General features: G+C 36.1%; 219 protein-coding genes and 3 tRNA genes (1 of these 222 only partly in view). 89 read left to right on the top strand and 133 right to left on the bottom strand.

Going from position 1 to position 230,686, the window contains the following annotated elements; genetic code table 11:
• Together VCM44_RS04200 and aspS are read right to left on the bottom strand one after the other, a co-directional pair.
• Positions 1 to 1,348, bottom strand: partial view of an SLC13 family permease gene (locus VCM44_RS04200; RefSeq protein WP_114705447.1) — the 5' portion only. 113 nt of this gene lie to the left of the window's left edge; the window shows 1,348 of its 1,461 coding nt (coding positions 1–1,348); its start codon is at positions 1,346 to 1,348; the stop codon falls past the left edge of the window.
• 52 nt (positions 1,349 to 1,400) lie between these two features.
• Positions 1,401 to 3,200 (bottom strand): aspartate--tRNA ligase, encoded by a 1,800-nt coding sequence (gene aspS / locus VCM44_RS04195; RefSeq protein WP_334678088.1) that lies wholly within the window; start codon positions 3,198 to 3,200, stop codon positions 1,401 to 1,403.
• Between the two features lie 30 nt (positions 3,201 to 3,230).
• Here aspS and VCM44_RS04190 point away from each other — a divergent pair, with 30 nt between their 5' ends.
• Entirely contained in the window at positions 3,231 to 3,755 is a 525-nt protein-coding gene (locus tag VCM44_RS04190; protein WP_114705448.1) for a DUF192 domain-containing protein, read from the top strand.
• On the opposite strand, the gene VCM44_RS04185 is transcribed toward VCM44_RS04190, so the two are convergent.
• The 5 genes from VCM44_RS04185 to VCM44_RS04165 form a co-directional block, all read right to left on the bottom strand.
• On the bottom strand, positions 3,700 to 4,563 hold the full coding sequence (locus VCM44_RS04185) for an FtsB family cell division protein (protein ID WP_120405291.1): 864 nt from the start codon (positions 4,561 to 4,563) through the stop codon (positions 3,700 to 3,702). The genes VCM44_RS04190 and VCM44_RS04185 overlap by 56 nt on opposite strands.
• Positions 4,564 to 4,704: 141 nt before the next feature.
• Positions 4,705 to 5,532 carry a hypothetical protein gene (locus VCM44_RS04180; protein WP_114705450.1) on the bottom strand — a complete coding sequence of 276 codons (828 nt, stop codon included), beginning with the start codon at positions 5,530 to 5,532 and terminating at the stop codon, positions 4,705 to 4,707.
• Between the two features lie 75 nt (positions 5,533 to 5,607).
• Positions 5,608 to 5,832 carry a YggT family protein gene (locus VCM44_RS04175; protein ID WP_158536736.1) on the bottom strand — a complete coding sequence of 75 codons (225 nt, stop codon included), beginning with the start codon at positions 5,830 to 5,832 and terminating at the stop codon, positions 5,608 to 5,610.
• A gap of 79 nt (positions 5,833 to 5,911) precedes the next feature.
• On the bottom strand, positions 5,912 to 6,193 hold the full coding sequence (locus VCM44_RS04170) for a hypothetical protein (protein ID WP_114705452.1): 282 nt from the start codon (positions 6,191 to 6,193) through the stop codon (positions 5,912 to 5,914).
• Complete coding sequence (locus VCM44_RS04165; RefSeq protein WP_334678087.1) at positions 6,190 to 8,517, bottom strand: DNA polymerase II; 2,328 nt, start codon at positions 8,515 to 8,517, stop codon at positions 6,190 to 6,192. The genes VCM44_RS04170 and VCM44_RS04165 overlap by 4 nt, the downstream gene beginning before the upstream one ends.
• Between VCM44_RS04165 and VCM44_RS04160 the strand changes: the two genes are divergently transcribed.
• Both VCM44_RS04160 and VCM44_RS04155 read left to right on the top strand, forming a co-directional pair.
• On the top strand, positions 8,516 to 9,094 hold the full coding sequence (locus VCM44_RS04160; protein ID WP_334678086.1) for a hypothetical protein: 579 nt from the start codon (positions 8,516 to 8,518) through the stop codon (positions 9,092 to 9,094). The two genes, VCM44_RS04165 and VCM44_RS04160, sit on opposite strands and share 2 nt — an antisense overlap.
• Positions 9,095 to 9,170: 76 nt before the next feature.
• Complete coding sequence (locus VCM44_RS04155; protein WP_334678085.1) at positions 9,171 to 9,608, top strand: 6-carboxytetrahydropterin synthase; 438 nt, start codon at positions 9,171 to 9,173, stop codon at positions 9,606 to 9,608.
• A 61-nt stretch (positions 9,609 to 9,669) separates the two neighbouring features.
• On the opposite strand, the gene VCM44_RS04150 is transcribed toward VCM44_RS04155, so the two are convergent.
• The 3 genes from VCM44_RS04150 to VCM44_RS04140 all read right to left on the bottom strand — a co-directional run bounded on the left by VCM44_RS04150 (position 9,670) and on the right by VCM44_RS04140 (position 12,699).
• Complete coding sequence (locus tag VCM44_RS04150) at positions 9,670 to 10,662, bottom strand: hypothetical protein (RefSeq protein WP_334678084.1); 993 nt, start codon at positions 10,660 to 10,662, stop codon at positions 9,670 to 9,672.
• A gap of 84 nt (positions 10,663 to 10,746) precedes the next feature.
• Positions 10,747 to 11,739, bottom strand: coding sequence for a hypothetical protein (locus VCM44_RS04145; RefSeq protein ID WP_334678083.1), 993 nt, complete (start codon positions 11,737 to 11,739; stop codon positions 10,747 to 10,749).
• A gap of 84 nt (positions 11,740 to 11,823) precedes the next feature.
• Positions 11,824 to 12,699, bottom strand: coding sequence for a hypothetical protein (locus VCM44_RS04140; RefSeq protein WP_334678082.1), 876 nt, complete (start codon positions 12,697 to 12,699; stop codon positions 11,824 to 11,826).
• Between the two features lie 457 nt (positions 12,700 to 13,156).
• Here VCM44_RS04140 and VCM44_RS04135 point away from each other — a divergent pair, with 457 nt between their 5' ends.
• From VCM44_RS04135 to pheA, 4 genes are read left to right on the top strand one after another with little or no spacing between them, the layout of a single operon-like run.
• Complete coding sequence (locus VCM44_RS04135) at positions 13,157 to 14,248, top strand: chorismate mutase (protein WP_199506600.1); 1,092 nt, start codon at positions 13,157 to 13,159, stop codon at positions 14,246 to 14,248.
• 29 nt (positions 14,249 to 14,277) lie between these two features.
• Positions 14,278 to 15,435 carry a pyridoxal phosphate-dependent aminotransferase gene (locus VCM44_RS04130; protein WP_334678081.1) on the top strand — a complete coding sequence of 386 codons (1,158 nt, stop codon included), beginning with the start codon at positions 14,278 to 14,280 and terminating at the stop codon, positions 15,433 to 15,435.
• The gene (locus VCM44_RS04125) at positions 15,435 to 16,166 is read left to right on the top strand and encodes a prephenate dehydrogenase/arogenate dehydrogenase family protein (protein ID WP_334678080.1); all 732 of its coding nucleotides are present in this window, start codon (positions 15,435 to 15,437) and stop codon (positions 16,164 to 16,166) included. Before VCM44_RS04130 ends, VCM44_RS04125 begins: the two co-directional genes overlap by 1 nt.
• Positions 16,163 to 16,984, top strand: coding sequence for a prephenate dehydratase (gene pheA / locus VCM44_RS04120; protein ID WP_114705459.1), 822 nt, complete (start codon positions 16,163 to 16,165; stop codon positions 16,982 to 16,984). The genes VCM44_RS04125 and pheA overlap by 4 nt, the downstream gene beginning before the upstream one ends.
• On the opposite strand, the gene VCM44_RS04115 is transcribed toward pheA, so the two are convergent.
• The 4 genes from VCM44_RS04115 to VCM44_RS04100 are packed head-to-tail and all read right to left on the bottom strand — an operon-like array spanning position 16,981 to position 19,865.
• Positions 16,981 to 17,754, bottom strand: a complete 774-nt coding sequence (locus VCM44_RS04115; RefSeq protein ID WP_120405298.1) for a PP2C family protein-serine/threonine phosphatase — start codon at positions 17,752 to 17,754, stop codon at positions 16,981 to 16,983. The two genes, pheA and VCM44_RS04115, sit on opposite strands and share 4 nt — an antisense overlap.
• Positions 17,744 to 18,490 carry a protein kinase domain-containing protein gene (locus VCM44_RS04110; protein WP_114705461.1) on the bottom strand — a complete coding sequence of 249 codons (747 nt, stop codon included), beginning with the start codon at positions 18,488 to 18,490 and terminating at the stop codon, positions 17,744 to 17,746. Before VCM44_RS04110 ends, VCM44_RS04115 begins: the two co-directional genes overlap by 11 nt.
• Positions 18,477 to 19,067 (bottom strand): septation protein IspZ, encoded by a 591-nt coding sequence (locus VCM44_RS04105; RefSeq protein WP_114705462.1) that lies wholly within the window; start codon positions 19,065 to 19,067, stop codon positions 18,477 to 18,479. The genes VCM44_RS04110 and VCM44_RS04105 overlap by 14 nt, the downstream gene beginning before the upstream one ends.
• Before the next feature lie 12 nt (positions 19,068 to 19,079).
• The gene (locus tag VCM44_RS04100; protein ID WP_114705463.1) at positions 19,080 to 19,865 is read right to left on the bottom strand and encodes a WYL domain-containing protein; all 786 of its coding nucleotides are present in this window, start codon (positions 19,863 to 19,865) and stop codon (positions 19,080 to 19,082) included.
• 90 nt (positions 19,866 to 19,955) lie between these two features.
• Here VCM44_RS04100 and VCM44_RS04095 point away from each other — a divergent pair, with 90 nt between their 5' ends.
• Complete coding sequence (locus tag VCM44_RS04095; RefSeq protein WP_120405299.1) at positions 19,956 to 20,456, top strand: hypothetical protein; 501 nt, start codon at positions 19,956 to 19,958, stop codon at positions 20,454 to 20,456.
• Here VCM44_RS04095 and VCM44_RS04090 read toward each other — a convergent pair.
• From VCM44_RS04090 to VCM44_RS04030, 13 genes are all read right to left on the bottom strand, one after another.
• A complete protein-coding gene (locus VCM44_RS04090; RefSeq protein ID WP_334678079.1) occupies positions 20,406 to 21,332 on the bottom strand; it encodes a pseudouridine synthase family protein in 927 nt (308 codons plus the stop codon). The genes VCM44_RS04095 and VCM44_RS04090 overlap by 51 nt on opposite strands.
• Entirely contained in the window at positions 21,292 to 22,134 is an 843-nt protein-coding gene (locus tag VCM44_RS04085; protein ID WP_114705466.1) for a flagellar motor protein MotB, read from the bottom strand. Before VCM44_RS04085 ends, VCM44_RS04090 begins: the two co-directional genes overlap by 41 nt.
• A 50-nt stretch (positions 22,135 to 22,184) precedes the next feature.
• Positions 22,185 to 22,958: a motility protein A gene (locus tag VCM44_RS04080; RefSeq protein ID WP_334678078.1), complete on the bottom strand. Its 774-nt coding sequence runs from the start codon at positions 22,956 to 22,958 to the stop codon at positions 22,185 to 22,187.
• A gap of 230 nt (positions 22,959 to 23,188) precedes the next feature.
• Positions 23,189 to 23,419, bottom strand: coding sequence for a hypothetical protein (locus tag VCM44_RS04075; protein ID WP_114705468.1), 231 nt, complete (start codon positions 23,417 to 23,419; stop codon positions 23,189 to 23,191).
• 134 nt (positions 23,420 to 23,553) lie between these two features.
• On the bottom strand, positions 23,554 to 24,690 hold the full coding sequence (locus VCM44_RS04070) for a chorismate-binding protein (RefSeq protein ID WP_334678077.1): 1,137 nt from the start codon (positions 24,688 to 24,690) through the stop codon (positions 23,554 to 23,556).
• On the bottom strand, positions 24,683 to 26,029 hold the full coding sequence (gene dnaB, locus VCM44_RS04065) for a replicative DNA helicase (RefSeq protein ID WP_158536738.1): 1,347 nt from the start codon (positions 26,027 to 26,029) through the stop codon (positions 24,683 to 24,685). Before dnaB ends, VCM44_RS04070 begins: the two co-directional genes overlap by 8 nt.
• Before the next feature lie 108 nt (positions 26,030 to 26,137).
• Positions 26,138 to 26,752, bottom strand: a complete 615-nt coding sequence (gene rplI / locus VCM44_RS04060; protein ID WP_158536739.1) for a 50S ribosomal protein L9 — start codon at positions 26,750 to 26,752, stop codon at positions 26,138 to 26,140.
• A gap of 1 nt (position 26,753) precedes the next feature.
• The gene (locus VCM44_RS04055) at positions 26,754 to 27,764 is read right to left on the bottom strand and encodes a DUF2232 domain-containing protein (RefSeq protein WP_334678076.1); all 1,011 of its coding nucleotides are present in this window, start codon (positions 27,762 to 27,764) and stop codon (positions 26,754 to 26,756) included.
• 53 nt (positions 27,765 to 27,817) lie between these two features.
• A complete protein-coding gene (gene rpsR, locus VCM44_RS04050; RefSeq protein ID WP_158536740.1) occupies positions 27,818 to 28,429 on the bottom strand; it encodes a 30S ribosomal protein S18 in 612 nt (203 codons plus the stop codon).
• 321 nt (positions 28,430 to 28,750) lie between these two features.
• The gene (locus VCM44_RS04045) at positions 28,751 to 29,365 is read right to left on the bottom strand and encodes an LON peptidase substrate-binding domain-containing protein (RefSeq protein ID WP_114705473.1); all 615 of its coding nucleotides are present in this window, start codon (positions 29,363 to 29,365) and stop codon (positions 28,751 to 28,753) included.
• Positions 29,366 to 29,412: 47 nt separating this feature from the next.
• Positions 29,413 to 30,984, bottom strand: a complete 1,572-nt coding sequence (locus VCM44_RS04040) for an Rne/Rng family ribonuclease (protein ID WP_114705474.1) — start codon at positions 30,982 to 30,984, stop codon at positions 29,413 to 29,415.
• A gap of 181 nt (positions 30,985 to 31,165) precedes the next feature.
• On the bottom strand, positions 31,166 to 32,380 hold the full coding sequence (locus tag VCM44_RS04035; protein ID WP_120405302.1) for a NupC/NupG family nucleoside CNT transporter: 1,215 nt from the start codon (positions 32,378 to 32,380) through the stop codon (positions 31,166 to 31,168).
• Positions 32,381 to 32,418: 38 nt separating this feature from the next.
• Positions 32,419 to 32,811: a hypothetical protein gene (locus tag VCM44_RS04030; RefSeq protein WP_162929679.1), complete on the bottom strand. Its 393-nt coding sequence runs from the start codon at positions 32,809 to 32,811 to the stop codon at positions 32,419 to 32,421.
• A gap of 167 nt (positions 32,812 to 32,978) precedes the next feature.
• On the opposite strand from VCM44_RS04030, the gene VCM44_RS04025 reads away from it, so the two are divergent.
• The 3 genes from VCM44_RS04025 to VCM44_RS04015 all read left to right on the top strand — a co-directional run bounded on the left by VCM44_RS04025 (position 32,979) and on the right by VCM44_RS04015 (position 36,546).
• Complete coding sequence (locus VCM44_RS04025) at positions 32,979 to 34,298, top strand: thymidine phosphorylase (protein ID WP_120405304.1); 1,320 nt, start codon at positions 32,979 to 32,981, stop codon at positions 34,296 to 34,298.
• Entirely contained in the window at positions 34,298 to 35,119 is an 822-nt protein-coding gene (locus VCM44_RS04020; RefSeq protein WP_114705478.1) for a purine-nucleoside phosphorylase, read from the top strand. Before VCM44_RS04025 ends, VCM44_RS04020 begins: the two co-directional genes overlap by 1 nt.
• 89 nt (positions 35,120 to 35,208) lie before the next feature.
• Complete coding sequence (locus VCM44_RS04015) at positions 35,209 to 36,546, top strand: 3'-5' exonuclease (protein WP_334678075.1); 1,338 nt, start codon at positions 35,209 to 35,211, stop codon at positions 36,544 to 36,546.
• Here VCM44_RS04015 and VCM44_RS04010 read toward each other — a convergent pair.
• The 6 genes from VCM44_RS04010 to VCM44_RS03985 all read right to left on the bottom strand — a co-directional run bounded on the left by VCM44_RS04010 (position 36,543) and on the right by VCM44_RS03985 (position 43,262).
• The gene (locus VCM44_RS04010) at positions 36,543 to 37,991 is read right to left on the bottom strand and encodes a histidine kinase dimerization/phospho-acceptor domain-containing protein (protein ID WP_334678074.1); all 1,449 of its coding nucleotides are present in this window, start codon (positions 37,989 to 37,991) and stop codon (positions 36,543 to 36,545) included. The two genes, VCM44_RS04015 and VCM44_RS04010, sit on opposite strands and share 4 nt — an antisense overlap.
• Complete coding sequence (gene xseA, locus VCM44_RS04005) at positions 37,988 to 39,289, bottom strand: exodeoxyribonuclease VII large subunit (protein WP_334678073.1); 1,302 nt, start codon at positions 39,287 to 39,289, stop codon at positions 37,988 to 37,990. Before xseA ends, VCM44_RS04010 begins: the two co-directional genes overlap by 4 nt.
• A gap of 66 nt (positions 39,290 to 39,355) precedes the next feature.
• Positions 39,356 to 40,708, bottom strand: a complete 1,353-nt coding sequence (locus VCM44_RS04000) for a S41 family peptidase (protein ID WP_114705482.1) — start codon at positions 40,706 to 40,708, stop codon at positions 39,356 to 39,358.
• Between the two features lie 15 nt (positions 40,709 to 40,723).
• On the bottom strand, positions 40,724 to 41,788 hold the full coding sequence (locus VCM44_RS03995; RefSeq protein WP_334678072.1) for a murein hydrolase activator EnvC family protein: 1,065 nt from the start codon (positions 41,786 to 41,788) through the stop codon (positions 40,724 to 40,726).
• Entirely contained in the window at positions 41,773 to 42,570 is a 798-nt protein-coding gene (locus VCM44_RS03990) for a hypothetical protein (protein WP_114705484.1), read from the bottom strand. Before VCM44_RS03990 ends, VCM44_RS03995 begins: the two co-directional genes overlap by 16 nt.
• Positions 42,558 to 43,262, bottom strand: coding sequence for a cell division ATP-binding protein FtsE (locus VCM44_RS03985; RefSeq protein ID WP_120405308.1), 705 nt, complete (start codon positions 43,260 to 43,262; stop codon positions 42,558 to 42,560). The genes VCM44_RS03990 and VCM44_RS03985 overlap by 13 nt, the downstream gene beginning before the upstream one ends.
• 223 nt (positions 43,263 to 43,485) lie before the next feature.
• On the opposite strand from VCM44_RS03985, the gene VCM44_RS03980 reads away from it, so the two are divergent.
• Entirely contained in the window at positions 43,486 to 44,313 is an 828-nt protein-coding gene (locus tag VCM44_RS03980) for a hypothetical protein (RefSeq protein WP_114705486.1), read from the top strand.
• Here VCM44_RS03980 and VCM44_RS03975 read toward each other — a convergent pair whose 3' ends face one another.
• The 12 genes from VCM44_RS03975 to sppA all read right to left on the bottom strand — a co-directional run bounded on the left by VCM44_RS03975 (position 44,314) and on the right by sppA (position 55,257).
• Positions 44,314 to 45,744: an HD domain-containing protein gene (locus VCM44_RS03975; RefSeq protein WP_334678071.1), complete on the bottom strand. Its 1,431-nt coding sequence runs from the start codon at positions 45,742 to 45,744 to the stop codon at positions 44,314 to 44,316. It abuts the gene before it with no gap.
• Between the two features lie 82 nt (positions 45,745 to 45,826).
• Positions 45,827 to 46,000, bottom strand: coding sequence for a hypothetical protein (locus VCM44_RS03970; RefSeq protein WP_158536743.1), 174 nt, complete (start codon positions 45,998 to 46,000; stop codon positions 45,827 to 45,829).
• Between the two features lie 68 nt (positions 46,001 to 46,068).
• The gene (locus VCM44_RS03965; RefSeq protein ID WP_114705488.1) at positions 46,069 to 47,616 is read right to left on the bottom strand and encodes a sigma-54-dependent Fis family transcriptional regulator; all 1,548 of its coding nucleotides are present in this window, start codon (positions 47,614 to 47,616) and stop codon (positions 46,069 to 46,071) included.
• A gap of 130 nt (positions 47,617 to 47,746) precedes the next feature.
• Entirely contained in the window at positions 47,747 to 49,081 is a 1,335-nt protein-coding gene (locus VCM44_RS03960; RefSeq protein WP_334678070.1) for a hypothetical protein, read from the bottom strand.
• A gap of 8 nt (positions 49,082 to 49,089) precedes the next feature.
• Entirely contained in the window at positions 49,090 to 49,779 is a 690-nt protein-coding gene (locus VCM44_RS03955) for a TonB family protein (RefSeq protein WP_334678069.1), read from the bottom strand.
• Between the two features lie 88 nt (positions 49,780 to 49,867).
• On the bottom strand, positions 49,868 to 50,281 hold the full coding sequence (locus tag VCM44_RS03950) for a biopolymer transporter ExbD (RefSeq protein ID WP_114705491.1): 414 nt from the start codon (positions 50,279 to 50,281) through the stop codon (positions 49,868 to 49,870).
• A 9-nt stretch (positions 50,282 to 50,290) separates the two neighbouring features.
• Complete coding sequence (locus VCM44_RS03945; protein WP_158536744.1) at positions 50,291 to 50,989, bottom strand: MotA/TolQ/ExbB proton channel family protein; 699 nt, start codon at positions 50,987 to 50,989, stop codon at positions 50,291 to 50,293.
• Positions 50,989 to 51,792, bottom strand: a complete 804-nt coding sequence (locus VCM44_RS03940; RefSeq protein ID WP_114705493.1) for a hypothetical protein — start codon at positions 51,790 to 51,792, stop codon at positions 50,989 to 50,991. The genes VCM44_RS03945 and VCM44_RS03940 overlap by 1 nt, the downstream gene beginning before the upstream one ends.
• Before the next feature lies 1 nt (position 51,793).
• Entirely contained in the window at positions 51,794 to 52,669 is an 876-nt protein-coding gene (locus tag VCM44_RS03935) for a hypothetical protein (RefSeq protein WP_334678068.1), read from the bottom strand.
• Positions 52,669 to 53,091 carry a hypothetical protein gene (locus tag VCM44_RS03930; protein ID WP_120405311.1) on the bottom strand — a complete coding sequence of 141 codons (423 nt, stop codon included), beginning with the start codon at positions 53,089 to 53,091 and terminating at the stop codon, positions 52,669 to 52,671. The genes VCM44_RS03935 and VCM44_RS03930 overlap by 1 nt, the downstream gene beginning before the upstream one ends.
• Complete coding sequence (locus VCM44_RS03925) at positions 53,058 to 54,287, bottom strand: hypothetical protein (protein WP_114705496.1); 1,230 nt, start codon at positions 54,285 to 54,287, stop codon at positions 53,058 to 53,060. The genes VCM44_RS03930 and VCM44_RS03925 overlap by 34 nt, the downstream gene beginning before the upstream one ends.
• 10 nt (positions 54,288 to 54,297) lie before the next feature.
• Positions 54,298 to 55,257 carry a signal peptide peptidase SppA gene (gene sppA, locus VCM44_RS03920; RefSeq protein WP_334678067.1) on the bottom strand — a complete coding sequence of 320 codons (960 nt, stop codon included), beginning with the start codon at positions 55,255 to 55,257 and terminating at the stop codon, positions 54,298 to 54,300.
• Between the two features lie 159 nt (positions 55,258 to 55,416).
• Between sppA and VCM44_RS03915 the strand changes: the two genes are divergently transcribed.
• On the top strand, positions 55,417 to 55,689 hold the full coding sequence (locus tag VCM44_RS03915) for a hypothetical protein (RefSeq protein WP_114705498.1): 273 nt from the start codon (positions 55,417 to 55,419) through the stop codon (positions 55,687 to 55,689).
• A 10-nt stretch (positions 55,690 to 55,699) separates the two neighbouring features.
• Here VCM44_RS03915 and rlmN read toward each other — a convergent pair whose 3' ends face one another.
• Complete coding sequence (gene rlmN, locus VCM44_RS03910; RefSeq protein WP_114705499.1) at positions 55,700 to 56,764, bottom strand: 23S rRNA (adenine(2503)-C(2))-methyltransferase RlmN; 1,065 nt, start codon at positions 56,762 to 56,764, stop codon at positions 55,700 to 55,702.
• 145 nt (positions 56,765 to 56,909) lie between these two features.
• On the opposite strand from rlmN, the gene VCM44_RS03905 reads away from it, so the two are divergent.
• Together VCM44_RS03905 and VCM44_RS03900 are read left to right on the top strand one after the other, a co-directional pair.
• The gene (locus tag VCM44_RS03905) at positions 56,910 to 57,749 is read left to right on the top strand and encodes an endonuclease/exonuclease/phosphatase family protein (protein ID WP_334678066.1); all 840 of its coding nucleotides are present in this window, start codon (positions 56,910 to 56,912) and stop codon (positions 57,747 to 57,749) included.
• Between the two features lie 103 nt (positions 57,750 to 57,852).
• Complete coding sequence (locus tag VCM44_RS03900; protein ID WP_114705501.1) at positions 57,853 to 58,695, top strand: endonuclease/exonuclease/phosphatase family protein; 843 nt, start codon at positions 57,853 to 57,855, stop codon at positions 58,693 to 58,695.
• On the opposite strand, the gene VCM44_RS03895 is transcribed toward VCM44_RS03900, so the two are convergent.
• Positions 58,685 to 59,065, bottom strand: coding sequence for a hypothetical protein (locus VCM44_RS03895; RefSeq protein ID WP_334678065.1), 381 nt, complete (start codon positions 59,063 to 59,065; stop codon positions 58,685 to 58,687). The two genes, VCM44_RS03900 and VCM44_RS03895, sit on opposite strands and share 11 nt — an antisense overlap.
• Before the next feature lie 2 nt (positions 59,066 to 59,067).
• Entirely contained in the window at positions 59,068 to 60,795 is a 1,728-nt protein-coding gene (locus tag VCM44_RS03890) for a hypothetical protein (protein ID WP_114705503.1), read from the bottom strand.
• Between the two features lie 182 nt (positions 60,796 to 60,977).
• Between VCM44_RS03890 and VCM44_RS03885 the strand changes: the two genes are divergently transcribed.
• Together VCM44_RS03885 and VCM44_RS03880 are read left to right on the top strand one after the other, a co-directional pair.
• Positions 60,978 to 62,120: an acyl-CoA dehydrogenase family protein gene (locus VCM44_RS03885; protein WP_162929680.1), complete on the top strand. Its 1,143-nt coding sequence runs from the start codon at positions 60,978 to 60,980 to the stop codon at positions 62,118 to 62,120.
• A gap of 131 nt (positions 62,121 to 62,251) precedes the next feature.
• Positions 62,252 to 63,094: a hypothetical protein gene (locus VCM44_RS03880; protein WP_334678064.1), complete on the top strand. Its 843-nt coding sequence runs from the start codon at positions 62,252 to 62,254 to the stop codon at positions 63,092 to 63,094.
• Here the strand turns inward: VCM44_RS03880 and VCM44_RS03875 are convergent.
• Positions 63,091 to 63,783, bottom strand: a complete 693-nt coding sequence (locus tag VCM44_RS03875; RefSeq protein ID WP_334678063.1) for a hypothetical protein — start codon at positions 63,781 to 63,783, stop codon at positions 63,091 to 63,093. The genes VCM44_RS03880 and VCM44_RS03875 overlap by 4 nt on opposite strands.
• Positions 63,784 to 63,914: 131 nt before the next feature.
• Positions 63,915 to 64,094: a hypothetical protein gene (locus VCM44_RS03870; protein WP_114705507.1), complete on the bottom strand. Its 180-nt coding sequence runs from the start codon at positions 64,092 to 64,094 to the stop codon at positions 63,915 to 63,917.
• Positions 64,095 to 64,297: 203 nt separating this feature from the next.
• Here VCM44_RS03870 and VCM44_RS03865 point away from each other — a divergent pair, with 203 nt between their 5' ends.
• The 8 genes from VCM44_RS03865 (at position 64,298) to VCM44_RS03830 (ending at position 72,771) form a co-directional block, all read left to right on the top strand.
• Complete coding sequence (locus VCM44_RS03865) at positions 64,298 to 65,455, top strand: acyl-CoA dehydrogenase family protein (protein ID WP_233500231.1); 1,158 nt, start codon at positions 64,298 to 64,300, stop codon at positions 65,453 to 65,455.
• Entirely contained in the window at positions 65,455 to 66,681 is a 1,227-nt protein-coding gene (locus tag VCM44_RS03860) for a hypothetical protein (protein WP_334678062.1), read from the top strand. Before VCM44_RS03865 ends, VCM44_RS03860 begins: the two co-directional genes overlap by 1 nt.
• 114 nt (positions 66,682 to 66,795) lie before the next feature.
• Positions 66,796 to 67,701 carry a GGDEF domain-containing protein gene (locus VCM44_RS03855; RefSeq protein ID WP_114705509.1) on the top strand — a complete coding sequence of 302 codons (906 nt, stop codon included), beginning with the start codon at positions 66,796 to 66,798 and terminating at the stop codon, positions 67,699 to 67,701.
• 9 nt (positions 67,702 to 67,710) lie between these two features.
• A complete protein-coding gene (mutL, locus tag VCM44_RS03850; protein WP_334678061.1) occupies positions 67,711 to 69,381 on the top strand; it encodes a DNA mismatch repair endonuclease MutL in 1,671 nt (556 codons plus the stop codon).
• Positions 69,378 to 70,337, top strand: a complete 960-nt coding sequence (gene miaA / locus VCM44_RS03845) for a tRNA (adenosine(37)-N6)-dimethylallyltransferase MiaA (protein WP_114705511.1) — start codon at positions 69,378 to 69,380, stop codon at positions 70,335 to 70,337. The genes mutL and miaA overlap by 4 nt, the downstream gene beginning before the upstream one ends.
• A gap of 42 nt (positions 70,338 to 70,379) precedes the next feature.
• Entirely contained in the window at positions 70,380 to 71,222 is an 843-nt protein-coding gene (locus VCM44_RS03840) for a pyruvate, water dikinase regulatory protein (RefSeq protein WP_233500239.1), read from the top strand.
• Positions 71,223 to 71,364: 142 nt separating this feature from the next.
• The gene (locus tag VCM44_RS03835; protein ID WP_114705513.1) at positions 71,365 to 71,913 is read left to right on the top strand and encodes a hypothetical protein; all 549 of its coding nucleotides are present in this window, start codon (positions 71,365 to 71,367) and stop codon (positions 71,911 to 71,913) included.
• 39 nt (positions 71,914 to 71,952) lie between these two features.
• Entirely contained in the window at positions 71,953 to 72,771 is an 819-nt protein-coding gene (locus tag VCM44_RS03830) for a hypothetical protein (RefSeq protein ID WP_114705514.1), read from the top strand.
• A 58-nt stretch (positions 72,772 to 72,829) separates the two neighbouring features.
• On the opposite strand, the gene rpsU is transcribed toward VCM44_RS03830, so the two are convergent.
• Positions 72,830 to 73,054: a 30S ribosomal protein S21 gene (gene rpsU, locus VCM44_RS03825; protein ID WP_114705515.1), complete on the bottom strand. Its 225-nt coding sequence runs from the start codon at positions 73,052 to 73,054 to the stop codon at positions 72,830 to 72,832.
• Between the two features lie 163 nt (positions 73,055 to 73,217).
• Here rpsU and VCM44_RS03820 point away from each other — a divergent pair, with 163 nt between their 5' ends.
• On the top strand, positions 73,218 to 74,456 hold the full coding sequence (locus VCM44_RS03820; RefSeq protein WP_334678060.1) for a replication-associated recombination protein A: 1,239 nt from the start codon (positions 73,218 to 73,220) through the stop codon (positions 74,454 to 74,456).
• Here VCM44_RS03820 and VCM44_RS03815 read toward each other — a convergent pair.
• Entirely contained in the window at positions 74,453 to 74,851 is a 399-nt protein-coding gene (locus tag VCM44_RS03815; protein ID WP_114705517.1) for a hypothetical protein, read from the bottom strand. The two genes, VCM44_RS03820 and VCM44_RS03815, sit on opposite strands and share 4 nt — an antisense overlap.
• 247 nt (positions 74,852 to 75,098) lie before the next feature.
• Between VCM44_RS03815 and VCM44_RS03810 the strand changes: the two genes are divergently transcribed.
• A complete protein-coding gene (locus VCM44_RS03810) occupies positions 75,099 to 75,926 on the top strand; it encodes an endonuclease I family protein (RefSeq protein ID WP_162929683.1) in 828 nt (275 codons plus the stop codon).
• A gap of 55 nt (positions 75,927 to 75,981) precedes the next feature.
• Here VCM44_RS03810 and VCM44_RS03805 read toward each other — a convergent pair whose 3' ends face one another.
• Positions 75,982 to 76,113: a hypothetical protein gene (locus VCM44_RS03805; RefSeq protein WP_255509250.1), complete on the bottom strand. Its 132-nt coding sequence runs from the start codon at positions 76,111 to 76,113 to the stop codon at positions 75,982 to 75,984.
• A gap of 121 nt (positions 76,114 to 76,234) precedes the next feature.
• Between VCM44_RS03805 and VCM44_RS03800 the strand changes: the two genes are divergently transcribed.
• Entirely contained in the window at positions 76,235 to 76,957 is a 723-nt protein-coding gene (locus VCM44_RS03800) for a class I SAM-dependent methyltransferase (RefSeq protein ID WP_334678059.1), read from the top strand.
• A 92-nt stretch (positions 76,958 to 77,049) separates the two neighbouring features.
• Positions 77,050 to 77,658 carry a hypothetical protein gene (locus tag VCM44_RS03795; RefSeq protein ID WP_334678058.1) on the top strand — a complete coding sequence of 203 codons (609 nt, stop codon included), beginning with the start codon at positions 77,050 to 77,052 and terminating at the stop codon, positions 77,656 to 77,658.
• A gap of 34 nt (positions 77,659 to 77,692) precedes the next feature.
• Here VCM44_RS03795 and sucB read toward each other — a convergent pair whose 3' ends face one another.
• Entirely contained in the window at positions 77,693 to 79,345 is a 1,653-nt protein-coding gene (gene sucB / locus VCM44_RS03790) for a 2-oxoglutarate dehydrogenase, E2 component, dihydrolipoamide succinyltransferase (protein ID WP_114705523.1), read from the bottom strand.
• 24 nt (positions 79,346 to 79,369) lie between these two features.
• Positions 79,370 to 80,758 carry a dihydrolipoyl dehydrogenase gene (gene lpdA / locus VCM44_RS03785; RefSeq protein WP_114705524.1) on the bottom strand — a complete coding sequence of 463 codons (1,389 nt, stop codon included), beginning with the start codon at positions 80,756 to 80,758 and terminating at the stop codon, positions 79,370 to 79,372.
• Positions 80,759 to 80,893: 135 nt separating this feature from the next.
• On the opposite strand from lpdA, the gene VCM44_RS03780 reads away from it, so the two are divergent.
• The 6 genes from VCM44_RS03780 to VCM44_RS03755 all read left to right on the top strand — a co-directional run bounded on the left by VCM44_RS03780 (position 80,894) and on the right by VCM44_RS03755 (position 84,667).
• Positions 80,894 to 81,784, top strand: a complete 891-nt coding sequence (locus VCM44_RS03780; RefSeq protein WP_158536747.1) for an exonuclease domain-containing protein — start codon at positions 80,894 to 80,896, stop codon at positions 81,782 to 81,784.
• 15 nt (positions 81,785 to 81,799) lie between these two features.
• The gene (locus tag VCM44_RS03775) at positions 81,800 to 82,060 is read left to right on the top strand and encodes a hypothetical protein (RefSeq protein ID WP_120405335.1); all 261 of its coding nucleotides are present in this window, start codon (positions 81,800 to 81,802) and stop codon (positions 82,058 to 82,060) included.
• On the top strand, positions 82,057 to 82,986 hold the full coding sequence (locus tag VCM44_RS03770) for a KamA family radical SAM protein (RefSeq protein WP_334678057.1): 930 nt from the start codon (positions 82,057 to 82,059) through the stop codon (positions 82,984 to 82,986). Before VCM44_RS03775 ends, VCM44_RS03770 begins: the two co-directional genes overlap by 4 nt.
• A 62-nt stretch (positions 82,987 to 83,048) precedes the next feature.
• Positions 83,049 to 83,124, top strand: a tRNA-Gly gene (locus VCM44_RS03765).
• A 280-nt stretch (positions 83,125 to 83,404) separates the two neighbouring features.
• Positions 83,405 to 83,905, top strand: coding sequence for a CBS domain-containing protein (locus VCM44_RS03760; RefSeq protein ID WP_334678056.1), 501 nt, complete (start codon positions 83,405 to 83,407; stop codon positions 83,903 to 83,905).
• Between the two features lie 9 nt (positions 83,906 to 83,914).
• Positions 83,915 to 84,667 (top strand): phosphoribosyltransferase, encoded by a 753-nt coding sequence (locus VCM44_RS03755; RefSeq protein ID WP_334678055.1) that lies wholly within the window; start codon positions 83,915 to 83,917, stop codon positions 84,665 to 84,667.
• A 7-nt stretch (positions 84,668 to 84,674) separates the two neighbouring features.
• On the opposite strand, the gene VCM44_RS03750 is transcribed toward VCM44_RS03755, so the two are convergent.
• Both VCM44_RS03750 and VCM44_RS03745 read right to left on the bottom strand, forming a co-directional pair.
• On the bottom strand, positions 84,675 to 86,528 hold the full coding sequence (locus tag VCM44_RS03750; RefSeq protein ID WP_334678054.1) for a CheR family methyltransferase: 1,854 nt from the start codon (positions 86,526 to 86,528) through the stop codon (positions 84,675 to 84,677).
• Between the two features lie 186 nt (positions 86,529 to 86,714).
• On the bottom strand, positions 86,715 to 87,347 hold the full coding sequence (locus VCM44_RS03745) for an NAD-dependent epimerase/dehydratase family protein (RefSeq protein ID WP_334678053.1): 633 nt from the start codon (positions 87,345 to 87,347) through the stop codon (positions 86,715 to 86,717).
• Positions 87,348 to 87,418: 71 nt separating this feature from the next.
• On the opposite strand from VCM44_RS03745, the gene VCM44_RS03740 reads away from it, so the two are divergent.
• Both VCM44_RS03740 and VCM44_RS03735 read left to right on the top strand, forming a co-directional pair.
• The gene (locus tag VCM44_RS03740; RefSeq protein ID WP_334678052.1) at positions 87,419 to 88,609 is read left to right on the top strand and encodes an APC family permease; all 1,191 of its coding nucleotides are present in this window, start codon (positions 87,419 to 87,421) and stop codon (positions 88,607 to 88,609) included.
• 66 nt (positions 88,610 to 88,675) lie between these two features.
• Positions 88,676 to 91,504, top strand: a complete 2,829-nt coding sequence (locus VCM44_RS03735) for a hypothetical protein (RefSeq protein ID WP_334678051.1) — start codon at positions 88,676 to 88,678, stop codon at positions 91,502 to 91,504.
• 32 nt (positions 91,505 to 91,536) lie between these two features.
• On the opposite strand, the gene VCM44_RS03730 is transcribed toward VCM44_RS03735, so the two are convergent.
• Positions 91,537 to 92,913: a M48 family metallopeptidase gene (locus tag VCM44_RS03730; RefSeq protein ID WP_114705534.1), complete on the bottom strand. Its 1,377-nt coding sequence runs from the start codon at positions 92,911 to 92,913 to the stop codon at positions 91,537 to 91,539.
• 167 nt (positions 92,914 to 93,080) lie between these two features.
• Here VCM44_RS03730 and VCM44_RS03725 point away from each other — a divergent pair, with 167 nt between their 5' ends.
• The 4 genes from VCM44_RS03725 (at position 93,081) to VCM44_RS03710 (ending at position 102,044) form a co-directional block, all read left to right on the top strand.
• Positions 93,081 to 93,560: a hypothetical protein gene (locus tag VCM44_RS03725; protein ID WP_334678050.1), complete on the top strand. Its 480-nt coding sequence runs from the start codon at positions 93,081 to 93,083 to the stop codon at positions 93,558 to 93,560.
• Complete coding sequence (locus VCM44_RS03720) at positions 93,560 to 94,351, top strand: hypothetical protein (RefSeq protein ID WP_334678049.1); 792 nt, start codon at positions 93,560 to 93,562, stop codon at positions 94,349 to 94,351. Before VCM44_RS03725 ends, VCM44_RS03720 begins: the two co-directional genes overlap by 1 nt.
• A 158-nt stretch (positions 94,352 to 94,509) precedes the next feature.
• Positions 94,510 to 98,478: a tail fiber domain-containing protein gene (locus VCM44_RS03715; protein ID WP_334678048.1), complete on the top strand. Its 3,969-nt coding sequence runs from the start codon at positions 94,510 to 94,512 to the stop codon at positions 98,476 to 98,478.
• Positions 98,475 to 102,044 (top strand): fibrinogen-like YCDxxxxGGGW domain-containing protein, encoded by a 3,570-nt coding sequence (locus VCM44_RS03710; RefSeq protein ID WP_334678047.1) that lies wholly within the window; start codon positions 98,475 to 98,477, stop codon positions 102,042 to 102,044. Before VCM44_RS03715 ends, VCM44_RS03710 begins: the two co-directional genes overlap by 4 nt.
• Before the next feature lies 1 nt (position 102,045).
• Here VCM44_RS03710 and VCM44_RS03705 read toward each other — a convergent pair whose 3' ends face one another.
• Positions 102,046 to 102,789, bottom strand: coding sequence for an acyl-[acyl-carrier-protein] thioesterase (locus VCM44_RS03705; RefSeq protein WP_158536748.1), 744 nt, complete (start codon positions 102,787 to 102,789; stop codon positions 102,046 to 102,048).
• Positions 102,790 to 102,937: 148 nt separating this feature from the next.
• Here VCM44_RS03705 and VCM44_RS03700 point away from each other — a divergent pair, with 148 nt between their 5' ends.
• The 3 genes from VCM44_RS03700 to recJ all read left to right on the top strand — a co-directional run bounded on the left by VCM44_RS03700 (position 102,938) and on the right by recJ (position 106,491).
• Positions 102,938 to 104,323: a hypothetical protein gene (locus tag VCM44_RS03700; RefSeq protein WP_334678046.1), complete on the top strand. Its 1,386-nt coding sequence runs from the start codon at positions 102,938 to 102,940 to the stop codon at positions 104,321 to 104,323.
• A gap of 148 nt (positions 104,324 to 104,471) precedes the next feature.
• Positions 104,472 to 104,714 carry a hypothetical protein gene (locus VCM44_RS03695; protein ID WP_114705541.1) on the top strand — a complete coding sequence of 81 codons (243 nt, stop codon included), beginning with the start codon at positions 104,472 to 104,474 and terminating at the stop codon, positions 104,712 to 104,714.
• A gap of 46 nt (positions 104,715 to 104,760) precedes the next feature.
• Positions 104,761 to 106,491, top strand: a complete 1,731-nt coding sequence (recJ, locus tag VCM44_RS03690) for a single-stranded-DNA-specific exonuclease RecJ (protein ID WP_334678045.1) — start codon at positions 104,761 to 104,763, stop codon at positions 106,489 to 106,491.
• Positions 106,492 to 106,498: 7 nt separating this feature from the next.
• Here the strand turns inward: recJ and VCM44_RS03685 are convergent, their stop codons facing one another.
• From VCM44_RS03685 to rsgA, 5 genes are all read right to left on the bottom strand, one after another.
• Positions 106,499 to 107,038: a peptidylprolyl isomerase gene (locus VCM44_RS03685; protein WP_114705543.1), complete on the bottom strand. Its 540-nt coding sequence runs from the start codon at positions 107,036 to 107,038 to the stop codon at positions 106,499 to 106,501.
• A gap of 10 nt (positions 107,039 to 107,048) precedes the next feature.
• Complete coding sequence (locus tag VCM44_RS03680) at positions 107,049 to 107,792, bottom strand: hypothetical protein (protein ID WP_334678044.1); 744 nt, start codon at positions 107,790 to 107,792, stop codon at positions 107,049 to 107,051.
• Positions 107,793 to 107,806: 14 nt separating this feature from the next.
• Positions 107,807 to 108,880, bottom strand: a complete 1,074-nt coding sequence (locus VCM44_RS03675) for a hypothetical protein (RefSeq protein WP_334678043.1) — start codon at positions 108,878 to 108,880, stop codon at positions 107,807 to 107,809.
• Positions 108,881 to 108,927: 47 nt separating this feature from the next.
• Positions 108,928 to 109,389: a PilZ domain-containing protein gene (locus tag VCM44_RS03670; RefSeq protein ID WP_114705546.1), complete on the bottom strand. Its 462-nt coding sequence runs from the start codon at positions 109,387 to 109,389 to the stop codon at positions 108,928 to 108,930.
• Between the two features lie 126 nt (positions 109,390 to 109,515).
• Complete coding sequence (rsgA, locus tag VCM44_RS03665) at positions 109,516 to 110,505, bottom strand: ribosome small subunit-dependent GTPase A (RefSeq protein WP_120405351.1); 990 nt, start codon at positions 110,503 to 110,505, stop codon at positions 109,516 to 109,518.
• 116 nt (positions 110,506 to 110,621) lie between these two features.
• Here rsgA and VCM44_RS03660 point away from each other — a divergent pair.
• The 3 genes from VCM44_RS03660 (at position 110,622) to VCM44_RS03650 (ending at position 111,821) form a co-directional block, all read left to right on the top strand.
• A tRNA-Arg gene (locus VCM44_RS03660) sits at positions 110,622 to 110,698 on the top strand.
• Between the two features lie 28 nt (positions 110,699 to 110,726).
• Positions 110,727 to 111,368: a hypothetical protein gene (locus tag VCM44_RS03655; RefSeq protein WP_334678042.1), complete on the top strand. Its 642-nt coding sequence runs from the start codon at positions 110,727 to 110,729 to the stop codon at positions 111,366 to 111,368.
• An 81-nt stretch (positions 111,369 to 111,449) separates the two neighbouring features.
• On the top strand, positions 111,450 to 111,821 hold the full coding sequence (locus tag VCM44_RS03650) for a hypothetical protein (RefSeq protein ID WP_114705549.1): 372 nt from the start codon (positions 111,450 to 111,452) through the stop codon (positions 111,819 to 111,821).
• 36 nt (positions 111,822 to 111,857) lie between these two features.
• Here the strand turns inward: VCM44_RS03650 and VCM44_RS03645 are convergent, their stop codons facing one another.
• From VCM44_RS03645 to VCM44_RS03625, 5 genes are all read right to left on the bottom strand, one after another.
• Complete coding sequence (locus tag VCM44_RS03645) at positions 111,858 to 114,191, bottom strand: hypothetical protein (RefSeq protein ID WP_334678041.1); 2,334 nt, start codon at positions 114,189 to 114,191, stop codon at positions 111,858 to 111,860.
• Positions 114,192 to 114,327: 136 nt separating this feature from the next.
• On the bottom strand, positions 114,328 to 115,059 hold the full coding sequence (locus tag VCM44_RS03640; RefSeq protein WP_334678040.1) for a tRNA-uridine aminocarboxypropyltransferase: 732 nt from the start codon (positions 115,057 to 115,059) through the stop codon (positions 114,328 to 114,330).
• A gap of 6 nt (positions 115,060 to 115,065) precedes the next feature.
• Positions 115,066 to 115,404, bottom strand: coding sequence for an arsenate reductase family protein (locus tag VCM44_RS03635; protein WP_334678039.1), 339 nt, complete (start codon positions 115,402 to 115,404; stop codon positions 115,066 to 115,068).
• Entirely contained in the window at positions 115,401 to 116,042 is a 642-nt protein-coding gene (locus VCM44_RS03630) for a class I SAM-dependent methyltransferase (protein WP_114705553.1), read from the bottom strand. The genes VCM44_RS03635 and VCM44_RS03630 overlap by 4 nt, the downstream gene beginning before the upstream one ends.
• Positions 116,043 to 116,055: 13 nt before the next feature.
• Entirely contained in the window at positions 116,056 to 116,673 is a 618-nt protein-coding gene (locus VCM44_RS03625) for a YkgJ family cysteine cluster protein (RefSeq protein ID WP_114705554.1), read from the bottom strand.
• A 313-nt stretch (positions 116,674 to 116,986) separates the two neighbouring features.
• Between VCM44_RS03625 and VCM44_RS03620 the strand changes: the two genes are divergently transcribed.
• Genes VCM44_RS03620 through VCM44_RS03605 form a run of 4 tightly spaced genes read left to right on the top strand, consistent with a single transcriptional unit; the run spans position 116,987 to position 123,148 of the window.
• Positions 116,987 to 118,468 (top strand): TolC family protein, encoded by a 1,482-nt coding sequence (locus VCM44_RS03620; RefSeq protein WP_334678038.1) that lies wholly within the window; start codon positions 116,987 to 116,989, stop codon positions 118,466 to 118,468.
• A complete protein-coding gene (locus VCM44_RS03615; RefSeq protein ID WP_334678037.1) occupies positions 118,465 to 121,656 on the top strand; it encodes an efflux RND transporter permease subunit in 3,192 nt (1,063 codons plus the stop codon). Before VCM44_RS03620 ends, VCM44_RS03615 begins: the two co-directional genes overlap by 4 nt.
• A 1-nt stretch (position 121,657) precedes the next feature.
• Positions 121,658 to 122,266 (top strand): TetR/AcrR family transcriptional regulator, encoded by a 609-nt coding sequence (locus VCM44_RS03610; protein WP_114705557.1) that lies wholly within the window; start codon positions 121,658 to 121,660, stop codon positions 122,264 to 122,266.
• A 33-nt stretch (positions 122,267 to 122,299) separates the two neighbouring features.
• Positions 122,300 to 123,148, top strand: a complete 849-nt coding sequence (locus VCM44_RS03605; protein ID WP_334678036.1) for a class II glutamine amidotransferase — start codon at positions 122,300 to 122,302, stop codon at positions 123,146 to 123,148.
• Here VCM44_RS03605 and VCM44_RS03600 read toward each other — a convergent pair.
• Together VCM44_RS03600 and VCM44_RS03595 are read right to left on the bottom strand one after the other, a co-directional pair.
• Complete coding sequence (locus tag VCM44_RS03600; protein ID WP_334678035.1) at positions 123,145 to 124,548, bottom strand: hypothetical protein; 1,404 nt, start codon at positions 124,546 to 124,548, stop codon at positions 123,145 to 123,147. The genes VCM44_RS03605 and VCM44_RS03600 overlap by 4 nt on opposite strands.
• Complete coding sequence (locus VCM44_RS03595) at positions 124,545 to 125,462, bottom strand: YihY/virulence factor BrkB family protein (RefSeq protein ID WP_114705560.1); 918 nt, start codon at positions 125,460 to 125,462, stop codon at positions 124,545 to 124,547. The genes VCM44_RS03600 and VCM44_RS03595 overlap by 4 nt, the downstream gene beginning before the upstream one ends.
• Positions 125,463 to 125,734: 272 nt before the next feature.
• On the opposite strand from VCM44_RS03595, the gene VCM44_RS03590 reads away from it, so the two are divergent.
• Positions 125,735 to 126,166, top strand: coding sequence for a hypothetical protein (locus tag VCM44_RS03590; protein ID WP_114705561.1), 432 nt, complete (start codon positions 125,735 to 125,737; stop codon positions 126,164 to 126,166).
• Here the strand turns inward: VCM44_RS03590 and VCM44_RS03585 are convergent.
• The gene (locus VCM44_RS03585) at positions 126,161 to 126,793 is read right to left on the bottom strand and encodes a hypothetical protein (protein ID WP_334678034.1); all 633 of its coding nucleotides are present in this window, start codon (positions 126,791 to 126,793) and stop codon (positions 126,161 to 126,163) included. The two genes, VCM44_RS03590 and VCM44_RS03585, sit on opposite strands and share 6 nt — an antisense overlap.
• Before the next feature lie 163 nt (positions 126,794 to 126,956).
• Between VCM44_RS03585 and VCM44_RS03580 the strand changes: the two genes are divergently transcribed.
• Positions 126,957 to 127,703 carry a hypothetical protein gene (locus tag VCM44_RS03580; protein ID WP_334678033.1) on the top strand — a complete coding sequence of 249 codons (747 nt, stop codon included), beginning with the start codon at positions 126,957 to 126,959 and terminating at the stop codon, positions 127,701 to 127,703.
• An 89-nt stretch (positions 127,704 to 127,792) separates the two neighbouring features.
• On the opposite strand, the gene VCM44_RS03575 is transcribed toward VCM44_RS03580, so the two are convergent.
• The 4 genes from VCM44_RS03575 to VCM44_RS03560 form a co-directional block, all read right to left on the bottom strand.
• Positions 127,793 to 129,700 (bottom strand): serine/threonine protein kinase, encoded by a 1,908-nt coding sequence (locus tag VCM44_RS03575; protein WP_334678032.1) that lies wholly within the window; start codon positions 129,698 to 129,700, stop codon positions 127,793 to 127,795.
• A gap of 61 nt (positions 129,701 to 129,761) precedes the next feature.
• On the bottom strand, positions 129,762 to 130,226 hold the full coding sequence (locus tag VCM44_RS03570; RefSeq protein WP_334678031.1) for a hypothetical protein: 465 nt from the start codon (positions 130,224 to 130,226) through the stop codon (positions 129,762 to 129,764).
• Positions 130,227 to 130,272: 46 nt separating this feature from the next.
• Positions 130,273 to 131,007: an alpha/beta fold hydrolase gene (locus VCM44_RS03565; RefSeq protein WP_114705566.1), complete on the bottom strand. Its 735-nt coding sequence runs from the start codon at positions 131,005 to 131,007 to the stop codon at positions 130,273 to 130,275.
• A 6-nt stretch (positions 131,008 to 131,013) separates the two neighbouring features.
• Complete coding sequence (locus VCM44_RS03560; RefSeq protein WP_120405367.1) at positions 131,014 to 131,814, bottom strand: GYF domain-containing protein; 801 nt, start codon at positions 131,812 to 131,814, stop codon at positions 131,014 to 131,016.
• A gap of 167 nt (positions 131,815 to 131,981) precedes the next feature.
• On the opposite strand from VCM44_RS03560, the gene VCM44_RS03555 reads away from it, so the two are divergent.
• A complete protein-coding gene (locus VCM44_RS03555; RefSeq protein WP_334678030.1) occupies positions 131,982 to 133,514 on the top strand; it encodes a hypothetical protein in 1,533 nt (510 codons plus the stop codon).
• Positions 133,515 to 133,516: 2 nt separating this feature from the next.
• Here VCM44_RS03555 and VCM44_RS03550 read toward each other — a convergent pair whose 3' ends face one another.
• A complete protein-coding gene (locus VCM44_RS03550; RefSeq protein WP_334678029.1) occupies positions 133,517 to 134,575 on the bottom strand; it encodes a Crp/Fnr family transcriptional regulator in 1,059 nt (352 codons plus the stop codon).
• Positions 134,576 to 134,619: 44 nt separating this feature from the next.
• A complete protein-coding gene (locus VCM44_RS03545) occupies positions 134,620 to 135,786 on the bottom strand; it encodes a thiolase family protein (protein ID WP_334678028.1) in 1,167 nt (388 codons plus the stop codon).
• Positions 135,787 to 135,906: 120 nt separating this feature from the next.
• On the opposite strand from VCM44_RS03545, the gene VCM44_RS03540 reads away from it, so the two are divergent.
• Together VCM44_RS03540 and VCM44_RS03535 are read left to right on the top strand one after the other, a co-directional pair.
• Positions 135,907 to 136,341: a hypothetical protein gene (locus VCM44_RS03540; RefSeq protein WP_114705571.1), complete on the top strand. Its 435-nt coding sequence runs from the start codon at positions 135,907 to 135,909 to the stop codon at positions 136,339 to 136,341.
• A gap of 96 nt (positions 136,342 to 136,437) precedes the next feature.
• The gene (locus tag VCM44_RS03535) at positions 136,438 to 136,779 is read left to right on the top strand and encodes a hypothetical protein (protein ID WP_334678027.1); all 342 of its coding nucleotides are present in this window, start codon (positions 136,438 to 136,440) and stop codon (positions 136,777 to 136,779) included.
• Between the two features lie 73 nt (positions 136,780 to 136,852).
• Here VCM44_RS03535 and VCM44_RS03530 read toward each other — a convergent pair whose 3' ends face one another.
• The 20 genes from VCM44_RS03530 to VCM44_RS03435 all read right to left on the bottom strand — a co-directional run bounded on the left by VCM44_RS03530 (position 136,853) and on the right by VCM44_RS03435 (position 158,874).
• The gene (locus VCM44_RS03530; RefSeq protein ID WP_114705573.1) at positions 136,853 to 138,133 is read right to left on the bottom strand and encodes a flagellar hook protein FlgE; all 1,281 of its coding nucleotides are present in this window, start codon (positions 138,131 to 138,133) and stop codon (positions 136,853 to 136,855) included.
• 131 nt (positions 138,134 to 138,264) lie between these two features.
• Positions 138,265 to 138,729: a TIGR02530 family flagellar biosynthesis protein gene (locus VCM44_RS03525; RefSeq protein ID WP_114705574.1), complete on the bottom strand. Its 465-nt coding sequence runs from the start codon at positions 138,727 to 138,729 to the stop codon at positions 138,265 to 138,267.
• Positions 138,730 to 138,739: 10 nt separating this feature from the next.
• Positions 138,740 to 139,609 carry a flagellar hook assembly protein FlgD gene (locus tag VCM44_RS03520; RefSeq protein ID WP_120405373.1) on the bottom strand — a complete coding sequence of 290 codons (870 nt, stop codon included), beginning with the start codon at positions 139,607 to 139,609 and terminating at the stop codon, positions 138,740 to 138,742.
• Positions 139,609 to 141,144, bottom strand: a complete 1,536-nt coding sequence (locus VCM44_RS03515) for a hypothetical protein (protein ID WP_120405374.1) — start codon at positions 141,142 to 141,144, stop codon at positions 139,609 to 139,611. Before VCM44_RS03515 ends, VCM44_RS03520 begins: the two co-directional genes overlap by 1 nt.
• Before the next feature lie 77 nt (positions 141,145 to 141,221).
• On the bottom strand, positions 141,222 to 141,752 hold the full coding sequence (locus VCM44_RS03510; RefSeq protein WP_334678026.1) for a MotE family protein: 531 nt from the start codon (positions 141,750 to 141,752) through the stop codon (positions 141,222 to 141,224).
• A complete protein-coding gene (locus tag VCM44_RS03505) occupies positions 141,753 to 142,211 on the bottom strand; it encodes a flagellar FliJ family protein (protein WP_114705578.1) in 459 nt (152 codons plus the stop codon).
• Between the two features lie 4 nt (positions 142,212 to 142,215).
• Complete coding sequence (locus VCM44_RS03500; RefSeq protein ID WP_114705579.1) at positions 142,216 to 143,592, bottom strand: FliI/YscN family ATPase; 1,377 nt, start codon at positions 143,590 to 143,592, stop codon at positions 142,216 to 142,218.
• A complete protein-coding gene (locus VCM44_RS03495; protein WP_114705580.1) occupies positions 143,579 to 144,394 on the bottom strand; it encodes a FliH/SctL family protein in 816 nt (271 codons plus the stop codon). The genes VCM44_RS03500 and VCM44_RS03495 overlap by 14 nt, the downstream gene beginning before the upstream one ends.
• A 27-nt stretch (positions 144,395 to 144,421) precedes the next feature.
• Positions 144,422 to 145,453, bottom strand: a complete 1,032-nt coding sequence (gene fliG, locus VCM44_RS03490; protein WP_114705581.1) for a flagellar motor switch protein FliG — start codon at positions 145,451 to 145,453, stop codon at positions 144,422 to 144,424.
• Between the two features lie 50 nt (positions 145,454 to 145,503).
• On the bottom strand, positions 145,504 to 147,165 hold the full coding sequence (gene fliF, locus VCM44_RS03485) for a flagellar basal-body MS-ring/collar protein FliF (protein WP_114705582.1): 1,662 nt from the start codon (positions 147,163 to 147,165) through the stop codon (positions 145,504 to 145,506).
• A gap of 65 nt (positions 147,166 to 147,230) precedes the next feature.
• Positions 147,231 to 147,605 carry a flagellar hook-basal body complex protein FliE gene (fliE, locus tag VCM44_RS03480; RefSeq protein ID WP_199506601.1) on the bottom strand — a complete coding sequence of 125 codons (375 nt, stop codon included), beginning with the start codon at positions 147,603 to 147,605 and terminating at the stop codon, positions 147,231 to 147,233.
• Between the two features lie 16 nt (positions 147,606 to 147,621).
• Positions 147,622 to 148,065, bottom strand: a complete 444-nt coding sequence (flgC, locus tag VCM44_RS03475; protein ID WP_114705583.1) for a flagellar basal body rod protein FlgC — start codon at positions 148,063 to 148,065, stop codon at positions 147,622 to 147,624.
• Between the two features lie 9 nt (positions 148,066 to 148,074).
• On the bottom strand, positions 148,075 to 148,482 hold the full coding sequence (gene flgB, locus VCM44_RS03470; protein WP_114705584.1) for a flagellar basal body rod protein FlgB: 408 nt from the start codon (positions 148,480 to 148,482) through the stop codon (positions 148,075 to 148,077).
• A gap of 8 nt (positions 148,483 to 148,490) precedes the next feature.
• On the bottom strand, positions 148,491 to 149,423 hold the full coding sequence (locus tag VCM44_RS03465; RefSeq protein WP_114705585.1) for a sigma-54-dependent transcriptional regulator: 933 nt from the start codon (positions 149,421 to 149,423) through the stop codon (positions 148,491 to 148,493).
• A gap of 39 nt (positions 149,424 to 149,462) precedes the next feature.
• Positions 149,463 to 152,141 (bottom strand): tetratricopeptide repeat protein, encoded by a 2,679-nt coding sequence (locus tag VCM44_RS03460; RefSeq protein ID WP_334678025.1) that lies wholly within the window; start codon positions 152,139 to 152,141, stop codon positions 149,463 to 149,465.
• A 237-nt stretch (positions 152,142 to 152,378) separates the two neighbouring features.
• Positions 152,379 to 153,899, bottom strand: a complete 1,521-nt coding sequence (locus VCM44_RS03455; RefSeq protein WP_158536749.1) for a sigma-54-dependent transcriptional regulator — start codon at positions 153,897 to 153,899, stop codon at positions 152,379 to 152,381.
• A gap of 173 nt (positions 153,900 to 154,072) precedes the next feature.
• Positions 154,073 to 154,303: a hypothetical protein gene (locus VCM44_RS03450; protein ID WP_133296865.1), complete on the bottom strand. Its 231-nt coding sequence runs from the start codon at positions 154,301 to 154,303 to the stop codon at positions 154,073 to 154,075.
• A 206-nt stretch (positions 154,304 to 154,509) separates the two neighbouring features.
• Positions 154,510 to 155,676: a methionine adenosyltransferase gene (metK, locus tag VCM44_RS03445; RefSeq protein WP_114705588.1), complete on the bottom strand. Its 1,167-nt coding sequence runs from the start codon at positions 155,674 to 155,676 to the stop codon at positions 154,510 to 154,512.
• A gap of 119 nt (positions 155,677 to 155,795) precedes the next feature.
• Entirely contained in the window at positions 155,796 to 157,475 is a 1,680-nt protein-coding gene (locus VCM44_RS03440) for a hypothetical protein (RefSeq protein WP_114705589.1), read from the bottom strand.
• Positions 157,459 to 158,874 carry a Mur ligase family protein gene (locus VCM44_RS03435; protein WP_334678024.1) on the bottom strand — a complete coding sequence of 472 codons (1,416 nt, stop codon included), beginning with the start codon at positions 158,872 to 158,874 and terminating at the stop codon, positions 157,459 to 157,461. Before VCM44_RS03435 ends, VCM44_RS03440 begins: the two co-directional genes overlap by 17 nt.
• Positions 158,875 to 158,975: 101 nt before the next feature.
• Between VCM44_RS03435 and VCM44_RS03430 the strand changes: the two genes are divergently transcribed.
• The gene (locus VCM44_RS03430) at positions 158,976 to 161,279 is read left to right on the top strand and encodes a Fic family protein (protein WP_334678023.1); all 2,304 of its coding nucleotides are present in this window, start codon (positions 158,976 to 158,978) and stop codon (positions 161,277 to 161,279) included.
• On the opposite strand, the gene VCM44_RS03425 is transcribed toward VCM44_RS03430, so the two are convergent.
• The 3 genes from VCM44_RS03425 to VCM44_RS03415 all read right to left on the bottom strand — a co-directional run bounded on the left by VCM44_RS03425 (position 161,256) and on the right by VCM44_RS03415 (position 166,160).
• Positions 161,256 to 162,128 (bottom strand): serine hydrolase, encoded by an 873-nt coding sequence (locus VCM44_RS03425; protein WP_334678022.1) that lies wholly within the window; start codon positions 162,126 to 162,128, stop codon positions 161,256 to 161,258. The genes VCM44_RS03430 and VCM44_RS03425 overlap by 24 nt on opposite strands.
• Positions 162,128 to 164,779, bottom strand: coding sequence for a pyruvate, phosphate dikinase (ppdK, locus tag VCM44_RS03420; protein WP_114705592.1), 2,652 nt, complete (start codon positions 164,777 to 164,779; stop codon positions 162,128 to 162,130). The genes VCM44_RS03425 and ppdK overlap by 1 nt, the downstream gene beginning before the upstream one ends.
• A 61-nt stretch (positions 164,780 to 164,840) precedes the next feature.
• Entirely contained in the window at positions 164,841 to 166,160 is a 1,320-nt protein-coding gene (locus VCM44_RS03415; RefSeq protein WP_334678021.1) for a glycine--tRNA ligase, read from the bottom strand.
• A 136-nt stretch (positions 166,161 to 166,296) separates the two neighbouring features.
• Here VCM44_RS03415 and VCM44_RS03410 point away from each other — a divergent pair, with 136 nt between their 5' ends.
• The 6 genes from VCM44_RS03410 to VCM44_RS03385 are packed head-to-tail and all read left to right on the top strand — an operon-like array spanning position 166,297 to position 171,269.
• Positions 166,297 to 168,750, top strand: a complete 2,454-nt coding sequence (locus tag VCM44_RS03410) for a U32 family peptidase (protein WP_334678020.1) — start codon at positions 166,297 to 166,299, stop codon at positions 168,748 to 168,750.
• On the top strand, positions 168,750 to 169,010 hold the full coding sequence (locus tag VCM44_RS03405) for a GIY-YIG nuclease family protein (RefSeq protein ID WP_114705594.1): 261 nt from the start codon (positions 168,750 to 168,752) through the stop codon (positions 169,008 to 169,010). Before VCM44_RS03410 ends, VCM44_RS03405 begins: the two co-directional genes overlap by 1 nt.
• A 57-nt stretch (positions 169,011 to 169,067) precedes the next feature.
• Positions 169,068 to 169,592, top strand: coding sequence for a redoxin family protein (locus VCM44_RS03400; protein ID WP_114705595.1), 525 nt, complete (start codon positions 169,068 to 169,070; stop codon positions 169,590 to 169,592).
• A 2-nt stretch (positions 169,593 to 169,594) separates the two neighbouring features.
• A complete protein-coding gene (locus tag VCM44_RS03395) occupies positions 169,595 to 169,972 on the top strand; it encodes a hypothetical protein (protein WP_334678019.1) in 378 nt (125 codons plus the stop codon).
• Entirely contained in the window at positions 169,972 to 170,403 is a 432-nt protein-coding gene (locus VCM44_RS03390; protein ID WP_334678018.1) for a hypothetical protein, read from the top strand. Before VCM44_RS03395 ends, VCM44_RS03390 begins: the two co-directional genes overlap by 1 nt.
• A complete protein-coding gene (locus VCM44_RS03385) occupies positions 170,385 to 171,269 on the top strand; it encodes a hypothetical protein (protein ID WP_114705598.1) in 885 nt (294 codons plus the stop codon). Before VCM44_RS03390 ends, VCM44_RS03385 begins: the two co-directional genes overlap by 19 nt.
• Here VCM44_RS03385 and recO read toward each other — a convergent pair.
• Entirely contained in the window at positions 171,264 to 172,061 is a 798-nt protein-coding gene (gene recO / locus VCM44_RS03380; RefSeq protein WP_120405384.1) for a DNA repair protein RecO, read from the bottom strand. The two genes, VCM44_RS03385 and recO, sit on opposite strands and share 6 nt — an antisense overlap.
• Positions 172,049 to 173,008, bottom strand: coding sequence for a DEAD/DEAH box helicase (locus tag VCM44_RS03375; protein ID WP_334678017.1), 960 nt, complete (start codon positions 173,006 to 173,008; stop codon positions 172,049 to 172,051). The genes recO and VCM44_RS03375 overlap by 13 nt, the downstream gene beginning before the upstream one ends.
• Positions 173,009 to 173,069: 61 nt before the next feature.
• On the opposite strand from VCM44_RS03375, the gene VCM44_RS03370 reads away from it, so the two are divergent.
• Both VCM44_RS03370 and VCM44_RS03365 read left to right on the top strand, forming a co-directional pair.
• Positions 173,070 to 173,765: an RsmE family RNA methyltransferase gene (locus VCM44_RS03370; RefSeq protein ID WP_334678016.1), complete on the top strand. Its 696-nt coding sequence runs from the start codon at positions 173,070 to 173,072 to the stop codon at positions 173,763 to 173,765.
• A gap of 9 nt (positions 173,766 to 173,774) precedes the next feature.
• The gene (locus tag VCM44_RS03365; RefSeq protein WP_114705602.1) at positions 173,775 to 174,029 is read left to right on the top strand and encodes a NifU family protein; all 255 of its coding nucleotides are present in this window, start codon (positions 173,775 to 173,777) and stop codon (positions 174,027 to 174,029) included.
• 55 nt (positions 174,030 to 174,084) lie between these two features.
• Here VCM44_RS03365 and VCM44_RS03360 read toward each other — a convergent pair whose 3' ends face one another.
• From VCM44_RS03360 to VCM44_RS03350, 3 genes are all read right to left on the bottom strand, one after another.
• Entirely contained in the window at positions 174,085 to 174,267 is a 183-nt protein-coding gene (locus tag VCM44_RS03360; RefSeq protein WP_120405387.1) for a hypothetical protein, read from the bottom strand.
• A 96-nt stretch (positions 174,268 to 174,363) separates the two neighbouring features.
• Complete coding sequence (locus tag VCM44_RS03355; RefSeq protein ID WP_334678015.1) at positions 174,364 to 175,170, bottom strand: nitrilase-related carbon-nitrogen hydrolase; 807 nt, start codon at positions 175,168 to 175,170, stop codon at positions 174,364 to 174,366.
• Positions 175,170 to 176,483, bottom strand: a complete 1,314-nt coding sequence (locus tag VCM44_RS03350) for a UDP-glucose dehydrogenase family protein (RefSeq protein WP_334678014.1) — start codon at positions 176,481 to 176,483, stop codon at positions 175,170 to 175,172. The genes VCM44_RS03355 and VCM44_RS03350 overlap by 1 nt, the downstream gene beginning before the upstream one ends.
• Before the next feature lie 80 nt (positions 176,484 to 176,563).
• Between VCM44_RS03350 and VCM44_RS03345 the strand changes: the two genes are divergently transcribed.
• Positions 176,564 to 177,556, top strand: a complete 993-nt coding sequence (locus VCM44_RS03345; RefSeq protein WP_114705606.1) for a lysylphosphatidylglycerol synthase transmembrane domain-containing protein — start codon at positions 176,564 to 176,566, stop codon at positions 177,554 to 177,556.
• A gap of 2 nt (positions 177,557 to 177,558) precedes the next feature.
• On the opposite strand, the gene VCM44_RS03340 is transcribed toward VCM44_RS03345, so the two are convergent.
• From VCM44_RS03340 to VCM44_RS03320, 5 genes are all read right to left on the bottom strand, one after another.
• Positions 177,559 to 178,179: a hypothetical protein gene (locus VCM44_RS03340; RefSeq protein ID WP_114705607.1), complete on the bottom strand. Its 621-nt coding sequence runs from the start codon at positions 178,177 to 178,179 to the stop codon at positions 177,559 to 177,561.
• 2 nt (positions 178,180 to 178,181) lie between these two features.
• Positions 178,182 to 180,002: a translation elongation factor 4 gene (gene lepA, locus VCM44_RS03335; protein ID WP_133296895.1), complete on the bottom strand. Its 1,821-nt coding sequence runs from the start codon at positions 180,000 to 180,002 to the stop codon at positions 178,182 to 178,184.
• A 96-nt stretch (positions 180,003 to 180,098) separates the two neighbouring features.
• Positions 180,099 to 181,337, bottom strand: a complete 1,239-nt coding sequence (locus VCM44_RS03330; RefSeq protein WP_334678013.1) for a HAMP domain-containing protein — start codon at positions 181,335 to 181,337, stop codon at positions 180,099 to 180,101.
• Between the two features lie 12 nt (positions 181,338 to 181,349).
• Positions 181,350 to 182,045, bottom strand: a complete 696-nt coding sequence (locus VCM44_RS03325) for a potassium channel family protein (protein ID WP_114705609.1) — start codon at positions 182,043 to 182,045, stop codon at positions 181,350 to 181,352.
• Positions 182,046 to 182,075: 30 nt separating this feature from the next.
• Positions 182,076 to 183,806 carry a TrkH family potassium uptake protein gene (locus VCM44_RS03320; RefSeq protein ID WP_158536751.1) on the bottom strand — a complete coding sequence of 577 codons (1,731 nt, stop codon included), beginning with the start codon at positions 183,804 to 183,806 and terminating at the stop codon, positions 182,076 to 182,078.
• Positions 183,807 to 183,871: 65 nt separating this feature from the next.
• Here VCM44_RS03320 and VCM44_RS03315 point away from each other — a divergent pair, with 65 nt between their 5' ends.
• The 3 genes from VCM44_RS03315 to VCM44_RS03305 all read left to right on the top strand — a co-directional run bounded on the left by VCM44_RS03315 (position 183,872) and on the right by VCM44_RS03305 (position 187,068).
• On the top strand, positions 183,872 to 185,029 hold the full coding sequence (locus VCM44_RS03315; protein ID WP_334678012.1) for a class I SAM-dependent RNA methyltransferase: 1,158 nt from the start codon (positions 183,872 to 183,874) through the stop codon (positions 185,027 to 185,029).
• A gap of 87 nt (positions 185,030 to 185,116) precedes the next feature.
• Positions 185,117 to 185,920 carry a tetratricopeptide repeat protein gene (locus VCM44_RS03310; RefSeq protein ID WP_114705612.1) on the top strand — a complete coding sequence of 268 codons (804 nt, stop codon included), beginning with the start codon at positions 185,117 to 185,119 and terminating at the stop codon, positions 185,918 to 185,920.
• 11 nt (positions 185,921 to 185,931) lie between these two features.
• Positions 185,932 to 187,068 carry a helix-turn-helix domain-containing protein gene (locus tag VCM44_RS03305; RefSeq protein ID WP_334678011.1) on the top strand — a complete coding sequence of 379 codons (1,137 nt, stop codon included), beginning with the start codon at positions 185,932 to 185,934 and terminating at the stop codon, positions 187,066 to 187,068.
• Positions 187,069 to 187,093: 25 nt separating this feature from the next.
• Here the strand turns inward: VCM44_RS03305 and VCM44_RS03300 are convergent, their stop codons facing one another.
• Entirely contained in the window at positions 187,094 to 188,272 is a 1,179-nt protein-coding gene (locus tag VCM44_RS03300; RefSeq protein ID WP_334678010.1) for an LptF/LptG family permease, read from the bottom strand.
• Between the two features lie 99 nt (positions 188,273 to 188,371).
• Between VCM44_RS03300 and VCM44_RS03295 the strand changes: the two genes are divergently transcribed.
• Complete coding sequence (locus VCM44_RS03295; RefSeq protein WP_334678009.1) at positions 188,372 to 189,880, top strand: leucyl aminopeptidase; 1,509 nt, start codon at positions 188,372 to 188,374, stop codon at positions 189,878 to 189,880.
• Positions 189,881 to 189,889: 9 nt separating this feature from the next.
• Positions 189,890 to 190,366: a tRNA (cytidine(34)-2'-O)-methyltransferase gene (locus VCM44_RS03290; protein WP_120405394.1), complete on the top strand. Its 477-nt coding sequence runs from the start codon at positions 189,890 to 189,892 to the stop codon at positions 190,364 to 190,366.
• On the opposite strand, the gene VCM44_RS03285 is transcribed toward VCM44_RS03290, so the two are convergent.
• The 9 genes from VCM44_RS03285 to VCM44_RS03245 form a co-directional block, all read right to left on the bottom strand.
• Positions 190,363 to 191,358, bottom strand: a complete 996-nt coding sequence (locus VCM44_RS03285; RefSeq protein WP_334678008.1) for a hypothetical protein — start codon at positions 191,356 to 191,358, stop codon at positions 190,363 to 190,365. The genes VCM44_RS03290 and VCM44_RS03285 overlap by 4 nt on opposite strands.
• Positions 191,359 to 191,448: 90 nt before the next feature.
• Positions 191,449 to 192,438: a hypothetical protein gene (locus VCM44_RS03280; protein ID WP_334678007.1), complete on the bottom strand. Its 990-nt coding sequence runs from the start codon at positions 192,436 to 192,438 to the stop codon at positions 191,449 to 191,451.
• A gap of 73 nt (positions 192,439 to 192,511) precedes the next feature.
• Positions 192,512 to 193,489: a hypothetical protein gene (locus VCM44_RS03275; protein ID WP_334678006.1), complete on the bottom strand. Its 978-nt coding sequence runs from the start codon at positions 193,487 to 193,489 to the stop codon at positions 192,512 to 192,514.
• A 73-nt stretch (positions 193,490 to 193,562) separates the two neighbouring features.
• Positions 193,563 to 194,423, bottom strand: coding sequence for a hypothetical protein (locus VCM44_RS03270; protein ID WP_334678005.1), 861 nt, complete (start codon positions 194,421 to 194,423; stop codon positions 193,563 to 193,565).
• 151 nt (positions 194,424 to 194,574) lie between these two features.
• Positions 194,575 to 195,576 (bottom strand): hypothetical protein, encoded by a 1,002-nt coding sequence (locus VCM44_RS03265; protein WP_334678004.1) that lies wholly within the window; start codon positions 195,574 to 195,576, stop codon positions 194,575 to 194,577.
• A 169-nt stretch (positions 195,577 to 195,745) separates the two neighbouring features.
• The gene (locus VCM44_RS03260; RefSeq protein ID WP_334678003.1) at positions 195,746 to 196,930 is read right to left on the bottom strand and encodes a hypothetical protein; all 1,185 of its coding nucleotides are present in this window, start codon (positions 196,928 to 196,930) and stop codon (positions 195,746 to 195,748) included.
• Positions 196,931 to 197,092: 162 nt separating this feature from the next.
• The gene (locus VCM44_RS03255) at positions 197,093 to 198,223 is read right to left on the bottom strand and encodes a hypothetical protein (RefSeq protein WP_120405401.1); all 1,131 of its coding nucleotides are present in this window, start codon (positions 198,221 to 198,223) and stop codon (positions 197,093 to 197,095) included.
• A 141-nt stretch (positions 198,224 to 198,364) separates the two neighbouring features.
• The gene (locus VCM44_RS03250; protein ID WP_334678002.1) at positions 198,365 to 199,900 is read right to left on the bottom strand and encodes a lytic transglycosylase domain-containing protein; all 1,536 of its coding nucleotides are present in this window, start codon (positions 199,898 to 199,900) and stop codon (positions 198,365 to 198,367) included.
• A 152-nt stretch (positions 199,901 to 200,052) separates the two neighbouring features.
• A complete protein-coding gene (locus VCM44_RS03245) occupies positions 200,053 to 201,309 on the bottom strand; it encodes a dicarboxylate/amino acid:cation symporter (RefSeq protein ID WP_334678001.1) in 1,257 nt (418 codons plus the stop codon).
• Positions 201,310 to 201,356: 47 nt separating this feature from the next.
• On the opposite strand from VCM44_RS03245, the gene VCM44_RS03240 reads away from it, so the two are divergent.
• Positions 201,357 to 201,932 (top strand): hypothetical protein, encoded by a 576-nt coding sequence (locus tag VCM44_RS03240; protein WP_334678000.1) that lies wholly within the window; start codon positions 201,357 to 201,359, stop codon positions 201,930 to 201,932.
• Here VCM44_RS03240 and VCM44_RS03235 read toward each other — a convergent pair.
• Entirely contained in the window at positions 201,901 to 202,710 is an 810-nt protein-coding gene (locus VCM44_RS03235; RefSeq protein ID WP_334677999.1) for a hypothetical protein, read from the bottom strand. The genes VCM44_RS03240 and VCM44_RS03235 overlap by 32 nt on opposite strands.
• A gap of 242 nt (positions 202,711 to 202,952) precedes the next feature.
• On the opposite strand from VCM44_RS03235, the gene rplU reads away from it, so the two are divergent.
• From rplU to VCM44_RS03210, 5 genes are all read left to right on the top strand, one after another.
• Positions 202,953 to 203,258: a 50S ribosomal protein L21 gene (rplU, locus tag VCM44_RS03230; RefSeq protein WP_114705629.1), complete on the top strand. Its 306-nt coding sequence runs from the start codon at positions 202,953 to 202,955 to the stop codon at positions 203,256 to 203,258.
• A 26-nt stretch (positions 203,259 to 203,284) separates the two neighbouring features.
• Positions 203,285 to 203,539, top strand: coding sequence for a 50S ribosomal protein L27 (gene rpmA / locus VCM44_RS03225; protein ID WP_114705630.1), 255 nt, complete (start codon positions 203,285 to 203,287; stop codon positions 203,537 to 203,539).
• Positions 203,540 to 203,642: 103 nt separating this feature from the next.
• On the top strand, positions 203,643 to 204,647 hold the full coding sequence (gene obgE / locus VCM44_RS03220) for a GTPase ObgE (protein WP_120405406.1): 1,005 nt from the start codon (positions 203,643 to 203,645) through the stop codon (positions 204,645 to 204,647).
• Positions 204,648 to 205,109, top strand: a complete 462-nt coding sequence (gene rsfS / locus VCM44_RS03215; protein WP_114705632.1) for a ribosome silencing factor — start codon at positions 204,648 to 204,650, stop codon at positions 205,107 to 205,109.
• A gap of 11 nt (positions 205,110 to 205,120) precedes the next feature.
• Positions 205,121 to 205,588, top strand: a complete 468-nt coding sequence (locus VCM44_RS03210; RefSeq protein ID WP_334677998.1) for a 23S rRNA (pseudouridine(1915)-N(3))-methyltransferase RlmH — start codon at positions 205,121 to 205,123, stop codon at positions 205,586 to 205,588.
• Positions 205,589 to 205,591: 3 nt separating this feature from the next.
• Here the strand turns inward: VCM44_RS03210 and VCM44_RS03205 are convergent, their stop codons facing one another.
• Positions 205,592 to 206,599 (bottom strand): tryptophan--tRNA ligase, encoded by a 1,008-nt coding sequence (locus VCM44_RS03205; RefSeq protein ID WP_334677997.1) that lies wholly within the window; start codon positions 206,597 to 206,599, stop codon positions 205,592 to 205,594.
• Positions 206,600 to 206,699: 100 nt separating this feature from the next.
• On the bottom strand, positions 206,700 to 207,002 hold the full coding sequence (locus tag VCM44_RS03200; RefSeq protein ID WP_114705635.1) for a hypothetical protein: 303 nt from the start codon (positions 207,000 to 207,002) through the stop codon (positions 206,700 to 206,702).
• 143 nt (positions 207,003 to 207,145) lie between these two features.
• Between VCM44_RS03200 and VCM44_RS03195 the strand changes: the two genes are divergently transcribed.
• Together VCM44_RS03195 and VCM44_RS03190 are read left to right on the top strand one after the other, a co-directional pair.
• A tRNA-Met gene (locus VCM44_RS03195) sits at positions 207,146 to 207,221 on the top strand.
• Between the two features lie 475 nt (positions 207,222 to 207,696).
• Entirely contained in the window at positions 207,697 to 208,926 is a 1,230-nt protein-coding gene (locus VCM44_RS03190) for a sensor histidine kinase (protein WP_114705636.1), read from the top strand.
• Here the strand turns inward: VCM44_RS03190 and VCM44_RS03185 are convergent.
• From VCM44_RS03185 to alaS, 3 genes are all read right to left on the bottom strand, one after another.
• Complete coding sequence (locus VCM44_RS03185; RefSeq protein ID WP_114705637.1) at positions 208,923 to 209,222, bottom strand: hypothetical protein; 300 nt, start codon at positions 209,220 to 209,222, stop codon at positions 208,923 to 208,925. The genes VCM44_RS03190 and VCM44_RS03185 overlap by 4 nt on opposite strands.
• 69 nt (positions 209,223 to 209,291) lie before the next feature.
• Positions 209,292 to 209,645 (bottom strand): hypothetical protein, encoded by a 354-nt coding sequence (locus VCM44_RS03180; RefSeq protein WP_114705638.1) that lies wholly within the window; start codon positions 209,643 to 209,645, stop codon positions 209,292 to 209,294.
• Positions 209,646 to 209,783: 138 nt separating this feature from the next.
• Positions 209,784 to 212,354 carry an alanine--tRNA ligase gene (gene alaS / locus VCM44_RS03175; protein ID WP_334677996.1) on the bottom strand — a complete coding sequence of 857 codons (2,571 nt, stop codon included), beginning with the start codon at positions 212,352 to 212,354 and terminating at the stop codon, positions 209,784 to 209,786.
• 227 nt (positions 212,355 to 212,581) lie between these two features.
• Here alaS and VCM44_RS03170 point away from each other — a divergent pair, with 227 nt between their 5' ends.
• From VCM44_RS03170 to VCM44_RS03135, 8 genes are all read left to right on the top strand, one after another.
• Complete coding sequence (locus VCM44_RS03170) at positions 212,582 to 214,165, top strand: phosphoenolpyruvate carboxykinase (ATP) (RefSeq protein WP_114705640.1); 1,584 nt, start codon at positions 212,582 to 212,584, stop codon at positions 214,163 to 214,165.
• On the top strand, positions 214,165 to 214,701 hold the full coding sequence (locus VCM44_RS03165; protein WP_334677995.1) for a CopD family protein: 537 nt from the start codon (positions 214,165 to 214,167) through the stop codon (positions 214,699 to 214,701). Before VCM44_RS03170 ends, VCM44_RS03165 begins: the two co-directional genes overlap by 1 nt.
• A complete protein-coding gene (locus VCM44_RS03160) occupies positions 214,701 to 214,946 on the top strand; it encodes a DUF1653 domain-containing protein (RefSeq protein WP_334677994.1) in 246 nt (81 codons plus the stop codon). The genes VCM44_RS03165 and VCM44_RS03160 overlap by 1 nt, the downstream gene beginning before the upstream one ends.
• Complete coding sequence (locus VCM44_RS03155) at positions 214,943 to 215,737, top strand: 2-oxo acid dehydrogenase subunit E2 (protein ID WP_334677993.1); 795 nt, start codon at positions 214,943 to 214,945, stop codon at positions 215,735 to 215,737. The genes VCM44_RS03160 and VCM44_RS03155 overlap by 4 nt, the downstream gene beginning before the upstream one ends.
• Positions 215,738 to 215,820: 83 nt before the next feature.
• Positions 215,821 to 217,653, top strand: a complete 1,833-nt coding sequence (locus VCM44_RS03150; protein WP_334677992.1) for a phospholipase D-like domain-containing protein — start codon at positions 215,821 to 215,823, stop codon at positions 217,651 to 217,653.
• A gap of 89 nt (positions 217,654 to 217,742) precedes the next feature.
• Positions 217,743 to 218,246, top strand: coding sequence for a hypothetical protein (locus tag VCM44_RS03145; RefSeq protein WP_334677991.1), 504 nt, complete (start codon positions 217,743 to 217,745; stop codon positions 218,244 to 218,246).
• Between the two features lie 90 nt (positions 218,247 to 218,336).
• Positions 218,337 to 219,422: a hypothetical protein gene (locus VCM44_RS03140; protein ID WP_334677990.1), complete on the top strand. Its 1,086-nt coding sequence runs from the start codon at positions 218,337 to 218,339 to the stop codon at positions 219,420 to 219,422.
• Positions 219,422 to 220,774 carry a hypothetical protein gene (locus VCM44_RS03135; RefSeq protein WP_334677989.1) on the top strand — a complete coding sequence of 451 codons (1,353 nt, stop codon included), beginning with the start codon at positions 219,422 to 219,424 and terminating at the stop codon, positions 220,772 to 220,774. Before VCM44_RS03140 ends, VCM44_RS03135 begins: the two co-directional genes overlap by 1 nt.
• On the opposite strand, the gene VCM44_RS03130 is transcribed toward VCM44_RS03135, so the two are convergent.
• On the bottom strand, positions 220,775 to 222,511 hold the full coding sequence (locus tag VCM44_RS03130) for an ABC-F family ATP-binding cassette domain-containing protein (protein ID WP_334677988.1): 1,737 nt from the start codon (positions 222,509 to 222,511) through the stop codon (positions 220,775 to 220,777). It abuts the gene before it with no gap.
• A gap of 65 nt (positions 222,512 to 222,576) precedes the next feature.
• Here VCM44_RS03130 and typA point away from each other — a divergent pair, with 65 nt between their 5' ends.
• Both typA and VCM44_RS03120 read left to right on the top strand, forming a co-directional pair.
• On the top strand, positions 222,577 to 224,409 hold the full coding sequence (typA, locus tag VCM44_RS03125) for a translational GTPase TypA (RefSeq protein WP_114705649.1): 1,833 nt from the start codon (positions 222,577 to 222,579) through the stop codon (positions 224,407 to 224,409).
• 185 nt (positions 224,410 to 224,594) lie between these two features.
• Positions 224,595 to 225,296, top strand: coding sequence for a response regulator transcription factor (locus tag VCM44_RS03120; protein ID WP_120405416.1), 702 nt, complete (start codon positions 224,595 to 224,597; stop codon positions 225,294 to 225,296).
• On the opposite strand, the gene VCM44_RS03115 is transcribed toward VCM44_RS03120, so the two are convergent.
• The 5 genes from VCM44_RS03115 to VCM44_RS03095 form a co-directional block, all read right to left on the bottom strand.
• Positions 225,282 to 226,361, bottom strand: a complete 1,080-nt coding sequence (locus tag VCM44_RS03115; protein WP_334677987.1) for a UDP-N-acetylglucosamine--N-acetylmuramyl-(pentapeptide) pyrophosphoryl-undecaprenol N-acetylglucosamine transferase — start codon at positions 226,359 to 226,361, stop codon at positions 225,282 to 225,284. The two genes, VCM44_RS03120 and VCM44_RS03115, sit on opposite strands and share 15 nt — an antisense overlap.
• 7 nt (positions 226,362 to 226,368) lie before the next feature.
• Positions 226,369 to 227,526 carry an NAD(P)/FAD-dependent oxidoreductase gene (locus VCM44_RS03110; RefSeq protein ID WP_334677986.1) on the bottom strand — a complete coding sequence of 386 codons (1,158 nt, stop codon included), beginning with the start codon at positions 227,524 to 227,526 and terminating at the stop codon, positions 226,369 to 226,371.
• Positions 227,527 to 227,532: 6 nt separating this feature from the next.
• Positions 227,533 to 229,329, bottom strand: coding sequence for a DEAD/DEAH box helicase (locus tag VCM44_RS03105; protein ID WP_334677985.1), 1,797 nt, complete (start codon positions 229,327 to 229,329; stop codon positions 227,533 to 227,535).
• Positions 229,330 to 229,502: 173 nt separating this feature from the next.
• Positions 229,503 to 230,207 (bottom strand): hypothetical protein, encoded by a 705-nt coding sequence (locus VCM44_RS03100; protein ID WP_120405420.1) that lies wholly within the window; start codon positions 230,205 to 230,207, stop codon positions 229,503 to 229,505.
• Between the two features lie 110 nt (positions 230,208 to 230,317).
• Complete coding sequence (locus tag VCM44_RS03095) at positions 230,318 to 230,674, bottom strand: hypothetical protein (protein WP_120405421.1); 357 nt, start codon at positions 230,672 to 230,674, stop codon at positions 230,318 to 230,320.
• Between the last annotated feature and the right edge of the window lie 12 nt (positions 230,675 to 230,686).

Genomic DNA, 230,686 nt, shown 5'->3' with positions numbered 1-230,686 from the left:
TTGGCGGTGTCGCTACAGGAAGCATAAAGGCCATATTGCAACTGAAAGCAATGACAAAAGCTGCGGTTGTTGTTGAAAAACCAACTTTTGCTGCAGCCGCAATTAAAATCGGAACAAGAATATTTGCAGCGGCCGTATTACTTACTAACTCAGTTAATAGAATTGTAATGGCCACAATAAAAATTAGAATAACTGAAAAACTAAAGTTACTAAAGATTGTAATGATATTATTTCCAACATACTCTGCAATTCCAGTTTTAAAAAGAGTTGTCCCAAGGGAAAGACCTGAAGCAAAAAGTAATAAAGTTCCCCAATCTATTTTCTTAATGTCTTCTTGTTCCAATAGCTTTGTTTTACTATAGATTGGAAACATAAAAAGTGAGCACGATGCAATAATAGCAACCATGGCAGGTGTCACATACTTATGCAAATAGATGGTTAAAGCATTGGCCTTACCAAGAACAAAAGTTGCAATAGTTGGAGCAAACCAAAAGAAAACCGTTAATGAGAAAATGGCCATTAAACGAAATTCATTATTTGAAATCTTATGGTCCTTTCCTAAGCTTAGAATGAGATCCTTCTTATCAACCTTAGGTATGGACTCTGTAATTTTACTCTTGGCATAAAGAAATAAAATCAACATGAAACCACAACTTAAAGGCAAACCGTATTTAAACCAATCCCAAAATGTTAAGCTCTGCCCTGTATGCTGCTCTAATAAACCCATCGTAATGAGATTTGGGGGTGAACCTATTGGCGTTGCCATTCCCCCGACAGTGGCAGCATAGCCAATAATTAAAAGAAAATACTGTTTTGTAATATCCTCTTTCACTTTAAATGACTTTAAGATACCAAAAGCTATCGAGATCATCATAGCTGCTGTTGCGGAGTTTGAAACCCACATCGAAAAAGTAGCAGTTACAACGATGATTACCGCAAGTGTTCGATTAAAACTTCCATTGATAAACTTTGAACTTAATATTGCAATCGAAATTTTTCGATCTAATCCTAATTTCTCCATCGCACGAGCTAAGAGAAAACCTCCCATAAAGAGAAAGATTATTGGTGAGCTAAAACTACTAAAGGCTTCCTCAAAAGATATAACTCCTAGTAAAACTGTTAGAGCAACTCCCATAAGACCTGATATAAATAAAGTAGTACTTGAAAGTAGCCACTGAACGACAACATAAGAAAAGATTGCTAAGAATTTTTTAGCATTTTCTTCTAAAGGTAAATTTGAAGTATAGACAAGAAAGAAAGCAATGATGCCTAAGAACTGAAAGATGACTGACTTAGCAGTGTTATTCTTCCACTCAGTTCTAAATTCATCATATAAGCTTTTAATCATAGAGTCTTCTTAAGTATCCTCCTGTCGCATTAGCAACAGGAGGAATATTGGATTATTTTAAGAAACTAAAGTGTAATTCATCAGTCTGCTCTTTTGAAGGAACAGATGGAGCATTCGACATCATATCACTTGCTGTCGTTGTTTTTGGAAATGCAATTACGTCACGGATATTGTCAGTTCCTGCCTTTACCATTGTGATACGATCAAGCCCAAGAGCAATCCCACCGTGCGGAGGAGTTCCATATTTAAGTGCATTAACAAAGAAGCTAAATTGCTTTTCAACTTCTTCTTCACTCATTCCAAGAACTTCAAACATTCTCTCTTGAACAGCACCATTGTGAATTCTAATCGATCCACCACCTAGCTCGTAACCATTACAAACAAGGTCATATGCTTGAGCTGGAAGATTCTTTAGAACTTCGTTTTTCACGCTGATTTCTTCATTCATAAACTTATCCATTTCACTTAACTTTGGAGAAGTAAATGGATGGTGTTTTGCGTATAATCTTTCTTCATCAGCTTCAAAGCATGGGAAGTCATTTACCCATAAGAAAGCATATTTCTTATCACTATTTTCAATAAGCTTAAGCTCTTGTCCAAGGTGGCGACGTAGAGCATCTGCACTATCGTGAACAATCTCTTCTTTATCAGCGAAGAATAACCATGTTCCAGATTTTGCATCTCCATCAAGGTCTGGAAGACTTGATAGATTAGCTAGCACATCGTCAGTGATAAACTTAGAGATACCACCAGATGCTTTCCCCTCTTCAACTTTAAAGAAGGCAACACCTTTTCCACCAAATGGCTTAACAACATTTACAAAACCATCAAGGATCTTACGTGAGAAAGTTCCCATCGTTGCAGGAACGAACATGGCCTTGACCATTCCACCAGATTCAATAGCATTTTTAAAAACACCAAATTCAGTTTCTTTAAAAAGATCAGAAACAACATGTTGCTTAAGACCGAAACGAACATCTGGCTTATCAGAACCATAATCTCTCATGGCATCGTTATAATTCATTACAGGAATCTCATAATCTGATTCTAATTCAAAAATATTTTTCATTAGATCTGTTGCAAGATTCTTCATGTACTCTTCTGTCGCAAAAGAAACTTCAATATCCACTTGAGTAAATTCTGGCTGACGGTCAGCTCGAAGATCCTCATCACGGAAACACTTACAGATTTGGAAGTACTTATCAGTTCCACCAATCATAAGAAGTTGCTTTAGTGTTTGTGGTGACTGTGGAAGTGCATAAACATGACCTGGATGAACACGAGATGGAACAACATAGTCACGAGCACCTTCAGGAGTCGACTTATATAGAATTGGAGTTTCAACTTCAATAAAGTCGTTTTCGTGCATTGTATTTCTAACGTCTAAAGTAATCTTAGAACGTAGTTTTAAAATATCTTGAAGCTTCTTTGTTCTTAGATCAAGGTAGCGATACTTAAGCTTATTATCTTCTGTCGCTTCAGTCGCTCCATATGGAAGAAATGGAATATTGTTAATATCACACTCTGATAGAACTTCTAATTCTTCAACATGGACTTCAACTTCACCTGTTGGCATATTCTTATTTAAAGCTTCTTCGGGACGCTTTGCCACTTCACCTTTAATCATAATAACTGATTCGAGGTGACACTTTTTAAGAAGATCAACGTCGCCTTTGAAATTTGTAAAGTTAAGCTGTGTTAAACCAAACTTATCTCTTAAATCGATAAAAGTAAGTCCACCTAGGTCGCGGTTCTTATTTACCCAACCGCATAGTGTTACTTTCTTACCGATGTCTTCGGCCCTTAATTCTCCTAAATTGTGAGTTCTCATCAAACCCTTAATCTGTGACATGCTAATCCTCTTGATATATAGTTTTTGTGTATGAAATTTATAGCAAATTCTACACATATTCTCAGTATTTTTTTCTACTCAGTCGTTTTGTTTTACGCCACACCTAGTCATGCTCAATTTATCAATAAAAAATGGGGTGTAAACACGATGATCACACCTAGTAAGAAAGAAATTAAGGTATCCTGGGCCGTAAGCGAAAAAGAGAAACGCCAAGGACTAAGTGGACTCAAATCAGAGGCCATGAAAGAAGACGAAGGTTTACTCTTTGTTTATCGTCGAATGATGCCACTAAAGTTTTGGATGCCAAATACATTCTTTGACTTAGATATTATTTTTCTCGATAAGAATTTTAAAGTTGTGGCCATTGAAACTCTTCCTCATTACCCGGGCCGAGAAAACCCTAAGAAGATTCCAATAACAAAGCCTTATCAAAGCCAATTTGTCTTAGAATTACATGCTGGAATGGCAAAGAAATTGAAGATAACGAAGGGCTCCCAACTTAAATGGAAGAAAGCCCTCTCACAGAAGTTTCTGAATTCTCTGGGAATAGAATAAGATACTCATCACGTGCGATATAACCTAAGTGATCGCGAACAAGCTTCTTCTTATACTTATTATTTGTGCGAATTAATTCTAGCTCCTTCATAAGTCCCGCATTCTCTTCTTTTAAGAGATGCGCCTCATGATAGGCTTGATCAAGAGTAGATTTCTTATCAAAGTATTCAATAACGCCACCTTGAGAAAAAATTAAGCGACCTAGTAGGAATAGGCAAAATCCCCAACAAAGCTTAACGCCCCAGCTCGTTACCTCGCCTTTCTTTCTCGACTTTGACTTAACTTTTCTCTTTGCTGAAACTTTAGCTTTTGGTTTCGTTAAAGATTTAGCTTCTGATTGTTGTGCATAAGTCGGCGCGGCCGGTGCTGTGGTCTTCTTTCTAAGTGGTGAAGACATTTCGATATTATTTGAATCAGTAATTGGTTTTCTTGTTGCTGCTGATGCAGTTGTTGATGGCCTTGCAGATGAAGACGGAGCTGACATTGATGCTCTTCTTGCTCCGGCCGCTGAAGCTTGTGCTTCTTTTGCCATTCTCTGCTCTCTAAGCTTTGCTAAAACTGATGAACCAGAAGATTTAGGTGCTTCACTCGCAGCACTGGCTTGCATACGTGATTGAGGAGATGGTCGACTTCCTGGTGTTGGAGGTGGAGAACCTGCATCACTTTGACGTCTTTGCATCTTTGCACGATTGCGCTCGATTGCTTTTTGCATCGCCGCACTTCTCGAATTAGACTGATTTGAACTAGTTGAATTTGTAGAGGCACCAGACGACGCTGGACCACGGTTCCTTCCTAGTGAAAATTGCAAACTTACATCCTGTTTTTTGCTAAGCGTTCCTCATGAACACTTTTTTTCCCAATATCAATATTTTAATGCGTTTCAAAAAATGACACAAGTCTTTTTCCGTAGGAAATCTTCTCGTGACGCACCGTCAAAAGCTTTCGGCCATTATGACAGTAAATTAAATCCTTGATCCGTATTAAGTGATTCTACACGAAGCCAAAACTTACGAATTGTAGCTAATTCTTTTAAGTAAAGGTTCAAAGTGCCATCAAGCCCTTTTAAGATATGAGCATCACTATCTAACTCACCTTCTTCAAATAGTGCTGATAATTCGTCAAATACTCGGTGAAAGCGATCTTTTGGCTTAATAATAAAATGCTTTTCTGAAACATTGTATTCAAGAAAGGACATTTTACTCTCAAGATACTTCTCTAAACGAGAAAATAAGATGCTAGCAATGCATACATCACCAATTGGCCCAAGCTTTAAGCGCTGGCCATTTCCTTCAAGTTTATGACTTTTGAAATTGATGCGAATCGCATCGTCACTTCTTTGATACCACCAGCTAAAGCCAGGGTCAGAGATATTACAAATGAGATCTTCTTCTAATGGGAATCTCTTATTAAATACCTGATCAAAAATAACCTGAGCAAGGTCAAGGTTATCAACTTCATAATAAAGAGACTTAGAAACTTCATCTTGGTCGATACGAAGAGCTTTTAAGGTCGCAGTATCACCAATTAAAGCCGCCTCAAAAGTATCACTGATATTATCTGTGATCACTCCACGCAGACTAAAAGTTGAGCTACTCTTAACGATATTAAACACGAGTCCACAAGTTTGCGGATAATCTTGTTTTTGAACTTCTTTATTTATTTGTTCAGACGAGTGGCCGAATAAAAACTCATTTCTAAAATCGTCGTCTGCTAAAATTTCGTCTTGTGTATTAAGGTTAAATGTCTCTTGTGTGAGAAAATCAAACTCGTTGTGCACCAACCCCTCCGTAGGTAATACATATACTTTATAGTCTAAAGGGTTTTGCTACGTGTTGGCAAGAATTTGGACGCGTTAAAAAATTGCGACAAAAATCTTTAAAACGAGAATAACAATCATTGGAGAGATATCGAATGGAATATCCATCTCTGGCAACATTCTTCTCACAGGGCCACAAGTATAATCTGAGATCTGTTTAATTCTAATGGCAACAGGATGAGATTTATATTGTGGAATATAAGAAATGATGACATCGATGATAAGAATAAAAATGTAAATATCGATTAGTGTGCGAATCAAAATTAATCCCCTTGATTGGCAATTAGAATATAGAACTTCCTAAAAAAGTTCAAGCACAAGCAAAAGATAAAACCTAAAACTATTTAACAATTGGAGAGCTTAAAGCTTCTTTAGGTGCTTTATTAAGCTTAGTACAAGCAATTTCGTACTTATTCTGACAAGAAAGCTCAAGATATTTTTGTGACTTGGCCGCGAGGCCATCTTGATGATAAAGATCAGATAATAAGAAGCATGCTGGAGCATTATTTTCATTCTCACAAACATAGAGAAAGATATCTCTTTTAAAAAGAACATAACTTCCACCCAAGAGGAGAAAGAAGACGCCAAAAAATGTCCAATTCTTCTTATATCGTTTCATCATTCAAATAAACTCATTTGAGAACCCATGACAATATCGTCAAAGGAGATACCCTTAAATCTTAGCACATCAGTTGCGACAGGAGATAGTTGTTTATCGATATAGTGCTGATAATCGATATCACGAGGTGATAAATCAATTGGTACTGGCCCGTGTAACGTCATCAAGTAACTGATTTGACGGATATCTTTATCTGGCTCCTTCTCTTTTAAAAGTTTTGCTGCTTTTACATGAGGAGGGTTCGACTTTGTGTATTCACTGATATCTTTTGATAGTCTCTTGGAATAAACAAGATCCTGATCATAAATTCCATTCTTTAAGTCATTCACATAACTCTTAATATATTCATTAAGTGATTCGTCTTTAAAGAACATTTTATAAATTTCAAATTGAAAATTCTTTGCGGCCTTTGTCCAATCCGAACGAACAAACTCCATTCCAGAAAAGTGTAATTCATCATTACCAAGCAATCCAGCATAGCGCTTTTTAGCTCCTTGCTCAGATCCCCTCATCCCTGGAATAAAAAGCTTTTTAAAATACTTCTCGTATTCCATCTCTAGGAATGATTCCACATTGAATTCTCTTTTAATCAATTCTGCAAGATGATTAGTAATTTTACTCGCAAGAGAGTTAGCTGCTTTATCTTTTTGAGAAACATCTAAGAATTTTAATTTAACAAAGATAGAATCAGTATCACCATAGACAACCTCATAGCCCAAACTTCTAGCATGATTCATGGATTCATTAAGTAACCACTGGCCAGTTGAAGTAATTGAAGTGGCAAGATCAGCATGATAAAAACGACATCCACCAGAGCCCATAACACCGTAGAATGAATTCATAAGAATCTTAACGGCTTGAGAAAGGTTCTTATCTTGGCGATGCTTTGCAATCTCTCTTTGACCTAAGAGGTAGTCGATCTGTTCAGGTAGAATATGTTCTGTTTTTGAAAATGAAACACCATTCTTTAAACGTGTTCCATTAACATCTCCTCTTAAACGAGAAAGAGGATCGATTTTAAATGTTTTAATTATTGTTGGATAAAGAGATTTAAAATCTAAGACGACAACGTGCTCGTGTAATCCCTTTGTTCCTTCAATCACAAGTCCACCAAGAGATGCACTTTCTTTATCAATATCTAAAGTATTACCGGCGATAAATCCTTTACGATGTAAGCGTGGTAAGTATAAGTGATCAAAAGATCGAGTTGAACTGGCAAGTCGATCAATTAGCATCCCGCTATATTGAACACGACGAAAGAGATGATCATAGATTTGTAATTTTTCATAGATATCTAAAACGAGTGTACAATCGAGAATATTATACTTTGCTAAGGCATGCTTATCTTCATTAAAACGTCTTGTGATCTCTTCGACTTTCTCCATTCCCGTCGCAGAGATATCTTTATTCGTTCCCAGAACTTCACTTGCAACTGTATCGAGTTTAAAATTTTCAAATGAGTAAAAAGCCGATCTCAATGTTGGAGGGCCATCAATAACTTGGCGTCCAGCTATTGTAGAAAACCAGCCGGCCCCTTTTCTTTCACGTAAACGAACTTGAGAGCCATCACGGCCGAGGTTTAATCTTAAGCCTAGTTTTTGGCATTTTCGATCAAGAAAGTTTAAGTCAAATCCAACAACATGCCACCCCACAATAAAGTCTGGATCGTATGTTGGAAATTCATTAATAAATGCATTCAATAATTCTTTCTCACTCCCATAGAAATGAGTTAAATCATCATTTGTATATGTTCGAGACTCATCAAGCATATAGACTTTCTTATACTCAGCCTCACCGATTTGATGGATAGCAATTGAATAGAGATCATCTCCCATACTCGTTTCAATATCAATGGACATGATATTAAACTTTGGTATCTGATGCTGATCAGTTAATGCTTTAATTTGTGGATTGGTAAAGACACGAGTTTTGCCGATCTTTTGACATGGACCTTGAAGCATAACTTCACCATTTATGAATCTCTCCATAAGAAAGCGCTCATTTGGTCTAACATCACTTTCATAAGTACGAATACCGTTTTTATGGAAATGCTCACGTGTATCTAAAAGATCTTTGTGTTTATTGAAATAAATTCCATCAACCGTTCGGCCATTGAAGGCCTTAAGGCCAAGTTTTCTTCTCTCTCCTTGAAAACTCATATTGAGTTCCACATCAGACTCGATAAAGAACAGAGGTTTTTCAGTTGTGATAATAACTTTAACAACATCCTCTGGAGTCTTAACCCAATAGACTAACTCCATATGATCGTTGCGATCAATAATTTGGTCTTGAAGAATAAAGCCTTGGCAATGAATGATTTCCGTCATGAAAATACACTATCCTATTAAATCTGATTTGTCTTTTTTTATACATTTCTTAAGTTTAGTGATTCGTCATCTCCCCGATATGCAGGGCATGACAATAACAATCGTATTTACACTATTTAATTTAGTTTTTCTCGTGGACTACTTTTCGGAAAAGGGTCAAAAAGGCAAGAAGTATCGCTTACTTAGCTATATGTTTCTTGGCGTTTTGTCCCTGCTTTCGATCCAAGTATTCCAAAACGCTGCAATGCCTGTGGTATTCGGCTTATTGGCCCTCTGTTCCTTGGCCCTAACCCTTGTTAATGAATTTATTAATCCCCCTAAAAACGCTAAGGAACGTGTTTACAATGGATGTGTCAATATGCTCTTGCCGACAGCATTGCTTTTCATCGCACTACGTTGGTTCCCGTCGGCTTCTGACACTAGTGCATTACAAGGAGGACCCGACACAAATCGAAACATCTTCATTATCCAAACTCTCTTAGTCCTTGGTTTGGCCTTTAAGTATGCCCCTACTCTCATCTTCACAAAGAAGGCCTCTAAGGAAATTAATGAAGACTTAAAAACTATCAAGTTATAGCCTCTCCCTCAGGCTATTAAAGTGGCCATGATTATCTCAAATATGCTAATGTTGTTGCACTTAAACGGAGATAATTATGGCCACTTTTAAATCAACAAAACACTTTTACGGATTCCCATGTACTCACCGTCAGTGGAAAGCAGAATCTCACTGCCGCTTTGTTCACGGATACTCAAGATCATTTCACTTTGAATTTGAATGTTCCGAGCTAACAAAAGAAATGTGGGTAATGGACTTTGGTGATCTTAAAGATGTGAAGGCATGGCTTGATGATATGTTTGACCACACTTTCCTGGCATCACAAGATGATCCATTTATGGAAGAATTTAAGAAGCTCGATGAAGCTGGAGTTGTTCAACTTCGCATTCTTCCAAATGCAGGAATGGAAGGAACAGCTCAGTACGTTTATGAAAAAATGAGCGAGCTAATCAAGAAGAAAACAGACGGTCGCGTTTGGATTTCTCGCCTTGAAGTTAAAGAAAACGAAAAAAATTCCGCAGTCTATATTCCATAATTATTAAGTACTCGGTTCCTAGTGTGATTTCAGGGACCGTGTACTTAAAATGAAAAGATGCTTAAAATTTTCGATAATAATCACATGCCTTTTTCACATTAATCGATCGTCCCTCCAGCTCTTTATGTACACAAAGGTTTTCTTTTAGAAACACTTCTCCGGCCGTCAATTTTAACTGCTTAGTATTCCGTTTAAATTTTAATAATGTATGGTCGACTAGAGTATTTAATTCATCATCTCTTAAATTATTAAAAATATATTTGAAATCATCAGAAAACTTTTTTATATCACTTGGTAAGATTAGGTCATCAGTCAACAAATCACGAATGTAGGAAACAAACACAAATCCCCCCAAAGAACACTCTTTTGACCTAAATGTATTATAGAGAAATTTTACATAAAATTCATATTGATTAAATTTTTTTATGTCTGATTGAAACTTTCGGATATCTTTTAAGATATACATATCAAAACAATGATATGGTTGCTCTACAATCTCCCTTTTTCCTGTTAATGTATTCTTTAAGGCAAAATGCTTTATCTTATCAGTTGTCTGTCGTAAATTAAGATATTGATCAATAACTTTATTAACATTTTTCTTATATACACTTCGACTATCATTCTTTAGTGAGAAGAATTCCCTCAAATAATATTCACATGAACCTATTTTATTATTAAAACAATCGTAAGAAAGTACTTCAAATTTTTCAGCCTCTCTTTTATCTTTGTAGATTTTATTTCCTGGGCCATGTCTCCATTGACTTACACCGATAAAATAAGGTGCCCATAAAGGATAGAGCAAGGTAGAACTTTGAGAAAGTGCTAAACGAGCGATGCTCTCACGATCAGACAAGTAATCATAGTACTTCCCTTCAGGGTAAAAACTTTTATCTACGAAGTTATCAAGTTCCTTAATTAAAACAATTTTTAAAGTTAAAAGAGGTATAAGAATTAAAAAACAAACCAATTTAATATATTTGAAAGAAGTCTTTTTAAGTAAAATATAGACAACAAATATAATTATAAATAAATCTAAGGGTAGTAGTATTAACACCCTTCCTCCTTCGATAGATTACACTCAAATCCCTGGGTACTTTCCACATATTTCAGGGACCGTGTACTTAAAATGAAAAGCTGCTTAAAATTTTCGATAATAATCACATGCCTTTTTCACATTAATCGATCGCCCCTCTAGCTCTTTATGTACACAAAGATTTTCTTTTAGAAATACTTCTCCAGTCGTCAATTCTAAACTTTTGACATTTCTTTCAATCTTTATAATTGTTGGATCTACAATGTCATTTAACTCATCAATGCTTAAACTTTTAAAGATAAGTTTACATTCATTTGTATATCTCTCTATATCACTCAGTAGAACTTTAGAACTATTTAAAAACTCTCTTATGTAAGTAATAAACAAAAAACCTCCTAAGGAGCAATCTTTAGACTTATATGCTTCATGAAGGAATTTCATGAAAAACTCATATTCTCTAAAGTTGCTAATGGGTTTTTGATATTGTCTAATATCCTTTAAGATATACATGTCAGAACAATGGTACGGCTGCTCTACTGTCTTTCTTTTTTGCGTGAGTGAATTATATACAAAAAATTCTTCTTTCTTTTCTGTTGTCTGTCGTAAATTAAGATATTGATTAATAACTTTATTAACATTTTCCTTATCTACACCTGGGCCATCATTTTTTAGTGAAAAGAACTCCTTTAAATAATATTCACATGAACCTATTTTATTATTAAAACAATCGTATGAAAGTACTTCAAACTTTTCAGACTCTCTTTTATCTTTGTAGATTTTATTTCCTGGGCCATGTCTCCATTGACTTACACCGATAAAATAAGGTGCCCATAAAGGATAGAGCAAGGTAGCACTTTGAGAAAGTGCTAAACGCGCGACGTTCTCACGATCAGAGAAGTAATCATAATACTTACCCTCAGGGTAAAAACTTTTATCTACGAAGTTATCAAGTTCCTTAATTAAAACAATTTTTAAAGTTAAAAGAGGTATAAGAATTAAAAAACAAACCAATTTAATATATTTGAAAGAAGTCTTTTTAAGTAAAATATAGACAACAAATATAATTATAAATAAATCTAAGGGTAGTAGTATTAACACCCTTCCTCCTTCGATAAATTACACTCAAATCCCTGGATACTTTCCACATATTTCAGGGACCGTGTACTTAAAATGAAAAGCTACTTAAAATTTTCGATAATAATCACATGCTTTTTTCACATTAATCGATCGCCCCTCTAGCTCTTTATGTACACAAAGATTTTCTTTTAGAAAAACTTCTCCTGCTGTTAATTTTAACTGCTTAGTGTTTCGTTTTAATTTTAATACTGTTTGATCTACTACTGCATTTAATTCATTATTACTTAAATTATTAAAGATATACTTAAAATCATTTGAAAATCTTTTTATCTCATTAGGCAAAACCTTATTCCGAGTTAAAAACTTACGAACATAATTAACAAATAAAAACCTACCTAAGAAGCATTCTTTAGACTTATATGCATCATGAAGAAAATTTATGTAAAAATCGTATTCTTCAAAGTTATTGTTGGCCTTTTGGTATTTGCGAATATCCTTTAAGATATACATATCAAAACAATGGTACGGCTGCTCTACCCTCTCTCTCTTTTCAGAAAGAGAATTATTTAAGATAAAACTCAATTTCTTGTCAGTTGTCTGTCGTAAATTAAGATATTGATCAATAACTTCATTAACATTTTTCTTATATACACTTTTACTATCATTTTTTAGTGAAAAGAACTCCTTTAAATAATATTCACATGAACCTATTTTATTATTAAAACAATCGTATGAAAGTACTTCAAACTTTTCAGCCTCTCTTTTATCTTTGTAGATTTTATTTCCTGGGCCATGTCTCCATTGACTGACACCGATAAAATAAGGTGCCCATAAAGGATAGAGCAAGGTAGCACTTTGAGAAAGTGCTAAACGCGCGATGCTCTCACGATCAGACAAGTAATCATAGTACTTACCTTCAGGGTAAAAACCTTTATCTACGAAGTTATCAAGTTCCTTAATTAAAACAATCTTTAAAGTCAAAAGAGGTATAAGAATTAAAAAACAAACCGATTTTACATATTTAAAAGAAGTCTTTTTAAGTAAAAAATAGACAACAATTATAATTACAAATAAATCTAAGGGTAGTAGCATTAGCACCCTTCCTCCTTTGATAAATTACACTCAAATCCCTGGATACTTTTCATAAAAGTCATAAAGGCTAATCGACATTGAAAAGTTAAAAGTTGAACAAACTCGTCAACTTGAGAAAAGAAAGAGTTTACTCATACAAATATTTAATATTGCTCCATTGAGAAGTGCCAAAAATTCCAAAAGTGACAAAGATGAGCACGATCAGCAAATAATTCCATTGATTTTCTTTAAAAAATGAAAAATTAAGAAATATTAAGGTGTTTTCGATGAGATAAAGTATCGAAGACACTTGAATTATATTGCTACGAGTAATATATAGTTGACTAAAAAAGAAAGGATCAAAGTTATGAAAATTGCGCCACTAAACTCTTGGATGGATATTAAAGAAAGACCACTCGTTATTGCAGGACCTTGTTCAGCAGAAAGTGAGGAGCAGGTTTATCAGATCGCCAAAGAGCTAGTTGCCAACGGAAAAGTTGATGCCTTTCGTGCAGGAATTTGGAAACCAAGAACTCGCCCAAATACATTTGAAGGAGTAGGACTTGTGGGCCTTCCTTGGATGGAGCGAGTAAAAAAAGACTTTGGTATTCCTATTACAACTGAAGTGGCCAACGCTTCTCACGTTGAACTTGCCTTAAAACATAACGTTGATATTCTTTGGATTGGTGCTCGTACAACAGTTTCACCATTTGCCGTTCAAGAAATTGCTGATGCCTTAAGAGGCGTCGACATTCCTGTAATGGTAAAGAATCCAATCAACTTAGACCTTGCACTTTGGATGGGTGCTATTGAAAGATTTTCAGCAGTAGGACTTGATAAACTAGCTGCCATTCACAGAGGTTTTTCAAGTGCTGAAAAAACGAAGTATAGAAATAAGCCTTACTGGGCAATTCCTATTGAACTTAAAAGACTAATGCCAGAGCTTCCAATTATTTGTGACCCTTCTCACATTGCTGGAAATCGCAATCTGATTGGAGAAGTTTGTCAGAAGGCCATGGATATGAACATGGATGGTGTGATGGTTGAAACACATATTACACCGGAAAAAGCACTAAGTGATGCCGCTCAACAGGTAACTCCAAAAATGCTTCACGATATTATCACTCACCTACAAGTAAGAGATGCTATTGGCCTGAATGATGGTTTTGAAGATGAGCTAAATAAACTTAGAAATAAGATCGATCAAGTTGATAATGATATTCTAGAGATGATGCATATGCGTATGAATATTGTTAAGCAAATTGGAAAGCTTAAGAGTGAAAATAATGTAACTCCACTTCAAGTAGGAAGAATGGATGCTCTTATGAAAGACCGCCTTGAGAAGGGTAAGAAATTTTCTCTCGACCCAAGATTTGTTGAAGAACTCTACCATGCAATTCACACTGAATCAGTTAGAGAACAAACACGCATGATGAATGATTTTAAAAAAGAATCTTAGTTCATATAGATAGGTGTTATAATCAAATTATGAAAGTATCTGATCGAGTAAACGGAATTGCTCCGTCTGGAAGTATCCAGGTTGCAGCACAAATAACAAACCTTAGAAATCAAGGTAGAGATATTATTGGCCTCAATGTTGGCGAGCCCGACTTCTCTCCTCGCGAGAGTATTCTTGAAGCAATCTATGAAGCTTTAAAAGCTGGAAAAACAAGATACTCGTACGTTCGAGGTGAACCAGAACTTCGATCGGCCATTGCTGGCTACTTCAACATGCGTTGTAAAACTGATATTCATCAAGAAAATATTCTCGTGGGTAACGGATCAAAGCAGATTATTTTTAACACCTTTCAATCAATTCTTAATGACGGAGATGAAGTCATTGTTCCTATTCCATATTGGGTAACAATTCCTGAAAGTATTAAACTTGCAGGAGGAGAATCTATCTTTGTTAATTCAAAAGAGAATTTTCACTTAGATATTAACGCTATTAAAAAAGCAATTTCTAAAAAGACAAAAGCAATCTATATCAACACACCTAATAATCCTTCTGGGGTTGTTTATACCAGAGAAGAGCTCACTGAATTAGGTAAACTATGTATCGAGCACGATCTTATGTTAGTAAGTGATGAGGCCTATGAAAGTCTTACTTACGACACAGAATTCATCTCACCTCTTATGCTTGGTGAAGAAATCGCCAAGAGATCCGTATCAATCCAAAGCTTTTCAAAGACATTTTGTATGACTGGATTTCGCGTAGGCTATATGGTTGCTCATGAAGACTTCATAAAGAAAGTTGATAGTTTCCAGGGCCATCTTTGTGGAAATATCCCTTCCTTCACTCAACTTGGAGCGGTTAATGCAATTAAGCACCAAGAGGAAATCATTGGAGAGATGTTATCAACGATGAAAGAAAGAAGAGATGTAGCCTTTAAGCTCTTTTCACAATTATTTAAAACAAATGAGCCTCAAGGGGCGTTTTATCTATTTCTAGACATAACTCCTTATATTGAAAAAGGCCTTGTTAAGGACTCGATGGAGATGGTGCAAAAGCTCATTGAAGAAGCAGGTGTTGCTCTTGTTCCAGGAAAATTCTTTGGTATGGATAATTATATTCGTCTTGCCTTTACTGATACAGTAGAGCGAATCGAATTAGCTTATGAAAAAATTCAAAAGGTTTTAGCATAATGAAAGTTGGTATAATTGGTTTTGGACGACTAGGTAAATTAATATCAAAATACCTCGAAGAAGATTTTACAGTTGAGGTTTACGATATTAACCAAGACGTAAAAGAGGATGTTGAAGCACTAGGATGCCGCTTCAAGTCTCTAGATGAAGTCTGTAAGAATCCAATCGTTATACCATTTGTTCCAATGAATAAATTTGAATCAGTAATAAAAGAAATAGCTCCAAAACTTTCAAAAGATGCTCTCCTTGTGGACGTATGTTCTGTTAAGGAGATGCCCGTTGAAGTTATGAAAAAGCATCTTCCTGAATCAGTGAGTATCCTTGCAACTCACCCAATGTTTGGGCCAGACTCAGCAGGAGAAACCCTATTTGGAACAAAGATTGCTGTTTGTCCGGTACGAATTGAGGACAAACTCTATCAAAAGATTTGTGCGTTCATGCGCTTTCATGGAATTAAAGTTATAGAAACAACAGCAAGTGAGCACGATAAACAAATCTCCCACTCTCTTCTACTCACTCACATGATAGGAAGAACATTGATGGATATGGATGCTAAGAAGCTTGCCATCGATACAAAGGGATATCGTAGACTTCTTAAAATTCTAAAAACCGTTGAAAATGACTCTTGGGAGTTATTTGCAGATATGAATGAACATAATAAATACGCCAAGGAAACGAGAGAAGAATTCCTCGCTTCTTTTAATAAAGTGATTAAAAGGTTAGAAGATTGAAAGTAGCTTTTCAAGGAACGAAAGGATCTTATTCAGAAGAGGCCCTTTATAAATATTTTGGAAAAGATGTTGAAGCTATCGGTATTGCCCTAAGTGAAGATGTCTGCCAAGCACTAGAAGACGAAGACGTCGCCTGTGCCATCTTACCTATAGAAAATAGTATTGTCGGTAATGTCGATATCAATATGGATTTAATTTTTAAACATGACTTCTTTGCCATTGGCGAACTCTATCTAGAAATTAATCATTGCCTCATGGCAAATCCGGGTGTGGAGACAGATAAAATCAAAGCTGTCTATTCTCACCCGATTGCCTTGGCACAATGCCACGGCTTCTTTAAAGAAAAGAAGCTAAAGCCTGTTGCCGAATTTGATACAGCTGGTTCTGCAAAAATTATCTCTGATTCAAAATCAGAAACAGAAGCCTGTGTTGGCTCTCGTCTTTGCGCAGACTATTACGGTCTAAATATCATTCAAGAAAAGATTCAAGATGAAGCGGATAATTACACTCGTTTTCTAATTTTTGTAAAAGAGAAGAATATTCCAACAGGAATTGGAAAAGAAAAGACATCGATCGCTTTTACAACAAAGCACCATCCTGGAGCACTTCTTGGATGCCTTCAAGTCTTTGCAAGTTACAATATCAACCTGACAAAACTTGAGTCTCGCCCAATTCCCCATCAACCATTTAAGTATATCTTCTATGTTGATTTCATGGGTGCCCTTCATGATAAGAAGGTGCAGGAATGCCTTAAGGAATTAAAGCGTGATGCAAATGACATTAAGATTCTTGGAAGCTACCCTGCTGGTTCTTTTTAGGCCTTAACTTTTCTTATAACGACAAATGATGTGTCATCAAACTTAAGCCACTTATCTTCAGTTTGAGTTTTACAGAAGTTAACGAGATCCTCAAAAGATTTGTCAAAGCCACCTTGACCAATAAGCTCAGTGAGTGTGTCGTGGGGAATATTATCAAAGAGTCCATCACTACCGATAAGTACAGTGTGCCCTTTTTTCATAATAGACGATGAAGTTGACTCAATTTTAATAAGATCATCACCCATAAGATTATTAACGTAATTTCTTTCAGGATGGCTTAAGGACTCCTCTTGCCCAAGGACTCCGGCCTTAACCATATGCCCTACTCCAGAATGTGGAGTCGAAGTATAGAGTTCATTTCCATGAGCATTCCAATAAAGAATCTCAGAATCGCCCACGTGATAGAATCTGATATTATCATCTTTGATTTCAGCAAATGCCAATGTAGCTCGTGCACCGGCCTTTAGATCATTAACTTTTTGATTAGCGGCCTCTATTAAATCAAGGCTATTAGTGTTTGCGCTATACTTTGATATCTCTTCACTGATAGCGACGGAAGCATCTCGTCCTCGAGGATGGCCACCAGCACCGTCAGCAACACCAAATACGAAAGACTTCTCATCCCCACTTATAAAAAGAGAGTCTTCATTTTGCTCTGTTCCCTCTTTGTATTTATGACGAGAAATAAAATAACCAATTCGATAATCTCCAAAATCAAAGAGATCACTTTCAAATTCGTTAATATCACAGATAATCTTCTTAAATGGCATCCGACCAATCCATTGTTTCTAAGTGAGAACGAAGCATTCGAATATTTTTAAATCGTTTTAAGATCATCCCTCTTTTAAGTCCACAAATAATGTACTTGATGGAAGGTGATAGCTTTTTGTAATGCTTTTGTCCTCCTAGAATATCATAGAAGATGCGAATGATTTTAATAATATCTTCATCGCGATTCTCTTTTTTTGAATCACCCCAATGGTGAAGGTCAATGATCTTAAGATCAAACTCTAAACCGAAGCGGCGAATGATGATATTTTCAGTGTGGAGGTCTCCGTGATACTCACCTTCAAGGTGAATGGACTCGACACCACAAACAATGGAATAAAGTAAGTGGATTGCAGAGAAAACGTCTAAGCGCTTTCCTCTTTGTTTCTTAATAAAGTCATCTAGCATCTCCCCTTCAATAAATTCTGAAACAAGACAAGCGACCTTCTGACTCTTAAGTGTAATGATTTCGTGAGATAAGCAGTCCATAACAATTGGACTATACATAAGTTTTTCAAGTTTTAAGGCACTACGAGTGCTAACTTTAAATTTTTCATTTCTTTGTGGAAAATATATTTTAACAGCTCGGATGATATTGGTGTGCTTTTCTCTAACTTTATAGACTTCGCCTTCATATCCAGCACCAAGTCTTTCAACAACAATATAGCGGCTAGCGATTCTTCGCCCAGGAGCAAGATCAAATGACTCGATCATATCTTTTTTCTTAATGCTCGCCATACTGCTCTCCAAAATTCATTTTCTCTAACATATATTTCTTAAATAATTTTCTAATAACAAAGATCTCGGCAACTAAGAAAACAAGAAACACCAAATAGAAGCCGATAGACTTGAAGAATGCCCAAGTCGAAGTTGTTTCATAGATTGCTAAGTATCCCATAAAAATACCATTAATTAGCAAAAAGAATGCTAGATGATATTCTATTTTTTCCATAATAAATTCAGGCATGGGGACTTTTTTCTCCATGTCCTTCATCATCGTAAGCATCAAACTCTTTCCTCTTTTTAAATTAAATATCAAGAATGAAGAAAGAAATATTCCAGTAAAGAATGGTTGAAGTTTAAACCACACTCCATCTTTTCCAATTAAAGAAATTGGCCCCAAAATCAAGATAATCACAAAGTTTAGTTTTGAAATTGAGTGGATATGTTTAAAGAATATCTTTTCAAAAGCGATTTCTAAAATAGCAAGGGATAGCCCACCAATAATGGCGATCTCTACTGTTTGCGTCTCCTCCAGATACCAATAAAGCAGTGCAGGCAAAAACGAGATTAGAAATAAGTTATTCTTTTTCATAATTAATTTGAATTATGCGACGTTTTTTCTTTTCTGGCAAAACTCCTCAAATTCATCGCGAAGATCACTTGGTTCAAGGATCTCAATATTATCACGCATAGAATAAAGCCAATCAAAAAGGTAGAGAGACTTCTCAACTGACGCTGCCCAAATTAACTCTCCATATTGATTGGTCGTGGAATAAGGATGACCAAGAAAAATCAAATTACTTATCGGTGGAATTTCAAATCCATATTCAACCTTAAGAACGAGACGTTGGTCACTACCATCAATATGCCTTAAGGCATTAATATACTCCTCTATCTCAAAGCGAGAATAGAGAGATCGATAATCGAATTCCTGGAATTCAATATCCTCCACCTCATTCATATCAATTGTGATCAATTGCTTAGTCTGAACATCCTCACTAATTACCTTATAAAGATTTTGGGAAAGAACAACTCGCCATGGACGAACTTTCTTCTTCGACTGATCCAGGAATTTGAATTCACAAACCCTCCCATCTTTTGATGCAGCTTGAATATCTTTAATCAATTCACGGTGACCATTATTTTGTAGAAGAATATCTCCATAATCACGACGCCAAGAAAGTGGCATAAGAAGAAATTCTTCATTCTTTGGACGAAGGTCAATTGCCAGTCCGTAGAAGTGAGATTTCTCATAGAAGAGATAAAACTCATCACGATTTATTTCGTTTTTTCTCAAGAAAGACACAAGGTCCACTGGCTTTCTGATTTCTTCTAAATGGAATAGGATATTCCAAAAATTTTGATCTTCAATAGACGAAAATGACGTCATTACAGCTCCTTAAATAACCTACTATATTTATCGGATATGGCCATGATTTCCTTTAGTGATTTTTATAGAAATTAATGAGATAATAAGGCCATGGTACTGAAATCATTACTAAAAAATCCAGTGCTAGGCTTTGGAATCTTAATTTTTATTTTATTTTTATTTCAGCTTAGAGACAACAACATGTTTGAGCAAAGGGCCCAAAGCATGAAGGCGACGTCTTGTCGCTCAGTAAAGGTGCGCCTAGACAAGTACCTTCACCCTTCTTGGACTCTAAGATGTAATGATAATAATTTAGAAGTAACGATTCCAGCAGACGTAAAAGTTATTCCAGAAAATATCGAAGATAAAGAGATTCTACGTAAGGAAATGTACAAGGCGTTGGCAAATTCTTATATCTCTATTGCAAAGTACGCTCTACCAGAAAGCCTTGAGAGAACAATGATGGTTGTCGTCAAATTAGTTCACCCAAAGATGGTCCTCTCTTCGATTTCTGAAGGAAAATATGTTGTAAAACTTGCTACACTTAAGAATAAGAATAACTTAGCTCGCCACATCCACCAGACTATTCAAGTCCAAGAGATCACAGAATAAATCAGCTGTTTTTGCTTTAAAACAAGACAAGTGGCCATTTACCTCTAAGCAATATTGATAGGCATGAAGATAAAGACGCTTATCTCCACTTTGATAATTATCGTTATAAATAGGGTCCCCTACAATTGGAAAGCCTGCATTTGAAAGTTGAACACGTATTTGATGACGATGACCTTCATATAAACTGACTTCCACAAGACTAAGATCCTTGCTTTCATGATAATAAAGAGGACGAAGCTTTAGACTTGCTTCACTACCAGCTTCACTTATAATCATCTTCTCACCTTTTACTCCTGAGGAGATGAGTCGATCTTCTAATTTTAATTCTTCTTCAACTTTACCATTAACAATTGCAAGGTAGGTCTTCTCCTTTGCAATCTGTCCAAAAGAGTCCCTAAGGTTTTGGTGAATAAGCTCATCTTTTATGTAAATTAGCACACCACTTGTTAATTGATCTAAGCGATAAAGTAGGCCCTTTTCATAATCTCCCCCCTTCTTACCAAGGCTTGAAAGATTGAATCTCTTTCTCATAAAGTTTAAAACTGTATTGGTTTCGCTATAATCCATTGGATGCCCATGGATTCCATGAGGCTTATTAACAACAATGAAAATATCATTTTCTTCAATCACTTCAATTTCTGGCCCATGATAAATTGGGTTTACAAGAGAGCGATTTAGAAGATCATGTGGAAGGTAGAGCTCACCTTTTTCCTTTAGTGAGGATTGAAGAGCATTCTTAGAAATATATGAGGTCTTAATGGCCTTATTAGATAAAAGGAGCTCCTCTTTGAGAAACTCCTTTAAAGTATTTTTTGCATTTAGATTACAGAAATTCTTATTGTGCATCGACTTTATGGCCATTGTCTTCAAGGTCACGTTTTCTAATTAAGAAGACAACCTTGCGATTTTCACGATCAACTTCCATTTGTGAACTACCTGGAAGATCAGTTAAACGTGTATCACCATAGAATACTGTTGAGATTCTCTCTGGTGCGACACCACGCCTAATGAGTGATTTTGTTACGGCCGTTGCTCTTGCTGAAGACAGCTCTAAAGCATCACTTTTTCCATCTCGTGAGACTTCACCGCGAGCGGCATGCCCAATAACAAAGACCTTCCAATTCCTCTTTTTAAGAAGATTTATCATTCTCTGATAACTTGAAACCGCTATTTTATTTGAATCAATTTCAACTGAGCCTCGCTTAAAATAAATCTTATCTTTAAGTCGAACGGCAATGCCCTCAGCTTGCTCATACACAGTGACGTTTTCATTGAGGTTAAACTCTTTAAGGTCATAGCGCATATTTTTTAGGCTCTCATCTGAGCCACGATTAATTTCATGCTTATCAAGGATCCCTTCCATCGTTAGAAACTCAATTGGAAAAGGACGAATAGGAGTTTGAGATTCCATCATTGTTGGAAAATTATCTGGAGACTTACCTTTTTGGATAACTTCACCTTGTTGAAGAACGTTACCTCCAAAGGCATTACGAATCGAACCTAGAGCGGCTTCATACTTTGCTGTTTCTGTCTTTGCAAACGATAGTAGAAGTACGAAGAATGTCAGTAGAAGCGTAACCAGATCGGAGAACGTGGCCATCCACCCCGGTAAACCCTCTTCACACGGTGGACATTTTACATTTCCTTCATCTACTGCTGCAGCACTTTCATCTGCCATGGTCTTACTCCTTGATCACCAAATTCGTATTTAATCCTCAAATACCTATTTTATTCTTCACCACCGCCGTCATCGTCAGATGATCTCTCACTTGGAGGTAGGAATGAATTTAATTTTTCAATAATCATACGTGGGTTCTCACCCGCTACAATCCCTAGCGTTCCCGCAATAACAATACTCATGGACATAAGCTCCATCTGAGAACGATATTCAATCTTATTCTTAACCGGGTTAGCAAAAACGTTGGCAATGATGGCACCATAGAACGTTGTCAAAAGAGCAACGGCCATGGCCGGACCAATGGCCGACGGATCTGAAAGGTTCTGAAGCATTTGTACCAGACCGATTAGGGTCCCGATCATTCCCATGGCCGGACCGTCAGCAGCAACACCACCAAAAACATCTGAACCTGTTTTGTGACGAGACTCCATTGAGTCGATATCCATTTGTAGAATTGATGCAATAACCTCAGGTGGTCTATTATCTGCTGCTAGTGTCATGGCCTTCTTCATAAAAGGATCATCAATTTCCGCTTTCTCAAGAGCGAAAACCGACTCACGACGAGCTAGTTCTGCTAGTTCTTTAATCTTATTAATCTTTTCTTTAGGATCAACTGCAGTAAAGAAGAAAGACTTCATGGCAATTGAGACAAGGCCTTTAATAACTTCCATTGGCCAGCGATAGAGTGTAACCCCAACAAGTCCGAGGAAAACAACTAAGATCGATGGCACGTCAATGAAGATCGAAATCGCTCCCCCCGACATGATGGATCCCATGATCCCACCAACCGCTAAAACTAAACCAATAACTGATGCTATATCCATACAACATTCCTGTGAAAATATTCCTTTATCAATCTAAGTATCGGAAATAAGAACGCTGACCTTAACAAAAAATTAGTAAGTTCTTTAAATTGCTATGTTTGGAAAAAAATACCGCTGAACGCTTTATTGAATTTTGGGGGTTAAATAAACAAAATGCCCTTTAAGCAATACTTAAAGGGCAAAAGGAGATTATTGAGAAACAAGTCCTATGTTTCCAAAATTTTAACTGACTAGTTTAATCGAGTAGTATCGACGCCATTTTCTTCAAAAGTCGCGTCTAAAAACTTTAGCATCTTTGCTCTCAATTCATCCATTGAAACGGTGTCATCAACCATCAACTCTTTCTTAATGAAATCTGTTGGTACGCCTGATGCTTCAACTAAATCTTTTAATTGCACCATAACTTCCTTGTTGTGAGTATTATCGATATTTGTTGTGTTGTCTTTGTTTGCCATTTCCATTGACTCCCTCTCCAGTGACAAGTTTTTTAACCTATTCCTTGGCAAAGCAATCCTTTGCTTCACTTTGTCACAAAAAAATCATATCTAGCGTCAAAGATGAATGTCAAAACTATCAAATTGATTGTAAGATTTTATTAGAAATTTACATCTTTAAAGAAAACCTTAAGAAAACTATTAGATTTTGCCAGTAACTCATCGAATTCACTGACTTCTTCACTAAGTAGTGTAATACCACCCCCACTTCCGTAACGGGCCGCACCAGTGGACTTAATTACATCTAAAGAGCGTATATTAATCGATGCCTTAGCTATCTTATCAACGGCCAAAACGGTAGAACCCGTATATAGCCCACGCTTTTGCGCTTCGATTTCTTTAATTAACTTTAAGACTCTCTTCTTTGGAGCACCGGTGATGCTACCACCAGGAAAGATGGCCTTGAGTACTTTTGGAATATTTAAATGATCTTCTTTCACGCTTATTCTTGAGTATTGATGAATTAAGCCCGGTACTTCAAAGAATTCACGCAATGATTCGACAACTGAGAAATTCTCACCAATGCCAGAAAGGTCGTGGCGTAAAAGATCCGTAATAATATTGAGCTCACTTTCATTCTTTACATCACCAATTAAAGAATCACGTCCCAACTCTTTTTTAATTGTTCCCTTAATAGGCCTTGTTACGATTTTCTTTTCAATAAAATCATACTCAAAAAGGCACTCTGGTGAATTACTTAGAATAAGTCGATCTTGTAGCGGCAGGTTTATTAAATGTGCAAACTCTCCCAGACTTGAAAAGATTGATTCATATCGAAATGACTTTTCTAATAAAGAAATATCATTAACTTCTAATGGAATTATGTGAGTAAGGTTTAACTGATAGCAATTGCCATCTAAGAGGTTTTCATAAGTTGCCTTGAACTTATTACGATATTCATCACGAAAGCTTTCACAAGTAATCCTTGCACCACTGAGAGCATCATCTTCAATCGTGGTGAGCTCACTAGTTGATTCAAAGTTTATGAATGTAGCAAGATTAACCTCTTCTTGTGTTAATAAATCATCCCACTGAAAGAGATGTCCTAATTCATATTCTAGGATTTGAACTTGCCACTTTTTATTAAACAATTCATCAAATGCTTGGGTATCAAACTTTTGAACTTCATTTGTTAATACATTCGTAATGGATTTATTTGTAACTTGAAAATATTGGACAGGCTTCTCAAGTTTTAAGAAGCCTGATTCTGTTTTAAAGAGAGCGTAGCTCTTATCCACCTGGTTGGTCTTCAGCACCATATGCAATGTTCTCAAAACTAGTATGAGCACCAACGAAAGTTAGCTTCGCTGTTCCGACTTCACCACCACGGTTTTTACCAACAATTACTTCTGCAATCCCTTGATCTTTAGTATCAGGATTGTAGTACTCATCACGGTAAACGAACATAACGATATCGGCATCCTGCTCAATTGAACCAGATTCACGAAGATCGGATGTCATAGGACGCTTATTTGGTCTTGCCTCAACACCACGGTTAAGCTGTGATAATGCGATTACAGGACACTCAAGTTCTTTGGCCATATTCTTTAGGCCCCTTGAGATTTCTGAAATCTGCTGCTCACGAGGCAGGGCCTTATTATGTGAACTCATTAGCTGAAGGTAGTCGATAACAACCAGACCTAGACCTTCAGATGCCTTAATCTTACGACAGGCAGACTGAATATCAAGTAGGTTTGTACCAGCATTATCGTTGATATAAATTGGAAGTTCAGCAAGTTGCTTAATCCCTTGCCCAATTCTTCTTAGATCTGTTTCTAAGAAATCTTTTGTACGAATTCTCTTAGAATCAACTTTAGCTCTTTGAGTTAGAAGTCTCATTGAAAGTTCTTTTGCCATCATCTCCAGTGAGAATAGAGCAACAGGAAGCTTTGAGATTTCACATGTATTTTGAGCAACGTTAAGAGCGAGGGCCGTCTTCCCCATGGCAGGACGGGCAGCAAGGATAATTAGCTGACCAGCTTGCATACCAAGTAAAAGCTTATCAAGTGCAGGATAACCAGTAGGTACACCTTGAATCTCACCCGCTTTACGTGAAGTATCCTCAATCTCTTTAATATTCTCTTTTAGACATTCATTAAGCTTAACCATACTTCCTTGCTTGGCCTCATTTGTAAGACCAAAGAAAGTTGCTTCAACTTCTTGAATGAAATCCTGCGCATTTCCAGAAAAGGTTGCACCCTTATCTGCAACTTTACGGGCCTGACGAACAAGCTCTCTTAGAGATGCCTTATCGCGAACCGTCTTTGCATAGTGACGCAGGTTTACACTTGAAACCTGATCTTCTGTAATATCGAGGATAAATCCTTGTCCCCCAATCTCCTCAAGACGATTATGCCCTGAAAGATGTGAACAAATTGTTACGTAATCAACTGGACTATTTGAATAGACCATATCTTTAATAGCATCAAATACAATTCCATACTTTGGATCGTAGAAATCTTTTCCTTCAAGTTTTAAGTCTGAGATTTCATCAAAAGACTGACTGTCTAAAATTAGACAAGAAAGTAGCGACTTTTCAGATAAAGTATCATTAGGAAGTGTGATTCCCTTTTTCATGTTTGTATTGTTGCCGTTGGATAAGTCAACCATATCTGCCCCGTAATATGATTAAGTAATAGAAAGAAAAAGGGAGGCTTTAAGCCCCCCTCTTAATATTTAGAAAAATTAGCTTCTAAGAATTTTATTAGCTTCCATTTTAAGCTTTTCATCTTCAGTCATTTCAGCTTTTTCTTCACCGTCAGTACCGTTTTCAGCTTGTTCTTTTGCAAGAGCTTCTTTAGCAGCTTTAGCAGCAGCTAGTTCTTCAGCTTTTTTCTTGTTCTCTTCTTCTTGCTTTGGATCCATTTTTACAGTTACTGTAAAAGCAGCTTCAATTCCAGAGAAGATAGTAGCTTTAACATCAAATTTACCAACTGAACGGATTGGCTTCTCTAGAAGAAGGTGTCTTCTTTCTACAGTGTGACCAAGCTTTTCAAGTTCTTGTGCAAGATCGTTAGTTGTAACAGAACCAAATAGTTTACCGTTAGTTCCAACTCTTTTTACAAGATCAATATTTAGACCGTCGATAGCTGAAGCAACTTTCTTTGCTTCACCTTTGTTTTCTTCTACTTTTTTAGCAAGTAGTTTTTCGTAGTGCTTAACCTGTGCTGTGTTTGACTCATCAGCAAGAACTGCAGCACCATTTGGGATTAGGAAGTTTCTTGCATAACCAGCAGATACGTTAACGATCTCACCAACGTTACCAAGAGACTTTACAGTTTCTTTAAGAATAACTTTCATTTTATAGCTCCTTATTTTTTTTAAAAAATCTTCTAAAGTTGGCCCATCCATCGATGAGTCCAACAATCGCAATAAAGCGATGGGCAAAGAAAATAGTCATGATAGCAAGAATTGAGCGAACAAAACCTGTTACCTTGATGTATTTTAGGAAATCGAGGTAAACCCCCATTCCTTGAAAGAAGTAAAATACGCCTAAGCACATTAAAATGTTAAGGCCAACAACCTCAACAACTTCTCCTCCTAAGTATTCCCCGCCTAGAAATAATGCTAAACCAGCAATCAAAATATATGAAAAGAACTCTGGTACTTGGAATTTCACAAAGTCTTTTAAGCTATACTCATGCCCATGTAGCATTTTCCACATTTTTGCATTTCTTAGTAACATGAAACTTGTTAACCAAAGGATAAAGAATGTACCAACAAAAACCACTGAAAAGAACCATTGATAAATCATCTTGATGATTTTCTCTGGATGCTCCATAAGGTCTTGGTAAGCTATTGCCATCTCCCCACCACGAGCAATGAAGTCTTCATAGTCAGGAGCACTCTTTAATTGATCAATATTTTCTGTAACAGTTGTTGTAATCGCTTGAGAAAATGTCGATGGAAAAATTAATTCAACCATCCCAATTAAACTAAAGATTACAATTAATAGTAAAAATCCTCTTCTTAATAACCCTGTAACAGGATTTTCATTGCGAAGAATTGTTGAAGCACTTAGGAATCCAATAATCACAGCATAGAAAACAACATAAGCTGAATTCGCCAGAATTATGAGTCCTTCTCCAAATTGCGCCACAATTAATGAGAGAATAATTACTGAACCAAAAGTTACAAAAGTCTTTAAGTTCCCGTATAGCAAGAATGCAAATGCAGCAGGAAGTGGAGCGAAGATTGCAAGCGGACCTGCTGTGCTCAATATCAAACAAACCACGCACAAGAAGATAAGCTTCCCAATAGTGAAGTTCTCTTTTGAGATTGGTGTGAATGTATTTGGCTTTTCTTCTTTCATTTAATACTTAATTTCCACTATTTCCTTAATTACATTAAATCTTCAATCACATCTTAGTGAGCGAAGTCACCTCTAACGTGAGATACTAGACCAATGTTTCTTGCTCTTTTAATAGCACTTTGGGCCCATCTGTGGTGCTTAGTAGAAACACCAGTTACTCTTGCTGGTTGAATCTTACCAAACTCGTTAACAAGCCAGTTATAAGTCTTTGGATCTTTCCAATCTGCAGTGATGCTATTTGCTTTGAACCAGCAGTGCTTTCTCTTAGCAAATCTTCTCTTATCTTTTTCTGCACCTTTATCTAGTTCATCAGTTTGTGAACCTGGGTGAGCTTTTGAGAATGGAGTCTTGTAGTTTTTAACAGCTGTTTCAGCATCTGCTTCGTCAAGTTTAACGATTAGGTACTTGTGTACGTGCTCGTTAATTCTGAAACGTCTTTGAAGTTCAGTGTTAAGGTCTTTGTTTCCTGAAACGATGAAATAGATGTAGTTACCTTGTTTCGCACCGTTCTTGGCAGTTTGAGCAAAAGTTCTCATTCCCCAATCATCAGTAAGGTGAACATCACCATCATAAGATTTTGCAACTTCAGCAACTAAATTTTTAAGTTTAGTTTGTTGCTCTTCAGTAGCGCTTGCGTGAGCTACTAATGCTAACTCATAAATCATACTTTATCTCCTGGACAATAGTTGTTATTGGCTTCCCTACCACAGGGAAGCGAGTAAAATTAACGGTCAAATGTGGTGCTAATCTACCAGTAACCTGGCCTTGTGTAAAGGAAGTTCAGGTACGCAGCACCTTTATACAATTCTAATAACTTACATCATATATACAATCAAGTGATTTAGTAGTTTCAATACTTTAAGAAGTTGAGAGAGGAATAACATCCGTAGCCCGAGCGAAATGCATGAAAAAAAATGGTAAATAATTACAATTACGTGAACAAATAAGATCTAAGCTACTGAAATTGTATAAAGGTGTCGCGTACCTCAGTTCATCCATTCAAGAAGAACATCGATTTTGGCATTGATGTCATCGATTTCGAGGATGCCCTGCTTCAAATCAGGGGAAGTTATAACAAATTCAGTGATGGCCCCAACAAGAACAATCGGATCTTCCGCCGCGTGCATAAGAGCATCATACTCGGCCTGATTTTTAAAAAACGACTTGGCCCATTCACGAAATACGAGCTGCAGTTTTTGCAATGAAATCATATGCTCTGGCATCACTGTTAAAAACTCAGGAATATTTTCCACTTCGATTGTATTATATGGAGCATCTTCGTTGTAGACACTAATGATTTCACCTTTTGCAAATGGCTCAAGAACAACGAGCATACTGCCATCTTTCGACTTTTGAAGAATCTGCACACGCCCAAGGCCAGTAATTCTTCGCACACTTCCATACTTTTCATGCTCTATAGGAATACTTCCGTGATCAGCTGAAGCATGCTGGCCGAGATTAGCATATGTCAGAGCAACCGGAACCCCTTCCATTTCAGCATCATGAATCATGCGAATATAGCGGGGTTCAAATATATTGAGGGGTTTTCTCAGAATTGCCTGATACGAAACTTTATGTAATGGGAATAGAAATGCTCTCATATAAAGTTCCCTATCGTACAGCCAGGATGCGAAGCAACCCGGCTATTTTAGAAAATCTCGTATTGTTCAACGTGATACGAGTTCTCTGAGCGAATCTGTAGCGTTACGCTAAACACTTCTTCAATCGTCTCTATGATATCCAGCTCTTCACTACAAAGAGAAGCTGTAACCTCAGGATGAGCGTAGATTGAAATCTTCTTCTGCTGTGGATTGTTACGAATTTTCTTTTTAAGTTCGCGAACAATCTCGTAACAAACAGTATGTACTGTCTTAACAATTCCATTTCCTTCACAATACGGACATGGCTCACACATAATACGAGTCAGGGTATCGCGAGTTCTCTTTCTCGTCATTTCAACGAGTCCAAGTTCAGAAATAGGTAAGACCTTTGTCTTTGATCGATCTTTCTTTAATGCCTCAACAAGGGTGTTATAAACGGTTTCACGATTTTCAATTTTTTCCATATCGATAAAATCGATAATGATAATCCCACCGCAATTTCTAAGCCTTAGCTGATAAGCAATTTCTTTTACGGCCTCAAGATTTGTTCTTAGAATCGTCTCCTCTAAGTTCTTGCGCCCAACAAATTTACCAGTGTTAACATCAATTGAAACAAGTGCTTCAGTTTGATCAATATTAAGTGATCCACCAGAGCGAAGGTAAACTTTATTACTTAGTCCCCTTTCTATCTCAATTCCTACACCAAACTTTTCAAAGATTGGATTAGTCTCATCAAAGAATTTTGCCTTACCTTTAATCTGTGGCAGATACTTAGTAGCAAATTTCTCAACTTCCTTAACGCCATCTTTGTCATCGATAATAATATTATCAACATCTTCATCAGTTATATCTCGTAAAACTCTCTGAATAAAAGTTAAGTCTTCATAACAAAGAGCTGGAGCTTTTTCTTTTTCTGACTTCTTTTGAACTTCTTTCCAGATTTTAGTGAGCATATCGTAGTCAGTTTTAAGAGTTTTATATGAACTCCCCTCTGCTACTGTTCGTGCAATGACACCTTTTCCTTCTGGACGGATTGTCTCAAGCATCTCTTTTAAACGATCACGCTCTTCTTCATTTTCAATACGACGAGAAACACCAGTGTGCTCAATAAATGGCATGTAAACCACATAGCGTCCTGGAATTGTGACATGACGAGTAACTCGTGGCCCCTTTGTCGAAATTGGCTCCTTTGCAACCTGAACAATGATCTCATCCCCTTCTTTTAAGAATGATTCAATCGTTGCCGTCTCTGGACGCATACGCATATCAACTTCTTCCGAAAGTGTTGCTAGCTCATCAGGAATAACAAGGCTTCGCTCTTTCTTTTCCTTACGAATCTCTTCCGCTTTCTTGGCCATCTCTCTTTGTTCATCAAGAGTTGGTAAGTATGCGTCATCAACGTAGAGGAATGCTGCTTTTTCGTAACCAATATCAACGAATGCAGACTGCATTCCAGGAAGAACTCTTAAAACTTTTCCTCGGTAGATATTCCCTAGCCTTGGATGAGGATTAGAGTCTGCTTTGACTCTCTCCATTAGAAAATCGAGAATCTCTCCATTTTCCATCAAAACAGCACGCCATTCGTTAACTGTTTTGTTAATAATCAAATCTTTAGACATATATATTCCTTTTAAACTTTATATCGTTCTTTCGATAACGCGCGAGGCAAATCGGCGAGCGCAGCTCAAGCCAAGACTTTAACCTACTAATAATTGTACGTGTGAGCAAGGTTTTACGCTAGAAGATATAATATTCCGCGTTAACCTACTCAACTAATCAGTTTTTTGTAAAATTAGAATTTTAGATAAAGATACCTGCCACACAAGCAGTCATGAAACATGCTAGTGTTCCAGCAATTAGAGACTTAACCCCTAGTTTTGCTAGGTCTTGCTTACGATTTTCAGCAATACCACCAATTCCACCGATTTGAATTCCGATTGAAGAGAAATTAGCAAAACCGCAAAGAGCATAAGTTGCAATAGTAATTGAGCGCTCTGATAAGTTACCCATATTGTCCTTTAGATCAAGATAGGCCACAAACTCGTTTAGTACGACTTTTTTACCAAGAAGCATTCCAACAATTTCTGCATCCTTCCACTCAACTCCTAGTAACCAAGCAAATGGAGCAAATAATTTCCCCATAATGAGCTCAAGAGTAATTCCTTCTGCTCCAAATAAACCGGTTACATAACCAATGGCACCATTAAGCATTGCTACAAGAGCAATAATGGCAATCAACATTGCACCAACATTAATAGCAAGTTTTACACCTTCACTTGCACCGTTGGCAGCAGCATCGATTAAATTAACACTATTATCTTTTAATTCTAATTTTAAATCACCTTGTGTGAGAGACTCTTCAGTCTCTGGAATCATGAGCTTGGCACAAACAAGTGCTGCTGGAGCTGACATTACAGATGCAGACAGTAAGTGAGCAGCATCAATTCCAAATCCAACATATGAGGCTAAAACCCCTCCTGCAACCGTGGCCATCCCACCAGTCATCAGGGCCATTAATTCAGATTGCGTCATTTTCGAAACAAGTGGCTTAACCACAAGCGGTGCTTCAGTTTGGCCAGCAAAGATATTTGCAGCTGCTGCTAGAGACTCTGCACCAGAAGTACCCATAACCACTGACATTACTTTTGCAAAAGCTTTGATAATGATTTGCATTATTCCTAAATGGTAGAAAACACTCATTAATGATGACATGAAAATAATGGTTGGAAGAACCATAACAAAGAAAATGAAACCTAGTTTTGGTACATTTGTTAATGGCCCAAAAATAAAGTTAGAGCCTTCATTAGTATAATTTAAAATGGCCGTAAAAAATCCACGCGCACCTTCAAAGAAGTTTTGCCCAACAGATGTTTTTAAAATGATTAGTCCAAAGAAAACCTGGAGAAGCACACCTGATATAACAAGTCGCCAATTAACTTTTTTGCGATTAGTCGATAAGGCAAAAGCGATTGCTAGCATAACCACTAGCCCAAGTGCTGAGATAAGTCTTTCCATTGTGTCCCCGATGTCAATTCAGGGCCATTATAGATTGATTAAAAATTAAATGTCCATCCCACTTTCGGATTTACACTATTAAATTTCTTGATATCTTTAGCTGTATTAGTAGCATGCCAATTTAAACGACTCTTTGTGTCGAAATTCTTAATACTTGTTTGCTGAATTGTTGCTTGAGATTTCTGAGCTTGATTATAAGCAACAACACCAACTCCAATGACAATCCCAACTGAAGCACCAACAAGAATATTCTTTAAATGGTCACTAGGCTCTTCAACAAATGAAAGTGTTGATAGACCTAGAATTGCTCCACCAAGACCGAGACCAGCAACTGTTGTTAGATCTCTAATCCCCTCTTCTTTGAAATCAGTTTGAGCAATTGAAGAAAATGAAAAACAAAGCGTTAAACATATTATAATTAATTTTTTCATGAACATGTAAATCCTAAAACGTTGGCGCAAAGCGCATTAAGTTTCATCATTGCCACCTCTAAAGGCCGCCACTATAATGACTCTTTTACTATTCTATACGCAGAAGTAATTTGATGCAATAAATGCGCGCCAAATTATGGAAATTGAAAATAAATTAAAGGAATACTATGTCACAAAACTTCAACGCATATCAGATCATTTCGAAAAAAAGAGATGGGAAGAGATTAACAGACGAAGAAATAAAATGGTTCATTAATGGAATCACTAATGGCGACGTCGCTGACTATCAAATGTCTGCACTTCTTATGGCCATCTACCTAAACGGGATGAATGTAAAAGAAACAGCGGCACTAACAGATGCCATGCTCTACTCTGGAAAAACACTCAAGTTTAAAGGTGTGAACGTGATCGACAAACACTCAACAGGTGGTGTTGGTGATAAGGCCTCTTTTATTCTTGGGCCAATCGCTGCAGCATGTGGTGTAAAAGTTCCAATGATGGCCGGGAGAGGACTAGGTCACACAGGTGGGACAGTTGATAAAGTAGAATCAATTAAAGGATTTAAAACATCACTGACTCTAGAGCAATTTAAGAAGCAACTTAATAAAGAAAAGATTGTTCTGATTGGACAAACAAAAGATATCGCTCCAGCTGATAAGATTATCTACGGACTAAGAGATGTAACGGGAACAGTTGAATCAATTCCTTTAATTACAGCTTCTATTATGAGTAAGAAACTTGCTGAAGGTGCCAACGGTATTGTTATGGATATCAAAACTGGTGATGGTGCATTCATGAGCGATCTTAAAGATGCAAAAGCTCTAGCAAAGAGTTTAAGAGATACAGCAAAGCGTTTTGATAAGCGTATGGTTACAATGATTAGTGATATGAACCAACCACTTGGTCAATATATTGGTAACTCACTTGAGATTATTGAATCAATTGAAACTCTAAAAGGAAATGGGCCAAAAGATTTAACGGACCTAAGTGTTAAGCTTGCTGGTGCCATGGTTTATATTGCAGGAAAAGCAGAATCAATTAAAGAAGGTGAAAAGAAAGCACGTGCAGTTATTGATAACGGAAAAGCACTTAAAGTTTTCAAGAATCTTATAAAAGTTCAAGGTGGAGATGAAAAAGTTTGTGATGACTACTCTCGCCTACCTGTTGCAAAACATAAGACAGTTTTTAAAGCACCTAAGAAAGGTTATATCTCAGCTATCGCATGTAAGCAGATGGGACTTCACTGTGTAAGTCTTGGTGGTGGACGTGCTAAAGCAAGTGATAAAGTCGATTTTGGTGTTGGTTTTGTATTAAATAAGAAAGTTGGTGAGCAAGTTGCTAAGGGTGATGAGCTTGTTGTGATTTATCATAATAAGAATCAGAAAAAACAAGTAGATGGTATTTTAGCTGATCTTAAAAAAGATATTAAAATCACTACTGCTAAGCCAAAGCCAACTAAGTTAATTTTTGAGACGAAGGAAATCTAATGAGTGATTTACTTAAAAGACTTGAAGAATCAAAAGACTATATTGCGAGCAAATTTGATAAGACACCAGAGATTGGAGTTGTTCTAGGTTCTGGTCTTGGAGGATTTGCGGATCTTTTAGAAAATAAAGTCGAGCTTCCTTACGAGGAAATTCCAGGTTTTAAAAAGACAAAAGTAAAAGGACACAAAGGACAATTAGTACTTGGTGAACTTTCAGGAAAAGTTGTTGCAGTTATGCAAGGACGAATTCACCGCTATGAAGGACACTCTCTTGATGAAGTTGTTTTTCCAGTACGTGTTTTAAAAACACTCGGTGTAAAGAATCTTATTATTACAAATGCAGCAGGTGGAATTAATCTTGATTATGGATCAGGATCTCTTGTTCTTATCACTGATCATTTAAATATGACTGGCGAGAATTGTCTTGTCGGTGAAAATATAGAAGAGCTTGGAACTCGTTTTCCAGATATGACTTATGCATGGTCACCTGCTCTTCGAGAAGTGGCCTTAGCTTCAGCAAAGGCAATTTCATATGACCTGAAAGAAGGTGTTTATGTTGGTGTACTTGGACCAACTTATGAAACACCTGCCGAAATTCGCATGTATCGTGGACTTGGTGGAGATCTCGTTGGAATGTCCACAGTTCAAGAATGTATCGCTGCAAATCATATGGGATTAAATGTCCTAGGTATCTCTTGTGTGACAAATATGGCGGCAGGGATTGAAAATACTGTACTTAATCACGATGATATTAAGCATGAAGCAGCACGTGTGATGGAAAAGTTCCTAGAATTACTAAAAGAAACAATAGCCCAAATTTAATAATTTCTCTCTACCTCGGTAGAGAGAACTTTGTTATAATAAATACAATATCTAACCACGAGTGAATACTCGGCTTTCATGGATTGTAAATGGAATCAAATTCGAATCAATCATCTAGAGAAATGCTCGAGGACATGAGTTTTTGTGTCTTTGATCTTGAAACGACAGGTGGAAATCAGAAAAAAGATAAGATTATCGAAATCGGGCTCGTCCAAATTGATAACTTAAAAGTTGGTGCTACAAAAAGTTTTCTCATCAACCCTGAAAGAAAGATTCCAGACTTTATTCAAAAACTAACTTCAATTTCCCAAGAAGAAGTAGAAGATGCACCAAAGATTGATGAAGTCATCGAAGAGGTTTTAGAATTTATTGGAGATCGCGTTCTCATCGCACACAACTCTTCATTTGATATCCCATTTTTAAATTCTGTTTTAAAAAGACTTGGGAGAAAAGAGCTAGAGAATAAGGGCCTATGTACAAACCTTATGACAAAATACCTTATTCCAACCCTCATGAACTCAAATCTAAATTATATGTCGAGAATCTTTGAAATCTCACATAACAAGGCCCACCGCGCTCTTGATGATTCAATTGCAACAGCGGAGCTATTTCTAAACTACTTAAATATATTTATTGCTAAGGGTATCAAAAAGATCAACCATCTCTACTACCCTAAAAACCGCTATGAATTGGACCTTTGTAATTTCAAAAAAGCATCGAGTAACTTGGAAGAAATTCGAGATAAAATGAAGTCGATTTTTGCTCCTTTTGTTATTACAGTAAAAGGAAAGAATGGAATTATTCTCTTCTCTTATCCTTGTACAAATAAAGAAAATGAAATTACATATATTTGTGATCGTATTGCTGAACTTGACTGGCAGACAATCTCAATGAAGCTTTCAGGGCCAATCCTTGAATCTCTTATTCGATTCAATCATTCATATGCAAAAATGGATGAGACGGACAAAGAGAAATCAATTGATCTATTAAAAGAGAACCTCATTGGTAAAGAAAGCCTCGAGGAACTAAAAAGCCAATACAAAGAAGAGTTACAAAAAATAAAACAATGTGACTTTGTTCTCATGAATCACCTGGTACCAGAGCAGTATACAATCTACCCTCTAGGTGCACTTGGTATTCGCCAAGGACTAATCTTTCGCTATCCGGGACACGATAAGAAATTAATTCAATACATTAATTCAAAAACCAACCGCAAGAAGTCAGGGAAGCTAAAAGAAGTTAACTTTCCAAAAGCACTAGCTGATATTACAAATCTCTATATGGCAAAGTGTATGAGAGAAGAGCGTGAACTTATCATCTTTAAAGACTCTTTTGCTTTAAAGAATAAAGAATTCTTCTTTGTTGAGTTTGAGAAATTCACACAGGCAAACCCTAATAGGTATAACTACCCAAAGGCTTTCATTTAGAGAAGATTATAGATAATTATATCTTGGCCAATGATATCCACACGGGAATTTTCAAGTCCTAATAAGTGACCAATCAGTCGCCCTAGAATCTTACTCTTTTGACCTTCTAGATTTAAATTTTTCACATTTAATTTGATGTCACTTCCATTTAAAGTGAAAGAACACTTTATAGTACTATCCCCTTTTTCAATGAGAAGTTCATGATTTTTTAAAGTCATCATCTCACTTAAAATTAAATAAAGAATAATTGGTAGTGAAGCACCACATATTTTTGCATTTTCTAATTGTGCTGAAACATTAGTTTCGATTGAAATCCCTGATTCAATTTTTCGATTACTAAGAAGTGTTGTTGCTTGCTCTAGAATTGTTCCAAAACTTTGGTCGAAACCTTGTTTTTCTTTAAGACGTGAAAAACCTAAGAATGTACTCACTAGGTTTTGACAACGTTTCGCTGATGCTTTCATCTCTTCTAAAGTTGCAGCATCTTCTTCGGCCCAGTCTTCGAGCTCTAACATATTAATTGCCGCTAGAATTCCCGCCAGTGGATTATTTAATTCATGAGCAATAGAGCTAGTAATAATACCAAGCTCTGAATGTGATTTTGAATAATTAAATTCTTGCCTTACAAGACAGATGATTTGTAGATGATTAGATGTTGACGATAGGATCTTATACTTATTTTCATCAATATCAATCCAGCCACTATCAACAGACTTTAGAAGTTGTCCTGGAGTTATTCCTAATTTTGAAAAATGATCGTTGTGAAAGTTTACAATATCATCATTTAAAATTACCACCGGAAAACTAAGCTGATTGATCAGCTCACTGATACCAATTGCTTCATTTGCCAAGTCTTTATCATTAGCACTGATAAGGGTGATGGCATTTGCGATTCCAATGGCAAACTCTTGAGTATTTTCACCTTTATTTTTTAAAAGATAATAATTCTCCTCATCTTCAAAACAATAGTCTTCAACGACTAAGTAATTTTGAGAAGTATTCTTTTTTATTTTTGTAATAGCGAATTCATTCTTAACATCATTGAGTTTAAAAATTGTACCGATAAAGTTACTATCACTTTCTTGATAGACCTTTTCAAGTATTACCCCACCTTCTCCAAGTTCATCTAAATTTGTTAAGTGCATGCTTTCATTTAACTTATAAAGTCGCTGTAGAGCGCGGTTAAAGTGCACTAAGTTCTTTAGGTGATCAATACTTTCAACTTCTATAAGACAAGATTGAAGCTTTATAATAAGAGGTGATCCTGATTCTATTTCAAACTCAATTGGATATTCTAGGTCTTCATGAACTGGAGTAAAGCCAGCATAAACGAGCTCTCTTAAAATTTCATCCTCAAGTGAGATATTAGTATGATAGTAGAACTTATCAACACCACTTGAAGTCGCATTGGCCTTTTCAGCACCTAGCTCCAATGAATTAATCATGCCTTTGCCCCCTTATGAAGAGTAACCTTGCCGTCGGCATAATGAATATCAACATCCACATTTGATAATTTATTCATCTCTTTTGCACTTCCAATAACCTTATCTCCAATTTGAGTATAAGCATAACCACGAGTTAAAACGTTACGAGGATTCAATGCTGAAAGAATCTTTTCAAATTCTAGGTTGCGATTTTTAAATACTTGTACCTTTTCTTTAATAGCACGAGATAGCTTTTGAGCGATACGATCAAGCTCATAGCTATATTCATATAGTGAAAGAATTTGTTCCTTTCTTTTTATTAAATTAAGTTTTTCAAGATCGTGTTTATATTCTGAAATCTTTGATCTAAGTGCTTGTAAGAAACTTAGTGGTGACGTTTCGGCCAGAACTTCATATCGAGTTCTAAGTTGGCCATCCATTGCGTTTTTAAGATCTTTTCTAACTCTATTTAAATCAGTTTCAATTGATAAAAACTTCTGCGTTAAAACTTCTGCGGCCGCTGATGGGGTCTCTGTTCGTAGATCTGCTACATAATCAGAAATTGTAAAATCAACTTGATGTCCTACTGCACTAATAGTTGGTATTGGACAATTATAAATATCCCACGCTAAAGCCTCATCGTTAAATGCCCAAAGATCTTCCATGGAACCACCACCACGAGTTAGAACAATAACGTCCAACATATCCTTAGTGCGCCCCTCTTCTTTTGCCTTGAGATGATATGCTATTAATTTCTCTAATGCTTTTCTGATTGAAGCTGGTGCGTTATCCCCTTGAACAAGTGCCGGTGATAATAAGACTTGGTGATAATCAGACCTTCTTGCTGCAACATTTAAAAAGTCTTGTAGTGCTGCTGCGCCGCGAGCAGTAATAACACCTATTTTCTTAGGCATTGAAGGAATTGGTATTTTTGAACTCATATCAAAAAGACCTTCTGCCTGAAGCTTCTTTTTTAATCTTTCAAATTGCTCCTGTAGATCACCTTTTCCAGCTGGAACGATACGCTTAACAATTAACTGGAACGATCCTCTTTTTGGGTAGACCGATACTGAACCAGAAACGATAACCTTGTCTCCGGCCTTGATATTTTTAATTATCGGATTTCTCATGGCGTCCCCTCTAAAGAGGGCCATATTCATCAAAGCATTTGCATCACCTAGTGAAAAATACCAATGACCAGCACCAGAAGAACTCAAATTTGAGACCTCACCTGTGACACTAATATTTTGGTAATTAGACTCGAGATTATTTTTTATATGGGTAATTAATTGGGATACAGAAGGTACTTTATTGGTCATTCAATAATGATGTCTTGAAAGGTGCGAAGTGAGAAGACGGACAGCGTCATCCCACTTCGAATATTTCTACATCTTCTTGAATTTATTAACAGTATTTAAGAATTTAATCGCCTGAATAACCTGATAGTCCTCTGAGGCCGAATACTTTCTATCTTTGTCTTTATTCTTGATATGTTTATTAATTTCACGTGCTCTTTCAATTCTCTTTTTACGAGCAATTTTCTCACGCTTAAGTCGCGCTTTTTTCTCTTCTTCAGTCTCAACAGTAGCAGTTAGGTGGTTTCTTAAATCAACTTCACGAATTCCACCATCGTCATACATATTCTCTTCAACAAACTCACCTTCGACCTGAGAAACCATAACATCTGGTTTGATCCCAAGGGCCTGAATCTTTCTTCCCTTTGGTGTCATATATTGAGCAATAGTAAGCTTAATTCCTGCATCTTCCGTAATTTGAGAAACAGTTTGCACACTTCCTTTACCGAAAGAATTTGTCCCAACGACAATTGCACGTTTATGATCTTGAAGAGCACCTGCTACAATTTCAGAAGCTGAAGCACTTTTTCCATCAATAAGAACGGCAAGAGGACAATCCAATTCTTTATGTCCGCTCTTTTTCACATAACGTATCTCTTTATTCTTAGGGTCACGTCCTTCTGTTGAAACAACGACTCCATCATTTAAGAAAATTGAAGATAGATTTACTGCTTCATTTAAAAGTCCACCAGGGTTTGATCTAAGATCAAGAACAACACCTTTAAACTTCTTACCTAATTCCTTCTTATGCTTTTTTAATGCACGAACAACATGTCTTGCAGCATCTTTTTGGAATTGGCTTAATCGAATGACTACATAGTCTTTAACAGCATACGACTTAACAGGCTTCGTTTTAATTTTTTGTCTTTTAACATCAAAGTAACGGATATCTCTTTCACCAGCTCTAAGGATACCTAAATTAATAACAGTTCCAAGATCACCTTTCATGCGATCAACGGCTTCATCAAGAGTTATACCTATTGTCGACTCATTATTAATCTCAACAATCTTATCACCTGGCTTAAGGCCAGCTTTTTCCGCAGGAGAATCTTCAATTGGTGTCGTAATAACAAGTACACCATCTTTTTGTGTTACTTCAATTCCAAGACCACCGTATTCACCACTTGTATCTTCTTGCATCTTTTTGAATACTTCTTTATCTAAGAAAGCGGAATGCGGATCAAGTGTTTGAAACATACCCTTAAGTGCTCCATCAATGAGCTTATCGATATTAACTTTTCGATAATAATTTGTTTCAATAATATGGATAACTTTATTAAAGAGCTCTAGTTTTTCAAAACGTGAAGCTTGTGAATCCTTTTCCTTGGCAAAGGTAGGAGTAACTAAGGCACTTAGAGCAAGGGCCAAAACTATCTTCTTCATATATAAATCCTAATCTTATAATTTTATTTTATCGTTAATTAACTGTGCTGTATTTTGTGCAGTATTCTTCTTTCTAACTTCAAAGTAAACCTTACTAAGATTTCCTTTCTTGATAGAAAAGCGAGTTTTAGCAAGCGTAGAGCCAAGTTTAACCTTTTGTCCTTTTTTCACACTCGCAGCAAAGTCGCCAAGATAAATACTTCTAACATCTCCACCATGAGCAACCATAATGACATTACCAACATTTGCAAGAGAACCAACATACTCAATTGTTCCCTCTTTAGTAGCATAAACACCTTCGCCACTTTTTACTGTATAAGTAATCCCCTTTGATCCATTTTCAGCTGAGATATATTTCTTTAAAGGAATTGCAAAATTTGCTGCTAGAGTTGCGGCAGAAGACTTACTCCCCTTTTTCGCTTTTGCAGCTTTTCTACGAGCTCTTTCTTTCTTTGCTCTTTGTTTAGCAAGATAAGACTTTTTTAACTCACCATATTCGTTTTTAAGTTTTTCATGATTCTCTTTTTCAGTAAGAAAGACCTTAACTGTTGAATTCTTTTCATTTTCAAGATTTCTAAGAACTGAATAAAGTTCTCTTTCAACTTTAGCAGTCTCTGTTAAGCGTGTTCTTAGATCAAAAACTTTCTTTTTTAGTTTTGTACAATATTCTATCTTCGACTGAATCTCTTTCTTTTCTTTCTTTAAAGATTTTAAGAGTAGTTGATTTTTTAATAAGTCTTCATGAGTTGAATTTTCAAGATAACTTAGGGCTACATGACGAATTGCTTTTTTAACTTTCGTCTTATCATCTTCTAACTCATATAATGATTGATTAAGGTTTTTTTCTATTTCAAATATTTTATAATCAAGATCTTGTCTTGACTTCATTGCTTGCAAGTAATCTTCATTCTTTATTTGTAGCTTTTCTTCAATTGAACGAATCTTCTTTTTATAAGAATTAATCTTTTCTCGACTACTATTAACCTCTTTCTTTACAGCGTTATAATTTGTCGCTGCATTAGAGTTTAAAGCAATTGAAGATGCAATTAAAAATGAAAGGAGTACTAAGCTTTTTGCCATTCAAGTTTCCCAAGCGTATACAAAGCTGATGTTGAAATTAATAAAGCGCATATAGTTGCGACCAAGATTTCATTTGGAGCAAAGAAAGCAAATGAGATAACAATTCCAAAAAGAGTCCATATAAGAATATTTGTTAAATACATCTTTAGAGCTACATTCTTTTTTCTTTGGAATTTCTCAATTAAATATGAAACTTGCTTAAGGTCTTTTCTAATTGCAACAAATGCAACGATCCAAAAGATTGAAAGAACAACGATAGCAACCTGTAATGGTCTTCGCTTAACTTCCGTCATAACTTCTTTCCATGACTGGTGATTCGAGATTTTCTTTCTAATACCACCTAAAACGACGTTATCTTTACCTGTAAGTCTCACTAAATACTCACGAATGAGATTAGTTGAACTCTCCGATACTTTCTCATCAAGAATAATTTTTAATCCTTTCATTGAGATAACTTCTGTAATTTCATTCTTATCTAGATCAAGAACATCTTTTAACTGTTTAGTAACATTTAAATTTTTAGAAGCACTAATACTTTCGATTGCCTTAACACCTGGAAGACCTTTAATTTTTCTTGTAATACTATTTGTATTTAGGTCGCCATCAACTAGTGCATTAAAGTAGTACTCATTTTGCATTGATGGAAGAGCACGAGAGATCTTCGCCTCAAAGTGATTATAATTTGATACGGCAACAACAAGAGTCATTGTTAAAATAGAAAATAGGATTTGACCAAAGAGATTGTTCTTTGAAAATCTTGCTAATTCCTTTAAATAAAACATGCATGCCCCGAATGAATAAGTCTAGAGTTGTCTAAGTGAATAATACGACCAGTGAATCTTTGCACTAGCTCGCGGTTATGAGAGGCCCAAATAATCGTTGTTCCTCTTTTAGAATTATAAATATTTAATAAATCAAATAAGCGCTTCGTATTATCAAAGTCTAAAGAGCTTGATGGCTCATCAGCAATGAATACATCAGGCTTAGAAAGAAGTGCACGAATGATGGCAACCTTTTGTCTGAGTCCCCCATTGGCATCTTTTGCTTTTAATTTTATACGATTTTTTATTCCAAGAATTTTTACTAACTCATTTAAATCACTTTCAAATTCTTTTTTTGAACGATAAACACTTGGATCAAATGAATACTGAAGGTTTTCAAGTAAGCTCATGTGCTCAACTAATCTTAAGTCCTGAAAAACCTGAGTTGTGAAAACGCGATCATCAATCTTAATATTTCCACTTGTTGGTGCAATATTACCAGCGAGTACGTTTAACAACGTTGTCTTACCAGCTCCTGAAGCTCCCGTCACAAAGACGATTTCACCTTTTCGAATCTGTAAATTAATTGAAGAAATGGCCTTGATGCCACCAAAATCAACCGTTACATTTTCTAGGTTAAAGCACATATTGGTGCTGAGGTTTTGATTACCAAAGAGTTGATGAGTTTGATTTGCGTAACTGCTTGAGATCATTGATATGAGTCCTTCATTATAATATTCAAATCTTCCTAACTTGAATGTGGGCAAAAATCCTCTTTGCCACAGTACAATTTTATAACAAAATCAAATATTAAGCAAAGGTGGATGAAAAAACCAACCCACCGCGTCAGTTATAGAAAAACTTAACATAACTCACCTTGAACATGGCCAATTTCGAACGTAGAATCATATAAATTTGATGCTCAAGGAGTCAGAAGTGCTTGAAAAAATTAATAATAGACAAGTGGATCCGAAACACCTTTCATCTTTTCTTAGATCACGAAATTGTATCGATGATTCAAGTGTCGATAATTGTCTATCATTTTATGACATCATCTATGTGATCCAAAATGACACCAATTCTGAAAGTAATCGCTTTAAAACCGAGTATATTGATCAACTAGAAATCAATTTAACTCTTGCTTATACTGATCGCCAATTGTGTGAAGAACAAATTCAAGAAGGTCAAAGGATTCGTCCCATTACAGTGGGAATGCTTTGTCGAGAAACAAAATCAAAATCTATCGAAGTCGTTGGGCTAAATATGGATAAAGATCTTGGTATGACAAATTTTGAAAACTTTATCTTTGTTCCACCATTTGATGAAATTACTGGCCAATATATTTTATCACCAAGAGATGAGGCCATATCATTATTATCAATAGATAATGAATCTCACCGCTTTATGGGTGTTGAAGCAACATTCTTTTCAATCACAAATAAAGGCCTTGTGACTTTTGGAAGTGAAGAAAGACAAGATTATCTCAATAACCTTATTGATAATTTAAGCTTTGTTATTCCAAGAATACCTCAGCCAAAAGGTAGTGCTAATATTATTTGCCTGCTATTAAATCTTGAAAACTCAATTGAAGAGAGAGCTTTTGTTCGCGATTATCCTACTTTTGATAATTATACAGAAGTCCTATTTGTAAATTCAGAGCTAGACTTGCTTACGGGAAATCTCAGTACTATTGATTACGATGGTGCAAGCCTTGAAGGTATTTATCTACCACTTATAAAGAGAGCGAAGGGACGTCTAAATTAATTAGATAATCCCTTCATCCTGAAGAATTTGATAAGCTCCATCTGAGCAGAAACAATTTGGCGTGTAGCTCATGGTATTTGATAGCTTAGAGATTATTGAATTCTCCACATCTGCTAAGAGCTGTACCTGGCCATCATCAAAACAAATTTTCACAGGATCTCTTTCAAGTAAAAGATTCGTTTTATTTGTTTCCTTTGCTAACTCTCGAGGACTTTTAACAAAGATAATTTTCTTCTTAGGAAGATCAGGGATAACCCAATCAGCAGCTCCACCTTTCATCTTTACAATATTGACAATATCTTGGGCCTTATTTTCTGTTTTCTTATAGAGCTTGTCATTAAAGCCAGTATTATCTTGTTCCAATAGGCTTTGTGAGAATTCGCTAATATCAATATTCTTAGCTCCATGACGAAGAAGAAGGATTTTTGCCATATCTTTAATATGTGGATAACCATCAAACTTTCCATCAACTAATAATTTATGAATCGTATTCATAAAGTATGAATCATTGAAACCATAGAATCTCATTGGATCGTTACTGATAATATCTAAGAGTTCACTGTAGCGATAAATATGGCCTTTCTCTAGCATATGATAACAAAGCGTATCAGCGATAGAGTCATATTTTGATCCACGAGGAGAGCGAATAACTTGTGAGTACCAAGCAAACCTTGCATTTAGAAAGTCCTCAACACAGTGAAGAGCATTTTCTTTGATTGCTAAGATATCATGTCCCGCAACTTTCTTCGTTGTGAAATGATGAAGAAGATACTCACGATCATAAGTTCCATATTTTAATCCCGTATAATGAGCATCTCTTAAAAGATAATCCATACGATCACAATCAATTTCAGAGTGTAGAATTTGATTGGCAAGAATTGAAGAGTGAGTTCCTTTTACAAGATCTGAAATTTCTTGTGGATCAATTCCATGATCTTTAAGAATACGTGTTAGACCACCTTCGTAATCAGTATTTTTAATAATAAATGAGCCAAGATTTTCGTGGTCATCTTTAAGACCTTTTCCACCTTTCTTATTAGTAGTCTCCCCTATTTTGATATAGGCCATCTCAGTTGTATGAGAAAAGAGAAAAGTACCAATATCGTGGAGTAAGGCAGATATACGAATGGCCTGATGATATTTGGCCTCTTTGGTTACTTGAACTTTTTGAAATAACTCGTGATCTTCAACACCTCGTCCAACAGATCTTAGAATATGATGAGCATTATTTAAAACACCAATTGAATGGCCATAGCGAGAGTGCTCAGCACCATGAAATACATAGAATGAAAATCCTAATTGTTTGATCCATCTAAGACGTTGAAAGAATGGGCTGTGAATGATTTCCATCTCTAGAGGAGTTAAATCAATAAAACCATAGAGAGGGTCATAGACCTTTAAACCTTTTTTGGTTTGTTCAGCAACTTCCATGTTGATCCTTTGAAAACTAAGATGCCCGTAAAATACGGGCATCTTATATTGTATGATATTTTTGCGACTTTTTGACAAGAAATTAAGATTTTTTCTTTCTTCCTCTTTTCTTTACAGGAGTTGTAGCAACTTTTAGAGCTTCGAACATCTTCTTAGCTTCAGCTCTTAAGTTATTTTCATAGATAAAGCGGTAAAAATTCTCTAAATCTGGTGAATTTCTGAAGTTCTTCGGTAGTCTATTGTCTTCTGTTGACATGGTTTCTCCTTATTAGACTGACATATTAACTTCAAAAACACGCTTTATCAATTCTGTTTAATCTTCTTTTAAGCTTCCTTAGCTTCAATCATTCCGTAGCTATGCAGCTTGTTATAAAGAGTCTTTACAGTAATACCAAGAACTTTTGCTGTTTTAGTCTTGTTACCACCTAAGTGCTCAAGTGTATGACAGATATGCTCTCTCTCAATTTCACCAAGCGTCATTTCTCTAAATACTCTAATCTCTTCTTTTTCTTCATTAATTTCTTGTTGCTCAACTTTAATGCTATCAGCTAAGTGATCTCTTTCAACAATCATTCCTGGTGATAGAACATAAGCTCTTTCCATTATTGACTGAAGCTCTCTTACGTTTCCTGGCCAATTGTAATCTTCAAGAAGTTTTACAACACCTGGAGACATCGACTTTTGTGTTTCAGCTGACTTTCCAAGGTTAAGGAAGTGGTTAGCTAGAACTTCGATATCAGACTTTCTTTCTCTAAGAGATGGTACTCTTAGACCAATAGTTGATAGATTGTAGAATAGGTCTTCTCTAAAAGTTCCTTCCTCTACTCTTTCTTTCATATTATGTGCTGATGCAGCAATAATTCTTACGTTTGATCTTAGTTTCTCATGAGTTCCAACTCTAGAATAAGCTAGGTCATTGATGAAGCTCATTAGTCTTGCTTGTACTTTTACAGGCATTTTTTCAATATTATTGATGAAAATTGTTCCACCATTAGCTGCTTCTAGGGCACCTTTCTTTACTCTAAATCCTCTAACAGCATCTACTTCTTCTTTTCCAAAGATTTCTGCTTCAAGGTAGTCATCGTTCCCCATTGAACAGTCTACAACGATGAATGCGTGGTTCTTTCTTTCTGATCGACAGTGAATTCTTCTTGCGATCATCTCTTTACCAACACCAGTTTCACCGGCCATATAAGAGTTAACATCTGATGCTGCTACACGATCAACAGCAATTAGAAGCTCTTGCATGATTTCTGATTTACCAATGATTTCTTTCTCTTGAGTAGTTGAACGAGAAAGGTTTACACCTGGTACAGAGTTCTTTAACTCATGGTCTTTTTCTTCAATTTTTTGCTTAAGTGACTCATTTAAGAATTTAGCTGAAAGATACATCTTCATATTCTTAAGTGGCTTTTGGATAGCATTTAGTCCTTCAAGCACAGTATTGATATCTTCTTTCTTAAAATTAACTTCTTCGTTATTACCTTTAAAAGAGATTGTTCCGATGATTACACCGTCAATGATCATTGGTACACATAATTCAGAGTGTGAATTTTCTTCTTTAGTAGAAGCAAAAAGTGGATCTCTTTGTACATTATTTGAAAAGTAAGCTCTCTTAGACTTAATTACATGTCCAACAGCTCCTAGTCCTTTTGAAACTCTCTTAGCGTTTTTAACTGCCTTAGCATTCTTAGAAACGATTCGACAGCTTCCATCTTCGTGAGCAAGGTTGATGATGATTTCATCGCATGCAATCTCTGATTTGAAGAATTTTGATAACTCACTAAAGAAAATCTGCTCATCTAAAGTTGTAAGAAGAGTAGACAGTAGGTTTTCAATTTTTGTTGATTCTTTTTTCATTTCGATTGTCATGTAAAAACTCCCGTGTATTTTTTATTGTGTGTGTCGCATAGTGTTAAACTATATTCATGATACAGTGCGTCTGAATTTTTTACAAGACTAAAATACTCGGGTGTTCAAAAAAAATATAGATATACAGTAATTACAGTGACTTAAGCCATCTACCACTTGTACACTTTCCGAAGTTTGAGGTCAGTGGACCCAGGATTTTACCCCAAGTGTCCATAATATAGACATTCTGAGTGGCCTTAGATTGTGAAATTACCCTCAAACTTGTAAAAATAATGAACTGTCCATCTTTTGAGTACTCAGGATCCTCATTTGAGCCGAAATCCTTCGTTAATCTCACTAGGTTTTGGCCATCGGCCCCTACCTTAAACAGGTCAAAACGGTTATCAAGCCAGCTAGAGAAGACAATCTCAGAGGCATTTGGGTGAAATCGTGGAGTCGCATTATACTTTCCAACGTAGCTGATACGCTTTACATCCTTCTCTAATCCGGAAGGATCCATCGTATAAATCATTGGTTTACCAGGTCTTCCAGAAAGGAATGTAAGGATTGTCCCCTCTGCATTAAGAGATGGGTCCACATCTGGTGCAAATTTCTTTGTTAATCGCGTAAGCTTTCTTGTCTTTAAATGCATACGATAAAGTTCTGCATTTCCTTGGTGAGAAAGAGTTAAAATGATCTCTTCTCCATCGTTAGTAAAGATTGCACCAGAGTTAAGACCTTTACGTTTAGAAAGGATCTTTGTTTTTCTAGTCGCAACATCGTAGATCATAAGGTTTACGTTCTTCTTTGCACCTTTTACTGATTCATCTATTAAGCTGTAAACAATCTTACTTCCATCATGAGAAACAGCAGGAGAGATAACAACTCCATTGTGCCAAGTGAGTCTCTTTGGATTTGCACCGTCAAAGTCCATGATGAAAAGTTCTTTCTTTCCTTCTGGTAATTTGTGATCTGAAACAAATACAATCTTGTCTTTAAAGATTGATGGCTTTCCTACAATAGCGCGATAAAACTTGTCTGCAATTTCATGGATTGCATTACGGTTATTTTGATCATATGCAATACTTCCTGTTACTAATTCTTTTTCGTTTGAAGTATTCCATAAACGATACTCAAGATTTGTTGTCCCGTTATCACGGTTAACACGAAAGCGAGCAAGAAAGTTTGTCTCCTTTGCTTTATAAGTAGAGAATCGTACATTATCAAAAGATGTTTGAGAGATTCGTCGCGGTAGAACCTGAAAATAATTTGAATAGAACTTAAAATCGTTTCTTACGATATTTATGTAATTTTCAGCAGCTTCTAATTCATTAGGCGTAAATGCACCCTCAGAGAAGACTTTTTCAACTAATAGGGTTTCTTTTACAACTTCTGCTTCACCAACGGAAACAACAGTTAGCCCATTTTCAGCAAAAACATTTGTAAATAATAGTAATGATATAAAAACTCTTAAAATATACTTCATTGTACCTCCTATATAGGGAAGGCCAGAACAATTTCTCCAGCAACTAACCTATTGGTGATTTCCTTATCTGGTCTAGGGAACTTCTTAACGGAACGAATTGAGCTAATTGCTTTATTATCGTATTCTTTATTACCGCTAGACTTTATAATTTTATAATCTAATAACTTTCCTTGGGCATTAATAAAAATTTGCACATGACAAGATAGCTCTAAATTTGCAAGATAAGCTGGAAGCTTCCAATATCTTCTAACCTCTTCCATTACACTTAAAACATACTCATCAAATGCACCTTGAGCCTGGACACTACTTGTTCCAGTATATGAGCTACCTTCACTTAATTTATTACCAGCAGCGATAACACCGCTATAATCAGTATTATCTTCGACTTCTTCTATTTTTTTAACTTTCTTTCTAGGCTTATTGTCTTCTTTAACATCTCTTGTGGCATATTTAGAAAGCATATCGGCCAATGACTTTGTTTTCTTTTCTTTCTTTAAAATTGCCTTATCACTTCCACCTGTGTCTTTCGTTTCAACCTTAGGTTTTGCCACTTTATTCTTTGGTGGTGGGCTTAGTTTCTTTAATTCCTGATAAGTCATCTTAGGCATGGCCACAACATCAACCTTAATGGCCTTTCCAATGACTCTCATTTTATTAAGGTTTGCTTTCTCTGGATCAAAAGGAGTTCCTAATTTCATGATCGAAAATAGATACAAAGCCGCCACTAAGAGAACGTGTCCCCCTAATGATATTGAAATGTATTTATTAAAATTATTTTCGATAATTCTATTCCTCTAATTCTGTTACCAATGCAATATTGTTAATATTATTTGATTTCAGATATGACATGAGTTTTGCAACTTTTCCATATTCTAACTGATAATCAGCTCTTAAAAATAAAGTCTGAGACTTTGTTTCCTGAAGCTTCAAATTTAAAACCTTTATAAGTTCGGCCATTAAGATCTTATCTTTACCAACATAGAACTCTTCAGAGTTCGTAAAACTTAAAACAACTTGAGACGAACTTAAGTTCATGACATTCACTTCCTTAGTTTTTGGAAGAGTTAGTTCAATACCATTAAGCATAAGAGGTGCCGTTATCATAAAGATAACAAGGAGAACCAGCATAACATCCACGAGGGGTGTTACGTTGATTTCTGACATTGGCCCATCGCCATTTCCACCTGTATTCATTCCCATGAAATACTCCTAAGACTTTGAAGAAATATAGCGTTCTACTTCATTAATAAATTGATTACTAAAAATATGAAGTTGTTCTCTAAGTTTATTTCTTCTTTGACCAAATTTATTAAAGTACCAAGTTGCAGGAATCGCTGCGACTAAACCAACTGCTGTAGCAACTAGGGCCTCAGCAATACCAGGTGCAACAGTCTCTAGTGTCGCTCCACCACTAGCAAGCCCTGAAAAGGAATCAATAATCCCCCAAACGGTACCAAATAAGCCAACAAATGGAGTAATTGATCCAATTGAAGCTAATGTTGTTAGATTTGAACTCATCGTCTGATCGACTTCAACAACTTCATTGCTAAGAGTACGCTCCATTGATTGGTTTGCTATCGAAGCATAGTGTTCTTTAATAGCAGCATAATTTTCACCCAGAGCAATTTCTGTTTTCTTTAGTTCACGATAACCAGAAAGAAAAACTCTCTTTAGAGGACTTTCTTCAATGGTCTGTGCATCGTGATATGCTTCTTCTAATGAAGTTACTCCACTAAAAAAGTTTTTAAAGTCATTATTGGCCCTTTCCGCTTTTTTGAATGCAGATAGCTTTTGAAAGATAATTGTCCAAGACAGCACTGAGGCTGCAACAAGTAATAGTAAGTCGATTTTTACGACAATACTAGAATCAAGTAAGATTTGAAAAATATCTAAGTTGTGACCTTGCACTATACTTCTCCTTGCTTACGTAAAAAATATGAGTAAGCGATTGTTACAATTAATAAACTTATGGCCGGCATTAGCAGGCTCGTTAAGCGTGAGAAAAACATCGAGTAATATGTCCCCCACAATGGATCATGACCTAAGAATGCAAAAAGCGGAACAAAGACTATTGATACAAAGATCATTCCCTTTAAGACTGAATAGTTAAATAAATACAGATGAATATAGGCCATATAAAATAATAAGAGGTGACCAATTTCTAAACTTGTATTTCTTGGAAAAAGAACAAATAAAGAAAGATAAACAAAAGATCCTTCAACAAATATATGAAATAACCTTCCAACTCCCCTTTTCTTCTTTAGAAATAATTTTGAATTTAAAAAATCAAAGAAGAAAAAGGCAAAAATTAAGATATTGTGGATAATTAACTGAAAAACAGAAAATTGAACATTCTCTAAATGACTTGGACGAATAAAGAATAAGAACACCAAAATTGAAGCAAACGATACTAAGTAAGTAGGTGTCGTAATATTATTATACCAATCAAAAGAGAGCTGACTTCGAATATCCTTAATTCTTATATCTGAAAATAGATATGCTGATGCAAAAAATCCGAGAATTCTGGCCATCACGAGTAGTTGCCATGAAAAGTCATATAGCCAATTTTCTACAATTATCAATTTATGGCCAAGACGAAAGTGAAAGAACGAAGCTATAGAAACTAATATAAAGTAAATTACCCAATACATAAAAATTGAGATTGCATACTTTGAGGTATAAATAGCTTTTTCTTTGGCGAATAACTTCATATTAATTAGTCGTTGGGTCTATCCATTTTAGCTGTAATTCAGGTGATGGATAAATCTTTGAATAATGCTTATAAAGTAAGTTCCCCTTTGTTAAAGAGTCGATCTTCTCTAATAGACTATAGTAATTCTTCCAATATTTAGGATTATTTTTCAAAATAACATCCATTTTCTTCGTTACTGTAAACTGATCTTTAAAAGAAAAGCCAGAGTTAAAAGCAATATCAGAATACTTAGCTAGAACCTTTTCAAATGCTTCCTTTGGGAATTCTTTCTTATAAAAGTTACTATTCATTAACTTCAATAATGTCGCATCATCGAATTTACTAATAAATTGTTCATTTTCTAATCTTAATAAGTCCTCAAACATTAACAGAGATATTTGAAGTTTTGATAAGTCCATAGCACGGATAAATGGAACACTTACAACAAAGAGATAGTCTTTTCTTGAAAGTGGAAAACCAAAATGCGTGATATTAGCAGAGTTCACATACAGAACTTTAAACTTTAGGCCAAAGTAGCCAACTTCTTTTAGGAAGTTTTCAAAGTACTCAGTAACTCCAAATTCAGGTTTATGAAAATCCCACTTTAGTAGGTTTACATTTTTGACAAGCCAATACTGAGTCATAATTTCCCAGAAGTGTCTTCCTCCTGGTGTATTATAGAAAGCCTTCTTCTTATCTTCGATCGAGTCTTTCTTTTCCTGAGCTTTAATCTTTTTCTTCTTGGCAACTTTTTCAAGGCCATCTTTTTTTAATACTTTTTGAATTTTATTAAAATTAACAAATTCATTTTCGACAGGTAGTTCACTTTGATCTGACTGAGCAAATGGAGATGAAAAAGATGTAAGAATAAATCCTAAAATTAATAACCTTCTCATTATCGACTCTCCCCTCTTCTTAATAGATCCTGGAGACGTCCCCAATAGTGAATTTCAGTTACACCGATTTCAATATTATCAAAGAAGCGGCGATATAAATCCTGCCAGCATTCTTGTGGTTTTGTTTTCGATAAAACATCCACACTCATAAAGCCTTGGTAATTAGAATATTCAACATTGTAGAAATTCGACAGCGGAGCACTTTTTACATAAAAAGGTTGTCCACACTCAAAAGTTGAAAGAACCCTTGAGAACTTCGATGGATTTTGATGTAGCTGAGAGTATACAGTATTCACGTAATAAATCGTCTTCTTAACATTAGAAGATTTATCACTCTTTGCTTGCCCAAAAGCTTGGGTTGCAAATAATAGAATTAGAATAGTTTTCTTTATACTTTCCATCTGAATTGTATCGTTTCCCATTCATGACATTGTGGACAACGCCAAAAAATATCATCTGAATTATAACCACATTCTCGACAATAGTGCTTTGTAACTGTTTGGCGCATATTATCGAGCAGTCCTTTCATTTGTGTAACAGCTTCTTCTTTTTTACCGAGCTCAATTAAGATCTTAATATATTCAGACTTAAGAGCATCAGAAGTAGTATTCTCACCTTTTTCCCAAGCACTTAATAATTCATAAGCTTTATGGAGTTGGTGTTGTTGTTTAAAAAGTCTAATCTTAGTTAAAATGATCGATTCATTTGAAAGAAGATCAGCATCATTTAATTCTAAGAAATATTCAACGACTAAATTAAGTCTCTTAAAATACTTTTCCTTCTCATCTTCACTTCCCTTAAATCCTTCCTCTAAAGACTCAAAAGCAAATGAAGCATACATTGGTTGCTCTTTTAAAAGCTCTAATAAGTTAAGCTTAGCCTCATCAACATTACCTTCATGAAGAAGAATTCTAAGCTTTAATATTTTTGCCGATACAGAAGGAGCAAAACGAAAGCCATCTTCTAAGTCTTCAGCCGCTTTTGAAAGCTGTCCATTCTCAAATTGTTTCTTGGCCTTTTGAACAAGAATATGAGAAATCGTTTCTGATTGATTTTCGTGTCCTACTTTCGATAGCATAATGCGATAATTATATGCCTGATCCCAGTCACCAATATCTTCATAAATTCGACAAAGAGATTGAATAACATCAAATTCATCGCGATTGATTTTTAAAACATCTTTATATGTTTCAATGGCCTTATCAACGAAGCCACCTTTATCAAAATCAATTGCTAACTCTTTGAGAGCTCTTATTCGATCAGACTCTGAGATATTATCCCTTGCGATAAGAGAGCGGTGAATACTAATGGCCTTTTCAATTTCACCATTGCTTCGAAATAATCCACCAAGCGCGAAATATGTATCGATTGTTTCACGGTTAATATCAACAGCACTAAGGAATTCTTTAATAGCAAGATCACGATTACCTGAGATTAGATATTGTGTAGCATTTAAGAATACTTTTGACTGAGCTTCGAAAATAGAATTTCGATATCTTTTTGAAAGTTTTACACCTGTATCCTTCTCACTAAAGTAGTGATAAATCAGGATAAGAGTAAAAACAAAGGCCACAACAGCTAATATATGATCTTGTAGCCAATTTAAGTAGATATGCATTATACCTCAACTATTTGTACATGATATTCGTCGAATTGCTCATTTTCACATATTCAACAAAGCTAGAAACAGCACCCTTCACATCCTCTAGATCTTGAATAAGAGAGAAGAAGTTGCTTTTCTTTTTAATTTTAATTTCACTTAGGTTTAAGTCACCTTCAAGCTCAAGCGTTTTATGCAGACCACGTGCACATGGCCAAAGTCCAACAAGATCATCTACTAGACCAAGCTTTTTAGCTTGTGCTCCAGAAAAAACCTGACCTTGAGCAACTTCATTAATTGGTGAAGTTAAGCGCTCTTTTCTTTGCGCTGATACGTCATCTATAAATTGCTTATGAACGTCTCTAGTCATTCTCTCCATAAGATCTCTTTCTTCAGGAGTCATTGAACGATTAGGTTGACCAATGTCTTTGTATCTTCCGGCCTTAATTGTTTGTGGATTAACCATAGCAAACTTATAAAGTTCAGATAGGTCAACAAATTGCATGATTACACCGATTGAGCCCGTAAGAGTTCCCGGTGAAGAGCAAATCTTCTCTGTAGCTGCGCCAATATAATAACCACCGCTTGCAGCAATTGATGAGAAAGAAGCATAAATAGGCTTAGGCTTTTTTGTTATTTCTTTATACTGACCAACTCCTCGAATACGAAGAATTTCTTGATAAATTTCTTGAGTTGGAGCAACAGCTCCACCAGGTGAATTTACTCTTAAGATAATACCTTTTACTGCTTCATCAGCTTCTGCCTTATGGAGGAGTTCAATGACTTTCTTAGACTCCATAATGACACCCTCAACTTCAATGAGAGCAATCTTATCTTTTGATTTCGTTGATGATGATGCAATGTAGTCGTTGCTACCCTTAAAAATATTTACCGTATATACTGAAAATAAAATAAGCACGACAAAGAAAACCGCCACTAAGGCCATAAGGCCCACAACTGCACGATCTTTTGATTTATTATTCGACAAAGCATCCTCCCTGAGCTTATAAAACCATACCTCTATCTTCCCAGAAATATTGGATTTCGTAAACTTTTTAACATGTTACAAACTTGCCTATTAAAGTAAATCTACTGCATTCCGAAAAGTATATTGGATATTAACCTAATGGGAATATGTGAGGATTTTATGAAATCAGTAAACTTTAAACTTTTGGTATTTACTACCTTAGTAATACAGTCGGGTTTATGTTCTGCTGAGAAATATGAAGCACCTGCATTTTTTCACTCAGAATCAAAGAAGCCCATCTCATTTAAGCAGAAAGTAGTTAACAAAAAAGCTACAGTAAAATGGCAAGATGGTTATACTGTTGATCAAGATGAGCAAGCGGAAAAGTCAAAACGTCTTCCATCATCAAAGAATTCAAAAGTTAAATACTGGGATTACGAGAATAAGAAATAATCGTCTTTAATTAGTCCCAAAGATTCGCATCTTTTTCAAGCTCACTCTTTAGCTGTCCACATGCTGCAAGGATATCACTTCCCTTTGTCGTTCTAATAGTCGTCGTTATTCCACCATCTTCTAGCTGGTTTTTAAACCAATTGATTCGACTTACACTTGGACGCTTGAAGTTTGATTCTGGATATTCATTAAATGGGATTAAGTTTATTTTTGAAACCTTTTTTGGAAGTAGATTCAAGAGAGCTGTCACATCCTCAGCTCGATCATTATACTGATCAATTAATAAGTATTCATATGTGATATAACGGTGTGCTTTTAGCGGAATTTCCTTAATGGCACCAAGAAGACGATCTAAATCAAATGCCTTATTAATTGGCATTAATTCAGTACGAATATCATTATGGGCAGCATGTAGAGAAATAGCGATATTCACAGGCGGAAAATCATCTAATTTCTTAATCTGAGGAACAAGTCCGGAAGTTGAAATCGTAACTCTTCTTTGAGAAAGACCTAATGCCTTTTCATTAACCATTAGCTCAGTTGCTACTTTTACATTTTCAAAGTTATGAAGAGGCTCACCCTGTCCCATAAAGACGACATTTGATAGACGCTCTTCTGGCCCAACCTTATCACGTAGAAACTTTGTTACGGCCAGGAATTGACCAATGATCTCACCTGCTTCCAAGTGTCTCATTAGGCCCATTGTCCCTGTGTGACAAAAGGTACAACCAATAGCACAACCAACTTGAGAGGAAACACATAGAGTCTTGCGGTTTGAACGAGCAGGAATCATAACAGTTTCAACTGTCTTATCATCTCGCATGGCCACAAGAAATTTTCTCGTTCCATCCTTTGATAGGCCATTCCATACAATTCTAGGAAGGTTAAAATCAAAGTTTTCAAGCAGAAGATCTTTTAGATTTTTGGAAATATTTGTCCAATTTTCAGGGTTAAACTCATATTTTTCATAAACCCATTTAAGAATCTGAGTGGCCACAAAAGCCTTTTGACCATTGCTTTCAAGAAATGATTTTAATGACTTAGGTGAAAGTGAATAGAAAAGTGGCCTTTCCATTAAATACTCCAAAAAATGCTAAGTGCTATATATATGGTCAGTCCATAATATTTACAAGCTTGTCTGTAGTTTTTTTGCGATTTCAGCTAGATTTATAGTTAGATTTAGAAGAAATACAATAAAAAACAGTGAAAAAGGATTCGATTTGAAAAAGTTAAGCATTTTCATGATTTTAACAACATTCATTAATATCAATGTTCATGCAGGAAATAACCTAGCAAATCTCATCTTTAAGGTTCCAGCTAAGTCTCAAATATTAGAATCAAATAGTTCTATTAAGTGCCAAGACTGCACAATTCCAGAGCGCTTTACTGTATCTGTTTGGAATATGTACAAAGGTAGTGAACCAAGTTGGCCAAGAGAATATCAATCAATGGATGCGCAGAGTGATCTTATATTAGGTCAAGAATTTCTTCTTTCTGGGGATATGAAAACAGAACTTGAAAACCCAGTTAATTCAGAAGTAGTTTTGGCCACATCTTTTATCAATACTAAAAAAGAAGCAACAGGTGTCTTCACATCTTCAAAAGTTAGTTCAATTTCAAAAAAAGCATACCGAAGTCAGTCACGTGAGCCTCTAGCAAATACACCAAAGATGGGACTTGTAACAAGCTACCCTCTTTCAAATGGCGAAGTCCTTACTGTCGTAAATATTCATGCTTTAAACTTTGTTGGAATAATTCCTTTCTATAATCAAGTCTCTGAATTAATTGATGAGGTGAAAGATCTAGAAGGTCCAATTATTTTTGCAGGCGACTTTAATACTAATACTCCATCTAAAACGATTTCAATGAATCTACTTTTTAAAGCTCAAGGCTTTAAGAAAACTGAATTCTCTGGAAAAGATGATCGCCTTACTTTTCTAAGGCAAAAACTCGATCATTTCTGGTATAGAGGACTCCAACTACTAGAGGCCCGCGTCTTAAATGAAAATGAAGGATCGGATCATAAACCAATGCAGGCTACCTTTGAAGTCAGTTATTGACACTATATCTAAGAAAAAGAAAATTTCACCTCTCTATTTTTGCTTAAATACTAAAACTTAGAGATAATCTTAGAAATTAATATTTCAAACAAAAGGATTTGTTATGAAAATGCTTATGATAAGCATGCTAATTTCTATGGTATCACTACCTGCTTTTGCATCAGTAAATAATAAACACTCTTTCATTCACAAGATTCCAGCTAAGAATAAGATTATAGACTTTCACCAAGGACTCTCTTGTCGTGATTGCTATTTTCCAAATGAGTTCAAATTAACTGTATGGAATATGTATAAAGGAAAGAATGAAAGCTGGGCCAATGACTTTGATGATCTCATGTATGAAAGTGATATCTTGCTAGGACAAGAGTTTAAGCTTAAGGGTGAAATGAAAGATAGACTTATAAACCCTTTTGAACAAGAGGTGATTTTAGCAACTTCATTTATTAGCTGGCGTAAGTATAAAACAGGTGTAACAAATATTTCTAAATACCCTACAGTACAAATAACACCCCTAAGAAGTAAGGTGAAAGAACCTTTTATTCGCACACCAAAGCTCTCTTTAGCAAGCAGTTATCGTCTTGAAGATGGTAGAGATATTACTTTTATCAATATTCATGCAATCAATTTTGTAAGAAAGAGAAAGCTTGAAAAGCAACTTAAACAAGTTATTGAATATATCAAAACAACTTCCGGACCAGTTGTATTTGCAGGAGACTTTAATACAAATTCTAAAAAGAAAATTAAGATGATGAGAAAGCTATTATCAGAACAAGGTTTTACTGAAGCTAGCTTTACTGGCCAAGATAAAAGAATGAAATGGCTTGGTAATAAATTAGACTATATTTGGTATCGTGACCTAGAGCTTATTGAAGCCAATGTCCTTGGACATATTCAGGGTGCAGATCACAAGCCTCTGCAAGCAAGCTTTAGAATTCCTATCGAATAATATTCGATAGGAATCCTCTTTTTACTCGATCAGGGTTTTCTAAAATATTTCCGTGTTCAATAAACTTATCAATTAAATCTCCAATCTTATTTGAAGCTTCTAGAGAATTATTAAATGCCTCTGGAGATATAAGGCAAACCTTATCTTGTTTGAATTGTTCGCTTAAATCGTAACTAAACTTCGTCAGCTCTTCTTCATCAAAGAAACCACTGATATACCCATCTGATGTAACTTCAATTCTTTGATCTAAGTCGAGATCATGAAAGTTGATCGATGCTTTAAGAGTAAATAATGCACGAATCAAAAAGAGATTAACCTTTTCACTATACACGTAACTTACATAGAGAATTTTATCTTCACGTGATGCCATAATTACTCCGATATAATCCCAAAGTCTAAAGAGATTGTCCCCTTAGGCATAAAACTTAATTCAATCTCATGAGGAGTATTCGTGATTTCAACATGATTTTGATCGATCATTTTTTGAAACACATATTCCGAAGGATACTTTAAGCTTAATTTCTGTTTATAACTAGAAGGATTAAAGAAACTAACTCTTTTAACCTTGTCATACTTTAAGTCTGAAGAGGCCACTCCTCTTTCCTGCCACTTGTATCTGATTTCACCACTATGAGAAATCTGGCAAGAGCTATGGCCAATACTTGTTGTCACTTTCTTCCAGAAATTATCGAGTTCATCATCTGAGCTTTCTGAAAAGTCATCACTATTAAATATTAATAATCTTCCCTCACCCATTGTGATGGTATTTATCTCTGTTAGATAACGAATTTTTTCAACACTTAATTCATTTTCAAGATAGAAGGATTCAAGTCTTCTTTTTAGGGCCACATCGAGCTTTGCAATATCAATAATAACCTTTCCACCACTCATAAAGAGCTTAAGCACCTTCCCCAATCTCTCAGTCGATATCTCACTTCCATTAAAGTAGAAGAATTGAAATGAACTTTCGACATAGTCTTCCCAATCAAAATTTTCAATATTAGAAAATCGGTAATCCCAACTAAAGTGCTTCTTACAGAAGTCTAAAAAACCAGATGTTGCAATTTGATCCTTACTTCTTTGATCCTTTACATTGTGAAAGATATTGACGGCGCTTGAGGCCTTAAAAATAAAATCATTATCCGCAATTATCGTTTTTTCATTAAAAAACTCATCTAGGCGAGATGAATTAATAACCTGCTTTTTCAAGTCAGAATAAATACCAACTTTATTGCGGTTAGGAAGTAAAATAGAAGAAGGCATAATGCCATTATCGAGACTCTTTAGTGCATCATCGATAATTTTAGTATCACTAATCTGATCTAGCATACGAGCTTCAATTGAATTCATCTCCCCTTCTAAGAAAGAGAAGTTCTTCACTCCCTGCCAATTTTCTTTTAGTGAGTTCTTAGAAATATCTTCATAGATACTTGAGATCGTATCATTGTATTCAATAATAAAATCCTGCTCTTGATCAGCCGTAATCTTGTCTAGTTTTAACTCAGCTTTTTTCATTTCAATAAATTTGGAAAAACCACTATTAAAAGCAACTGATCGATCATAGAGATAAGAACGAAAATAGCCATGAGTATAATGGCCACAATTAGCACCCCAAAGAGGAGCTTTTATTTCGTTCTTTTCAAAGTATTCAGAAAGCTGAGAACAAAATCTTGAAAAGCCTTTATAGACACGAGGGTCATAAAAGCTATAGAACTTATGTATTGTTCCTTCACTATCTGCACTTGCTCGATTAATTCCATACTCATCACAGCTTGCCGTACGGGCCAAGAGATATGGAATACCACCATTTGGTAAATAAGGAACAGGAGTAATCGGAAGTAAAAAGATAATCTCTTTTTCTAGCTCACGACAGATATCATAGAGTCTTTTGAAGTCCGTTTCGGGCTTTTGATCCGCAAAGTCGATCTTATCCCCAGTGTCCGTATGGAAACTCCAATTAATTGGTACGATTATCTTATCAGTTAATGACGTTTTCTCGATTTTGGACTTCCACAGGGAAGCGGAAGTTTTCCAATAGAAGAACCAATTCTCCCCTGGAAATACCGTGTCCTCATCCTTGACTACAGGTGTTGTAAGCATCTATCTACTCCTTAAAAAAATTGTAGGGCATGTGAATCGCTTTGACAATTTCAAGTACTTACAAATTTCACCTACTTAATCAATATATTGTATTGTCAAAAAACATTTACCCTGCCGTTTGCCATTGGATGTAAGACACGGTAAGTTATTTCGACTAAAATATGACAGAGGGGAACAGATTTATGTGGTATTTCACAGAGGAAGAGAAACAAATCCAAAAAATGTGTCGCGACTTTGCTAGACAGGAGCTTGCTCCAGTTGCAGAAAAGCATGATACAGAAGAAAGCTTCAATATGGATGCTTTCAAGAAGATGGGTGAAATCGGAGTCCTTGGTATTACTGCTGATCCTGAATACGGTGGTGCAGGAATGGGTGCACTATCAGCAACGATTGTTATGGAAGAATTTGGAAAGGCCTGTGCTTCATCTACTCTTTCATATCTAGCTCATTCAATTCTTTGTGTTAACAACATCGAAAACAATGCTTCTAAAGAACAAAAAGAAAAATATCTGCCAAAACTAATCACTGGTGAGCACATCGGTTGTATGGGAATGTCTGAACCAGAATACGGATCAGATGCAGTTGGTATCCAAACAAAAGCTGAAAAGAAAGACGACCACTATCTTCTTAACGGTACTAAGATGTGGATCACAAATGCTCAATACGCAGATATCGCTTACGTTTACACAAGAACAGGAAAAGAGAGAAAGAACCTTTCGACTTTCATCCTAGAAAAAGATAAAGGTCACTTTGACTTTGGTAGCCCTATCCACAAAATGGGAATGCGTGCATCACCTACTGGAGAGCTAATCTTTGACAACGCTAAAGTTGGACTTGAACAACTAGTTGGTAACGAAGGTGATTCAATTTATCACATGATGAAAAATCTTGAGATTGAAAGAATCACAATTGCAGGTATCTCACTTGGTATCGCACAAGCTTGTGTTGATCAGTGTATTAAATATGCTAACGAAAGATCACAATTTGGAAAAAATATTGGTGAATATCAAATGATCCAAAAAATGATCGCAGAGATGGCAACAGAAACTGAAATGATGAGAAACTTCCTCTACAACGTAGCTTACCGTTACGATCAAGGAGAGAAAGGTCCAGTAGTTGCAGCTCAGGTTAAACTTGCGATTCCAAAGATGGCAACTAAGATTGCTCTTGATGCTATCCAACTTCACGGTGGATACGGTTACTCAAGAGAGTTCCCAGTTGAGCGTATGATGAGAGATAATAAGCTTAATGAGATTGGTGCTGGGACAAATGAGGTGATGATCATGATCATCGCTAAAAATCTTCTTAAGGCCGCTCAAGCGTAATTCAGAATTCAATTTTCATATAATAGGCCAAGTAGTTTCAGCTACTTGGCCATCTATTTCGATAAATATTACAACTCCATTGCGACGCGCAAAAACGTTAGGTACTATCCCTCAATTCGATGGGAGGGATAATGAACAACAAAATCAAAAAATTAATACTTCTTGCTGCTGTTTCAACACAGGCACTTGCACTTGTAAAAGTTGATGGAAAAGTCGATGTCTATAATTGTAATGAGTTAAAGCGTGGCCAAGAAATGAGAGTAAACTTCTCACCAAGCTTCAGTCGTACACGAGTTGAGATGAAGTACACGCTTAAGCGTGCAAACGTTGCAGGCGAACACTACCTCGCTTATATCAATTTAAATATAAAATCTGATAATTCCAAATTACGCACTCGTTTACTTAGACATATTAAAAGCTGCTATGAAACCAAAGGATCAAACCTTGTTGATGGTGCAGGAAGAAAACTAAGTTTAAGACTATGGGATAAGAGCACTAGAGTTGATAAACCACCAAAGGTAAATATCGGTCTTCAAGGTAGAGGTGCTCGTTCAAATTCGAGAAATTACGCTGTTGATTTATCTTGTGGAACTGTTGTTCATGAAGCACTTCACTTAATGGGCCTAGTAGATGAATACGAAGAGAAGTGGAATGCTTGGAATCCAAATATTCTTGCACGTGTAACATCGAAACCAATTGTGAGTACAAGTACAGGTGCACCTGTTGCAATGAATTGTCGTGTTTTAGGAGCTAAGCACTCCGTTATGAGAAACCACGGGTATTTGAATTATAGAAAAGACGTTATATTCACAAAGCATATGGACACAATTATTTATGCAAATTGTAAGCCTAAAAATAAAGATGTTTATTCATGTATGAAGAATGCTTATCGAACAACAGAGGACCATGGTGGATTCTATGGCTGTCGAGAGATGGATAGTTCATGCTTTGATGAAAATTGGCAAGGTTATTAAAACTCCATACTACTATCGTGCCACTCTCCTACCTCTAGATCACCATGACTTGATTTAGCAGGAACAGCTTTAAGGCTCTTATTTACTTTTTTAAATGACTTATAATTTACCACATGAGTACTTGCTGAAGCAGGTGCTCTTGTTTTGATCTTATCAACTTCGGCCATCATCTGACGTCCCATCTTTTTAATCGTTCTAGTACTATCTAAATTGTGAGCATCAAGTCTTTGCTGGTAATCCTTTTCTATTTGAGCAAGCTTAGTCTTATATTGAAGCTCGGTCATTTTTAGCTTTTTAAGTTCCGATAATTCGTTTGATACTTTAGTAAGATCACTCTTACTCTTAGCGACGATCGCCTTTAAAGACTCAATATGGCTTTTCTTACTATCAAGTGTCTGACTAGCAATGGCCTGAATTTTCTTATCGGCCATATATTTCATCTTTTCCATTTTAAGCTTATCAAGCTCTTGAGACATACTTGAGATGATTTGATTTTTCTTTTTAAGTTTTACACTACTTTGATACTTACCATAACCTAATAGTAGAACACCCACTAAAAGAGCTATATTTGACGTCGAAAAAATAGATGCACTAGTCTTCTTCGACTTTGTTCTAGATTTGCGAAGCTTCTTCGTTGTCGTTGAATACTTCTTAATACTGTCTGGTCTAAATTCTTTTAAAGTTTCCATGTACCTATTTTAAGTAAGATCTGGAAATTAACTAAGGATATTCAGGGTGAAAAAGTAAAATTAGATACTTAGAGTAGTTTTTGGGAGTAGATCCTAGGCCAAAAAAGTTGGCGGCCTAGGACAATATTGGCCTAACGACCAAGAAACTGGTTAGCAAATTGCTTTGCCATAGGATTAATAAGTAAATGCATGATTGTGATAACTGCAAAAGACGTGACAATTATCATGTAAGGAAACGAATTCGTTAATTCAAATTCTTCGGCGCTTGTGGCTTTAGCTCCATGGCCTAAATTAACATCATGTTGTCTCATAGTATTCTCCTTGCTAGCGCGTGGAAGGGAGTTTCACCCTTTTCTATATTGTAACGTAGTTTTCCACTAAATAAAACCTAGTGAAATGGTTATTATGATAACCTACTGTAATCACGTACTAAAAAAACAGACTTAGATCATTAAATTCATAAAATTTAACCATTTAAGATTTATTTGGTAGTGTATGTGGATTTTAAAATTAAATGAACAATTCTAAAGGTTTAGCTATGAATGATATGCAAAAAGAAATCGTTGAAGGCCTAAAGCGCTTTCGCCTAGAAAAAATAGAACCTCTAATGGAGCACGATGACTTTGAAGGTAAATTCCGTATGGAAATCTTCAACGAACTTGGAGAACTTGGCTTTACAGGAATGACAGCTTCAGAAGAATACGGTGGATTAGATTTACCATGTCAGGATTATAGTTACGCACTTGAAGAGATTGCAAAATCATCAGTTGCCTATGCTGTAACAATCTCAGTTTCATCAATGGTACAAACGATTATCAATACTTTTGGAAACAAAGAACAAAAAGAAAAATACCTACCTCCTCTAACGAGTGGTCAGGCCATTGGTGCCTTTGCCCTATCAGAGTCAGGAGCAGGCTCAGATGCAGCAAGTTTGAAAACTACAGCTAAGAAAGTTGAAGGTGGATATATCCTTAACGGTTCAAAGCTTTGGATCACTTCAGGTGGAATTGCTAAAACTTATGTTGTCATGGCAAGAACTGGTGGAGAAGGAGCAAAAGGCGTTTCTGCATTCATCGTTGAAGATGGAACAGAAGGTTTTACTTACGGTAAGAAAGAAAAAAAGATGGGTTGGAATATCTCTCCGACTCGTGAACTACTTTTCGAAAATTGTTTTATCCCTGAAGAAAACCTGCTTCAAAAAGAAGGTGAAGGTTTTAAAGTTGCCATGAGTGGGCTTGATAAAGGTCGTGTTGCGATTGGCTCAATCTCAGTTGGTTGTGCTGGGCGTGCTCTCGATGAAGCAATTAAATATTCATTAGAAAGACAGCAATTTAAACAGGCTATTTTTGACTTCCAGGGACTACAATTCATGATGGCCGATATGGCCTGTGACGTAGAAGCTGCAAGACTACTAGTTCAAGCAGCAGCTAAATCAATTGATGATGGAAAGTCTAATCAAAAACTTGCTTCAATGGCAAAAATGCGCGCAAGTGATACGGCCATGAAAGTAACAACTGATGCCGTCCAGATCCTTGGTGGTGTTGGTTATACGAAAGAATATCCAGTTGAGCGTTTCATGAGAGATGCTAAGGTTCTTCAGATCGTTGAAGGGACTAATCAGATTCAAAAAGTTGTTATTTCAAGACAACTTAAAAAGGAATATGGGCAATAATGCAAATCGTATTTAATTCATATATCCAAGAATCTGATAAGACAGATTTAATCCAAAAGGAAGTTGATAACTTTCTTGCATCGGAACGTTTCGATTTTGTTAAAACGCTATCTGATAAAAAATATCAAAATCAATGTCATACTATCTTTGAGCGCTTTAAAGATCGCTCACACTTTGTTCAAATTGGTATTGGTGGAAGTTCACTTGGGCCAGAAATGTTAATCTCGGCACTATCAAAGAATACAGAGCGCACATTTCATTTCATAAATAATATCGACCCAGATAAAACTGCTCAGCAAATCAATCAGATTAATTTTAAAGATGCCCTTTTCTATGTTGTATCAAAGTCTGGTGGAACTGCTGAAACACTCGCATCATTTGCCATTATGGTTAATGAGCTGAAAAGTCATGGTGTAAAAGAAAGTGAGCTTGCTAATTACTTTGTCTTTGCCAGTGACCCATCAACATCTCAATTAAGAGAGCTTGGTGATGACCTTGGAATTACAACTTTAGATATCCCAACAAATGTTGGTGGCCGCTTCAGTGTTCTTACTCCTGTAGGATTACTACCTGCTCTATTTGCCGAAATTGATATCGAAGAATTATGTCGTAGTGCTTTTTCATTTGGAAGTGAATTATCAAATCTTGATAGCTTCAAAAAAGCGGTATCCATGATTTTAAATCATCATGAAAATGGTTATGACCAAACTGTCTTTATGCCTTATTCAAGCCGCTTAAGAGACCTTTCGTTTTGGTTTATTCAGCTGTGGGCAGAGAGTCTTGGGAAAAAAGACAAAGATGGAAAAAGAGTTGGACTAACACCAATTCCAAGCTACGGTGCAACAGACCAACACTCACAGATGCAATTATTCATGGAAGGCCCACTTAATAAAGTGATGCTTCTAATAAATATCAAAGAAAGTGAGCAAGATTTAAAATTAGAAAATCAATTTGATCACCCAAAACTTCAAAAGCTCAGTGGATTCACTTTGAAGAATTTAATGGATTCAGAGTTTTTTGGAACAAAGAAAGCACTTGAAGAACAAAACGTTCCACATATTGTTTTTAATATAAATAAACTTAATGAAGAAAACTTGGCCAAACTAGTTATATTTTTTGAATTTTTAACGGCCGTCACAGGTTTTTGCCTAAAGATTGACCCTTTTAATCAACCGGGAGTTGAAGCTGGGAAAATATATAGTTTTGAATGGCTTGATAACCTATGAGAATTACTCGGTTTATCCACATAGAAATGTTTTCCAATCTTGATTAAAATTGGGCCAGTGGTTAAAATTTACGGGTATATAACGAACTTCATAAAGTATTGAAAGGACAATTTAATGAGTGATGACGCTACTCTAGTTTTAACTGATATTAAAGCAGCCTTAGCTTCGGCAAATAAAGAAGCTGAAGATAAGCCAGCGGCCCTTCTTGTAGTAGGAGGAGAACTCAACGGAACTCTTTTTGATCTTACAGAACAAGAACTTACTGTTGGCCGTAGTGCAAAGTGTGAAATCCCACTAGAGTTCAATGGTATCTCTAGAGAGCACTTTAAGCTTAACGCTACTGAAGAAGGTTATAATGTAGAAGACCTTGGTTCACGTAATGGAACTTTTTTAAATAATAGTAAAATCGAAGCTCCTACTGAACTTCAAAAAGGTGACATTATTAAAATGGGTGCTATTGCACTTAAGTATCTCCCAAAAGGAGATCCAGAGAGGCTTACTTACGACAAGCTTCAACTAGAAGCTAATACAGATGGATTAACTTCTTGTTATAATAAGTCATACTTTAATAAGAAACTTGATTTAGAAGTAAAGAAATCAAAAGTAACGGGAACTCCCCTGTCTTTAATTGTTTTCGATCTAGACCATTTCAAAAAACTTAATGATAACTACGGACACGATGCTGGTGATTATGTTTTAAAAGAGCTAGCTGAAGTTATTCGTACAAATGGAATTAGAGAAACAGATATTTTTGCTCGTTATGGTGGTGAAGAATTTGTTGTTTTACTTCCAAAAACTAATATTAAACAATCATACGAAATTGCTGAGCGCCTAAGAAAGGCAGTTGAAACTCACGATTTTATTTACGACGATAATAAGTTGCCTGTAACTGCATCTATTGGCGTTTCCGACTACAGACAAGGAGTTAGTAGCGGAACAGATCTTTTTAAAAGAGCCGATGCTGCTGTCTACAAATCCAAGGAGGGAGGAAGAAACCAGGTTAATTTCTATCGCGACTAGTTCGTACTAATGGAAATAATAGAAAATACTAAAAATAGAATTAACCTTCTTCCTGAACACTTAATTGATCAAATCAAGGCCGGTGAGGTTGTCGAGCGCCCGGCCAATGTTCTAAAAGAATTACTAGAAAACTCAATCGATGCAAATTCGAGTAAGGTTCGAGTTACCATTTTAAATAATGGCCTTGATCTTATTGCTATTGAAGATAATGGTGATGGTATGTTCTTTGATGAACTACCCTACGCTTTTTGTCGTCACGCAACTTCTAAAATTAATAACTTTGAAGATATATATCGCCTAAATACCTTTGGCTTCCGTGGCGAGGCACTTGCTTCAATTTCATCTGTTGCAAGAATCTCATGTCACTCCGCTCCTCACGCGAATCCTGAACAGGGAGCTAAATTTGTCATTCATGGCGCGCAAACTGTCGAGCATTCAAAATATGCAAGTCACAAATGTGGAACTTCTACATATGTAAAAGATTTATTCTTCAACACTCCTGTAAGATTGAAGTTTGTAAAATCAGGTCAGAGTGAAAAGAATGCACTTAAACGTGTAATCAATTCATTTCTTATCAACTACCCTCACGTTGAATTTGCGATTACATGGGAAGATAATGACCCTGAAATATATAGAGCGCAAGATGATATAAAAACTCGAATAGGCGAGATTTTTAAAAAGAAAAGTCGAAAACATCGCCCTGAGATATTTGATACTGATGGAGAATATCTTGGATCTCACTGTAAAATGTATATCTCTAAAGACTCGTCTAAAGGATATAGCGGGAAACAACAGTATCTCTTCGTCAATAATCGACTCTTCACAGATAAGAAGCTTCATCAAATTATCATTCGAAATATGGAAAAGATTTGGCAACCAGGTCAAACTGGTGACTATATCATGCAATTACATGTTCCAGAAAATGAGATCGATGTAAATGTACACCCAAATAAAACGATTATTAAATTCTTAAAAGCAAACGAGATTTTTTCTTTAACCAGCGCTACTGCAAAGAAGTTAATCTCAGAAAATGAAGATAAAGTAGAACTCAATACACTTGCTATTGATGAAGAAGAAACAAATTTAAACTCACTTTCAAATAGTTTATTTAATACAGGATTTTCTGGGCATATCGAATCAAACTCTAATCAATCGAGTTTAGATCTCTCTCGCTTTCAACAAGAAATCGATGGCCATGGTCAAAGCTCTTTATTTGACTCTGGTGTTCAGCACGAATTAACAATTTGTGCTCTTGGAGATAATTTATTTCTCTTAAGTCACATTGATCGCGGAGCATACTTTCTGGATGCACAGAATTTAATAGAGAAACTAATGGAAGTAGTGGATCTCGATAAGATGACTCCTCTTCTTATTTCTGAGCCAATTTCATATGATCAAAAAGAGATGGAAAACCTTCCGCAATACTTTAAATTCGGCTTTGAAGTTGACCGTCTAGATGAACATACATGTGTTCTTCGCTCCGTCTCTCACCTCTTTGAGGACCTCCCTTATGCAAAGATGTGTGAAAATTTATTAAACGGTGAAGAGATTATAAATGATGTCTTCATTCAAGGAAGTGATATTAGAAAGCTTTTATCCATCATTCCTTTCTACGATCTTGTGGAATTAAAACTCGCTAAAACCATTAGTGCTAAAAAACTGAAGAAGTTACTCAAATGACAAATAAATTAATTCTCATATTAGGTCCAACAGCTTCTGGAAAAACCGGATTAAGTATCGATCTCGCCAAGAAAATAGGTACTGAAAAATGCCATGTTATTAATTTTGACAGCGTCCTCTTCTACAATGAACTAAATATCGGTAGCGCCAAGCCAGACGAAAAAGAAATGGATGGTGTCACTCATCATCTGGTAAGCATCTCTCCTATCACACAGGAACTCAATGCTTCTGATTTTGTCGAACTTGCAAAGAATAAAATTAATGAACTCCATAAGAAAGGAATCGTTCCAATTTTAGTTGGAGGGAGTGCATTTTATCTACGAAGCCTTATTAGAGGAATGTATGACTCACCCACAACTGATGAGTCAATCCAAGAAGAAGCAAAGAAGCTCTATGAAGAAAGTGGAATGGAGGCGATCGTTAACTACCTTTTAAAGAACGATCCTGAGTCTCTTGAAAACCTCCATGAGAATGACCACTATCGTAGAATTAGAGCTTATGAATATCATCGCATGACTGGTAAGAAGATTTCTGATCAAAAGAAAAGTGCTGATGAAGCAGGCGCATATGACTTCTCAAAGAATATTCATGGTTGGGATACCTTGAATATTTGTCTCGATCTTCCCAAGGAGGAGCATTGGGAAATTATTCTAAAACGTACCAAAGATATGCTTAACCAAGGCCTTATTGATGAAGTCTTTCAAATTATGAAAGACCCTGCCCATCACAAAGAACTAAAAGCATTAAAAACGATTGGATATAAAGAAACAATTCAATTTCTTGATGGTGAAATTAAGGATCATCTGGAATTATGCGAGAAAATTTATTTTGCAACGAGACGCTTAGCAAAGTCTCAAAAAACTTTCTTAAAGAAAGTTTCACCACTTAATCGATTTCATCCTATTAGTGAGCGAAATGATGCCATTAAACTTGCCTGTAACTTCATAAATGAATAAAGTAAGACAATAAAGAAATTAAAGAGGTCAATTTTGAAGAAGATGAAAATTATTATTATTTCTGATGGAACGGGATCAACTGCAAAGGCCATTAGCCGTGCGGCAATGACACAATTCCCAGAAAGTGAAGTCTTCTACACTGGTTTTAAAAATGTTCGAACAAAAGAACAAATCAAATCAATCTTTGATGAAGCAGCGATTCACCATGATCTCGTCATCTATACAATTGTCTCAGCTGAATTAAGAGAATATACAAAAGATATTTCAATGAAAAAGCATGTTAGATCCCTGGACCTTATGGGACCTGTCTTAACAACTTTTTCAAACTACTTTCACCAAGAGCCAAAAAGTGAACCAGGTCTACTTCATGCGGTAAACTCTGAATACTTTGATCGAGTTGCGGCCATGGAGTTTACTCTAAATCATGACGATGGAAGAAATGTTGAAACTCTTCATCTGGCAGATGTAATCTTAGTTGGTATTTCTCGTACTTCGAAAACACCACTTTCAGTGTACCTCTCTCAACATGGTATTAAAGTTGTAAATATCCCAATCATTAATGGACAAGAACTTCCTAAAGAACTTTATGAAATCGATCAAAGAAAAATCTTTGCTCTAACAATTGATCCTGAAGCTCTTTATTCAATTCGTAAAAATCGCTTAAATAAACTTGGGGCAACAGAGCACACTGGTGACTATGCCGATACAAATAAAGTTATCGAAGAGATCGAATGGGCCAATCAAATCTTTAATAAGAATAAACGCTGGCCGGTTTTTGATGTTACTGACCGCGCTCTCGAAGAGACGGCCACTGATATTATGAAGTTGTTACAAATGCGAAAAAATAACATATTTAAACAACTTATGAGTGAGTCAGACGAATAAGTCACTAGAATTACGAAACTCTCAATAAGAATTAATCTAGCTTTTCTTATTATTTTACTAAATTAAATAACCCTTTAAGCCGAAAAAGAGTATACACAGATATATAGGCTGTGAATGTTACGTATTTAACAAAGGGTTCATCGTGTCTTTAAAGCGTTTATTTTCTGGTAAGATCAAGGTCAAGGGAGCTGGGGCAGATGTTCTCTATAAATTTGAAACAAAAGAGCCCACTCTTGATGAGATAATGATGACAAATTTTAGGGACCTGCAATTTAGCGAAGAAGAAAAAAGGGTCCTAACCGCAAAAAATCGTCGTGACATCTACCGCTTTCAACATCTCAATCAAAAAGAAATCTCTAAATACGCAACCAACCTTTTAACACTCATTAAAAAATCAAAGAAAGATAGAGTTCAAGTAGAAACAGATCATGCAGGTACACTTATTTGTCTTGCACTAATCTACTCGGGAAAGATTCCGTCACATATTGATGTCCATTTTAAGTTGAAATCTGCTCCGCTGAGTTTATTTCCAAAGCAATTAGCTAAGAATAGATTTCCAGGACATAATGTTTCAATTTCAATATGTAATTCAGAAAGTTGGTTAACAGACTTTCGTTCTCTACAGAAAGTTCCTGATCATATTGAACTTAGTCATATTTCACCACAAGAAGACCTCGATCTCGTTGGCTAAACATTGACAATTGGCGACATTCCTTCAATCATTTAATTAGTGAGAAAACTAATCTTTCTTCTATTTATTTGTGCCAGTACATTGGCCAATTATCCTTATCTAGACTTTGATACGTCTAGCTTAAAGTTAAACTCATATACCTATCGACGCTATATTAGGCCTCAACTTCGTTCCATGAAGAAAGACTTTTACTATGTCGTCAAAAGAATCACCTATACATCTCAAGACTTTATCAACTTAAGAGAAAATAGCCTTAATTTAAACCTTGCCTTTGATGAAGCCTATGAAAAATGTCGTAGGAATCAAAAGCTTTGTTATGAAGACCTTAAAGATGTCATGGGAAGAATCCAGGCAATTGAGCGAAATGTAAAAAGTCTTAGAGATGACTTTATAAAACTACCAAAAAAGCAATACGATAAAGTTGATGGCTACATAGCACTACTTTCAAATCTTGATCAAATCGACAGTTATAATTTACAGATACAGTCTTATGTTCAACTACTACATCTAACAGATAAGACTAACTTTGCTATCTATGCACCACGTATTGATAAGTATCGAAGCTATGTAAAACAAATTTATAATCTTGCTAACGACTCATTTCTTTATATTTTACCTACGGAACTAAAACCATCTTTCGAGCAATTTATTGATAACTTCCTCTCTCCTGTTGAGGTTTATATGATTCCTCAAATGAATAAAGATTGGTTCTTTGATCGCTTAGGTGATTTAAATATGCAGTGGAATGTTTTTCACATGGATCTTGAAAAAGGTCAGACTGGTTTTCCAAAAGAATACGTTAGAAACGTAAAAATCATGCATCGTCGTTGGAATAGTATTTTGAAATTAATGTTTTAACTTTATAAAAAAAGGCTCCTTACGGAGCCTCTCTTTATATAAGAAATTTAAATCTTAATTAGATTTTAGAACCTCTACCGTACTTCGTCTGAGTTTTCTTTCTTCTCTTCTCAGCAGCTTGTAGCTTCTCTTTATTTCTAATAGAAGGTTTCTTATACTCTTGTCTCTTTCTGTATTCTCTAATAACACCGAAAGCTTCGCAGTATCTCTTGAATTTCTTAAGAGCTCTTTCCGCACTTAATCTTTCATCGATCTCGATTTTGATTGAGTAATCTTTAGACATAACATTCACCTCCTTCTATTTTTTTTTCTCACTACCTTTAACGACAGCTTTAATGAGATTTCTTCGTGGCTTAACGCCGCAAATTTTGTCTAGCTTAAATTGGTATGTTAAATTACACGACGGCCCCACATTGTGTCAATGGCCAGTATAAAATAGGTAATTTATGCAACAAGGTTTATTTAACGCACCAGATTCTAAATCAACTCCCCTCGCTCATCAGGTAAGGCCTGAAAGCAGGCAAGACTACGAAGGATTTGACGCACTTGCTAAGCGTTTTCCTTTCTTACGTGGCGAAAATATACCTTCATTAATAATATGGGGACCTCCAGGTAGTGGGAAAACGACTTTGGCAAAGGTTTTAGGCCATGAAATCAATGCTAACTTCTATGAATTCAGTGCCGTTCTCTCTGGAGTAGCAGACCTTAAGAAACTCATTCAAAAGGCCCAAGAGGAGTCTCAGGACTACCAAAGAAAATCGATTATCTTTATCGATGAAATTCATCGTTTCAATAAGGCCCAGCAAGATGCTCTACTTCCACACGTTGAACAAGGAAGTTTCATCTTAATTGGTGCAACAACTGAAAATCCCCGACGAAGTGTAAATCGTGCACTCCTGTCTCGAATGAAAATCATTGAGCTAAAATCTTTTTCCACAGAAAAGATTCGCTCTCTTATTACGAAAACAGTTGAAAAGCTAGAGCGTAAACTTTCAAAAGAACACCTTGATCTTATTTGCGATTACGCTAATGGCGATGCACGTATAGCTCTAGGGAGCTTAGAGGTTATCTATTCTCTTGATGAGGATGTGGATTTTGAAACAGTAAAAAATATCATCAAAGAAAATTCTCGAAACTTTGATGCCGGTGGAGACCGTCACTATGATGTTATCTCGGCCTTTATAAAGAGTATGAGAGGAAGCGATCCTAACTCGGCCATTTTATGGCTTGCTGTTATGCTTGATGGTGGAGAAGATCCTGTCTTTATTGCAAGAAGACTCGTCATTTTTGCCAGTGAAGATGTCGGAAACGCCGATCTAAATGCACTAACAATGGCGACAAATGCTCTTCATGTTGTTCAAAATATCGGTATGCCTGAAGCACGTATTACACTGGCCCAAGCAACAACTTATTTAGCAAGCACAGTAAAGAGCAATGCTGCCTACATGGCCATAAACGAGGCCCTCGCTTACGTAGAAGACTCTCAAACAATTGAAGTTCCAGAGCACTTAAAGAACTTTCCAGATAAATACCATAAAGTGAAATATCAATATCCACATAGCTTTGAAGGATCATTTGTCAGACAACAATACTCTCCAGAAGGTACGCCCAAGTTTTATCACCCAAAAGAAATTGGTGTGGAAAATAATATTAAGAAGCGTTTATCTGAGCTGTGGGGAGATTAATCCCAACGCGAATAAATAATGAAAGCGTCAGTTTGTAGATCTTTTGTAATAAAGAAGAAACCAATATTTGATTCAATATAGCAGCTCATTGAATAGTCTTGACCAGGAACTAGTTCTAGGCATCGACTCTTTGCCCTTCCTGATGGCGTCTTTGAGAAGTTAATCGCATTCCTACTATTACAACCATAAAGCTCTAGAGTTGCGCGAATAAGGGCAATTGATTCCTCAAGAGGCTTATCTTCAAGATCAATATCAACTTCATCCATATTTACTTTGAAGGCACGACTATCCACATTTAGGTCATATGTTAATTTCTTAATACAATTTAAAGATGCTTTTGTGTAAGCAGTAGCATTAAAAGATATTAGTAAACACGCTAGTAAAATGTATTTCATAATAAGTTCGCCCTAATAAACTATATTCTTTGTTAGAGGGTCTTATACAAAAGAGCTCCTCAGAAATCTACATTTTTCGTATATATTTAAAAAAATGACATCTTAGCAACGCGTCTAACCACTGTTATTAGGTAGATATAGATATTTTATTAGAGATACTTAATTTTAGTATTAGCCATTTTAATAGTTTTGTCCTATAAATGCTCCACACACACAAAACATCATAGGGAAAACCGAGGGGTAAATGATGAAATTCACTATCGCACTAGCAACACTACTTTTCGCACTTACGACTAACGCAACAGAATTAAACAACTACTATCCAAAAGAAACTGAACTTCACCTATCAATGAAATCAAATAATAGTGAAGCTCTAAAAGAGCATCTTTTTGATGTACTAAATTCAATGCACCAAGAAACAAATGGTCGTGACCTATTAGGATGTGACTCAAATAAAAGAGGAAAGTGCTATAGACAAAGAAGCCTTGGTTATAAAGGTGCTAGAAAAGTTCTTTTCGGAAAGCTACACCTACAAGAAGATAACAATGGATATTTCATTGAAGATGTTTACTGCCAAAAGAAACTTAGAAGACGTCAAACACGTTCAATGGGACCAGGACAAATCCCTAATTCAAATGTTTTAAACTGTGAGCACACTTGGCCACAATCAAAATTCTCAAGAAGATTTTCAAAAGGTCTTCAAAAATCAGACCTTCACCACCTATACCCAACAGATTCAAGAGCGAACTCAGTAAGAGGAAATTATGAATTTGATAATGTTGATGGTTTCCCTGTAGATTATGAGAACTGTACAGCTTCTCAAACTCAAGGGAATGGTGCTTTCGAGCCACCTGCAAAACACAAAGGAAATGTTGCAAGAGCACTTTTCTACTTCTCTGTAAGATACGATATCCAAATCTCAAGTCACCAAGAACAAGTACTTAGAGAGTGGGATAAGCAAGATCCAATCGATGCTGAAGAACTAAAAAGAAATGAAACAATCTTTAGAGTTCAAAACAACAGAAACCCATTCATCGATATTCCAAACCTTGCTGACAGAATCAGTGATTTCTAGAAATCAACACTTTTAGATATAAAATAAAAAAGCCTTCTGAATAGAAGGCTTTTTTTTATTTAAATATACTTATTACTTTTTGAACTTCTTGCTGACCTCTCTCATTGAGTCCTTCAAGAAAGACTGTTGCAACAGCTGCATTGGCCAATGTTACTAAAACACTAAGAAAGAATAGAAATTTGAGCATGGGGAGACTCCTTTTCCCGTTAATAATATATTTGTAACATTCGTATAAAATTTTCTCAAATTCTAAATTATTAAGATTGTGTGAAGATAGAATTTTAAAGAAAATAGGAGTATAAGAAAGTATGTTTCAATTTATACGCAATCTATTAAATCAAAAAGGTTTTAACGCCAAGGCCAAACGAGCATTCACAAATTACTATCGCTTTGCAAGAGAGTCTAAATCGTATCTCTCTTATTGCAATAAGATGCATGGTATTGAGTGCTTCATGCAAAATAACCTCTCAAAAAAGCAATTTGAGGCCCTCACAGCACACTTTAGGCCCAATATGAAAGTTCTAGATATCGGCTGTGGAACTGGTGATCTTACCGAGTACTTTGCTAAGAATTATAAGTTAAAGGCCAAAGGAATGGACCTTGTCGAAAGTAAATTCAAATATAAAGAGGCCAATTTTGAAACAACATGGCTTGGAGAGAATGAGTATGACCTAGTCATCTCATTAGATGGCTTCTACATGCTAAATGATCTATATCGAACTCTTAATAAAGTAATGGATAGTCTTAAGCCAAAGGGAAAGTTTGTTCTTACCTACACCTCTGAGAGACCTTTTGAAAAATCTCGTCTTGGTAAGGCATTAAAAAAACGAAAACACGATGTAAAAGACTTCACTCAAGATGATAAGGTCTTCAATAATAAGGCAAAAGATCTTCTCGAAGAAATGAAGTCTTCTTTTATTGAAGAAGGTAATTCTAGTCTATTTCATACAAAGTACAACGAAATCAAGAAGAATGTTGATTCACACCAAAATGGAAAGATGTATCGCAGTCTAGTAACAATTTATAAGTAGTTAGAAAGAAGAAATGTTGGCCAAGAGTCTTATTTGTCAGGCTTTTGTGAACTTGTTTTACTTTGATATCTTCAAACTTTATATTTTAAAATATGAAGACTATCGTACTCATCTCTTTCGCCCTCTTTCTAACATTTAAAACCTTTGCAAGTGAAATCAATAATATTGCGATCTCAAGCCATGTGAATGAGTTTTCAATCGTTGATTCAAAATATGCAAGGGAGATCTTTCTAGGACTCCCTGTGAAAAACACCTATGCGGACCTCGTACATGGATTAGTCTTTCGCTATCATAAATACTTCTTTTGCGTTAGAGAGCCTTCACATAAATTTCACTGTCACCTCTACTTAAATGGCCTAGGACAAGGGAAATTATCCGCCTATGATACCGATACTGATTTTGGAAAAGGGGCAATTAGTGAGTTTTTAGGAACAAAGCGTGAAAATGGTAAAGCAAAAATCAGCTACGATAACAACCATCTAAGAATAAACTTTTCTGGAAAATTGGCCGAAAGGTTCTGGCTTAAACTTGATCTCATTAAAGATAGTTTTCATAATATAAATGGTAAAAAGTTTGAGCTAAGAAGTGGAAAGCATCTAAATTGCTATATGCATTCCGGTGAGAAGAAATCCGAATATAAATGCCAATTCAATGTTCCTATAAAAGAGAACATAAAAGACATAAAAAAGGACCTCATTTGAGGTCCTTTTTCTATATTAAAATGTTTTTATTCGCCTAGAATAACCCTTCCCAATCTGTTGTTTGAAGAGTGTTGATTACGTGTCTTAGGAATTTTGACCCTACCTCACCATCAATTAGTCTGTGATCGTATGTGTGAGTTGCATACATCATCTGACGAATAGCAATTGCATCATCTTCAGTAACAATTGGACGCTTCTTCATTGTACCAACACAGAAGATACCAAGTTGTGGTTGAAGGATAACTGGAGTTGCCATAAGGATTCCAAAAGAACCATTATTTGTGAAAGTATAAGTTCCACCTGACATATCATCTAGCGTAAGCTTCTTAGCTCTTGCCTTTTGTACTAGTTCATCTAGCTTTCTAGCAATTCCTCTAATATTTAAGTTATCAGCACCTTTGATAACAGGAACGACAAGTCCGTTACCTGGAACAGCTACAGCACAACCAAGGTTGATATCTTTCTTCATGTGGATTTCATCACCAACAATTGAAGAGTTAACCATTGGGAACTCTTTAAGAGCTTGTACTAGAGCATAAAGGATGAAGTGAGTGTAAGTAAGAGAGAAACCTTCTTCTTTCTTAAACTGATGCTTAAATCCTTCTCTGAACTTAAATAGTTTTGTCATATCAACTTCATCCATCGAGTTAACGTGTGGAGAAGTCATCTTAGAAGCGATCATATTCTTAGCAATCGCTTTTCTCATATTATCCATTGGGATTACTTCAACTCTACCACTTGTCGAAGATGGTACAGAAGAGGCTTGAGGAGCTGGCGCTGCTTTCGGAGCTGCTGGTGCTGACTTTGTAGCCGCTGGCGCAGGAGCTGCCTTAGGAGCTGAGCCTCTATTTTCTAAGAAGTTCATGAAGTCGGCCTTATTAACACGTCCGCCTGCTCCACTTCCTTCAATATGTGCTAATTCATTAAGATCAACACCATGTTTTTTAGCAAGGTTTCTAACTAAAGGAGTATAGAAACGACGTCCACCTTTTGTCGTCGGACTTGGCTGAGATGAGCTTGCTGCCGGAGCTGATTCTTGAGCTTGGTTAGCAGCAGGTGCACTTGCTGCTGGAGCAGAACTCCCAGCGCTTCCCTGAGGCTTTGATGGATCTGTTTCAACAGATGCGATTTTTACACCAACATCAATTGTCTCACCTTCTTCAAAGAGAATTTCTTCAATACGCCCTTCAAATGGTGAAGGGATTTCAGACTCAACTTTATCAGTCGAGATCTCAAGAAGAATTTCATCAATTTCGATCATATCACCTACAGACTTGTGCCATTTTGTGATTGTTCCATTTGTAATAGACTCACCCATTTGTGGCATAACAACATCTTCAAGAGTATCTGAAGATCCTGTTGCTGCAGGAGCTGCTTGTGCTGGCTCAGCTGCCGCTGGAGCAGGAGCTGCTGCTTCAGAAGAACCTGATGCTGAAACCTCTGCATTCATATCATCGTCAACTGCTGCGATTTTTACACCAACATCAATTGTTTCACCTTCTTCAAAAAGAATCTCAACGATCTTTCCAGAATATGGTGATGGAATTTCTGATTCAACTTTATCAGTTGAGATCTCAAGAAGAATCTCATCGATTTCAATTGTGTCACCAACTTGCTTGTGCCACTTTGTAATCGTTCCGTTTGTAATAGACTCACCCATTTGTGGCATTACGATATCGTTTTTCATAATCTTTATCCTTATATATTAAAATTAAAAATTGATCGATCTTCCCTTAGCATTAAGTACAGACTCAGCTAAGAACTCTCCAAGAGTTGGGTGTGGATGAATTGTTGCAAACATTTCTTCGTCAACACCTTCCATTTGTCTAAATAGAACATACTCATGAATTAATTCTGTCGCGTGAGTTCCTACAATATGAGCACCAAGCATTTCACCATCTTCACCCATTAGAGTTTTTACAAACCCATCAGTTTCATTAGATGCCATGGCCTTACCATTTGCAGAGAATGGAACCTTACCAGCAGTGTATTTAATACCTTGCTCTTTAAGAGCTCTTTCAGTGTAACCAACAGATGCAACTTGTGGCTGACAATAAGTACAACCAGCAACATTCATCTTATCTAGTGGGTGTGGATGCTCACCTGCAATTTTTTCAGCAGCGATGATTCCCTCGTGAGAAGCAGCGTGTGCTAGTAAAGGAGGTCCCGCAACGTCACCAATAGCAAAGATATTAGGAATATTTGTTTGGTAGTTATTATCAACTACGACAAAACCTCTATCAGTTTTTACACCAACAGTTTCAAGTCCAATACCTTCGATATTTCCTGTCATACCAACAGCAATTAGTCCCATATCAAACTTGTGCTCAACAGTCTTTCCACCTTTAACTTCCGTGATTGTAATGTCATTTCCGTTATTTTTAGCAGATACTTTTTCAACACCAAGAGACATCTTGATTCCGTATTTCTTATAAGCTTTTTCAACAGCTTTTGAAGACTCTTCATCTTCGATTGGAAGAAGGTGTTTTTGTAATTCAAAGATATGAACGTCTACACCAAATGCATTCCAGAAGTAAGCAAACTCAACACCGATAGCACCAGCACCAATGATCCCAATTGACTTTGGAAGCTCTTCCATTTTAATCGCTTCCCAAGCACCAATAAGTCTCTTCCCATCATGCTCAAGTCCAGGGAATGAACGATAGTGAGCACCAGTTGCAAGGATGATATTTGTTCCTTCAATCGTCTCAGTATGTCCTCTTTTTGAAGTAACTTCGACTTGAGTATTAGTTCGAAGTTTACCGTAACCTTCGATAACTTCGATTTTATTTTTCTTCATTAGGTAAGCAACACCACCAGAAATCTTATTTGAGATCCCCTTAGCGCGTTTAACAGCTTGACCACCGTCTAGGCCCTTAAGCTCAACATCGATACCTAAATCTTTCATATCTGCTAGCTCGTGAACACTGTGAGCAGCTTTAAGAACCGCTTTCGTAGGAATACAGCCACGGTTAAGACAAACTCCGCCTAATTCTTTACTTTCAACGATAGCAGTCTTTTTTCCAAGTTGGGCAGCACGGATAGCGGCGACATATCCACCTGGCCCTGAACCAATAACAATAACATCAAATTTCTTCATAAAATATTTCCTCAAACTATTGACCGTAAGGCCCATAATCAGTATTAAAAGTTTAATTTTAAGGTTCTTCAACGTACTAAAATTAATTAAAATTGGCATGACACATTGCTACGACATACCAATATTTACAAAACGTTGGAAACCCCTACTACTAGCTTCATTAAAGGAATTACTATCAATTTTACTCAGAGCGAAATTAAAAATATCAATAAGTATTTCCCAGATGGGCTAATAGCACTTGATTTAGAAACTTCTGGACTGTCTCCTTTAGTTGACGAAATTATCGAGATTGCGGCTATTAAAGTCGTTGGAAACAAAATAGAAACTTTTGAGTCCCTCGTAAAACCTAAAAATCCAATTCCTGAGTTTACAACGAAAATCCATGGAATCACTGATGACATGGTCAAGGATTCACCTTCAATTGAAGAGGTGTTACCTAAATTTCTCGAATTTTCTGGAAATACGCCACTTGTTGCTCATAATGCAAAATTTGATATTGGCTTTATTGTCTTTGCCATGCACCAGCAAAAGATTGAGCTTCACAAGGCCAAGGTATTCTGTTCATGTAAATTATCTCGTAAGTATGTGAAAGGAAGTGAGAATCATAAGCTTTCATCACTTTGTAAACACTTTGAAATTCCACTAGAAAATCATCACCGAGCACTAGATGATACAATTGCCTGCCTTCGTGTCTTTGCAAAGACCCTTGATGAAGTGAAATCAAACCGTCAGCTAAAAGAAGGCGAAATCTTAAATATCCGTGACTTCACAAGGGCGAATATGGCCGAAGCACCTGAGATTATTCAACAATTACAAAAGAAGATAGCAAATCAAGAAGTAATCGATATCAAATACAAAGGTGGAAGCTACAAGGGTAAGTTTAGACCAATAAAACCTGTTGCTCTTCTACCGATGCCAGCTGGAGATGTACTCTATGCCCATTGTTTACTCACTGATATCTACAAATCTTTTGCTATTAAAAAGATTCAAGATCTTCGTGATCATGTTGATAAAGACTCAAAGTAATTATATAAAGACGTCATGCTAGCAGGAAAACCACTTTCATATAAACTCCAATTTGTTGTGATCTTCATTATTCACATCGCACTTCTCTATTGGATCTATTGGCTTCTTCAAAACACAGGGGCCCTATCAACGATGAAAGTGATGGCCCATTTCACAGGTATTGCAATCTACGGTGCTCTACTAATTCGCGGATGTGCCGCTTGGGCAAAATGGCATCACCTCAATGACATAAAAAAACTTCAAGACAAACAAGATAAAGAAAATAATCAAAAATGAGAAAAGGACTTCGCTCAACAAATGAAGTCAATTCGCATTTTGGTCTTAATCTAGAACCATCTTCATATGAAGTATTCATTCCAAGTCACATGAATGAACTAATTCAAAAAGAAGGACTTGAGGGCATACACGCAAAACAATTTCTCCCATCTAATTTAGAAAACTCAGACGATGGACTAGAAGATCCAATTGGAGATCAACAAAAATACGTCGCCCCCCAACTTATCCATCGTTACGATAACCGAGCGCTGTTTACACCAACGACTATTTGCCCGGTCATTTGTCGCTATTGCTTTCGCAAAAATGAATTAAGTAGCAAGCACGAAATTTTTAAGGCCGACTTTGAAAAAGTAATTTCCTATTTATCAGTTCATACAGAAATAAATGAAATTATCTTCTCAGGTGGAGACCCCTTTATGCTTTCAGCATCTAAGATAAAGTTCTACCTTGAAGAATTTAGCAAATTATCACATATACAGTTCATTCGTTTTCACACTAGAACACCTATTTCTTTACCAAAATATATTAGTGACGAATTTATTGAAGTTATTCACAAATTCAATAACAGATTTAACGATATAAATGTAGTTATCCACATCAATCATATTCAAGAAATCACAACAGCTGCTATGGACTGTATCAAAAAACTGGGGGCACGCTTTGGCCTTCTCTCACAGTCTGTCCTCTTAAAGGATGTTAATAATAATGTTAAAGACTTAAAGGATTTATTCCTTAAGCTTCATACATTAAATATTCGTCCCTACTATCTTCACCACCCAGATCAGGCCAAGGGTGCCATGCACTTTTACCTATCAATTGAAGAAGGACGTGAAATATATCGTAAACTGCGTCGTGAAATTCCAGGTTGGCTTCTTCCGCAATATATTTTGGACTCACCTGACGGGTCGGGGAAGAAGAACTTATAATTTTTTAATTTTGAGTATTGACAAATTTTTTCCTCAGCAATATATTTCTTCCACTCAAATAAGCGCGTGTAACTCAGTTGGTAGAGTGTCACCTTGCCATGGTGGATGTCGCAAGTTCGAATCTTGTCACGCGCTCCATTCTCTAATCTAATTTAAGATACTACATACTAATCGAAGATACGCGGCGCTAACGCTTGCTAAACAACCGAATGCTTACGCATTCGGTATCACGCGCTCCATTCTCTAATCTAACTTAAGATACTATATACTAATCGAAGATACGCGGCGCTAACGCTTGTTTCGCTTTTTGAACAAGTTTACAAGTTAATCGAAACTTTTCTTTGGAAAGAATTAAATTATATGCAAAAGAGAATGCAATTATAATTGGGACGTAATCTAGTTTTCAAAGGAGATAAACGTGTCAATTGAGCATATTATCCAAAAAAATATTGTAACAATTAACTCTGATGCTACCATCCACGATGCTGCAAAACAGATGTATGAAAAACATGTCGGGGCCATCATAGTAGTCGGTCACAAAGAAGGAAAGAAGAAAACTCCAATGGGCATTTTAACTGACCGTGATATCGCCTTATCTTTTGGAAAGAAAGGAAAGATAGAACCCTACTCGAAAGTAAGTGAGATCATGACCCCAAATGTAGTGATGTGCTCTCCTAAAGACAGTATCGTCGATACAATAAAGAAAATGCGAGCCAATGGCGTTAGGCGAATCCCAGTTGTTAATGAAAGAGATCAACTTATAGGAATTATTTCTGCTGATGATGTCATACAGAGATTGGGAAATGAACTTCACGATCTATCTGAGATTATCAATCTAGAAATAGAAAAAGAAGCCTATATTTCTAGTCCCGTAGAAAAGGATCGCCAACTCAATCCACAGATAAAAATTGTCATCTAGGAAAGAACTATGTTCAAAAATCGCAAAGAAGCAGGCCAACTTTTAGGTGAAGAATTTAAAGAGAAGCTACTTGAATTTAAGAATGTAGCAATCATTGCACTTCCAAGAGGAGGTGTTCCCATCGCATTTGAAATTGCGAAAATGCATAAGCTACCCTTAGATATTTTCTGTGTTAAGAAGGTGGGAGCTCCAAATAATGAAGAATTAGCACTTGGAGCAGTTACGGAAGAAGGTATTGGCTACCTTAATCAGAGAATAATTATCCATTTAAATATTGATGACTTACAACTTCATCGTCTAACAAAGCAGAAAAAAGAAGAAGTAAAAAAGCAAGCTCAAGAATTTCGAAATAGCAGGCCACCGATTGACCTATCAGGGAGAAGTATCTTTATTGTTGATGATGGAATAGCAACAGGTGCAACAATGAAGGCGGCCATAAAGTTTTTAAAGAAAGACCATAATATAAAAAATATTTTTGCAGTTGCACCAGTTAGTTCACGTCAGTCATATAATGAAATTATAAATTTAGTTGATGATATTTTAGTCCTAGAGACACCACATAATTTTCTTTCAGTTGGTGAGTTCTATCTTGAATTTCCACAAGTTTCCAACAAAGAAGTTTGTGAGTATTTAGAGACATCAAATGAGCTAAGAAGACAGAAAGAAAAAAAAGAAAGTATACGTAGATTTGAAAATGAAGGTGGTGCTATTTATGAATCACAAGACTTTACGATTAATAAAAAGCACTACCATTCAAAATAAGAATTAATTATTCATCATCTGCTAAATATTCAGTTCCAAGGTGAGCAAAACTCGTCCAAGGGAAAATATCTGAGACAACTTCTTTTATACTGTCGTTGATATCACCTGTATCTTCGATAAGAATTTGTGTCTCATTTAAATCAAAGAACGCATTCTCTACTGACTTTGAAACGATTCCAAATACAGAGAGACTTTTCTTAAAGCTCTTTGTCTTAGAATTGATATCTTCAAAGTGTTCTTTAAAGTCACATATATAAACACTATTATTTTCAAGTTCAGTGCTTCCATCATAGACTTGAATATTAGGAACTGATTTAAATTCTTCGCTAATCATTTCTAAGAAATTACCGTTTCCTTCAAAGAAAAGAAATACTGGAGGTTGATTACCACGAAGTTCATCAAGTGAAGCAATGATCTTTTTCTTATCACTGAAAGATCCAACAAAGAAGCGGGCCTTAGTTTCAGGATTCTTAATATCAAAGCTCTTTTGGAATGAACGATCTACTTTTGTTACAACTGGAGCTGCATTTAAGAAAGACATCTTAATCTTATTTTTAATTTCTTCTGCTCTTTCTTTTAAATTATTAAGTGCTGGTTTCTCAACAAAGTCACATGCACCGTTATTAAGAGTTTCTTGAGCATAACGAGTATCCTCACGTGAAGCACTAGAAACCACAACAACATTTGGGTGGCCAGAGCGGAAGTTCTTCTTCAAATATTCAACACCATCCATCTCAGGCATATGAATATCAAGAGTCATGGCGTCGACCTTATTATTCTTTAAGAACTCTTGTGCTTCTAGACCATTCATTGCTGTTCCAACAAGTTCAAAGTCATCATCTTTTTCAAATATTTTTGAAAGTAGCTTAACAACTGAAGAACTGTCATCAACAACAAGCATTCTAATAGGCTTAGGAATGATTGGTGTTTTTGCAATTGGTGAAGTTCTAGGTACCGTCTTATCTTTAACGATAGATAGTGGTCTAGGTTTTTCAACAACTTTCTCTTCAGGATCAAGACAATAAACACTTGGCGCCATTGTTTGAAACTCTAATTTTGTATGTTTTAAAGATTCACTAATACCAGTTATAAATAGAGCATTCTTGTGTAAAAACTTTGAGAAATTATTTACAATCTTTTCAATGGAAGTTTGGTCAAAGTAGATAAATACATTTCGACAAAATACGATATCGAATTTCTTTCCACCAATAAACTTTTCTGGTGCAAGAAGATTCATCACACCAAAGCTACAATTTTCTTTAATATGAGAATTAACTTTTGCAAACTTAGAGATCTCTCCAGACCCTCTCATCCAATTCCCTGTTAAGTAGACAGTAGGAATCGATTTAATTTCACGGTAACGATAAACACCATTTTGAGCAATCTTAACACTCTCTGGATCAATATCTGTTCCAACGATTTCATATTTCATACCGGGATAATTCTTTAAGTGATGATTAAAGAACATGGCCAGTGAATAAACCTCTTGTCCACGACTACATGCTGCTGATAGAACACGTATCGTGCTATCTCCCCTCTTTTTCGCATTGGCTACAATGGAATCAAGATTTGTAAGGAGATATTCAAAATGAGTAAATTCTCTAAAAAAGTATGTATGGTGAGTCGTAAGCATTGAGATAAGTTGCAAAGACTCTTTATTATAGTTCTTAGTTAAATATTCATAATAAGATTCTGGAGTATGAGTACCTAAGGTCATCATGCGCTTTTTTAAACGACTCATAACCATAGATTGTTGCGCTGGCCCTAGTATATTCCCACTTTCTTTTGAAACAATTTCAGATACATAATTTGCTAAACTGATGATATCCCAATCATTTCCCTTCTTAAACGCTTCACTCACAGATGCACTCCAAATAAAAAACTAACTCGATATTAAGTTCCTTAACTTTTCGACATCTTTATAAAAAACTTTACTGTAATTACGACAACTTATGCATATTTTTTTGACTCTAAATAAATAGAAATGAATTCTTCAAGTAAGGCTTTGAAATCTTGTATGCAACCAATAAAAAATATCTCGAGTTTTTTACACTAACTTATCTGATGAAATAATTTTTACGCCTAATTGGTCACTTAAAGCGGATTCCAGCATTGTCTGAGCAATCCTCTTGGCCGGATTTAGACGTAACCTCTTAGGCAGTAGTGGACCTAAAATTTTTAAAAAGCTCTTGGCAATCTCTTCTGCAAAACGAAATTCATCCCTTTGGCCACCAATAAGCCCCGGTCTGACAATTGTTAAGGCATCAAAATTTAAAGACTGAAGTCCTTCTTCCACTAGCCCTTTAATTTTATTATAAAAAACAAACGAATCGCTATTGGCGCCCATTGCTGAATTTAATACGTAAGACTTAGCGGCGCATTCTTTTGCAAGCTTTCCAAAAGTCAGGGGATACTCGAGGTCAACTCTTCTAAATGCAGCTTTCGATCCAGCTTTTTTAATCGTTGTCCCCAAGGCGCAGATAACAACATCACATTTCCAAGAGCATACTTCTTCTTTTGTAATTTCATCAAAGTTAATTATCGGTGCAAAAAGCTTTGGATGTGCATCTATATTTTTACGTACAGGTGCAATAACTCTTTCTACACGATCATCACTTAAGGCCATCGACAAGATATGACTTCCAACAAGTCCTGTAGCACCTAGAATTAAAACTTTCATATGACCTCGTATCAAATATTAACTAAATATATAATTTCAATTTATCCTATATTTTTCTACAATCAAGCCAAATGGTAAAACTTAAGCGATCTTTAAATACCTTTCAGGTAACAATGTATGGAATTGGTACAATTCTTGGTGCTGGTATTTATGCCTTAATTGGAAAGATTTCAGCAACAGCAGGAATGATGGCACCACTGTCGTTTATAGTTTCGGCAATTTTAGCAAGTATGACTGCTTACTCTTATACTCAATTAGTTAAATTATTTCCCAAAAGTGCAGGAGAGGCCGAGTATATCTTTCAAGGATTTCATAGCGTATTACTTTCAAATATTGTTGGCTGGCTTGTTGCCTTTACTGGTGTCGTCAGTGCATCAACACTAATAAAAGGGTTTGTCGGCTATTTTCAAACATTTATTCATTGGTCAGATTTTTCAGTTATTTTTCTAATTATTATCTTAGTTACTGCACTGGCCATAAAAGGAATAAAAGAATCCATTAACATCGTTATCTTCTTCACTATAATTGAGATTGTTGGCCTTATTTTAATATGTGGGAGTGCATGGCAAGACCTCTCGGCCAATGAATTCATGCTTCCTGCATTATTACAAAATTTTTCGTGGTCCCAATTTCCAATGATTATATCAGGCGCATTCTTGGCCTTTTATGCATATATCGGATTTGAAGATATGGTAAACCTTGCAGAAGAAACAAATCTTCCTGGCCCAACTATAAGTCGCTCTATTTATATAGCAGTTCTTGTATCGACGATCTTATATGTTTTTGTAGCCTTAGTTGCGATTGCAAGTATTCCCCTAGATGAGCTCAATCAAAGTAAAGCGCCCCTTAAAGATATGTACGTCCATCACGGAGGCAATGCCCTTCTCATCAGCGCCATTGGTATCTTTGCAATCTTTAACGGAATCATTGCTCAAGTGATAATGGCCTCTCGAATTCTCTATGGCCTTAGACACCCATTAAAATGGATGATTTTTTTATCAGTAATTAATAAAAAAACACAGACACCAATTAATGCAACCATTGTCGTTGCAATAATTATTTCACTCTTAGTAAGTCTCTTTCCTATAAAGACACTTGCTGCATCCACTAGCTTCATCATTCTAATCGTTTTTACCTTAATCAATCTTTCACTTGTTTCCTATCGTATTAAAAACCGTGAAATCCAATTTAGGTACTTAACCATTCCTATTATTGCCAGTATATCAAATATCGTCTTTCTAGCTTTTACTGCTCTCTACTAATTTACATTCAACAACCATTATTATTTAATAAATAGATATTTCATATACCAATACGGGGCATCAGCAATGAAACTTAAAGTTTTACTAATTCTTCTTTTCTTATCGTTAAATACAAATGCGCAATATTCATTCACAGAGTCACAAAGTACTCCAATGAATTGGAAATCTATTGAAAATGATTTTGCCCAAGTTATTTATCCAGAAAACTATAAGGATCGAGCAATCTACATGGCCAACCTAATAGAGCATTATTCAAAATATGTTGGACTTTCTTATGGTGTAAAAAAGCCTGAACAAGTGGCCTTGATCTATCGACCAGAGATGGCCAATCCAAATGGTTTTGTCACTCTTGCTCCACGACGTACTGAATGGTTTGACTCAGCACAATTTTCAAGTCGCCTTAGTTCTTTAGAATGGCACGAAATGCTTTCAATTCATGAATATCGTCACGTTATTCAACAAGATATTTTCAATAAGAAAACAGTGAAGTTTTTTGATATTCTTATGGGAGATACAGGACAACAGGTTCTTTCATTTCTTGCAAGGAAGCCTTGGTATATGGAAGGCGATGCCGTCTATACAGAGACTAAGTATACACCAGCAGGTCGAGGACGCTCTCCTCGCTTTATGGCAAGACTTAAAGCGCTTCTTCTTAAAGGCGAGACTCCAACTTATGATCAATTTGTTGGTGGCTCCTACAATGATCAACTTGTTAACTGGTATATCTATGGATATGTACTGGTTTCTTATGGGTATAAGAAATATGGTGATCAATTTTGGAATGTTGTAATGAATAATGTTACAGCAAGGCCTTATCCAAATGGAATTGTGGGAGCTATAGAAAATTCCTCAGGAGTGGATTTTTATGATTTCTACTATGCTGCCTTTGATGACCTAAGAAAAGAATGGAATGGAGATAAATTTAATAATCTTCCTGTTTCTGAATACAATGTAAAAACAAATCAATATAAGAATGGAGCTAACCTTTTCTACGTTGAATACGACTTAGATAACCATTACCGTCTTATAAAAGAATCAAAAGATGAAAAGGAAGTTCTAACAGATATTGCTTATAGTGAAGACTTCACAAGACTTAGCTACAGCAATGATTATGCAATTCAATCACAATTCTTACCTCATTGGAGATATGGTTTTAAAAGTTACTCTGACCTATCACTTATAAGCCTTAGGGATGGAGATATAAAGTATATTACATCAGGTGAAAGATTATATAATCCACATTTCAACAAAGATGGCTCGAAAATTACAGCAATAAACTTTGATAAAAATGGAAAATGGATTATCCAAGAATTAAATTTAGAAGGTGCGAAACTTAGGTCTATCACAAATTCAAAATATGATTTCTTAGAAGCAATAAATCTCAATAATAATGAAGTTATCGCCATTGCGACAAGAGATGGAAAAGGTAAGACAATTGTTAAAGCAAACTATTCAAATAATCGAGTTCTAGAATTAGTTCCACCTACATATAACAATCTCTATGCGTTAAATTATGATGGTAACAACTCTGTTCTTTTTGAAGCTCAATATAAAGGAAAAATTGAAGTTTTCAAATTAAACACAACGTCAAAATCGCTTGAGAAATGTACTGACTCAAATATTGCTTCATACTCGCCAACCTTTTCAAATAGTAATTTTTATTTTACTGAACAAACAATTAACGGAAAGAGAATAAAAAGCAGATCTCTTAATTCATGTCGAGGTCTTGGAATCAATTCTCTAGTTAATCGCAGTCAGTATTTTGCAAAGAATGACCCAAGTGACAGCTATAACAACTTTGAACTAATTGACATTAAAGATAGAAAAGAGATTCAAACAAAGAACTCAAATAATTATACAGAAGAAGATTATAGCGGGTTTGATTGGAGGTCTGCGACACCTCATTCTTGGAGCTTCTTTGTAGGTAATGGTTACGGCCTTAGCCTCTATGCAGATAATTATCTTAGAGACTTTAGCTGGAATGTAAATTTAGGTTATGAAGCTTCAGAAAACTCTCCCTATTCATCAGCAATAGTCGATTATAAAAGGTACTGGCCAATTCTAAGTGCAACCGTTGATCTTAGAGAGAGAATGGTAAGTCAACTTGCAAGTGATACTGATGACTATGGATGGGATGAAGTTGCTTATGGTATAAAAGTCGAATTACCATTCGTACAAAAACATAATCTTTATAATTTAAATTTGAGTTTAAGCTATCAAGCTGAACAAGTCATGACTGATGAATATATCCAATACGACACTAAAGTTTCTGGTGAAGCGGATTTTATCAGACAATCAACAACACTATCATTAAGTCTATATAAGGACTTTACCACTCGTTCAATTATTTCACCTTGGAGCTTTTCACTTCTTGGAATGTACCAAGATGCTTCAACAGATGATGAAACAGGACTAGAAGATGACTATCGCTGGTTTGGATCGTTTTCAATAACAACACCAGGGCTTTTTACAAATAATGGAATTAAGATATCGGTAGTTGGTGAAGAATATGGTGATGGTGACAACTATCGCTTCCAACCATCTTCAAATGAATTTATGGGTTATGCATACTCTCGCGGATATGATTATTTTGCGTCTAAGAAGTATTTAAAATCGAGTGCAAATTATCTCTTTCCACTCTTCTATCCTGATTATAATATTGCGGCGCTAATTTATTTCAAGAGAATTTATATGAATCTCTATTATGATATCACTAAGGCCAAATTATCAGATACAAGAAAGAGTATACAATTAAGTAGTTATGGAGCTGAGCTCGTCTTTAATACAAATATCTTAAGGGCATTACCTGTGGACTTTGGGGTGAGATATATTCATAAGTATGAAACACAAGAAGATGAATACGAAGGTTACTTAGGAACAAGTTTAGCTTTCTAATAAAAAAGGCCCTCTATCGAGGGCCCTTTAATCTAATCTTCTTTTTCTAATTTAAATTTCTTTCTAACTGAGCTCTTGATACTTTCTTCAACTAACCCCCCCATCTGGGCCATCACTCTCATAGCGATATAGTAAGGCATTGGCTCAATTTCATTCATTGTTTCCTTAGCTGCAAGGTAATCTTCTGAAGTTACAACAGCATCTCTTGAATAAGGAATATAATTAAAAACAAGCTCTTCAATTTTTTCAACACGAGTTGAAGGTCTTGGATGCGTTGAAACAAGTAACTCTAACCAAGACTCTTGACGATCACCCATTGCTGCAAAAAACTTTGATAGGCCATATGGTGAATAACCAGCCTCGTGAGCGTATTGTACACCAATTTTATCCGCTTCAAGCTCTTGAAGACGACTAAATCCCATAAGTGGAATTTCTTCTAATTTATCATAGATATAATAAGCTGCTGCTGCACCAAAGATATTAAACTGTGCCCATACAAGTCCAGCTCCAACATACTTTGTAGCAATATTTTTTAAGTTTCTTGAAACAGATTCTGTTCCGTGACGTTCAGTAACGTGGGCCCACTCATGTCCAAGAACACCGGCTAGCTCAGCTTCTGTTTCGAGTGCTTCAATTAGACCTCTAAATACAAATACATATCCACCAGGTAGAGCAAATGCATTCTCAATTGGTGCATTGATGAAGTAAACCTTCGGTTCAAGATCAGGCATATCTGAAGCTTTTGCAATTTTAGTAAGCATCTTCTGTAAATACTCGGCCATTTCACCGTCTTTATAAACATAACCTGAAAATTGGCTACGGATTGCATAACTGGCCTCTAGACCCATATCTTTATCTGAATCGAATTTAAAGAAGTTACGGCCAAAACCATTATGTAGTCTCCCCTTCTCTCCAATACGATTGTGGTTCTTATATTTTCCTACGAACTTACATGAAGCTAAACTTTTAAACTTAGACATATCAATTGTTAATTCACTACCATCAACTTTAAAATCAACAGTATTAGAGCAATTAGTAAGTTTGAATTTTTCACCTTGAAGCTTAACACTTCCTTCTCTTCTTAAATCAACAGTTCCTTTTTCAGAGTTATAACCTCTTACCTCGAACTTCATATTGATTTCTGTAGCAGGTAGCTTGTTTACACTATTTGCATAGAAAGCTTCTGCATGAGTGTAATCTAGATCCATTGAAAGATTACGTGGATAAGTTCCTTTGATTTCAAATGTTTCTCCAGATGATCCATTGAAATTTAATTTTTGACTATTAACCTTGATCTCACCACTAAGTGCATCAGAGTCAAGAGAGTGTACAACCTTAACCGTTGTTATCTTCTCTGCATTACACGATACGAGTAACGCAAGAACCGCTAGCATACCTATATTCTTCATACCTATCTCCTAATGTTTGGAGTATCAGTATCAATCTTTAAGAAGTTATGCCATTGAAGTGTAAATAAGATAGGAATAAAAGAGGCAATCATGACTCTATGGACTCATAAAGCCTCTTAAGATGGTATAATTTACAAGGTTTTCCGTAGGTAAAATAGGAAATAAGAATGAGAAATCGACAAGAGAGCACTAAGTTTAACATATTGAAATTACTACTAGTTATTTGTATAACTCTCCCAAGCTTTGGAGATGAGATTAAGAGCTTTTTGGATGTGGCCAAGAAGCATGTTGGAGAATATGAAGTCATCAAATCAAATAGTCGATTCTGTGACTCAGGTACTCTCGCTTTTCTAAATTCTAGTAAACCTAAAGATGGCCTTAGAATTGGACAGACAATTTTCTTTGGCCCATTTTCAAAAGAAAAACAAATTGAAAATACTTCTGATGGCTGCAAGTCAACATCTCGTTATAAGTTTGAAAATAACAAGGTAACTCAATTTTCAGAAATCATAGAATGCCCTAAAAAGTTTAAAAAGCTTGAAGCCACAAGTACTCAGGTTTTAAGTTTTAGTGATGAGCAAGTCTCTTATAATTCAATCGAGAGTAAGATCAAGTGTATATTCAAACGCAAAAAGGGAGGTAACTAATGAAGACTTTAGTTATATTCTTTTTAAGCTTTAATTTATACGCAAATGAAACAACTCCGTATTCGACAGCTCAATTTTTAGAAGAAATAAATGTTGTTATTGATCAAGTCGTGGCCCCACCTGAAGAGCCATGTATAGACTGTAAAGTTGAAGATAATCTTATTTCAGAGGCAGATCCATTACCGACAACATTTCGACGAGGCTCTCTTTATTTTAATAAGATGTGTGAGAACTTTGTAAAAGAAGATGGTAGCCTTGGTGTATGGGGAGATATGATTGTTAATTATATCGACAATACAGAGGGAGCATCGGATATCTACCTCTATGATGAAGTGAGAGGAATGACAGCAAGCCCATACACTTGCCCTAATTGGTACAATCTAAATAACCAGCAAAGAAAGAGGTTTTGGGTTTGGATGTTTGCTTCAATTGCACAAGTTGAATCATCATGTGATCCGACAAAAGTAAATACAGGGCCTGTTCCTGATGCCACAGATCGTCCAACTGGACTATTTCAGCTCAATCAAGTTAAAAGAAATAGAATGTGGCGCGGAGAAAATTGTAAGTTTGAAACTGGTTATACCGCAACAATCAAACCAGAGAATCAGATAAAATGTAGCATGGACATTATGATGGAAATTCTCAAAGGAAGACGCGGAATATATCGCGGCTCAGGTAGAATTTTTCCAACTAATTCCTATTGGGAAAAGTTAAGACCTAATCATAGTCAAACTGGTGGGCCTATTGGTGAGCTAGTTAGAAACTACCCTCCTTGTAAAGCAACCCCTTAAGTTATTAAATCTCTGTCAAGAAATTGAGTTTAAGCCTCAATTTCTTGGCTAATAAATGCCAATCCGGAAAGAAATTCTTCACTAAGTCACTAATATTCAATTAGTTAATAAAATTAAGTTAAGATGTCGATAAACCACTGTACTAACAGGGGATTTAGTTGAACGTTGGCGAAAAATTAATATATTCTTTAGTCATCTCATTAAGCTTAATACTTAGCTCTAATATAGGTGCCTCTACAGACCTCATCGGATATTCGGGAAGGCTTGTACAAACTGATGGAACCCCTATTACGGGAACTGTCGACTTACGCTTTGAAGTCTTTAACTCTACAGGTCCGACTCTTCTTGAGACAATTAATATTAATTCTGTAACACTTTCAAACGGAATCTATAGCACAGAACTTGTGATACCAAATTATCAAACTCATGTTGAAGACCTTACCGGTAGTGAAACTCTTTTAATAAGAGTAACTGATGTTACTAATGGACTCACTTTTGACTATCAAAAAATACTTTCTGTTCCGATGGCATTCTATGCAAATAAGGCCGTAACGGCGGATTCAATTGCTAACGCAGCAATCACTCCAGATAGCCTCGACTTCGTTGGCGGCTGTCTAGATAATCAGGTTTTAATTAAATCAGGTAATCAGTTTGATTGTATCAATCAAACGGCAGCATTAACTGTTGATAGTACATTAGTAAATAATGCTGGAGTTTTAGGTCAGGCCACAGTTGGTACTGCGGGAACTTATACATCAGTTACAGTTGATCAATATGGACGTGTTACAAGTGGATCAAATCCAGAAGTGGGTTCAGCAGATATTACTGATGGGTCTATTGTTGATGCAGATATTAGTTCAACAGCCGCAATTTCATGGTCAAAGATAAACGCACCAACTATTGATAAAACTTATGTAGGCTTAGGTAATGTCTTAAACGTTGCTCAAATTCCTGCTAGTGATCTCGACAACTCGGGAACTCTTGATTCTTCAACACAAGTACCAAGTGAATTAGCGGTAAAAGGATACGTCGATACATATGCTGATGCTAAGGTTATTGATGATATGAGTGGGACTCAAACGACAATCGCCCCTTCTGTTAATTCAGTTAAAAACTATGTAACGACAGAAATTGGTAACGTTAATCAAACACAATGGACAACAACAGGTAGTGATATCTATTACAACTCAGGAAATGTTGGAGTGGGAACAACAACTCCAACTTACCCACTACATGTCCAAAATGCCACATGGGCAGAAATTGGAATTGAAGGTACAACTTCCGCTGCGGGAGCTAGTTTAAACCTTCTTGGACATGAAGATAAGAAGAGTGCAATTAGAATGCAAACAGGAAACTCTGCTGCTTCTTACTGGGATATCATGGCATTTGGTTCAAACTCAGTGGCCACTTCTAGTCAGAACGAACTTCATTTCAACTTCTTTAATGGCGCTAATAATACAGCATTAGTGTTAGAAGGAAATACAGGAAATATCGGAGTTGGAACGGCAGCACCGACGCAGAAACTAACAGTTGATGGAAATATAAATGTAACAACAACAAATGATATCTGTATTGATGGTGGTAATTGTCTTTCAACAGTTGGCTCTGGTGACGGAACTGTTACATCTGTTTCAACTGGAACTGGACTTACTGGTGGCCCAATTACAACAACAGGAACAATCAATGTTGATGTTGGAACAAGTGCAAATCAAATACCTCAAATAGGTGCTGGAGGGAAACTTGCTGATTCAATTATCAATTATAATCCAGCAATTGATGTCGCACTCACAGGCTTTACAAATGGAACAGCTTCAAGCGTTGTTGCAACAGATACAGTTCTACAGGCCTTTGGAAAAGTTCAGGCACAACTAGATGCTCATGCCAGCTCAATTGCAGGTAACGCTATCACTGATACTGATGATGTAGCAGAAGGTACGACAAATTTATACTTCAGTAATACTCGTGCCCAAACAGCAGCTGTTGTTAATTCCACTGCAGGATCAGAAACAGTGCAGGCACCTTCTGTCGATGCTATGAAAAACTATGTTCTAGCTCAGACCGGTGCTATTAACGAATCACAATGGACGACGACAGGTAGTGATATATACTTTAACACTGGTGACATTGGTGTGGGAACAACGACTCCGACAGCAAAGATGGATATCACGGGAGACATTTCATTAAATACTGCCGAATACCAATGGGCACAGAGAATAAGTCTTCCCCATGCTGATGCCTCTGTAGGAAATCGTGCCCTACTGACACTGACACCAGGTGTACAAAACACAAAAGTAATTATTAGGAGTGTGAGAACAACTGCAGATTCCTCTAGTATCATAAATATGGAATTTGATGTTGCCTTTACCAATGGCGGTAATACTTTTAAAGTCGTTTCTGCCAATATTAGCAATAACTTTGTTGGCTACCAATGGTACTTTGACTCTTCTACTCAAACGGCATCCCTAAGATTTGGGCAATCAGGAAATTCATTTGCTTATAATGTTTATATCTCTTCAACAAAGCCAAATATACCGACACTAACCGTTGATGCAGGGACACCGCCAACAGGCGTAGCAATGACACCAGACTATATTATAAATTCAAATGGTAATGATTTTAAAATAACAAAAAATGGAGTTGATGAATTTAATATTCTAAGCTCAGGAAATATCGGAATCGGTACAACTACTCCAACTCAAAAGCTAACGGTAGATGGTGGAATGAATGTGACTACTGGAAACGATATCTGTATTGACGGTAGTGGCTGTTTATCAACAGTAGTAGCGGCAAGCGGTGAGCAAAATACAGCATCAAGTGCTGGTGGAGCATCACTCGTTCTTGCAAAGTCTGGAACAGATCTTCCATTTAAGGGATTAACAGCAACAAGTGATATAGCCTTAACTGAGAATGCTAATGACATTCAGATTGGAGTTAATACATCAAATGGAGCAAATGAGCTTTTAAGACTTGATGGGTCTGGACGTGTTCCATCATCAGTTGTTGATGGCACGACTGTATTAAATACTCCGTTAACGGGATATACAGTGGGAACAAATTCAGTACTTGCAGCAACTGATACAGTTCTTGATGCCTACGGAAAATTACAGGCACAAATTAATGCAAACTATACGGCCATTACAGGCCTTGATACTGATGACGTGGCCGAAGGGACAAATTTATATTTCACAACGGCACGTGCTCAAACAGCAGCAGTTGTAAATTCAACAGCTGGAACAGAGACGACTCAAGCACCATCTGTAAGTGCGGTGAAAAATTATGTAACAACTCAGATGGGGACAATTAACCAATCACAATGGACCACTAATGGAAGTAATATATATTTCAATACTGGAAAAGTCGGCGTTGGTTCGACCACCCCAGCCTCTAAGTTAGAAGTTTCAGGAGGTACAGGTCTTATTACAAGTCCACTAACGCTATCAGAAACACACTTTAGAGTAGTTAGAGACTCTGATTATGGTGGTCTTCTTTTACTTGATAGAGATGGTGACCCAGCGACAATTAATGATACTAGCACTGTACTCTTCTATGGTGATGATGTTGGTGATGACCTTCACTTATCACACTGGAGATCAGGTGCCGCAAGTTTACGCCATGACCTGACAATTAAAAGTGATACTGGAAACGTTGGGATAGGAACGACTGCCCCAACAGAGAAGTTACATGTTGCAGGAAATGTGATTGCAGCTTCATACCTTTATACATCAGATGAACGCTTCAAAGAGAATGTCGAAACAATTATTGATCCACTTCATAAAGTTAGGTCATTAAGAGGTGTAACTTTTGACTGGAAGACAGATGAGTTTCCTGACAGAAACTTCCCGCAAGAGAAGACTGTTGGTTTTATTGCTCAAGAAGTTGAAAAAGTTCAACCAGAATTAGTTAAAACAAGTAAGGATGGATATAAATCAGTTCAGTACGGAAATATCACTGCACTTCTTGTTGAAGCAGTGAAGTCAATCTCAGAGCAATTAGACAAGCTCTTTTCAAATGACGAGGAAGTTAAAAGAGAAATCGCTTCTTTAAAAGAAGAGAATGAGCAACTAAAAGCTGAAATGCAAGAGATGCGTGCTGCTATCAAAGAGTTACAAAAAGCAAATAAAGAATGAACTTTAAAATAGGTCTTCTATTTACTTTTATCTTCTCTCAAGCTGCCTTTGGGATTAACACTGTTGACACAGGTTTTAAACTTACCTCAAATGAGTTACGTACGATAGTAGCTCATGGAACTTGTAAGAAAGTTTGGAATACTTCATCAACTAAAGAACATTTTGTTGCAACTAAAACAAATGTTGAGTGGATGAATTTCTATGCTAACAATCCCTCTGACCTGGTTATTAGAGATTGTAATGTTTCATGTTCGACAATGAATAAAACAGGCAGTTATGCAAGTGGCGTCTATTCAGTTGATATCGATGGGGCAGGCCCATTAAGTGCAATGAATGTCTATTGTGATATGGATAATGACGGTGGTGGTTGGACCCGCGTTTTCAAACACAATATTACTGGTGGATACTTTCCAACTGTAAATGATGCTCTTTTATATAATCAAACAACCCCAACAGCAAACCTATACTCGATTCTTCAGTATATTGATGAATTTGAGAATCTCAATCGATTTACTTTTAAAATTAATTATCCAAATGAATCATGGAGAAATATTTGGTCACAATACACAAACCCAATCTATGATACTCCTGTCTCTGGCTATCGCGGCATCTCTATCGATAGAAATGAACAGCGTTGGGGTGGACTTGAGTTGGGGAATAATACCTTCGCCTACTCTAATGGTAATTCTTCATTACTTGATGGTTCAGTAAATCACTCAAATTGGTATTATGCGATTGGTTCAGATCAAGTTTATAAAACTGGAATTCCTTCAACTTATAATAATGATACAGGTACTGCCCTTGTTGAACTCTACCTACATGATGAAGGGATGAGACCTATGTCGTGTCAACATATCCTTGATTTGGGTGAATCGAAAGGTTCAGGCGTTTATACGATTTATCCAGATCAAGTAACTCCAACTCAAATATATTGTGAAATGGATATCGATAATGGTGGTTGGACTCTCTTCTATGCCAATGCTGCTGATGCTACAATGACGACTAAGAAGTCATATGATGAAATGAAAAATGAATTTTCAGGAATTAATATTACCGCAACGAACTTCAGCGATATAAACACAGTTGGTATGCATAACTTCTTTGATTTCTCGGCTACTCAAATGATGGCAAGAGATATTACAAACTGGGGAGCAACTGACTTTTCAACAGTTGAGTTCTTTAACCCTAACGACTTTAATCTAGTCGTCGATATGCAATCGGGGCCAAATCGTTCGAACCCTGGTGATTGTGACATGCTCACAGGTGGCTCTCAATTTCGCTTTAGAAATAGTAATGGAACTGATTATTACCTTGATCGCCACGCTCGTTGGGTAGGATTTGGATGGGGAGATTGCTTGCCAGGTTATACACAAACATCAACTTCTGATGTTCACGACCAACCGAGACATTATATCTATCATACATCAAATAGTGGTGATATCTATCGAACAAGAGGTGTCGGAGGATTTAACACTGGTCAGGCAAATGTTAAGGCGCGCTACTTTTTAAGAGAGAAATATGACCGTCCTAAAAACTGTATGGATATTCTTTTAAGTGGTAAATCTCGTGGTAATGGAAGCTATACAATTTATCCAGAAGGCAGTGCTGTTACTGTTGATTGTGACATGACGACAGATGGTGGCGGCTGGACAAAAGTATGGCACGGTTACCCTACTCACGCAGTCAGAGGTGAAACCTCAGCAGAAATTTATTCGAAATCAAATTCTATAGCCTTTAATCAAATGCGTATTGAAGGTGTAAATACAGGCTTTGATATTACCGATAATACCTGGGAGACTGCATACTTAGATAAGACAATTCCACAATACTTTCAACAAGTAGCGGCCCTAGGGGATGCGACTAATCCTAATGTCATGTTTGCGGATATGGATGGAAATGAAAACGTAGGTTTAGTTGGTCAGTACTTCTTCTATGGCTATGGAAATAATTGGCGAGTCTTTTATAGTTGTATTAACGTTGACCCTGTTACAACAGACCGAGTATACCTTGGTGGTGGTTACGGTAAGCGATGTGTACCTAGAGACACTTTTGTGACCACCGATATATCGACATGTGCTAGTTCTGGAAATAACTATTGTACAAGTGCCTTTACATCAACAGAAACTGACACCGGTCTTGGACTAAACCTTAAACAATACCAAGAAACAAGAGTATGGGTCCGCTCACTTCCTTCGATGAGATCGTGCCGTGAAATTCTTGATCGCGGCTATTCTGCTGGAACAGGAGTTTATTTAATTGACCCTGATGGGCCACTTGGAATAGATGATCCATTTCCGACAATATGTGACATGGAAACTCAAGGTGGTGGCTGGACTCTTGTATGGGGAAATACAAGAGAAGGAACAAATAAGCCAACAACAGGTATTAGCTATAGTAATTCAATTAGTACACTGCCACGTTGTTCTCATGATCGATCAACTTCAAGTGACTTTACAGGCAAATGTTCTCCAATCTCAAGACAAAGCATTGGAGCAGAATCTCCTAATGAATACTTAGAAACTTTGAATTACTTTGTAGGACTGGAGCACTGGGATAAAATTTCAGGCAATGATGACTTTCAATTACTCTATTCTTGGTCTTATGACTATGACCAACCAATATCGCAACAGGCGATTATGACAGTAAAGAATTTTGATCCTGCTGATAAATACCGTTTAAATATTGAGTCCTATCAACAAGTTCTTGGCTCAGTGAAACCAGGAATCGCTATCACACATGGAGGTTATCCATGGACAACAATTGATCAAGATAATGATAGTAATTCAACTGATAATTGTGGAACACTATATTCATCGACACCTTTTTGGTATGCTGCATGCTGGAGTGGGAAAATTGATGGTGGAGGAGAATTAAGCGGTAATGGCTATTATAACGGTGCTTATTGGATAAGCTCGTCAAAAGCCTGGGCCACTGACCCAGCAACTGCAGCTGGCGCAGGAAATGGCTGGCTTATGATCCGAGAAGCAAACTCATATGGTAATTACAAGTCTTCTTGTAAACAAATACTCGAAGAAAATCCAAATGCACCTTCAGGAAATTACACGATTAACTTCACACCTGGTGGCAACACTTTAAGAACTGTTTATTGTGATATGACAACTGACGGTGGCGGCTGGACTTTAGTTGTGCGCTCAAGTGGTGTAACAGATCTCGATAACTCAATTATGGTTAGCACTGTCGCTGACCATCTCTTAGTGCATCGAAGTGTTCCTAATACAAGAGCATCTATTAATCCAGAGCAATTCTCACGTGCAGTTGGAACAACTGATGCCATGTTCATTTCACCTTCTTACAATGCAGGAGCACCAATAATTGAAAATGGTACAGGGGTATGGGATTACGACTATACTGATTGTACCGGAAACCTTCGTCATACCAGTCGTACGGCCGGCTGTACAGGCCAAAATGCCAATGATAGCTACACTACGGCCGATGCCTTTAATATCGCGATCAACTCAGGTAACGAAGGTATTGTTCCAGCATACGGAACAGAAGTCTGCTACTCAGGAAAGGGTGCTTGTACATTTGAATTCTATCTACGCTAATTTAATTAGCTAAGATCTTAGCAAGAAAGCAAGTCTTACCATCCGAGTGCCTAACTCCTTTATAAACAATATCGTGATTAAGTTCACCTTCTTCATTTCGAGCGCGGTAAATATCAATATCATCACCTAGATGAGTCTCGGCCATAAAGTTAATTTCAAACTCATTTAGCTTTGCTGTTTTATGTAATTCAATTGGAATTGAATCTAAGATCCACTGAGAATACTTTGTATTATTCACATGCATATTAAGGTCAAGATCACTATTTCTAACGACAATCGTATTAACTTTTTCAAAGTTTTCACGAGGCTCTACCTTGTGTGCAATATAATCTAATTGATAATCTGTGCGGGGATTAATTCTCTCTAAAGGAAAGTCTGGCTTCTTAACTTTTCTGGTCTTTCCATCGAGGATCATCCACACTGTTGAGCAATCCCCTATTTTTTCACCATCTTGAAAAATTTCAAAATCGCGGAAAGCGTACATCCCCTGAGGCTCGCGTGACCAAGTTTGAATTTCCAATTTTTCATTCCAACCAGGAAATCTCGTCATTCGAAGCTTTTGTCTTACAAGAACCCAAAAAGACTGGTCTCTAATCATATCCTCAAGCCCAAAGCCCATCTCCTCAGCGTGAACTGTAGCAATGTCCTGCAAATAGCCTAAAATGCCGTAGAGGCCTAGCTTCTTGTTGATATTAACGCTATTGATACTAACCTGATAGGTCTTCTTATATATTGCTTCTTTCATGCCTATATTTAAGCAAAAGCGCATTGGTTTTGGCCAGTGTCTAAAATATGAACACCAACTATGGCATTTTTGCACGATATTTAGGCTTTTGAGGCTATTTTCTTGGCACGCCTATTGCATCATATAAATTGTATCAATGGGAGGAATTATGAAGGCTTGTTACAAAAAGCTATTTATTATGAGTGCATTATTTCTATCGAGTACTTACGTACAAAATGAAATGATGATTTCTAATAACGTAGAACGCACAGGACACTATCGTGAAATTGCAGGTGAGCAAAATGTGCAAGAAATTACGGTCTCTAATTACCAGGTCCATCAAAAAGGAATCTTTGACCTTTGGTTTGACTCCGCAAGACTTTTTGGAAAGGTTGAGCATGTTACAAAAGTTGAGATTCAATTAAAAGATAAGAAATTAATCGATGATTATAAAGATCTCACAAAACGCTTTGGCGAATTGCAAGAGAAGTCTAGTACAATGACTGAAGAGCTTGCTAGAAGTAGTGAGGAGATTTCAAAACTTAAATCACAATTGAGTGAAGTCCAATCATCAACAGACAATGTCGATGAAGCAATCAAACAAGAGAAAATTCAGGCCCTCGAAGAGCTTATCGAAGCTCGAACAGCTGAGCTTGAAACTGCAAAAGAGGCTATCTCTAAATTTGAAGAAACAAAAGAGAACTTAAGACTAATAAGTGAAAAACTTATTACTCTTCAAGAAGAAAATGAAGCATTAAAAGAAGAGAATGCAAAACTTGTTTGTGAAATTCAAAATGCAAAATCAGAAGTTAATACTGATGAAATCAAAAAGCTTCAAGATGAGTTAGCTAAGATTACAGCTGAGCTAGATGAATATAAGAAAGAAGATTCAAATGAAGAGTCTCCTAAAGTAGCTTCATCTGAAAAAGAAAAAGAAGAAGATAAAAAAGAGAAGGAAGACAAAGATAAAGAAGACAAGAAAGATAAGGATGATTCTGAATTTACAGAAACAGAACTTGCTCTTATTGAGTATATTCAATCAATGCAAAATGAAATTGCACAACAAAGACAAGAGCAGCAAGCATTCATGATGCAACAATTAATTAATCCAATGGCCCAGTCATTTACAAAGCCTCAGATTAATTCGTACTTTGGATCATTTGATGCCTTTAATAATCAGCAAAGTGATTATATGTCTATGATGCTTGATTTAAGACAGCAGACACAATTTATCCAGAGCTTGAACGCGGCCAATAATTGGAATTACGGTTACAATGACTATTACGGACAAGATGCACCAATGATGAGATTCAGTGAATCAATGCCTTGGGGAACGCAATTGGCACCAGATCAAGCGATTCAGGTAAAGAATTATGATTACTCACGCTACGGTTTTGGATGGGGAACGCAAATCCCAGCTCAAAACTTTAGACTAGGAGCTTCAGCTACAAAAGGAAGCTACGGTGGTATGAATTCAACTGGCAACACTCCAATTATGAACAACCAATCAAATGTTTTAGATGCCTCTAGTACAGGTGACTTTAGGCTATTTTAATACCCCACCCCCTCCATTTATTTGATACATTGGCCGACTTCAATAGTCGGCCTTTTGTGATTTAATGGAAATTTTTGCCATTTTTACTAAACTTATTCATCTATTCTTCGAAGAGATACTTGTTACATTTAAGAAATAAGGTCTATTCATGAAAGAATTAAATAAAACTCATAGTAAAAAAAGACTCATTAAGAAATGCCATATGTGTGGCCATATGCATGACACTGCTACAGAAGTTCAAAAATGTCATAGCTGCAAGAAGTCATTTCTTCCTTCAAACTACTTTAATAAGATTCATGCTTCTAATTCTCAAGAGTTTAGAATGCTTTTCTCTGAAGTTAACGACCTGCATGAAGAAGACGTTATAAAGGGTATTACCGTCATTTGGTAAGACTTTATTAATTCTCGTTCTCTACTTAACGTGATATCGTTCAATAATGGAGAACACAACACACACAAGTACTGAAAATACCTTTAATTTACACCCTGTTGTTCAAAGACTTTTGAACAAGAAAGGCATGTCTCATGAAGATATTCGTGAGTTTCTTTCTTGGGATTTAAAAGCTTTGCCCAATTTTGGGGAGCTCATTGATATTGATGTAGCGGCCAATGAAATTATCAAGTCACTTGATGCAGGTGAAAAGATTGCAATTTACGGTGACTACGATGTGGATGGTACAACTTCATGTGCTCTCTTCTATCAATTCTTTCAAAAATTAAATCGTGAAGTTGAACTCATACAACCATCACGTTTTATTGAAGGCTATGGCCTACATAATTGTTCAATTGATCGTGCTATTGAAGATGGCATTGATCTGATGATCACTGTTGACTGTGGTATCTCCAATGTTGAAGCCGCAGCTTATGCAAAAGAGAAAGGGCTTAAATTAATCATTACAGACCACCATAAAGATGGGCGTGAAACAATGCCAGATGCAGTGGCCGTTGTTAATCCTTCTCGTCGTGATGAACCGGCTGACTCAGATATGAAACCTCTTGCTGGTGTTGGTGTTGCATTTGCAATCTGTGTTGAAATTAGAAAGATCCTTCTTGCACGTGGTGAAGATATTCCTTCAGTTTATGATCTTCTTCAATATGTTGCTATTGGAACGATTTGTGACCTTGCTCCTTTAACTCCGATGAATATGAAGCTTGTTCGTCATGGAATGAAGCTGATTAAGAATACTCAATACGAAGGAATAAAGGCATTCTTCGATCCTACAGATCGTTCAAAAGATGTTATTCCAAGTGAGAAATTATCTTTTAATGTTGGCCCTCTTATTAACTCGAAAGGTCGACTTGATCATCCTGAGATCGCATTAAAACTTTTAATTTCAAAAGATTATAACGAGGCACGTGAGTACTATCACCAACTTGTTAATTGTAATACAGAGAGAAAGGCCATTCAAAAAGAAGTCTTTGAAGAGGCCCAACAACAAGTTATCGATGAAATTAAAAGAGGTGGAGGAGATCACGATATCTCCATTGTCTACGCTCCTCATTTTCATGAAGGTGTTATTGGAATTGTCGCTTCAAAACTTGTTGAAACTTTTAAAGTACCTGCCATTGTTTTCAGTGATGCTGAAGATGAAGGTGTTATCAAGGCCTCAGCTCGTTCAGCTGGAGAGCTAGATATTTATCATCTCTTAAATGAGCATCGTGATTTCTTCTTAAAATTTGGAGGCCATAAAGCAGCAGCAGGCCTTTCCATGAAACAAGAAAATTATGAAGCCTTCAAACAATCAATGAATGAAAAGCTTCGTGCTATTCCGCTGATTCAAAGAACGGTACAGAACTTCTATGATCTTGAAATATCACCTAATGAAATCGACCCTGCTCTTCTAAGAGGACTTGATGCCCTTGAGCCTTATGGGATGGGAAATGCAAAGCCTATCTTTAAGCTTAAAGGAGCAATGCTTAAGAGTTATGATCTACTAAAAGATGTGCACGTTCGCTGGAACTTCACTTCAATTACAAATCAGAAAATTAATCTTAAGGGAATTAGCTTCAACTATATGACAAAATGGGGAGCGCTTACGCCAAATGAGATATTTGAGCGCCAAGCAGACCCTAATTGTGAATTAGAAGTCTACTTTACGCTCGCTTTAAATTACTTTAATGGTAATAAGTATATTCAACTGATGGTTGATAGAATTGAGATGAATTAATTAAATTCTAAGGTCTCTCAATTGTTACTTTTTCCATAACGATGTCATGCATTGGACGATCGTGCATACCTGTACGAACTGCACCAATCTTCTCTACAACATCCATTCCTTCAATAACTTTACCAAATACAGTGTGGCGTCCATCTAAATGTGGTGTTGCACCTAGTGTAATAAAGAATTGAGAGCCATTTGTTCCAGGCCCTGCATTTGCCATTGAAAGAATTCCCGCACCTTCATGACGAAGTTCTGGAAGACATTCATCTTCAAATTTATAACCTGGTCCACCCATTCCCGAACCTTCTGGGCATCCACCTTGGATAACAAATCCAGAGATAACACGGTGGAAAATTAGCCCATCATAATATGGCCCTTCTTTTGCTGAAGTCTTCTGTCTTCCCTCTGCAAGGTTAACAAAATTCCATACCGTTTCAGGACATTCCTTTGCATAAAGTTCAACTTTAAAATCTCCCATATTTGTCTGGAAGTTTGCGTAAATACGATCTAATTCTTCTTTGTGAGAATCTTTCTTTGTTCCTAAACCAAACATTGGTTACTCCTTAATATTTAATAAATTTATAACGACCTTTAACGAATGAAGGACGTTTTGAATTAGAATATATTCTAATATTTTTAACACTCTTTTCTAAATAGCTTCTTATATATAAAGACTCTTCTGATGTTAACTCTCCAGCTTCATCAAAGTAAGTTAAGTAACTAAAGTCCACAAAGAAAGCACCTTCATAAACGACATTTGCCTTTTTCATCATTGACTTCATTTCATCTTCTAGAAAACAAGTTGAAACAAAAATAGGTCTACCTTGCAGCATAGATTTAGAATTCATTAATCGAGAAAGTCTCGATAAGTTTTCTCGGTAGCTATCAAACCAGATAATATTAACATTCTTAAACTTTGGTCTTTTTAAGTATCCACCTGTTGCACTTACAAGGTCATTTGCACTAAAGAAGATTTGCTCGACTTCTTTTAGTGTTGGACTTCGATCCATTCCCTTTGCCTTTTCACGGTAGATTTTATTAAAGGCATATTGAATTTGTGAAGCATTCTGGTGATCAAGAGAAAAACTCGTCATTAAGTTTTTAATATTTAAATAACGGATTTGAGTTGAGCGAGAACATTGAGATGCACTTGAATAGTCACGCCATTGAGGAATAAGAGGAAGAAAGTATACTGCCGCTCCAGAGTCTCGATAATACTCATCTGTCTGAACTCTCTCAAAGTCACGCTCGACCACAGTTGAGCACGAGAATAAGATTGTTAATAGTAATAGCGAAATATATTTCAATTCTTAACCTTTAATTAATTTTGCTTAGAAAAGTATTTTAACATATCTTCTTTAATTTCATCTAATGACATATCAATTAGTGAATAAAAGCCTTCTTCATTGTGATCTAAGCCTCTTATTTTCTCCGTATCAAGATATAAACCTTGATCAACACAAATTCGATCACAGGCCAATGTCTTTAATTGCTCTGCTCCTCCAAGAAGTTCACTACCTTCGATCGTAACAAAAAGTCCTTCTCGATCTAGCAGTTTATCAACTGATGAAACAACAGCACTATTATAAATCATGAGACGTGGCTTTGGTTCGGCCGGAGCTGGAGTCTTTGCTTTAATATGAGGCTCAAGAGAGCGCCACTCCATAATCTTCTTTTCAAATTCAGTGACTTCAGAATTAAATTGTTCACGATCTTTTGCAAGAAGATCTCTAAAACCATCAATTAATTCTTTATCTTTTAAATCAATCCCATCAAACGGGATCTCTTCACTTGTTACAAGTTGAATTGTCTTTGTTAGGTCTTCGAGATACACATCCTTAAGCTCATTAAGGAGTCTTAGGTTCTCGCGTCCACTTCCAACAAGACATAAGTTACGTGCTTGCTTAATTGCATCAAGACAAGACTGATGCTCACTGTGATAAGTTAGTCTCTCATCATTTCTTAATGTCTTTTCATTAAGAGCACAAACATTCGCAGCTCCCATAGCATTGGGACGATATAATTCATTTGAGAAACAAACGAAGTCAAAGTCTTCAAAGGACTCAATTGAGTTTTTTAGAGACTCCAAAACATCTTCTCCAAGTTTTTCAAAGATCTCAGGATTCTCTAATTTCTGTCTTTCTATTTCGCTGGTTGCATTAACGTTGAAAACAACTCGAAACGTGTCGGCCATTCGAGATCGACTCTCAAAGCGATGAGAAGGGGCAATAAATCTTTTGTGTACGCGAGCAATTTTCACATTCTTGTGTGAAACACCACTTAAATCCATAGATGGATTAAATTCACCAAAAAGCTTCACATGAACACCAAGCTCAGTAAAATACTGGTAGGCGTCAAGAGCCTCTCTATCACTTCCTAAAATAGCTATTTTCATGGCCCGATATTATAAGGTTCAAAGCCTAATTGCAATTAGATAAGCGATTAAATGAACAGTGACTTCATCTCACCATTATCCACTACTGAATACTCTGAGAATGCGTAGATAAAGTTAATGAACTGCTCCATGGCCTTGAATGAGTGCATTGATTTATCAAACTCACAACCATATTGCATATAAGTGACACCATCAGCTCCCTCTGTCAGTGCGCTATGACGAATCGTAACGATTACAGGAATATAAGAACCTTTAGTGAAGTAGAATTTAAGCTTAAGGTCTTCCCCTAGCTTAATCTTTGTATCTGTTTTCTCATTCCATGGAACATTAAATGAAAGTCCATCTTTTGAGATATCAACCATATTAATAGGATAAGAATAACCATCTGACTCAATTACCGAGTAAGCTCCCATAAAATTATTGAAACAAATACGCTCAAAACTACGACGTTTCTTTTCAATATTTTCTTCTCTTTTAGCTTGGAAGTTGATTACTTTATTGTCAGACATTTCTACCCCTTATAACGATAAATTTACTGACTTACTTGTCGTCAAAAGGGAGAATTTCATGAGGTAAACATTAGATAAATTCGTGCTTGGGCAAGAAATTCCATACAAACAAGTTCATAAAATCAATTACTTAGAGTATTTTTTCTTCTTTTGCCAAAATGGGGTCTCAGAGATCTCGGAATAGAATAAATGATAGCTCTCAAGTCGAGAATGAATCATTAATCCCTCTTCAGTATCTGGATCATATTCCTCAGAATAAAAGGCACAGCCCTTATTGTGAGGCTCATGGGTACAATTTGAGAATTGGCAGTGGCGTGAAATCTCTTTTAAGTCTGGAAAGTACTCAATTAGTTCTTCAGGATCGATATCATCTAAAGAAAATGAACGTATACCTGGTGAATCAATTAGATAGAAGTCACCTAAATCAACAATTTCAGACCAAGTTGTTGTGTGAGAGCCTTTACCGACTTTTCCAACCTTCTTTGTCTTTAACTCCACTTCACCATCTGAAAGACATGAAATCGTCTCCGATTTCCCCACACCCGATTGGCCAACGAACAGAGCGGTCTTGCCCTTTAAGGCCTCTTTAAACTCGTGCATTCCACCTTTAAGATATTGAGTTTCATAATCTTGATCTAGAGCACAGATCTCAAAGTACTTCACTCCTAACTCTTTAAGACGTAGTACTTCGTATTGAATATCAAATTCTTCAGGGTCATAACCATCCATCTTATTAAAGACGACGATAGGCTCGACTCCCCATTGGAATGCTCTTACAAGGAAGCGATCAACGATTCCTCTTTTAAACTTTGGCCTTGCTGCACTTGAGAGAATGACCAGATAATCACAATTTGCTGCGGTAACTTTCTTTTTTGAAACTCTTACAAGAACTCTAAAAATCTCATTCTTACGCTCTAAGGCTTCCTTGATTAGATACTCACCCGTTTCAGGGATCGTCTCTAAACAAACATTATCGCCAACCACCAAGGTCTCCCCTTTCTTCAAAAGGTTACCAAGGGCAGTTGCTTTGACAACATCCTTCGTCCCCTCGATCAGACAGTCGAAGTCACGCTGATGAGAGCGAATAATTTTGGCCTTAATTGCATTTTCTGACATAATTTCCTAGTGATTTTGTATATATAAACTTTACCATCACTTCAACATATTTTACATCTTATATTGACAAATGTGGCATGTGCCATTATTTTAACTGAACACAAAGTCACTGTTACGCACTCGTAGCTCAGCTGGATAGAGCATCCGCCTTCTAAGCGGACGGTCTCAGGTTCGAATCCTGACGAGTGCGCCATTTTTCTTACGACTTTACACTTCAAAATATGAAACAAGAAACATTGAAATTTACATTTATCCTAGGGGCCTTTTGGGTTTTCGTTATGGGATTTCTCAATTTAATTCTAAAAGAAAACTATGGCCTAGATTACGACTCAGGATGGGCAATCAATTCACTTATATTTCTATCAAGTGCTCTTGTTTTTAATTACACAACAAACTCTCTTAAGATCTCAAAAGAACATATCGCTTCTTACTTAAAGATCATTGCAATCTTTTTGGCCATTGCCCTTTGCATTGATTATATCTTTCCAATTTCTATTATTAAAAAATTAGAAATTACAAATTCAAAGATTTTATTCCCACTCTTTAGTTGGAATATCTTCGTTGCAAAATCTAGTGATATTATCTTTCAACAGATACTAATTAATATTCTAGTGGAATATTATATTAAGACTTTTAATCGAAGAGATAGCGTTAAATACTTTGGAATATTCTTTGCAATTATTCACCTCCCACTATTTTACATCTTTGGACTGAAGGCCCTTTATTTTATTATTCCTTCAATTCTAGGGGGAACGCTCTTTGCATACCTGATTGCTTACTTCTATCGTGGCTACTTACTTTCTCTCGGCTGCCACTTCTTCTTCTACATCGTTCTAGGCATTGTCTTAAGATATTATAACTAGTTCATATCGTAAGTACTTAATTTTTCTTTAAAATTACTTAGACAGTTCAAGAAAATCACTTCATCTGACGATATGATACGTATGAAAAGAATTAGCCTAGCTATCCTTACATTATCGACACTTGTAGCTTGCTCTCCTAGTTATGAGATTGCTTATGAAGTTGACTCATGCGTGAAGGAAATAGATACTCGTTACGCAAAGTCAGGTCGTACTCCAAGCTCTATCTATCGTGTTGATGATATTGTCATCAACGAGAAGAGCAAAGAGCCAGAGATGAAAGTTAGCTCATGGTCAAATTCGCAATGGTATTATAATGGAAAGAAGAATCTTTCTTATTTTAATGATACAAAACTCTTCACTTACGAATCAGTCGATTGCCCAAGAAACTTCGGTGATAAATATCGTAAGAAGAATTTAGGAATTGATAAGAGAATTAAGAAAATCGATCTATAAAAAAAGGGCCTCATCAAGGCCCTTTTTATTTTCTAATTATTCAATACGTTTTAATAATCTATCATATGCAGTCTTTTTATAGCGCACAGAAATTACCTTCCAGATATCAACACTCTTATCTTCAATAATTTCACCATCTGGAGTCTCTTCCATATTTGCAACGGCCTGAGCTGTTTCATCAAACTCTGCATGTTTTTGAGCAGCATACGCTTGTGCATCATCTGCACCAAAATCAAACTTAAACTTCTCTGCCTTAGGTGCCTTATACTTACCTATTCCACTTCCACCTTTAGCTTTTGCTGCTAATCCATCTTGCTGACCAGCAGTCTCATCACCATTTTCTTCACCATCTTGTTTTGGTGGTTGTGATAAGTATGGAAGGGCCGACATAAGTCCACCTTTACCACCAGCTTTCTTATTTAATTTTCCAAATTTGTTCCCAAGTGAAGCAAGTAAATTTGCTGATCGTTTCTTATTCTTTTTATCCATTTTATCAATTGTCTTCTTTAGAGCTTGCGCAGCTTTTTTATGAATTGCTTCTGCATTTCTTCCCATAACATCAATTGCATGTTGTGTTTTAGGACTAACAGTATCCACTCCATTTAAACCATTAGTTGCATCGACCATTGCTCCAGTAAATCCATCAGGTACTGAGAATCCAACATTGCTTAACTCTCTTGAGCCTTCGACTAGATATTTCTCAGGAGATGGACATGCTTTAGATCCATTATTTGTTCTAATTTTTGGAAGTCCTCCAACACACTCAAGTTCTGTTCCAATCTTTTGTGGTTGATAAGCTGCAAATCGAGTCGTCTTCTTAGATAGGTTCCTAGTAGCTACCTTTGTTACAGCTTGGGCAGACTTAAACTTTTTTAATATGGCTTCAAGCTTTTTTATATTTTCTTCTGCATTCTCTGCTTCTTTGTCCATGGCCATTGCTGATCCTAAAGATGTTCCACTCATCAAAAGCCATAAATAGCCTCTTTTCTTACTAGAAAAAGCAAAAGCATCCATTGCACTACCAATTGGCACTAAGTAAGCACCAATCAAACCTAAAAGACCACCTATCATACCACCAGTACCCGCATGAGCTTTTGAAACAAACCACTTTAATATCAATGCATAGAAATAACTTTTACTTGATTTATCTACACTTACTGAGCCTTTTTTAACCATTGCGCCTGAGTTTTTCTCCGTTGTAGCTGTATGAATCAAGCACGCTGACTCAACAGGGGCAAGAGTAGCAGTTAATGCTGTATTTGCTGCAGCATGATCTGCAAAAGCAATCTTTAGTTTTGCAACAAGAGCGGTAGATACAGGAGTTGCAGCTAAAGCTGCTTCTAATTTACCTTCACACTCAGTTAAAGACATAGCTGAAACCTTTTCTCCAGTAAGATTACAAATTTCTTTTTCTGATTCTTTTGTTCCCAATAGAGCTTGTAAAGTATTATATTGAGACATTGATTCAGCAGGAACGATTTTTAAAGCCTCAATGTTTTCAGTAGTTACCGCTGCCGCTTCACATGCTGAAGCGACTGGTGCACTCGCTGCTTTTGAAGCATTGAAACAAGCGGCACTTGCAGCTGAGACTGCAGCAAGCGCGCTAACTCTTGCATTTAAAGCAGCAGCACAGGACTGTGCCTGAATAAACTCTGTATTACCATTAATAAGCGCAATACCAGAAGCGGTAGCAAATGCTGCAGCAGCTGCCTTCTGATACTTTGACTTTGACTCTGCTGTATCCTTAATTTCTTCTAAAGCTTGCTTTTCTTCCTCTATCATTTGTTTTTGCGAAATATCAACAGTTCCATCTTCACCTAATCCCTCATATTCAATTTTACTTTTACGATCTTTTAAAGCTTCAGTTTGTTTAAAGCTAGACATTAACTCTTGAGCTAGTAAAATTGCAGCTCCTCCAGCAGCAAACCAAACATCCAACGGCTTCGATGGTTGAAACACTGTCCATATTTGAGAAACTAGATAAGCTATTCCAAGTAAAATTAGTGGAGCTATTAGTTGATTATTAAAAATACCTAGTAAGCCACTTGAGTCTTCTTTGTTGTAAGTACCACTCATTTCCTTTCGTTTTTGAGTGATAGCATCCGTATCTGTTTCTTGTGTGTTTTCGAGTACAACAGTTCCATCATTTGAACGAACTTCTTGGGATTCCATTGAACCACCTGATGAACTTTGCTGCGGATCTCTTTCTGGCTCACCTTCTGGAGCTGGGTCCTCAGGTGCTTGCGCGTAGGCTTGAGTTGAAGAGATATTGAAACGGGCCTGTTCAATATTGATAGCAATATTTAAATTGATCATCGAAAAGATGATGGCCATGGTAAATAATTTATTGAGTACGCTTAAAGTTCTCATAAGATCCCTCTTTATTTAATACTATTTTATTATAGGGCCTTAAGAGATCCTAAAAAAGCAGGAACTTAAGTACAAACTGAGCAATTACAGTCACTTAGTATAGTTTTCAAGTGCCAAATAAATGGGTTTTTTAACCTTATTTGAGAATAAAGGAGCGATTCTTTTTTTCGCGCACCAAAGCAACCCTCTGGTTGTTCATTTTACGCCCGCGATAGCTTGGGATATTTGGATCAGAGGCAATATCAATTTGCTTTTGAACCATGGCCTTAAAGGCCGTAATCATTGAGTCTTGGCTTCCATCTAATTCTTCAACACCAAATTTTCCAAGTTCTTCGATTAGGACATGCACCGACTCAACAGTAGAAAGCGCCTGCTTATGAGGTTGGTGCTTAATGAGAAAGGCGGACTCTTTGTCTGATGAAAATGAGATACGAGGAAGCGTATTGATATTTTTTGATAGCTTCATCATCTTCTTGGCACAAGGCCATGTTCCATCAATCACAAAGATCAAAGGCTTCTTCTTTGATAGAAGCTTGATATCATCTTCAGTAGGAGAAGAGATATTAAGCGCATCCTCACCTGGGTATAAGACCATTGGATAATAGTCATCATCTTCAAGTAAAGCGTTTACTCGCTTATCTTGAGTAAAATCAATTCCCATAATGAGTTCACTATTTTCTAGAACTTTATGAGTCATTCGACCAGTGCCAAGCTTTTCCTTCTTGGCCTCCATCGGATGAATAAGAATCACAAACTTAGTATTTAAAGTAAATGGCCTTAAATGATGACAGACGCAAAGAGTGCTAGGCCTTGAACAGCCCATGCACTTTTTGCGATATGTATTTGTGTCTTTTAAATCTTTTAACATAAATTATTATTTTACTACTTTATCCCACTCTTCAGTGCTGAAGCCACGTAATGTCTTCTTACCCTTTTCAAGTATTGGTCTCTTAATAGCAGATGAATTTTCTATTAGAAGTTTAATCTGTTGTGCTTTAGTTGCCCCTTCAAATTCATCCTTGATCTTTCTAAATGTTGGACCTCTTTTATTTGCAGGTAACTCACCAAAAGCTTCGTCCCATCTTTTTAAATCTTCTTTCGTTGGAGGAGTTTTCTTATAATCAATAAACTCGTAACTTGCACCTTTTGCATCTAAATACTTAAGAGCTTTTTTTACAGTATCACAATTTTTAATTCCATAAATCTTCATCATAAATCCTTTTTTAAAATAACGACCTGTCGATTAATTATCTCAATACTGGCACCTAATTCTTTTGCGATAAAAGTAAAGACGTCCTCATTAAAGAATCCTACATGAGTCTCATCCCTTAGATACCACCAATTATTAAATTTATCTTTATCTTCTGGAAGAAAGTAAGTCATTACACCTAAGAGCCCACCAGGCTTTACAAGACTCCAACATCTTCTAATATCTTCATATGGACTATAGAAGTGCTCCCAAACCTCTGTGGAAGTTACAAAGTCGTAACCTTCTTCAACTAAGAGAGACTTATCATCAGCGTAGTAAATATCATAATCTTTAACATCATGTCCTAGTTTTGCCATCTCTAAAGACAAAGTCGGGCCAGGGCCACAGCCAAAATCTAATCCTTTTGAAGGACGATGAAGTCTTTCATTTAAAGGTAGAATTAGGCGATTGAGAAAGTCCACATATCCTTGGTCGACACTATCATTATTATGATTGTCATAACGACTTTTTTCAATTTTTGCTTCTAATAATTTATTGCGATCCTTAAAAACATAAGAACAATTAAGGCACTCAAAATAATCATTTTGAATGGCGTGCGCGTAGAGCTGCGTTGAATTATTTAAGCAAAGTGGACATGGCATATTGATGTTTTTATTACATCATTAGGTCATTGAAAAGGTTTTTAAGCTGCTTTAGCCTAAACCTTTTGAAGTTTTTCTTCATTGATTTCGTTAGTTTTTCTTGAGAGATTCTATTGATTGCCTGGACAAGCATATGTGGAAGAGCTCCCCCTTCCCCACTTAAGTTAAAAGCGGCTATCGTTATTAAGTCTGGCTTTTTAGTCTTTAATAGGCGAATCGATTGGTAGTGGCCATTGCTTGTATCACAAGCGCTTGGATCACTAACGGCATAATTTGTACGACATACACTTGGTCGATCAAAGTAGACCTTACAAGCACCGTTTTCATCTAAGAAGACACAGCTCCTATCCTGGAAGTCCTGTTCAAACCAAGCTTCAGTACTATCTTTTTTCAAAGACTGCTTAACTAATTTTTCAACATCAATCTTTATTCCGTCTTCTAAAATGCTAATTGCAAGTAAATCAGCTTCATCACGATTTACAGAGACCTGAGTATGACAACATGCTGAACAGCCCTTTCGACAAGAGATTAATTCATTTACATCAGCATCAGCAATTATATCCTGAAGAGACTCATCAATTAATTCGTGGGAAAGTTGGGCACGTTCGGCAGAATCGTAGCGCTTGGCCATTCTCTCATAAGAAGCGATATAGAAACGTCGAAACTCTAATAAGTTAGAGAATTTCTTAAAAGTTTCTAATGCTCTTTGAGGATAATTCAGCTCAACCTCCTGATAAAGCTAAAGAGTCTTAGTAAGAGACTCAAATAAATTATATCGCATCAACAATGAACACGAACCAGGTAGGCAATAATCTCTATTTACAAACAGAACGTATTCACTTTAACTAACACAAAATAAATTACTGGATTTTTCTTCTATACTATCGTAAGATTCAAACAATCGTTTGAACTAAACATACGTTTGACTAAAACCTAGGACTTTTATGAATATTTTCAAGTACTTATGCCAAGGATTATCATCTTCGATTCTCCTCGTACTATTAATCAATCAAAGTATCCACGCAGAGACCATTACTGTTAACGAAGAAACATTAGTAAACTGGGCCGGCCAAGAGAACTTTAATCGCTTAAGGATATCTCTTGATGAATTAGCAAAGAAGCAAGAAAGGGCCAAGTATGATGAGAACTTTGGTTTTACTTTTGATGCCGAAGCAAATTATCAGGAAACAAAAGAGCAATCCTTTGTTCAATTTATTCCAGTAAGCTCTCCTGTGGCAGACTTTAAAGCAAAGTTATCAAAGAACTCAAAGTACGGACTTCAGTACGGTGTTGTGATGAATAGTAATCAAGTAACAAATAATCTCTATAAAGATGGGACAACAACATCAGCTGGAGCCTTTTTAGCTTTAGATCTTTATAAGGATTTCCTGGGTTCAACTTCTCGAGTACAAGATAAGAGCCTTTTAGTACAAGAAGAAATATCTAAAAGACAAAGATCAATTTCAGAGCATACTTTTATTCAAGAAGTTAGAAAGCTCTACTGGAAGATTGTGGCCAATAATGAATCCACAAAAATTGCACGTGCTCTTTTAAAAACAACAAAGAAACTCGAAAAAGATACAAGAAAGAGATTTCAAAGCAACATTGCTGACAAAGGTGATCTTGCTCGAATTAGCTCACAAGTTGAAGCACGTAATGGGCAACTCTATCTTTTAGAGTTTGAACGAAACGAGTTGATCAAAACTTTAAAGTCACTCTTTCCAGATAAATTAGGTGGTAAAGATCTTAGATTAGCAAATTATAATCTTGATAATACAGTTAATGATGTCATGGCCTGTACGCAGAAAATAGCACAACACATGACTTCCCTTCCTCTTGAATACACACAATACGATGAGATTCTTGGCCTTCTTCAAAAAGATTTAGAACTTTCAAGAGAAGTTAATAAGAATTATGACAAATCAAATCTCAAGCTAATTTCGCAATTTGAAGTTGTCGGGAAAGACTATAGTTATTCAGATAGCTTCAAAAAACTTTCAGATGAAGGAGATAGCCGTTTCTCAGTAGGTCTTCAATGGACAATGCCAATCGGTGGAGAAAAAGATAAAACAAAGGCCATCCAAGACGAAATTATTAGAAGAAGAAACCTAGCTGATTCACAAGAGGTAAAAGGGAAACTAGATGCATTTCATGCTCAAACATTAAGATCAGTTCTAACTCTTCAAAATGTAATTCGTGCACAAAAAAGAAATGCGAAACATCTTAGAGAAACGTTAAAAGATTCTAAGAGAAAATTTAGTCAGGCCCGTCTAACTTCACAAGATCTATTAATTGATGAGAACCAACTCCTAAATTCAAATCTTGATGAAATTAGTACTAAGTACCAAGTAATCGAAACAATTATTAATTATTTTACAGTTTTTAATCAAACTCCATGTAAGTTAAACAAAAGAGCACAACTATGAGTCTTGTATCAAAATTCTTTATAGAGAATCATAAATTTACAATCGTTGTTACCTTCTTCCTCTTAATCTATGGATTAATGGGACTAAATAAAATGACGGCCGAATCTTATCCGACAGTTTCCTTTGCAACTGCTGTTGTGACAACAGTTTATGATGGTGCATCGGCAAATGACATAGAGATTAAGATCACAAAACCGATTGAAGATGAAATCAGAACTGTCTCAGGAGTAAAGGACGTTAAGTCAACTTCACAGGCAGGGCTATCTAAAATTGTAATACGTGTTGATATGGATAATGTTGATAGCGTCGATGACGTTATGAGCGATTTACAAAAGGCGGTTGATCGAGTTTCAGACTTACCGACAGATCTTCAAGATGCTCCTCTCTTTCAAGAAGTTAATTCAGAAGAGATTCCAGTATATCAAATTGCACTTGTTGGACCTAATAATATACGAGAAAGAGATGCACTGGCTGATGTTCTTAAAGAAGATATTGAAGATATCAAGGCCGTTAAAGGTGTTACTCTTGATGGATTTTCTAAAAGAAGATTTGAAATTATTCTAGACCTTAAGAAATTAAACCAAATGCATATTGGAATTGATGAAGTTTTAAATAAGTTAAGACTTCGAAATGTTAATATTCCAGGTGGGACACTTAAATCAGAAGATGATCAAAAGCTTGTTCGTATTGAAGCGAAAGTTCAAAACGTGGAGCAACTTCGTAATATTTTAATTCGCTCTAACTTCTCTGGTTCAAATATCTTCCTAAAAGATGTGGCAAAAGTTGTTGATGGTAAAGAAGAGAGAAAAGTTATTACTTCTTATAATGGAGAAGAAGCTACTTTAATTACAATCTCTAAAAAAGCTGGTGAAGACACAATTCAAATGGTTGAAAAGATCAAAGAACATATGAAGGAGTTTGAAAAGAGATATCCTGAATATAAGTTCTATGTTTATAACAACGAAGAGATTAAAGTTGTAAATAAATTAGAAGTACTTGCTTCTAACGCAATTTCTGGATTATTGCTGGTCGTTTTCTTCCTCTTTATCTTTTTACCAGGAAGAATTGGTTTACTCGCTAGTTTCTCTCTTCCTCTAGCGGTATTTGGTACGCTCGGATTTATGCCTGACTATGGCCTAACGTTAAACGCTATGACTATTCTAGCTCTCGTTATTGCCCTTGGTATGCTTGTTGATAATAGTGTTGTTATCAGTGAGAACTTTACAAGATTGATGACTGAAGAAGGATATAGTGCAAAAGATGCAGCCCTAAAGAGTGTTAAGTCACTATGGCTTCCTATTACAGGGACGGCCATGACGACAATTGCGGCCTTCCTGCCAATGCTTGTTACAAAAGGAATCATGGGACAATTTATTAAGGCAATCCCTATTATTGTTACCGCTTCTTTAATACTTTCTTTAATCGAGTCTTTTTTCTTACTTCCAATGAGACTTGCAAAATACTCAGGTTCAGCAAAGAAGACAGGTAAAGAAAAGAAAGCTGATTGGTTTGCAAAGTTTCAATCAAAATTTGAAAGCTTAATGGCTGTTGCAGTTAGACACCGTTATATTTCGGTATTCTTCTTCACTTCAGTTATTATCGGTTCATTAGTCTTCATGGCAGTTGGTAATAAGTTTATCCTCTTCCCTGCGGATCAAACTGAAATCTACCTAGTTCGCTATGAAGCCAAAAGAGGAACTCCAGTTGAGCAAACTGAAGAATATATGCTTACAATAAGCAAAAAAATTAAAGAAAAGATTGGTGATCAGGCCAAGCATATTGTTGGTTTTGCAGGAAAAGCTTCAGTTGGATTTTCAGACCCAAAGGATAAAGAGGGAAATAACGTTGGTCTAATCTTTGTCTATGTGAATGACTATGCCAAATTTAATATTGCTGAAACAGTAATGTTAAAGAAGTTACGTGAAATCAAGATGCCAGAGCTAAAGTCTCTAACTTTTGAATCTCAAGTAAATGGACCTCCTGTAGGTGAAGATATCCAAGGTACCTTCAGATCTAATAGTTTTGAACAGCTTGATAAAATCATTGGAGAGATCTCTAATGAACTCGGCCAAATCAATGGAGTCCTAGATCTTAAAACTGATGATGTATTTGGTGATGAAGAAGTTTACGTTGATATTGACTATGTAAAAGCTGATCAATTAGGTGTAACAGCATCTCAAATTGGTAATGCAGTTAGGTCGGCAGTCGCAGGAAGTATTGCAAGTACAGTAACTCTTGATAATAAAGATGTTGATCTTGAAGTAAGATTTAAGAAGGCCCTTCGCGGAAAACCAAGTGATATCTTAAATATCAAAGTTATGGATAATCGTGGCAATCTCATTCCTCTAAGCTCTGTTGCAAAAGTGAGAAAGGAAGAAGGGACACCAAATGTTAAGAGATATGACTTTAAACGAGCAAAAACGCTTATTGGTTCTGTTGATAATATAAATACAACATCAGCTGCTGCAAACTCTAAATTAAAAGAGATCTTTGAAAGAGTATCTTCAAAATATCCTGGGGTATCACTACGTTTTGGTGGTGCTGCAGAAAGTACAGCGGAGTCTCTACAGTCACTTGCTGAAGCTGGTGTACTAGCAATTATTGCGATTTTTGCGATCTTAGTATTCTTATTTAAGAGTTTTTTAAGGCCAATGATCATTATGATGACAATACCACTAGGCTTTATTGGTTTTTCAATTGCTTTTGCAACACCAATTCTAAGTGGTTACCCTGATCGATCACGTCCTATTAGCTTCCTGGCCCTTATTGGTATTATTGGACTTGCTGGTATTATTGTAAATTCAGGGATTGTTCTAATTAGTTTCATTGACGAGCTAAGACAAGAAGGTAAATTGAGTCTCGATGAAATCCTTGTTAAGGCTTCTGGACTAAGGCTAAGAGCAGTACTTGTAACTTCACTTACAACTGTTTCAGGTCTATTACCGACGGCTTACGGAATCGGTGGTTCTGATGCGATGCTTGTGCCAATGACAATGTCAATGGCATGGGGTCTTACTTCAGGAACGATAATGACTCTAATCTTCATTCCTTGTGCATATGCAATTATTGAAGATGTCACAATATTTGGAGAAAGGATTAAAAATAAATTATTCAAAAAAGAAGAAGGCGAAGTCGAATCAGAAGAAGAAATAACAACAGATGTAACCGCTGAAAAGGTTGAGGTATAAAATGACTATTTCAACTAAAGAAACCATATTACAAGTAGCAAGTCAGTTATTTGCAGACAGTGGCTACGATAATACTTCTGTTCGTGATATTGCAAAAGGAGCAGACGTAAATATATCTGCTATTAATTACCACTTTAAATCTAAGGTAGGTCTTTTTGCTGAGGTATTAAATCACAATATTGAAACCTTAAGGTCTCAATTCACAGAACTCTACTCTGTTGCAACATCAACTGAAGATTGTGCTGTTAGAATCTACTCTCACTTTGAAAAAGAAAGTAACACTTTCTATAATTCAATGAAGATGTTTCTAGTAAATAATCTTCCCTTAGAAGAAGATATTATTCCTAAATCATGTTCGGGTGAACAAAAAGGTCCTCCAGGAACAGAGATTCTCATGGAGATGATTAGGAAAGAGATCGATTTCAAGGGAGAAGAGACCCTTCTTCTATGGGCCGCTAGAAATATTATGCACAATATAATCATTATCTCTTTAGTTTCTCAGTCTTCTTTTGTGAAGATGATGAATAAAGAGGTTGCTCACTTCTCAGAAGAGGAAAAAATTGAGTCTATCCGAAGAAATGTGCGTTCAACTTTAAATTTTATCAGATAAATCCGATCAGACACATAGAATAAGGAATTTTCTATGTGTCGATTATTTGGATTTAGATCAGTAATATTAAGTCAAGTTCACCAAAGTCTAGTTCAGGCCGATAATGCCCTTGAAGTGCAAAGTCGTGAACATCCACACGGCTGGGGAGTCGCATACTATGTTAGAAACTCTCCACATATTATCAAATCCACATCTGCTGCCTTGGAAGATAAGATCTTTAAAAAGGTATCTGGCGTCGTTTCTTCACAAACAGTATTAGGTCACATAAGAAAGGCAACTATTGGGGAAACCAATATTCTAAACACTCACCCATTTCAATATGGCCACTGGACTTTTGCCCATAACGGAAATATTAAAAACTTTGATAAGCACAGAGAAAAAATTATTGAACATATCCCTGAGTATTTTCAAAAGTTTATTCTAGGAACCACTGATAGTGAAACCCTCTTCTATTTCATACTTAGTAAGGTCTCAAAAGATATCAATTTAAGTGCTGAAGAAATAAATATCGAAGAGTTTACAAATATTATTAACGAAGCAATTAATGAGCTAATAGAGATTGTTGGTGATTTAAACTTTGATGAAGATGCTCCACCGACAGAAAACTTCGTTTCATTCATTATTACGAATGGGAATCTAATGTTAGCATTTAATGGTGGAAAGAAGCTCTACTACTCAACATACAAGAATAAATGTCTTGATCGCGATACTTGTAGTAGTTACTCTCCAGAATGTGAAGCACCAACTAAAACAGGCTTTGTTAATCACTTAATTTTTTCAAGTGAACCACTCTCTGGTGATAATATTTGGATTGATCTAGGGCCTAAGGAAATTCTAGGTATCGATTATAAAATGAAGATTTTTAAAAAGACATTAGACTAAGATAGGTACTTATAATACTTATCCATCTTATAAATTTTCATACGACATAAAGAAAAGTCATATAGTACCGTTTCAAGTAACTCAGGATCAAGTCGAGACTCTTTAAATGAATCCCAGAGAGCTTTATACTCAGAAGAACTGATCTCTTCATCTGCAAAGATAATATGACAGATCGCTAAATACTTAAGCTTTGAGTCCTCTTTCTTAATCCCTTTAAAAACTCTCTCAATATACTTTTGATTTAAATACTCATTAATCTTATTTAGATCATAACGGTCATTTAAGACAAGGTTTATAATTAAAAGAATTTCTTCTTCAACAACTTTTCCTGCAACAATCTCATCGATATCTTTTATTACATCTTTTTCTCTACCATCTTTGAAAAAGTCAGCAAGTACATCGATTCTCTTCTGATCAAGTGATAAGAAGTGTTTTGCAAAGGTTAGAAATAACATATTTGTCATATCAAATAATGGTCCTTTGCTACCGGAAATTGTTTTGATGAACTTATAATTATCTTTGAATACTTTAGGTGATTGAATCAAAATGCTATGTAACCAAAAAGCTTGCTCAATTGTTTTGATTTCAAAGCCCTTATAATGACTTAAGAACCAATCCTCTTCTTTCTCAGAGATTTCACCATCTGCAAGTAGAATTATGAGAGATAAGAATGGAGCAATTGTCTCCCACTCATCATCATGAAATTCACCTAGATGCATTTTCTTAATAACAGACTTCATAGCGGCCAATTCTTTTCTATCAACGTTACCATCTGATTTAATTGCAGCGATAACTTCTTGAGAAAGCTTCTTGATTTCTTCTTCAGAGTAAGCATTTACTGCTAATACATTTTTAATATCAAAAGAATGAATTGGTATATTTGGCATATGATCACATATCGATCTTAATAAGTTTCTTAAATACGAAAACTCAGACTCATCTAAAACCCCATCATTTGAATAAGAAATCATTAAAGAAAATAAAAGAGCATTTGAATAGTCTCTTAATCCTGATTTTCTAAAATACTGTATTTTATAGAAAGTGTCCTTAAGATTTTCAAAGTCCTTATCTTTTATCTCTAATGATACAAAGGCTTCATGTAATACTTTAGGAGCTTTGGAGTTTTTAAGTTTAACTGCGAAAATTTCAAATAAACGACTAAAGAGCTGAAGTTTTTCCTCGTAATCACAGATTGAATTTAGATACTTAAATGAGCTTTTCCAGCGATCAAAGAAGTTTTGAGACTTATCAAGCTCATCAACTTTCTTCTCGACTTCATTATATGATAAGAAAACCCATGAATAGAAATATGCAAAGAAGTTCTTTCTTAGAACCTTATTGATGTGCAAGTCCTCACAAACTTCATGACACATTAATATGATTGCATCTTCCTTTCTCAACGCGACCTTCTTTTCTTATTATTAAAAATCTTTATCTTTGGTACATAAGTATAACATGCTCCTAGATAAAATGAGCATATGATAAAATATATCCAGATCATAGCGACTAAAAGGTTATAAAAGCTCCCATAGTCTTGAATTAGATCTTCTTTAAAATAACGTAAATATATCCAATATGTAGATTTTCCGGCAAAGAAGCACATCATAAAAACAGCTGCACCACATAGAGCATCTTTGTAGCTAACCTTAATTTGGGTAGAGAATTTGTAAACTAATCCAAAGGTTAAGATTGTAAATGGCAGTATAGAGAGCTCAATAATATAATAAAACGTACTTGCATGTTGTGTTACTTCACTTAATAAGCCTACAACGAGGTTTTTCTCATTTAAGAATGCTAGGGCCAAAAAGAATAGGGCCAAGAAAATACCAAAGAAAGCTGAGCGTAAATCATCCTGAATCATTCCACCATCGATATCAACTTTTGACAATGTATTGATACCAAAAATAAATGAAGTGCTGATACCAAGACAAGCAAAGAACCATAATACGAGCTGATGCCAATCGACATACGGACTTCTAATCTGTTCTTCGACAACCTCTCTTACAGCGCTTAAGATCGAACTATCAACCTGTGGAAAGTTAGAAAAAATCATTGATATGATATGATTTTTAGCGACATCGTTATCATTTAAGAAAGCACCAACGATTGATATTAAAATCATCACAGCTGGCCCAAAACTTAAGATGGTGAAAAAAGTCGTAGCTCCAGAAACAACCTCACCCTTTCTCTTTTTAAAAAGAAATATTGAGGCAATGAATCGCATTGTAAAAGACTTACAAAAATCTAAAAAGTCCTTTTCGATCTTATCCGGATCGACTCGAACTGATGTAACATATTTCTTTAACTGATTCACTTCTTAAGTTCCCCTTTCAAACTTAATCAACACATTATCCGACCAAGGGACTCGGCTTCTTTGCTTTCATATAGTTAATCATCGGAATTTTGCGAATATATCTTAGGCGATGTTCATTATTTTCTAAGCAATATTAGTAATTTGTGAACTTAATCGGCTCAATTATAGAATCTTTCTAAAAACCAGAGAGGCCAAGATTACCACCTCAAACTCTCTTCTATAAAATGATAAAATAACTGTGTGGATTCAACCACTTCTAGGACGGAGATAAAATGAATAAATTAGTATTGGCCATTTCACTTTTATATCTTTCATCACAATTCTCTTTCGCAAGAAAGCCAGCGGTAGAAGATACATTTGAATCTTCAATTGAAGAATATAAGGAAGTTGAACCGTCTAAGGCCAAAGGTTATGATTTTTCTCCAGCTAGAAAGCCTTCTGGCCAAAAAGAAGAAAGAACACATAACTCAGATCTTTTAAAAGTTGAGTCATATACAGAATCAAAAACTTCAGAGAATCTACTCTATCTATTCTTTATCCTCTTACCAGTATTTGTTAGTGCATATACGTTCTTTAGAGCTAATAAAGATTCGTATGCAGATAAGCTTAAGACTGATGCACATGCACCAGATAAGTCGAATGTAACAAGTTTAGCTGATAAAAGAGAAGAACAAGAAAAAGAAGATATTAAAAAGGCGTCATAAGTTACGCCATTTAACTCCCTTTATATGTGAAAAATACTTGTGAACAGAGCCACTAGATATAATTAAATCTAGCTGACCATCGCTATTAACATCTTTAAAGTTTACATGATGTGCTCTCTTATAATGACCATAGTTATCGGTATTTTCAGTCCAAATTTTTCCTAGCTCTTTTATTTCTAGGTTTTTAAGACTTCCATTTTCAACAACCATCGCCCAAAGAGATGAAGAGCCGTATTTATCAATATAACTAGTCTTTCCATCATATAAGTAAAAAAGAATCGCCATTTTATCATTATTAATTTTTCGACGTCTTATACGATATATATACGAATCAAAACCAGAAATTGGAAATTTATAATTAAATATCTGCTCACGATTTATATTATAAATTGTAAGATGTGGTATCCCATCCACTATCTTAGTGCCAATATATTCTCTTCGAAAGTCACCATTGAGATCAATTTGATAAAGAGCTGATTTCTTAACGTAATGGTCCTTATCTTTTGAAACCTCTTTCTTCTCATTCTTTGCATCATAATATTCTTTAAACAACCAAGCATCTTGTGCGTTGACTGACACAAGTGGTAATAAAGCTGAAAATGCGAGAATTCTTTTTATCGACAACATATGTCAATTATAGCAACTCCCATAAATGAAACAATACTATCCATATTATTCCCCTATTCTAGTTAAATCTTGAGCAGATAAGGCCACAAAGGGCCTCTCGACATTGACGTATCGCAAGTAAATTCGCTAATATCTTTGAATACAACGACAGAGAGAGGACTTAATGCAACGCCAAATTGGTTTCATCAAGAATCAGAATCAAATCATTATTAGACAACTTGGAAACACTTCAAAGAGTAAAGTTGTGGATTTCGATGAGTTATCAAATGAAAAATTTGACTGCATTTTCTACAATCCTGAGCAACTTGAAGAAGAAAGTATACATAATTTCCTAACTAAGGAATCTAAGCACACTCCAGTGCAAGAGACACAAAACTTCTTTAACGGGCCAGATCAATTTGAATCAGAATCAAATGAGAATCTTGCTCAACTCTTTGAGAAGGTGTCTGGAAACTGGGTCCTACAAAATAATATTGTTCTTCTGGATGAATTATTTGAAGTCGTTGATCATCTAAAAGCACTTTGGCCAAATGATCGAACTGCATTTTTTGAAGAACTATGGCATATTTTCAAAGTGAATCTTGGAGCAAGTAAGCTTAAGTTTATTTATAATGATATTGAAAACGCATCAAAGAATAATGACAAAAAAGTCCTGGTTCATATAACAATTGATGGAGAGAGAGTACCAAATCCAACAAAGGGAAAAGAATTCGAAGAGAAACTTATGAAGCACTTTGAATCAGAATTCGTTAATCCTTTTCAAATTGTTGAATACGATGAGAATAAAGGTCAGCTAACTGTTTGTGGAAATATCTATAAAAGCCCATTCTTGGTTATGGCAAATATCTCTTCTATTTCGAAGTTACAAGAATCAATTCTAGCTACATTAATTAAAGCAATTTCAAGATAATAAAAATGGCCCGATAACGGGCCATCTTCTATTTAATAATCTCACGTATAGGTCACTCCCAATTTCTTGGGTAGCACAGCAGAAAACCATTATAGTAATTTACATAGATCAACAACTTTTGAGTTAGAGATCTCAAACTTCACACGATAAGGAACAGAGCTTTTAGCACTTTCAACTGTAACTTCATATTCCTTAGGGACACTATCCCCTTGTGCATCTATCCCAGTAGCAAGTGGAATTCCTGGAACAAAGCGAATTGGAAGCTTCTCTTCTCGTTGTTCACCGAATAATTCAAAGCTAACTTTTCCTACTAAACAAGCTGAACTCGTTTGTAGATATCCATAGTATGCAATCGGCATAGACTCGACCTTTATACTTCGAGACTCACCTTCTTGAAGACTAATATCGTGGATAATGAAGTGCTCTCTTCCACTCTTTTCTACTCTAATCGTCATCAATTCGTTAGTTGATAACTTAATGCGATTAAGAACATCAACTTCTTTTTGTTCACCATTAATATAGAGCTTATCTTTATTTCTATTAAAGTTCTTTAAAGTTAACGTAGATTTCACACTACTTGTTGGCTCTCTCTTTGAGCCTTCTTTTGCGACCTCGGCCTGCTTAGTATTCTCAACTGGCTTATCACCTAAGAAAGGAATCTGGTCTTTAGCAAAATAAACACCAACAGCAAGAGCAGCGATCGAAGCAACGTGAATGAAATAAGACTTTTTCTTCTTAACTGGTTTTTTCTTCTTTTTGATACGTTTAATTTTCGTACCAGCGCTGGTTTTATTGGATTTAATATCAATTGTATTAATTTTTGTTTTAGACGTTTTAGAGGCTAAATCAAGCTTAGGCATTGATCCTTCAACTTGAATATCTGTCTGCTCATCAATATCTAACTCAAAGAGAGCTTCTTTTTGCTTTCTCTTTTTAGCAGAATTATTCTGAGGGCCACTCGATTGAGAAGGTGCTCCACCTTCACTCTCTGCCTTATAATCTTTGATATATGGACCTAAATCGATCTGTCCAAATTCAAACATTCTTTCACGATCTGTCTTAATCTCATCCTTAAATAACTCTTTTGCAAAATATGATAAATCTGAAGAGTTGAAATCAGGATATGTTGAGTATAGAAATTTATTTAATGCCCTAGCAAATTCCTCTAGAGATTGATAACGCTTGCTACGATCTTTATGTAGGGCCTTAAGAATGATTTTATCAAGTTCTTTTGGAACCATCGGATTAATAGATGATGGAACTGGAATCTTACACTCTTGAATCTTTTTAAGTACTGCTAAGTCATTTGAAGCTTTGAAAAGCTTTCTAGAGCAAAGCATTTCCCAAAGTGTAATAGCAGTTGCAAATAAGTCATATCTTGGATCAAGATCTAATCCATCTAAATATTCTGGTGCTAAATATGAAAGTTTACCTTTAATAGTTCCGGCTTGAGTTGCTTCAGAGTTTGTTTCAGACTTTGCAATACCAAAGTCGATAACTTTAACAGATCCATCAAAAGTTAGCATGATATTATGAGGAGAAATATCACGGTGGATAATATTAGCAGGCTTACCTGTTAGTTTATCAGTGAATGTATGAGCGTAGTGGAGCCCTTGAGCTGCTTGAATCGTAATGAAAACTGAAATTTCAACAGGAAAGACGTAATTGTGTTCTTTAAGCTTATCAATATACTGCTTTAAGTTACGTCCATCACAATATTCCATTGCTACGAATAATTGATTATTGTGAAAACCATAATCATAAGTTTGCACAATATTAGGATGTAGAAGACCAAAGGTCGTCTTAATCTCATCCATAAACATTTGTTGAAATGCCTCATCAGAAGAGAATTGTGGTTGGACCATTTTAATCGCAACGATTTTATCGGCCTGTTCACCAAGGAATCTTGCACGACAAATTTTTGCCATTCCACCATCAACTAGATGATCTAGAATTAGGTAGCGGCCAAATCTTTCAAATTTCTTTTCTTCACTCATTACTAAAGCTCCTCAACAATTTATCGGAACTTTAATAGTTTAACTTTAGAGAAGAAATTAACTAAAAATGTAAAATTCTGGTTCTGTAATTAGGAAAACTAATCTCTAAGTCACCGATATCACGAGATGCACAAAGAGTTTTTGTTTTATAGAGGGCCAAGAAAAATTTATTGTAGTCAGGATGATTTGTCAGGGCCAAATCAAAGTCATTTGTTACGATGTCTGTTAAGTCATCTGAAAGGATTTGATTGTAGAACATTGAATGTGAGATGCGATCTGAATCTAGGCTAAAGTCGATCATGATATAAACAGCATGACACTTCTGTAATCTTCTCGATTCACTTTCAGAAAACCACTTCCAAAACTTTGAATCTTGGTCAATTTTGGCCAGGAAAACGTCATACATTAAATTTAAATCTGAATACCAAGAAATACGCTGAAACTTAAGAGAGTCTCTCCAAGGCTCACCACCGGCAGTTCCCCCCTTGATGTAGGCATCCCCTTTCTTAACGAAATTCTTTGTCATATTACCGCATGAAAAAAGCAGAGCAATTAATATCAGATTTAAAAATTTAATTTTCATATAACCAATTATAAGTTTCTTTAAAAATAATGTCTTGTTTTTTTATCATTTTAATTGAATTCATCTCTGGAACCTCCACTTCATCGTGGAATTCGCTCATTAATGTCTCAAATATAATACTATTTCGATCACTACTAAAAATAAGATTTCGACATTTCATAAAGTAAATGTCTAATTGTACTTTCTTTAATAGCTTATTTAACGTGATTAACGACTTTTTTGTAATAAATCCATTTGCTGTTAAGTCACTACTTTGTTTGCGTAAATTCAGCTGAAGTTTAGAAATTGGAAGCGGTATGCTCTTAAATAAATCAGTTGAAAATTTCTTATCTAACTCAACTCTTAAGCGTGGATTGATAAATATATTTCCTGCAACATTTTCAAATAAAGTTGCATAATACAAGGCCACTAATGCTCCCTGATTAATTGATAAAGTATAAACTTCTTCAGACTGAGCAATCTGACTAGATGTGTGTAATTCTGTTAAGAAGCCTTTAATTTGCTCGATACTTTCAAAATGTCCACGTGTACCAGAACTTAATCCATGCCCAAGGTAATCGAATGTAACGACATTAATTCCTTCATCATTCATTAATGGAATTAGATTTTCAAAAGTATAATGGCCACCACCAATATCGTGAAAGAGAATGATATTTTTTTTCGATTTATTATTACGAGGCTCTTTAGTCGCGTAATATTCTCGAATATAAATCGAACTCTTCATAAAGGATTAGCCTACATACTTTTGAATCGAATCTTCAGCTTCATCTGAAAGATTAACAAATCGTAAAGCAAAGCCTTGATTATCTCTTAAATGTCTTACAACTAGTCCTGAAGCAACAAAGTGGTAATTTGAATTTTCTGGATGTACATTTAAAGTAATTTCATCACCAACATTAAACGGAAAATTAGAGACAAGAACTTGCATTCCACCAACTGAAATATCGCGACAAACACCTTCAAATACTTGTTGAGAATCATGAAAGAACATTCTTGCAACAAATGGTTTACGACGGCTTTCTCTTCTTTCATCATCACTTTCAGTAATTAAAGGAGGTGCTTTACCAAAGATTTTTTTTGCAATTGGAGTATTTGCAATATAAGACCATTCATTTTCACCAGGAATATAAGCAAGAGTTTTTTCATTAATACGATTTTGCTGATAGGCCCTTTGAAGATCAATTATACTAAATGGGCCATATTCGACTTCTTCATCAACACCACGATCTTGACCAATTTTAATTGTAATAATCTTTTCGTCTTCTTTCAGATCATCCCAACTATAAAGCACGACATTTTGATCATCAATGACTGGCGGCATATCTAATTCTGGAGGTAGCGCATCTTCTACTTTTTCATTCAAAAGATAACCAAGCTCAGTTGCTTCTGAGATATGCTTCCAATTATCATAACCTTTTGTCCAAACATAACTTTCAGCATTAAGCTTTCCACTATTGAAAAGGTTTTCAATTTCACTATTTTCAACGGGGCCTACCCTCTCACCTTTTTCAACGTAATACCATTGCGCCATTTAAATCTCCATTTTATTAGACTTTTCTATTTTAACCTCTTGATATCATTAACTAAATTCATGACAAATATTGCCGTTTTCCCACCATTAAATGCTTTTGAATACTTAAGTAAAAGGGGCCGAAATTTTCTTTAAGTTTTCTTAAACTAAAACCGATAAGTTAGTTGATGAAAAAGTTATTAATGGTTGTAACATTTATTTTAATGGCCTCATGTGCAAAAGAAGAATTCGCAACACCAAAGAATTCTAATGGTTTTAGCACTCCACAAACAGAGACTGGAGCTGGCACAGTTGGAACAAGCTTTACTTACGTTCAACCACCTGTTGACCTACTCTTCGTATGGGACAACACATCTAGTTCAACATTCATTAATAACAATACAAAAGCGGCCCTAAATAATGTCGTAAATAATATTTCAGAAAGATTTGATTATCATGTCATGCTTGCCCCGCTTGTCTCAAGTGGTGGAGTAAATGCCGGGACATATTTCTTTTCAAAAGATGGAACCTCACCAGGTGGCGGTGTTCAAAATATTTCGAAACATCAAGCCTCTACAGTGATTGGTCAATTTCCACCAGCAGGTGGAACAGGAGAGGCCGGTCTCCAAAGAATCAATGACCTTATTAAAAATAATCAATCAAATGGTGTCTTTAGAGACGAAGCCTATACATTAATTATTCTCATGTCTAATGAAGATAGTAGTAATTGGAATACGACAGGATATAGCCTTCCAGGAAATCATCCTGTTGCAGAAGAATATATGAAAGGTAAAGTACACGACCTACTTTGTATGCGTGGAAATTATGATGGCTCTTTTCATTCAGGGGCAAAAAATCCAACATATAATGCTAGCTGTAGTGGAGTTGGAAGCTACCGTCTAAATTCAACAATGATGAGATTAATTTCAATTACAGCAGCTGCTGAGCCTGGTTCATCATCTTGTCCACAAGTTGGAGATGGAGAAAAGAATTGGATTTACCGAAAAGCAAGTCAATCTGTCTTAAGTACGGCCTATACAAACTTAACGGGTGGATATCCGTTTATTCCTGCTTCAGTAACAAATGGTGATCAAGTAGATATTTGTAATACTAGCTTTAGATCGTTATTTAGCTCTGTTAATAGCGCTATTGATGATGCCATTATTGCCCATAAGTATAACTTCATTAAAATTGCAGATCCTAATAAATTAGTTGATCCTGATACAATTGTTCTGACAAAATCAGGTGTAAATATTCCTGAGTACACAGGTTCCGGAAGTGGTTTTACATATCGCGGTGTTATGACGAATAAAGATACTCGTTATGAACCAACAGCGGGAGAGCCTCAGACAGGACATATGATCCAACTACATGGAAATGCTAGACTTACTTACCCAGAATCAATTCAATACTACTATGAAGCACCTAAGAAATTTTATGGTTATGTTCACTTGGATGCAAAACCACAATTAGGTTCGATATCATTAAAGATTAATGGAAGTACAATTTCTGAGAGTTCCTCAAATGGTTGGAAGCTTATGATGAATGGTTCAGAGCCTCAATACTTCTCAAACTTTAATATTAGAGTCGTTTCTGAATCAGATACAACTCCAGCATACCCTTCTGTAATCAAATCGGGTTACTTCTTAAAACTCTACGGAAGTGCAGTTTATAGTGATGGTGCTAATGTTGAAGTTAACTTCTACCCAACTGGAGAATAGTTTTAGTAACTATTGCCTGACTTCTCTTCATTAATTCTTTGCCAAGCATCTTGAAAAACAAGACCAGGAAGCATCTTAAAAAGTGAATCAACATTTACCATATTTGTCATATTACCTTGATCATCAACAAGAATATCTTCCACAATACCAGAGACAATGGCAGGTTTCAGATCACCTGAATTTACAATGGCCTGTCCTTCTTTTAATTCATCAATGATGGCACTCAAATTTATAGAAGCTTTTCCGCTTGTCACATTCTTAGCAAGAAGCTGGGCTTTCATACGAGAAAGGATCATATTACACTTACGTGTGGTTTTAGTTTTCTTATCATCTGTTTTAACTTTTTCACCATTAACATAAGCAACAATAAGCCTTAATGAATCAAGATCAGGAATTTTCACCAATTTTTCTTGGCCATCTTTATCAGCTTCCATCACTATAATTCCCTCACGCTTTAGAAGCTCTATCATTTCTTCAAACTTAATCTCAGCAACACCAAAAATATCAAAGAGGTAATAGCGAATCGAATTCATATGAATTCGATGTGCACCGTCTTCACCCTTTTGTGCATGTACTTTAGAAGAAAGATAAATTCCCGCAAGAATTCTTAATACATCAGTTGTATGAAAGAAAACGTACTCTCCGACTTTTCCATCTTTTCCAAAACCGACAGAGTTGGTTTCAAGTTGCTTTACACGATCATTTGTTTTTCTTAATCGATCTGCAAGAGTATTAACGATTGTTTTAAACCAAGGATTTAGACCTTGCATTGTTTTATCAAATGCTGCAAAGGTTACACGAACAACATCAGTAGGTACTATCGCAGCAGCAGAACAACTACGACGAGACCCCTTTTCATCAAAGTATGCCATCTCACCAATAACCTCACCTGCGCGAAGAATGGCAATTTCAACAAAACCCTGTCCCTTTGGGATATAGAGTCTAATTTGACCTTTTTGAATAATGTAGAGTGAGTCTGCTGGATCGTTTTGGTTGAAGAGAACTTCACCTGCTTTGAAACGTACGATACCAGATTTATGTTGCTTTTGCGTTTGGGCCATCCATAGTCCTACTTAAAAAGCAGGACCATGAAAGTCCTGCAAATTTATTTAATTTTTTCTAGTATTAATGATAAGGCTTCACCGCCCCCAATGCAAATAGAAGCTAGTCCGTATTTTGCATCTTTATTTTTCATTGCTGTCATAAGTGTCACAACAATACGTGTTCCAGAAGTTCCAATTGGATGTCCAAGAGATACACCAGAACCATAGATATTAAGTTTTGCGTGATCAATACCCATCTCTTCCATTGCGGCCATTGGAACTGCAGCAAATGCTTCATTGATTTCAAATACATCAATATCAGAGATATTTAATCCAGTTTTTTCAAGATTCTTCTTCATTGCTTCAATTGGAGCAGTTGTAAACCAAGTTGGTGCTTGAGCGTGTGATGCCCAACCTACGATTTTAAAATCAGCTTGGTCTTTATATTCTTCACCAGCAAGAACAACAGCGGCAGCTCCATCATTAATTGTTGAAGCATTAGCAGCAGTAATTGTTCCATCTTTTTTGAATGCTGGCCTAAGAGCAGGAATCTTATCGAATTTTGCTTTAAATGGTCCTTCATCTTCAGAAACAACAGTATCACCTTTACGGCCCTTAATTGTTACTGGAGCGATCTCATCTTTAAAGATTCCAGCTTCGATTGCAGCTTGTGCTCTTTTAAAAGATTCAATTGAGTAAGCATCTTGAGCTTCTCTTGAAAGGTTATACTTTTCTGTACACTCTTCAGCACAACTTCCCATTGGTTGGTCAGAGTAAACATCCCAAAGTCCATCCCACTGCATAGCATCTTTAACTTCTGCTGCACCAAACTTTGCAACACCAGTTCTAGAATTCATTAGTAAGTGAGGAGCTTGTGACATATTTTCCATACCACCAGCAACAACAACTTGGTTATCACCTGTCATAATTGACTGAGCACCAGAGATGATTGTCTTCATTCCCGATCCGCATACTTTATTAATTGTCGTACATGGAGTTGCTTCACTTAGTCCTGCAAAAATAGCAGCTTGGCGAGCAGGAGCTTGACCCACACCGGCCTGAACAACGTTACCCATAAATACTTCATCAACTTTATCTTTTGCGATACCAGCTTTCTCAACTGCTGATTCAATTGCAGTTGCACCTAGCTGAGTCGCTTTTACTTGTGCTAGCGAACTTAAAAAGCTTCCACTTGGAGTTCTTGCTCCAGAAAGGATATAAACACTCATTATTGTCTCCTTTGATTTAATCTTATTTAAAGTCCAGATATATTGACACACAAATAGTGCGTTGTTAATTATCTTCTATTGATTTAATACTTATTAGCACCCTACTCAAAGGATATACGAATGCTTTCAAGAACAAATGGGCCGTTTTTAATTGATCTACCAAATGAATGGGCAGATTCAGTACTTGAACTTCTTCAGGATACATATCGCAATGAGTTAGTCGACGCCAGTAAGGTTTTTGAAATATATGGCCAATTATACAAAGGTGAAGTTCTTGTTATCGCTTCCCTTGTTGATGCTACAAATGAAGCGGCTCCTGCAACAACATATTTTGCGTCGATGGACCTAGCTGATGACGCAGATCATACAAAGCTACTAGAAGGCCTTGTGGATTCTATCGGTGCATTCTTTGATCAATTCTTCGCTGATAGTGAATGGAATGACTACCAAGACATGTGGAAAGAAGAGCAATTTAAAGGCACAAAAATATACTGCAAGGTGACAAGAGAAAACGTTGGTCTAACAATCAAGGCCGATCGACTTCTTAATCAGTAAGGTATGCGTCATAGAGTTAACTCAGGTTTACTTGCCATAGTTTTAAAACTCTCCTAGCATTTTTATATAAGTTATTTTGAATAAAGAGGGACTTTTATGAAAAAGCTACTTTGCCTAGCACTACTACTTTTTCTCACACAAAAAATCTGGGCCCAAGAAGAGCGCCATCGCGTAATTGATGGACAAATTAATTGGGGACCATTTGTAAATTGTGAGATTTATAACGATTCACATAGACGTATGTCTGTTATCGACTATCAGTACACAATTACATACACGAATGGATTTCAAAGAGTATTCAATTATAAGTGTCAGTTCGGATGTGAAGTTCCAAGCTTTGATTTTCAACGATTCTCAGGGCCTAGGAATCATCCAAATATCATGCATGCAAGTTGTCGTGCACATGTCTTTAAAGAAAGACGCCATCGTAGAAACTAATTATTCACAAATAAAAAAGGCCCTCAATCGAGGGCCTTTCTTTTCTTAGCATTAGGAAGTATTTTGAGTATTATTAGCCTTTGATTCTGAAGATCTCTTGCATCATTTTGTCTGCAGTTGAGATCGTCTTCGCATTAGCTTGGAAGTTTCTTTGAGAAGTCATTAAATTAACGAATTCACTTGCGATATCAACGTTTGAAAGCTCAATCGACTTTGAAAGAACTTGTCCACGTCCCGCTTCACCTGGTTTCCCCATTGCTGGTTGACCAGAGTTTTTAGATTCTTTGAAAAGGTTTTTCCCCATTTTGAAAAGACCTTCATTATTATCAAATTTTGCAATAGCGATTTGAGCAATATCTCTTGTTTCACCATTATCATAAACTGCTGTAAGGATACCATCATCGTTGAATGATAGAGATCCAAGAGTTGCTGCTGAAGCACCATCTTGAGTGTGTCTTGCAACAGCTGAACCAGAACCATACTGAGTAGAAGCATCTGTACCATCTCCACCTTCAGAGATTGATTCACCCCATGAAAATGAAATTTTCTGATCTTGTCTTGCACCTTTATTAAAGTTGAAAGAGTTAGATGTTTCGATTTCTTCTTGTAATTGCCCTTTGTCATTGAATACAAGTTGACCTTCTGCCATTTGTACCATTGTTCCAGCAACACCACCTTGAGCATCCGCACCGTCTGCCATAATTCTATATGTCCAGTTGTTATCTGCTGTTTTATTATAGTATGCAGTTACAAGACGAGCTGTACCTACATTATCGTATACTGTAATTGAAGAAGAAAAGTTTGAAGTTTCTTCTGGATTATTTGGATCGAATTCTTTTACTGAAGCTCTTGAGTCTAGGTTCATTGAAAGCTTAACCTTCTCTGTTGCTTGAGCTGGGATCGTTGTATTTCCAAGCTTGATCTCACCTTCTTTGTTCGTTAGAACACCATCTTCATTAGATTTAAAACCAAGAACTTTATAACCATCACTATTAACAAGCTCACCGTCTTTGTTAAAGTGCATTGATCCATCTCTTGTAAACCCATTTCCAAATGGAGCTTTAACTTTAAAGAAACCATCACCTTGAATTGCAAGGTCAGTAATTGACTCAGTTCTTGCAACATCACCTTGAGTCATCATTGGCTTAATGTGAGCTAGTTTTGTACCAGCACCAAATTGGTCACCACCCTCAATACCTTTAAGAGAAACGGCAAGTACATCTTGGAATTCTGCACGTGAAGCTTTGAAACCATTTGTTCCAGCGTTTGAAATGTTATCTGAAACAACGTTCATTCCCGCTCCTGAAGCGCTTAAACCAGATACACCAATGTTAAAAGATCGTAAAATACTCATTCGTCCCTCCTAGACTAAAAACAAAATCTAAATGTTTAGATCTTAAGACGACTAAATGGAGTGAAGATTTTTTGATGTGCTTACAACGACAGGCAAACACTAAGCTTCCGTTAGGACCAGCTAATTAAATCTTAAACCAATACAGTCGAATCAATTTTTGTAAAAACGTTACTCTCTATACTTCCTTTATCGATGGCCGTAACAACCTTCTTGCCTGGTACGTCAACGATATAAGCTGCTTTATCTGTAATCACTAAAGAATCTTTTCCACCCTTACTTTGAAGTTTCTGGAAAGCATCCTTTAGCTTAAAAAATTCATTTGAATCAACGTGAATATTTCTCTCTTGTAGTCTCTTGGCTGCATGAGTAGATAACTTGATTCCATGTTCAGCTTGAGTTTGTGCAAGCTGATCAATTTGGTGGGCCCTATTAATCTTTTCGTTTGAGATCTGATCGTTTAATAAGTTCTTAAACTCAGATTGAGCCGCTTCGTTTCCACCAACATTACCAAGACGGTTACGAAGATCAACTTTCTTCGAACCAGGGACCTGGCTTACATTTGGAATATGAAAATTTGAAATGTCTTTAGTTCCCATTTATTTCCAATTATTGGTTAGTGGATTCGTTAATATTATTATAATTTTTTAACATTTGTTTTTGCAACGCGGCAGAATTTGTACCACTTTTACCAAGCTGCCCATTATTAGGGAGCTTAAAGCTATCTACGTCACGAAGAAAAACTTTATTTCCATTTTGTAATGTAAAAACAGTCTCACCATTTTCAAAATCAACACCGTTTACAATACCAGTCGATTTAGTTTCAGCTTTAAATTTATTCATGTCCTTATCAAAGGCCCAAACTTCAAGACGATAGTCGCCTTTAGCTGCTCTGGTATTATCAAGTTGACGGCCATTCCATGCAAGAGTGTGTTGTCCTCTTCCAAGATTTTCAGCTTCAACTTTTCCAATGAGTTGTTTATTTTTATCGTAAATATTTACGATTACATTCTTTGCTTCTTTGTCGATAAAGAAAGGAATATCTTTTGAAAAAGACTGCCCATCATAACTAACAGAGGAACCTCTTGTTAAAACTTCTTTACCAAGAAAACTTGCACCAAAAAACTTTAGCTCCTGTGGGTCATTCTTACCCATATTATCAAGCTTTTGATTCATATTTGTCATCTGCTCTAATTGAGAGAATTGTGCAAGGTCAGCTGATAGTTGTTTTTGATCCATCGGCTTCATCGGATCTTGATGTGTTAACTGATGAGAAAGAAGTTTTAGGAAACCTTCTTGTCCCATTTTATTGTGTTCTTTTGCATCAACGAATTTTTGTTCACCAACATCATTTCCGGCTATGCGGTTAAGACGCTCACCTACATTTGCGTTGGCATTTGTATTACCAGAAGTCTGGCGTGGGGCCATTCGCACCTGTGAAAATGAATTTCTCTGTTGTGGTTTTCCAATTTCTGGCATTATGCACCTATTCGTTGACTATATTCTTGCCATCTTTGTTGACGGCGCTCTCTAGCATTCTTATCAAATGTTAAAGAATCTTCACTATCTAATTGTCTCGCAGAATCAAACTCATTTCCACTATTTTCTAAAGTGGAGATTTTGTCCGCTTGTGCGTCAAATCTTCTTTCAGAGTCTTTTTTCTCTTTATTGAAAGAATCAGATTGTGAAGCTGTGTCACTCATTTGTCCTGATGTTGCTGTTTGAATTTTAAAATCTGCAACACGGATACCTTTCATATCTAGGTTTTTAAGAAGCTTTACTTCATTCTCTTTAAAGAACTCTTTTGCTTCTACTGATTGCGCTTCAATATTTAGGGCAACCATTCCATTCATCTCTTTATTTGCTGTAATATTAAAGTGACCTAATTGATCATGCTTAACTAACATTTGAAGAGACTTTCCATTTTCAATGCGATTCATTTCAATGTAATTTGTCACTTCTTGAATAATTTGATCCGAGTTTGTTACTGCTGATAAATCAAGGACCTCTGGAGCTTTTGCAAGATTAATCTGGGCCTTAAAGTTTGAAGCTGAATTATCTGCTCCAAGTGCTCCTATTAGATTATTTTGAAGAGAACTAGAGCGGTTTTCAGACTTTGGTGTTTCTTGGCCTAGAATATCCTCAAGAGAAACAGAATTTTGTGAAGACTTCATTGTTTCAGGTTTTACTTTGATTAATGAGTCATTCTTAAGGTTCGCTTCTTTTGAAAACTTATTTAAGCCAATATTATTGGCCATATTCTTAACTTGATTATTTCCAGCAAAAGAGCGGTTTGCAACAAATGCATCTGATGTTTGATGACTAAGGTTAAGCTTTGATGCTTTTCCCTTTTCAAGGCTCTTATTTGGCATTCTTAAAAGTACATCATTTTTAACAGATGAATCCGTTTTTGAAATATCATCTAAGACAGCCTTAGTATTTGTTCCAAGCTCAGCCTGAGACTTGATCCCTTTTGAAGCAACTCTAGGTAAATCTTTATCTGTCAGTAATGTTTCTTTCTGGCTTCCCTGTGTTTTGCGATTTGCTAAAACAGTTTTGGCCTTTTGTAATGAAACAATATTCTTAGTATCAAGAACGCTATCAATATCACTTTTTGGAGCATTTGCCTGATTACTTATAGTAGAAAATAAAGACTTTGGTGTTGATTTTAGAGCAGAATTAGCCTTTTTAGAAAGCTGATTAAGTGATTCAGATTCTATGCCCTGTTTAGCATTTTGAGCTAAATTGGCCTTACTTGAATCTTTTAAATTAGGACGAATTTCTTTTGCTACATTCGTGGCCAAAAAGTTATTTTGTCCTTTATTTTTTCCCCTAGGTTGACCCTCGTTAAGAAGTTTAGAGAACTCCTTATTCAACCCTTTTTTCTCTTGTGCTGTTAGTCCCTTACCTGACTTATCCAATAAGTTAGACGCTTTCAGAGAGTTTGCATCATTAGCACCCTTTCCTTTGCTGGCCTTAACCTGTGAATTTTGTCCTAGTAAGTTTTTAAGCATTATATTCCTTTTTTAATTAACGCTTTGCAATATCTTTACATAAAATTAGAAAAAAATTAACCAAGGAAAGTTTTACCCTACTTCTTCATGGTCATGTATTGCTTTTGAAGACGTGCCGAGATCTCTTTATCCATCATATTAAAGATTTTCGATACCTTAACTGGATCAAGTTCACCTAAAATCTTTATCGAAATCGATGGGTCTTGTTGTGACAATAGATCAGCTGCTGTTTGTGGTCTCATATTTGAAACAACATCAACCATATGGATAACACGCTTACTCTCATCTGAGTCTTTCTTATCAAGACAAGATAAGAAGTTTGTTTGGTATTTTTTAAACTCTTGAATACGCCCTTCAAGCTCCTTCTGATTAACAGCAATTTGATTCTGTTGATTCTTTAAAGCCTTTTCTCTTTGTTCAAGATTCTGTTCTTTTTTGAGAAGTTCTTGAGAAAACTCAACGAGCTTACCACGTCCAATTCTTTTCATTTTCTTTTCAATAGCTGCATCAAGAGCTTTATCGAACTCTTCTTGAGTGTAGATCTTTTTATCTTCAGCTTTTGTATTTAATGAAAAAACTAATAAAGTACTTAGTAATAATGCTTTCATTTATAGTTCTCCGGCCAATTTCTTAGAGTGTCTTTTGGCCATCATTAATTCATCAATGGCCTCTTGGCGTTTCTTTTCGATTTCTTTATTTTGTTTTGTTTCAAAGTCTTGTTTTAAATTATCAATAACTTTAACTTCACCTTTTGCAACTGATAGCTCTTTAATCTTTTCTTGGTAAGCTCTATCAACAGCGTGAAGCTGGTTTTCTAACACTTTAATTTCTTCTCTTTTTGACTGAATAAACATTGGGAAGAATTGTGCATTTCTACCAGGAGTATATGTTTCTAAAAAAGCTTCTTGAGCTTTATAGGTTTCTTCAATATCCTGCTTACATTTAGCAATCTTTTCAAGAAGTCTTCCTTTTTCACTATTAATCTGCCCTAGTTCAAGCTTAACTCTTTGCTCGTTAAACTCTCGTAGTTTTAATAGTCCATCTAATTTAAACTTCTTACGACGCATTTATTTATTCCTCATCATCTGACTGATAGGCTTCTTCAGCATATTTAGCTAAACCTACCATCGAATCATAAAGTTCTTCGATCGTTTGATAATGATCCTCACCTTGCATTTGTTTAAGTAGATCATTTAATTGTTCAATTATGATCATTGCCTTATCCACTTTAGGGTTTGAACCTCTAGCGTAGGCACCAACATTAATAAGGTCTTCATTATCACGGTATGCAGACATTAGATCACGCATATGACCCGCAACAACTCGATGCTCACTTGTCACAACTTTATTCATTACCCTTGATAATGATTGAAGAACATCAATTGCCGGGAATTGGTTCTTAGAGGCAAGTTCTCGAGAGAGAATAATGTGTCCGTCACTAATACCACGAACAGCATCAGCAATTGGCTCATCCATATCCCCACCTTCAACAAGTACCGTATAAATACCAGTGATTGATCCTGCATTAGCTTTCGTTCCCGCACGCTCCATTAATTTTGGTAATTGAGCAAATACTGTTGGAGTATAACCTTTTTGACCTGGAGGATCCCCAGCACTTAAAGAGATTTCACGAGAAGCCATCGCAAAACGTGTGATTGAATCCATCATTAATAGTACATCTTGATTCTGATCTCTAAAGTATTCAGCAAATGTTGTAGCGACATATGCAGCTTTCATACGAATAAGAGCTGAGGTATCTGATGTTGCAACAACAACGATTGACTTTTTAAGACCTTCCTCTCCTAAATCATGTTCAATGAATTCACGTACCTCACGGCCACGTTCTCCAATTAGAGCAATGACATTAACATCGGCCGAAGACTTTTGTGCAACCATACCAAGTGTTACAGACTTACCAACACCTGAACCGGCCATAATAGCAAGGCGTTGTCCTTTTCCAGCTGTCATAAATGCATTAATTGCATTAACACCAGTATCAAGAACTTGACTAATAGGTGGCCTCTCTAACGGATTTATTGGTTTCCCAAAGATTGACCTTACTTCATTTGATTTCTTAATTGGCCCTTTCCCGTCAATAGGATTTCCTTGAAAATCAATAACGCGACCAAGATATTGCTCGCCGACATTTACTTTTGTCACAAGCTCTTTTAAAAATACTTTTGTTTCAGAATTGATACCTGAGATTTCAGAATAAGGCATTGTTAGACACTTTGGCCCATCAATAGAGACAACTTCTCCTAAACAACGATCACCAAACTCTGTTACGAATTCGACATTAGAACCAATAACAGCACGGGAAAGGTTCACTTCGTATAGCATACCTTTTGATGCACAAACCTTCCCTACCTTTTGGTAAGGTGTTGCATATTCATAGGCCTTGTGAATGGCCTCTAAATCTAACGATTCAAATGGACTATTCTGATTCATCTGAGTCAACCTCTTCGCTTGCAAGCCCTACGGCTTCAAACAACTTATCAAGACTCTCTAATTGAGTTTTGAGACTTCCATTAACAATTCCATTAGAAGACTCGACAATGATCCCCGGTGCTTCAATATCAAAGTCAATTTCAACACGGGCATTTTTAAGCTCTCCTACTTTTTCCTGAACAACTTCTAATACCTCAGGCATTTGCTCAAAGTGTTTTTCATTAACACGTATAAGTAGGTTATCTCTAGTTTGGGCCTCGACAATAAGCTTCTCAAGTAAACGGACAATATATTCTCCATCATCCTTGAGTTCTTTTAAAACAACCCATTTTGCAATTGTTCTTAATAGATTATAAGTTTGCATCTTTTGGGCAGATAGTAACTTAATTCGAGAACTTAAGACTTCAGAAACCATATCATTTAAAAGTAAGATTTTTTCTTCAGCACTAGCTGATAATTCTTCTCTTACTTCTTTGCGACCTTCTTCCTTTCCTAGCTCAAGTCCTTCTCTATATGCTTCTTCTTTTACTTGTTGAATACGTTTTTCAACTTCTTCTCTAACGGCCTGCTCAAAGTCACTATCTTCTTGCGCTCTAATACCACGTGCTTCATGAACAATAGGATTAAGGTCGAAACCTGTCTCTCTTGCTTGCTGTCTTTCAACGCGAATGACCTTTTGCTTCTCTTCGATCTCACGTACAGACATTCCCTCAAAATCTTGGAACTCAAAGTCCTCAACTTCCGAATTCATCGGTTTCTGAGAAAATGATTGAAATTGATAGTCTTTTACTTCTGTGGTCATTAAGCCGCCATTCTAATTAAATTATTATTAAACAAGTGCGTCGCCGTCTCCACCACGAGAGATGAACGCTTTTCCTTGTTGTTCAAGTTCTTTACATTTATGTACGATTTCTGCTTGAGCTTTTTCAACATCTGAAAGTTTTGTTGGCCCAAGAGCATCAAGGTCTTCTTGTAGAAGAGTTGCTGCACGATTTGACATATTTCTAAATAGCTTTGAACGTATTTCTTCTGGTGCAGTTTTAAGTGCAATAACAAGTTTTTGTTGATCAACTTCTTTAAGAAGGGCCTGGATACCACGATCATCAACGTAGACAAGGTCTTCGAAAACGAACATAAGCTTACGAATCTCTTCAGCAAGTTCAGGGTCTTTTTCTTCAACTCGCCCCATGATATTCTTCTCAGAATTCTTATCCATAAGGTTAAGCATATCTGCGATAGGCTCAACACCACCAAGTTGATTTGTATCAATTGTTCCAAGAGTAGAAAGTTCTGTCTTAAGAACATCATCAAGTTGTGCAATAAGTTCAGGCGAAACGAAGTCTAGGTTTGCAACCCTTAATACAACCTCGGCCTGAAGTCCTTCTGGTAGTCGTCTTAGAACATCAACCTTTCTCTCGGCCGATAAGTGAGCGATGATAAGAGCAATCGTTTGCGGATGCTCATTAATTAAGAAGTTTGCAAGTGTTCTTGTATCAACTAGCTCAAGAGATTCAAGAGTTTGATTTGCACCAACATCAATAATCTGTCCAAGTAGTTGCTTTGCTCTATCTTCACCAAGAGCATTTACGATAAAGTCACGAGAAGAGTTATCAGAGAATAGTAGATCATTTTCTTCATTAAGTTCTGAGTAGAATTCCTCTAGAACTCTCTTGATCATCCAAATAGGAGCTTTCTTAACATTAGACATTGCATTGATAAGACGCTTTACATCGTTATCACGCATATGTGAGAAAATTAGTTGTGTTGTACTTACACCAAGAGAACTAAGCAGAAGTGCTGCTTTGTCTTGTCCTGATAGTAGCGAGTACTCTACATCTGGGTCTAATGATTGATCGGCCACTTTTCTCTCCTCTTCCTTAAAGGGCTCTTTTCCTATTAATTAACATCATACTAAGCAATCGATTTATCCGATTCCTGTGCATGAATCATATCATGTACAATCTGTGCTGCTTTTCCAGGATTAGTCTCAACAAGTGAGATAATCTTTTCACGTAGCATATTTCCTTCAATCTTCTCAGGATTGAGTTTTTCTTCAATTTGTGGAAGAGCATCCTCAAGTCCTGGAAGTTTTTGGTTTGCTTGAACCTTCTCTAATTCTTCAAGAGTTCTTGGTAAGAAATCCTCTACTGTTTCAACTGCGTTATCTGTAACCCACTGAATAAATGGTCTAACAACAACGAAGAAGAAAAGAGAGATCGTTAAACCAATTGCAAGATACTTAAAGATATTCTTGATTAGCTCTCTGTTTTCACGCTCACGCATTAAAGCATCAATTGCTTCAAGATCTTCTTGTTGGAACTCCATATTCTTAATCGTAATCACATCTCCACGACGATCATCGATTCCTAGAGTTGAAGCAACGATTGCTTGAAAGTTTGCAATATCAGCTTCTGACCACGGCTCATACTTTGTAACAGTCTTACCATCAACAGTTTGTGTAACTCTCTTTCCATCTAACATAACTGCAGCTGAAATTTTTCTAACACTAGCTGTTGGCGATTTAGAACGCGTTACCTTCTTAGGTACATTGTAATTACGTGTCGCTAACTCTTTTTTCACGTCATTTCTTGTTTCAGGAACACCTGGTTGAGGCTGTTCACCTGGAAGGTTTGATCTCGCTCCAGGAATCCCCTGTGGAGAAGGACGAGAACCTTGTAAATTCTGTGTATTTGTTACTTCAGAAAGAACGGCCTTATTTTCAGAATCATAACTTGTTTGTGTTGATACACTTTCAGTAAAGTCCATATCAACAGATACTTTAGCGATAACCTTACCGGCACCAACTACTTTTGTTAAGATATCCTCAATTTGGGCTTCATACTTTCTATTAAGTTTTGATTCAAGAGCAAGACGATTTGCTGTATTTGCCGTCATTGCATCTCCGATATTCTCAGATAGCTTCTTTCCTCTATGGTCAAGGATTACAACACCAGTCGGTCTCATCCCTTCAACAGATGAAGCGACAAGAGAAGAGATCCCCTTGATTTCTTGTTCCGTCAGAGTAACACCACGATTTAATTCAAGTACAACAGAGGCACTTGGTGGTTTCTTCTCAGATACAAATGGTGATGATTCAGGAATATTTAAGTGAACACGAGCTCTTTTAACACCTCTAAGGTGCTTGATCGTTTTAATAAGCTCACCTTCTAGTGCTCTTTGCTTATTAACTTTTTGAACAAATGAAGTTGTACCAAACGATTGGTTATCAAAGACTTCGTAACCAACTGTACCAGAGAATGAAAAACCAGAAGTCATCATTTTTAGACGAACAGTTTCAATCATATCCTCAGGAATACTAACCGTTCTTCCATCTGCTGATGTTTTCTTTTCTACATTATTTTGACTTAAGAAGACCTCAACCTTTGTCATATCCTCTTTATTTAAGTCTGAATAAAGTACCTTATAATTTGTATGTGTGGCCCAAAGGACAACACCTAGTAGGAAGACTAGAATAACTCCAGTTACAGCAAAGAGAGAGATCTTCTTTCCTGCATCGAGCTCACCATAGAACTCTTTGAAGTTTCTTAGCATTTTGTCGAAAAAATCTTTCACGTATCCTCCTGACACCTGAAGCTCTTAATTCATCCTAAATTAAGAGATCATTAACTAGTTATCAACTAGACTTGCATTCTCATTACTTCTTTATATGCATCAATTACTTTACTTCGAACTTGATTCATCGTCTTAAAAGCAATTTCTGCTTTCTCTACGGCCAGCATCGTTTCGTGGATATTCTTACTTTCACCACTCACTAATTTTTCAATTGCCGTATTAGCTTCTTTTTGTAGTTTATTTACATCCATGATTTGATTAGCAAGAAGTTCAGAAAAACTCTGACTCTTTTCAGAAGGAGCAACCTTTGCAATTTCATCAAATCCTTCTAGCTTAAAATCTCCACCTGGCTTCTCTGCTCCACCAGCTGGGTTTGTCCAATCACGCATTTTCTGTGAGTTAAAGACGTCATTCATTGTTGTTATATTATTGATCGCCATGGTTTAACCCCTATTCCTAGTTTCCACTACCAATTTCAAGCGCTTTCATCGCCATACTCTTAGTTGTATTCATTACATTAATATTAGCTTCATAACTTCTTGAAGCTGAAATCATATCTGCCATCTCTTCCATCACATTGATATTCGGATAGGCAACATACCCTTGCTCATTAGCATCTGGGTGATTTGGTTCATACTTTAAAATTGGAGGTCTATCACTTGAGATAACCTCTGTTGCATGAACTGCTTGGGCCTGCTCTTCAAGCTCACCCTCTAGTACATCTGAAAAGCTATCGCGTGCAGGCTCACTACCAAAAGCAACTTCCTTCTTACGATATGGGCCACCTTCAGCAGTTCTAGTCGTTTGAGCATTAGCAATATTTGAAGAAATCGCGGCCATGCGCTTCTTATTTGCAGCAACTCCTGATGAACTAATTTTTAGGCTGGTTAATAAATCCATTTATTCCCCCTACTTCTCAGAGTTAATTGTATATTTCAGCATCCCAAGTTTCTTATTAAGTAACTTTACAGATGCATCGTATAAGATTTTATTTTCGGCCATTTTGGCCATTTCAGCGTCTCTGTCGACAGTATTTCCATCTTCAGAGACGATTCCATTTGGATCTTCATAAATTTCAGGTTGAAGATTATCAAACCCACCATTGCCAACGTCAAAGTGTTTCTCGTCAGAGGTCAACATCTCAAGATTCCCATCAACGTCTAAAGCTCTTTGTAGTGCTTCTTCGAAGTCTACACGTTTTGCTTTATAACCTGGTGTATCCGCGTTAGCGATATTTGAAGTTAAGATCTCATGTCGGATCTGTCTTAAATTCAAAGAAGATGCTAATGCTTTTAATGTTTTGTCCTCAACCCTCATGAATCACCTTATCTTAAGTTAACAAAGTATGAGTTACCATCACCGCGGTACTCATTGATTTTATTTCTAAGAGTTCTAATTGAAACACCTAGAATCTTTGCAGCTTGTGTTCTGTTTTCTGAAGTATGAATAAGTGCCTTCTTGATAAGTAACTTTTCAGCTTCTTTAAGAGACATTAATCTGATTCCTTCTGAATCGTCTTCAGAGATAACATTTACTGCTTTCTTCTCACCGATTTCTAAATGCTCAGCTGAAACTTCATCACCTTCAAAGTTTGCAAGAGCATTTTCAAGAACTGCTTTAAGTTCTTTAACATTATGAGTCCAGTAGTGAGAAAGAATCTTATTCATTGCTTCTTCTTGAACTGAAACTTCTTGACCATCAAGAGTCGTCTTAATAATGTTTCTTGCGATATACTCAAGATCACCAACTCTTTCTCTTAGTGGAGTTAGAGTGATTGAGTTAGACGAGATGAATGTATAAAGACCACGGTAGAAACGTCCTGCTCCTACTAGCTTTGATAAATTCTTAGTTGTTGTTGCAACCATTCTTACGTCAATTTCGTAATCTTGTAATTCACCTAGAATTTTGTGTAATTTCTTTTGAAATGTATCTTCAAGACCATCTACGTTTACTAGAACTACTGTTCCACCATTGGCATTTTCAAATGCACCTTTGATAAAACGTCCAGTTTCTGGATCTCTGTAACCTAAGATTTCATTTTCTACTTGGTTTGACTCATTTGAACAATCAACTGTTACAAATGGCTTACCTTGTCTTGTCGAGTTTTCGTGAATGAAACCCGCTAGAGTCTTCTTTCCAACACCTGCCTCACCTACAATAAGCACTGGTGCTTTTGTAACAGCAACATTGTTTGCAACTTTTAAAGCTTTAACAATTTTAGGATCCTGTCCAAAAAGTTCTGCTGTAAACGTATTCATTTGACCTCCTGTCTGTCATGCCCGATCCGTGGGCAAAAATTAAAGTGTACGTTTCTTTAAATTAATAAGTGTTAATTCACTTCTAACTAATTCTTTTAAATATTCCTTCGCATCTTTGTCATTTAAGATCTCATTTAAAAGCTTCTCACCAAGTGTGAAGTTGTTCTTCTTTAGGCTTTCCTTTCCTAATAAGAACTTTACGCGATTCTTATATAATGACTTATCGAACTCTGTAAGAAAGCTTTCTGCTTCTGCTGTTGCCCACTTACTATTCTTATTAAATAAAATTTCAACTCTTTGATAATTAACCTGTTCTCTTAGACCTTTTGCAACGCTTTCCGGAACATGAAATTCACTAGCATCTTTAAGAAGGGCCTGTGAAACCTTTAGGTACTTATCATACTTCTTGCTTTCATAGATTGATTCAAGATAGAACTCGATTGAGTCGATTAAGTCTTTTGCATCAATAGTGTTCGCATTTGCACCACTTGCATAAAACTTTTCATATTCTTTTTCTGCCTTTGCATACTCACCCTTTTTATAGTGAGCTAGGGCCTTATAGAAAGTGATTTTTTCAAAGTTTGGATATGATTTTTGAGTACTGGCAATTATACGATCAACAGATGCATAATTTTTTAACTTCAAATTTCTTAGGATTTGTAATTCGTTCTTGTATAAGTCCAATTTCTTAACTTCCTTGCGTGGAACCCATAGTGGAAATGTGTGAGCAGTTTCCTTTTTGCTCGCTAACATTTTCTCATACATTTTTTGAAATCCATCCCAGAGTGTAAGATTTATATACGATTTTGCGATAATAAATTGTATTTCTGGATCAGCACCTATCTTTTTGAAATATGTATTCTTATAGATCTCCCAAGCACGGATTGCACGAGCAAATTTTCCCTCAGCAAAGTTTGATTTAATGATCCCGTACACAATTTCGGCACCATCTGCTTCAAATACTTTCTTTTCACTAATCTTCATTGCTGCAACTGGAAGTGCTGTAAGAAATGTCAGAGCTTCCTCATACTTGCCGTCAACGATGTAGCTACGAAGACGTGTTTGCCATAAGAGCCTCTCTAAGTTAGCGTTAAGCTTCTTATCTGTTCCCTTATCTAGGAATACTCTCGTTTCATTATCCTGTTCACTTCTCTTGTTCTTTCTAATTGTACGAAGGCCAACATAGCGAATACGGGCCTCAAGACTAACATCTTGATTCTGTGCTCGATTAATTGCATTCTTGTAAAGTTCAAGGACTTCATTTTTTGGACGGTCCTGAAGGTCTGCAATCAAGGCCATACGTAACCTTGCCTGTGCTGACTCGCTCATGAATGAATATTTAGAGATAAACGTGTCATAAATTCTAAATGCTTTACTATAATTTGCTTGTCTAAAGTATGCTTCAGCAGCGTTGTAGTAAATAGAACCTAAGTACTCTCCCTTAGTAGACTGTTCAAATGATTCAAAAGCCTCAATGGCCTTTTCTTCATCATTTTGTCTTAGGTATGTATAAATCTCATAAGCCTTAAGCTTTTGTTTAGAGATTATCTTAATTAGAGTTTTGTCATTAATAAGGTTTTTTACTTTATCAACTTGGTTTAAATTGGCCAAAGAAGCTAAGATGAACTCACCCATATACTCAAGTTCTTCATAGTCAAAGTTTTCTTTTGCATCACTAAAGAAGCGCTTAGCGTATTTTAAAGCCTTTACGTAATCTTTTCTTTCACGATAGAAAGTAACAAGATACTTATAAAGACCTTTTCTCATTTCATAATTATCAGTACGATCGACAATATTCGTATACATTGAAACAGCTGTATCAACAGGCTTTAGATCACCTTTTTCTAAAGTTTCACGTAATAGAGCATTTGCCTTCATATAATCATTGTAGGCATTGTAATTATTTGGAAACTTCTTCTCGTAAAGCTTAATTGATTTATACATCAATCCCCATTTAGCTTTTCTGTACAAGTTCAAAGTAAGTTGCATATGAGCCTGAGAATCATTTTTTTCATAATCAAAGTTCTTGATTGGAAAGAAGTATTCTGCAGTTTTTCTATCGAGTCTAATTTGATTTTTTAACTTTGGAGCTAAAGGCTCATAATTCCAAATGAAAGAAGCTCCGTATCTGAAGTCTTTATATTCTTTTTCTTTCTTAGGGGCCTTCTTAACAATTTTCTTTCTTACTTTCTTCTTAGGCTTTTTCTTTACCTGTGTTGAAGCCTTCTTAACGAACTTAGGTGTCGATAACTTCGCTTCATTAGTATCTCTTTTTACTAGTTTAGGAAGTGTCTTTATGGCAGCTTGTTTATTACTAACTTGGCCATCTTTCCAAAAGTCTACGTAGTAAGCACGATCACGATTTTTATAAAAAGAGAAAACTTCAACATTCTTCTTTAAAGAGAGAGTAATTGTAAAAACATTATTTCCAGAAGTTGGCTCTGTGTAAGAAACTCTCTTTATATACTTAGAAGAAGAAAAGTTCTTAAGCCCTTCTCTTACTTGCGTATAGACATCTCCATCAAGAGTTGAAAACGATACTTCAGTACTAGACTTAGTTACGTTTACAAGCTTCTTATCTAGAAAGAACTTAACTCTTAGAAAATCATTATGAATTTCAGGTGTAACAACATTTGCGGAAGCTGTACTAAGGATAGCAACACTAAAAAAGAGTGCTATAAAAGATAAGAAATTTTTGAAATTAAAATCTTTCTTCATGATGGTAGAAACTTCCTGTTTCAAATTTAATAACGTCAATTATTTGGCAATTTCTTCTTCCTGAAGCATGCCCTAACCTATTTTACTATATTTTGAGTTATTTCAAAGGAAAATTTTTCTCATGGGACAATTTTTCCGTGTCAAAGTAATGTCATGACAGATAATCAGTGATTTAAAAAGCCGACTATGAAAGTCGGCTAAAGTATTGGTGTCAATTTGGCATTGAAACAATGTGATTTATTGTTGAATTGAAAAATCTAAATTTCGCTTCTTCATTTTTTCGATTAATGTCGTTCGATTCATCTGAAGAAGTTTAGATGCTTGATTCTTATTCCCATTAGTCTTTGTAAGGGCCTGACGAATTAAGGACTCTTCTACTTCACTCATGAAGTCTTTAAGATTAAGTCCATTATCAGGAAGATTAACAAGATCTTCTGTATCTATTGCACTACGGTTTGTTAATGCAAGGATCTTAGGAGGTAAGTCTTGTGGACGTATTTTATTTCCACCTCTTAAGATTACTAAACGCTCAATAAGGTTTTCTAGCTCTCTTACGTTTCCTGGCCATTCATAAGACATAAGAATTTCAAATGTCTCATCATCGAGCTCAATATCATTTCTCCCATCTGCACTTACAAAGCGAGATAAGAAATAAGAAATTAATAATGGGATATCTTCTCTTCTATCTTTAAGAGCTGGAATCTTTATAGGAATTACATTTAAACGGTAATAAAGGTCTTCTCTGAAGTTACCTTGCTGTACAGAATCTTCAAGGTCTCTGTGTGTCGCTGTAATAATACGAACGTCCACAGGAGTCGTTACAGTAGATCCAACACGTTCAATTTCTCTTTGTTGTAAAACTCTTAATAATTTAACTTGTAAAAGGAGTGGCATATCCCCAATTTCATCTAAGAAAATTGAGCCTTCATTGGCCGCTTCAAAACGTCCCATTCGACTTGAAACTGCACCTGTAAATGCTCCCTTTTCGTGGCCAAATAACTCACTTTCAAGAAGCTCACCAGGAATGGCCCCACAATTAACGTTAACAATCTTCTTAGACTGGCGTTTAGAGCATTGGTGAATGGCCCGTGCAACAAGCTCCTTCCCAGTACCAGAAGGACCACCAATTAAGACAGTAGAGTTTGAGGCTGCAACCTTCTTAATACGCTCAAAGATCTTTTGCATAGGTTTAGAGCGTCCAATCATACCGCAGAAAACATCTTCTTCAGTTGGCATCTCTAACTTATAGCGTTTACCTAGCGATCGTTTTTCATTCTTTTGCTGAATATTATTACTAACCTCAAGGCTTTCACGATACTCAAGCTTATTCATCAGTGCCTTCACAACAAGATCCTTAAGATCTTCTAGTTCAAATGGCTTTGTTAAATAATGAAATACACCCTTCTTAGTTGCAGCAATGGCCGTTTCAATAGAAGCGAAGCCTGTCATTGCAATTGATGCAAATGTCAGTCCTCTCTCCTTGAGAAGGTCTATCAGATATAAACCATCTGAAGAACTATCTTCAAAACTTATATCCGTAATCAAGCAGAAACGATTTACAGAGTTTGCTGTAATATGCTCTATTGCTGAATTTGGAGAGCTGAAGCTAAAGACTTCAAGATTGATTTTTTTACTAAGATATTTTGTAATCATCGCAGAGAGAGTTTGATCATCCTCTACGACAATAATGACCGGTTTTAGTGATTGGTCGATTTTTACTTCATTTGCTGACTCTTCGTTCGTGAATGTATCAGTCAAAAAATTAAAATCATTTTTCATGTGTTGTTGCCTCTCATCTTGAGCGGTTAAAAATTGTCCCAACAAAATGGTATCGAACAATCTGTAGACGTGTCAATTTTTTAACACCACAACATTTCTGCCACACAAAGGTTAAGTACTTAATTTTATTGATTTTTGTATCTAAAAGTTTCTTACAGTCCGTGAATAAGTTCTAAAAAGTAGTGAACTATTTTATCAGGACCTCCTGCCATCACCCAAAGAAAGAGAAAGAATGTTGATATAGCTGAGAGCATAGCAAAGAATAGCGGCGGAATAGTATAACCTCTTAGCCAGTAGTAATAGGCAAAACGGCCACCTATGATCATAATAGGTATCGACCAAAATGGTGTGTATCGTAATGTGAACATGAAGAATTCATTCATAGGATAAGTATAATCGCATTTGAAAAAAAAGAAAGGCTCCTTTCGGAGCCTTCTATACTATAAGCAAAGTGCTTTAAATTTTTCGACATAAGATAATTCTTCCCAAGGGACATCCTGCGGCAAAAGTGCCCCAAAGGGCAGTTTTGAAGCTGAGATGGATGTGACTCGAGAAAGCTAGCCTAGCGAAGCGATGGCGCGGCTTTCGGTTAAAGGCAAAGAGCTTTTAACTTCTCCACATAGCTTAATTCTTCCCAAGGAAAGAAACCATCTTTACTTCTACCAAAGTGCCCGTAAGCAGCAGTTGGAGAATAGATTGGTCTTAGAAGATCAAGTCTTTCGATAATCGCCGCTGGCTTCATATCAAAAATTTGATTAACAGCATTGTTGATCTTAGCAACATCAACTTTTTCTGTACCAAAAGTATCTACTAGAAGTGACATTGGCTCAGCTACACCAATTGCATATGCAACTTGTACTAGAGCTCTCTCAGCAAGACCTGCGGCAACGATATGCTTTGCGATTTGTCTTGTTGCGTATGCCGCTGAACGGTCAACTTTTGTTGGATCTTTACCAGAGAATGCTCCACCACCGTGTGCACCGTGACCACCGTATGTATCAACGATAATCTTTCTACCTGTTAGACCACAGTCACCCATTGGCCCACCAATAACAAATTTACCAGTTGGGTTGATGAAGTATTTTGTGTTGTTATCAACAAGTGATGCTGGAACAACTTTATTAACAACTTCTTCTCTAACTGCTTCTTGAACTTGTGCAAGAGTCATTTTGTCAGAGTGTTGAGTTGAAACAACAATTGCATCAATACGAGAAAGTTTTCCATCTTCATACTGAGCAGAAACTTGTGTCTTACCGTCAGCTCTTAGTTCACCAAGAGTACCATCTTTTCTAACTTCAGAAAGTCTCTGAGCAAGTTTGTGAGATAGATCAATAGTCATTGGCATGTAGTTATCTGTTTCATCACATGCGTAACCAAACATTAGACCTTGGTCACCTGCACCAAGCTCAGTATAAGTTCCTTCACCTTCGTTTACACCTTGAGCGATATCTGGTGACTGCTTATCAAGAGCAACCATTACACCACAAGTGTTAGCGTCAAAACCTTTATCTGAGTGATCATAACCAATCTCTCTAATTTTATTTCTTACTGTTTCTTGAAAGTCTACATTTGCTTTAGAAGTAATTTCTCCAGCAAGTACGACTAGTCCAGTTGTAACCATAGTCTCACATGCAACACGTGATTTTGGATCTTGTTCTAACATTGCGTCTAGAACAGCATCACTAACTTGGTCAGCAATTTTGTCAGGGTGCCCTTCTGTTACTGATTCAGAAGTAAATGTGAAATCTTTTAGCACTGCCTCATCTCCTAGCTATAAATAATTAATACACTAATAATTAATTGAATATACTGCTAGAGAGCCGTTTTAACAAGCTTTTTGACAACTATTTTCAAGTAGTTAGACTCAATAAAAAACTAGTAGTCGCTCTTTTTGACGAAGTATTTGAAATAATGTGGATTTCGATACTTATAAAACTTATCTTGCTTCACAGAGTGTACATAAACTTTATTTTTATACTTATACACATCATAGCTATCACCTTCGACATCTTTAAATTCATAAAGAAAATCGAGGTTCTTTCGTTTTAATAAAGTATTTAAACGTTTTGTGTCGTGAATTAGAGGCCCTGTTCTCTCTGGCATACTTTCATACTCATCCCAAAGGCTCGACATATCAATACGACCAAGCATTGATGCACGAGAAAAATAACGAGTTGCTTTAAAGTCTTCGTCTGGCCTTCTTAATTCTTCTAAAACCATCTTTAAGTTTTTGGCCCTTAACTTTCTAGCGGAACGTGATTGATCCGGACAAAAGATTCCTTTTGAAGCTGGAATAAAGAAGTAAGTAAACGAGAACTGTCCTCGTTTAAAAAGAACATTCAACCAGGGATATTGTTTTGTTTTAGAAACTCCATTTTCTATAAGTGCATCAAAAAATGGTTCATTAGGTTCAATCGTATTATATTCTGGATTATCCACTCGATTGATAACGACTTTGGCAACGTCACGTCTTTCACTTCCGTAACTATCATCAAGGCGGCCGACTTCATGAATTAGAATTGTTTCAAGTGCATATAGCTTTCGATAAATTTCTTTTTGCTTTTTCCAAAATTTGTAAACAAGAGCAGACTTGTCATAAACATAGTGACTAAGGGCATATCGGGCCTTGCTCTTATCTTCAAAAATCTTCTTTAAAATATCACTCTTGGTTTTACTCTTCTTAAGAAGATCAACGTAATAATTTTCACGCTCAATAATCTTCTTCTCCCAATACTTTATACGCTTGTATGTTTTCTTATGACCACGACGTAAGACACGATCAAGTCGATCGATAAGATCTGAAATATCATAACGTAAGTCTTCAGTAAGAAACGGCTCATCAAAGCCAATAATACGTAAATAAACACTATCAATTAATGAGCGAAGAGAAAGGTCAGAGCGTCCTCTTTTGGAATCAACACTTCCATCTTCTACAATTTTTCTTAGTAAGTAAGTTGAATTAGATTTAGCTTTTCCTTCCGGTGTTTCAATATCTTTATATTTATCGTATTCAGATCTCAAGTGAAGATGATCCACTGGAAACTTAAATGACTGGAAGAAGTATAGACTTCCAAGATATCTTTCAAAGTCTTTTAGAAACTTTTTTATCTCTACTTTTGACTTGATCGCTAATGTAGACTTTTCATCTAAAGTCTTTGCATAGCGATAGTGATAGTTGTGTTGCATCGCTTTTTCAAATTGAGATTTAATTTCTCTATTTCTTGCCAAGACTTTTCTAAATGAGCGCATTTTAGATAATCTTTTTTTGATATTAGCAATCCACTCTCTTTTTTTCTTCATTAGAGGCAGGTGCTCACTAATGGCATCATCATCTAATTGGCCATCTAACTTGAAAGGAATAAAGATTCCATCACCCAGAAAGTCTTTATAGAGTTTTTTCGATTTGTTATAGACTTGCATATTACAAGTTGCTTTGTATTGTGCTCTATGAAGACTAAGATAATTTTTAATTACCTCTGAATCACTTGGTCCCTTAGCAAAGATCGTGCTGACTAAGAATAGGATCGAAATGGAATACTTATAAAGTTTTAACAAACTCGCTACTCCATAATCCAAGACATGAGCTATTACTCATAACAAGCTGGATACTATCTTTATTAGAATTCTCTTTAATTAATGAAATCAGCATATCTAATTCAGTTACAATTGATGTTTTTACACCGATACCATCGAGATCTGCTTTAAGTTTTTCAACATCAAGATCCCCCTGTCCCTTGGCCGTAGTAGGTCTCATTGGTTTTATGATAGTTGCGCTTGCAACATCCTTAAGAGAGTCAACAAAACGCTCTTGAAAAAGATCACTTCTTGCTGTCGCAGAGCCCGGTTCAAGATATGCGTGAATCTTCTTACCTGGATACTTAAGAGAGATCGCACTTACAGTTTCTGTAACGGCAGTTGGGTGGTGGGCAAAGTCATCAATGATAGGAGATTCATTAAACTCACCTTTCACTTCTTGTCTTCTTTGCACCATTTTCAAATCAAGAATTCCTTCTTGTATTTCATCAACTGTTTTCCCAGCTTTTAAAGCAACGATGATAATAGATGTTAGATTTAAAATATTATGCATTCCCATAAGATTGGTCTTAAAGGTATGCTCCCCTTGAGAGCATTTCATGCTAAAAGTAGATAATCCATTTTCAACGTTGATAATTTTTACGTTCTCACGACTATATTCTGACCACGACTTATCGGCCGATTTTAGATTTTTAATACTTTCCCACTCTGAACAAGCGATCACTTCATCTACTTCAGGTAAGATCGCCTTAAATTCATCTTTAATATCTTCAATTGATTCAAAGATATCAGCATGATCAAATTCAAGAGATGTAATAATTAATGTATTGATAAAGTATGAACGAAACTTAGAATACTTTTCAAAATATGCTGAGTCATACTCATCAGACTCGATAAAGAAATACTCTCCTTCACCAGTTCTTGCAGGTGGCCTCTCATCCATTACCCCACCAATTAAATAACCGGGATTCATTCCAAGCTTTTCAAATAATTGAACTCCAAAATAAGTTGTTGTTGTCTTTCCATGTGTTCCAGAGATACCAACAACTTTCTTATTTTTTAAAACGAAAGCACCAATAGCAGCCGGAAACGAACAGAATGGAATACCAAGTTCTTCAAGCATGCGAGCATCATCAGATTGTCTTGCTACAACATTACCTACTACAATTAAGTCATAACCTTTAATAATATCTTTTAAGTTTTCATCTTCGAGATTGAAAATATCGATTCCAGAAGACTCTAGATAAGTACTCATTGGAGGATAGAACATACGATCTGCGCCTGCCACTTCAAGGCCAGACTCTTTTAATAGACAAGCGGCTGCTCCCATACCTGTCCCACATATGCGATAGAAGAAAACCTTCTTCACATTTGTAACATCCTGTAATTTCGTAATATCCATATAATTAGCTAAATTCATTAAAATCTCCAAGTGGCTAATATTGTATCTCTTTATAGAAAAAAAATTAAGGCAAATAATATTCCTGACGAAAAGAGATAAGTATTACATTGAGGGAATTGATGAAGATGAATTTTTATAAAATGAACTTACTTTACTTAATACTATTATTTGGTTGCACAAGTATTAATTTTACTCAGACAACACTTAAGAGAAATCCATCTTCAATCACAGGAATTGAAAAAGAGTCTTGTCTACGTGCTCTTTCAAGCTTCCTTGATGTGAATTCAAATAGTGTCGAAATTGAAACCTTAGAAAATGCGTTAAATTATAAATACACTGGCAAAGACCTTTCTGCCATGAAACTAGGGATAGAGTCCACATACTTTGTTGATTATGAACATACAGCTCTACATTTAAATAAAATATACAATGGTGATACTACCTTAAGAAATAGTGACCATCCTTATCAGTATAATGGTGAAAAGAAATTACTACGTGCTGCTATTGGTGGAAAACAAAATCGAAAGAGCTGGAGTGAGCCTGCTATCCATAACTACATGGAAACAAGAAGTTATCTAATGGAAGAAAAGCCAGACTTTAACTTCGATGAATACCTAAGAGCACATGCCAGCATGATGAAGGATGGAATAGAAAGAGTTAGAGAGGATCAATTAGGTAGTGTTCGTAAAGAGTATTGGTATGGGAATGAAATGGGTTCAGGAATATCAGAAAAGGCCCTTAAGAATATTGAATATAATCCTTATCTAACTTTTGAAAAGGCTCCAGCAGAGGGCATGGGCTATATGGCCGAGGAAGGGAAAGTTAGAGGAAAGATCCATTACCCTCAGGTCGAAAAGCTAAGTGATACAGCGAAAGAAAGGCTTGAAGCCTTTGCACCTGAAACGGCAGCTAAAGTAAAAAAAATACAGGAAAGAAATGTTAAGGCCACTCCTGAACTAATTGAAGAAGTTGTTAGAAAGCTTTCAGAAGAGAGATTTGATTTTTTTGCAAAAGAAAGAGAAAAAATTGGAGCAATAGATACAATTGAAAAAGCTGAAGAATATATTGAATTGGTTGCACAATTACAAAGAGATATTGTCTCAATCCATCCAACTCCAAATGGAAACGGAAGAACCTCAAGAGTCTTTGCTCTTAATTATGCTCTAATGAAAGAAGGTCTACCTCCAGCAAGATTAGCTTTCCCAAGTAATGACTTATACATGTCAGACGAAGAATGGGCACAACAAGTAAAAGAAGGAATTCTAAACACAATTAGACTTTATAAAGATTTAAATTATAGAGTGAGTTCAGGTATTCCATTAGAGGGATCTCCTCAACTCGCTTTCCCAAGTGCACCGAAGTTTACAGATATTGACTACAAGAAATATTCTTCACCAGATAAAATTGAAGACTATACAAATGCCGCTGTCGATATCGGTCAATATGCACAATACCTAGAACAAGCAAAAGCCTTAAATGGAAATACGCGAATTACAAAAGAGCAACTTGCAAAGATCAATAAAGATTTTGAAGAGTTCTTTAAAAAGAATAATATCTTTTATCGCCATAAGAAAGAAGGTGATCAACTTGTAAGTCTAAATTTTGCAGACACAGACTTTAGAACATCTTTTGGTAGTCGCTCATATCGTTCAAAAGAAACATATGATTATAAAATGGACCGATGGTATTCTGAAGATATTGTTTGGCGTGGACTCTCAAGAAAAAACCAAGAGATTCAAGAGGAAGAGATAATCGGAATGTTTGAATCATTCCATACTCAAATTCTTTCAAATAACGTTGTAAGAAAAGTTAATGGAAATTCAAGCCAACAACAAATCCGTGATGCTATTTTTACTGATTTTAAACAATACAATGATGATTTATATTCGCAAAATGGAAAGTTAGTTCAAATGGCAAAGGATCATTCTGAAACTGGTCCTCTGTATGGGCAAAGCTATGGATACTCAACATCAAAGAACCGAACAGTCGGAAAAGCTTTTGCGATGGGTGCAATGGTAATTGCAGAATATGGACAACACCACGAACTTCAGCACCTATTGAAATCTAGAGTCCTTATCGGAATGCGAAGAGCAAAGAAAGATGTCGATTTAGGTAGACTTAAACAAGTACGAAATGACTTTTCTTATATGTATGGACGTCAACAAGAAGTTATGGGAATCGGTGGAGCCGATCCTGATTCAGTAATGACAGTTCAATTAATTGATGAAGAAGGAAAAACAATCAAGACATACGTACGTGATGTTAATGATCCAAAACGAATACTCTTACTAGATGGAGATGTTGAAGATTTTTATAATATTGATGAATCTAAGATTGAAAAGGTTATTGAATTAACGAGTGATGATCCAAATATACAGTTAATTTCAATGTTTATAGACCTAGAATTCCATGCTACGGCGTAATGCATTTAATTTGGCACGATCATTCCAATAACCGAGAACCTCATTGCACAGGAGAACAACTCCTGTGTTTGTTTCGGGAGTAATCCACATTGATGTTCCAGTAAATCCGAGATGCCCAAATGTATTAGTTGTTGCACCACTTCCAGCGAGCGTGTTTGAAGGATTGGAAACACTGTCCCAACCATTAATAAAGCGATGATCACTTTGTCTTTTCGTATTTTGAATTAATGAATAACTCTCTTGTGCCTTTAGTAATGTTCGACATACTCCATCGATTGTACCAAAGAGTCCTGCGTGAGAAACCTTCTCCCCAATAACATATGCATTGTCATCGTGTACTTCACCATCGATTAGCTGCCTTTGTCTTCGACCTGTGGGAGCACAAATTTCATCTTCGATATCAAGCCAGTGGACAATCTCCTCATCCCACATCGGTGAAATTAAGTCGTAGAGATTTTCTTTTTTTTCAATTTCTAACTGAAGCCTTAGAGCACCAAAGTCAGAATAAACGGTATCACTTTCTTTAATTGTGTAAGATGATACTTGCTGGCGCCAAGAATCACGTGAAAGCCTTCCCCATGCCTTTAGTCCACCACGATGATTGAGTAGGAGTTTCATGTCATCATTAAAGAGTTCTGGGCTTCTTAAATAAGAGAAGCCTAAAGTTAACGGCTTTGTAAGAGAAGCGAGATCAAAATAAACTTTTTGGCCTTTCAAAAAAGGGTTATCGTATAAAGAATAACTCTCATATGATTTCTTTTTAAAGTCTATATGAGCAAGAGCAAGGCAGTTAAAATTATAACTGCCAAACTCATTTGCTACATTATTTATGATCTCTTCTAAATTCATTATTTGTTGCGTATTACTGCTTGAGCTGCAGCTAAACGTGCAATTGGAACTCGGTATGGCGAACAAGAAACATAATCAAGGCCAATTCTATGACAGAAGTCGATTGATTTAGGCTCTCCACCATGTTCTCCGCAAATACCAACGTGAATTTCTTTATTGGCATTTCGTCCTTGTTCAGTTGCAAATTTAACAAGATAGCCAACACCTTCTTGATCAAGTGAAACAAATGGATCACTTGGAAGAACTGATTTTGAAATATACTCAGTTAAGAAACGTCCAGCATCATCACGAGATAATCCAAAAGTAGTTTGAGTTAAATCATTTGTTCCAAAAGAGAAGAAGTCAGCATGAGTTGCAATATCGGCCGCAGTAATGGCCGCACGAGGAAGTTCAATCATCGTACCAAGCTTATAATTAAACTCTTTATCTCCTCTAACTTGCTCAATCGTTGCAACTAAGATCTCTCTAAGAATTGATAATTCTTTTGCTGTTGCGACAAGAGGAATCATTATTTCAGGTCTTACATCGACACCTTCATCAATTGATTCAAGTGCTGCTTGTGTAATGGCCGTTACCTGCATTGTATAGATCTCAGGATAAGTAATTCCTAAACGACACCCTCTATGCCCTAGCATTGGATTAAATTCGTGTAGTCTTTCACAACCCTCTTCAATCGTCTTTAATTCAACATCAATATACTCTGCCAATTCTTTTTTATCTTCTAACTCATGTGGAAGAAATTCGTGAAGAGGAGGATCTAGAAGTCGAATATTTACAGGTTTTCCATCAAGGGCCTTAAATATTCCTTTAAAGTCCTCTTTTTGATATGGAAGTAATTTCTTAAGTGCTTTTTCTCTATGAGAAGTTGAATCTGCAAAAATCATCTCACGAACGGCAAGAATTCTTTCTGGTTCAAAGAACATATGCTCAGTTCGACAAAGGCCAATTCCTTCAGCACCAAACTTAACAGCAGTCTCACTGTCTTCTGGATTATCAGCATTAGTTCGAACTCTTAAGGTTCTAATTTCATCGGCCCACGCCATAAACTTTGCAAAGTCTGCATTTATTTCAGCGTCAAGTGTTGGAACTTCACCTTCAATAACTTCACCAGTTCCACCATCAAGTGTTATGAAGTCACCTTCTACATATTTCTTATCACCAACAATCATGGTGCGATTCTTACTATCCACTAGAATTTCTGAACAACCAGCAACACAAGGTTTTCCCATCCCACGAGCGACAACGGCCGCGTGAGAAGTCATCCCTCCACGAGCAGTTAAAATTGCTTGAGCTGCGGCCATTCCCGCAATATCTTCTGGTGAAGTCTCTTGGCGAACAAGAATAACTTTTACACCATTTTCATGCATACTAGTTGCATCATCAGAATGGAAAACAATCTTTCCGGCACCAGCACCAGGAGATGCTGGAAGACCCTTAGCAATGATATTCTTCGTTGCATCTGGATCAAGTCTTGGGTGTAGAAGTTGATTAAGCGCTTCTGGATCGATTTGCATAAGTGCTTCTTCCTTCGTCACAATCCCTTCTTCCTCAAGATTTACAGCTATTTTAAGAGCTGCTGCTGCAGTTCTCTTACCATTACGAGTTTGTAGAAGATAAAGTTTATTAGCTTCAATCGTAAACTCGATATCCTGCATATCTTTATAATGCTTTTCAAGTTGCTGATAAAGATCTGTTAGCTCGGCAAATGCCTTTGGCATATATTCTTCAAGTGTTTTTTCACTTCGATTAGAATCATTCTTTGAACATTCATTAATTGGAGCCGGCGTTCTAATTCCTGCAACAACATCTTCCCCTTGTGCATTCACAAGATATTCACCAAAGAACTTCTTTTCACCATTAGATGGGTCACGTGTGAAACAAACACCTGTTGCACAATCGTCTCCCATGTTTCCAAAGACCATGGCCTGAACATTAACAGCTGTTCCCCAGTCTCCTGGAATTCCATTTAACTGACGATACTTAATTGCGCGAGGGTTATCCCAAGATCCAAAGACTGCTTCAATAGCAAGCCAAAGTTGTTCCATTGGATCTGTTGGAAATTTCTTACCTGTTTCTTGAGCAATAATTTGTTTATAAACTTTAACAAGGTTTTTAAAATCTTTTGCATCAAGTTTTGTATCAGAGTCTACACCTTTTGCTTCTTTCAAATCTTCTAGAGTTGATTCCAAAAGAGAATGACTCATTCCCATAACAACGTTTGCATACATCTGTATAAAACGACGGTAAGAGTCCCAAGCAAATCTTTCGTTATCAGACTTCTTACTTAGGGCCTCGACTGTTTCATCATTTAATCCTAGATTTAAAACAGTATCCATCATTCCAGGCATTGATACTCTTGCCCCTGAACGTACAGAGAAAAGCAGAGGATTATCTCCACCTCCAAAAGTCTTACCTGTTGAAGACTCAACAAGCTTTAATGCTTCTTCTACTTGCTTTTTAATATCGTCATTAAACGACTTAGTTTTTTGATAATCGATACAGGCTTCTGTTGTAACAGTAAAACCTGGAGGGACCGGCAATCCAAGAGAAGACATCTCAGCTAGGTTGGCACCTTTACCACCTAGAAGGTTTTTCATGTCTTTGTTACCTTCAGTTTTTTCTTTTGAAAACGAGTAAACCCATTTACTCATAACTGCGCTCCTTGCTTAGTATAGAAAAAAGGCCACGATCAATGTGGCCTTTTACAAAAAATTAAATATAGATACGATCTCTTAAGTAGTTTTTAAGTTGATCAATCGCTACGCGCTCTTGATTCATTGTATCGCGGTCTCGAACTGTAACCGCATTATCTTCGAGAGAATCAAAATCAAAAGTTACACACATTGGTGTTCCAATTTCATCTTGGCGACGATAACGCTTACCAATTGAACCAGCGACATCATACTCTGCCTTAAATTCTTTTTGCAGGTCATGAAATAATGCAGTTGCTTGCTCATTTAATTTCTTTGTCAGTGGAAGAACTGCTACTTTAATCGGTGCTAGAGATGGATGGAACTTCATTACCGTTCTTTCATTCTCTTTATCACCTTCATTTTCAATTCTAAATGCATCACAAAGAATTGCTAGTAGTGCACGATCACAACCAACAGAAGTTTCAAGTACAAATGGAAGATATTTTTTATTTCCATCTTGAACATCAGTATATTTTAAATTCTTCCCAGAAAACTCTTCGTGCTTTCTTAGGTCAAAGTCAGTTCTTGAGTGGATACCTTCCATCTCATCCCAACCATGAGGGAATTTATATTCAATATCCTCAGCTGCATCTGCGTAGTGGGCAAGTTCATCACCAACGTGTGGATGCCATCTTAAGTTTTCAGGACGGATACCATTTGAAATATGCCAATTCCAACGAAGTTCTTTCCAGTCCTCCATCGCCTTCATTTGCTCACCTGGTTTTACAAAGTATTGCATTTCCATTTGTTCAAATTCACGAGTTCTGAAAATGAAATTTCCAGGAGTAATTTCATTTCTAAACGCTTTACCAATTTGAGCAATACCAAATGGAAGCTTCTTTCTCATTGTCGATTGAACATTTAGAAAGTTTACAAAAATTCCTTGAGCTGTTTCAGGTCTTAAGTAAACATCTGCTGATGAATCTTCAACAGGACCCATTTTAGTTTTAAACATTAGGTTAAAATCACGTGGTTCAGTGAATTCACCCTTTGCACCACAATTTTGACATGGAGCTGATGTATCGATTTTATCTTCGCGGAAGCGAGACTTACATGCCTTACAATCAACCATTGGATCATTGAAGCCATCAACGTGACCAGAAGCTTTCCATACCTGAGGGTGCATGAAGATCGAAGCATCAACACCAACGATATCTGAGCGGAAAGTCATTGCTTGCCACCACTTATTCTTTAAGTTTCTCTTTAATTCAATTCCATATGGGCCATAATCCCAACAAGATGAAAGACCACCGTAGATCTCAGAACTTTGAAAAATAAACCCACGACGTTTAGCTAAACTAACAATCTGCTGCATGTCCTTAATATTGCTTTCTGACACATTGCCCCCTACTCTTAAATATAATTGGTGAAAGTATACCTTTTTGTACTCTAATCGGCTAATTATTTTGACCATAATTTTTTCCTAATTGCCTGATTTTCCTTGTATTTTCGACACTTCGTGCTACAACCCACAAATGAAGAAAACTGAGATTTTGGCCCCTGTGGGGAATATGCAAATGTGCCTTGCTGCCATCCATGGTGGCGCTGACGCAATTTATGTAGGAATGCCCGGATTTAATGCCCGCGGTAGAACACATGATCATTCTGTAAATGAGTTAAAAGAGATCATCGATATGTGTCACCTCTACGGTGTTAAGGTTCATGTGGCCTTTAACATACTCATTTTCGAAGAAGAGTTGCCGGCGGCAATTGCTAAACTCTCAGAAGTTGTTGCATTAGGACCTGACGCTCTTATCGTTCAAGATATCGGCCTAGCAAAGATTATTCGTGAGACTTATCCTGATCAAGTCATTCACGGCTCAACTCAAATGACAGTAACAAATCACGATCACATAACATTTCTTGATGATCTCAATATTGAAAGATTTGTACTAGGCCGTGAAAACTCAATTCCTGAAATTAAAGAAATCAGAAATAATACAGATAAAGAATTAGAAGTCTTCACACACGGTGCTCTATGTGTCGCCTATTCAGGTCAATGCTTTACTTCTGAAAGTATTGGAGGACGTTCTGCCAATCGCGGACAATGTGCCCAAAGTTGCAGGTTTTCTTATGAAATGTTTGTAGACGGTGAAAAGAGAGATCTGAAAAAAGACGGAAATAAAATGAGCTATCTTGTTTCTCCTCAAGACCTTTGTGGAATAGAGGAAGCAAATGAACTTCAAGATATTGGTGTCGATTCACTTAAAATTGAAGGCCGTCTTAAAGCACCATCATATGTTTCTACTGCGGCAAGTGCTTTCAAAGCAAAGTTAGAAGGAAAACCTCTTTCTCAGGCAGACCTTGATAAAATGTCTCTAACATACTCTCGCGGCTTCTTTTCTGGCTGGCTCCACGGAGTTGATCACCAAAGATTAGTGAAAGGAAATTACGGAAATCACAGAGGGATTGAAATTGGTAAGGTAAAAAAAGTATCGAGGCCAACAATTGAAATTGATACAGACCGTAGCTTTGAAAATGGAATGGGTATTGTTGTTTGTGATGACAATAAAGAAATAGAAGTAGGCTCATCTATCTTTGATGTAAAAAGAAAAGGAAAGAGAGTTACTCTATCACTTGCACACGATATTAAGTGGCAACAGCTTCGCCCAGGTATGATGCTTTATCTAAATTCTGATCCAAACGTCATCAAAGAAAGTGAATCTCTTGTGACAGATATTAACAAGCAAAAACGAATCCCTATCAAAATCGAGCTTAAAGCAATAGTAAGTGAAAAGCTTTCTTATAAAATTGATGATGGAAAGAATACTGTTATCGTTGAAAGTGAAGATATCGTTGAAGAAGCTAGACGAGAAGCAGATATTGAAAAAGTTAAAAAAGATGCAACCGCTCTTTCTCGAACAATTTATTCAGTAGATGATTTCAAACTTACTCTAGGAGAGAAGTCTCCATTCATTCACTCAAAGACATTAAAGAAGCTAAGACAAGATGCCGTAGCTAGACTTAATGAAAAACGTCTTGAAGTGAAAATACCAAAAGCATTTGAATATCAGCTGACAAAAAAAGAAGTTAGTGAAATAGATATCACTCTTAATTTCCTACTTCGAGATATTGACCAAGTAAAAGAAGCCTTCGATATTTTAAAAGAATGTGAATATGATGCGCTTAATATCACATTAGATTTTGAATTTGGTAAAGACTACAAACCATCTCTTGAGCTTTTAAGAGGACTTAAGAATTGTCGTGTAGGAGTTGCAACTAATCGAATTCTTAAACCAAAAGAGTACCATCACCTAAATGTCCTAACTCGACTTACACCAGACTTTATTCTTTGTCGTAACCTAGGTTCATATCAATATCTACGCTCTAAATGTGACATCCCTTTAAAAGGAGATTTCTCATTAAATATTTCAAACTCTCAAACCGCCAATTATCTGCTTGATAAAGGTTTTGAGACACTGACTTCATCTTATGATCTCAATGCAAAACAACTTGAGAACCTTCTGGTCAACACTGACGCTGGAAAAATAGAAGTCAATATTCACCAATATATGCCAAGCTTTCATATGGAACACTGTGTATTTGCTGCATTCTTATCTGAAGGTTCTTCATTTAAAGATTGTGGAAAACCATGTGAAGAACACCATGTGGAATTAAAAGATCAATTTGGAAATATGCACTTTATTAAGGCCGATCAAGAATGTCGAAACACGATGTTCAATGCCGTTGCCCAAAGTTCAACAGACCTTGTGGATGAGTTAATGGCAAAGGGTGTCTCAAACTTTAGAATTGAACTATTAAATGAGCACGGTGAAACTCTAAAGACAAAACTTGAAAGCTATCTTAATTACTTCAATGGTAAAATCTCAACTGGTGAGTTAAAATCACTTTTAGGCACTCAAGAAAAGTACGGTATCGGTACTGGGATGCTTATGAAAGACGATACATACCAAGCGAGAAAGAATTAATGGCAAAAGCCGACAAATGGTTTGTTTATATTATTGAAACTGAAAATGGAAAGCTCTACACGGGGATTACAACTGATGTAGAGCGACGATTTGAAGAACACAAGAATGACCCTAAAGGTGCAAAGTTCACTAAGGCCAACCCTCCTAAAAAAATTCTCTTTACAGAAGAACATCTAGATCGCTCAAGTGCTAGTAAACGAGAAGCACAGATAAAAAAGCTCTCACGTCCTCAAAAACTGATTTTAATCAATAATAAATAATATACAAAAGCTCCTTGTTCTGTTGTGAAATCGGCTTAAGTTTTATATAAGAACTTCATGAAAACACTAATTCTTCTACTGATATCAAGCATGGCCTTTGGTGCACTCAGTGAAATACGCTATGATTTTTCATCACATAAAGAAAGAGCTATTTCCACATCTAAAGATAAAAAGAAAGTTCTAATTTTTCTTTCTCCAAGTTGCCCATGCTCACAAAAACAATTTGATTATATTAACTCACTCGCTAAGAAATTTGATAATGTCGAGTTTATCGGCTTCAGTTCTAATAAGCACATAAGTAAAGACTCCGCTTTAAAATATTTTGATCAATTTAAAATCAACTTCCCTATCTTTATTGATAAAGACTTAAAATATGCTAATAAGTTTTCAGCATTTAAGACACCACATGTTTTTCTAATCGATGAGAATGAAGAAGTGATGTACCAAGGTGCTGTGACAAATAAGAGAAGCCCAGAGCTTTCAACAAAGTTTTATTTGAATGATGTTCTAACAGCATTAAAAGAAAATAAGAAATTACCATATACACTTTCAAAAACACTTGGCTGCTATATCGCGAGGTAAAAATGTTTAAAACAATTATTGCACTACTACTGACAACTTCAATCATTGCCTGCCCATATCAATTTGAATCACAAAATCTTTGTGTTGATATGGAGTGGACGAACGGGCCATTCGATGGAGCTCCTTCAAATTTTGAAGCCGTAGTTTACGATAAAGATTCAGGAGAGAAAATAGCTCCTGAAAACTTAAAAGTCTATGTATGGATGATGATGGCAAACGGTCATCAACATGGTGGACCAGCAATTGACTGGGCCTATGGTGAAGATCAAGTAATTGATGGAACAGCAAAATTCTTTATGGGTCGTATGAAAGGGTACTGGCAAGTACGTTTTGAGCTTAATGAAGAAATCGTTGCTGTTGATGTGGAGCTTAAGAAGTAATGAGGTTTTTCTCATTAATCCTACTTTCACTTTTTGTTATAAGTTGTGGTGATTCACCATTCACTGGAAAGCTATCAGATCCATTTAGAGGTGATGATAGTATTACAACGGCCCTTCGCTTTGAAACAGAATCCCTAACTATTTCACGGGAGTGGAAAAAGGGGCCACTCCTGTATGATAGCTCAAAGATTACAATATCTTTAACTGACAGTGCTGGGAATTTCACAGACCCAATTGGTAATTTCAAGGCGTATCTATGGATGCCAAATATGGGACATGGATCTTATCCAATTTCAATAAATAAATTGGCAACAGGAATCTATGAACTAACAGACGTCTACTTCACAATGGGCGGTCTTTGGGACTTCCATTTACAATTAGAAGAAAACGGAAATATTTACGACTCAGTATCATGGCCACTTACACTTTAATCCTACTCTCACTTTTCTCTTTCCAAACATATGCATCTTCTTGCTGTGGTGGAGGAGCAAATATTCCAAATATTATTCTTGGGGATCACCAGTGGGAAGCAAAGCTTGCTTATACAAATTCAACAATTACAAATGAAGCACTAGCAAGTGGTAAAATTGAATCTGTTAATTCTAAGAATGAAATTACAGAAACTATTTCTTTTAAAGGAAGTTACTTATTTGATAGCTACTATCAGATTGCGTTTGATTTACCTATAAAGAAGAGAACAGTTGAATCAACTTCAACAGAATCGAGTACTACTGAAGTGGTTGATCCTAGTATTCAGTTCACTTGGGAGTTCTTACCAGAGTTTACCTACAACCCACTAAAACCCCGTGGTTTTATTTTCTTTAAGCAATTATTTCCAAATGGAAATTCAATTTATAATTATGAAGATCCTCTTCTATCAGACTCACTCAGCCGTGGGGTCTTTGAATCAACAATTGGTTTTGCCTTCTACAAATTAATTTATGATTTTGATTACTCGCTAACTCTTGAAGGACATTACGGATTTGAAAGAGAAATTGATGATAAAGAAGTGGCCCCTGGCTTTGGTTATTCAACCTCTTTTGGTCTTGGCCACTCTCCAAACTCAAAGCTTCGCTTAGGAACTTCACTTACCTATTGGCAAGATAGTGCTGTTTCTATTGATGGTATCAAAGGCGAAAATAAGTACTATCTCTCAACAAGCTTCAACCTATCCTATATGCTCACGAGAAGCTCATTTGTCCTAAATTATTCAGATGAAACTCTTTTTGATGTAGCAAAGAATACAAATCTAGCGAAGTCATTCTCATTTACTTATAAAATATTCGAGGATTTATAAAAGAAGAGAAAGAGACTTATAATGTTCTCTTGTTGTGTGCTGGTGATAGCAAATATAATTCACTAATTTATTTAAAGTACTCTTAGAAATATTGAGCTTCTTTGGACAATCAAGATACTTACTTGAAGCGACTCTAAGCATCTCAGATCTTAACTCTCGACCTTCATCTGTACTGATAAGTCTTTGCTCTTCTGGACTTAAGTGGTCATAGTGAACAAAGCCACCTTGTTCAATAGATAAAGAGACATAATCGTCATCACTAATCTCGACTCCTGAAATAGCACAAGTCTCAGTACGAGGAAAAATCCCAAGTTCAACCATTGCTTTAACTAAGAATATAAATAACTCGAAATTAGGCTCATATGTTGGCTTTATAACTTCAGCATCAAGACGAAAGATCGCATTTGAAAGAAGTCTAAAGGTTCCTTCATGTGTGCGCTCTTGTAAGTCTAAGTCATCTTTTTGCGTGATTTGAGGAGCAAATGATTGTGTCAATTCACAATAGAAACACAGAAGATAAAAGGCCATTGGATTATGAGAAATATTCTTATGATACCACTTCTCCACATGCTCTTTAGAAGTCATGATTTCAAAACTATCTTTGATACGTCCAAAGCTCACCTTGAATAGGTAACCCACCTGTAAAACAGAAGATACCTTCCTCTTTCCTCCACCTTGTCCGCCATAGAACATCACAGAAATTTTATTTCCATTTCGAAGTAAGAGATTCCCTATCAAGTGTTTGTCTTGATATGGAATTTTATTTACAAGAATACCTTCTAATTCAACCATAGTAATACGTCCTTGGTCATTATAAAGAGATAATCACATATCTTGTAGTGAATTCTTGCAAACCAAGAGTTTCCGACTTCTTTTGTTCCAACGTATTGGAATTCTTCACCAAAACGTCCGCCTCTTCCTATCATTTGGAAATTTGTCGACTCATTTGGACAATAGCTTATATAAATATTTTCAATTCCTCTAAGGTTTACTCCATGACTTAAGGCACTTGTTGCTATTACGATTTGAGCGGGGGCCTCACACTCTCTAGCTATAAAGTCTTTGACTTCACCACCGACACAATAATCACAAGATAGACCTAAACGAGAAAAGAAACGATTCCACATAAAAACCTCTTTTCTTGTTGAGCAAAATAATATCGTTCTTCCCTGAGAGAAGAAAAGTTGTCGCCAGAGAAGCTTTAACAAGAGCAGGGGCCTTATTACGACATCCTTCTTCTTATACATATTCTTCTTTTGAAAGTTACCAATATTTAAAAGACAAAAGTGCTTAAAATTATTTTCAACATCCCTTTCAATGATACGATAAAGCTCATCTGTTATTGTCGCACTTAAGCCGATCACCTTGGTATTTGATGAAGATATTTTATATAAGAACTCAAGAAGCCTTGGACGAAATGTCTCCCCCCATTCATAGAAGAGATGAAATTCATCCAAGACAAAGAGTGAGTTTGACCTCAAAGCAAAGTCTAGATCATTCTTAGAAAAGGACTCCACAGTTGTAAGAAAGACCCCTTTATCAGAAATATTATTCACAACACAGTCTCTATCTTTTAAATCTTCCAGGATTGAACGTAAGGGAGAGACAATAATAATTCGATCAAAGTCCTCAACAAACTCCCAAATAAGCCTTGTTTTCCCCCACCCCATTGGTGCCATAAGTAGCGTGAATGAGTGCTCTCTATTGACGATCTGTGACAAAGTTGCTTTAAAACTCATACCCATTAGGTGCAAGTAGTGGTAAAAGATTGATAGCTATAACTAACTAAATTTAAAGAAAATGAATTCAATCATACTTAGAAAAGATCAAATTCAAGGTAAAAAAGCTGTTCTCACTTTTGAACAAAGTGAACATTTACGTAATGTGATCAAGGTTGAAATTGGCGACGAACTGAAAGGAACAATCCTTGAAGAAGGCCTGACAACTTTAAAGGTCTTTACCCTCGGTGAACAAATTGAAGTTATTGTAGGTGAAATCTTAGCAGGTAAGCACTATCCAATAACTCTTTCAATAGCGGCAAGTCGACCTCCAACAATGAAGAAGTTATTTGAGCATTGTAGTGCAATGGGAACTAGCCGATTTAAAATACATAAGGCAATTCTAAGTGATAAGAGCTACTTAACGTCTAAAATATATGAACGTTTTGAGGAGCTGTCCCTTCTTGGCCTTAGTCAATCAGCAGTTTTTTATAAGTCACCTGAACTACATAAGACCTATCAATATGAACAAAGTCTTGATCAAGATGAACAAAGAATTATTCTTTCACCATATGCACAAACAAAGCTAAAAGATGTTAAGATAGATATAGAGCGACCATTAACAATTGCTATCGGCCCCGAGCGCGGTTGGACAAACCAAGAGATTAAGGAATTTGTCGATCGTGGTTTCCAAGAAGTAAATATTGGGCCATCAATCATGCGAGTTGAAAATGCGGCAATTTCGATAATGGGATATTTAAATCAATTAATGGAATAGGATATAGTTATGATTAGAAAAATTGAAAAGCTATTTGATGAACAAGTGAGACCAGCTCTTGCCGCTCATGGCGGAGATATCGAGCTAGTTGATTACGACAATGATAAACTCTACGTCAAAATGACTGGTGGTTGCCAAGGATGCTCTGCTTCTCAAGCAACTCTTACAGATGGTGTTGCAAGATTAGTTAAGCAGCACTTTCCAGATATCGTTGATATTGTGGATGTCACTGATCACTCAAAGGGCGATAACCCATTTATGTAATAAAGAGGGCCACTTAATAGTGGCCCTTATTTTTTGTAAATTTCAATGTATTTAACTATGCGACTTTTGTATGCTCTTCAAGCTCAGCTTCTCTCATTCCATAGTCGTCTTGAGTATGAGAAATATGTTTTTGCATATTATCTTCAGCTTCCCAATAACTTAAACCTGAAAGAATAATATTTCCACTGGTGGCAAGTGCCATGACAACAGTCACAAGCGTAATTTCTAGTAATTCCATATTTGCCTCCTAAGCTTTATCTTAGACTCTTATCGGCAACTAATTATGAAAATCCACAAAATTATATTGTTTCTTGAATGATTTCAGTAAATTAGACTATAGAATTACTCTCGAACGAGTTTCTGATATCTTACTTTTTTTGAGTCTTTTAATAGACACTCCTTCAAGTTCTTTGAGATCAGAAAGCACTTCTCCCCAAGGATTAATAATCAAAGAATGGCCAAAAGTATGGATGCCAGGGTTATTCTCTCCTGTTTGTGCACTTGCTACGACATAGCATTGCCCTTCAATAGCGCGGGCCCTTAAAAGCGTATGCCAATGGGCCATGCCAGTGGGAACTGTAAAAGCTGAAGCAAAGGTTATGAGATCGACTTTCTTATCATAATAATATTGAAGAAAACTTGGGTAGCGTAGGTCAAAGCAGATTGCAATTCCAATTTTCCAGCCAAGGACATCAATAATGAGAGGATCATTGCCTGCAATATAAATATCCCCTTCATTTATTTTCTTATGCTTTGTATTTCCTTGCTCATCTACTGTTGTGATGTCACAAGAAAATAAATGGCACTTGTCATAGCTACCAATAACATTACCTTGAGGATCAAAGTTAATGGCCTTATTAAGAATACCTTTATCAGTTTTAAAAGCAACAGAGCCCCCAATAAGGAAGAGCCCAGAATCAATGGCCAATTGCTTGATGTTATCAAAGTGTTCATTGTTCCACTCCACAAGATAAGGGCTTGGCGCTCGACCATTGGAGATCGAGTAAAAACACTCAGGCAAGAAGGCCACTTGGGCCCCCTCTTCTTTTGCTTGAGTTAAGTATGTTTTAATTTTTTTTAGATTTGATTTGTAATCAAGAGTTGAAGATACTTGAATATTGGCAACGACCAATTCATTCATTATATTTTCTTTCCTATTGCATAGTAAGTGAAACCTTCATCTAAAACTTTCTGCGTTTTAAAAAGGTTTCTAGCATCAAAGATCACTTTTTCATTTAAGCGGGCCGAGATTTCTGAAAAGTCAGGAGTTGAGAATTCTCTCCACTCTGTCACTGTAACCATTGCATCACAACCACTTAGACAGTCATACTTATTAGACACTTCATCAATTGATTTGTGATACTTTTCACCAACGGCCTTCATAAAATTTGGTCCACCTTCTGGATCAAAGAAGCGAACCTTTGCACCAGCATCGATTAGATCTTGAGCCATATAAATTGCTGGCGACTCTCTTACATCATCGGTATTTGCTTTAAATGCAACTCCCCAAAAAGCAAAAGTCTTTCCACTTAAGTCACTACCGTAATGTTTTTTTATCTTTGTTGCCATGTATAGCTTTTGCTCATCATTAACATCTTCAGTTGACTCAACAACTCTAAGTGTATGGCCATGTTCTTTTGCTGTATAAATTAAAGCTTTAACATCTTTTGGAAAACATGATCCTCCATAACCAGGTCCTGGATAAAGAAAGTGAGAACCAATTCTTCTATCACTTGAGATACCTTGTCGAACTTCATTGATATCCGCTCCAAGAGTGTCACAAAGTCTTGCAATATCATTTATAAAAGAAATCTTAGTTGCTAAGAAACAGTTGGCCGCATACTTTGTCATCTCTGCCGAAAGATTTGACATCATATAGATAGGGTTCCCCTGCTTAACTAAAGGCTCGTAAAGTTCTTCCATGGCATTTGCAGCTTCAGGATCATTATGACCGATAACAACACGATCAGGTCTCATGAAGTCTTCAATAGCTGAGCCCTCTTTTAAGAATTCAGGATTGTTAACAATGTGAAATTTCTTGTTTGTATTTTTAGCAACAATCTCTTTAACTTTTTCACAAGTTCCAATTGGAACAGTTGATTTAATAACAATGATTGCATCATCACTAATATTTTTTGCAACATCTTCAGCTGCTTGAAATAAATATGAAAGGTTTGCACTGCCATCATCTCCAGAAGGAGTTCCCACAGCTAAGAAAATAGACTTTGAATCTTTTACTGACTCAAGTCCTGTTGAAAACGTTAATCTTTCTGCCTTAATATTTCTTTCTAAGAGATCATTTAGACCCGGTTCAAAAATAGGTGATTCACCACGTCTCATCATGGCAACCTTACTTTCATCAATATCAACGCAAGTTACAGTGTGACCAATTTCAGCAAAACATGTTCCGCTAACGAGTCCAACATAGCCTGTTCCAATAACTGTAATTTTCAAGTTTCTTCCTTTTTAAAAATTTATACTAGATTAGCACTATTTATGTTAACTTTTAAGCCTTAAGAGGGAAATTAAAGAATATGCTCAAGGCGTCATATAAGACAATTCTAAAAATCATTTTTGCTGTGGCCATTCTCTACTGGCTGGCCAAATCCGATAAGCTCGATCTTAGCTTAATTGGGCAGGTCCTTAAAAATGGGCCATGGGCCCTGATCGCATTCTCTCTTTTAATTCTAGGTTCATTCTTGGCCGCTTTTCGCTGGTCAATGCTACTGAAGACAAAGAGTGAAAAGATTCATATTAATAAGATCTATCCAATTAATTTAATTGGGCAATTTTTTTCAACTTTTCTCCCGGGTGTTGTTACAGGGGACTTTCTTAAGCTTCTCTATGTAAGAGACTGTGATCCACTTTTAAGGAAATCATTTCTTTTAAGCACTGCTTTAATCGATCGAATCATTGGACTTATTGGACTCATCATTGTTGCAGGACTATCTTCAATTTACTTTTATGGAGATCTCGTTAACCTTTCACCTAAAGTGAAACCTCTTATCTCATTTAATATTATGCTTCTTCTTGGAGCGAGTGTTTTTCTCATTATCTTATTTATGCCTAAGGCAATTAAGAAACATGTCATTGAATTACTTAAAATCTTACCTGTCATTGGAAATAAGCTTTCAGATATTACTGAAACATTCTGGCGTATTGGTGAAAATCGACGCGTAATTATTAAGACCATAACTCTTTCCATTCTTATTCATATGATTGCGATCACAGCATTTTGGAGTCTCAGTCACTCTTTTCTAAATACGAATATCGGAATTAAACAACTTTTCAGTATTGTACCAATCGGACTTATTTCGATTGCAGTACCTGTATCACCTGCGGGTGCAGGAGTTGGACACTTAGTCTTTGAAGAATTATTCAAGGCATTTGGACAAGAAAAAGGCGCCTCTTTTTTCAACCTATATTTCTTGGTCAATATCACAGTCAATCTTCTTGGTGTAATTCCCTATGTTCTTTGGAAAAAGAAGCATACTTTCAAAGAAGTTGAAGCACTAGAAGAAGCTTAACTCTATTTAAAAATAAAAATTTTCTTTGGATCGATATGGCCATACTGACGCCACTTCGTTTTTAGGGCCTCAATTTTTAAAAGAAATTGCATATCTCTTTTTCGGTCATTGAGTTTTCTAACCTTCTTCGATTCTTTTACAAGTGGACCTCTGGCATCGTAAGGAAGAACAGAGATATCATCAAGTAACATTGTCTTGCCTTCATGAGTGATTGTTCTTGCAATGAAGAGATCATCCTTTACAAGTTGAAGAGTGAATTCATCTTTTGGGATATAGAATTTTGAATTATGAAGAATGTCTTTAAAGACATGTTTCTTAAAAAGATTTTGACCACGATACTCAAAGAGAGAATGATTAATTTCAAGCATCGCTTCTTTCTTAGAGTCATCAATCGAAATATCTGAAAGATAATTCTTAATTAAAGGACCAGCTGAATCTTGATCACGTTGAGTGATATACCAATAAACGAAACCGTTCATACGAGATTCATAGTCTTCGTCTTCTTCTGATAGCTTACCAGTTAACTTGAAATACTCTTCTTTTGCTGATTTTAACTTTTCGTAATAATCATTTGAAGAATATCTCTGAATAGCTTCATCTAATATATTTCTAAGCTCATCCATTTTTATTTTTTCCCACCAGCATCTTCATCAGTTGAAAGAACAGCAAGGAATGCTTCTTGAGGTACTTCAACAGAACCTACCATCTTCATTCTCTTTTTCCCTTCTTTCTGTTTCTCTAAAAGTTTTCTCTTTCTTGAAACGTCACCACCATAACATTTTGCAAGAACGTTCTTACGAAGAGCTTTAACCGTTTCACGAGCAACAATTTTAGCACCAATAGCTGCCTGTATGGCAATATCAAACTGCTGACGATCAATGATTTTTCTTAGACGCCCAACTAGATCACGTCCTTTGTAGTAAGCATTATCTTGGTGACAAATGATTGATAGTGCATCGACTTTCTCACCATTTAGAAGAACATCAACTTTTACAAGCTTAGAGGCAGCATAGTCCTTAAACTCGTAATCCATTGAAGCATAACCTTTAGTATAACTTTTTAGTTTATCGTAGAAGTCGTAAACCATCTCACTTAAAGGAAGATCATAAGTAACTTGAACTCTCTCTTCAGTGATATATTTCATATCAGTTTGAATTCCACGCTTCTCTTCACATAGACGAATAATTTTTCCAACAAACTCATTTGGTACGTGAATAGCGATTGAAACCATTGGCTCAGTAATTTCTTCAAAAGTTCCTGGCTCAGGCATTGTTGATGGGTTTTCAACGTCAACAATTTCACCATCAAGCATTTTTACTTTATAAGACACAGAAGGTGCAGTTGAAATTAGATTTAAACTAAACTCACGCTCTAATCTTTCTTGAATAATATTCATGTGAAGAAGGCCAAGGAATCCACAACGAAAACCAAAACCTAGGGCCTGAGAAGTTTCAGGCTCATATGTAAAAGATGAATCATTAAGAGCAAGCTTCTCAAGTGCATCTTTTAAAATTTCATAATCAGTTGAATCAACAGGGAAAATACCACAGAAAACCATTGGTTTTACTTCTTCGTATCCACCTAAACTTGGCGTATCTTTCGCTTTGGCATTAACAACAGTATCCCCAACCTTTACGTCACGGATGTTCTTAATACCACAGATAACCATACCTACTTCACCAGCACCAAGCTCTTTTACTTCTGTAAAAAATGGTGTGTTAACAGCAAGCTTTAAGACTTCATATTCTTGATCTGAATTTTTCAGATAAATTTTATCTTTCTTTGAAAGTTTTCCTTCAACAACTCTTAGCAAGAAGATAACTCCTTGATATGGATCAAACCATGAATCAAAGATCAGTCCTTGAAGTGGTGCATCTGGATTCCCTTTTGGAGAAGGGATTTTTGCAACAATTGACTCTAGTAAGTCCTCTACACCAAGTCCTGACTTAGCTGATACTTCATCAGCTTCTAAAGCTTCAATTCCAACAACGTCTTCAATCTCCTGCTTTACACGGTCAGCATCTGCGTGAGGAAGATCGATCTTATTAAGAACAGGCATGATCTCGAGATCATTTTCAATGGCCATATAAACATTTGCAAGTGTTTGTGCTTCTACACCTTGAGATGCATCCACGACAAGAAGTGCACCATCACATGATGCAAGTGAGCGCGATACTTCATAAGAGAAGTCAACGTGACCTGGAGTATCGATAATATTCAGATAGTAAGTTTGACCATCGCGAGCTACATAATTAAGACGAACCGTTTGGGCCTTAATTGTAATACCACGCTCTTTTTCAAGCTCCATATTATCAAGAATTCGATCTGACTTTTCTCTGTCAGTAATGGAACCTGTCTTTTCAATTAAACGATCCGCAAGGGTCGACTTCCCGTGGTCAATATGGGCAATAATAGAAAAGTTTCTAATAAATTTACTATCGATCATTGTAACTATAACTCCGCTAAATTCCACGAATCATAGCATAGATTTTTAAGGATAACTATTATATTAGAGGGGTTTTGGGCCCAGGCGTCATAAAATTTATGATGCCTGAACCTCTTTAGTCATAACCATAAGGTAATAATCTAGTGACGACTCGCGTCCACGAATAGGTATTACAGAAGCATAACCTTCGTAAACGTATTCAATAACTTCTTCGGCTTCTTCACTTTGCTCAGCAGCATCTGCTTCATCACCTTCGATATCAACCTTTACTGAAATCTTATCACCAACTTCTTTATCTGATTTTTTAGTTTCATCACGTTTAGCAATCTTAATCTCTTGGTTTTCAATCTTCGATCGACGCTTAATGGCAAGTTCATAAGTTTCAATAATGCACTGTGGAATAATCGAATCAGTCATAACCTTACCAATCGTATCCTCAGACTGAACTTGTAGGAGTTGATAAATCTGATTATTCATATACATCAGCTCCCCTTTTGCATTTGCTAAGAGAACTGGCCTTTTAACCATATTGGCCAAAACATCAAACTTTCTATTTTCAACGACAATCTTATCTGCTCTTAATTCTTCAAATTTTTTGAATGAGTGAATCATTTTATTCATCTCTTGAGCAATCTCACCAATTTCATCGTCTTGAGAATAATAAATGGAAACATCAAAGTTACAATCCTGTAGCTCTCGAATTGCATCCTTAATTTTCTTAAACGGTAAGGCGATCTTTCCTGGGATGACCAGACCTAAAATAATTGTCCAAAGAAAAGCAATAATTAAAGTAATCATCATCTTACGCTTTGTCTCGTTGATGATACTTTTGATCTTCTCTTCTCTTTCTACATTTTGATAATATTGAATATCTTGAAACTCAGAAAATGCATCTAGAATTTTATCGGCCAGCTCCCCAATAGAAGTCATACCAATATTATTTCGATGAAATAATGAAGCTTTACTTAAGATAACCTTCAATGAGTCAGTATAAGATAACATCTGACCAATGATCTTCTTCACCTCTGGCTCATCGTAGTGAGCATCAAGTCTTTGCAGTTGCGAAGTAAATGATTCACAAAGGTTTAAAATTCTTTCCACCATCTCTGGTGTCGGCTTCTTCGTTAGAATTCTTCGTTGATTTTTTAATATTTGAACCGCAGAAATTCTAACCTCATCAGTAATAAGTGTTACTTTATTAGAGCGATCAGTAATTGATTCAATCTCTTTATTCAAATTATTTAAATGATAGAACACGATAAACGCAAGAAGTATGACCACTGCTGCGGCCAATGAGAAACTTGTTGCGACTCGGTTTCTTAATGATAAATTCAAAATTATTCCCCTTTATGCGTCTTCTAAATCCGCAAAAAGCTTATTAAAATTCTTCTCACTACCTACCAGAACAACGATGTCATCTGACTCGATAATATCCATCGGCATCGGACAATCGTTAATCTCCATACGATAAGCAGACTTACCGTCTTCAGTGATATATGGAACTTTCTTTTGAAGAGCGACAATATTGAGTGAGTAATTCTGACGAATCTTACTTTCAACAAGTGTCTTTCCTTCAAATTTCTTTCCTAACTTAAGTTCGACAATAGAATAACCAGCAGCAAAGTTATAACGTTGAAGAACATGAGGTGCGATGATTTTTGAAGCGACAATCTCACCCATCTCCTCTTCAACCTTAATAATTTCAGAGGCCCCAATTTCATGCAAAACGTGCTCATGTAGTTTTGAAGTGGCACGAGCAATAACTCGACCAACACCCAGTTTACGAAGCATTGTTACGGCCATAATTGACATTTGAATATTATCCCCAATGGCAACTACCGCTGTATCAACATCGGAAATATTTACTGAACGTAGAGATCTTTCGTCTGTTACATCAAGTGAAACAGCGTGAGTTGTACGGTCTTTAATCTTATCAACTAATTCATCATTCTTATCAATTGCAATAACTTCTGCGCCTTTTTCAAAAAGACCAACAGCAGTTTTTGCTCCGAATGTTCCTAGCCCAATTACAGCTACTAGCATGTATATTCCTTTATTCTAATAAATTCTATTTTAACCAATCATTATTCTTCCGTCAGGATAGTCTAATTTACCTGAGTATTTCTGTCTTTCACCAATTGCTAAAATTAATGTTAATGGACCAATACGTCCAATTAGCATGAGAAATGAAATTGCCAATTTCCCTGCCATTGTTAAAAACGGTGTAACACCTAAAGTAAGCCCGACTGTCCCACCAGCACTTAGTACTTCAAAAAATAAAGGTAAGAAGTTTTGATTTGGTTCAATTTTCATCATAATAAAGATGAAAGCTGTTGATACAACAATTGAAATAAACATCAGGGCCGTTGCACGAACAACAACTGGGCCAGCAATCTTACGATCAAACATCATAACGTTCTTATCACCTTTAAGTGTCGATATAATTGATTGAACAAGAATTGCAAGAGTTGTGGTCTTAACCCCACCAGCAGTTGAACCAGGCGATCCACCAATGAACATAAACATGGCCATCATATATATTGTATATGAATGTAAGTTTGTTAGTGGAATTGTATTAAATCCAGCAGTTCTTAATGTTACAGACTGGAAAGTTGCAATCTGTATTTTTTCCCAAAGATTGTAACCATCTAGTGCTCCAAGGAATTCTCCAAAGAAAATAAAGATAGCACCACCAACAGTTAAGGCAAAAGAAGTAATTAGAACAACTTTTGTGTGCATTCCAAGACGGACAATTGTCTTTTCTCGAGTCACAACTTGTTTAAGTTCCTTTAGTGCAATAAATCCAATCCCACCTAAGGTAATCAAGATTGAAATCGTCCCATGGATAAGAGGATTCGTTGCATAATTTTCTAATGAGTTATCAAAGAGAGCAAATCCAGCATTACAAAATGCCGAAATACTGTGGAAAAACCCATTATATAAAGCATCTCCAAATTCAAATCCTTCAAATGTGAAACCTATCGTTAAAATGATGGCACCCCATAATTCGATAATGAATGTGTATTTAACAATACTAATAATCATTGCCACAAGTTCTTCTAAAGATGAAACATCTAAAAGGTCTTGCATGATGATACGATCCTTCATTTTTAAAGATCGTCCTAGCACGATGGCCATTGAAGAATATAAAGTCATGATGGATAGACCACCAATTTGAATGAGTCCTAGAATTATAAACTGCCCAAACATACTAAAGCTTGTTTTAGTACTAAGAGTGGCCAGCCCCGTAACACAAGTAGCTGAAGTTGCCGTAAATAGTGCATCGACAAAACTAATCGAATTACCATCAGCAGCGGCCATTGGAAGCATTAATAAGAATGTACCAACTAAGATAACTCCACCAAAGGTAAAGAGAACCCACTGGGCAGACGTTAGTTTTATCTTATTCTTTATTGCTTCAAAACGATTAGCATAAACCCGAGGGGCCTGTTCTCCCCCATCATCATATAAAGATAAAATTGTTGATAGCAAGTGAGCACTTGCGAGTAAATATGTAAACTCAACATCTCCCCAGGTAATTAAACAGGGGATGAAAACTAAGAGGGAGAAGACGTAGCGCCTAAAGAAGTCCTCTCCGTTTTTTGATTCAATAATATTTTTTAAAACAGTAAGAGCAATAGCAATAGGAACAACCCAGACCATGAGGTCTAGAGTGTTAGTGATAAACTTTTGATTCCAAGTAGCCGGTATCTTCTTATTACTATATAAGGTGTATAAGAGGATAAAACTTCCATTAAAAAAAAGTTCAAACAAGAATGACAATTTTTGTAATAATGATGCCATATTATTTAATAATATTACTAATTTAGCTAAGTTGATACTTATAGCAGATTGAGACATATTTTCCTATGAAGAAAAGAACGAAACCTAACAAATCACTCAAGTTTCAAAAATTTGATGTGAATTTTAAAGTCGAACATATCGACTCTATTGGACAAGGTGTTTCAAAACTCGAAGACAAAATAACATTTATTCAAAAATGCCTCCCCAATGAAGAGGGTGTCGCTGAAGTCTATAAAGCAAAAAAGAATATTCAATTTGCAAAGCTAAAGCATATTGATAAAGCTTCTCCAATTAGAGAAGAATCCAAGTGTCCTTATTTCAACGAATGTGGTGGATGTCACTTCCTACACACTAGTTACGACGATGAACTAGAATTTAAAAGACAAGCATTCCTGGATAATTTTTCACGTCAGTATAAGATTGATTTATCTCAATTACTCAAGGTTCATAAGGCAAGTGAAAGGTATCAATATCGTAATCGTATTCAACTTCACTATAATAAGAAGACTAATTCGCTAGGTTTTTTCAATGAGGACAATACTAAAATCATCTCTATTGATAAATGTCTCATGGCTAATGAAAATGTAAACAATGCCCTATTCTCTCTTAAAGAAAATTGGCAAAAAGAAGCAAATAGACCCAAAGGGCATGTCGAAATATTTGAAAGAGATGGTAAAGTCTTAAAAACATATGACTCAAGATATTCTGCTCAAGGATTCTTACAAGTTAATCCACCAATGAATCAGAGACTTCTCGAGCTTATTGAAGGGCACATGAGACAGTTTACAGACTCGAACTCAACAACTGTCGATCTATTTGGTGGAAATGGTAATTTAACAAAATCACTAAACCATAGAAGTATTGTTATTGATGCAACACCAGCTAAGTATATAAAGCTTCAAAACCAAAAGACTCAAGAATATCATGAAGTTGATATTTACAACTCATCAGCAATAGAACAGTTAAAGAAATTGAATGTTGAAGAGGTCGATCTCTTAGTAATAGACCCTCCCAGAAGTGGACTTAAAAATATCGATGAATACACTAAGTTATTTAAACCAAAATATATCATTTACGTAAGCTGTAACAATCAAACTCTTGCTCGAGATACTGCAAAAATTTTAGCAGAATATGATGTCCAAGAGGCCCATCTATTTGACTTTTTCCCCGGTACCCGACACTTTGAATCGGTTAATATTTTTAAACATAGGAAAGCTTTGTAAGTTCTTAGATTAACGTTGTAAAGAATCGTTAAAACAATTACAATTAAAGTAGTCTAACCACGATAACTATTAACATTTGGCGTATTTATGAGAAAAAGAAATTCCCTACTTTTCATTGTAATTAGTTTAGTTTTTCTGATGACTTCATGTTCATCAGGACAAAAAGATAATTCAGATAAAAAAGCAGAACTTTTTTATACTTATGGAACTCAAAAAATGATTGATCAGGAATACTCTCAAGCATTAGAAGCTTTAGAAAATGCCAATCAATTAAAACCAAATGATACCAAAACTCTTAACAACCTTGGACTAGCCTACTTCTTCAAAGATCGTCCAGAAAAGGCAAAGAGATTAATTCTTAAAGCAATTGAAATTGATCCAAAAAATTCTGATGCAAGAAATAATCTTGCTTCAATCTATTTTAAAGAAGGAAAGATTGATTTAGCTGAAAAGCAATACAAGGAAGTTTTAAAAGATCTAGTCTATCGCTACACATACAGAGTTAAGTACAACCTTTCATTAATTGAACTTAAAAGAGGAAATAAGCAAAAGGCCAAGGACTACCTAAAAGAAGTTCTGGGCTACACACTAGACTATTGTCCTGCTCCTTATCAACTAGGTATTCTATTACATGAAGAAGGTAAGATTGCTGAAGCAATTAAAAACTTTAATATTGCTAAGACTGGGAAGTGTAAAGACCAACCAGCAGCATATTTTGAGTTAGGAAAAGTTTATCAAACACTAGGTGAAGAAGAGAAAGCAATTGCTGAATTTAATCACATTATTGAAGCATTCCCTCGCACACAATACGCCAAGAGAAGTTTAAAATTTAAAAATAAATTAATGAAAAAAATCTATTATTCAAAGAAAAATAAGAATAACAATCTTTAAAAAGGCGTTATATGGAACAGGATGTTGCAAAAGAAGCCCAGACAAATGAAGAGATGAATAGAGATACTTTAGGCTCTTATCTCAAAAAAGCCAGAGAAGAGAAGAAGCTAGGAATTGAAGCTGTCTCAAGTCATACACGTATTAATATCACAAACCTTTCTGCACTAGAAGCTGATGATGTTAATCGTCTACCAAATATTGCGTACGTACGTGGCTTTGTTAAAACTCTTTCTAAGACTTATGATATCGACGAAAATAAGGCCATTAATCTTCTTGAAGAATTATATGGCCAATCATCAAGTAGTAGTAAACAACAATTAGAAGCAGAAGACTTTCCTCAGGCACAAGTTGAAAGGAAACAAGACTTAAAACCAAAGAGTTTTGAGTTCTCTGACTCATTAAAATATAAAGTTATTAGTCTCGTTGGTTTAATTTCAATTGGTATTTTTATCTATATCAATATCAATAAGAGTAAAGAGGTCGATTCTCAAGATACTTCCAAAGAAGTTGTCCTTAAAACTAAGGCAATTGAAACAACACAAGAGCCGCCGGTAGAAGAAACTCCTCAAGAAGAAACTCAAGTTGCTCAAGAAGAGACTGCGGCCGTTGAAGCTAATGTTGAAGAGAAAGAAGAAGTTGCTGCTGTTGAAACAAAGGTCCCAGAAGAAGAAAAAACGACTGAGAAAAAAGAAGAAGCGCTAAAAGAAATAAACTTCTACAACTTACCTTCTCCTCTTTTTGGATTTAAAGAAATTTCAGATGAAGAAAGAAATGAGTTAATTCCTGAAAACATAAGAAACTCTTACGAAGACGATATGCAAAATGTCTTTTTGAGATCAACTTCAGGTGATTCTTGGGTCGTTTACAAAAAAGATGATGAGCCTATAAAAGCATTTACACTTAAAGAAGGTAGATATGTTTTTATAAAAGGCCAACGCGTGATTGTTAGACTTGGGAATATCAATGCTATGCACGTATTTTATAATAATGATCTACTTGGTATGACATCTCGTTCAGGTGTAAAAAGTTTAGTTTTTCCTGTAGAAATTGCAAAAGAATATAAGCTACCACTATTCATATTTAATAAAGACGGATCATTTCAAACATCTAAAGAATATATTGAAGCTCAAAAGAAGTCTGAAGAGTAATCTTCAGGCTTTTTCATTAACTCTCCTAAGAATTCCAATCTAGCTTTTTATAAAATCTCATTCCTATAAATGCTGTAATAATAGCAGGTGTGAATAGAATAAATGGTATGGCCACATCTGATTTTTTGGCTAATGAAATACCTGAAAAATATAGGCCATAGTAAAAAATCGTAATAAATAAGGCCATAGCACTAGTATTCTTAGTTGCACCACGCCCTTTCTTAACTCCAAAGACGAAACCTAATAGAGCAAAGACCACACATTGAATCGGAACAGTGAAGCGTCCCCAGTATTCAATATAGCCCTTTCTTAAGTCACTTGAGAGATTATTACGGGCTCTCTTATTCTCTGTCTTATTGCGCTTATTCTTTAGCTTACGAAGATGTCTTCTAAGTTCTGTTGAAGACATCATACTTGCTTTATTTACTGACTTAACCGAAAAGCTTGAAACAATTGGATATTCATATTTTTCAAATAGAATCTTTTCGACTTCATTACCATCTTTATCTAAGGTGACAATACTTCCATCATAGAAATCAAATTGAATATTCATCGATTGAGCAGCATCAGACTTTGGCTTATTTAAAATTCCTTTTTTTGCCATAATAAGCTTATCAACATCTTTATTAGAAGTGATTTTAAGAAAGACACCATCTAATATCTTCCCATCGTCTTGCACATCTTCAGCAAAGAGAATAACTCCTGGAATATCTGTAAAGAACTGCTCCTTCTTAATGTCTGTCAGAACACCCTTTGAGCCAAGTTGACGAAACTCATTTCTAAAGATCTTCTTAGAGGTCGGTACTAAATTCGTATTTAATACGACAACGGAACAAGCTATGAGAATAGAGATAATAAAATAAGGAAAGAATATTCGATGCTTATTTATTCCCATCGATCTTAATGCAACAATCTCACTATCTTCACTTAATTTATTGAGTGTGTAGATCATGGCAAATAGAATTGATAAAGGAGTGGCCATTGGAATAAAACTCATAGAGATGTGGCCCAAGATCTCCATAAACTGCATTATACTTACGCCTTTCTTAGTAACAACTCTCATAAATCTAAATAGTTGGGTTGTTAAAAGGAAGGCCACAAAGAATGTTAGACTCATCGCAAAAGGGACAATAAAGTTTGACGCAAGATATCTTTGAAATATCTTATTTGGAATTAGGTCTTTAATGCGAGCAAACTGATTCATGAACACCCTTGCCGACTATTGTCATTCTTTGTCTTTTTGTATACTTACTGTTAGTTTATACCCTCTTAATTCACTTTGAAACCCCTTTAAGGAGCAAATATGAAATTCACTTTGAATTTAAACACTAAAGAAGTTTCAAGTGCTGATTGTTATGTCATCGGTGCTTACTCAAAAACAGAAACTAAAGGTAAAAAAGATGTATCAACTGTTGTTCTAACAGGTTGGCCAAAAGAGCTTAAAGCGACTTTTGAATCAATGAATAGTTCAGCTGATTACACAGGATCAAAAGGTTCAACTTATTCATTCAACCATTATGGAAGTGATGTTCTAGTTATTGGCCTTGGTGACAAAACAAAAATTACAACAGAAGACATTAGAAAAGAATTAGCAAAAGCATACAAAGCAGTTTCAAAATATAAGAAAGTAGCTGTTGCATTTGATACTTTCACTTTTAAATCTAAAAAAGAAGAATCTCTAGCAATTCTTGTTGAAGCATTTGAGATGACTGCTTATAAATTTGATAAGTATCTTTCAAAGTCAGAGTCTGCAAAATTAGAAGAAGTAATTCTTGATTCAGCAGATAAGGGAACTAAGAAAAAAGCTTTCCAAAAAGCAATCAAAGATGCTCAGCATGTAGCTGAATCAGTTAACGTTGCACGTGACTTTGTAAACGAGCCACCAAATGTTCTTCGCTCTACAGCTTATGCAAAAATGGTTCAAAAAGATGTAAAAGATATCCCAGGTGTAAAATGTAAAATCATGGGTAGAAAAGAACTACAAAAAGAGAATATGAACTTATTCCTTTCTGTAAATGATGGTTCTGCTTACGATGCTCAACTTGTACACCTAACTTACACTCCATCAAAAGCTACTAAAAACACAAAGCATATCGCTTTCGTTGGTAAAGGACTTGTTTTTGATACTGGTGGATATTCACTTAAGCCAGGTGGATCAATGATGAATATGAAGTTTGATATGGCCGGTTCTGCAACAGTATTTGCTGCATTCAGAGCTGCTGCACTTATGAAGCTTCCAGTAAAAATCACTTGTATCCTTGGTATGACTGATAATGCTGTAAACTCAAAAGCAACGATGCCAGATGCAATTGTAAAAGCAAGAAATGGTAAAACAGTTGAAATTTTAAATACAGATGCTGAAGGCCGTTTAGTTATGGCAGACTGTCTAGACTATGCATGTGACCTTAAACCAGATGCACTAATTGATGCTGCAACTCTTACAGGTGCTTGTCTAGTTGCTCTAGGAACAGAAGTTTGTGGTCTAATGTCTAACGATGACAAATTAGCAAATAATCTTCTAAAAGCATCTAAGTCTGCTGATGAATATATGTGGCAACTTCCAATTATCCCAGAATGGCAAAAAGATATGAAAGGAACAATTTCAGATCTTAAAAATATTGGTGGATCACGTTTTGGTGGAACTGCAAAAGCAGCAGCTTTCCTTCAAGAGTTCATTAAGAACGATGTAGCTTGGGCACACCTTGATATCGCAGGTGTTGGTGATTCTCAATCTCACCTACCATACTGTCCATCTAAAGGTGCATCTGGTGTAATCGTAAGATCACTAGTTGAATTCCTAAAGCAGAACTAAGAATTTAAAGTGAGTAAAGACGCAATTTTTAATATTGTTCTATACGCGCCTGATATTCCCGGTAATACCGGGAGTATTGGGCGTACTTGTATTGCCCTTGGAGCAAGACTTGTTTTAATTAAGCCCTATGGCTTTGATCTATCTGAAAAAGCAGTTAGACGAGCTGGACTTGATTATTGGAAGCATGTTGATGTTGCTGAATATGAAAACTGGGACGAGTTCTACCAAAAAGAGTCCCCTAAAGATGAAGACCTCTTCTTCTATACAAAGACAGCAAAAGAAAATCACTTCTATGGACGTGGTTATACTAAAGGGTGTTATCTTGTTTTTGGTTCTGAAACAAAGGGATTACCAAAGCATATCTTTGAAACTTTTCCCAATCGCCTATTTTGTCTTCCAATGTTCTCAGAACATGTTAGATCACTAAACCTTTCTAATGTTGCTACAGCAGTAGCTTATGAAGCATTAAGAAATATCTCTTATTAGAAAGCGTAACCTGCATCAACTGTAAATTTAAATAAGTCGATATCATTTGAATTTCCAGAGATGATGATGTCTCCACTAATCAACTTCTCAAATCCAAAAGTTACATCAAGGCCATCTTCACGATAACCAAAATCAAAACTTAATAGCTGGCTTGAGACCTCAGCATTATTTAACTCGATCTTTTGTAGTCGAAAACCAGGTGTTAGATAAATGAATTTCGTTATTAAATATTCGAAGTCAAAAGAGAAATCATAGCGATTATAGTCTCCACTTTCATAGCCTCCATCGCCATATTCATACTCCAAATCAGTATCAAATTCCATATTATGAAAACGTCTTGTTCCACCAATAAAAACTTCCATTCGATCACCACGAGAAAGTTCAAGGCTCTTAGTTTTAAAACTTATTCCAGCTTCAAAAGAGAGAACTTCATCTAAATAACCTGTTCCAAACGTTATATCAGAATAATAACCATGTTGATCTGATCTAGGCTTAACGTATTTGTAAGCACCTCCAAAAACGATTCTTTCATAATTAAAAGTAGTGGATGCCTCAACTTCGTAACGATTAAAGTTTTTCTTATTACCTAGATTTGAATCATTTTCTAAATTTCGATAGCCCAAACCAAAAGAGAACATATCAATAGGCCTAAAGCCTAAGAGCAATGTTGCCTCTCGACGATAGCCGACTTCAGTAAGTATAGGCTCCGTTTCTCCAAAGCTTGCATTTTCACTATATCCGAATTCAACAGAGAGCCACCTATTAGCGAAAGCTCCATTAATATCAAAGTCAGATGAGTCTAGATCATCAATTCCTTCAATTTCAGCATCATAACCAAATGTGGCCACATCAAGATATGAGCGTCTTTCGTTTGCCACCGCCATGGATGAAGAATTACGAGTTTTCATATCTTTTGAGACTTCTGGCATAATGCGATTAGCGAAAACACTTAATTGCGTAAGAACTAAAAAACTTAAAATCTTTTTACTCATAATCCTTCCTTAAGATATTAATTCCATCTTAAGGCATAAAAAAAGGGAGGCATAGCCTCCCATATCTTAATTTTTATTATTTTATACTTGTTAAAATAAGTAGGCGATATTTAGACCAAGTCCTAAACCATCGTAATCAATATCATTCTTCTCACTTACAAAGATGTAATCCACGGCCAAGGTAGCATCTAAATTATCTCTGCGATAACCAAAATCATTTCCAATTTTTACTAACGAAGTATCTTCTGAAGTACCAGGCGCGTTACTAGAATCATACGCTAGTCCAGGTGTTAAATAGAAGTTATTCGATACTAAGAATTCAGCTTCAATTTCAAACTCTAAAGAAGTGTAATTATTTCCATCTGTCGTATTACCATCATCTTTAAAATAATTTCCAAAACCAAACTTAAAACTTCCATCTACTTCAACACTTCCAATTAACTTAGTCATATTACTAAAGATAGAAAAACGTTTACCTCTTGTAAGATCATCAGAGCCTTCAGTCATCAACTGGACTCCGGCTTCTACGATATCGTTCTTTTCCTTTTGCCCCATACCTGCCGTAAGAATAAAATATCCACCATCTAAGTTTGTTTCATCAACTTCACGATATGCAATAGAGCCACCAAATACAACTCCATCAAATATAAGAGTTCCACCAGCTTCTACTTTCTTAGCATCAACGCCCAGTTCATATTCATCTTGCAGATATCCGAGTCCAAGAGTCATTTTATTACTTAAACGATAACCTAATAATAAAGATGAAAGATCACTACTTGATTGAGTAACTCCTAATTCGGACTTTGCAAACTGAGTTTCTAATTGAGCTGAGAAGTCACTTGTTGAAAAAGAACCAAAAGCACCTGGCGTAGTTATATCGTAATCAGTATTACTTCCACCATCCTCTTTAAGGTCGCTATAATCATATGTTAATCCAGCAAAGCTTCGAGTATCTCTTGAGACGGCCAAGACTGATGAATTAAGAGTTTTTCCATCACGAGACATTTCAGGTAAGAAGAAATTCGCCTCTGCTTGAAGGGCCATTATTAATAGTGCACTTAGAATAAAAATATATTTCAAAATATCCCCCAAAAAAATAAGGGGAGACTACTGTCTCCCCTACCTATCTTCAATAATACATATTTTTATTCAATTAGAAAACGTGACCTACGTTAATATTGAAACCAAGTCCGTCAATATCTTCTCCACTCATTTCTCCTGAAACGATATAACCAAGGCCAAATGTGGCATCTAGACCCTTACCATTACGGTAACCAAAGTCTGTATTCAGTGCCATCGTTTTATAATCAGCTGATGTTTGAGGACGATCGATTGAATAATATTCAAATCCTGGTGTAATATAGAATGTTGGATTTACTAAGTATTCAGCATCAAAACTAGCATAGATCTCAGTATAATCATTATCTGTAGTCACATCTCTTTGATTATCTCCGTATTCGTAATAAAGAGATCCATCAAACTCCCATAATCCAGTGATATAAGTTGTATTTCCAAATACTCTAAGACGACTTCCGACAATTACATCATCTTCTCCTTCAGTCTTATAAACGATCCCTGTCTCCCAACTTAAGTCTTTCTTGGCCGCTCCAAAGGCACCTGTTAATTCAAGGTATGATCCTTCTGCGGTAATCGCATCGATATTATGTTTCGTAATTGTCCCACCAAGTACTGTACCGTTTACAAGAAGTGTTCCACCGATCGTTAGAGCAGTATCATCCGTTGTACTCGTTAGCTCATCAGAAATTAATCCAAAACCAATTGTTAATTTGTCATTAGCTCTAAATCCAGCAAGAATTGATAAATCAACATAATCAAGATCAGAAGTTGATGATTCATACTTTTGCATATTGTAGCCTAGTTCCATACTAAACTTACCGTTACTAAAACCACCATAAATCTCTGAAATAGCAACATCGACTTCATTAGATGCATCATCTTCAAATGTAGTTGAATTATAGTCACCATAGGCAAATGTTCGTGTTGACTGAGATACGGCCATAACTGATGTATTTCTAGTTTTTCCATCTCTAGAAATCTCTGGCATTAAAATATTTGCATAAGCTGATAGTGATAGTGCTGCTATTGCACTCAGTTTGAAAACTCTCTTCAAAACTTACTCCTTAAGTTAACTCAATTAAAACAATAGTTAAATTATACGTAAAGAACTGAAGAAAATAAATGTATTAGAAGAAATATGCAGCGTTAATTCTCCACTGTAGGCCATCACGTCTATCGTTATCAGAGATAACATAATCGAGTCCTGCAGTAGCATCGATTTGGTTAGCTCTATAACCGAAATCACCAGACATTCCTAAGTAGTCATCGTCATTATTTCCGACTTCCCTATAATTAAAGAAAACTCCTGGAGTTACATAAAATTCTTTTTGAATGAGTAATTCTGCATCAAAGTTTACATATAGTTCTGTAAACTCATCCCTTGTTTTGATTTCGATATCACCGTCGAGTTCGACATTGTTTACAACTTTGGTTGTTCCTGCAAATATACTGAGTAAATCATCTTCGTTATCATTAAGATCATAACGAATACCTGCTTCCCAACTTAGTTCTTCATCATCCTGACCTAAACCAGCAGTTAAAGTGAAGTTGTCATCTGCATTATCTCTAAAGTTAGCAGTTAGAGAGCCTGCAATAATTAAATTTTTAGAAATCGTTGATAGGCCAACTTCAACAGAAGGATCATCTATAAAGTCACTTGCTGAAGCTCCAATTGCTAAGGCCATCTTTTCACTAAAACGATAGCCTGCTTTAACATCATAAAAGTCATTATCAAAAAAGACATCATCGAAATCAACTTTGGCTTCAAATGAGAACTCATCAACATAAGCACCGCCAAAGAGCTGAACATTCTCCCCTAGATAATCTCCATCATAGGCTTGTGCTCCCACAAAGTTTCTCTTATCAAAAGCTACCGCTAATGCTGAGCGATTTAATGTTTTACCATCCCGTGAAGCCTCAGGAACAATTGTATTAGCAAATGCTGACGAGTAGATTAATGCCGCAAGTAACGTCCATGACTTTTTCACTTTGTACTCCTTAGATGAAATACATTTAATTATATACAAAGGACTTGAACTAGAAAGTTAAGATATTCTTTAGGGATATTATGGATACATACAAATAAGAAAGGGAGACCTAAGTCTCCCTTCCCATATATTCAAAATTTAAAAGATTAAATTAGAATAGGTAAGCTACGTTAACTTTCCATGCCATGTTGTCATAGTCAGTTGTAGTTGTACCGTTATCAACTTCGTTTGATAGTGAGTAATCAATACCAAAAGTAGCGTCGATTTTGTTCGCTCTGTAACCAAAGTCAGCAGAAAGAGCTAGATCAGTTGTTTCTGTTCCAGCTTCATCTTCAGATGAGTAAGAAAGACCTGGAGTTACATAGAACATTTTCCCTACTAGGAATTCAGCATCAAATCTAAGATCTAGGTTAGAGTAATCATTGTTACCAGTAGCAACTGCTTGGTTATCACCAGTTGTATAAGAAAGATCACCATCAAGTTCGATGTTGTTTACAACTTTTGTCATACCTGCAAAAAGTTTAAATCTTGATCCAACATTTAGATCTTCATCTTCTTCCATTGTGTAATCAAGACCTGCTTCCCAAGACATATTGTTTGCGTTTGAACCAACACCAACAATTAGGTTATTGAATGAACCATCAGTTGTACCTTGCTCATAAGAGTTGATACCAAAAGAAAGACCAAGAACTAGATCACCCATGTTGTATGAACCAGCAAGCTCAAGTCTTGAAGTATCTGTTTCAGTCCCTGCTTTATCTTCTTCGTTACCCATTGTGTAACCAAGACCTAAAGCGATTTCTTTATTGATTCTATAACCAGCTTTGAAACCATAGTCATTTGTATCTGTATCAGTTGTAGTACCTTGCTCTTCATTTGCCATGTTAAGGTCTGCTTCTACAGAGATCATTTTGTTTGCCCAACCACCATAAACATTCATGTTAGTTGTTTCTGTTTCAACTGAACCAGTAGTATCTGCTTCATTTGTTGTCATGTTGTACTCACCAGCAACGAAAGTTCTCATTTCTTGAGTAACAGCGATAGCTGAAGAGTTTTTAGTTTTTCCATCACGTGAAGTTTCTGGAACGATTGTGTTTGCAAATGCTGCAGAAGAAAGAACTGCCATTGCGATAATACCTGTCATTTTTTTCAAAACTTACTCCTTGTTTTGTTTTTATTCTAACTAGTAATCTAGTTCGTTTGAAAAATTAATTTATTAAATTATACCGTTTTTGTTTTCCTGTGCAATTTTTTTTTAATTTTTTTATAAAGGCCGTGGTTTTTGCATCCACGGCCTTCTTAATCATTTGTTTAAATTCAAATTAGAAGTTGTACTTCATTGCAACTCTTGAATCTGTGTCTTCACCGTTTGATCCAGTGTAAACATCAACATTAACAGTCTTGTAAGTTAAAGTAGCACCTACAGCAACTCTTGTAGTATTTTCAAATGAAGTTTCACCATTTGTGAAAGAACCATAGTAATTTGCCATAACTGCAGCACCTAGAGTATTACTTGCTCCACCAAGGATTGCATTTGAAAGATCTTTTGAATCTGCGTTTGAGTAAATAGATTGAGTTACAGAACCTCTTAGAGTTAGCCAATCAGTTGCTTTTGCTTCAGCACCAATTACTACTGGAAGATTCATTGTATCTAATGACGCCTTACCTGAAGCAGCATCTACTTCTACATTTAGCATTTGGAAAGCTGTTCTTGCGAAAACCATTCCACCATCAATTTTGTATTCTTTACCAGCACCAACTTCTAAGCGAGAGAATTCACCTTCTTCTTCGTTAGTAAGTCTTGTTTGATCCCAAGAAAAAGTTTTATAAGTACCGTATACTTTTGTATCTTGATTAAAAGTATAAGAACCACCAACTTGTACACCTAGAGTTCCATCAAACTTGTTACCAGTTGTTTTGTTTTCTGATTCAGACTGAAGAGAGATATTCGCATAACCTTCCCAGTTATCTTTATTAGCACCAAGTCTAATTGCCATAGCTGAATCATCCATTTCATTATTTGTTGAACCATCTAGACCAACAACATTTCTTTCTGATGATGCATAAGTAAATGAAGCACCCCAGTTAACACCAGCTTGACCAGCAATGAAAAGATCAATTTGGTTATCTGCTGATGCTAGGTAGTTAGCTGTAGCAGTTGGAGTTGATGAAATAATTCTTAAAGAAGTTGAAACATTTGATTCGTTTCCTAAGTAAACACCGTATGTGAATTTACCCATCTTTTTAAAGAATCCACCCATTGGCTTAGGGTCACCATCTGTATCAAGAGTTGATGATCCTGAACCAACCCCTTCTTCTCCATATTCTAATACAACCATGTCACCATAGTTATTTACGTATGAAGCGTTAGTGAAAATGTAACGATCATCCATTGTGTAGTAGTTGTCTTCAACTTCGTCACCAAGAGCAAGTAGTCTTGCTTTAGTTGCGTAAGCGCTTGTACTTAAAAGTGCTAGCGTAGCTGCTCCTAAAAATACCTTTTTCATATTCCTCTCCTTGAGTGAGTAAAAAAAATCCGTGTGTCGTCTTTATATGAAGAGACACTGATAAAAAATGTTAGTTATTAAATTTTCAAGGCAGTTGAGATGAATGTCAACACCCCGAAATTGCATAAGAATTAGCATTTACGGGGTGTTTATAGGTTTTTTTTATTTTATTTTTGATTGCACTGCAAGGCCTCTTGCAAGGAATTTTGACGACATCCAGGAATCTACGAATGTTTCATTCTTCACTGCAGACTGCCTAAGAGGTGCGTTAAAACTAAAGAAAATTAAATGATCTTCATTTAAAGACTCTTGTGCGATCTTAGAATCGTCAATTTCTGGACTATAAGAATAATCTCTTAGGATGACGCGCTCTTTTGACTTATTTACATCAAAAGCGTCGAAATTTTTGGCCAAGTTTTTTTTCAGAAGATTGATTTTTTTAGAAATATCTTCTTCTGTACTCTCTTCTTTATCGATGAAAGTAACAAATTTAGCTGTTTGAGCATATCCTTCGCTTTCTGCTTCACCAATCTCACCAATGAAATGTCCCCATTCATGTGTGAATGAAAGTGGAAAAAAGTATGTCTTTTCATCATCAGTAATCTTCTCTTCAAGATCGAGGTGAACATATAGAGAACAAGGTGTTTTAGTACTTTCGCAAAACTCGATAAACTCAGTAGAAAGTGTTTTCTTATCCTTAAATAGGTCTAAGAAGATGGCAGGAGACTCTCCCCAATAGAGGTTCTCACATTCAATAATTAAACCATTCGTTAAGTACACTTTCCAATGGGCCTGATCGATTAACTCTTCAGGAGTTGTACGATAGATTTCTTTAATTCTTAAGCTATAACTATTTTCGCGAATACGCTCTAACAGCCCTTCACTATTGAGTGATGGAAGAAGATCAGTTGGACCAACTTTAATATGTTCATCAATATAACTTTCTTCTCCCCATAAAAGAGGCATTGGCTTTGTACGTGAACCAAAATCATGAAACTTAGAGTCCTTATAAAAGCATGAGCTCAATGGATTAGCTTCTTCAATAATCCCAAGATCACGCAGGACTGAAATATTATTTTCGCCTCTTACAAGAGACGGTCCCATGACTTTAAAATTATCTTCAGTAACTTCTTCTTCAGTTAATAATTTCACTGAAGTTGAGTCCTTTTTATAGAGATGGTCAAAGAGATCCATTGCAAAAATATCATTACCAACAATGAGATTTTTAATGAATACCTTTTCTTCGTTTTTAACTTCGACTTTTTTAAGCTTTAAAATATCGCTATAGGCCATAGTTTGAATTTCCTCGTGTATACGTGTGTTGTGTTCGTGAGGAATACAATAGCTTATTTTTTTTAGAATTAAAATAGCGAAACCACGCATTAGAGCGTGGTTTCAATATGTTTTACTATTTTTTTCTTACATTTTTTGAAATTAGCGAATCACTAGGCGGTCACCTGCACGAATTTGTCTCTTCTTAATGATTTTTAGGTTAGAGACAATTAGTGTATCTAGGCTAACTCCCGTTTTACGAGAAACAGACCAGAGAGAATCTCCTCTTTTCACAGTGTAGAATTGTGATGGATTACTGATCTTTTTCCCTCGTCTCTTAGCGACACGGATACGGTTACGATATTTTCTTTTACGAATGACAGACTTACGAGGTTTATCATATAGGTCCGCATACATATTATCTTTCTTACTTTGCCCGATTCTAAATGGAAGAGTCACATAAGTTCCTCTTGGAACACGAGAGCGGTGAGACTTGTAATTATCATTTAGCCAAGTAAGAACCTTCTTATCTTTGATTTTAAACTTTCTTGCTACATCATCAAGACGAGTTTTACGACCTCTTACACGATACTTTTGAAAGACTTCTTGTGAAGCAATATACTCTTCTTTTTTAGCTGAACAACAATCTGCCCATGCATCTCTTTTTCCAACAGGAACTCGAAGCGTATATGTTTCATGTGTTGGTGGTGTAAACCATCTTTGAATTTCTGGATTTAAATAATGAAGATCATCAAATTCAACATTTAAGTCTTTTGCAATTTTAAATAAATCCGCTCCGCCAGGAACTTGGATTTCTTGAAAATCAAGAGGCTCATGCCAATCAATTTCTTCAAAGCCAAATGACTTTAAGTTTTTACCAATAATGGCCAATGCCATAATTTTTGGAACATAATTCTTTGTCTCAGGCTTTAGGTATCGACCTCTTCTGATCTTCCAAAAGTTTTTTGTTCGATATCTTCTTATCGCTCTCCCCATCTTACCTTCACCTGCATTATAAGATGCAGCGGCAAGCTCCCAAGAACCAAATTGCTTATATAATTTTTTTAAGTATTTTGATGCTGCGATTGAAGACTTAATTGGGTCTCTTCTTTCATCAACATACCAATTTACTTCAAGGCCATAACGACGACCTGTATATGGCATGAACTGCCATGGGCCAACTGCTTTTGCCCAAGACTTTGCTTTTGTTTGAAATCCTGATTCGGCCATTGCTAAAAAGATTAAGTCCTGCGGAAGTCCATTGTCTTTTAGAACTTTAGAGAGGATCGGCGCATATCTTCCGGCCCTTCCTGAATATCTTTGAAAGAAGCCTCGTCCTCTTCCTGTGAAATATTTAATCCACTTCTTAACAGCGGCATTATAAACAACAGGAATATCAAAATAATTATTTTCAAGATTTAAGTGCTCAGCACCATATAAGAAATAAGTTTTGATTTCGTGATTTGCAGGGTGCTCAATAACAGCAGAACCAACAATTTGATCACTAGAAAACTCTGCACCATGTTTTGCAGTTCGAGCAATGATCTTTTCTTCAGAGAAATCAGCACCATCGAGATTCTCATCTTCAGTACTAAATGACTCCGTAATCTCTTTTGGACTTGGAACGTCTTTTTCTGTACTGATGCACGAAAAAAGTAGTTGGCCTAGAACCAGTAACAACAATCCGTTTTTTCTCATTGATCTTCCTTATATGTGTTCAATTCTCTCTTTACGAAAAAGGGCCCCAAAAATGGGGCCCTAATATTTTTTCAAATTGTGGTGTCTGAGTCAACGAGGAAAAGATTTTTTCGAGTTAAGAGCTCTACTAAAATCAATAACTTATATTTTACCTATGAGTTTTTCCTAAGCATCGAGTCAACAACTACTGTCCCCATAGCATCCCCAAAAACGTTCACAGCTGTTCTGAACATGTCCAGTACTCTATCAACTGCTAAAATAAGCCCAATCCCCTCAATAGGCAGTCCTACGGCCGATAGAACGATCGACATCGTAATAAGCCCTGCGCCAGGAATCGCAGCTGCACCAATTGCGGCCAAAGATGCAGTCATAAAGATAATTATTTGATGAGTTATCCCTAATTCAATACCATAGGCCTGTGCAATGAAGATTGCCGCAACTGACTCATATAGCGCAGTTCCGTCCATATTTATTGTCGCTCCTAGTGGTAACACGAACTTAGCAGTGTCTTTATCGACCCCTAAGTTCTCCTCAACATTCATCATTGTAATCGGTAAAGTTGCCGCTGACGATGCAGTTGAGAAGGCCGTAACAATTGCTGGACCAATTCCCTTTAAGACTTCTATAGGTGACATCTTTCCACGAATACTTCCGACAATAAGTAGAAAGATTCCATGGCATAGAAGACCTAGAATAACTGTAAGCATATACTTTGATAGTGAGACAATCGCACTTGTTCCAGACTTTGCAAGTACTCCAGTCATTAGAACAAAGATACCGTAAGGAGCTAATTTCATTACTCCCATTGTAAGTTTATTTGCAAGCTCTTCTAATGCACCTACAAATTTAACAAAAGGCTCACTCTTTTTAGGAATAAATAAAGCTGTCATTCCCATTAGGATTGAAAAGACAATTACTTGTAGAATATTACCTTCAGCAAATGCACCAAATGGATTTGTCGGAATTGCACCTAAGAGAACTTCTTTTATAGAAGCAAAAAGCGAAGCCCAACCTCCAGAATTTCCTGCAACCTTTGATTGCATCGCTTCTGATAATCCTTGAACACCTGCTGAGCCTAAATCTGCACCGATTCCAGGGTTGATAATATTAACAAAAATGATCCCGAATAATACGGCGATACAAGTTGTGAAGAAATAATAAGCAACGGCCCTTACTCCCATTCTTCCAAGAGACTCCGGAGTCCCAAGGTGATACATGGCCATAAAGATAGAAGAGAAAACTAATGGGACAATTACCATTTTTAGTAGGCCAATAAAGGCATCACCAATTGGAGCAATATATTGAACATAAGCTCCTTTCCCAAAATAATGTAGCACTAGCCCTAGAACTAGACCTAAAACCATCGCAATACCGATCTTCTGCGCTTCCTTCTTTGCTGCTGGTTGCATTAAATTCCCCTTTTAAATATAAAAATCTAAATCGTTTAAAATAACGTATGTTCAAAAAAACTCTAAAAAAATTATTAACTAGTTCATATATTCTCTTATCATTTTGCATATTTATCAATACGGCAAAAGCTAAGGTTGAAGAGCCAAATTATAATTTTACCTTTGATAAATTTAAGCCGTTTCATCCCGGACAAAAACTATCGGATATTCAAAAAGAATATAAGGCCATGAGACTTATCAATAATGGCGAAGTAGTAAAAACTTATGAAATACAAATTAGACATCAGAACTATTTCTTTCCAGTTTTTGTTCACATAAAAAACTCGGATAATACTGTCTTAGACTTCTATGCTCGACTACCAAATTACTTTCTTCACAATACTTTTCATCAGTCATTAATTAACCGTTATGGAAAGCAAGACCAATTCCTTAATCGCGATGGAACCTCTGTTTACATTTGGAAAGACGAAGAAAAAAAAAGAGTAACCTATTCAGGAGCTTGTACCATAACATGCTTTCCAATCTATATTCATATGATTGGAAAAGATGAATCTGAAAATCCAAATAATTTTCTAACCCAATTACTTAAGGCTAACTCAACTCCTGGGAAAGATCCGAAATAGCAAATTTATAGCTGTGAAAATTCTTAGCTATAGTGGCCACAACTTGGCGAATTGCTAGCGGCATCCCATTGGCACCAAAGTAAGATGAATGTATGGCCAAGAAGGCCTGTGCATCTTCAAATCTCATTCTAGCTGGTGATGATTTATGAAGAGGGTCAATTTTGATAAATACTTCAGAGTTTTTAAGGCTTACGCTTTCTCTCTTAGAAAATAAGGTTCTGTTTCTTACATCAATAAATACAACTTCACCCTTTACTTCATTCATGCGTCCAAGAACGATTCCTTCCTTAAGTTTTCTTCCCCAGAACCCAGCAATCCCCATTGGGGCAAGGGCCCAAGATAAGTAGCGGTTAATTACTACTCGACACTCATATTCTTTATTTGTGTGACCAAATTCAGGGAATGTTCCCATTAGCCATTCATTTGATGCGAGTGAGAGAACAATCATCGCCATATTCTTATATCGATAAACATTATATCCAGGTTTTTGGACAATACTTTCCATTCCATACTTATCATCTTGGAAGTTTGAACGAATTTGCGAGGCAACCATTGGAGTGGCCTCATCTATCGTTAAAACCTTCGCCATCTGACTCGTTGCTATAGTCTGCTGTGCAGACTCCCCTTCTTTCTCACTTAATTCCGTAAAGTTCATTACCTGTAAGAAGCCTACAACCTCCGGATCAAACTCAGCAACCCTCAATCTGATGTAAATAGGAAGCGATTGCTCCTTAGCAAATTGATAATACGTGTATTTTTCATTACTTACAGATTGCATCTGATACCTCCGTCATCCTAACTTTTCGGCTTTTGAAATATCTTTATGAGCAAATGACTCACTATGACAGGAGCTAGGCAAAAAATCCTCAAAAAGCTGCGTGTAATTGCGTCTAAATGCTTGACAACAGGCCCAATTTTTCATAAAAATCCTAGTTTCATAGAGTTAATATTTCAGTCCGAGGGAAGGAAGTGTTGGAGAAAACCTCTGGCCCCCAAAGATTGCCTTTTATAGGAGAATTTATGTACGGAGTAGTAGAAATTCAAGGTCACCAGTACAGAGTAGAAGCTGGTATGACTATTGACGTTCAGAAGTTAGATCAAGAAGCTGGATCAACTGTAGAATTTGATAAGGTTCTATTTGTTGGTGGTGAGAGTGCAAAAGTTGGTGCTCCAACTGTTGATGGTGCAAAAGTTGTTGCTGAAGTAGTTAGACATGATCGTTCAAGAAAAGTTATCGTTTTCAAAAGAAAGCCAGGTAAATACCAGAAGAAGAACGGACACAGACAACACTTTACAACTTTAAAAATCAAAGAAGTTAAAGCTTAATCAATTATTAATTTTAGGAGTTAAATATGGCACACAAAAAAGCCGGTGGTTCAACAAGTAACGGTCGTGATTCAAACCCGAATATGTACGGTGTTAAGAAATTTGGTGGTGAAGCTGTTGTTCCAGGAAACATCATTGTAAGACAAGCAGGATCTAAATTCCATGCTGGTAAAAACGTTAAAGTAGGAAAGGACTATACTCTTTTTGCAACAAAAGAAGGTAAAGTTCAATTCGGTTTCTACAACAAGAAGAAGCAAATTGTTTCTGTTGTTGAAGCATAAGAATTATTAAATCTTACACTATTAATTAGTTGTAAATATGAAAGGGAGCCTATACATAGTGCTCCCTTTTTTTATATAAACGCTCTATAAAGAGTGAGAAATTATGAAGTTTATTGACGAAGTAAAAATAACAGTAATCTCCGGAAACGGTGGTAACGGATGCGTAAGCTTCCGCCGTGAGAAGTATATCCCATTTGGAGGCCCAGATGGTGGTGACGGTGGAGATGGAGGAAGTGTCTTCTTCGAAGCAGATGAAGGGATGAATACTCTCGTCAACTTTCGTGGAAAGAAAACCTATCGTGCTGAACATGGTCAGCAGGGTGGAGGCCGCCAGATGTGTGGCCCTTTCGGAGACGACCTCACAATCAAAGTACCAGTTGGTACCATTGTTCGATTACAAGAAAATGGTCAGGTCATTGCAGACTTAACTGATCACGGTATGCGAATCAAAGTAGCAGAAGGTGGCCGTGGTGGACTTGGTAACCTACACTTCAAAAGTGCAACAAACCAAGCTCCAAGAAAAGCAACGGCCGGAAAAGAAGGGCAAGAACTTGATGTTGAATTAGAACTTAGACTTCTAGCAGATATCGCATTGGTAGGTTTACCAAATGCTGGTAAATCAACATTAATATCTTCAATTTCAGCGGCAAAACCAAAAGTCGCCGACTACCCTTTTACGACTTTAGAGCCAAACCTAGGTGTTGTTACCCTAGGTGAAGAAGACTCTTTTGTTGTTGCTGATATCCCCGGCCTTATTGAAGATGCTTCTGAAGGAAAGGGACTTGGAATTAAATTCTTAAAACATATAGAAAGAACAAAATCACTTGTTCATCTTGTTGATGTTTCTTGGTGTCTCGATGAATACGAGGCCTTTGAGCAATATGTAATCATTCGCCAAGAACTTGGAAGATATAACGAAGACCTTTTAAATAAGAAAGAAATCGTATGCTTAACAAAAATTGATGCAATGACAGATGAAGAGATCAAGAAGTTTCAAGTCTTTTTTGAAGAACAAATTGATCGCAAGTGCTTACCTATTTCTTCTGTTTCAGGATTAAATATTGATATATTAAAATCACTAATGCTTAAAACGATAAAGGACGAATAAATGTCACAAAACGAGTTTATTAATAAAAATGTTGATGAAATTGCAGATAATAAGGAATTAGAATTTCCATTAAATATTGCAATGGCAAGTGCATGGATTCTAGGAAACTTCAAAGGTATTAACCTTAAAGTTCTTGATATGAGAAAGACAACATCTCTTGCTGATTACTTTGTTCTTGCTTCTGCAACGAACTCTGCAATGGCAAATGCGATGTCTGATGAGATTGGTAAGCAAATGAAGCGCAAGGGGCAAACAATTGTCTCTAAAGAAGGTCTTCACCAGTCAACAGATTGGATTCTTATCGATGCTGGAGATATCATTGTTCACATCTTTGATGAATCATCTCGTGAAGCTTACGATATCGACAATCTATGGTCTGTTCCTTCAGTTGATATTCCAAACGAATATTATTATTCAGATGAAGCAGAATCAACTTCAGGTGATGAAAAAGGTTATTTCTAAACCTTCAAGTTATGAAAGACTTTCATCTCATCGTCATTGGGAAGTTAAAGGATAAGAATCTCATCGCCCTTGAGAACGATTATCACAAACGAATTAACTTCCCAAAACTTCACATCCATGAATGCAAGGGCCACAAAGAAAATATTGATCTCGAATTAAAAGAACTCTTAAATAAAGTTGAATCCATTAAGGCCAAACATGGAAAGCAGCATATTGTTGCACTTACTGAACATGGAAAAACCTTAACAAGTGATAAGCTTAGCCAATATGTTTATGAAACGATGGAAAATAAACAGTGTGGAATTTCTTTTCTAATTGGTGGAGCAGCTGGCTTTCCTAGAGAGTTTTTAAAAACTGTTGATTACCAACTATCACTCTCCCCTATGACTTTTCCACATAAGATTGCACGTCTAGTTTTTGTTGAGCAACTTTATCGTGCTCAAACAATTAAACAAGATCATCCTTATCATAAAAATTAAATCTTAGTTTGAAACACCAATTGCTTTTTTAATGCGACGTAGATTCTCTTGAGCAATAGGACGTATCTTAGCAGCACCATCAGCTAAAATTTTATCAATCTGAGACTTATCTGCCATTAATGCATCATACTTCTCACGCATTGGTTTTAGCTCACGATTAACAACCTCAAAGAGTTCAAGCTTGGCATAACCCCAGCCAATTCCTTCTTGGTATCTTTTTGCAAGTGCATCTTGCTCTTCTCTTGTTGCAAAGAACTTATAGATATCAAAAATTAGAGAATCATCTGGATTCTTAGGTGCCTCTGGAGGTGTCGAATCAGTAGTGATCTTATTAATCATTTTCTTAAGCTTCTTCTCTGGAATGAAACATGGAATATGATTATTATAAGACTTACTCATCTTACGTCCATCAAGGCCAGGTAGTAACTTATTCTCTTCTTTGCTAACAATTGCTTCAGGAAGAGTTAGAATATCACCATATTTATGATTAAAGCTTGAAGCGATATCACGTGCGATTTCAATATGCTGAAGTTGATCTTCACCAACAGGAACATACTTAGTATTCATGAAAAGAATGTCAGCGGCCATTAATACAGGATAAGAAAATAGTCCCATATTAATTCCATAATCCTCATCGCGTTTTTCTTCTGCGTTCTTATCCTTCTTTGCCTTGTAAGCATGTGCTCGATTCATTAATCCTTTCGATGCAAAACAAGAGATAATCCAGTTGAGTTCAGTAATCTCTGGAATATCACTTTGCTTGTAAAGAACGGCCTTTTCTGGATCAAGGCCAGCTGCTAACCAAGTAGCGGCAACTTCATAAATGTCACTTCGAAGCTGCTCACCATCGTGAACTGTAATAAGAGAATGATAATCAGCAATAAAGAAGTATCCTTCCATATCAGAGTTTTTCACATTTTCTATTGCTGGTTTAATAGCACCAATGAAGTTACCTAGGTGTGGCATTCCCGTTGGCTTTACACCAGTCAAACAAATCTTCTCATTACTCATTCTCAAGCCTATTGATAAAAGTTCACAGTCATTTATAGCTAATTATTAGACAAAAAAAAAGGGCCTAAGGCCCTTTCTTATATTCAGAAATTTTTTATTCTTAATTATCGTATTTAACAACAGATGATGATTCCATCAATTCTGTTAATGCTTCAATAGCAAATTCTAAAGCCTGATCGCCATAAGGGATAGAAGAGTCTTGGTGACAAAAACGAGATTGCTTAACAAGTGAAGCACACAAGCGCATTGTTTCGGCCGTTCCATCAAAGAAGTCGGCTTCGTCTTCCGTTGTAATAATATGTGCCATTAGCATATTGATTGTTTTGATAGCTCGAAGTTGCGCTGGAGTAAGCTCTGTTGTATCGATATCAATAGTTAGCTTACTGTGGTTTTGCATTTCCATTGTTTAATCTCCAAAAAATTTATTTTTTCACATCCCTCATACATAGTTCATATCGGTAGCAACTCAAGGAATTTTAGTAATTTATGTCTGACAATTTTAATTTGACATAAGGAGCTTTCGATAATATATTGATTTTACTTTGTCGCGGGGTGGAGCAGTTGGTAGCTCGTCGGGCTCATAACCCGAAGGTCATAGGTTCGAATCCTATCCCCGCAACCAATTCATAATTAAAAGACACCAACTAAATAGTTGGTTTTTTTGTTTCTGGGGAACCTATTGACCTTCGGGCAGGCCCTCAGGCTGGACCCTCCTTAAGGTCGGCTCCAGAGGTATCGAATCCTATCCCCGCAACCAATTCCAAACAAATTCACAAATATATCGATACCAACTTAAATGTTGGTTTTTTTGTTTGCGGCCATCTGCAGGAGCAGATGACGCAATTCAACCCAGCGAGTCCCACGATGGGACGAGTCGGGTAACAAGTTGTGCATACTCTACATTTCTCTTTATTGAATGCTTATCTATGCAAAACTTCACTGTAAAGAATCGATTCTAAGTATTATCTATAAGTTATACATTAAAACTTTAACTATCCTAAATAAAAGTAGTTAAGCGACTGAATTTAAAGACTTTTTACCGTAAATAAATTTCAATAAGGCTAGATAATTCAAGGAAATTAAGTTAGTGTCCCGCAATGAATTTCAACACAGACAAAGAGAATAAGATTGAGGGATTCCTACTCATGGCAACAATGCTCATGGTGGGAATAAGCTATCTCTATTACTTCATATATTTTCCACATATAATTTTTGAAGTTGTTTCAAAAGAGATGTTTTATTCGATAGCTGCTCTACAGTTTATTGTTTTCATCCTTGCTAAGATTTTAAAGCTTGATCATTTAGAGAAATTCACATGTGTTATTCCATCAATCTTAATGATGAATCTATTGATCTTTTCATTTGGAGGATTGAATTCTCCAGGTGTTCTTTGGATTACTGGTACCCCAATCTTTATGGGCGTCTTCTATAAAAGAACAGGTATGCTAACGGGACTTTTTGTCATGTTGTGTGTCTTCACATTCTTTCTAGTATTCGACTACCATATTTTAGAGTTGGTTAGGCCATTAACATCAATTGAATACAAGTCTTTACTTCGCTCAAATATTATTCAATTTTCAGCGTTAACAACCGTTTATTTCTCTTTTTATATTTGGCTTGAATCAAATCATCGAACGCGTCTTATATATACAAATAAGCAATTGGACACTCTTTTACATGTTGTCCTACACGACTTATCTAATCCAATTACGATTCTAAAACTTAAGATAAAAAACTTATCTAGGAAGCATGATCTTGGGATGAAGTCGGAGCAACAAATTAATAATTCATTTAGTAAAATCGAAGAGATCATTAAGTCTGTTCGTACTTTTCAACTTGATACAGATAACCTAACTTTTCAAAAAGCTGAGATCTCACCTGACTTCATTCATAGTTACTCTAAGAGATTTTTTGAAAGTCATAATACAAAAAACCTTAAGCTACATTTTGATATTGATACTAATAAATCATTCCTATGTGAAAAAAGAGTTCTGACGGATCATATCCTTGGACATGTATTAACTAACGCCATCAAATTTAGTCATGATGGCCAGGATATTTTAATTAAAGTCTATAATGATACACAAAAGCTATATATTGACGTTATCGATAAGGGTGTTGGTATACCTAAGAATTTAATTAAAGATATTTTTAAGTTTGATAAGAAGTCAAAGCGCATTGGTACACATGGTGAATCAGGAACGGGCTATGGACTTCCTATTGTTAAATACTTTACTGATTATTCAAATGGGCGTGTAGCAATTTCATCAGAGCATAAGATTGGAACTAGAGTTTCCCTTGCCTTTAATCTTGCTAAGAAGTCTTAGTGGAGACCGGCAGGAGGAAGCATTAGTAACTCTTGCCAATGGGCCAGATGCTTTAATCCACTTTCATTTAGAAGGTGCTTATCTTCGAGCAATTCACGGTAGCAATTTATCCAAGTTTCAATTATCTTCTCAACGACTTCAACAGGAATAACTTTCGCTTCAATAAGAGGAGCATCCACATGTCTCAGAGACGAAAAATAAAAGATATCATTCACACGTGAGCGATTATTTGTACAATACTCAAGTGCTGTAAATACCTTTTGAATATATGAATGTGAATAATTGAAACTTCCCATAATTAACTCCATCTCTATCTTCCCAGCTCTTCGGAGTTGGGTAAAGAAAAAGTTAATTATGAACAAGTTTTATGCAGATATTTGATTGAAACGTTCAATGGCAATATTGAAACGATCCTTTAAGAGTTTTAAGCGTATTTCATTTTTTTCAGGGAAACGACTAATCCCCTTACTTAACAAAGTAATTTCGGCCTGAACGTAGCGCTTCTTTAATTTTGTGCCACGTACACCCTTTAATTTTCCAAGATAATTTATATTGGAAGAAGTCATATCGTTCATTTTTAGAATGATTGATTTTTCGACGACTTCACGACTTTGCTCAATTTCTGCTGATTGCAAGTGTCTTTCAATCAACTCAAGTTGCATAGTTAAACGGCGAATTTCTCTCGAAAGAGAGTCTGTAGGTAATTTCTTAGTAGTCACGTCTTACACTCCATAATCAAAAAGACATAAACTTTATACCCTAGAACAGGTTCTAAGTTATTGAAGATTGTAAGAATGATTAACGTGTTAGGATTTTAGACAATGATTGGCCTAGTTAATGAACTAGGCCAATTTTCATTATAATGATTCAATAAATTCAATAACTTGTGTTCCTGAGTTAACATCAGGAGCACCACCTTGGGCGAAATTTGGGCGTCCACCACCACGTCCAGAGACTGGCTCTAGGATCTTCTTTAAGAAGTCACCGGCTTTCACATCTGAGTTAGACCAAACAAATGACTTCATCCCTTTGTCATCTTTTGTTAAAAGACAGATTAATTGATAGTCGCCTTTATTAATTAGGTTATCACCGACTTCTTTTACGGCCTTAGCGTCTGCTTCCATAGTTGCAGCAAATAACTTGAAGCCTTCGTAATCACGTTTTACTTCTTTTTTAAATTCAGTTGATCCACCTTGTGCAGCTTTTGCTTGTGCTTCTTTGATTTTCTTTTTCATCTCAGAGCGCAGATCTTTGATACGGGCAGGAACTTCAGTCGGTTTAGTACTTAGCTCTTTGGCCGCAGCATTTAATAATGCCGATCTTTCCTGCATAACTTTAATTGCAGCAGATCCAGTAACCGCTTCAATACGACGGATTCCTTTAGCTACAGATGTTTCCGAAGTGATAACAAATAAACCAATATCACCTGTGCGGCCAACGTGAGTTCCCCCACAAAGTTCAACACTATCTTTTCCAAAGGCAATAACTCGAACATCACTATCGTATTTCTCACCAAATAGTGCCATCGCTCCACTATCAATTGCTTCTTCATATGAACAAAGCTTTGTGGTACGTGAATCATTTTGCATAATCCACTTATTAACAAGGGCCTCAACTTTGATTAATTCTTCATTTGAAACAGCTTGTGGGTTTTGAAAATCAAAACGTAATCGATCAGCTGTAACCATTGAACCTTTTTGAATTGCATGCTTTCCAATTACTTCGTGAAGAGCTGAATGAAGCAAGTGAGTCGCAGAGTGATTTCTCATTGAAGCTTTGCGATTATCTTCATTAACAATTAATTCAATTTTTTCACCAGTTTCAATTTCACCAGAGATAACTTTAGCAACGTGAACATGAACATTCTTAACTTTCATCGTATCGAGAATTTGTAACTCACCCGTTGCAGTTCTAGCAGTTCCAATATCACCGGCCTGTCCACCTGACTCACCGTAAAAAGGCGTGTGCTTTGTTGCAAAGTATGTAGTTTCATCGTCACGATATATCTTTAAAATTTCACTATCTGTTTCTAGAGAATCGTATCCAGTGAACTCTGTATCATCGACTTCGATAAACTCAAGCTCAATTCTTTCTTGATCTGCTGCCACCCCGCCTTTTCTCGAAATAACTCGAGAAGCTTTTCGATGGGCCTCATAACATTCGTTATATTCAATTTCAGCAAACTCGATATTCTTTGAAGCAAGCTCTGCCTTAATTACTTCTAAAGGAAGCCCATGAGTCGTCACAAGCTCAAATGCTACATGACCAGGAAATAGCTCTTTAGATTTAGGATTCGTTGAAAGCTCCTCTTCAATTTTCTTAAGGCCATTTTCAACAATAGGAACAAATTCATTAATTTCTTGTTCCATATTATAGATGATTGCTTCACGAGCAGACTTAAGCTGTGGATAGTAATCACCGAGCATCTCAATTGTTTTTTGAATATGCTTTTTAAAGACTGGTTTTACGCCTCTTGAAATACAGGCCGCAACACACTTTCTAATTAAACGTCTTGGAATATAACCTTGACCTTCGTTTCCTGGCATAATCCCTTCACCAAGGATCATAATACTTGCACGCATATGATCAGAGATCATACGCTCTGTTTGAACATCAGTATTTTTGCCTAATAACTCTTTTGAAAGTTGCATTAGAGGAGCGAGAAGATCTGTTTCATATACTGAGTCACAACCATTCATAACCATAGCAAGTCTTTCAAGACCAGAACCTGTATCGACAGACTTGAGAGGAAGTGGCTCAAAGGTACCATCCTTCTTCTTATTAAGCTCCATGAAGACACCAGCATTCCATATTTCAATATAGCGACTTACATCATCAAAATGTCCACCTGGTTTATATTCAGGGCCATATTCAGCACCAGTATCATAGAAAACTTCTGTACATGGCCCACAAGGTCCATGGTCCCCAGCTGGTCCCCAGAAATTATCATCACCTAGAACAACAATATGATCTTCAGGAACACCGCACTTTTTCCATGCTTCAATTGACTCCGTATCTGGCTTAATACCAAGGTCTTCATTTCCACCATAAACAGTGAAATATAGGCGTTTTGGATCAAAGTCCAATTCATCAACAAGTAGGTCATATGCAAGCTTACATGCTTTATCTTTGTAATAATCACCAATTGACCACGACCCTAGCATTTCAAAGATTGTTAAGTGATGGCGATCTCCAACATCATCAATATCTTTAGTTCTAATACAAGGTTGATAATTTGCTAGCCTTGGTGATGGTGGCGTTTCTTTTCCAAGAAAGTAATTCTTTAATGGCGCCATACCTGAATTTATAAAAAGCAGTGTCGGATCATTTTGAGGAACGATCGATGAAGCACCGATTTTTAAATGGTCCATCTTTTCAAAGTATTCTAAAAATTTCTCTCTAATTTCTCGAGACGAAAGTGGCTGCATAATTTTTCTTCCTTATATTTCTTTGCCAGTATTACTACTCGCATCATTCATTATGTGTATAAGTCCCCAAAATATACTATAAAATCGAGCTTCCGACTACTTCTAGCGTTAAAAAATATGACCAGATTTAGGATAAAAACTATTATCAATGTGGGTTAAAAAGCATATATTTATACCAAAGAAGAAAGAAACAACATGTGCGCAATATTACGAACAGGAGATGATGTATGACTCAATTTTATGCAGACATGGGAATTAACATGGAGCGCCCAAACAATAGAATATTTGTGGACTCACCACGTAGTTTTTTAATCCAAGAAACAGTTGCTCGTGGCATTGGAAAACTTACTAAAGATGGAGCACTTGTTGTCGAGACAGGAAAGCATACGGGACGAAGCGCTAATGACCGCTATATCGTTCGCGATGAAGTTACAGAAAACACTATTTGGTGGGAAAATAACTTCAAAGAAATGACACCTGATACTTTTGCTAAGCTAAAGAGTCATATCATCAACTACCTAAATCAAGATCGTGACCTATTTATTACAGAAAGAAGTGTTGGAGCTGATGAAGTACACAATCTTGGAGCAAGACTTGTGACAACAAATCCAAATCATGCACTTTTCTCAACTCACTTATTTAGAGATAAGGTTAGAGACTTTAATGAAAATGATTTTACAATTCTTCACGCACCAGAATTACAACTAGACCCAAATGAGTTTGGTCTTCGTTCTGAAACTGCTGTTGTTACTTGCTTAAAATCAAAACTAACAATTATTGCAGGTACTCTTTATGCAGGTGAAATCAAAAAGAGTATGTTTGCGGCCATGAACTACCTTCTGCCAGAATCAAATATTATGCCGACTCACTCAGGTGCTTCACGTCTTGAAAATGGTGAAGTTTCAGTATTCTTTGGTCTATCTGGAACAGGGAAAACAACTCTTTCAACTGATGAAGGAACATTCCTAATCGGTGATGATGAACACGGAATTAGTGAAGCAGGTACATTCAACTTTGAAGGTGGTTGTTACGCAAAAACATATAAGCTTTCTAAAGAAGGTGAACCTGAAATCTATAAAGCTTCTAATCGTTTTGGTTCATTACTTGAAAACGTTATTCTTGATGAGAATACAGGACTTGTTGATTTTTATGACAAGACTCTTTCAGAGAATGGACGTGCATCATATCCTCTAGAATTCATCGAAGAATTAGAAACATCTTCACGTGGAGATATTCCTAAGCATGTATTCTTCCTATCTGCTGATGCATTTGGTGTTCTTCCGCCAGTGGCAAAGCTTACAAAAGAACAAGCAATGTTCTACTTTGTACTAGGTTACACTGCAAAGCTAGCAGGTACAGAAATCGGTGTAAAAGAGCCAACAGCTACTTTCTCATCATGCTTTGGTGCACCTTTCATGCTTCGCCACCCAAGTGAGTACGCAAAACTTCTAGGTGAATATATTGATAAATTAGGATTTAACGTTTGGATGGTTAACACTGGTTGGACTGGTGGTGCATACGGTACTGGACAACGTTTCCCACTTAATATCACAAGACAGATTATTAGAAATATTCAAGCAAATAATCTTGATAAAGTAGAAACAGAGCAAGATCCAATCTTTGGTCTACATATTCCAAAGATGGTTGGAGAAATTCCAAGCACGATTCTAAATCCACAGAAGTCTTGGGAAGATCAAGAAGCTTATACAAAGAAAGCTCAAGAACTTGCTGATAGCTTTCATAAGCAAATGAGTACATTTGGGAATTTCTATGAAGAAAATATCTCAGGTGCTCCAACATTTGGAAAGTAATGACTTACGAGTATCTAAAAGCTTTCCATTTAATTAGTATTGTTTGTTGGTTTGCAGGACTTTTTTATATTGTTCGCCTCTTTATTTATCATACTGAGGCACAAGACAAGTCACAAACTGAACGCGATATTTTAAGTGCACAATTTAAAATTATGTCACGTAGGCTATGGTATGGAATTACTTGGCCTGCGTGTATATTTACAATTATTTTTGGTTTAGCATTAGTTTATACGACTTATTGGCCATTAACAGGATACTACTGGCTTCACTTAAAACTGACTCTTGTACTCTTACTTTTAGTCTATCAATTTAAGTGTCATCGTATTTATAAAGAGCTACAAAATAATATTTTTAAGCATTCTAGTTCTTTTCTTCGTATCTGGAATGAAGTGGCCACTCTCTTCCTCTTTGCCATTGTCTTTCTTGCAGTATTAAAAACACTACAAGGAATCTTTTATGGAATTGGAGCGATAGTAAGTCTTGCAGTGATTCTTATGATGGCCATTAAATTTTATCGTAAAGTGAGGAAAGATTAATGAAAGACATTGTTAAGGGTGGACTATACCAACACTACAAAGGAATGAATTATATCGTACACGATACAGTGAGACATTCTGAAACACTTGAAGAATTAGTTTACTATGAATGTCTTTATGAAAACGATCTTGGAAAACTTTGGGTTAGACCAAAAGAGATGTTTTTAGAAACTGTTGTCATCGATGGTGTTGAGACACCACGCTTTAAATATATTGGTGATCAAAAGGGCAATTCCCGCCTATGAAACATATTAAGCTTAAGAAGGTAAAGCGCCTGTCTTCGTGGAGAAAAGTTTCCATCAATACTTGGAAAATGCCTGTTGACCCATCGACTTATGGACTTCTTAAGTTTAATGCCAAAAACTTTGAAAGCTTTGCAAAAGAAAATGGAGTTACACCAACTCACTTATTTACAAAAGTCATCGCACAAGTGTTTCATGAAAATCCTGAGATAAATCGAATCGTAAGAGGTGCAAATCTCTACCAACGAGAAAGTGTCGATATCTTCTTACAAGTATCTGTCGATCACAAAGGACATGATCTTTCTGGAGCGATTATTCGAGATGCCGACAAGAAGTCAGTATTTGAAATAAGAAAAGAGCTCATGGAAAGTGCTCAAAATATTAGAGACAATAAAGATAAGTCTTTTAAAAAAGTAAAAAAGATTGTCTCTCTCATTCCTAATTTCTTAACTCGTCCCCTTCTCTATTTACTTGATCTTGCAATGTATCGATTCAATTTCTACTCACCGCTATTTGGTGTAAAGAATGACCCGTTTGGCTCATGTATGATTACAAGTGTCGGAAATTTTGGTGCCGAGTTTGCATTTGCTCCTATCCCAACGATATCTCATGTACCAATAGTTCTGAGCTTATTTAAAGTTAAAGATGAGCCTATTGTAGAAGATGACAAGGTCATCATACAGAAAACACTTAGCGTTGGTGTAACTCTAGATCACCGAATTATTGATGGAGTTTATGCTAGTCGAATTATTGCAGGCATTAAAAAATATGTCGAAAGTCCACAACTACTTTAAATTACATCTGTCTTCACAATAGACGGCCTAGTAGAATTTTCAAGATTCAATAAAAAACCATGAGACACACTTAAACTATATCTATGTTTAAAAAGAGTCTCATTCTATTAAGCTTAGCTTCGTCAGTAATGGCCCAGATCCCTTTTGGCGATACTCCTTATGTTATCGATCTTTCTTCTAGTGAAAGAGATAATTACATATACGAAAAAGACTCTTACGGACGTCTACAAAACTCACAATGGTATGAACTAAATTGGTATAAACTTCAAACTGATTTTAAAATAGATATTGATAAATATATTGAATTCTATAATGGCCAAACTTTTAATGAGGCGAAAATCAACTATTATTCTCAATTTGATTTTTCAAAAGAAGAAAGATTCCATTTAACAGATACTAGACCTCTTAGAGAATGGGGATTCTTAAACCATCCACCATTACTTGAAAAACTAGATAATTTATCGAAGTTCTCAAAGAACTATCACCAAATTGATTATAAGAACTTAAATCATAGATTTTTCACTGAAAGCTTTAACAAGAAAATGGATAAAGTTTCAAAGTCTGAATTGAGCTTTGGAAATCAGATAGAAGTTCTAGAAAATACAAATTCATATCAGAGAAAATTAAGTCTAATCAAAAATGCTAAAGATGAGATCCTTATGTCATCGTTAAGCTTTGTCTGTGATTCATCTGTAAAGGTTCTTGTTAGCGAACTTATTAAAGCAAAGAACAGAGGCGTTGAAGTTTATGCAATGGATGACAGTATGATGTCTAAGCTCCTTGGTCATAGTGAATGCCCAAAGAGACTTAAAAAAGCCGGAGTACAATTCATCAGAGCAAATGATTTTTGGCGCCATGAGGGAAGAACAGTTTATCACCACAAGAAATTGATTATAGATGGAGAGATCGCAATAGTTGGAGGACAAAATCAACTCAATGCAGATAATCTCTCAATGGGAACAGACTTTAAAAACAAAGATATCGATATTCTCATAGAGGGACCGATGGTTACTGATATTGCTATTGGCTTTTTAAAAGACTGGCAATATTTTAAAAAGAAGAAAACACGCCCAATTAGAGACCACAAAAGGCGTATTGTAAGGTACACAGGAAAAGATATTCACAATCTCTCTCAAAAGCTTAGTATGTATGAAGCGAAAAGAGATGAAGAAAGATTACTTCAAAAACGTGGCCAAGAGTATTACAGAGAAATTCTTAATGATTCAGATAGAAGAATGAAAGGAGTATGTCGCTTCATTCAACAATCACCATATGAGAATCAAAGAAATATTGGAGAGGCTTATCTCCTGGCACTGGATAATACAAAGAACTACCTAGGTATTATGGACCCAATTCGAACAGACACATACTACCCTTCTGTTCTTAAGGATGCTCCATTTATTGAGAAGCTCGATTCATTTAAAATGTTTAACAAACTCCATTTTAAAATTAAGGCCCTACAAGAGAGAGGGCTACCAGTTGACTTCATTACAACAGGAACAGATATGACTGGTAATGAGATCATCGACTTCAAAAATCAAGAAATAAGAAAGTTATTAGAAGATTATGATTTATCTGAAAAAAAACGAAATAAGAAAATAAAAAAGAAAGTCAAAAGTATTGATAAGTGGAATGACTATTTTGGAGTTGCACACTTTAATAATCTAATTAATGACTACGCAAAATATGATACAACGAACGTATGGCTTCATTTAAGCTTTCTTCATTCAAAAGTATTCTATTTTGATCGCATTTTATCAAGTATTGGAAGCTATAACTTTCAACATAATGCCACAGACCACTCTTATGAAAATACAATCCTTTGCCTTGATGAGCAGCTTAATAAAGAGCTAGACGAGGTTTTTGTAAGGGATATGGCCAACTCTGTTCCTCTTAAATTTAATAAAATCAAATAATATCCGATAAATTAGTCGTACTAATACTTTCATGGGTGGAAAGGATGAATAGATTAAGGATATTATTTATTATAGGATTATATTTTTCTATGTTTTCAACGAGCGTCTCAGCAATGACTATCGACCTCGGGAGAAGCTTCTTTCCTAAAAAAGACATTATTATCGATGCAGATTCACCAAATGAGATCACTGTTAAATACAAACTACGATACTATATCAGTGACGGCTGTGCTTACGATATTGTGACATCTTACAAGCTTGGAGGATGCCCTCGAAAAAAATATAAGACCTATGAAGAAGATAGTAAGTATATTTTAAAAATCGACAAATCAAGTGCTAAAAGTGGCCATGGTGCCCAGGTTCTACGTCTTTCTGTAAAACAAAAAGAGCGCGGCTCTTTCGATATTATTCCAGTTGTTGAAATCTTAGAAGGAAATGAGGATGCCATATCTCATGATGACCCATGGTTTGGAGCAGCTGAAGTTAAATTAAAGTCAAGAGATCGTGTTGTAAACGAAACAAGAGAAAACCTCAAAAAATCACCCCAACAATACAGCGGTGAGAAGGCCAGAGAAACGGCAATAAGCCAATAATATTAAAAACTTACATTCCGACAACTCCTCTCAAGTTCTGTCTAACTCCTTCCGATAAGCCAAGGGAGTATTAGAGAGAAGGAACTAATTGTGAAGAGACAAAATTCAAGAAATCGACTGAGGTTTGCTAACGTCATCTCAAAGATTAGCGTACTTAGTTGTATATTAATTTCCCAAGTAACAAGTGCAAATAGCAGTACTGACTTCATTCAACAAATTGTTGATGGACATTCATATAGAAAAGAGAATGTACACGGTAGTCAAATTAATGTTCTTGAATCAACTGCATATCAAAGAAACTATTATCTTCACTTAAGAAAGCTCTTACAAAATAGAATCATTCAAGTAGTAAGTCCTTATATTGAAGAACAAAATCAACTAGCGGCTCTTATTGAAAGTGGTAATGCTACTCAAGAACAAAGATCGAGACTCGCACAAATTGAGCAAAAAATAGAGTCTATCAAAAGTAGAGACTACGTATTAAATCTACACCAAGAAATCAAAGAGTATGAAGATCAGAATATGGATTATTATTGTTACGATAATCAAAAAACGACACTAAGGCTCATGAAAGGTGAAGACTTTGATGTGCGTTGTATTGATAATCAAAGTGCACAAAGAATCGTAGATGTTGCAACTAATGATCCTCAAAAGGCTAACGAGATAAGTGTAGAGACATCATCTGGTAAAGCTCCTCAACCAGAAGGAAGGCTTTATTTCTGTTATCAAAGAGATAAAAGCATTCTTACAAAATCAAAGAGCTGTAATCCTAAAAAAGTCAGATTAACTGATGATGAACTTGAAAAAGTTGGTAAGTCGAATTGTTATCCAATTAATCAAAACTATACGTATAACGAAGCAGATGGCTTCACACCAATTGCTAGGCTATATTCTCGATGTCGTGATGAGATTTGTACAAATGCAACAGATCAAATAGACTTCGAAGACTTTCAAATGATTTCATTCTCACAAAACCAAGCTGGTCAATGCTTAAATGACAATAGTGAGTCTAGAGTTTGTGCACAAACTTATACATGCCAAAACAAAACATACCAAGTTACTTGTCAATTTGATGATGAAAAACCAGTTGATAATAACAAATGTAATGTTCAATCAATTAATGAAGATACAATTATGAATAAATGTACAATTGTTGAATTAGGAACGGAGGTGTAATGATGAAATGGTTAATCGCATCTCTGTTATTTATCAATACAACATTGGCCCTAACTGTACCTAAGGTTTACAACACAGGTAAGCTTATAAACGTAACTAAGGACCATTACTTAATACAAACTAAATCAAAGAAAATGATTAAGGTAAAACCATTTTTGAAAAAACCAAAAATTGGTGTTCAAATTAGTTATCCGGTTTCAAACACTGAAATCAAGGTTGATAAAGGCTTTATCCAACAACACGCCTTGAAAATGTTGTCACAAGAAGAATACACGTCTGACATTATAGAAGCTTATCTACAAACCTTATCTGATATATCAAAGAACGGGTTATACAAACAAGAAAGTACTACTGGTTCAATGTATTCATCATTGTTCTTAGATATGTTAGCTCCTAAACTTTGTGCTCATGAGAGTAGTTGCGATAATATGTGCTACTTTGGAGGTTGGGCATCAACGAGAAAAGGAGGCTACTGCCAGGCTCCTTGGAAAACAAAGAATGATGCAAAAGTGAAAGCTGTTGATAATGAAGTATATTCAAGAGACTACAGCTGTGGTGGTAAGAACCGTTTTCGTTGTAACCCAAAGATCTTCGGTCCATATGACTCTAGCTTAGATCCGGTACAAATGGTTGATACAAGTGATTCGAAAAGAAACTCTGCCGCAGGTATATGTATAAAGGTCAGAGGCTCATATAAGTATGCAACAGCACAATGTTTAGAGGCTTCGTCAAAGATACCAAATTTCAAAGAAGCACTTAGAGAACGCTATAATAACAATAAAGGAACATTTGAGCGCATTATTGATAACGTAAATTGTTTCTGTGATGCTCAAAAGACTGATAAGAGAGAGTTTAGTTGTAACGCTCTTAGATCGCGTTTATCAAAAATCTTTGAAGAAGAAAAAGAAGTTGTAGAAGTTGCTCCTGAAGTAGAAGAAGTTCAAGAAGCGCAGGAAGTTGTCACACCTGCGATAAAGGCGATCCCACCACCTAGAGGTGATAAATCAATTCCAATTCCTCGTGATGATGACGGAAAAGAAGAATTCGTACTTGATGAGCAAGAGGAAGAGCCTCTTCCTGAAGATCTTATCTACTATAATTGTAACTTCACTGATACAAAGAATCTTTTTGAAGGAAAGAATGCTCAATGTGCAAATAAGGGTGTTTGCTTAAAGAAAGTAACTTGTGAATCTTATTCAAAAGAGAAAAAGCAATACGATATTAAAGCAAAAATACTAGCATATTGTTCATGTGATGAGAGTGATGCCACAGAATGTGCTAATGCTATAGCAGATAAAGCAGTTGTGACTGAGAAGGATAATTCTCAAAGCACTGAATCAACACAACAATAATTACAATAATTCTAATAATTCATCTATTTTTGCATTAACTAGCTCGAGCTCATGGCCCGCGCTAGTTATTGCATCGGTATCACCTGCTGCTGAAGCATTTTGGATCTTTTCTTCTAACACAGATTGATACTTCTCTAGAGTTTCAATCTGGGCCATAACTTCTTCCTCGCGATACTTATTTCCGCTAGAAGTCTCTTGTGTTTTTTCTGGCTTTTTCTCTTTTTCAACGGCCTTCTTTTCTTTCTTTGTCTGAGGAGTTTCCTCCCATCCAATCTTTTCTAAGAATTCATCGTATGTACCTTCAAAGAACTCCGCCCCATCCTGTCTAAAAATAACAAGCTTATTTACACATGACCTAAGTAGATCCTCATTATGGGTTACGATCAGACATGCGCCGTCGTATTCATTAATAGCTTCACCTAGAGAGTCAATACTCTCCATATCCAAGTGATTTGTTGGCTCATCTAAAAAGAGCAGGTTCGTTTTCTGGGCCAAGATCTTCCCAAGCATTACTCTGGCCTTTTCTCCCCCTGATAAAACAGAAATCTTCTTATCAGAATCCTCTCCAGTAAACAGCATTGTTCCCGCAATTGCTTTTACTCTAGTGATATTTAGATCAGTATTTACTTCCTGAATCTCTTGAGTAATTGAATTGTCAGGGTGCAGCCTTTGGACATTAGTTTGACCAAAGTGACCTAGAGCAAGACTTGGATGCTCCCAAATCTCTCCTGTGCGCTCCTTTAGCTCGTGGGATAAAACATTTAATAGTGTCGACTTCCCTTTTCCATTTTTTCCAATAATTCCAATACGATCTTCACGATCGACTTCAAAAGTCACACCTGAAAATAAGTTCTCTTCAGTGTAGCCGAAACTTAGATTCTTAACTTTCATAATCTGCTTTCCAGGACATGGAGTATGATTAAAAGAAAAGTCTAAATCAGCGATCTTATCAAGTTGCTGCATATCCTGCATTTTCTCAATGGCCTTAAGTCGAGACTGGGCCTGAGAAGCACCCCTTGCACTTACGCGGTATTTATCCACGTAATCCATCATATGCTTTATCTTCTTTTCTTGATTTATACGCGTTTGCTCGTAAACAATTTCATCTTGTTCCAATTGCTCATAATATTTCTTTGTTTGACCTTTTATTTTTCGAAGCTTTCCACGATGAACACCCATCGTATGTGTTGTCACTGAATCCATAAATGAACGGTCGTGAGTGATGAGAATAACTTCTCCGTTAAAAGACTTGAGAAATGACCTTAGCCATTGGAGGGAGACAATATCGAGGTAATTTGTAGGCTCATCTAAGAGCAAACAATTGGGTTCAGTTAATAAAGTTTTCACTAAATTGATACGAATCTGGTATCCACCGGAAAAACTTTGGGGATCTTTTTCAAAATCTTCATCTGAAAAACCAAGCCCTGTAAGTAATTTCTCCGCTCGATAAGTCTCATATTTAAACTCTGGGCCTAAAGCAGACATACACTCATCCACAACACTTTTGTGAGTGAAGTGAATATGCTGATCTAAGGTACCGATTTTATAAGACTTTGGTATCTTCACATCACCACTATCATAGGGCTCGACGCCAGTGATGATTTTAAACAAAGTCGATTTACCTGTTCCATTTCTACCAACTAGGCCGATTATTTCACCACTTCCAAGAGAAAACGTCACTTCTTCAAAAAGCGTTCGGCCACCAAAAGATTTAGTTACATTTACAAGCTGAATCATATATATTGTGTAACAAATAAATTCATTATTAGAAAGTAGATTAGACAGACAGGAAAGGGCACAAAATGAGTCAATTTGAGAAATTAAAAAATATCGCAGTAGTTGCGCACGTTGACCACGGTAAAACAACGATGGTTGATGAAATCTTAAAACAATCAAACACTTTTGAAGAAAGAGCTGAGATTGTAGAAAGAGTTATGGACTCTGGTGAAATTGAAAAAGAGCGTGGGATTACGATCACTGCAAAAAACTGTTCTTTCTTTTATAAAGATACAAAGATTAACCTACTTGATACTCCAGGCCACGCGGACTTTGGTGGTGAAGTAGAAAGATCTCTTATGATGGTTGATGGTGTACTTCTTCTCGTTGATGCTTCAGAAGGTCCTCTTCCACAAACTCGTTTCGTACTAAGAAAAGCGCTTTCTCGTGGTCTTAAGGTTGCGGTTATTATTAATAAGGTTGACCGTCCAGATCAAAGAATTGATGAAGTTAGAGGTGAATGTGAAGACCTACTACTTGAGATTGCAACAGAGCTAGAAGTTGAAGACTTTGATATTGATATTCCATTCATTTATGCATCAGCTAAAAATGGTTGGGCAGCAATGGAGCCAGGAGTTGTTCGCGAAGATATGATTCCTGTTCTAGACTTCATGGTTTCGGATTACTTCCCAGAGCCAAAGCAAGATATCGAAGCTCCACTGCAACTTCTTGTATCAAACCTTACATATTCTAAATTCCTAGGACAACAATTCGTAGGGCGTATTCACCAAGGAAAGATTGTTAAGAACCAACAATTTACTTGTATTGGTGCTGACAAATCAAAGAACTTTAAAGTTTCAAATATCCAAACTTATTCAGGACTTCAAACTGTAGAGGTTAACGAAGCTCATGCAGGTGAGATTGTAATCTGTGCTGGTATTGAAGAAGTTCATATTGGAGATACAATCACTCCAACAACTGATCAAAATCCACTAGAGAGAATTGAAGTTGAACCACCAACAGTTGCTGTTAACGTTTCCGTTTCAACATCTCCAATGAGTGGTCAAGAAGGTGAATACCTTACTTCAAGAAAGCTTGAAGAATTCTTACAAGATGCTTGTCGTCTAAATGTTGCTCTTAAATATGAAGCAACTGACGATGCAAAAGTATATAAGCTAAAAGGACGTGGAGAGCTTCAAATCGCTATCGTTTTTGAAGAGCTTAGACGTAAAGGATTTGAGCTAATGGTTTCAAGACCAGAAGTACTTTTCCAAGAAATAGATGGTGAGAAACATGAGCCGTATGAACTTGCTGTTCTTGATGTTCCTGATGATTTCACAGGTGTTGTAACAGAGAAGCTTTCAATCAGAAAAGGGATCATGTCTTCAATGATGCCAATTGGTGAAGGTCGTACAAGAATTGAATTTGAAATTCCATCACGTGGTCTAATTGGTTACCGTGGTGCTTTCATGACAGATACTCGTGGTGAAGGAATCCTTTCTACTGAATTTCTAGGTTACCGTCCATACGCTGGTGATATGCTTGCTCGTCAAAATGGTGCAATCATCTCAGATAGAGCTGGTAAGGTTACTGGATACGCAATCTTTAACCTACTCAACAATGGTGAGTTCTTTGTTGAACCTGGTGATATGGTTTACGAAGGAATGGTTATTGGTGAGAGCAAGAAAGAAAACGACGCTAACGTAAATATCTGTCGTGGTAAGCAACTTACATCAGTTCGTACAGCAGGTAAGGATGAAAATATTATTCTTCCTCCAGTAAGACCTAGAACTCTTGAGTGGGCCCTAGACTGGATTGATAATGATGAATGGGTTGAGATTACTCCTCAAAATGTTCGTATCAGAAAGAAAGAACTTGCTGCAAATAAGCGTTCTGTAGTTAGAAAAGAAAAGAAATAAGTTCAAAATACTACTTAAGAGGCCTCTAGAGGCCCTTTTTAGAGGCCTTTTAAGTAATTAATATCATAGAGAATTTTAAAATTTCTCCCAAGAAACGCACTGCACATATATTCAAATTATTGACGACGCCCCCTTTCATCCTATAAAATCAATATGTTATTGATGAAAACTAAAGAAGTTGAATTATGTCTAGATTAAGCCGATTAAAGAAACCACATGTAACTATTGTCGACGATGACTCTGATAACTTAGAAAATTATCAAGATCTTTTGGAAGATGATTTTGATCTACAGTTAATTCAAAGACCGCTCGAACTACTTACTTTTCTAAACACTAACAAAACTGACATTATGGTTCTTGACCTTCATATGCCAGAACTAAATGGTTTTGAACTTTACGAAAAAGCGCGACTTCTTGCCAAGAAGACTCCTGTTATTTTCTTAACAGGTGACCCATCAGAAGAAGCTTGTGTTAAGGGCCTTCAAATTGGAGCAGAGGACTTTATTGTAAAACCTGTAACGATCAATGAGTTAATTGCTCGTATCAAAAATAAAGTTGAAGCAAAGAAGAATCGTCACCGTCGTAAAAAGAAGAATGAAATTAGATTTGAAGAGCAAGGCTTTAATATCGATCTTGACCAGCAATTAGTGTATCTCAATGAAAAAGAAGTTAAACTGACTTCAACAGAATATAAGATTATTACGCTATTAGCTTCTAATCCAAGTAAAGTTTTTCCAAAAGAGCATATCTCGCAAGTTGTTTGGGCCGAAAGCAATAACAACGCCCAAAATATTGATACTCACCTATCAAACTTACGACGCAAGCTAAAACCGTTTTCAGAATATATTAAAACAATAAAATCTCGTGGAGTCCTACTTAGACTGTAGGACTTCATCTAGAATAATTTGAGTTGCATGTTCACGGTCCTGTGGAACACTCGAGCTTGGAATCTTTTTGAGCTCTTCTTCGATTGAACAATTCTTAAATTCATCTTCCTCAATAACAATGGAGCCTAATACGCGATGTGCTTCCATGGCATTGTGATATTGTTCATTCTTTTGAGCAATTTTTAATGGAATAAAAAGACTTGGTTTTCCAAGAGCTATAAGCTCGGCAACTGTACCTGCACCAGAGCGCGAAATGATGTAGCGAGAAGCCTTCATTAGATCTGGCATTTCATCACCTAAGAAGGCCAAGGGTATATAGGTTTTACTACGAAGAGACTTGAATTCATCGATAAACTGACTACCAACTTGATGAATGACTGTGAATTTTTCACATAATGAGTCTAAGTTCTCTTTGATTTTATCATTAAGTAATTTTGAGCCATTTCCTCCACCAGTAACAAATAGGATTGGCAGAGCAGGATTTTTTAATTCAACGCCTTCAAAAGTACGAATATTGAGCTGAGTTGTTTTAAACTCTTCTCTAACTGGATAACCAGAATATCGAACCTTATCTTTTGGAAAATATTTTAAGGAATCTTTGAAACTTACAAAAACGCGATAGGCAAAAATCGATGCGATCTTATTTGCAAGACCAACACGTGATGTTTGTTCATGGACTATTATTTTATAACCAAGAACTTTTCCGGCCATGACAGTGGGAACACTAACAAAGCCTCCCATCGACACAATAGTACTAGCACGAGAACGTAGTAGAAGTAGATGAATGAATGATTGAAATAGACCTATTATTAAACGAAAAATATCTGTGAGATTTTGAAAATCTATATATCTTCTAAGCTTCCCTGTAGAGACTCCAATATAGCGATCAACCTTGCCTCTTGTCAGGTTTGATTCAATCCCTTTGTAAGATCCAAAATAGACTACTTTGATATTTGATTTTCTTATTTCACTAATTAGAGTTAGTGCTGGAACAACATGTCCCCCACTTCCACCACCAGTGAATACAACGGCCTTTTTATTTCTATCAATTAATTCATTTTGCATGCATTAATTATACATACTTTGCAGCTACATAGCCAGAAGACCAGGCCCACTGGAAATTGTATCCACCAAGAAGTCCTGTTACATCAAGAACTTCTCCTATAAAGAAGAGATTTTTTTGAAGTCGACTCTCCATTGTTTTTGAACTTACTTGATTTGTATCGACTCCACCACGTGTTACTTCGGCCTTACGATAGCCTTCTGTACCGCTAGGGATAAATTCCCAATGATGAAATACTTTAACTAAAAGCTCTTTTTGATCACCTGATAGCTCGGCACATTTTCGGTTAAGTGGTAGCTTAAATAATTTTAACCACTCTTCAACAAAGCGAATTGGCAGTTCTTCTTTTAGAGCATTAAGAAGTGTCTTCTTATTTTTATCTTTTAGGATTTGGTAAATATCAGACTTAGGTAAGAAGTTAATCTTTACTTTACTCTTAGATTCCCAATAGAGAGAGGCCTTTAAAATCGATGGCCCACTTAGTCCCTTATGTGTCCATAGGATATTTTCGAGGAATTTCTTATTACCGACACATACCTCAGATTCAATAGCAACACCTGCTAAGTTCTTTAAGACATTCTCTAAAGTAAATGGAACAAGAGCTGGTGTTGTTTCAACCATTTTGTGTCCAAACTGCTTTGCGATACGATAACCAATATCAGTGGCCCCTAATCCAGGAAATGAAAGTCCTCCGGTGGCAACGACTAGGCTATCTGCTTGAAAAGAATCTCCATTAGTAAGACTAACTTCATAGCAGTCTTCATAAGATACTTCATTCACTCGACTACTAACTTTTAACTCACAATTTGAAGGAATTGATTTCAAAAGTCCTTCCAATATTCCTCGTGACTTTTGGTCACAAAATAATTGGCCAAGTGTTTTTTCATTATATGTTAAATTCAATTCGGAGATAAAAGAAATAAAATCCCAATTCGTATACTGGCTTAAAGCAGATTTACAAAAATGAGGATTTTGAGAAACGTAGAAATTTGGCGTGATATCAAGATTTGTAAAATTACAACGTCCACCACCAGAGACTAAGATCTTCTTTCCAGGGCCTTTTGCACCTTCAAGAATTAATACCTTTCGCCCTCTTTTGGCAGCATGGATGCCACAGAATAAACCTGCAGCACCCGCACCAATAATTATGACATCATATTTACTCATATTTAATTAATAACGGCTTTGACGAGAACTTCCTCTACTTCCACCGTTTGAAGAGCGTTTGTTGCCCCAGCTTTCATTTCCGCCACGACTTCCACTGCGACCGCTACGACCACCACGGTTTCCACCGCGTCCGCCACGATCTCCGCCGCGACCACCGCGTCCACCACGATCTCCACCACGCTCACGAGTAGCTTCAAATCTTAGCTTTTTATTTCCAATGAAAACCTGCTCTTGTCCATCAATTAGAAGCTTACCTGTTTCAAAAGGAATATCAACAAAAGAGAATTTATCCTTAAGTTGAACATTACGGATTCTTCTTTGATCAATATTTAGCTCACCTGCGATTGCATCTAAGAAAGACTTAATCTGAGCACCGTCTTCACGTCCGTAATTTACGAAACAACGAATATTACCACGAGCATCAGCTCTTACTTCTCCACGAGGTCCACTTGCTCTTTCGCCACGGCCCTTTGGCTCAAGGTCGATTGTCGGGTTCATTTCAAAGCGCTTTAAGTTATCCGCAAATAGAGACTTGTACATTGCTCTTAGAACTTGTTCTTTTTCAAGATGATCGAAGTTCTCTGCAAAAGTTACAAAAGAATCATCAAGATCGTCACTTTCCTCTAATTCTTCAAAAATCTCAGCAAAGTGATTAAGCTTACGACGTACCATCGCACCTTTAAGAGTATCAACAGAAGGGATTCTCTCTCTTTCAATCTTTGCTTTTGTTAGTCTCTCAAGTGCTGAAATCTTTCTTATTTCACTTGGTGAAACAACAGAAAGTGCTAAACCTTTCTGACCAGCACGACCTGTACGACCAATTCTGTGAACATAAGATTCAAGATCTTGCGGTAGTCCAAAGTTGAATACGTGAGTTAAGTGATCAACATCAATTCCACGAGCAGCAACATCTGTACAAACAAGAAGTTTTACTTTCTTATTTTTAAACTTCTTCATCGTCACATCGCGATGCTTTTGATCCATGTCACCATGAAGAGAGTCTGCAAGATAACCTCTTAGGTTTAGCTCATCACAAAGAGAGCTTGCTTCAATTTTCGTCTTAGTGAAAATGATCCCGTAGTAATCTTCAACAGCATCAAGAAGACGACAAACAGCTTCACGCATATATTGATCACGAACAAGATAGAACTTCTGAGTGATATTATCATTTGATAAAGTCTTCTTCTTAACCCTTACTATTTCTGGGTTATCCAGGTAATTCTTAATAAGATCAAGAATTGCCGGTGGCATTGTTGCTGAGAACATCCACGTTTTCTTATTTTCCGCTTGTGCTAAAATTTCCTTAACATCATCAAGGAAGCCCATATCTAGCATTTCATCTGCTTCATCAAGAACAGCATAATTAACTTCAGAAAGCTTTAGAACACGTCTTCTAATAAGATCAAGAACACGCCCAGGTGTTCCAACTACGATCTGAGGCTTAATCTTTTTTAAGTTTCTAATTTGATTATCAATTGATGTCCCACCATATACAGACATCGTCTTAATATTGTCTTGTGTTGATAACTTTTTAATTTCATCACAAATTTGATTTGCAAGCTCTCTCGTTGGAGAAAGAATAATTGCTTGAATCGACTTACTATTAGTATCTAATAAGTGTAGAAGCGGAAGTGAAAAGGCCGCTGTTTTACCAGTTCCAGTTTGGGCCTGACCAACAAAGTCAGTGTTCTTTTCGATTAGTAGTGGAATTGCTTGAGACTGGATATCTGTAGCAGTTTCGAACCCTCTCTCTTCGAGTGCACGAAGCAGCGATTCCTTAAGTGGAATTTCGTTAAAATTCAATTTTGACTCCTTAAACGCAAGCCTAGAATGCAGGCCACGGATGTATTGCTCTCACTGAGCTGAAATAATGACTTTGTGACCGTCATTGATAAATAGGCGTATTTTCATATTTTCAGGGAATCTAACATGCTAGATGCGGTGTTTCAAGGGCCATTGAAAAAGTTCTATGGTGTTCATTTTTTTAATGTATTAAATTCTGATCTTAGATTCTGGGCCATATCACTAAAGAATTTAGAGACGGTTATGGATTTATTGAGTAACCAGTGATCAGTGGAGCATGTAAAAGTATAGGTATAACGTGTTTTTCCCTTCCCTTCAGGAAGTATAAAGTAGGTACCACCAGAGGTTTTCATCACACTTTTCTTATTTAGAGGAGTTGAGATATACTTCTTAGAGGTAGTATCATCAAGCATCTCCATTGTTATCTTATAGCCATCTAAATAGCGAAAGACCCTGATTAAGTCGTTGTAAGTATAGACTCCATGGTTATATGAACGTCTTTTAACAATGAATCGATTAACTTCATTCTTTGCGAGATCAGCTACTTTTAATTTTTTAACGATGACTGACTCTATTAGGGAGTCACTATTATAAGGACAATCAATACTCTTATCAGAGATCTGGCGCTTATCCTTATACTCATTATTACAGCGCTTATCAAAGGCCAATACTGTCTCCAAGACAGCTTCTACAGGTCTTTCTATCACGTCACTGATTGTTCCTTGATAAAGGCGAATTCCATCTTTCTTTCCAGATAGCATATGGACGCCGAATTTCTTCGACTTTTCTCTGTAATCAATATCAAACTTTTTAATATTGATGGCCATTGAAGATAATGACATAGAGATCGTTAGGAATGAGTATAAAATGCACTTCATAACAGAATATTTACCATTAACTCCCAAATTGAGCAAAAAGTAGATGACACTCTGAAGTCTATACAGGGTTAGACTAGTTAATAGATTAAACCTAGTAGAGGACAAACCAATTACTTTCTTTTATTTTCTTTAAAGAAACGATCGATAACTTCTTGTCTTTCCTCAATACTTATCTCAAGTAGAGTATCCATTGTTTCAATGATGCGAACCTCTTCCTCCAGAGTATTATTTCCATAATCGAGGCGATCCTGAAGCTTATTTAAGACGTAATCAAGTTCTGTTGTTTCACTCTGAACAGTTCTCTTTTCATAGAGTTTATCGAGAATCTTTTGTCTTTCAAAGATTGATTCATCTAATGATTTATTTTGTTGTTCAAGTTGATAAATTTCTTCACCTAGCTTTTCTAAGTCAGTGGCGTGTGAATATGCCCCGGCCATAAGTACTAGTAGCACTAATAATTTCTTCATATCTATATCCTT

Origin of the sequence: Halobacteriovorax sp. DPLXC-1 (assembly GCF_036903125.1) — a bacterium.
Taxonomy (GTDB): Bacteria; Bdellovibrionota; Bacteriovoracia; order Bacteriovoracales; family Bacteriovoracaceae; genus Halobacteriovorax_A; species Halobacteriovorax_A vibrionivorans.
The sequence above is the reverse complement of the archived record's forward strand: the minus strand, read 5'-3'. Positions and strand labels throughout refer to the sequence as shown.

What these genes read in the sequence shown, in the direction of transcription:
- VCM44_RS03250 (WP_334678002.1), bottom strand. Translation starts at nt 199,900, where the DNA reads ATGAGAAAAAACGGATTGTTGTTACTGGTTCTAGGCCAACTACTTTTT.
- VCM44_RS03735 (WP_334678051.1), top strand. Translation starts at nt 88,676, where the DNA reads ATGAAACTTAAAGTTTTACTAATTCTTCTTTTCTTATCGTTAAATACA.
- VCM44_RS03200 (WP_114705635.1), bottom strand. Translation starts at nt 207,002, where the DNA reads ATGGAAATGCAAAACCACAGTAAGCTAACTATTGATATCGATACAACA.
- VCM44_RS04025 (WP_120405304.1), top strand. Translation starts at nt 32,979, where the DNA reads ATGTCACAAAACTTCAACGCATATCAGATCATTTCGAAAAAAAGAGAT.
- VCM44_RS03255 (WP_120405401.1), bottom strand. Translation starts at nt 198,223, where the DNA reads ATGGCCTATAGCGATATTTTAAAGCTTAAAAAAGTCGAAGTTAAAAAC.
- VCM44_RS03110 (WP_334677986.1), bottom strand. Translation starts at nt 227,526, where the DNA reads ATGAGTAAATATGATGTCATAATTATTGGTGCGGGTGCTGCAGGTTTA.
- VCM44_RS03425 (WP_334678022.1), bottom strand. Translation starts at nt 162,128, where the DNA reads ATGAATTTAGAAGAGATCATAAATAATGTAGCAAATGAGTTTGGCAGT.
- VCM44_RS03505 (WP_114705578.1), bottom strand. Translation starts at nt 142,211, where the DNA reads ATGCGTCGTAAGAAGTTTAAATTAGATGGACTATTAAAACTACGAGAG.
- VCM44_RS03135 (WP_334677989.1), top strand. Translation starts at nt 219,422, where the DNA reads ATGATGAAATGGTTAATCGCATCTCTGTTATTTATCAATACAACATTG.
- VCM44_RS04135 (WP_199506600.1), top strand. Translation starts at nt 13,157, where the DNA reads ATGAAAATTGCGCCACTAAACTCTTGGATGGATATTAAAGAAAGACCA.
- flgB (WP_114705584.1), bottom strand. Translation starts at nt 148,482, where the DNA reads ATGAGGGTTGAGGACAAAACATTAAAAGCATTAGCATCTTCTTTGAAT.
- VCM44_RS03875 (WP_334678063.1), bottom strand. Translation starts at nt 63,783, where the DNA reads ATGGAAACTTTAAAAGAATTTAGACCAGACAGTATTAAGAAGTATTCA.
- VCM44_RS03995 (WP_334678072.1), bottom strand. Translation starts at nt 41,788, where the DNA reads ATGGCAAAAAGCTTAGTACTCCTTTCATTTTTAATTGCATCTTCAATT.
- VCM44_RS03800 (WP_334678059.1), top strand. Translation starts at nt 76,235, where the DNA reads ATGTTTCAATTTATACGCAATCTATTAAATCAAAAAGGTTTTAACGCC.
- ppdK (WP_114705592.1), bottom strand. Translation starts at nt 164,779, where the DNA reads ATGAGTAAATGGGTTTACTCGTTTTCAAAAGAAAAAACTGAAGGTAAC.
- VCM44_RS03400 (WP_114705595.1), top strand. Translation starts at nt 169,068, where the DNA reads ATGAAAACACTAATTCTTCTACTGATATCAAGCATGGCCTTTGGTGCA.
- VCM44_RS04010 (WP_334678074.1), bottom strand. Translation starts at nt 37,991, where the DNA reads ATGATTAATTCATTGGAGCTAGGTGCTGAAAAGGCCAATGCGACTTCA.
- VCM44_RS03630 (WP_114705553.1), bottom strand. Translation starts at nt 116,042, where the DNA reads ATGCCATGTCCACTTTGCTTAAATAATTCAACGCAGCTCTACGCGCAC.
- VCM44_RS03965 (WP_114705488.1), bottom strand. Translation starts at nt 47,616, where the DNA reads ATGACAATCGAAATGAAAAAAGAATCAACAAAAATTGAAAACCTACTG.
- VCM44_RS03355 (WP_334678015.1), bottom strand. Translation starts at nt 175,170, where the DNA reads ATGAATGAATTGGTCGTTGCCAATATTCAAGTATCTTCAACTCTTGAT.
- VCM44_RS03410 (WP_334678020.1), top strand. Translation starts at nt 166,297, where the DNA reads ATGAAGAAAACTGAGATTTTGGCCCCTGTGGGGAATATGCAAATGTGC.
- VCM44_RS03640 (WP_334678040.1), bottom strand. Translation starts at nt 115,059, where the DNA reads ATGTTAAAAGATTTAAAAGACACAAATACATATCGCAAAAAGTGCATG.
- rplU (WP_114705629.1), top strand. Translation starts at nt 202,953, where the DNA reads ATGTACGGAGTAGTAGAAATTCAAGGTCACCAGTACAGAGTAGAAGCT.
- VCM44_RS03285 (WP_334678008.1), bottom strand. Translation starts at nt 191,358, where the DNA reads ATGAGTAAAAAGATTTTAAGTTTTTTAGTTCTTACGCAATTAAGTGTT.
- VCM44_RS03855 (WP_114705509.1), top strand. Translation starts at nt 66,796, where the DNA reads ATGAGTGATGACGCTACTCTAGTTTTAACTGATATTAAAGCAGCCTTA.
- VCM44_RS04000 (WP_114705482.1), bottom strand. Translation starts at nt 40,708, where the DNA reads ATGAAGAAGATAGTTTTGGCCCTTGCTCTAAGTGCCTTAGTTACTCCT.
- VCM44_RS03155 (WP_334677993.1), top strand. Translation starts at nt 214,943, where the DNA reads ATGAAACATATTAAGCTTAAGAAGGTAAAGCGCCTGTCTTCGTGGAGA.
- VCM44_RS03650 (WP_114705549.1), top strand. Translation starts at nt 111,450, where the DNA reads ATGAAAAGAATTAGCCTAGCTATCCTTACATTATCGACACTTGTAGCT.
- VCM44_RS03370 (WP_334678016.1), top strand. Translation starts at nt 173,070, where the DNA reads ATGAATTCAATCATACTTAGAAAAGATCAAATTCAAGGTAAAAAAGCT.
- VCM44_RS03675 (WP_334678043.1), bottom strand. Translation starts at nt 108,880, where the DNA reads ATGAAAATAGCTATTTTAGGAAGTGATAGAGAGGCTCTTGACGCCTAC.
- rpsR (WP_158536740.1), bottom strand. Translation starts at nt 28,429, where the DNA reads ATGATTTATGAGTTAGCATTAGTAGCTCACGCAAGCGCTACTGAAGAG.
- VCM44_RS04160 (WP_334678086.1), top strand. Translation starts at nt 8,516, where the DNA reads ATGAAAATACACTATCCTATTAAATCTGATTTGTCTTTTTTTATACAT.
- VCM44_RS03495 (WP_114705580.1), bottom strand. Translation starts at nt 144,394, where the DNA reads ATGACCACAGAAGTAAAAGACTATCAATTTCAATCATTTTCTCAGAAA.
- VCM44_RS04055 (WP_334678076.1), bottom strand. Translation starts at nt 27,764, where the DNA reads ATGAAAGAAGAAAAGCCAAATACATTCACACCAATCTCAAAAGAGAAC.
- VCM44_RS03145 (WP_334677991.1), top strand. Translation starts at nt 217,743, where the DNA reads ATGTTTTCAACGAGCGTCTCAGCAATGACTATCGACCTCGGGAGAAGC.
- VCM44_RS04155 (WP_334678085.1), top strand. Translation starts at nt 9,171, where the DNA reads ATGGCCACTTTTAAATCAACAAAACACTTTTACGGATTCCCATGTACT.
- VCM44_RS04080 (WP_334678078.1), bottom strand. Translation starts at nt 22,958, where the DNA reads ATGGATATAGCATCAGTTATTGGTTTAGTTTTAGCGGTTGGTGGGATC.
- VCM44_RS03395 (WP_334678019.1), top strand. Translation starts at nt 169,595, where the DNA reads ATGTTTAAAACAATTATTGCACTACTACTGACAACTTCAATCATTGCC.
- VCM44_RS03575 (WP_334678032.1), bottom strand. Translation starts at nt 129,700, where the DNA reads ATGAGTGAAGAAAAGAAATTTGAAAGATTTGGCCGCTACCTAATTCTA.
- VCM44_RS03610 (WP_114705557.1), top strand. Translation starts at nt 121,658, where the DNA reads ATGACTATTTCAACTAAAGAAACCATATTACAAGTAGCAAGTCAGTTA.
- VCM44_RS03580 (WP_334678033.1), top strand. Translation starts at nt 126,957, where the DNA reads ATGCAACGCCAAATTGGTTTCATCAAGAATCAGAATCAAATCATTATT.
- VCM44_RS03720 (WP_334678049.1), top strand. Translation starts at nt 93,560, where the DNA reads ATGAAGACTTTAGTTATATTCTTTTTAAGCTTTAATTTATACGCAAAT.
- VCM44_RS04115 (WP_120405298.1), bottom strand. Translation starts at nt 17,754, where the DNA reads ATGCCATTTAAGAAGATTATCTGTGATATTAACGAATTTGAAAGTGAT.
- VCM44_RS03385 (WP_114705598.1), top strand. Translation starts at nt 170,385, where the DNA reads ATGGCCACTTACACTTTAATCCTACTCTCACTTTTCTCTTTCCAAACA.
- VCM44_RS03390 (WP_334678018.1), top strand. Translation starts at nt 169,972, where the DNA reads ATGAGGTTTTTCTCATTAATCCTACTTTCACTTTTTGTTATAAGTTGT.
- VCM44_RS04085 (WP_114705466.1), bottom strand. Translation starts at nt 22,134, where the DNA reads ATGGCAGATGAAAGTGCTGCAGCAGTAGATGAAGGAAATGTAAAATGT.
- VCM44_RS03820 (WP_334678060.1), top strand. Translation starts at nt 73,218, where the DNA reads ATGCAACAAGGTTTATTTAACGCACCAGATTCTAAATCAACTCCCCTC.
- VCM44_RS03930 (WP_120405311.1), bottom strand. Translation starts at nt 53,091, where the DNA reads ATGGGAAACGATACAATTCAGATGGAAAGTATAAAGAAAACTATTCTA.
- VCM44_RS03530 (WP_114705573.1), bottom strand. Translation starts at nt 138,133, where the DNA reads ATGAGTATTTTACGATCTTTTAACATTGGTGTATCTGGTTTAAGCGCT.
- VCM44_RS03840 (WP_233500239.1), top strand. Translation starts at nt 70,380, where the DNA reads ATGAAAATTATTATTATTTCTGATGGAACGGGATCAACTGCAAAGGCC.
- VCM44_RS03705 (WP_158536748.1), bottom strand. Translation starts at nt 102,789, where the DNA reads ATGAAAGAAGCAATATATAAGAAGACCTATCAGGTTAGTATCAATAGC.
- rpsU (WP_114705515.1), bottom strand. Translation starts at nt 73,054, where the DNA reads ATGTCTAAAGATTACTCAATCAAAATCGAGATCGATGAAAGATTAAGT.
- VCM44_RS03970 (WP_158536743.1), bottom strand. Translation starts at nt 46,000, where the DNA reads ATGTCAACAGAAGACAATAGACTACCGAAGAACTTCAGAAATTCACCA.
- VCM44_RS03655 (WP_334678042.1), top strand. Translation starts at nt 110,727, where the DNA reads ATGAAACAAGAAACATTGAAATTTACATTTATCCTAGGGGCCTTTTGG.
- VCM44_RS03770 (WP_334678057.1), top strand. Translation starts at nt 82,057, where the DNA reads ATGAGAAAAGGACTTCGCTCAACAAATGAAGTCAATTCGCATTTTGGT.
- VCM44_RS03870 (WP_114705507.1), bottom strand. Translation starts at nt 64,094, where the DNA reads ATGAGACAACATGATGTTAATTTAGGCCATGGAGCTAAAGCCACAAGC.
- VCM44_RS03120 (WP_120405416.1), top strand. Translation starts at nt 224,595, where the DNA reads ATGTCTAGATTAAGCCGATTAAAGAAACCACATGTAACTATTGTCGAC.
- VCM44_RS04110 (WP_114705461.1), bottom strand. Translation starts at nt 18,490, where the DNA reads ATGGCGAGCATTAAGAAAAAAGATATGATCGAGTCATTTGATCTTGCT.
- VCM44_RS03260 (WP_334678003.1), bottom strand. Translation starts at nt 196,930, where the DNA reads ATGAAAAAGGTATTTTTAGGAGCAGCTACGCTAGCACTTTTAAGTACA.
- VCM44_RS03685 (WP_114705543.1), bottom strand. Translation starts at nt 107,038, where the DNA reads ATGTTTGGTTTAGGAACAAAGAAAGATTCTCACAAAGAAGAATTAGAT.
- rlmN (WP_114705499.1), bottom strand. Translation starts at nt 56,764, where the DNA reads ATGGAAAGGCCACTTTTCTATTCACTTTCACCTAAGTCATTAAAATCA.
- VCM44_RS03990 (WP_114705484.1), bottom strand. Translation starts at nt 42,570, where the DNA reads ATGTTTTATTTAAAGGAATTAGCAAGATTTTCAAAGAACAATCTCTTT.
- flgC (WP_114705583.1), bottom strand. Translation starts at nt 148,065, where the DNA reads ATGGATTTATTAACCAGCCTAAAAATTAGTTCATCAGGAGTTGCTGCA.
- VCM44_RS03985 (WP_120405308.1), bottom strand. Translation starts at nt 43,262, where the DNA reads ATGATCTCAAGCAGTTACGCAAATCAAACTCATCAACTCTTTGGTAAT.
- VCM44_RS03320 (WP_158536751.1), bottom strand. Translation starts at nt 183,806, where the DNA reads ATGGCATCATTATTACAAAAATTGTCATTCTTGTTTGAACTTTTTTTT.
- aspS (WP_334678088.1), bottom strand. Translation starts at nt 3,200, where the DNA reads ATGTCACAGATTAAGGGTTTGATGAGAACTCACAATTTAGGAGAATTA.
- VCM44_RS03325 (WP_114705609.1), bottom strand. Translation starts at nt 182,045, where the DNA reads ATGCTAGTAGCTGTAATTGGGCTAGGAACATTCGGAGCAAAAACTGCT.
- VCM44_RS03625 (WP_114705554.1), bottom strand. Translation starts at nt 116,673, where the DNA reads ATGGCCAAGCGCTACGATTCTGCCGAACGTGCCCAACTTTCCCACGAA.
- VCM44_RS03810 (WP_162929683.1), top strand. Translation starts at nt 75,099, where the DNA reads ATGAAATTCACTATCGCACTAGCAACACTACTTTTCGCACTTACGACT.
- VCM44_RS03540 (WP_114705571.1), top strand. Translation starts at nt 135,907, where the DNA reads ATGCTTTCAAGAACAAATGGGCCGTTTTTAATTGATCTACCAAATGAA.
- VCM44_RS03975 (WP_334678071.1), bottom strand. Translation starts at nt 45,744, where the DNA reads ATGGAAGTTGCTGAACAAACCAAAAAAGGTTTAAAGGTCTATGACCCT.
- VCM44_RS03165 (WP_334677995.1), top strand. Translation starts at nt 214,165, where the DNA reads ATGACTTACGAGTATCTAAAAGCTTTCCATTTAATTAGTATTGTTTGT.
- alaS (WP_334677996.1), bottom strand. Translation starts at nt 212,354, where the DNA reads ATGCAGCCACTTTCGTCTCGAGAAATTAGAGAGAAATTTTTAGAATAC.
- VCM44_RS03925 (WP_114705496.1), bottom strand. Translation starts at nt 54,287, where the DNA reads ATGCATATCTACTTAAATTGGCTACAAGATCATATATTAGCTGTTGTG.
- VCM44_RS03545 (WP_334678028.1), bottom strand. Translation starts at nt 135,786, where the DNA reads ATGAGTGTTTATATCCTTTCTGGAGCAAGAACTCCAAGTGGAAGCTTT.
- VCM44_RS03305 (WP_334678011.1), top strand. Translation starts at nt 185,932, where the DNA reads ATGGAACAGGATGTTGCAAAAGAAGCCCAGACAAATGAAGAGATGAAT.
- VCM44_RS03150 (WP_334677992.1), top strand. Translation starts at nt 215,821, where the DNA reads ATGTTTAAAAAGAGTCTCATTCTATTAAGCTTAGCTTCGTCAGTAATG.
- VCM44_RS04130 (WP_334678081.1), top strand. Translation starts at nt 14,278, where the DNA reads ATGAAAGTATCTGATCGAGTAAACGGAATTGCTCCGTCTGGAAGTATC.
- VCM44_RS03340 (WP_114705607.1), bottom strand. Translation starts at nt 178,179, where the DNA reads ATGGATGAGCTTAGAAATATATTAGATGAAGCTATTCAGAGATATTCT.
- VCM44_RS03725 (WP_334678050.1), top strand. Translation starts at nt 93,081, where the DNA reads ATGAGAAATCGACAAGAGAGCACTAAGTTTAACATATTGAAATTACTA.
- VCM44_RS03955 (WP_334678069.1), bottom strand. Translation starts at nt 49,779, where the DNA reads ATGAAATTAGGAACTCCTTTTGATCCAGAGAAAGCAAACCTTAATAAA.
- VCM44_RS04035 (WP_120405302.1), bottom strand. Translation starts at nt 32,380, where the DNA reads ATGGAAAGACTTATCTCAGCACTTGGGCTAGTGGTTATGCTAGCAATC.
- VCM44_RS03795 (WP_334678058.1), top strand. Translation starts at nt 77,050, where the DNA reads ATGAAGACTATCGTACTCATCTCTTTCGCCCTCTTTCTAACATTTAAA.
- VCM44_RS04075 (WP_114705468.1), bottom strand. Translation starts at nt 23,419, where the DNA reads ATGGAAATGGCAAACAAAGACAACACAACAAATATCGATAATACTCAC.
- VCM44_RS03915 (WP_114705498.1), top strand. Translation starts at nt 55,417, where the DNA reads ATGAAATCAGTAAACTTTAAACTTTTGGTATTTACTACCTTAGTAATA.
- VCM44_RS03430 (WP_334678023.1), top strand. Translation starts at nt 158,976, where the DNA reads ATGAAGATGAATTTTTATAAAATGAACTTACTTTACTTAATACTATTA.
- rplI (WP_158536739.1), bottom strand. Translation starts at nt 26,752, where the DNA reads ATGAAAGTTATTCTTAAAGAAACTGTAAAGTCTCTTGGTAACGTTGGT.
- VCM44_RS03880 (WP_334678064.1), top strand. Translation starts at nt 62,252, where the DNA reads ATGAACAACAAAATCAAAAAATTAATACTTCTTGCTGCTGTTTCAACA.
- xseA (WP_334678073.1), bottom strand. Translation starts at nt 39,289, where the DNA reads ATGACCAATAAAGTACCTTCTGTATCCCAATTAATTACCCATATAAAA.
- VCM44_RS03730 (WP_114705534.1), bottom strand. Translation starts at nt 92,913, where the DNA reads ATGAAGAATATAGGTATGCTAGCGGTTCTTGCGTTACTCGTATCGTGT.
- VCM44_RS03900 (WP_114705501.1), top strand. Translation starts at nt 57,853, where the DNA reads ATGAAAATGCTTATGATAAGCATGCTAATTTCTATGGTATCACTACCT.
- VCM44_RS03745 (WP_334678053.1), bottom strand. Translation starts at nt 87,347, where the DNA reads ATGAAAGTTTTAATTCTAGGTGCTACAGGACTTGTTGGAAGTCATATC.
- VCM44_RS04030 (WP_162929679.1), bottom strand. Translation starts at nt 32,811, where the DNA reads ATGAAAAAATTAATTATAATATGTTTAACGCTTTGTTTTTCATTTTCT.
- VCM44_RS03515 (WP_120405374.1), bottom strand. Translation starts at nt 141,144, where the DNA reads ATGCTTAAAAACTTACTAGGACAAAATTCACAGGTTAAGGCCAGCAAA.
- VCM44_RS03740 (WP_334678052.1), top strand. Translation starts at nt 87,419, where the DNA reads ATGGTAAAACTTAAGCGATCTTTAAATACCTTTCAGGTAACAATGTAT.
- VCM44_RS03620 (WP_334678038.1), top strand. Translation starts at nt 116,987, where the DNA reads ATGAATATTTTCAAGTACTTATGCCAAGGATTATCATCTTCGATTCTC.
- VCM44_RS03860 (WP_334678062.1), top strand. Translation starts at nt 65,455, where the DNA reads ATGCAAATCGTATTTAATTCATATATCCAAGAATCTGATAAGACAGAT.
- VCM44_RS03520 (WP_120405373.1), bottom strand. Translation starts at nt 139,609, where the DNA reads ATGCCAGAAATTGGAAAACCACAACAGAGAAATTCATTTTCACAGGTG.
- VCM44_RS04170 (WP_114705452.1), bottom strand. Translation starts at nt 6,193, where the DNA reads ATGATGAAACGATATAAGAAGAATTGGACATTTTTTGGCGTCTTCTTT.
- VCM44_RS03570 (WP_334678031.1), bottom strand. Translation starts at nt 130,226, where the DNA reads ATGACAAAGAATTTCGTTAAGAAAGGGGATGCCTACATCAAGGGGGGA.
- VCM44_RS03590 (WP_114705561.1), top strand. Translation starts at nt 125,735, where the DNA reads ATGAATAAATTAGTATTGGCCATTTCACTTTTATATCTTTCATCACAA.
- VCM44_RS03160 (WP_334677994.1), top strand. Translation starts at nt 214,701, where the DNA reads ATGAAAGACATTGTTAAGGGTGGACTATACCAACACTACAAAGGAATG.
- VCM44_RS03465 (WP_114705585.1), bottom strand. Translation starts at nt 149,423, where the DNA reads ATGAATACGTTTACAGCAGAACTTTTTGGACAGGATCCTAAAATTGTT.
- VCM44_RS03170 (WP_114705640.1), top strand. Translation starts at nt 212,582, where the DNA reads ATGACTCAATTTTATGCAGACATGGGAATTAACATGGAGCGCCCAAAC.
- VCM44_RS03805 (WP_255509250.1), bottom strand. Translation starts at nt 76,113, where the DNA reads ATGCTCAAATTTCTATTCTTTCTTAGTGTTTTAGTAACATTGGCCAAT.
- VCM44_RS03695 (WP_114705541.1), top strand. Translation starts at nt 104,472, where the DNA reads ATGAAAGAATTAAATAAAACTCATAGTAAAAAAAGACTCATTAAGAAA.
- VCM44_RS03535 (WP_334678027.1), top strand. Translation starts at nt 136,438, where the DNA reads ATGAAAAAGCTACTTTGCCTAGCACTACTACTTTTTCTCACACAAAAA.
- VCM44_RS04015 (WP_334678075.1), top strand. Translation starts at nt 35,209, where the DNA reads ATGGAATCAAATTCGAATCAATCATCTAGAGAAATGCTCGAGGACATG.
- VCM44_RS03960 (WP_334678070.1), bottom strand. Translation starts at nt 49,081, where the DNA reads ATGAAGTATATTTTAAGAGTTTTTATATCATTACTATTATTTACAAAT.
- VCM44_RS03315 (WP_334678012.1), top strand. Translation starts at nt 183,872, where the DNA reads ATGAAGAAAAGAACGAAACCTAACAAATCACTCAAGTTTCAAAAATTT.
- lepA (WP_133296895.1), bottom strand. Translation starts at nt 180,002, where the DNA reads ATGATCGATAGTAAATTTATTAGAAACTTTTCTATTATTGCCCATATT.
- VCM44_RS03635 (WP_334678039.1), bottom strand. Translation starts at nt 115,404, where the DNA reads ATGATGAAGATTTATGGAATTAAAAATTGTGATACTGTAAAAAAAGCT.
- VCM44_RS04095 (WP_120405299.1), top strand. Translation starts at nt 19,956, where the DNA reads ATGGTACTGAAATCATTACTAAAAAATCCAGTGCTAGGCTTTGGAATC.
- VCM44_RS03405 (WP_114705594.1), top strand. Translation starts at nt 168,750, where the DNA reads ATGGCAAAAGCCGACAAATGGTTTGTTTATATTATTGAAACTGAAAAT.
- VCM44_RS03130 (WP_334677988.1), bottom strand. Translation starts at nt 222,511, where the DNA reads ATGATTCAGCTTGTAAATGTAACTAAATCTTTTGGTGGCCGAACGCTT.
- VCM44_RS03460 (WP_334678025.1), bottom strand. Translation starts at nt 152,141, where the DNA reads ATGAAGAAAGATTTTAATTTCAAAAATTTCTTATCTTTTATAGCACTC.
- VCM44_RS03300 (WP_334678010.1), bottom strand. Translation starts at nt 188,272, where the DNA reads ATGAATCAGTTTGCTCGCATTAAAGACCTAATTCCAAATAAGATATTT.
- VCM44_RS03375 (WP_334678017.1), bottom strand. Translation starts at nt 173,008, where the DNA reads ATGAGTTTTAAAGCAACTTTGTCACAGATCGTCAATAGAGAGCACTCA.
- VCM44_RS03885 (WP_162929680.1), top strand. Translation starts at nt 60,978, where the DNA reads ATGTGGTATTTCACAGAGGAAGAGAAACAAATCCAAAAAATGTGTCGC.
- fliE (WP_199506601.1), bottom strand. Translation starts at nt 147,605, where the DNA reads ATGGCGATCAATAATATAACAACAATGAATGACGTCTTTAACTCACAG.
- VCM44_RS03310 (WP_114705612.1), top strand. Translation starts at nt 185,117, where the DNA reads ATGAGAAAAAGAAATTCCCTACTTTTCATTGTAATTAGTTTAGTTTTT.
- VCM44_RS03645 (WP_334678041.1), bottom strand. Translation starts at nt 114,191, where the DNA reads ATGAGAACTTTAAGCGTACTCAATAAATTATTTACCATGGCCATCATC.
- dnaB (WP_158536738.1), bottom strand. Translation starts at nt 26,029, where the DNA reads ATGAAAAAGGGAATCACACTTCCTAATGATACTTTATCTGAAAAGTCG.
- VCM44_RS03360 (WP_120405387.1), bottom strand. Translation starts at nt 174,267, where the DNA reads ATGGAATTACTAGAAATTACGCTTGTGACTGTTGTCATGGCACTTGCC.
- VCM44_RS03510 (WP_334678026.1), bottom strand. Translation starts at nt 141,752, where the DNA reads ATGAAAGCATTATTACTAAGTACTTTATTAGTTTTTTCATTAAATACA.
- VCM44_RS04125 (WP_334678080.1), top strand. Translation starts at nt 15,435, where the DNA reads ATGAAAGTTGGTATAATTGGTTTTGGACGACTAGGTAAATTAATATCA.
- VCM44_RS03615 (WP_334678037.1), top strand. Translation starts at nt 118,465, where the DNA reads ATGAGTCTTGTATCAAAATTCTTTATAGAGAATCATAAATTTACAATC.
- VCM44_RS04165 (WP_334678087.1), bottom strand. Translation starts at nt 8,517, where the DNA reads ATGACGGAAATCATTCATTGCCAAGGCTTTATTCTTCAAGACCAAATT.
- VCM44_RS03605 (WP_334678036.1), top strand. Translation starts at nt 122,300, where the DNA reads ATGTGTCGATTATTTGGATTTAGATCAGTAATATTAAGTCAAGTTCAC.
- VCM44_RS04190 (WP_114705448.1), top strand. Translation starts at nt 3,231, where the DNA reads ATGAAATTTATAGCAAATTCTACACATATTCTCAGTATTTTTTTCTAC.
- VCM44_RS03940 (WP_114705493.1), bottom strand. Translation starts at nt 51,792, where the DNA reads ATGAAGTTATTCGCCAAAGAAAAAGCTATTTATACCTCAAAGTATGCA.
- obgE (WP_120405406.1), top strand. Translation starts at nt 203,643, where the DNA reads ATGAAGTTTATTGACGAAGTAAAAATAACAGTAATCTCCGGAAACGGT.
- typA (WP_114705649.1), top strand. Translation starts at nt 222,577, where the DNA reads ATGAGTCAATTTGAGAAATTAAAAAATATCGCAGTAGTTGCGCACGTT.
- VCM44_RS03865 (WP_233500231.1), top strand. Translation starts at nt 64,298, where the DNA reads ATGAACAATTCTAAAGGTTTAGCTATGAATGATATGCAAAAAGAAATC.
- VCM44_RS03710 (WP_334678047.1), top strand. Translation starts at nt 98,475, where the DNA reads ATGAACTTTAAAATAGGTCTTCTATTTACTTTTATCTTCTCTCAAGCT.
- VCM44_RS03345 (WP_114705606.1), top strand. Translation starts at nt 176,564, where the DNA reads ATGCTCAAGGCGTCATATAAGACAATTCTAAAAATCATTTTTGCTGTG.
- VCM44_RS04040 (WP_114705474.1), bottom strand. Translation starts at nt 30,984, where the DNA reads ATGTCTAAAGATTTGATTATTAACAAAACAGTTAACGAATGGCGTGCT.
- recJ (WP_334678045.1), top strand. Translation starts at nt 104,761, where the DNA reads ATGGAGAACACAACACACACAAGTACTGAAAATACCTTTAATTTACAC.
- VCM44_RS03560 (WP_120405367.1), bottom strand. Translation starts at nt 131,814, where the DNA reads ATGGCGCAATGGTATTACGTTGAAAAAGGTGAGAGGGTAGGCCCCGTT.
- VCM44_RS03100 (WP_120405420.1), bottom strand. Translation starts at nt 230,207, where the DNA reads ATGAAGTGCATTTTATACTCATTCCTAACGATCTCTATGTCATTATCT.
- VCM44_RS03775 (WP_120405335.1), top strand. Translation starts at nt 81,800, where the DNA reads ATGCTAGCAGGAAAACCACTTTCATATAAACTCCAATTTGTTGTGATC.
- VCM44_RS03950 (WP_114705491.1), bottom strand. Translation starts at nt 50,281, where the DNA reads ATGGGAATGAATACAGGTGGAAATGGCGATGGGCCAATGTCAGAAATC.
- VCM44_RS03525 (WP_114705574.1), bottom strand. Translation starts at nt 138,729, where the DNA reads ATGGGAACTAAAGACATTTCAAATTTTCATATTCCAAATGTAAGCCAG.
- rsfS (WP_114705632.1), top strand. Translation starts at nt 204,648, where the DNA reads ATGTCACAAAACGAGTTTATTAATAAAAATGTTGATGAAATTGCAGAT.
- VCM44_RS03585 (WP_334678034.1), bottom strand. Translation starts at nt 126,793, where the DNA reads ATGTTGTCGATAAAAAGAATTCTCGCATTTTCAGCTTTATTACCACTT.
- VCM44_RS03210 (WP_334677998.1), top strand. Translation starts at nt 205,121, where the DNA reads ATGAAAGACTTTCATCTCATCGTCATTGGGAAGTTAAAGGATAAGAAT.
- VCM44_RS03205 (WP_334677997.1), bottom strand. Translation starts at nt 206,599, where the DNA reads ATGAGTAATGAGAAGATTTGTTTGACTGGTGTAAAGCCAACGGGAATG.
- VCM44_RS03500 (WP_114705579.1), bottom strand. Translation starts at nt 143,592, where the DNA reads ATGAATCAGAATAGTCCATTTGAATCGTTAGATTTAGAGGCCATTCAC.
- VCM44_RS03235 (WP_334677999.1), bottom strand. Translation starts at nt 202,710, where the DNA reads ATGCAATCTGTAAGTAATGAAAAATACACGTATTATCAATTTGCTAAG.
- recO (WP_120405384.1), bottom strand. Translation starts at nt 172,061, where the DNA reads ATGGTTGAATTAGAAGGTATTCTTGTAAATAAAATTCCATATCAAGAC.
- rsgA (WP_120405351.1), bottom strand. Translation starts at nt 110,505, where the DNA reads ATGTCAGAAAATGCAATTAAGGCCAAAATTATTCGCTCTCATCAGCGT.
- VCM44_RS03565 (WP_114705566.1), bottom strand. Translation starts at nt 131,007, where the DNA reads ATGAAGAGTTCGATTTATATTCGAGAATATTACGCGACTAAAGAGCCT.
- VCM44_RS03435 (WP_334678024.1), bottom strand. Translation starts at nt 158,874, where the DNA reads ATGAATTTAGCTAATTATATGGATATTACGAAATTACAGGATGTTACA.
- VCM44_RS03815 (WP_114705517.1), bottom strand. Translation starts at nt 74,851, where the DNA reads ATGAAATACATTTTACTAGCGTGTTTACTAATATCTTTTAATGCTACT.
- VCM44_RS03935 (WP_334678068.1), bottom strand. Translation starts at nt 52,669, where the DNA reads ATGAGAAGGTTATTAATTTTAGGATTTATTCTTACATCTTTTTCATCT.
- rpmA (WP_114705630.1), top strand. Translation starts at nt 203,285, where the DNA reads ATGGCACACAAAAAAGCCGGTGGTTCAACAAGTAACGGTCGTGATTCA.
- VCM44_RS03365 (WP_114705602.1), top strand. Translation starts at nt 173,775, where the DNA reads ATGATTAGAAAAATTGAAAAGCTATTTGATGAACAAGTGAGACCAGCT.
- VCM44_RS03700 (WP_334678046.1), top strand. Translation starts at nt 102,938, where the DNA reads ATGAAGGCTTGTTACAAAAAGCTATTTATTATGAGTGCATTATTTCTA.
- VCM44_RS04045 (WP_114705473.1), bottom strand. Translation starts at nt 29,365, where the DNA reads ATGAGAGCATTTCTATTCCCATTACATAAAGTTTCGTATCAGGCAATT.
- VCM44_RS03245 (WP_334678001.1), bottom strand. Translation starts at nt 201,309, where the DNA reads ATGCAACCAGCAGCAAAGAAGGAAGCGCAGAAGATCGGTATTGCGATG.
- VCM44_RS03895 (WP_334678065.1), bottom strand. Translation starts at nt 59,065, where the DNA reads ATGGCATCACGTGAAGATAAAATTCTCTATGTAAGTTACGTGTATAGT.
- VCM44_RS03670 (WP_114705546.1), bottom strand. Translation starts at nt 109,389, where the DNA reads ATGTCTGACAATAAAGTAATCAACTTCCAAGCTAAAAGAGAAGAAAAT.
- VCM44_RS03240 (WP_334678000.1), top strand. Translation starts at nt 201,357, where the DNA reads ATGTTCAAAAAAACTCTAAAAAAATTATTAACTAGTTCATATATTCTC.
- VCM44_RS03295 (WP_334678009.1), top strand. Translation starts at nt 188,372, where the DNA reads ATGAAATTCACTTTGAATTTAAACACTAAAGAAGTTTCAAGTGCTGAT.
- VCM44_RS03115 (WP_334677987.1), bottom strand. Translation starts at nt 226,361, where the DNA reads ATGCAAAATGAATTAATTGATAGAAATAAAAAGGCCGTTGTATTCACT.
- miaA (WP_114705511.1), top strand. Translation starts at nt 69,378, where the DNA reads ATGACAAATAAATTAATTCTCATATTAGGTCCAACAGCTTCTGGAAAA.
- VCM44_RS03555 (WP_334678030.1), top strand. Translation starts at nt 131,982, where the DNA reads ATGAAAAAGTTATTAATGGTTGTAACATTTATTTTAATGGCCTCATGT.
- VCM44_RS03190 (WP_114705636.1), top strand. Translation starts at nt 207,697, where the DNA reads ATGAATTTCAACACAGACAAAGAGAATAAGATTGAGGGATTCCTACTC.
- VCM44_RS04020 (WP_114705478.1), top strand. Translation starts at nt 34,298, where the DNA reads ATGAGTGATTTACTTAAAAGACTTGAAGAATCAAAAGACTATATTGCG.
- VCM44_RS03550 (WP_334678029.1), bottom strand. Translation starts at nt 134,575, where the DNA reads ATGGCCCAAACGCAAAAGCAACATAAATCTGGTATCGTACGTTTCAAA.
- mutL (WP_334678061.1), top strand. Translation starts at nt 67,711, where the DNA reads ATGGAAATAATAGAAAATACTAAAAATAGAATTAACCTTCTTCCTGAA.
- sucB (WP_114705523.1), bottom strand. Translation starts at nt 79,345, where the DNA reads ATGAAAAACGATATCGTAATGCCACAAATGGGTGAGTCTATTACAAAC.
- VCM44_RS03890 (WP_114705503.1), bottom strand. Translation starts at nt 60,795, where the DNA reads ATGCTTACAACACCTGTAGTCAAGGATGAGGACACGGTATTTCCAGGG.
- VCM44_RS04105 (WP_114705462.1), bottom strand. Translation starts at nt 19,067, where the DNA reads ATGAAAAAGAATAACTTATTTCTAATCTCGTTTTTGCCTGCACTGCTT.
- VCM44_RS03185 (WP_114705637.1), bottom strand. Translation starts at nt 209,222, where the DNA reads ATGGGAAGTTTCAATTATTCACATTCATATATTCAAAAGGTATTTACA.
- VCM44_RS03450 (WP_133296865.1), bottom strand. Translation starts at nt 154,303, where the DNA reads ATGAATGAATTCTTCATGTTCACATTACGATACACACCATTTTGGTCG.
- lpdA (WP_114705524.1), bottom strand. Translation starts at nt 80,758, where the DNA reads ATGAAGAAATTTGATGTTATTGTTATTGGTTCAGGGCCAGGTGGATAT.
- VCM44_RS03755 (WP_334678055.1), top strand. Translation starts at nt 83,915, where the DNA reads ATGTTCAAAAATCGCAAAGAAGCAGGCCAACTTTTAGGTGAAGAATTT.
- VCM44_RS04100 (WP_114705463.1), bottom strand. Translation starts at nt 19,865, where the DNA reads ATGACGTCATTTTCGTCTATTGAAGATCAAAATTTTTGGAATATCCTA.
- VCM44_RS03095 (WP_120405421.1), bottom strand. Translation starts at nt 230,674, where the DNA reads ATGAAGAAATTATTAGTGCTACTAGTACTTATGGCCGGGGCATATTCA.